This window comes from Rhodococcus sp. G-MC3, from assembly GCF_030063335.1.
Classification (GTDB): Bacteria; Actinomycetota; Actinomycetes; order Mycobacteriales; family Mycobacteriaceae; genus Rhodococcoides.
The window spans coordinates 1-227,133 of the sequence record NZ_JASISW010000006.1; the positions used below are offsets into that span (position 1 = coordinate 1).

The window sequence follows — 227,133 nt, forward strand, 5'->3', positions numbered from 1 at the left end:
GTTGCATCTGCGAGATGCCCTTCGTAGTGGCCGAATCTTTCCCTAGACAAGATTGATTCTTTCACCACGACAGGGCATTTCGTATTCACAACTCGCGCTCAGTTGTCACTTCATCGGTGTATTCAGGCTAAGGCAATCTGCCCCCGCGCCACCAATCGCGCGGCGCTGTAGCCCTCGACGTAATGCATCGACATCCAGAGCTGTCCCTCGAAGTCACCATGTGCATGAACCGACACGATGTTCGGGTGATTCAGTCGTCCGGCCAACTCGGCTTCCATAACGAATTTCGCGCGTAACCGTTCACTCTCGGACGCTTCGTGATTGAGGATCTTGAGAGTCTCGCACCTACCCTCGCGCACAACCAGGTAGACCTCGCTCATCCCGCCGACTCCGAGCAACCGCTCGACCTGGTGACCGGCGAACACGTCCCCGGGAGACAGCCGTCCCGCGGTCATGAGATGGGAACTCTGGAGTCGTCGGTCGATGCACATGCCAGTGCCACGGTTGCCGCAATTACGGCGATCACCGCGACGCCGAACAACATGCCTCCAGCGATGACGAGCAACAACGCCTTTCGGAAACCACCTCTACGTTGCGCGAGGAAGACGCACAGGGCAACGAACGGAATATCGATCGGACAGAACAGGACCCGGTGACGAGCCTCGGCGCGTTCGATTCCCGGCTTTGGGTCACCGAATACGACGACGATCTCCGCCGACGCCGTCAGAGCCACGGCCCGCGCGCTGATGGTTCGGTGAGCAAACCGAACTTCGAGCGGCAACTGACGCACCACTTTGCAAATTACGATGCACAGCGCAGTACCCAGCGTGAGGACCATCACGAGGAGTGTTTGCGGCACATCGAAACAGTAATCGCAGCGTCGGTAGTTCGCATGGGACGGCGAAGTCGGCTACCGAAAATACCGGAACCCGATCAAAAATCGGGAACGTAATAGAACCGATAATGGTCTGCCAAGGTCCACCAGGGCACACCAGTCCAACTCGTAAGACATCAGAAGAACAAGGGGTCCCGCACTCACCGGGCCCCTTGCTTCGGTCGTGATCAGGCCAGGTTGTTTTCTGCCCACACGGTCAACTCGCCGAGAGCGGGCAGCAGTGCCTGGACCCAGGTTGTCAGCCGATACTCCGCCGAGATCGGCGGAGTATCGTCCACGTTTCGCTCGACAATACCGGCCCGGGCGAGCTCATCGAGTCACTTCCGAGAGCACCGAGTCTCTGATATCGGCGACAGCTGGACGAAGATCGGAAGAACCGGAAGGCTCGCTCATCAGTGCTCCGCCACAGGCTTGCGCGTAATTCTTGTCGTCGGCTCTGGCCAGGCGAAAGAGTCTACCGACGACGTTACTGTCGGCATTGTTGCTCTGTTTTTACCAGTTGAATCAGAAATGGAAGCACCGTGACGCTGTCCCAGCCGACACCGACTTCTTCCCTGATGGCAAGTAGAAGTCCATACTCGTGGTCAACATCGGACATCCCGATGAAAATGCATGGTTCGATCGCGTTCCGCGACCGAGCCCTCACGACACAGTAGATTGGGCCTGAATTCAATGTTCATTGCGACACTTATCGTTTCGATCTTCCTGGCGGTAGCGCTGACATTCTCGGCCGTCGGCAAGCTGACGAAAAACCCGGCCGTCATCCCCATCATGGAAGCCGTCGGCGTCCCCGCCGACAAGATCCCCGTCCTCGCGTACCTCGAGATTGCCGGCGCCATCGGCCTCCTCGTCGGGCTGTTCTGGTGGCCGATCGGCGTCGCGGCCGCAATCGGAGTGATTCTCTACTTCGTGGGCGCTGTCATCGCACATGTGCGCGTCAAGGACATCAAGGGCACTGGACCTGCCGCGTTCCTGACTCTCGTCGCCGTCGCAGCCCTCGTCCTACGTCTGAACACCATCTGATCACCGTCGATCTCCCGGGTCATTCCGCAGGCTCCACTCCCGCCCACTGGGTCATTCCGTAGGCTCCACTCCCGCCCACTGGGTCATTCCGCATGCTCCACTCCCGCCCACTCGTATTGCATCTTCCGCGCGGTGAGCGTCGCAACCTCGGCGCTCACCAACCGCCCGACCAGATGCAACGCCAGATCCAATCCCGCGCTGATCCCGGCGGACGTCGCAATGTCTCCGTGGTCGAGGTAGCGAACATCCTCACGCACATCGAGTTCGGGCCAGGACGCTCGCAATTCCTCGATGTCTTCCCAGTGCGTTGTCACCGGTCTCGAATCCAACACGCCTGCCTGGGCAAGCAAGAACGCACCCGTGCACACCGATGCCGTCAATTCCGTTGAGGCCGAAGTCTTCTCGATCCATCTGATCACAGCTGGATTCGCTGCCACCTCGTCGACCACACCGCCGGGAACCAGCACGATGTCGTAGTGCCGTTCGTCGGCAATCGCCGTATCGACGGAAATCCGCATACCACCGCGCGCCACCACGGGGTTCTCGTCGATCCCGACGAGAACGACGTCGAACGCAGGCCCATCGCCCGCCCGCGTGGTGACCCTGTTGGCCACCGAGAAGACCTCGAACGGGCCACAAGCGTCGAGAACCTCGACGTCGTCGAACATCAGAATTGCCAGGGTCCGCGTCATGAGCCGAATCCTAATAGGAAGTCGTACAGATGGCGCACAACGTTATTCATCAACCCTGAACGCCACTCGGGATTTTCTTGTCGAGGCGAGTGCGTCCGCCCAGCCGACCGGGTTCGAACGGCCGTCGCGCTGGGAAACTAGGAGCTTCCGGCCGTTACTATGACCGGCACCATCAACGCGGCCATGACCGCGGCATTGACGTCCTGGACAGCTTTGCGGACTGCCTCGCTTGCCCACTCACCTTCGGCAATCTCCTTGGCGCGCTTCTTCGCTGCCTTCTTGTCCACGCCCGGTAACACCTTCGGAATCGCGTCGATCGCCGAGAGCAGCGCAATCAGAGCCGAGATCTCCGGCTGCGGAGTTGTACCGTCGACCACAGCGCTGCCGATCCACGCAATCGCTGCACGTCGGCGTGCGGGATCTTTCGCCGGCCACGACGTCGCTGGGAACAGCCCGAGCATTTTCCGCTGTTCCTCGGCCACGAACCCCTGGCGCACCAACCTCGACGCCACCTCGTTGTCGAGCTTCTTGTATAGCTTCTCGATGATCTTCTGCGGTTTCAGCGGACTCCTGGCCGAACTGACAAGCTCGTGTGCGCGCGCCAACAATGGATCAGCGGGCGGCGGACCGGCCACGACGACACGATTCTCGTCGCCGATCCGAACCGAGCCGTTCATTGCGAGTTCCAGCACCAACGCTCCTGCCAGCACCCGAGGCAGCTTTGTACTGTCCACGATCGGCTTGCCCGTCTGCTCGTCGAGGAGCACCAACAGCAGATCTTCCGCGATCAGAGTCATGACCCGAGGGTACCGACCGCCCGTCAGTTCAGGTAGTTCTGCCAGTCCGTGGGAACGAGATCTTTCGGACCCGGTGTGGACTGTTCGAGCGGATGGTGCTGGGGCTCGGCGAGATCCGGTCCGTCATACATCTGCTCGTCGGCGTAGCTGTAATACCAGCTCTCGCCGGGTTCGAAACTCGTGATGAATTGATGCTGCGTGCTTTCCGCATGCTTGCTGGCGTGCTGCGACGGCGAAGAATCACAGCACCCGATGTGGCCACACTGCGCACAGCGACGAAGGTGAAACCACCACCCCTTCGTTTGCGTACATTCGGCGCATCCCGGCCCGGACGGCGCAATCTCGGTGTCGATACCCGGTATCGGCTCGCTCATCAATCCTCCTGTTGTGCAGGCTCGACGGGCAGCCTGACGATGAAACGGGTGTTACCCGGTTCGGATTCGACGTTCAGATCTCCCTGATGCTTCTTGACGACGATGCGCCACGAAATATCCAAGCCCAGGCCAGTACCTTCGCCGACGGGCTTGGTGGTGAAGAACGGTTCGAAGATGCGTGACTTGATCGCATCAGAGACACCGGGGCCGGTGTCACCGATCTCGATCTGGACCTGATCATGGTCGAGAAGGGTTCGCACAGTCAAAGTTCCGACGCCGCCCATGGCTTGAACCGCATTGTCGATCAGGTTGGTCCAGACCTGATTGAGCTCGGCCGCGTAGGCGGGAATCGGCGGCACCACCGGGTCGTACTCCTTGACGACCGTGATGTTGTCGCCGATCTTGCGCGCCAACATCACCAGCGTGCTGTCCAGCAGTTCGCGCAGATCGATGGTCTGGTACGGAGCCCGGTCCATCTGCGAATACTGTTTGGCCGCACCGACAAGCGTCGAGACACGCGTCGTCGAATCAGCGATCTCGTTCATCAACAACTCGGTCTCGACGGTGTAGTTGAGCCACCGGATCGCACCTTCGAGAGTCTTCGAATCGTCCACCGTCGCCGCGACCTTCTCCAGCCACGCAACGTCGAGTCCGGCCTGCACGAAAGTCGGAGCCAGATCCCAGCCTCCCCCGATGTCGTGGCCGTCGAACCAATCGGCCAGTTCGTCCTCACGATCCGACGCCTCGAGCGGGGTCAGGCTCGGAGCTTTTGCAACGAGTTCGACGGCCTCCTCTTGGAGTCCGACGAGCGACATCAGCGACGTCCGATCCAACGAACCGTTGGCAATCATCTTCAGTTTCTGACGCATGTGCGCGACGCGATCGCGCAGTGCCGACGTGGCCCGAACTGCCGCTGCTGCAGGGTTGTTCAGCTCATGGGTCAGTCCAGCCGACAATTGGCCGAGCGCAAGCAGTCGTTCTCGCTGATCTACGACCTGTTTGGTGTTGCGGCTGCCGAAGAACAACCCCTCCAGCAGGTGCAGCGCCATTGGGAACCACTCCACGACGATTTCAGCGAAGCAATCCGCGTCCAGGACGAAGAACCGCGACGTCGCCGAGACGCGCATCGACCCCTGATACACCTGCGGCACCCGATCACCGAGGTAGGCCTGCCACGCCCCCGAGTACACACCCCTTTGAGAGGTACGGCCAACTACCAGATCCTCACCGCCCGAGAGCTTCGACATCACGACGGCGCCCTCGATCAGCACATAGAAACACGTCGCCGGGTCGCCCTCGGCATACACCGGACCAGGTTCGAGAATCTCGACGCGGCCTTCCTGGCACAGCTTCTCGAGCTGATCGTCACTGAGATGCTCGAACAAGAACAACGTCTTCAGCTCAGCCGGGCTGCATGACTCGCTCATGGGTTTGCCAAATATCTGTGCACGAGCATCACTGCCATCGCTCCTTCACCTACCGCCGACGCGACGCGCTTCGCCGAATCGGACCGCACATCCCCCGCTGCGAACACCCCGGGAACACTCGTCTCCAGATGGTGCGGCAACCGCTCCCGATCCCAGCCCGACGGGCCTTTGCCGTCGACCACCAAGTCAGGACCCGTCACGACGAAACCGTGCTCATCGCGGACGACGAAGCCGTCGAGCCAGTCGGTTCGAGGTGCCGCTCCGATGAACAAGAACAAATACTGGGCTGGAACAATTTCGTCTTCGTCGGTCACCCGGTTGTGCAGAGTGATCGAGTCGAGATGGTCCTCGCCCGCCACCCCGACCACTTCGGTGCACGAACGCACCGTGATCTTCGGATGCTCTTCGATCTGCTTGATCAGGTAGTAGGACATCGACGCTTCGAGCGATCGCGCACGAAGCAACATCGTCACCGATTTCGCGCCCCGAGCCAAGTAGATCGCCGCCTGCCCAGCCGAGTTGGCACCGCCGACGATGTAGACATCCTGCTCGGCGCATCGCGCGGCCTCGGTCATCGCCGAGCCGTAGAACACGCCGCGACCGGTGAAGTTCTCGATGCCCGGCGTCGCCAGCTGACGATAGGCAACACCTGTCGACAGAATGACCGTTTGTGCGTCGATGCTGCGACCGTCCGCGAACCTCACGGTGCGCGCCGCGCCGTTGGCTTCGAGACCGACGACGTCCTGAGTGGTCACCACTTCGGCGCCGAACTTCAACGCTTGCCGTCGAGCCCGCTCCGCCAATTGAGACCCGGAGACACCGTCGGGAAATCCGAGGTAGTTCTCGATGCGAGAGCTTTGACCGGCCTGACCACCCGTCGCTGTCCGCTCGATGAGCGTCGTACGAAGCCCTTCCGATGCTCCGTAGAGAGCGGCACCGAGGCCTGCGGGACCACCGCCGATCACGACGAGATCATAGAACTCGCCCGACGGCGTTGTGGTGAGCCCGAGATGCTCGCCCAGTTCACTGTCCGTCGGACCGCAGAGCGCCTTCCCCTCGGACGTGACGACCACGGGACACACGGTGTCGTCGACGCCTGCCGACGTCAGCAACCGGGCACCTTCGGGCTCGTCTGCCATGTACCACCGGTAGGGCAGCTGGTTGCGTGCGAGAAACTCGCGGACCTCCGAGGAACGAGCCGACCAGCGATGGCCGATGACCTTCGTCTGCTCGACCGGCCGAAGATCCGACGCACGCCAGGCCTCGATCTGAGCGTCGAGCACGGGGTAGAGCTTCTCCTCGGGCGGGTCCCATGGCTTGAGGAGGTAGTAGTCGAGATCGATGACGTTGATGGCGTCAATTGCCGCGTCGGTATCGGCGTACGCAGTGAGGAGGACCCGTCGCGCCTGCGGGTACAGGTCCATCGCCTGCTCGAGAAATTCCATGCCGTTCATTTGCGGCATGCGGTAGTCGGCCAACAACACCGCGACCGGCTGGCCGCGCAGCTTCATTTCTTTCAGAGCATCGAGCGCCCCCGCACCGGATTCAGCACGGATGATCGAAAATTTTTCGCCGTAATGACGACGAAGGTCGCGCGCGACGGATCTGGATACACCCGGATCGTCGTCGACGCTGAGAATTGCAGGCTTCATGACCCTCCCGGTCGGGCATCAACTGAGCGCTTCTACTCGCCGAACCCTGGCAGGTAGAAGACAAACCCAAGTATGCCGCGCCGGGCAATTCTGCGCGTGGGCGCCGGAAGGAGGTCGGTCAGACCTGGCCGCGCCGGATCATGTCGAGCTCACCGGGCGTAAGCAGCCGCTCCAACTGCTCACTGGGCCACTTCGGCGGGCGTCCGCTCGTTCGCGCCGATTCGAGCAGTGGTACGCCCGAGCTGGGACGAGAAAAGATCGAATGGATATTCACGATCGATCACTCCGAACAAGATTTGTTTTTGCCTGATGCCTCGTTGTTTCTATCGACCAGTGTTCGCCTCCCGTTACCAGATGTGCGCGAGGCGCGCGGAGCCAAGTTTCTCGAACAGAGCATTCGGGTACAGCGAAGTTCAACGCAATGGAACGGGGTCCAGAAGTGAATACAAGATCAACAGGCGCGGTCGAGAGAGTGCAGAGCAGCGATCTTTTCGAGAAAGCCGCACGAGCCGGGCACTTCGTCAGCGGTCTGCTCCACATTCTCATCGGCTACATCGCCATCCGATTGGCATTCGGGCAAGGCGGCAATGCCGACCAGTCGGGTGCGCTCGCCGAACTCGCCGCCAAGCCGGGCGGCTCGATAGCGCTCTGGGTCGCCGTCGTTGCCTTCGTCGCCCTCGCTCTGTGGCGCATCGTGGAAGCGGTTGTCGGCAAGAAGTCGGACGAGGACGCAGGTAGCGCGATGGATCGGTTCAAAGCGGCCTCCCTCGCTGTTGTCTACATCGCGTTCGCGTGGTCGACGTTCGGTTTCGCGAGCGGATCAGGCAAGTCGAGCGGCCAGCAGAACGCGGGCATGACTGCCCGGCTCATGGAGAACGGGTTCGGCAAAGTGGTGCTGATCGTCGTGGGACTCGTCATCATCGGTGTCGGCGGATATCACGTCTACAAGGGTGTGTCGAAAAACTTCCTCGACGACCTGGAGGGTTCGCACGGTAAGGGCGTCGAGCGGCTCGGCATCGCTGGTTATGCGGCAAAGGGAACTGCGCTCGTCGGCACAGGGGCATTGGTGATCGTCGCGGTCTTCACTTCCGATCCCAGCAAGGCGACGGGTATCGACGGGGCAGTCAAGACACTCGGTTCGCAGCCCTACGGTCAGGTGCTACTCGTGCTCGCAGGCGTCGGAATCGGACTGTACGGGCTGTACGCATTCGTGCTTGCCCGGTACGCGCGGATGTAAATTCCCGGCATCGGCAGATTCCTGGATCAGATCCGAGCGTGAGGTACCAATTACGCTTGTATCACACGGGTTCCCGTCGAATATGGGCGTGAGTGGAACACCACTCCCGCTTGTCCACAGACCCGGCATCGATGCACAACCTTTGTGTTTGCCCAGTTCGCGAAATCCGTCGGCATCTGGGCTCGGTCGATTCTCGACATCCATGCGACCCGAACTTTTCACCCGCGCCCAGTTGCTCTCTGCCGGAGTGTCGAGCAGCATGATCAGCCGGCAATACACGCGCGTCCTGCCCCAGCTCTACAGCGCCGAGGAGCCGACCACGTTCGTCCGCTGCTGCGCCGTGACGCTGTGGCAACCGGAGGCACTGCTCAGCCACAGGACCGCGGCGTGGCTGTACGGGTGGATGAAAGAGCCCCGAATCGTAGAGGCAACGTTGCCCCGGCACATGAAAGCTCGAACTCCCCGATGGCTCACCGTGTACCGCCGAGCACTCCCGGGACGCGAGGCCACCGAGGTACAAGGGCTTGCTGTAGTCAACCGAGAACGAACACTGGTCGACTGCGTGGCCGTGATGGAACCAAACGAGAGTGGGACTTTGGTCGACGAGCGCCTGACGAATGACATGGACTCGACATGCTGGAGGCATTCATTCGCAGTACTCCGAAGCTGCGCGGCAACGAACGAGCGCTGAGACAACTGAGCAGTGCAGCGTTGGGATTCGCATCCGAACCGGAACGTGTACTCGACCGCGCGCTCATCGCCTGCGGCCTCCGCCTGAAGACCAATCACAGGGTCGGCAGCTACATGTGCGATTTCGTCGATGAAGTCGCCAAGGTAATCGTCGAAGTGGACGGTCGAGAGTTCCACAGCGCTCCTGAAGTGTTCGGCAGAGACCGAAGGCGACAGAACTTTCTGGTACTGAGCGGCTGGATGGTTCTGCGGTATTCGGCGTTCGATGTCATGCGCAATCCCCGACCGATAGCGCGCGAGATCGCAGACGAGGTGCGCAGGCGCAGGAAAGCTCGGTCGTGATGGCACTGGTGTTCCACTCACGCCCTCCTCGTACGGCATCCCGTACGAAAAAGAGGCAATTGGAACAGCACGCCCACATACGCTCTAATCTAACCGTAACGACCGGTTGCACTAACCACCCATGGAGGAACGCGTGAGCAAAACTCTCGAAGCCAGCATCGACGTCGACGCCAGCCCCGAGCAGGTATGGAAGATCGTCTCCGACCTCGAGCGCATGGGCGAGTGGAGCCCTCAGTGCAAAAAGATGAAGATCTTCGGCGGCGAAATTCGCAAGGGCACCACCACCGTCAACGTGAACCGTAAAGGTCTACTCGTGTGGCCCACCACGGCGAAGGTCACCGTGTTCGAACCGAACAAGGCCATCGCGTTCCGCATTGTGGAGAACCACACCATCTGGTCTTACACCCTCACCCCGAACGCCACCGGGACTACCATCGTCGAAAAGCGCGAAGCTCCGACAGGCACCACAGCGATCTCGGGATTCCTCGTCAAGAGGGTCCTCGGTGGCACCGATCAGTTCGACGTCGAACTGATCGACGGGATGAACAAGACCCTCCAGCGCATCAAGTCCGAAAGCGAACGCGTTCGATAAAAAAAGATGTTTGACGGTTCGACGGCGCGGGCATTCCCCCTCAGCATCATTCACGGTAAACAAAAGAGGGGGCACCACATGTTGGGCCTAGGAATCATCGGCTGGATCATCATCGGCGGACTCGCCGGCTGGATCGGCAGCAAGATCATGAAGACCGACGCATCGATGGGAATCATCCTCAACATCGTCGTCGGCATCATCGGCGGCCTGCTCGGCGGCTACCTACTCAAGTTGTTCGGCGTCGACGTCGACGGCGGAGGACTGATCTTCAGCTTCCTCACCTGCCTGCTGGGTGCCGTCATCCTTCTATTTATCGTCAAGGCGGTCACAGGACGCTCCTCCAGGGTCTGACCGACTGCACACGTTCCTTACTGCCGGGGCTTCTCACGTACTGTGTGAGGCCCCGGCAGTGTCTGTTTCGGTCGCTGCTCGTCGAGATGTTCTAAGGAGCGAAGTGGCACGCCGTCCCACCCCGATCGGTCAACCGCCCCGCACAGGCGTAGCGCACTTCGCCGACCTGGTAAAAGAGACAGTTCCCCCGCTACACCCCGCAGGCCTACCCTTCGTCGCCGGCCCGCTTGCCGTTGCCGTTCTCGGCCGCAAGTACAAGTGGGTTCGCCGCGCTGGTCTCACCGCCGCCGGAGCCTGCGCAACATTCTTCCGGCACCCCTCGCGTGTCCCTCCCAACCGCCCCGGCATTGTCGTCGCGCCCGCGGATGGTCTGGTGACACTCGTCGACACCGCCGTTCCCCCTGCCGAACTCGACCTCGGCACGGCTCCCGTCCCCCGCGTCAGCATCTTCCTGTCCGTCCTCGACGTACACGTCCAGCGCGTTCCGGTCGCGGGCAAGGTACTCGAAGTGGTGCACAGGAAGGGCCAGTTCAAGTCTGCGGATCTCGCTGAAGCGAGCGAGGTCAACGAACGCAACAGCATGCACATACGCACCGCGGACGGCCACGATGTGGGCGTTGTCCAGATCGCCGGACTCATTGCCCGGCGCATCGTCAACAACGCCAAGGTAGGCGACTCACTGAGCATCGGCGACACCTACGGACTGATTCGATTCGGCTCACGCGTCGACACCTACTTCCCCGCCGGAACCACCTTGTTGGTCGAACGTGGGCAACGCGCTGTAGGCGCCGAAACAGTGCTCGCCGAGCTTCCTCAGTAAGGGTCCATTCGATGATCACCAGACGAGCTCGTCCGCCTGCTGCTGTGCGATTACTCCCCTCGGTCGTCACGATTCTCGCGCTCTGCGCCGGGTTGTCCGCCGTGAAGTTCGCCCTCGAAAATCAGTTGGGATTCGCGCTCGCGATGATCGGCGCAGCAGCGATCCTCGACGCCCTCGACGGGCGAATCGCGAGACTGCTCGACGCCACGAGTCGCATCGGGGCCGAACTCGACTCACTGGCCGATGCCATCTCGTTCGGCGTCGCGCCTGCACTCGTGCTGTACGTGACCCTCCTCGAAGGCTCGAGCAGTGGCTGGATCGTCGCGCTGGTGTACGCGGTCGCAATGGTGCTGCGCTTGGCTCGCTTCAACACCCTGCTCGACGACGACGACAGTCCCGGATACGCGAGCGAGTTCTTCACCGGCGTCCCTGCGCCGGCCGGGGCATTGATCGTTCTTACTCCGATCGCCGCGTTCCAGGAATGGGGCGACGGTTGGTGGGCGTCGTTCTACGTCGTCGTCGGGTGGACCTTGTTCACGGCGGGGCTAGCGGTGAGCCGCGTTCCGACGCTTGCTCTCAAGACAGTCGCGGTTCCGCCCCGAATGGCAGCAGCCCTGTTGATTCTCACTGCGCTCGTTGCGGCTGCGCTCATCACCTATCCGTTGATCCTGCTCATGGTGCTCGTTGCTGTATATCTGTTGCACATACCGATCGCCGTTCGCTCTCAACGGTGGGTCGCCGCACGGCCGTACACGTGGGATGCCAAGCCCGCCGAGAGACGGGCCGAGCGCCGGGCGATCCGCCGCGCGCCGAACAACAACGGCCGTTCCGTGGCAAGGCTCGGGCTTCGCCGCCCGAACAGCCACGATCAACGTGGTCGCTGAATGACTACTCCGGAACTCTCGCTCACAGCCCGGCTCAACACATCTGCCGCCGACGCGCGACGCGGTCTTGTGCGACTTCATCCGGAAGTGTTGGCAGCGCTCGGCATTCGCGAGTGGGATGCAATCTCGTTGATCGGTGCGCGCCGTACCGCCGCCGTTGTCGGCACAGCTCCCCACAACACTCCCCACGGAACTGCGTTGCTCGACGATGTCACCCTGTCCAACTCGGGTATCAAAGAGGACGGCTCCATCACCGTCGCTCCCGTCACCGTCTACGGCGCGAGGTCCGTCACCCTCGCCGGCTCGCTACTGGCCTCCGGATCGATCTCCGACGCCACCCTGCGCCAAGCACTGCTCGGCAAGGTTCTCACCGTCGGTGACACCGTCTCGCTTCTCCCCCGTGACCTCGGTCCCGGTACGAGCACCAGCGCCGCCACGCAAGCACTGTCACGGAACTTCGGTGTCGCCTGGACCTCAGAACTGTTGACCGTCTCCGGTACCGACCCTTCCGGCGGTCCTGTGAGCGTTCAACCCAATTCCGCAGTGAGCTGGGGCAACGGACGCCCCGAGGCCCCCGCCCCGAGCGCGGCACCGGCGCTACCGGTGACCGAACTGGTAGGGGTGTCGGTGCAGCAGGCGAAGCTCATCGAGTGGCTGCGGCTTGCCCTGGACGAGTCGGAGCTACTCGCGAGGCTCGGAGCAACGCCACATCTCGGAGTTCTGATCACAGGCCCCGCCGGTGTCGGCAAGTCGACGTTGGCCAGGGCTGTGGTGAGCGGCAGGACCGTGGTCGAGCTCGACGGCCCGTCGGTGGGCGCGTTGGAAGCATCGGCGCGTGTCGATGCCATTGCCTCGGCAATCGAGCGGCTCGGTGCCGGAGGGGTTCTCCTGATCACCGACGTCGATGCCCTGCTTCCCGCCGCCGCCGAGCCTGTCGCGGCACTCGTACTGGATCAGCTTCGTCGGGCCGTCGACACTCCGGGCATCGCGTTCATCGCCACCACGGCGCACCCCGAAGGTACCGATGCGCGGGTTCGCGCGCAGGATGTGTGCGACCGCGAGTTGACGCTGTCGCTTCCGGATGGCGCCGGACGTACCGCTTTGCTGCAACACCTGGTACGCACCGCGCCGACCCACAACTTGAATCTGGCTGAGATATCTTCGCGGACACCGGGTTTCGTTGCAATGGATCTCGCAGCACTCGTGCGCGAAGCAGCGCTCCGGGCGGCAGCGCGGGCAAGCTCGGACAAGTTGGACCCCCAGCTCACGCAGGCCGATCTCGTGGGCGCTCTCGACGTCATTCGCCCACTGTCCCGTTCCGGCACCGAGGAATTGGCCATCGGCAGCATCACGCTCGACGACGTCGGCGACATGGTCGAAACCAAACAGGCACTCACCGAAGCGGTTCTGTGGCCGCTGCAGCATCCAGACTCGTTCTCGCGCCTGGGTATCGAGCCTCCGCGCGGCGTTCTACTGTATGGACCTCCCGGATGCGGCAAAACGTTCCTCGTGCGGGCGCTGGCCAGCTCCGGCCAGCTCAGCGTTCACGCAGTCAAGGGCGCCGAGCTGATGGACAAGTGGGTCGGCTCGTCGGAGAAGGCCGTTCGCGAATTGTTTCAGCGCGCCCGGGATTCGGCACCGTCGCTGATCTTCCTCGACGAAGTGGATGCCTTGGTACCGCGTCGCGGACAGAGCTCGGACTCCGGCGTCGGCGACCGGGTGGTGGCAGCATTGCTGACCGAACTGGACGGGGTCGAGCCGCTCCGCGATGTCGTCGTGCTGGGCGCTACCAACAGGCCGGATCTGATCGATCCTGCATTGTTGCGCCCAGGACGCCTGGAACGGCTCGTCTTCGTTCCACCGCCGGATGCGGACGCGCGCCGGGAGATTCTGCGCGCATCGGGTAAATCTGTTCCGCTCGCGGAGGGTGTCGACCTCGACGCGCTGGCAGACGCTCTGGACGGGTACTCGGCCGCGGATTGCGCAGCCCTTCTTCGAGAGGCCGCGTTGAGCGCGATGCGTCGATCGATCGACGCGACCGATGTCACTGCCGAGGACGTAGAGGCTGCACGAAAGTCGGTGCGCCCCTCGCTCGATCCCGAGCAAGTGGCGCACCTGAAGGCGTACAGCGACAAACGTATGTGAGTGAAAATACGTCGCCTAGGACGTATTTCCGCTCACCTGAGCGCTAGCGCCAACGACCCAAAATCTTGGCCGCTTCACTGGCAAGCGCACCCTGGAACAGTGGACCGAAGCTGATGCGACCTACTCCCAGTGACGCGAAGTGCGAGAGGTCACCGTCGGCCGGGTTGGCGATTGCGTTGATCGGCAACGGAAGCTCCTCGGCGAGACGCTTGTAGTCGGCGTCGTTGTGGAAACCGACAGGGTAGAGCGAGTCGGCACCCGCCGCTGCGGCCAACTTCAGCCGAGCGATGGCGCGGTCGACGCGATCGCTCTCGTCGCCGACCTGCTTGACGAACAGGTCGGTGCGCGCGTTGATTACGACGTGTACGTCCGTCGCGTCGGAGGCCTTGCGCAGTGCGCCGACGAATTCAGCGTGCTCCTGTGCCTCACGAAGTCGGCCGCCTTCGCTGTGAACGGTGTCCTCGATGTTGAGGCCGACCGCACCGGCGGAAATCAGACCGTCGATGAGGCGTGTGGGGTCTTCGCCGTAACCGGACTCGATGTCGACCGACAGCGGTACGTCGACGGCCGCGCTGATCTGCGAGATCCGTGAGAGCAGTTCGTCGAAGGTGATGCCCTCGTTGTCGGGCTTGCCGATCGAGTCGGACACCGGGTGGCTACCAACGGTGAGCGCGGCGAATCCGGCGGACACCGCGAGGTTGGCGGACCATGCATCCCAGACAGTGGGCAGCACGACTGGGTTGCCCGGCTTGTGGAGTTCGAGGAGGGTTGTTGCCTTCTGGGCCAAGCTCGTCATGGAGACTCCTAAAGCGTCGATGTGGGGAGAACGTACGTTCTCCCATCAACACCGTACCCGTGCTGACAATTCCCTTCAATCGATCAGATCGAGTTCCCTCATGCGGTCGAACACCATCAGAGAGCCGGGAGCGACGTCGGGCATGGCTGCGTACTCGTCACGCGTGAAGAACCTGATCTCGGCAATCTCGCTCGTCGGCCTCGGTTCCGACGACAGATCGGCGAGAAAACATGTGATCTCCAAGGGCGTGCCGGCCGGATGCCCCCAGGCTTCGCACTCGAACACACCGAGCAGCTCGACGTCGACGACGCCTGCATCGAGTTCCTCGCGGATCTCCCGATGCAGAGCCTCCTCGGGCGTCTCATCCGTATCGATCTTGCCGCCCGCCATGTAGAACGCAGCCTTGCCCACCGAGCGCGCCTGAAGCATCCGGCGATCGCGTACGTAGGCCAGTCCTGCCGTTCGAATGATGTTCACGCGCCAACCCTAAGGGCCCTCATACAGCAAATCGACCTCGCGCATCGTGTGGGATCAGCGGATTCTCGGCGCGAACCTTCAGCTGCTGCACGGCCCAGGTGTTGCCGTCGGAATCGGCGAACCCGAATAGCGTTCCGCCGTCCCGCTCGTCGAACACGGTCACGTCACTGGCGTCGACACCCCGGCTCAGCAACTCGTCGCGCGCGGCGTAGGCGTCGGCGACGACGAGCTGTAGGCCCTTCAGGGAGCCAGGTGCCATCTCGTTCTGCGATGGCAAGGTGCCGATGACAATGGAGCAACCCGATCCGCGCGGGGTCAGCTGGGCGACGGTCATGTGCTCGTTCTCCGTGCGGTGGTCGAGCTCGAATCCGACTTTGTCGCGATAGAACTCGATGGACGCATCCAGATCCGTTACCGGCACGACCACCACTTCCAGCGTCCAATCCATGATGCGTCAGTCCTTCTTCACAATGATGTCGAGGCGTTCGTATCCTTCGGAGAGTCCCTTCTCCATGCCGCTCTGCGCCATGCCATTTCTGGTTTCGATCGACGGGTAGGTGCTGTGAATACTCACGCGGCTACGGCCGTCGCCGAGGTCGGTGAATGTGATTGCCTCGATGCTGACGACGTCCGGAAATTCCTCGTACTCGAATGTCTGAATCGCGAACTCGTTCTCTCGCACGACATGGAAGACACCGTTGAACACGAAGCGCGCGCCTGCCGGATTGACGTGGACGTAGCGGTAGCGGCCACCGGTGGTGAAGTCGTAGCGTTCGATCTGCATGTCGTAGCCGTTCGGGCCGAGCCACTGCTTGATCAACTCGGGCTCCTTGTGCGCGCGGAACACCGCCTCGACCGGGGCGTCGAACTCACGCGTGATGAAAATGAACGGTGCCCCCTCGGGCACGGTGACGGTGACGGGATTGCTCATTTCTCTTCCTCTTCCTGAGTGGCCAGCAGAGCGTCGAGATTTCTGAACTGCTGTTCGGCAATGATGCGGTACTTGTCGATCCATGCGGTGAGCTCTTCGAGTCGGCCCGAGTCGAGATGGACGGGACGGCGTTGCGCATCGCGTGACCTGGTGACCAGGCCTGCGTTCTCGAGAACCTGAATGTGCCGCGAGACAGCCTGCTTGCTGATCTCGAACGGTTCGGCGAGATCGTTGACCGTCTGCGAACCACGGCTGAGCCTGGCGATGATCGCGCGTCGAATCGGGTCGGCGAGTGCCATGAAGGCCTCGTCGAGCCGATCGTCCGTGTCCATAATCAACCAACTCCTTTATCAATCACTACATTGATTACGATAGGACCGCCAAGCACCGGAGTCAAGCGAAAGTCCGATTTGTGCCGAATGGCTGCGCGTCAGCCCTGCAAGTAAGATGGAAGAAACTTATACTCGCCGGCCGCGCACACGGCCAGCACAAAATTCCCCAACATTGTTCACCTACTCGACGCCGCCCAACGACCACCGCGTCTCCCACCAGGATGACGCGGCCAGAGACGACGGAGTATCTTTTTGCTCGCTATCTTGATCGCGCACACGGTCGCGGCCGTGTGCGCACCCTTACTGGTTCGCTGGTGGGGCCGAAACGCATTCTTCCCATTGGCACTCGTACCGCTCGTCAGCCTCGGTTGGGTATTCGCCAACTGGAACACCGAGCAATATGTGAACATCGAATGGGTCCCCGGACTCTCGATGAACATCGCGATGCGCTTCGACTCGCTGGCCGCGATCATGTCCCTGCTGGTACTGGGAATCGGCGCGCTGATTCTGCTGTACTGCGCCCGGTATTTCGAGAACGACGAACCTCGGCTCGGGCAGTTCGCCGCCGAGATGGTCGCATTTTCCGGTGCCATGTTCGGCCTCATCACCAGCGACAACATGCTCGTTCTCTACATCTTCTGGGAAATCACGACCGTGCTGTCGTTCCTGCTCGTCGGCCACTACGCCGAGCGCGCATCCTCGCGCCGAGCGGCAACGCAGGCACTGCTGGTCACCACCGCCGGCGGACTCGCGATGCTGGTCGGCATCATCATCCTCGGCCAGGTCGCGGGCACTTACAATCTGTCCGACGTCATCTCGAACGCACCGTCCGGCTGGCTACCCGGCGTCGCGGTCGTGTTGATCCTGATCGGCGCACTGTCGAAGTCTGCGATCGTGCCGATGCACTTCTGGCTCCCCGGCGCGATGGCCGCGCCCACCCCGGTCAGCGGATACCTGCACGCGGCGGCCATGGTGAAGGCTGGCATCTACCTGGTCGCCCGGCTTGCTCCCGGCTTCGCCGACTCCGGCCCCTGGCGCGCAACGATCATCACCCTCGGATTGCTTTCGATGATCCTGGCGGGATGGCGAGCACTACGAGCCTTCGACCTCAAACTCATCCTCGCGTTCGGCACGGTCAGCCAGCTGGGATTCCTGATGGTTCTCGTCGGCATCGGAACCGAGAAGGCCATGCTCGCCGGGCTCACCATGGTGATCGCGCACGCGATGTTCAAGGCAACGCTCTTCATGGTCGTCGGCATCATCGATCACACCACCGGCACACGCGACATCCGCAAGCTTGCCCACCTGGGAAAGAAACTTCCGGTCCTCGGGTCGATCGCTGCCCTCGCGGCGGCCAGCATGGCGGGACTTCCGCCGTTCCTCGGTTTCGTCGGCAAGGAAACCGCATTGTCCGCGGTCATCGGATCCCCGGCACTGAATCCTCTCGTCAGCGCTGCCGTCGTTGCAGGTCTGGTCATCGGGTCGATCCTCACGGTGACCTACAGCATCCGATTCGTGTGGGGCGCGTTCGGCCGCAAGCAACTCGTGCGACCGAGCCCCGCGGTCAAGAACCTGCACGCGCCAACGGCGCTGTTCCTTGCCGCACCGGCATTCCTCGCGGTGCTCGGAGTCGTCGCGGGCATCTTCTCCCCCGTCGTCGATCGCATCGTCAGCCCGTACGCGCGGACCGTCGACGACTATGGGCAGGCGTCGTACCATCTCGCGCTGTGGCACGGCTTCAACCTGCCGCTCGGCCTGACGGTGATCGTCGTGACCGGTGGTGTCGGGCTCTTCATCGCGCACCGCATACTGAACCGCCTCAAGTTCGAGCACCCACCGCTCGGTAACGCCGACCGCGTCTACGACGCCGTCCTCAAGGGCATGGACACCATCTCCATCCGATTGACCGGAACCACGCAGCGCGGTTCGCTGCCGCTCACCCAGGGCACGATCCTGTTGACCCTGGTGTTGTTGCCGATGATCCTGCTGGCCTTCGGCCGGGAACCGACACTCGACTTCATTCTGTTCGAGACACCGCTGCAAATCATCGTCTCGGTGATCATGATCTCGGGAGCGCTCGGTGCCACGGTGATGCGCAACCGTCTCGCCAGCGTCATTCTCGTCGGCCTGACGGGCTACGCATGCGGCGTCATCTTCGCCGTTCACGGCGCACCCGATCTGGCACTCACACAGTTCCTCGTCGAGACGCTGACATTGGTGGTCTTCGTTCTCGTACTACGGAAGCTGCCCGCGGAGGTCGACGATCGCGGTGCCGCCGGATCGCGTCTGCCCCGCGCCGCGTTGGCCGTTGCCGTCGGAGCCACCGTCACCGTTCTCGGCGCCTTCGCCATGAACGCCCGCAACACCGCACCCATCTCGCTGCAACTCCCCGACGCTGCGTACCGGCTCGGCGACGGTAAGAACATCGTCAACGTTCTGCTCGTCGACATCCGCGCGTGGGACACCCTCGGTGAGATCTCGGTATTGCTCGTCGCCGCCACTGGAGTCGCGAGCCTGGTGTTCCGCAATCGCAGATTCGGCAGCGCACCTCGCGTCGCCGACGCCCCGGCGACGGGCGGCGACAACGGCATTGGCTCGGACACAACGTGGCTTCTCGGTGGCGATCTGATCGATCCGCGTCACCGTTCGCTCGTCCTCGAGGTGACAACGCGGTTGATCTTCCCGACGATCATGGTCCTGTCGGTGTACTTCTTCTTTTCCGGACACAATGCGCCCGGTGGTGGGTTCGCGGGCGGTCTGACGGCCGGTCTCGCGCTCGTGCTGCGCTACTTGGCCGGCGGGCGCTATGAACTCGGCGAGGCCGTACCGATCGACGCGGGCAAGATTCTCGGGCTCGGACTGGTCCTTGCCGCCGGAACCGCGATCAGTTCGCTGTTCCTCGGGGCGCCCGCACTCTCGTCCGCGACCCTAGAGCTGACGTTGCCGCTACTCGGCGACATCAAGATCGTCACCGCACTGTTCTTCGATCTCGGTGTCTACCTCATCGTGGTCGGTCTCGTACTCGACGTTCTCCGAAGTCTCGGCGCGCGTCTCGACGCACAGGTGGAAATGCAGAGCCAGGTGAACGCCCGATGACCGCAAATCTGGGAATGCTGATCGTGGTGGGCATCATGGTTGCCACCGGCGTCTACCTGCTGCTCGAGCGTTCGATCACGAAGATGCTGCTGGGTCTGATGCTGTTCGGCAACGGTGTGAACATCCTGATCCTCACCGTGGGTGGCCCGCCGGGAAATCCACCGATCGTCGGCAGGGACACCTCCATCCACGACACCATGGCAGATCCGTTGGCGCAGGCCATGATTCTCACGGCCATCGTCATCACGATGGGCATTGCGGCGTTCGTGCTCGCGTTGGCGTATCGCTCCTTCACGCTCAACACGAAGGACGACGTCGAGAACGACCCGGAAGACACCAAGGTCTCCAAGCGGCGGACAATGGCCGAGGCCCCGGACCGAGACCGCTCGGACGACCCGGTCACCGGCGAACCCAGCTTCAGCGGCGACGCATTCGACTCACGCGGAAACCCGATACCGATCGAGGATTTGAAGAATCTCGAAGATCTCGAATGCTACGAGGATCTACACGAGGGCGACTTCGACGACGATGACGACGACGAACCCGATATGAGGGGTCTCGACGGTATCGATTCGGCTGTAGAAGACACATCGGCCGAGAAGGGAGACACGAAATGACCGTCTCCACAGGCGCTATCGACGTCCTCACCCCGCTACCCGTTCTGTTTCCGTTGTTCGCCGCCGCCCTCACGCTCGTCCTCGGTCGCCGGCCACGCGCGCAGCGGTTCATCACCGTCGTCGCGCTGACCGCGGTGGTCGCCGTTTCCGGCATGCTGCTCTACCTCGCAGACCGCGACGGCACGCACGCGCTGCAGGTGGGCGGTTGGGATTCACCGATCGGTATTTCCCTCGTGGTGGACCGACTGTCGGCGATGATGCTGGTCGTCAGCACGATCGTGCTTCTCGCCGTCATGATCTACTCGATCGGGCAGGGCATTCGCGACGGCAACGACAACCAGCCGGTGTCGATCTTCCTCCCGACCTATCTCGCGCTGACCGCGGGAATTTGCAACGCCTTCCTCGCGGGCGATCTGTTCAACCTGTACGTCGGATTCGAGGTCCTGCTCGCCGCATCATTCGTGCTGTTGACTCTGGGAGCCAGCGCGGACCGCGTTCGAGCCGGCGTTTCCTACGTCATGGTGTCGATGGTGTCCTCGTTGATCTTCCTGATCGGCATCGCACTCGTTTACGCCGCGACCGGCACCTTGAACCTGGCGCATATGGCGACTCGTCTCGACGACATACCGACGGGCACCAGAACCGCGATATTCGCCGTTCTGCTCGTCGCGTTCGGCATCAAGGCTGCGGTGTTCCCGCTCTCGACCTGGCTACCCGACTCCTACCCGACGGCCCCTGCGCCGGTCACCGCGGTGTTCGCTGGACTGCTGACGAAAGTCGGTGTGTACGCGATCATCCGCGCGCACACGTTGTTGTTCCCTGACGGCTCCCTCGACAACGTACTGATGGTCTGTGGCCTGCTCACGATGCTCGTCGGCATCTTCGGCTCGATAGCCCAGAGCGACATAAAGCGTCTGCTCTCGTTCACCCTCGTCAGCCACATCGGCTACATGGTGTTCGGCGTCGCACTGTCCACGCAGTCGGGATTGTCCGGCGCGATCTATTACGTCGCACATCACATCATCGTGCAGACCACATTGTTCCTGGTCGTCGGACTCATCGAGCGTCAGGCAGGCTCGTCGTCGCTACGACGCCTCGGCGGGCTCGCTGCAGCGAGCCCGGTGCTGGCCATCGTGTTCCTGGTCCCGGCGCTCAACCTGGGCGGCATTCCGCCGTTCTCGGGATTCATCGGTAAGGTCGCGCTGCTGCAGGCAGGCACCGCCCAGGGCAGCGTGCTGGCCTGGATCCTCGTCGCGGGCGGCACCGTCACCAGCTTGCTGACGCTCTACGTCGTCGCTCGAGTCTGGACCAAAGCGTTCTGGCGGGCTCGCGCCGACGCCCCCGAGGGTGAGCTTGCAGACAACAGCCCGTCTGCTTTGATCGATGACTCCAACGACATCCAGCTCGCCGATCGCGAGGACGTCGGCAAGATGCCGGCCTTCATGCTGATCCCGACGATCGGGCTGGTGATCGTCGGACTCGCACTGACGGTCTTCGCCGGGCGCATCATCGACATCAGCGACCGGGCTGCGGCGGACCTGCGTGACCGATCGGTGTACATCGACGCGGTTCGCGGCGCAGAATTTCTCGGAGACCCAAGCGCCGAAGCAGCGGAGGGCAAATGAAGCATCTGAACCGCTTTTCGCTCCTCCGGCTCTGGACGTTGGCCTGGCTGACCTCGGTGTGGGTGTTGTTGTGGGGCAACGTCAGTCCAGCGAACATCCTGGGCGGCATCGCCGTCGGACTCGGCATCATGATGCTCCTTCCGTTGCCGAAGGTTCCGGTCGAAGGCCGAATCCACCTGCGGTCCATCCTGACTCTGACCGGCGTGTTCTTTTATTACGCAGCCGAATCCAGCCTGAGCGTCGCGTGGCTCGCCGTGCGGCCTCAATCGCCTCCGGTGACCGGCGTCCTCCGCTGCCGCATCGCCATCAAGTCGGATCTCGTCCTCACATTGTTCGTGGACGCGATGAACTTGGTTCCAGGCACAATGGTTTTGGAAATCGACCAGACTCGTCGATTGCTGTATGTCCATGTGTTGGACATGGGCAGCCAGAAGTCCGTGGACAGCTTCTACGCCTACGTCAGGCATCTCGAAAGGCTCTTCATCGCGGCATTCGAGCGTGAGACCGACTGGAGGCCGAGCCCGCTGCACTTCCAGGAGTACGAGCGCTACCACGGAGTCCTCGGCGACGACATCACGACGCCTCCCGAGGGTCGCCGGGACGACAAAAAAATCGACGACGAACGAGAGGGGAAGTGGACATGACCGTCGTACTGGCCATCGCAGGGATTCTGCTGATCGCCGCAGCCGTCATCACTGCCTATCGGTTGTTGGACGGACCGAGCACTCTCGATCGTCTCGTCGCAATGGACACAATTCTCGCTGTGTCGATGTGCGGGCTTGCCGTGTGGTCGGTCTACAGCCTCGACACCACCATTGTTCCGGCGATCGTCGCGCTGTCGCTGGTGAGCTTCGTCGGTTCGGTCAGCGTTGCGCGATTCAGGGTGAGGGACGAATGAACATGATTCTGGAAGTGATCTCAGCAGTTCTGATCCTGATGGGAGCAACTCTTGCGTTCACTGCCGCTGTTGGCATCGTCCGTTTTCCCGACACACTCTCTCGCATGCACGCGGCGACCAAACCCCAGGTCGTTGGTCTGATTCTGGTACTGACCGGCGCTGTGATCCAACTGCGCGGCAACGTCGACATTTGGATGCTCGTCTTGGTCGGAGTGTTCACCCTGGTCACCGCGCCGGTGATCGCGCACGCCGTCGGCCGCGTCGCCTACCGCGAGCAGCGAGGCCGTGACGGCCTGCTCATTGTCAACGAGATGGAGCCGGACGAGTCGGACCAATGAGTGTTTGCCCGCCCCACGTCGCGAACACGCTTCCTGGGGCGGCGAAGAACGTTGCGTAGAACATTCCGACGACGGTACCCATCGCGAGAAGGATCGCCGGGCCGAACAGTTCGGGGTACTCCGCGAACGGCACCGCGAGGTAGCGGTAGCTCAGCAGGAGCAACACCAAGACCGCTGATCCGTAACCGACGAGCCGAATTCGCGCCCGGTCCCAGCCTCGCTCGGGATCACGAAGCATCGATTCCAAGGTCAGGCAGAGCACGACACCGGCAACGAGGTCGATGCCGTAGTGGTAGCCGAACCCCAACGTTGCTACCAGCGTGCACACGAGCCAGGTGGTGCCCCCAGCACGCAACCACCACGGACCCTGACGCGAATGGATGAACAAGCTCAGCGCCCACGCAGTGTGCAGACTGGGCATGCAGTTACGCGGCGTCTCGGCGTCGAACGGAATTTTCGTCGGTGAGTCGTCGAACGGGACGATCGCCGGCCATAGGTTACCGATCTCAAAGCCTTGACCTGCCGGACCGAAAGCGAACATCGGCCCGACGACCGGAAACAGGATGTAGAAGACCGGCCCGACCAGACCGATCAACAGGAACGTCCGGACGAGGTAGTGCGACGGCCACGCGCGTCCCGATGCAACTCCGCGCAATTGATAAATGGCGATGGCGATAGCAGCGATCGGTAGCTGGATGTACACCCAGTGCAGAACCGCGTAGGCGGGCGGACCGAGCGCCTCCAGCGCGCTTCCGACGACCCATGAGGGGTTGCCGAGTGCGTGATCGGCGAGTTGGGCGTACTCGTCGAGAACGTAGGGCCGAACGATCGTGGTGATGTGGAGCCAGGTGTCGCCCACCTTGGTGGCGAGGATCAACAGGCAACCAAGGCACACGGACCGCACTCCGCCGACGTCTCGCCGCCAGAGGGTGTAGGCGGCAAGGCCTGCCAGCACGATGACAGCTCCGTTGCCGACCGAAAACGGACGCCCGGACTCCACCCGTACCAGTGCTCCGACGACGTCGATGCCGACCGCGATGGACAACGCCCGAATTCGGGTGGTCGTGTTCACTCCGATGAGCGCCAGGGCCAGACCACCCCACGGCACCGCCATCGATTTGGGTGTTCCTGCAAAGTCGTTCCAGATGCTGGGGACCGGCCCGGAGAATCCTTGGATCCACGCCACAAGCTGCAGCGTTCCCAGAAACAGCACAACGGCCACTGCGCCTACGCCGTACATCCGTAGGGCCCCCGGCGCCGCTTTCTCGGCGCACGTGGGCCTCTCGTCCCCCTGAAGCACGTCGTTCATAGTAAACGGTAAATGAACGAAGGATTACATCGGGAAGATCACGATTGCAGGTCGGTCACCAGCGACTCGACGACGGCACGCAGATTTCCACCCGCGGCAGCGGCGACTTTCCGCTGCCGTTGATACGACGCCCCACGTCGCGGAATCTCCGCTACCGACGCCAATTCGTCGGCGCAACCAAGGCGCGCGGCCGTCGGAGCCAGCTTCTCGAGCAGGTCGTTCAGATCGTCGGTGACCAGGCGTTCATTGCTGTCGGCGTCGAGGATGATCTCGGCCTCCAGGCCATATCTGGCCGCACGCCACTTGTTCTCCTGGACGTGCCACGGCGGCATGCTCGGAAGCTCCTCGCCCCGTTCGAGACGTTCATCGAGGTCGACGATGAGGCAGTGCGTCAACGCGACCAACGCGGCCAACTCACGTTTTGTGGATGCACCGTCGCACACCCGCACCTCGATGGTGCCCCACTTCGGGGCGGGCCGTATGTCCCAGTGCATTCCACCGAGTTGCTCGATGACGCCGGTCTTCATCTGGTCACGGACGAAACCTTCGAACTGCGACCAGTCCTCGAACTGGAACGGCAGGCCCGCGGTCGGCAGTTGCTGGAACATCAACGCTCGGTTGCTCGCGTAACCGGTGTCGTTGCCCGCCCAGATCGGCGACGAGGCCGACAGTGCCAGCAGATGCGGATACTGCAGCAGCAGCGAGTTCAGGATCGGGAACACCTTGTCGGGCGAGGACACGCCCACATGAACGTGCACTCCCCAGATGAGCATCTGGCGACCCCACCACTGGGTGCGCGCGATCAACTCGTCGTAGCTCGGTGAGCGCGTCAGGACCTGCGTCGACCATTCCGCGAACGGATGCGTTCCGGCGGAGAAAAGATCGATCCCGAGAGGATCAGCCGCACGCCGAACAAGATCGAGCGATTCGCTCAGATCGTCCATTGCTTCACCGACGTTCCCGCACACGCCCGTGACGAGTTCGACGGTATTGCGCAGAAGCTCCTTGGTTACACGTGGCGTCTCACCGGCGATGGCGGTGACGCCGTCCATGACCTCGGCGGCCGAGTTGACCAGATCGAGTGATGCTTTGTCCACCAACGCGATCTCCCACTCGACGCCGAGCGTCGGGCGGGGCGAGGAGTTGAAGTGGATCCGCGGCGCCGCCACCTATCCCAGAACCGCGCAGGCGACGCGCGACCCGGCATCGCCGGTCATCAGGGTGGCCATATCCGGCACGGCGGCACCGTCGGCGAGTGTGTAGCGCGGCGGGATGTTCGCGAAGTTGTCGGCGCCCGAGTGGATCACGACAGCACGGCCGCCGTCGGCCCGCAGATCGTCGAGGGTGACGGCATCGGTCGTCGTGACGAGCTTCGCGGTGCCGTCCTCGCCTACCTGCAGCGAGGTGAGATCTCCGCTGGACGGGTGTTCGGTGCGGCCGTCGACTTGCAGGTGTCCGCCTGCGGACAGGAAGTCGCCCGGTTCGCCACCGGTGGGGGCAACGGACTTCGTCTCGCATTTGCCGACCGTGTGGACGTGCAACCCGTGGAAGCCAGGGGTCAGTCCCTCCGCCTCGACCGTGACGAGGAGGTGATCGCCGTCCTCGACGAACGAGACGGTACCGGCCGGCCTGCCTGCGGCGTCCTTGAAATCGGCTTCGACCGTGCCCTCGGGAGCGTCGGCTGCGACGCCACCTGCGCCCGAATCCTCACTGCCAGTCCACACCGCAGGCGTCGTGCCCGCAGTGTCCGCAGGAGTCTCCGGCGCGCTGCATGCAACCAGCCCGAACGCTGCAACAGCAACCACCGGGGTCACCAAGCGCCATGACCGGATTACTGATCGGGATGAATTGGTCGGTGCCATGGAAAGTGCTCCTTCGTGGGGCAGGCTGGACGAGTGCATCGATCATAACTATGCGCGGTAGTAGGACAGCGCTACTGGGTGACCATCACGATGACTCCGTCACCGAAGGCTGACAACGTCGCCGGCCGCGTCGCTGTGGTTGCACCGAGTTGCTGAGCGATCTGCTGAGCTGCGACCTGCGCTCCGGCTGCCGAGCCGTAGTAGACAGTGGTGGCCGGAACCTGCATCTCGGCGTAGTTTCCGGTGCCGGTGACGGTCCAGCCCTCCGCGGTGAGCGTGGCCGCGGTTTCCGCGGCGAGACCGGAGACACTGCTGTTGTTGAGAACCTGCAATTCGACGTCTGCCGGGTCGACCGAAGTCTTCGGCGCTGCCGTGGTGGTCGGTGCTGCGGATGCCGCGGGAGCTTGCGAAGTCTGCGTGGTCGCTGCCGGCGCCGCTACCTCGTCGCTGCCCGTACCGGTCAGCGAAAGGGCACCGATTGCCGCGAACAGGATCGCAAGGGAGATCAACACCATTGCCAACGCGCGGAGCGGAGGGCCGGACGATTCCGGATTGGGACTGCTCACACTCGAAGACACTAGTTGATCAGGCGCATGCGTCTGCACACCGAATCCTCACGAGAGCCTCGAGGAGGCCTTTCAGACTTCGAACCCGAGCCTGCGTGCGGCCCTGGCCTTCTGCCTGCTCGCACGGAGTCGACGTAGACGCTTGACCAACATCGGGTCTGCTGCCAGCGATTCCGGACGATCGACCAGTGCGTTGAGAACTTGGTAGTAGCGAGTGGCGGACATCGAGAACAATTCCTTGATCGCCTCTTCCTTCGCGCCGGCGTACTTCCACCACTGGCGCTCGAAGGACAGAATGTCGTGTTCGCGACGGGTCAGGCCGTCTGCGCCGACCTCGTTGATGTTTTCGGAATTTCCAGATTGTTGAGACTGGTTCGAGTCACGCGCTGCTGCGCCGTCCATCTCACTCCTCGACTTCTCGGACCCGCATCAGCGGATCCCTGCTCTGTGCCGCCATACCGGTCCCCCTCGAACCGCGCCCGCGCACCGGATCGACGATGGGCGCAAACGCGAATTACACACGTGTGTTTCGCTAGTTATTCAACCACGGTGAACACGCCTTCTCAGCGGGTCGCAGCACTCGCGGCGAGTCGCGTCCGTTCACCGTGTGCGCGAACACTCGACGCCCGCCACTATTCTTGTCGACCATGGCAATTCTTCCGATCCGGATCGTTGGCGATCCGGTGCTCCACACCCCGACCGAACACGTCGACAAGTCCCCCGCCGAGATCGCCGAGCTTATCGCGGACATGTACGAGACGCTCGATGCCGCGAACGGCGTCGGACTCGCCGCGAACCAGGTCGGCGTCCCACTACGACTGTTCATCTACGACTGCCCGTTCGAGAATCCGGACGGCACCGTGGTCCGCCGCACCGGCGAGGTCGTCAATCCCGTCTTGGAGACCTCCGCCATCCCGGAAACCATGCCGGATCCGGATGACGACGACGAAGGCTGCCTGTCCGTGCCGGGCGAGCAACATCCGACCGGTCGCGCCGAGTGGGCGCGCGTCACCGGCACCGACGCCAAGGGCGAGCCCGTCGACATCGAGGGCACCGGCTTCTTCGCACGCATGCTGCAACACGAGGTGGGGCACCTCGACGGGTTCCTTTACACCGATGTGCTCATCGGCCGGAACGCTCGCGCCGCGAAGAAGGCCATCAAACGGGCAGGCTGGGGCATACCGGGACTGTCGTGGATTCCCGGAACCGTCGAGGATCCGTTCGGGCACGAGGACGAAGACGAGGACTGAGTTGATCGCGCTCGGCACACGCGTGACGCTGCGGTATCGATTGCCGCCGGGTCACAGCCATCCCATGACCGACGTTGTCGGCGAACTGATCGCGGCCGACACCGTCGTCTCGGTTCGCGCATCAGACGGCAGGGTGGTGAGCGTGGCCGCTGAACGTGTGATGGCGCTCAAGGCGTTGGGGCCGAAGCCGATTCGTACGTCCGAAATCAGATCGCTCGAACGTGCCGCTGCCGACGGTTGGCCCGGGATCGAGCAGGAGTGGATCGATGGCTGGTTGCTGCGCTCCGGACGCGGCTTCACCGGCCGTGCCAATTCGGCGACGCCCATCGAACCCCAGGCCTCCGCGTCGTCTCTCGGCGCCATCACCGGTTGGTTCGCGCAGCGAGGACTGCCGCCGGTACTGCTGCTGCCCGACCGACTCGGCGATACCCCGCCCGGGTGGGCCTCTCGCGACGAAACTTTGGTGATGGCGGCCGACATCTCACGGCTCGAGCTGCCCGACGAGTCGGTTTCGGTTGTGCTGGAGGCGCCGGACGAGGACTGGCTCAGGCTGTACAACTACCGAGGGCGCGCCCTGCCCGACGGCGCAATCGAGGTCATCACGACCGTGCGTGACGGTGTCGCGGGCTTCGCCCATATCGGCAGTTCGGCGTCGGCGATGCTTGCCATCGGCCGCGGAGCGGTGACGACGGCGCCCGACGGTCGGCGCTGGGTGGGACTGACGGCCATCGAGGTGGAGACCGCGCATCGGCGCAATGGATTGGGCACAAGAATCTGCGGCGAGCTCGTCGTGTGGGGCAGGGAACTGGGCGCGACCCATGCGTATCTACAGGTTGCGGCAACGAATACTCGGGCCATCGCGATGTACACCGGGCTCGGGTTCGTCGAGCATCATCGGTATCGGTATGCGGCTTCGCCGCACGTGAGCGGAAATACCTAGCAGGGGACGTATTCGCGCTCACATACGCGAAGCGCCTAAGGTTGCGGCCGTGCGATTGGCTACCTGGAACGTGAACTCCGTCCGATCTCGTCAGGATCGGATCGTCGACTGGCTGCAGAGGTCTGACGTCGATGTCCTGGCGATGCAGGAAACCAAGTGCAAGGATGCGCAGTTTCCGTTCGAGCGATTCACCGACATCGGGTACGAGGTCGCCCACGTCGGGCTGAGCCAGTGGAACGGTGTTGCGCTGCTCTCACGGGTCGGCCTCGACGATGTCCGTATCGGCTTCGAGGATCAGCCTGGTTTCAGCAAGGACCCCGAGGTCGACGCTGTCAAGGAAGCCCGTGCGATCGGAGCGAGTTGCGGTGGCGTCCAGGTGTGGAGCCTGTACGTCCCCAACGGCCGTGATCTCGCCGACCCCCATTACACATACAAGCTCGAGTGGCTCGCGAAGCTTCGCGCCGACGCCCAGGCCTGGGTCTCTTCGGACCCGGATGCGCAGATCGCTCTCGTTGGAGACTGGAACATTGCCCCGACCGACGACGACGTCTGGGATCCGGCATTGTTCGAGGGAAAGACTCATACCTCCCAGCCCGAGCGTGACGCCTTCGAATCCTTCGCCGAGATCGGCTTCACCGAGGTGACTCGTCAGTTCACGCCCGAGCCACGAACCTTCACCTACTGGGATTACACCCAGTTGCGCTTTCCGAAGAAGCAGGGCCTACGCATCGATATGGCGTTGGCGTCCCCTGCCCTCGCGGCCCGCGTCAGCGGGGCGTCGATCGACCGCGAGGAGCGCAAGGGCAAGGGCGCCAGCGATCACGCTCCGGTCATCGTCGAGATTTCCTGACGAGCCGGCAGCCTGGACGCGGCCAGCAATGCAGCGCCGATGACAATCAGCAGTCCGTGGGCAACTCGTAGTGCCGGCGGGGCATAGAACTGCGGCAGGAACAGCACGAACCCTGCCGCGAACACGTATGCCTGCCACGAGCCGATTCCACGAGCAACAGCGACGACTCCCACCGCCACGAGAATCAGACCGGCGCCGAACATAACCATCTGAACCGGGCCGTTTCGAATGGGTTCGGCCAGGTCGAGCAGCGGATAGTCGCCGGTGTCGACGGCTTTCGTACCCAATGCATTGAGCGCAAACGTTTCGGCGCCGTAATACGGCAGGACCAGCCCGACGCCAATCCACGTCGTCGTTTCCGCGACTGCGCCAGCGCGCATCGCCCGCACCGCAAGGGCAAGTGCGATGAACCCGAGCATCGCGGATGTGTGGGCGGCGACCCACAGGGGTGATCCGAGTGCATCGGCACCGTCGATTCCGACTTCCGACGAATACGGCCTCAGCATCGGGTACAGAGCAAAAAATATGCCGGTGGCCACAAGAAGCCCGATCGATGATCTGTGTCCGGCCATGAGTTCGCCCTCCCATAATGGAGAGCGGCGCTCTCCCCTGAGAGCAGTATTCACCTCAATGTGCACCAACACAAGAGCAGTGCTCTCGTCAGTCAGCGACCAGGCCGAGGTACTCCGGATTCCGCGCGAGGTAGCGCCGCACGTACGTGCATATGGGAACGATGCTCCAACCGCGGTCCTGCGCAGTGTTCAGCGCCCCGCGAACCAGCACCCCAGCCCACCCGCTGTCGCCGAATTCCTCTTTGACCACCGTGTGCATGAACGCGATCGCACCGTCATCGGCATCGCGGTAGCCGAGAATGCCGATCAGCTCGTCGGCGACGAACAGGTCGAAGCGGTTATGGGCCGCGTTGTCTTCGATCCGCACCGTTGCGGCGAGGTCGACCTGCGTCTGGGCAGATTCCGCTGAAGCGTGACCCCTGGATGTGTGATGCATGTCTCCATGACACCAGGCCTACAACTGCAGGACGACACGATGAGTGGTTCGGATAGCATTTCGACGCAGTGCCGAGTTGCAACCGTTACGTCAAAGCGGGACGACAACGTCCGAATACTCTGGATTGGTCGAGAGAAAACGCTGCACGTAGGTACAGACCGGCTTGACCTTCCATCCATACGATCGAGCAGAATCGAGCGATCTGCGTACCAGGATGGCGGCTAGACCCTGATGGCCGAAGTCCTCCGTAACGACGGTGTGCATGAACGAGACGACATGAGTTCGGGGGCCACGTTTGGTCGCACCTTCGACCTCGTAGTAGCCGACGATTCCTACCAAATCACCATTGAGCCTCAGTTCGAAGCGGTTCTGGTCGGTATTGATGGAAACATCAGCACTCGGAGTACTGGCTAGCATTGGGTCACCTCCTGCGCTGGGTATGAAGAATCCGCTGAGTAAGAAGAATCTGCCGCAGGCCTTCAAATGTGACCTGCACCACTATTAAACATGCGGCCGGGATGGTTGTCACCCATTTGTAGCAACAAACCTTCGGTTCCGTAGGTATGCAACGTCGATGCAACATGGACGCTGGTACAGCGTCATATACCTACGTGATCGTCCTTGTGATGCAACAGCATTCATTCGCCCTTGCGCATCTGTCGCTGCGAGTTACACCTGTGCCGGTACTGTCACCCCGTGAAGTTTCTACCGCTGACCCCTGACGGCTCGACCCCCGTGCGCGCGCTGACGATCGCGGGCACCGACTCCGGCGGCGGCGCCGGAATTCAAGCCGACAGCCGGACGATGGCGATGTGCGGAGTTCACGCGTGTGTCGCAGTCGCGGCGGTGACCGTCCAGAACACGGTCGGCGTGAGCGGCTTCCACGAGATCCCACCGACCGTCGTTGCGGATCAGGTACGTACCGTGGTGAACGACATCGGCATCGGCGCCGCCAAAACGGGCATGCTCGCCTCGACAGCCATCATCGAGGCCGTCACCGCAGTATGCAACGAGGTAGGAATTGGCCGAGACCAGGCTGTCCCGCTCGTCGTGGACCCGGTCTGCGCGTCGATGCACGGCGATCCCCTTCTGCACGAAGAGGCGCTGGACGCCATCAGAACCACGCTTTTCCCCATCGCGACGATCGTGACGCCCAACCTCGACGAAATTCGCCTGATCACCGGTGTCGACGTCGTCGACGACGTAACCGCTCGCCGCGCCGCTGAGGCCCTACACGCTCTCGGCGCACAGTGGGCGCTGGTGAAGGGTGGACATCTTCGGACTTCGACGAGCAGCACCGATCTGCTGTTCGACGGTGACAAGTTTCTCGAGTTCAGCAGTCCGCGCATCGACACCGGCAACGATCACGGCGGCGGTGACACCCTTGCCGCCGCCATCGCGTGCGCGCTCGCCAACGGCTACTCGGTTCCCGACGCCGTCGCGTTCGGCAAGGAGTGGGTCACCGAATGCCTGGCTGCGTCCTACGATCTCGGCGCGGGCCACGGCCCGGTGTCACCGCTCTGGAGACTTCACCAGTCGTAAGATCTTCAGGCCTTCGGGGACGCCGTTCAGTTTTGGTGCAAAGAATCCGCGACGGTAGGTCCGCACGGCCAGTCCCAACTCTTCGAGGGTTCCATCGGGTACCGCATCCAATGCGGCCTGCGAGATCATCAAGTTCCCGTTGCCGCCGGTTTGCATGACGCGCGCAGCGACGGTCACGTCGACACCGAGCCAGTCCGACCCGATCTGACGAGGACTGCCGGTGTGAATCCCGACGCGCATCTTCGGGGTGTAGCCGTCGATGTCTACTTGGGCCAGCGCTGTGCGTGCCGCGACGACGGCTTCGAGCGCCTTCTCAGGCCGATAGAACACCGCCATGATGCCGTCGCCGAGACGTTTGACGACGTGACCGCCACCCACGGCGACGGCCGGTTCGACGGCTTTGGAGACCTTTCGTAGAAGAGTCAGAGTGTCGATGTCACCGGCTCCGAGCGACCACGTCGAAAAGCCGACCAGGTCGGTGAACACGATCGTGACATCCCGCTCGCCGCGCCCATGGCCGGTACGTTCGAGCACCGCTTGCCACAGCTGCAGTGCACCGAGCCCGACTTCGCGTGATGCACCCGGTTCGTCGTCGAGGAATTTGTCGGCGACGCGTGCGATCGCGAGGGCAGAACCGGGCCCTGCCATCGAGAGCGGGTCGCCGAACGAAGGATCTCCCGGCAACACCCGCCGGAGTCGCCGGACGGCGCTGACCACCGCTGGACGACGGTTCACACCGCGAACCCAGTCAAGTGTCGACACCACGTACGGATTCATGAAAACAAGCGTAACCGACAGTTACATGTACTTACTTTTCTACACATAGTCACTTTTCCGTTCGAGCCGTGGTGCGAGCGACCCCCACCGGTACGCCGTTACTTCCTTCGACCGATTGCGCATACGTCCCGATTCCGAAACCGATCGCCGACGCATTCTTTGCAAGCGCTTCACGGTCCACGTTCGCCAACGTGTCCTCCGCAGTGTGGTAGTTCTGGTCGAAGGCTTCTTCGGCCGTCCCGCCCCACTTGTCGGCCTGCGCCGGAGTCTTGGTCTCATCGGCACCGCTGAAGACACCGCCGGCGGGAATGCCCACCTCGATAAACGGGCCGTAGTCGGAGCGTCCGTCGAAGTCCGTCCCGTCGACCGCGATGCCCTCCTGCTGCAGCCGCTCGACGAACACACGCTCGATCGCGTCCGATCCGACAGGTCCCGCAGGAGACCCGACTTTGTCGGAGTCGTCGCCGTCGTAGGCGAGGTAGCCGGCGTTGTGCGACCCGATCATGTCGAAATTCAGGTAGAGCGCGATGTTTGCCTTGTCTTCGGCGCTGAGGCCCTCGGTGTACTTGGTCGATCCGATGAGGCCGAGTTCCTCGGCGCCCCAGAACGTGAAGCGCACGGCGTTGGTGATCGCCGGTTCAGCACCCATCTGCAGTGCAGTCTCCAGGACGGCGGCGGTCCCGCTGCCGTTGTCGTTGATCCCTGGCCCCTCGGGGACGCTGTCGAGATGCGCTCCCGCGACGACGACATTCGCACTGTCACCGGTCTTGGTCTGCGCAACGATGTTGCGACTCTTGGTCTTTTTGGTCTCGGTAGCGAGAGTCAATGTGAGTTCCGGAGCCGCAGCGACAGCCGGGCCGTCCTCTTGACTGACTCCTCCGCTCGGTATCTTCGCGACCTCGGTTCCCCCGAGGGTGCCACTGTCGAGAGGTCCAGGTTCATTGTTGACGACGATCACTGCAACCGCGCCGCGATCTGCAGCCACGGTTTGCTTTGCACCGAACGGGCATACACCGCGGTCGACGACGACGATTGCACCCGCAACGTCGAGGCCGTCGTAATCCGTTGCCTCGCAACCGGGTGAATCGTCTTTCGGCGCGGCGACGACTGGCGCGGTGATTCCGTCGCCGGGGGTGGGCGGTGAGTAGGTGAACGCATCGACCGAAAGTTGCCGGTCCCCGGCCGAGAGCAGCTGCGTATCCGCAGTGAACTGGTCGAACTCGAACTCGGGTGTCTCCACGTCGAACCCTGCTGCATCTAGTGCGCCCACGACGTAGTCGACACTGGCATCGTAGCCGGAGGTACCGGCGGCGCGATTTCCGTTGTTGTTCCCGGCAATTCGCTCCAGCTCCGCGAGATGGGCGACTACTGCATCACCGGTGACGGCGTCGGCCAGGCCTGGTCCGTCGGGTGTCGAAACGGGTGCGGATACAGCACTGGCCGGCTGCTTCTCGCCCCCGGACGAGTCCGCGGAGGAGGAACAACCGGCCAGAACCAGAGCACCGACTGCGAAACTGGCAAGTAGGGTCATCCGTCGCATGGAAGCACCCTAACCGGACAGAACGACATTCGTGTCGACGATCGACAACCGGGCTGCTATCTCATGCGTCCCGGCGATTGACCACGAAGACCGCCGCACCGAACACGACGGCGGTGAACGCGATGAAGTAGATCAGTGAGCCGATGGGCCCCCAGTGGAAGTCGATTCCACCGTCTGATCCGAGAAAATGATTGGCGTTTTGCCACGGTAGAAATGGCTGGATCGCCCGGCCGACGGATCCGAAAAGTCCGAACAGATTCTCGATGACCAACGGCCACAGCAGCAGTAGCGCAATGGCACCGGCGGACTGCCTGAGCAGTGCACCGACTCCGACCGCAACGATGATCTGCAGGAAGGCGAGAATCGCGGTTCCGTAGATGACCCTCCAGGTTCCGTCGACGTCGAAACTCAGCAGCACCCCGGCGTCAGCGCCCGCGAACAGCTTCGCAAGGTAAAACGCGCCGAGCCCGAGGACGAAGCTCAGGACGAAGCCGAAAGCGCCGATCAGAACGGCCTTCGCGACCAGCACAGACGCACGATTCGGAATTGCCTGGAACGTAGTTCTGATGACGCCGAAGCGGTATTCACTGGTGACAGTCAGTGCTGCGAGAATCATCAGCACCATCACACCAAAGCCCCCGACGCCACTGCCGACGGCGTCGAATGCCGAGGGAAGGAACGGCTCGAAATCGGGCTTGTTCCCCTCAGCGATCTGGTCGTTGTAGGAAGTCAGTCCGACTTTCGAGGTGATGCCGATGATGGCGCCCAGCCCCAGCCCGAGAATTACGACCGCGATGGTGCACCACCACGGCGACTTGGTCGAGGTGATCTTTATTCGTTCTGCTGCCAAGACGCCCATCAGAGAGCACCACCCATCGCTTGCTGAATGTTGGGATCTTCGGGTCCCGCGCCGTGGTACTGCACTGTGTCTCCGGTGAGCTTCATGAATGCTTCTTCCAAAGATCCTCGCTGCGAGGCCAATTCATAAAGCACAATGCCTGCCCTTCCTGCAATGTCGCCGATCGCATCGGTCGTCGAGTTGGTCACGACCAATGCTGGCTGCAGTTCCTCGGTGGCGTTCGGTTCACGAACGGTGAGACCAGCAGAGGTGAGCGCGCTGCGCAGCGCGTCCAACTGGGGGCTGCGCACCCGTACCGAAGCTTCGGAGGCGTGGTCGATGAACTCCTGTACCGACGAGTCGAAGATCAGCTTTCCGCGGCCGATAACGACGAGATGTTCTGCTGTCTGGGCCATTTCGGAGAGCAAGTGGCTCGATACCAATACAGTGCGCCCCTCGGCTGCCAGACGCTGCATGAACTTACGAATCCAGACAATGCCCTCGGGATCGAGGCCGTTGACCGGCTCGTCGAACAGCAAGACCTTCGGGTCACCCAGAAGTGCCCCGGCAAGTCCCAGTCGCTGCGACATGCCAAGCGAGAAACCGCCCGCATTCTTCTTGGCGACGTCGCTGAGGCCAACGAGGCGCAGGACCTCGTCGACACGCGATTTCGGGATGTCGTTCGATGCGGCCATCCACTCGAGGTGCGCACGTGCCGATCGGTTGGGGTGCACCCATTTGGCGTCGAGCAAAGCACCGACGCTGCGCAGCGGCTGCTTGAGTTGGTTGTAGGGCTTGCCCTCGATGAGCGCCGTCCCGCTGGTGGGACGGTCGAGCCCGAGGATCATCCGCATGGTCGTCGATTTGCCTGCCCCGTTGGGTCCGAGGAAGCCGGTCACGATTCCGGGCTTGACGGTGAACGAGAGGTCCTCGACCGCCGTCACCGCGCCGTACCGCTTGGTCAGTCCTGTCACTTCGATCATGTGACCACCCTCCCGTAGCCGGGGAGCCTGCACATCGCCCGTGAGTCTCGACCTGGGTCATCCTTTTGGATGATGGGCGGCTTCGCGCACGTGCGTGAAAATACGTCACCTGGGACGTATTTCCGCGCACATGCGCGAAGCGCTACTGAGGCGAGCTCGCCTGCGCCCAGAACCGCTTCGGTATCCGACCTGCCCGACGAGCCTGGTAGCCCGCCGAGACCGCATGCCGCATCGCCGACGCCATGAGTGCGGGATCTTTCGCACGTGTCACCGCAGTCGCGAGCAGGACTGCGTCGCAGCCCAATTCCATTGCCAGCGCTGCATCGCTTGCCGTTCCGATGCCCGCGTCGAGGATCACCGGGACCGATGCGGCGTCGACAATCATCTCGATGTTGTGCGGATTGGAGATTCCGAGTCCCGTGCCGATGGGGGCACCGAGAGGCATGACGGCGACGCAGCCGATATCTTCGAGCCTCTTCGCGAGGACGGGATCATCGGTGGTGTACGGCAGGACGTTGAAGCCGTCGTCGACCAATTGTTCTGCCGCTTTGACCAATTCGATGGCGTCGGGCAGCAGGGTTCTTTCGTCGGCGATGACTTCCAGTTTCACCCAGTCGGTCTCGAGTGCTTCGCGTCCGAGTTGAGCGGTCAGCACGGCTTCGGCTGCGCCTCGACAGCCGGCGGTGTTCGGTAGCGGGGCGATGTTCAGCTTCCGGAGGAGGTCGAGTACACCGGTGCCTCCGGCGGCGTCGACGCGGCGCATCGCGACGGTGGTCAATTCGGTGCCGGACGCGATCAGCGCCTCTTCCAGCACTGTCAGGTTCGCCGCTCCCCCGGTCCCCATGATGAGCCGAGAACCGAAAGACCGGTCGGCAATGATCAGCGAATCAACCACCCTGCACCGCCGTGAGAACCTCTATGGCCCAGCCTTTTTCTACCGTCGTCGAGTCCCAACGACTCTTTGGCAACACGGTGCCGTCGACGGCGACAGCGATTCCCTTCTCGGGCATCGAGAGTTTTTCGAGGAGCTGACGCATCGTCAGCCCATCCGGCAGCAAAAGTTGCTCACCATTGACCGTAATCATTTTTCCTGTCCTTTCGAGAACCGGGCTGGATCGGCAGCCTTGGCTTCGGGGAGTGTGTCGCCGGCGAGTAGCGCCGAGACAGCGTCTGCGGTGATGGGTGTCAACAGAATTCCGTTTCGCCCGTGCCCGGAGGCGACGATCACGCGATCGGAGATGCGGCCGATGATCGGGAGTCCGTCAGGACTCATGGGACGCAGTCCGGCTGCTGTTTCGTGCAGTTCGTATTCGCCGATGCTCGGCATGAGGCGTTCCGCGTCGGCGATGAGATCACGCACTCCGGCCACGGTGACTTGCGTGTCCTGCCCGGATTCGTACTGGGTCGCGCCGACGACGAGGCCGTCCCCGCGCGGGACGAGGTAGATGGGCCGCCCGTGCACGCTGCCGCGGATAGTGCGCGTCGGCGGCGGTGTTGCGCTGGGCCGCCTGCGCAACCGCAGGATCTCGCCCTTCACCGCCCGAACCGGAATTTCGGGTAGCAACGACGCTGTTTGCGCCCCGGCAGCTACGACGACCTGGTCGGCGTCGAGGGCATCGATGTCGGTCACCGACTCCGCAACGAACGACACCGAAGCAGCAGCCCGCAAACCCTCCACAAGAGCCCGATTGTCGACGGCCAATTCGGTGGGAGCCAGCAGGCCGAGTCGAATGTTCTGAGCGAGCGACGGCTCGAGTTCGCGGATACGTGCGCGGTCGAGAATTTCGAGCTCGTGCCCCTGCTGCCCGACGAATTCTGCGATGGTTCGCAGATCGGCCGCATCTGCCGAATCGAGAGCAACCGTCAGCGAGCCCGATGCGGAGAAGACTTCGACGCCGAGCGACCGAGCGAAATCGGGCCACCGCTGCAACGACTTGGCACCGAGCGCGAGCAGTTCGTGCTCACCCGGCCATCCCTCGGACAGTGGGGCAAGCATTCCGCCGGCAACCCATGAGGCTCCAGATCCGACCTCGGGGTCGTACAGCGTCACCGACCAACCTTCGCGGGACGCACGCACAGCGATGGAAAGGCCGACGACACCGCCGCCGACCACTGCAAGAACCTTGGACATATCGCGTACCGCCTCACTCCCTGCGCCGGCATGATCCGGTTCAGGTATTGACGGTAAGGACGGGCGTGTCCATTCTCAGCCCTGCGTGCCCCAGGACTCCCGTGTCTTTTGCTGTTCAACGGACAGACTACCGTTGAAAACCGTGCCTCCCACTCAAAGCTCCCGCGAGCGTTTGAACTCTGCCCGCCTGTACCTGTGCACCGATGCCCGTCGCGAGCATGGTGACCTGGCTCAGTTCGCCGAGGCTGCGCTCTCCGGTGGAGTCGACATCATTCAGCTACGCGACAAGAATTCCGCAGGCGATCGTGAATTCGGTCCGCTCGAAGCGAAGGACGAGCTGGCGGCACTGGCGATCCTGTCGGCGGCGACACGACGTCACGGCGCGTTGCTGGCCGTCAACGACCGCGCCGACTTGGCATTGGCGTCGGGCGCCGACGTACTTCACCTCGGACAAGGCGACCTTCCCGTTCACTACGCGCGGCAGATCCTCGGCCCCGACGTCGTGATCGGCCGGTCGACCCAGAACCGCAGCCAAGCTTCGCTCGCGGCGATCGAAGACGGCGTCGACTACTTCGCGACGGGTCCTGTGTGGGCGACGCCGACCAAACCGAATCGCAAGGCGGCCGGGCTCGATCTGCTGCGCACTACTGCCGAGTCAGCTCCGGCACGGCCCTGGTTCGCCATCGGAGGCGTCGACGCCGAGAACGTAGACGAGGTCCTGGAAACGGGCTGCGAGCGCATCGTCGTCGTCCGTGCCATCACGCAGGCCCGAGATCCGCAGGCCGCGGCCCAGGAACTCTCGGCGAAACTGCGTAGGAACTAGCGGAGCCAGCCGAGGACCGTCGACGGCGAGAGCACCTGAACTCCCGTCGGCAATCGTTGCTGTAGGCCACGATCTGCGGTGACCATAGCGGTCAGTGCGTATCCGTCGTTGGCACGCCGCGCGAGTTCGTCGTCGCCGCTTCCCTCTGCATGGATGACGGGCACTCGCGCGTCTTCGAATTGGGCTGCGCGCGCCTCGCCCTCCAGAACTGCTTCGATCCTCGTGAGCCAACCAAAGCTGCCGCCGGCAAGCTCGACGGTGCGCGGGAGAGCATCGGACAGTGCGGCGAGCAGCTCGACGGTGGCGCCGCTCCGATCCTTCCACCATCCGTTGGGCCGCGAACCGAGAACGTTCGCCGTATCCAGGAGAACGCGCAGAGGAGACGTGCGCAACGCAGGCCAGCTCGCTGCGAAGCCCGGGTGAAGCGGCAGATGGTCCACCATCTCCTCGGGGACCCAGCGCAGCTCGGTGCTTTCGCCGTTGATCGTGGTGTCGAGTTGGGTCTCGGCGTCTGCAACTACGGTGACATACGTCCACCCACTCGTGACCCGAGCGGTCACTCGCTCACCTCGCACATGTAGTCGAGCCGAGCCGATACCGGCTTCCTCGTCGGCTTCTCGCACTGCCGCGTCGACGCTTGTCTCGTGGCTGTCTCGGGCTCCGCCCGGCAGGGCCCACGTACCACCTTGATGACTCCACAGCGCGCGATGTTGCAGCAGGACCGTTGGTTCGCCGTCGGGTGCGGGCGCGCGAAGGAGCAGACCTGCGGCTCCGTGCTTTCCCCAGTGCTGTGTGCCGTTGTCACCTACTACCCACCCGTCACCGTCACCGCGCATAGTTCAACACCTTAGGTGAACCGCTCGGGCGTGTGTTCCGCGTCCGCGTACGAACGTGGCCCAGAAACTTATATGCTCGAACCTGTGAACGTGGTCGGCACTACACCTACTGCTGCCGTGCCTCCCACAACGGCGGCTTCGGCCTCGTCGAGCGATTCTCGCCGCGAAGTGCGACGCCTGCTGCGCTCGACGCCTGCCCTGATGATCTTCCTCGGGTTCCTCCTCATGGTGGCCTCGATTCTGACCGGGCTCGTCGCGTCCGGTGCGGTATCGGATCGGGAAGACACGCTCGACACGCTGCTTGTCCGCACCGAACCCCTCGCCAATTCCGCCCAGAATCTCTACGGCGCCTTGTCCGTCGCCGACGCAGCAGCTTCGACGGCCTTCATCGCAGGTGGCCTGGAACCCCAAGAGGTACGGGATCGATACGCCCAGGCGATCGGCGACGCCGGAACCGAGCTCATCCGTGCCTCGGCCGGCCTCGGTGAGTCCGACGACGACGCGCGTGCGGCGCTCTCGGAGATCGGGGCAGGTCTTCCGGTCTACACGGGCTTGGTGGAGACCGCGAGATCCAACAATCGTCTCGGAAATCCCGTCGGATCGTCGTACCTCGGCGAAGCGTCGGCTCTGATGCAGACGTCGTTGCTTCCACGCGCCGAAGGGCTTTACACCGACCAGGCGTCACGGGTGTCCACCGATCAGGAACCGTACGTTCGCCCCCCGGTGCTCGCCATCGTGTTGATCGTGGCGTTCCTGATGTTCATCGTTCTCGCGCAGGTATTTCTGTCCAGGCGCACCCATCGCACATTCAACTGGGGGTTCCTCGGCGCGGCGGCGATGGTGACGATGCTGCTGGGGTGGATGCTCGTCGCAGGTTTCATTTCGGCGACCTCGACCGATCGGGCGCTGAATCGCGGAGTCGCGCCGTTGCAGACGCTGACCACAGGATTCATTCTCGCCCAGCAGGCCCGGTCCGACGAGACGCTCAACCTCGTACGGCGCGGCAGCATGAGGGAATACGACGCCGAATTCAGCGTGAACACGCGTGATCTCATGCAGCTTTTCGACGGTGAAGACAAGATGATCGACGCGTTGACCAAGTGGCAGAGCGCCCATGCTCGTTCCACCGGTGCGTTGACCACCGGTGATTTCAACACCGCGGTGACCGTGGCGACGGGCAGTGGCGTCGCCGATTCCGCCGCTCAATTCCGGGCACTGGACGACATGTTGGCGGACGGCATCACGCAAGCCCGAACCGAACTACGCGGGAACATCTCGCGCGGTAAGACTGCACTGGTCGGATTATCCTCCGGTGCAGTAATACTCACCGTAGCCGCCTCGGCGGCCATCGGTGCCGGACTCCTACCGAGGTTGCGTGAGTACCTGTGAACCGATTGCTCGCACTTCTCGTTCTGGTTCTGGTTTGCGTGCTCACCACGAGTTGTGTCGGGCCGGAACAGTTACCGGCGGAGTCGCAGAACAGTTATACCGATCCTCCGTTGCCCGACGGCGCAGGCCCGGTAACCGACGCTCCCGATCCGGCCGCAACGGAACCGCAGTGCACACGTCCCACAGCGAGTCTGCGCCCGACTCCCGCCAACGTCGCCGCCGAGAATGCGCCTCCCACTCCGACTGTCGACGCGATCAGGGCACGGGGTCGCCTCATCGTGGGACTCGACACCGGTAGCAACCTTTTCAGCTTCCGAGACCCGATGACCGGCAAGTTGGTCGGCTTCGACGTCGACATCGCTCGTGAGATCTCACGGGATCTGTTCGGTGATCCCGATCGCGTCGATTTCCGTATCCTGACCTCCGCCGAACGTATCGAGGCGCTCGAGGACGGCGATGTCGACGTCGTCGTCAAGACGATGACCATCACGTGCGAGCGCAAGGAGGACGTCTCGTTCTCCACGGTGTATTTTCAAGCACAGCAACGGGTGTTGGCGGTCCGTAATTCCGGAATCAACGGCGTCGCCGACCTCGCGAACCGGCGGGTGTGCGCGGTAGAGGGAACGACGTCGTTGCGCAGGCTTCAGCGGATCGTGCCTACCGCGCAGATCGTCAGCGCCGCAGTGTGGGCGGATTGCCTCGTGGTGCTTCAACAGCGCCAGGTCGACGCCGTGAGTACCGACGACTCCATCCTCGCCGGGCTGGTCGCCCAAGACCCTTACCTCGTGATCGTCGGAGACAGCCTGAGCCCCGAGCCCTACGGCATCGGGATGAAGAAGGAGAGTGACGATTTGGTCCGGTTCGTCAACGGCACCCTCGAACGCATCCGCGGCGACGGCACCTGGAACCGGTTGTACAGCAGGTGGCTCAGTGTCATGGGTTCATCGCCAGGCGCTCCGTACCCGCAGTACGTGGACTGACGGACGGGACGATCACATGAGTTCCAAAGATCCGGAAACTCCGACGGGCCGGAGCACCGCCCCGCCGCCGAGGACCGAAACAGCACAGAACCAGCCGGACCCCGAGCGCACACAGGCCGCGCTGCGCACCGAACAGACTCGAGCCTCGCTGCGCGCGCAGACATCCGATCGTACTCAGGCCGTTCAACGCACCCCGGCCGTTCAACGCACCCCTGCCGTTCAACGCGCCCAGGACGATGACCGCACCCAGGCCGTTCAACGCACGCAAGCAACGGCATCACCGCTGGCGAGATCCTCGCGAACCTCCGGCCGGGTGAGGTCGGGCCGCAGTCATCGAACCGACACCAAGCGGCGCCTCGGGGCCGGACTCGTCGAGGTCCCGCGTGTCGATCCGGTCGATCCCGCTACCGCGGTCATGTCGGATCCGAGTGTCCCCGTACGCAAACGGTTCTGCTGGAAGTGCAACTCGGCAGTCGGACGCGGCGCGGACGGTGGGCCGGACACGCCGTCGGGAACGTGCCCGCATTGCGGATCCCACTTCGACTTCACACCGCTGCTCGAGCCGGGCGATCTCGTCGTCGGGCAGTACGAGGTGCAGGGCTGCATCGCGCACGGCGGGCTCGGCTGGATCTACCTCGCCATCGACCGAAACGTCAGCGATCGGTGGGTGGTTCTCAAGGGACTGTTGCACTCCGGCGACGACGAGGCTCATGCCGTCGCTATGGCCGAGCGGCAGTTTCTCGCAGAAGTGGCGCACCCCGGCGTGGTGAAAATCTACAACTTCGTCGAGCAGCCGCGCGCCGACGGCACCAAGATCGGCTTCATCGTCATGGAGTACGTCGGCGGACGTTCTCTTCGCGACATCCTCTCGGCGCGGCCCGATCACAGCCGCATGCCCGTCGAGCAGGCCATCGCCTATCTCCTCGAGGTATTGCCTGCGCTCGCGTACCTCCACTCGATCGGCCTGGTCTACAACGACCTCAAGCCCGAGAACATCATGGTGACCGATGATCAGATCAAGCTGATCGATCTGGGCGCAGTCGCAGGAATCGAGGATTACGGATACCTCTACGGCACAGCGGGATATCAGGCACCCGAGATCATCGAGACAGGCCCCACGGTAGCGACCGACATCTACACCGCAGGCCGAACGCTGGCGGTACTGACCCTGGGCATGCCGTCCACCAAGGGGAAGTTCGATCCGGGCATCCCTGATCCGAAGGATCACGAACTTCTGCGGAAGTACCCGTCGTTCCATCGTCTGCTGGTGCGGGCGACCAATCCCGATCCATCGCAACGATTCTCCTCCGCGGAGGTTCTCGGAGGTCAGGCCACCGGGGTGCTGCGCGAGATTCTGGCACTGCAGACAGGCGCCGAGCGGCCTGGCTTGTCGACGGCATTCAGTCCACCGCGCACCGTGTTCGGCACCGAGGAGTCGGTGGGGCGAACGGACACGTACGTCGACGGCAAGGTCCGCGGCGACAGAATCAGTGCCCGCGAGGTCGTCTCGGCATTGCCCGTCCCCCTTGTCGACCCGAGCGATCCGTCCGCACCATTGCTCGCTGCCGCAGTGCACAGCGCGCCCCAACAGACGCTCGATTCGTTGTCTCACGCCCGCCGAAACGGCATCGAACGCTTCGCCGACGGCTCCCCCGGTGGTCTGGAGATCACACTGGCGGAGGTGAAGGCCCACATCGACCTCGGCGATACCGGCACCGCGGAGTCGGTACTCAAACAGGTGCGGACCGCGGGTAACGATCCCTGGCGAGTCGAGTGGTATGCAGGCCTCTTGGAGTTGCTGAAGGGCCAATTTCTCGACGCATCCGAACATTTCGAGAAGGTGCTCGACGCCATGCCCGGCGAGTTGGCTCCAAAAATCGCGCTGGCTGCCAGCGCCGAGTTGATCATGGAGAGCACGGCACAACCGTCCACCGACGAGCGTGAGAAGTGGCGTGCGTGCGCTGAGTCCTACTACAAGGCGGTGTGGCGGACCAATCGTGCAGTGGTCAGTTCGGCGTTCGGGCTCGCCCGTCAGATGATGTATCGAAGCGATCCTGCCGCAGCGGTCGCTGTGCTGGACCAGGTTCCGATCAGCTCGCGTCACTACGCTGTGGCCAGGATGACGAGTGTGCTGACGCTGTTGATGGACCGTCCGTCCCCTGACCTCGAAGAGTCCGACTTCCGCGAAGCTGCTCGCCGCGTGGCGATGCTGCCACGAGGCGAAAGCCGCACGCTTCAGATGCGCACTCTGGTCTTGGCCATGGCGATGGACTGGGTCCGCTCGGGCCACGCGGTGGAAGCCGAACGCGAACCCATACTCGGAGCGCCGTTCACCGAGACAGGGTTGCGCTCTGGTACGGAGGCCGGATTGAGGTCGCTGGCACGCAATGCAACCGATCGAGCGCACCGATACACCCTCGTCGATCTCGCCAACGCCATCAGGCCTCAATCGATGTTCTGAACCAATTTTTCTGCGGCGCGTGCAATGGCAAGCTCTTCGTTGGTCGGTACGACCATCACTTTCACCGCCGACGAATCAGTGGATACCACCCGAGCCTCTTTGCTGCGCAGTGTATTTCGCTCCTGATCGATCTTGATACCGAAACCTTCGAGGCCTGCCAACGCGTCGCCTCGTACGTTCGCCGCATTCTCACCCACCCCGGCGGTGAAGGTAATGACATCGAGCCTGCCGAGATCGAGCATGTACCCACCGATGTACTTGCGCAGACGATGAATGTAGACGTCATACGCGAGCTTCGCGTTGTCGTCGCCGTCGGCGATCCGATCGCCCAACACCCGGAAGTCGTTGACCCCGGCCAGCCCTTTCAGCCCGGACTGCCGGTTGAGTAGCTGGTCGATGGCGTCGACATCCATGTCCGCGCTTCGACGCAGGTGCATCACCACGCCCGGGTCGATATCGCCGCTGCGTGTACCCATGACAAGCCCTTCGAGCGGGGTGAGGCCCATCGACGTGTCGATGGGGACGCCGCTCGCAATGGCCGACGCCGAAGCCCCGTTTCCCAGGTGCAGGACGATCTGGTTCAGATCGTCGCGACCGAGGAACTCGGCTACCTGCTGCGACACGTACTCGTGCGACGTTCCGTGGAAGCCATAACGCCGTATGCCGTGGGCCTTCGCGATATCGCGATCGATAGCGTACGTCGATGCGGCAGCGGGCAGCGTGTGAAAGAACGCGGTGTCGAACACCGCGACGTGGGGCACGTCGGGAAGTTGCTCGCGAGCCACCTCAATACCCAGGACGTTCGGCGGATTATGCAGCGGCGCAAGACTGCTGAGATCGGAGATCTGCTTGAGCACTGCATCGTCGATCAGTGTCGGCTGGTAAAAGATCTCGCCCCCGTGCACAACCCGGTGCCCGACGGCGGTGACGTCGGAGCCGAGTGCCACTCCGGCATCGGCGAGCATCTCGAAGGCAACGGCGAGTCCGACGCCGTGGTCGGCTATCTCTCGGCGCTTCTCGGTCTCGACGCCTCGATACTCCAATACGATGCGTCCTTCGGGTTCGCCGATCTGCTCGACGAGTCCGGAGGCGAGCGACTCCCCTGATTCAGGGTCCACGAGTTGAAATTTGACCGAGGAGGAACCTGAGTTGACTACGAGGACACTCATTCTGCACTTCCTTGCGCCGCAAGCCCCTGGGCTTGGATTGCGGTGATGGCAACGGTGTTGACGATGTCCTCGACGAGCGCTCCTCGCGAAAGATCGTTGACCGGCTTACGCAGACCCTGAAGTACCGGGCCGACGGCCACCGCACCTGCACTTCGCTGGACCGCCTTGTAGGTGTTGTTGCCGGTGTTGAGGTCAGGGAAGATGAACACGGTCGCGCGGCCGGCAACCTCGGAGTCCGGCAGTTTGGATTTCGCGACGGATGGTTCGATCGCTGCGTCGTACTGAATCGGCCCTTCCACCAGCAATTCCGGGCTCCGTTCACGAACGAGGCGGGTCGCTTCGCGGACCTTGTCCACGTCGGCGCCGCTGCCGGAATCGCCTGTCGAGTAGGACAGCATGGCAACTCTCGGCTCCACTCCGAACTGCGCGGCCGTTGCGGCCGACGAGATTGCAATGTCCGCAAGTTGCTCGGCGGACGGATCCGGAACGATGGCGCAATCGCCATACGCGAGGACCCGATCCGACAGGCACATCAGGAAGATGCTGGAGACGGTGTTCACGCCGTCGGCCGTCTTGATGATCTCGAACGACGGGCGGATGGTGTGCGCGGTGGTGTGCGCGGCGCCGGAGACCATCCCGTCGGCGATTCCTTTGTGCACCATCATGGTTCCGAAATACGAGATGTCCGACATGATCTCGCGGGCCCGCTCGACACGCATACCCTTGTGCTTGCGAAGTTCGGTGTAGTCGGCGGCGAACTCCTCCGCGTAGTCCGAGGTCTTCGGATCGAGCACCGAGGCATCGCCCAGATCGACACCGAGTTCGGCGGCACGTCTGCGAATGGGGCCTTCTTCGCCGAGAATCGTCAGCTGCGCGACCTGGCGCTGAATCAGTCGTCCTGCGGCTCTGAGGATTCGGTCGTCACCACCCTCGGGCAGCACGATGTGCTTGCGATCGGCACGGGCTCGATGAATGAGTTGATACTCGAACATCTGCGGCGTCGTGATCGACGGGATGGCCAATTCGAGGCGATCCAGCAACGCTCGCGCGTCGACCCGCTGTTCCATCAAACTCAGGGCGGTGTCCACCTTGCGTTGAGAGCCGACGGCCACCTTGCCTCGCACCTTGGCTGCGGCGGAGGCGGTGTCGAACGTCCCGAGGCCGGTGGTCAGGATCGGGAGCCGTGGTCCGAGACCGGCGACAAGACGGGCGATGGCAGGGTGCGGTTCGATTCCGCCGTTCATGATGATGCCCGCCAATGATGGAAAGCCCTCTGCTTCATGGGCATTGACGAGAGCAAGCAGGACATCGGAGCGGTCGGCCGGAGCGATCACCACGACGCCCTCGGTCAGTCGCTCGAGAATATGCTCGGCCGTCATACCGCCAACCATGACGCGTAAAGCTTCGCGTTGCATCAGCTCGGCGTCGCCGCTGTAGAGCTCACCGTCGATGGCGACGAGCAGCTCGGCCATCGTCGGGGCAATGAGCAGAGGGATCTCCGGCAGGCTCCACGCGGGCACACCGAGCGGCACGAGGGCAGCGGTTATCTCGTCGAGTTTGTCCGGGTCGCAGCGGTTGGCGACGATTGCCGCGAGATGCGCGTGATGCTGATGAAGTTCGGCCCGACACAGCTGACCCAGCTGGACGATCTCGTCCGCAGACCGCTCCGATCCGCGGAGAGCCAGAAGAACGGGAGCGCCGAGGTTCGCCGCGATGCGGGCATTGAAGCTCAGTTCGCTCGGGCTGCCGACGTCGGTGTAGTCGCTGCCGACGATAACCACCGCGTCGCAGTTCGCAGCGACTTCGTGAAAACGTGCGACGATGTCGCCGAGTGCAACTTCCGGATCGGAATGCACTGCCTCGTAGGTGACACCGAGAGACTGCTCGTACGACAGATCCGCTGTCGTGTGGTCGATGAGAAGTTCGAGTATGTAATCGGTCTCGGTGGTCGACCGCGCGACGGGTCGGAACACGCCCACTCTGGCCGCGGATGCACACAGCATCTGCAGCACTCCGAGTGCGATGGTCGATTTCCCGGTATCGCCTTCGGGTGAGGCGATGTAGATGCTCGATGCTGGCTCGGCCATGACCGCCAGCGTAGCGGTTCCACTGTTGACAGCGGATGACGCGTAGCGGTCAGATGAGTGATGCCAGAATCACCCTTCCCCGATGTCCGATGGGGCAGCGACACCAGCGTCATCCGTAAGCCGGCGATTGCATTCGCAGCGACGAAGCCAGGTTCGTGGGTGATCAGAAATCTCGCCGGGGTCGACCGTCGACTGCTGGAGCGAACCAACGGGCGGTTCACGATCCTCGGCCCCATCGCTGCTCCGGTCGTGCTGTTGACGACGACAGGGTACAAGTCGGGGGCACTGCGAACCTCGCCGCTGCTGTACTACCGCGAGGGAATGCAACTCTTCGTCGTCGGCAGCAACTTCGGTCAACAGCACCACCCGGCGTGGACGTCGAACCTGTTGAAAGAACCGCGGGCAACCGTTGCCATCGGAGGCAAGAAAATCCCGGTGAAGGCCACCCCCGTCACCGGACCGGAGAAAGCGAGAATCTACGACGCTTTCAACGACATGGTCAAGGTGTACGGGGAGTACAAGAACCGGACCGACCGGGAGATGCGGATGTTCGCGCTGTCCGCGGACTCCCCACCTTCCGCATGAATGGACCCTTGTAGCCGTCTGACCGTTGCGCTGGTCCATTCATGCCGGAGGGGGGCGCGCGATCTAGCCGAGCTTGCGGAGCCTCGGAGCCAAATCGCTCTCGAACAGCTCGAGGAACCGCTTCTGGTCGTGGCCTGGCGCATGGAAGACGAGGTGATTGAGCCCTGCATCGGTGTACTGCTTGACCTTCTCGACGGCCTCGTCGGGGTCGGAGGCGACGATCCACCGCTTCGCGACCTGCTCGATGGGGAGTTCGTCGGCGGCCTTCTCCATTTCGATCGGGTCCTCGATGGAGTGCTTCTGCTCCGGCGTCAGCGACAGCGGCGCCCAGAACCGGCAGTTCTCCAGCGCCAGGTCAGGGTCGGTGTCGTAGGAGATCTTGATTTCGATCATCTTGTCGATCTCGGCTGCGTCGCGCTCGGCCTTGCCTGCGCCTTCTTCGACGGCGGGCAGCAGCTTGTCGGTGTAGAGCTCCATACCCTTGCCGGAGGTACAGATGAAGCCGTCCCCCGACCGTCCCGCATATCGGGCGACTACGGGTCCTCCGGCCGCCACGTAGACCGGAATGCCACCTTCGGGGACGTCGTAGATCGAGGCGCCCTTGGTGTTGTAGTACTCGCCTTCGAAGTCGACGCGATCGCCGAGCCACAATTCGCGCATCAGGCGCACGGACTCACGCAGGCGCGCGAAACGCTCCTTGAAGTCGGGCCACTCTCCGCTGAAGCCGGTGGCGATCTCGTTCAGCGCCTCGCCGGTGCCGACGCCGAGCATGATGCGTCCCGGGTAGAGGCAGCCCATCGTCGCGAAGGCCTGGGCGATGACCGCCGGGTTGTAGCGGAACGTCGGCGTCAACACCGATGTGCCGAGCTGGATCGTCTTGGTGCGTTCGCCGACGGCTGTCATCCACGCCAGCGAGAACGGGGCGTGGCCGCCTTCGTGGCGCCACGGCTGAAAGTGGTCGCTGACCGTCGCCGAGTCCATGCCGTGCTGCTCGGCAAGCACACCGAGTTCGACGAGTTCACGCGGACCGAACTGCTCGGCCGACGCCTTGTATCCAAGTTTCAAAGCCTGTGCCACGCGCTACTCCCTCGTTCAAATGTCACTGGTACTCCGATTGTGCACTCTGCTCCGGCACACCGACACGTCACCGTAGGTTCATTCGATCCCCAGCACGGTGACAACCGCCGCCAGCACAGCAATCGCACCGATCCCGACGGCGAAGAGCCATAGTTCCTTGGCCTCGGGCATCGGGGCGCCTGCTTCGAGCGCCCTGCGCACCTGCAGCCAACGCCGTAGGCCGACCATCGAGGCGGATGCGGCCATGAGAATCAGGACGAGTCCCAGGGTGACCCTGACCCAGCCGGTGCTGAAGTCGGGGACCAAGTGCACGATCGCGATCCCGCCGGCCAACAATCCGAGCGATGTCCTCATCCAGGCAAGGAACGTGCGCTCGCTGGCGAGGGTGAATCGTTCGTCGGGACGCTGGGAAGGTTCGTCGGTCACCAACCCATCATGCCAAGATTCGAGCTACGAGCGGAGTCTTCAGGTTGGGACTGTGCGAGCAGAAGGTATCGGCGAGATCAGAACATCTTCTCGGCGGCAAGGAACAGCGGACCATCGCGGTTGTAGGCGTCGAACCGCACTCAGACCGGCGTACGCGCGAGCGTCAATCGGGAGCGCTGACGAAGCTCGAACCCCATCGACAGGTACAGCCTGATGGCGTTCTCGTTCGACGCCGATGCATGCAGGAACGGCTTCTCCCCGCGCTCACGAATACCGTGGCCGACAGCGCGGACGAGCTCGGTGGCCAACCCTTTCCCGCGGTGAGCGTGGTCGGTACACACCGCGCTGATCTCCGTCCAGCCTTCCGGGTGCATCCGCTCCCCCGCCATCGCAACGAGCACACCGGCTTCTCGGACTCCGAGGTACGTGCCCAGTTCGAAGGTCCGCGGCAGGAACGGCCCCGGCTTGGTGCGTTCGACGAGGCCCATCATCTCCGGTACATCCGCTGCCCCGAGGTGCACTGCGAACGGAAACGGCCGTGTCTCCAAGTGAGTGCCGACGAGCTGCACGAGCCCGAATTGATCGATCAACTCCCAGCCCGCGGGGAGTTCGTGTCCGATCCCTCGCAACGACACGATCTCGCCTGGGCCGAACAGCGCTGCAATATCGTCCCAGTCTTCGTTCTCGATGACGGGAGGGTGGCCCAGAAACGGCGCCACCTCGGGATCGAACCGGAAACTGCGGCCCACCGTCCGGGCAAAGCGAGCGTGCGCTCCGAGCAGAGAACTTCGGACGGGGTCGTCCAGCGGATGGCCGTCGGCCTGGACATCGGACTGCGTACTCACCGGGTGCTCTCCTTGTCTTACGTAGCGACTGAACTGGTCCAACCCCGGGAATCACGTGCCCATTCCCCTCGACGTGTCGAGGCTGTGCCACGCCGGCTACTGCCGTCGTTACCGAACGTCCGCGCGCTCCGCGATGTCGGAGGACACCTCGAGACGCCACATCGGATGTCGCGTCGTGCGCTCGCTGCACGACAGTGCGGTGTGAGACCTCCACCGGTTCGGATCAGCTCGAGCGAATACCTTTCTCGTCGACGCTTGGTGCGGTTACATCGCTATCGTGGAGAAACAGCGATGTCGACTCCGCGTGAGCGAGATGACACCCCTGGGAGGCGCCATGACCACCGAAGACACCGTGTTGCTTCAGATTTCCGACACGGGCACCCCCGCGCTGGAAGGGCTGTCGCGACCGCAGCTGCACGCGTTCGCCGACGCCCTACGACAGACTGCCGCGAACTTCGCCCCGGGCGCACGCATCCTTACCCGCTTCGATGTGCGCTTCAGCGATCGTAACTCTCCGCTGGTCATCGATCTGCCGGCGCGCGATGTGATCGTGAGCGGCAAGAGCGTGCCGCTCAGTCACACAGAGTTCGAAATACTTTCACAGCTGGCGCGCAATCCGCGGGTGGTGGTGAGCCGGGCGGATCTCACTGCCAGCGGGGGCAGACGCAGCGTCGATGTGCATTTGTCGCGCGTGCGAACCAAGCTCGGCTCCTTCGGCCGGTTGGTGACGACTGTCCGCGGTACCGGATACCGATTCGACCCAGAGCCCGGAGTCCGCGTCATCACCGAGTTGTCGATGCTGCGTTTGATGAATCCGGACCGGGCCGAGAACGGCAGAACCACTGCATGATTCGGCCATTCCGTTTCGAATTCACCGAGACCGGTGAATCATCCAGTGCACGCACCACACACCATGCACCACACCATCGACTGCAAGGGAGCAGCACCCGACATGAGTGACAACATCTACCGAGTGACCGAGATCGTCGGAACGTCTACGGAAAGCTCCGACGACGCGGTACGCAAAGCCATTGCACGTGCAAACACGACGCTGAAGAATCTGGACTGGTTCGAGGTCGTGGAGACCCGTGGCCACGTCGAGGACGGCGCGATCGCACACTTTCAGGTCACTGTGAAGATCGGCTTCAAGTTGGAGTGAGACCACCGCTCGGAGTCCAGCGGACGCGCGCACGCAGGCCAGGTTTCAACCGGCAAGGGTGCGCGCGTCTACGCGTTCCACCGGGCCTTGTGTTCGGCGTGAGTGCGCAGGTACGCACCGGGCGCGAAGTGAGTGTCATAGAAATCGAGGTCGATGTTCTGCGCTTGCAGATACATCAGAGCGTGCACCGTGGGCACAGTGCCGGGGATCTTGCCGAAACTCTCGTAGATATAGGACGCCTCGAGAGTCACCAACTCTTGAACTGCCGAGGCCGGCAGCGCAGCCGAACGCACCTTCCTGGTATCGGCCCACGGGCCGGGAGTGTCCGGGTGGAAGGGTCCCCCGACACCGTACTTGCGAACGAAGTACTTCTCGACGCCGTCGGCGACGGTTTTCACATGCGGCGGCGACAGGGTGTCGAAGTACCCGTCCAGACCCGTGGCGTTCGGAAAAGGCCACCGAGGATCGGTATCGGACCTGAATCCGAGCCCGGGTGCACGGGGATCACCGGAGCCGCCGAGAACCGACAACCTGTCCAGACCGTCGAACATCCATCCGCCCAGGCCGAGTGCTTGCAGTACCAGTACGCCGTTGTGGGTTGCGGTGGCGAGCTCGGCACTCGCTTCGGTCAACGTGTATTGCTCGACGAAGGAGAGCGGCACCGGATCGTCGAAGTGAGCCAGGGACGCGAACTTCTCCACGCCGGGTATCAGCCGGTCGTGGACGTCGTCGAAAATCACGTACCCGTTTGCGGCGAAGAACGACAGGTTGGCGATGAGGTGCTCACTGAGATCGGCGACCGGAAACGCAAGCAGGCTGCCGGGGTGGTTCGCGATCCACGTGTTGTGGCCCTCCATATAGGGCTCTTCACGCGGCAGCGGCAACCGTGCATCGGACAGCCTCACATACTGGTCGGCTGTGTGGTTCAGCCAGTCTTCGAGATCGAATTCACCCGAGAGAGGGGCTGTGTCGCGAGTCGGCAGTAGATAGGTTCCCGAGTCGTCGGTGAAGAACAGCTGGCTGGTATGAAACCCGGCTGCCGACGGAAACGTCCGCCCGACGGCACTGCCCGGGTAGTTGGGGAACTTCGGAGCATAACCGCCATGCCGAGTGATGCCGTAGTGCCAGCCGGTGACGCCGCCGACCACCGAGAGCAACAGGGCCCGTTCCACTTCTGTCAACGGCGTGACGGGGTGACGACTCTTGAATGCCAGTGGTCCGTCGGGAATTTCACCACCGAGAGGGAACCTGCGTGAGCGTCGTCCGGCGATCGCGTCGAGCAAGGAGAACGACGCCGCATCGGTCAAGGCTGCGCGTTGCGCCTCGGTGACGGTCAGCCTTGCCACGACGACTCTTCCTCGTAGGCGCGGTTCGCCTCCGAGTCTGCCTGTTCCAGTACGAAATTCGCGATGACAGCGGCGGTACGTCGGTGACCGGTCTCGTTGAGGACGTCGTGCCTGGCACCCGAGATCTCACGAAGCTCGAAGTTGGGCACACGCCCCACCCAGGTACGCACACCGTCGATCGGTGAGATCCGATCGAGTTCACCGTGCACGGCGAGGACGGGAACCCGAAGACTAGGCAGATCCGCGTCGAAGCGCGACCACGCCCGCGGAAACTCCGTCGCGAGAAGCTGACCCGAGTCACTGCTGACGAATGCGAGGGGATCGTTCACCAGTGCATCGAGGTAGAACGGGTCGGCGGACAATTCGCTCGGATCGAGGTCGAACTGCTGCGCACCGTCTTTTTCGAGCCACGGCAGCGCCGACAGCGGTGCGCCGGAGATGACGGCAGCGCAGTAGCGGGCCGAATCGTCGAGGACCGCGAGCGTCGCGACGACAGAACCCAGTGAGTGGCCGATGGCGATCATCGGCACGTCGGGAGTTGCCAACCGAGCGATCGAGCTCAGCGTCGACGCATCTCTACCGAGGTCACGTAGCGAGCCGAAGTCGCCGCGGTCGCCGGTGGAGAGCCCATGGCCGATCTGATCGAGGGCCCACACGTCGATGCCGTCGGCACTCAACGAGTCGGCGAACCGGTGGTAGAGCCCCGAGTGCTCGCCGTACCCGTGCAGGAAGATCACGGCGACCCTCGCGACTTCCGCGGCCCAGTGTCGGTAGTAGACGGGCCCCCGCGAGCCGTCGAAGAATGGCATGGCACCGAGTCCATCACCAGCAGTGGGCTGCGTCAATGGCTCGGATCGGTCAAGAGTTGGCCCAGGGTGTCGGCGGCAGGACAGGTAGCGTCGAGCACGACCCAATTCGATGCAGGAGGCCACCATGTCGAGAGCACTCAGTCACGCGAAGGCGGTTCAGAGCACCGCGGGCAATGGCACCGTGGCAACCGAGCCCAATCCCCGCCGAATTCGCGCGTACTTCGGCGGCGAGGTCATCGTCGACACCACGGAGTCGGTCTACCTGTTCGAGCAGGACCACCTGCCCGCGTACTACATACCGTGGACGGATGTACGTCAGGATTTTCTGCGGGAATCCGATACGACGACGGTGTGTCCGAGGAAGGGAACGGCGACGTACCACACGATCGATGCCGGGGGTAAGTCTTCGGTCGATGCTCTGTGGACCTACCCGCAGGCGCTCGCCGACGCCCTCGATCTGAGCGAGTACGTCTCCTTCTACTGGGACCGGGTCGATGCGTGGTTCGAGGAGGACGAGCAGGTGTTCGTCCATCCACGCGATCCCTACGTCCGTGTCGATGTGCTGCCCACGTCGCGCCACGTGCAGGTATACCTCGGAGATGTTCTGGTCGCGGAGACACGTAGCGCGAAACTTTTGTTCGAGACCGGGCTACCCCCGAGGTACTACATCCCTCGAATCGACGTGATGAATTCACTGTTCACCGAGTCGGCCACGACGACGGCCTGCCCGTACAAGGGCACGGCGTCCTACGTGTCGGTTTTGTCCGGCCCGCAGGACATAGCTTGGTTCTATCCGCAGACTATGGTCGCGGCATCCGGGATCGAGAACCATCTGTCGTTCTACTCCGCGCGTGGCGCCCGGATCGTGGTCGACGGTGTTGTCCTCGACGACTGAGGTCCGACGGCAGCACTCGACATCGGAGAGCTCTGTCCTACTCCTGTGCGCATGACGCACGACGGACCTGCGCTGATTCGTCCCCCGACTGCCGATGAGGCAGCCGAAATCGCAGCGGTGCACACGGCAGTGTGGTGCAGTACGTTCGGTGGAACGGTCCCGGAGACGTTCCTCGATGCGGCAGCCGAAGCCCGGCGCACCGAACATTGGGAAGCCGTAATCGGATTCGGCGATCGCGAACATACTGTCTTTGTTGCGGAACAGGATTCGTCGATCGCCGGGTTGGTTCACGCCGGAACGGAGATGGACCGGCACAAAATTTTTGCCTTATACGTCCTGGAGGCCTTCCATGGGACCGGGGTCGGCCAGCGATTACTCGACGCCGTGCTCGTCGACGAACCGACCGAGTTGTGGGTCGCGCAAAACAACCACCGTGCGGTTGCTTTCTATCGCCGCAACGGTTTCGTCCCTGACGGCACAGCGGAGGACTTCCCCGGGATCGACGGCTTCGTGACCATCAAGCTCGTGCGCTGAACTTTCTGTCGGTACGTCGTTGCACCTTCCCTGACATGCAGAAGTTGGGGGACTTCCACAGCGCATCCACGCTCTCCGATCAGGAGCTCGTGGACGGGCTGGTCCATGTTCATTCCGTTGAAGCACAATTGGCGGCGAGCAAATTCGCGATGCTCGCCGAGGCAGACCTCCGAGGTGTGGGCAAGAAGCTGAACTCGTCGTCGATCAAACGGTGGTATGTCTCGGCAGCACGCATCACCGATACCGGTTCCGGCCAGCAGGTCGCACTCGGCCATTGGCTCGGCGATCATCCTACTGTGGCCAACGCTTTGGCAGACTCCATGATTCACGCGGCTCACGCCAAAGCTATAGCCGATGGGCTCACAATTGTCCTCCTTGCCGACGGAACTCTCGATGCAACAGCCCAGAACAAAACAGTGGACGTTCTTTTGGATCTCGCGACACGCTCGACCGCAAACGCAGTGAGCCGGCGCGCCCAAGAACTGGCTCAGGGTGCAGCAGAGGACGCCCGCGCCCGCTACCACGCAGAACAGCAGCGCCGACGCGAAGATGAGCGACGCCGCGCTGAAGGCCTGAACAATCAGGACGAGCCACATCCAGCAGACGAACGGGGGCCCGCCGACTCTCCCGACCCGACCGAACGTGAAAACCCGTTACCCCCTACACCGCCATTGTCGCTGTCCGAGAACACGTCACTGAATTCTTTCAACGTCTACCCACTGGCCAACGGGCGCAGCAGAATCGAAGGCAACGTCGACAAACTAACTGCCGAGAAGCTCCTCACCGCGCTGTTGCCGCTCAGCGCACCCAGGCCATCGCCGGAGGGAGAGCCTGACCCGCGCACTCCTACCCAGCGTCGTTCGGATGGATTCGGTCAGATGCTCGATCGCCATCTTCGCGGATCGGAAACCTCCGGTCAGAACCACACCGGCAACGTCAATTTGATAATCAATCTCGCCGACCTGATGTCGAAAAAGAATCAGACCGGTGAGCAGGGTGAGGCATCACGGACCGACTCACCCGACCACGCAGGCGGAAGCGATCGCGGCACCGCTAGCACACCGATCTCGAAAGCCGGCGATCAATCTTCCGATTCAGCAGACTGGCCGTTCCACCTCGATTGGACCGGCCCCATCAGCCGACATCTCACCCAGTACCTCACATGCGACGCCGACCTGACCCCTGTGATCGTCGACGGTGCGGGCGTACCTCTGGTCCTGGGACACACCATTCGGTTGGCGACGTCCGGACAGCGCAAGGCCGTCACCATCCGCGACCGCTGCTGCGTCAAATGTGGGGCGCCCGCAGAGTGGTGCAAGGTTCATCATCTTGTGTACTGGACCGATGGCGGCCCGACCGATCTGAGAAACCTTGCACTTCTCTGCGGGGATTGCCACAAGATCGTTCACCACACCGAGTGGGACATCATCATGGGCTCCGACGGCCACCCGTGGCTCATACCACCTCCGACGGATGACGCCGAGCGACAACCCATTCCCAGTTTCTACCGCCGGCGAAAACACAGCGGCTAGAGACTGACCGCCGGCAACCGTCCACACGACGATGCCGGTACAGAGAGCATTGCTGCGCTGGCCGATTGTGCATACCCTGCCTTCTGACCCGTTCGTTCAGCGAACAACGCGCCTCAGCCGTCAGTTCGTACGGAAGGCCTGTCATTCACCTGACGATGGACGGGTTTCATCGCCCTCGGGCGCATCGGCATCGCCGGGGAAGGATGTCAGCGGACGGGTACTACGAGGATGCATACGATTTCGAGTCGCTGATCGAGCACGTGCTCCAACCGCTCGGCCCGGACGGTGCCGGTCTGTATCGCCGAGGCATCATCGTCCTGGCATCGGACACCCCTACCGAGGCCGAGACGTTGTTTTCCCCCACAAACGCGGTGCTGGTCATCGACGGCACATTCCTTCACCGGGCGCCGTTGACCGAGTACTGGGACCGAGAAGGCAGCGGAGGCGTTCGATCTCCGCTACCACGCGGCGTCACGCCGCTACCTCGAGGAAGTAGGTCCACGCGACCTCGCGACCTTCGTCGTCAACAACGATCGGGCGTCACCCACCGAAGTACCCCGTTGAGTGTCGGCCGAACGGAGGCTGCGGACTGCCCACAGGGTGGTCCCGCCCAACTCCGGCACTTCCTCGTACACGAACCGATGCGCTGCACGTTCTACGAGTCGGCCGAAGGGTGCTCGTCGAACTCCCGTCGCAAGGACGCTCAGGTGTCGTCGGCGACACAAACCTTCACATTGATATCGGAAACTCTGCGATGACCAAGGGCCCGGCGCGGTGGACTCCGTAGCTCAATGTGGTTGTCATGCTTCGCGGTTGGAGGGAGTCAGGCTGGGTCCTACAGTGTCAGCCGTGCACCGCCAGCGCGACGGCAGCGCGCGCACAGTCGACACCACACTCCGCGTGATCGTCGAACCATCGCAGATCGAAGATGCGCTTCAGCCAGGCCATACCCAGAAACCTAGACCGCGCCGTAATCGACCATCACCCTTCGAATCACTGTGATTCGAAGGGTGATGGTCTCGCTAGCCTAACCAGGAACCGAAGAACTGCAACCGGGCGGAAGCCTCACCGTGAAATCACGCCTTTCAGGGCATCGAAAAATCGTTCGAGATCATCGATGTGCACGACGTGACCCGTGCCGGGAACCACCCGAACATCGAAACCGGCCTCGGCGAGTTCGGCCGCTCGCGCAGGCGGTATCAGGTTGCTCGGATCAGCCAATACGGACGGTCGACGGGACGGCAGGCACCTCGACGTCGGCAGAGGTGAACGAGGTCAGCCCGTCGAGGATGGACACATCCCACTTCTGTAGTGCTTCGAGCTTGCGTGCGTGGCCTGCCGCGTCCCATCGCGGATAGTTCTGCGCGACGTCGTCGAGAGTCCAACTTTTCTGAGAACGGAAGAATCCAACGACACCGGCGTCGGCCGTGACGGTCCAGGCGGGATCCACGTAGACCGCGTGAGCGGGCTTCAACGACGACACCGCATGCGCCAGGGTCAAGCCGCCCAGCGAGTGCCCGATTGCCAGCTCGGGCGAGGCAGGTACCGCGCCCACCACGGCATCGACCAGCGCCTCCACCGAGTACTCGCTCAGCGGCTCACTGTCACCGTGACCGGGCAGGTCCACTGCGTGGACGTAATATCCGCGACGAGCCAATTCCGGACCGACCTCCCACCACGATGTCGACGAGCTGCCAAGCCCATGAATCAGCACCGCATGCCGGTCTCCCGAACCCCACTGACGAACATTGATCGCAGCCATCCCCGACCACACCTCTCCGTTGCTGGATATGCCGGTATCCGTAAAGCCTAGAAATGCCAGCGACAATGCGACAGAAGTAGAATCAGCGGGGTGCTCGAACGGCTGCTTCCGCGTCTCTCGACGCGAGGGTGAGTATCGAGATCCGTCAGGGAATCAGCACGAACTTTCCGCGGGGATGCTCACCGTTCAATTCCGCGTGTGCCTGCGCGACCTCCGCGAGCGGGAAAGTCTTGGCGATGGGGACTTTGAGCTCTCCGCGTCCCGCAGCTGCGACCAGATCGGCCCGAGCCTTCTTTCTGCGTGCGGCGCTCTCCGGGTTGCCGCCGCCGACAGCGGTGAAACCGTCCTTGCCTGCCCGTCCGAACGCCGCGATGGTGACTATTCGAGCCTTGTCGGAGACCAGCGCAAGCGATACGTCGACTGCCTCATCGGTACCGACGGTGTCGATCGCGGCAGCGATACCGTCGGGGGCAAGTGCCTTCACGCGATCGAGAAGTCCGCTGCCGTATTCCACAGGCTCTGCACCGTATTCGAGCAAGGCCTCGTGATTCACGGCCCGCGCGGTTCCGATCACGCGGGCACCCCGCGCAACGGCCAATTGGACGACGATCGATCCGACGCTGCCCGCCGCCCCATGGACGAGGACGGTGTCGCCTGCCGATACTCCAACGACCTCGATGGTGTCGAATGCGGTACCCGCAACGGAGAGCAGGCCCGCTGCCTCCTCCCAACTCAACGAGGACGGCTTCGGCAGTACCGCATCCGCCGGAACGAGCAGCTTTTCCGCGTAAGCGCCCTTCGCGCCGCTGACGATCACCTCGTCGCCGACCGAGATGGGCCCGGCAGGCCCCCTGGCGGTGTTGCCGACGGCACGCACGATTCCGCTGGCTTCACTGCCGAGACGAAGTGGCAACGCCGACTCGTCGGCACCGAACTCCCCGCTGTAGCTCTTGTAGTCGAACGGATTCACACCGATCGCCTCGACCTCGACGAGGACCTGGCCTGCCAAAGGTTTCGCCAGCGCCTCGTCGACGATCTGCACCACTTCCGGGCCACCGAACGCCGTTGCTACTGCTACTCGTGTCTTGTCGATCCTCAACCCCAGCCTGCCCTTCGTTGTTCCGATCTATACCCGTAGCCGCGGCAGACCCCACTCTTTCCCGAGCAACTCGTACGACCTCAACCGATCCTGGTGATCATGGGCAACAGAAGTCACGACGAGTTCGCTCGCCCCCGTGGCACGCTGCAGTGCGTCGAGCTTGTCGGCAACCGTGGCTGCCGATCCGACAAACTGAGTTACCACACGGTCCTGCACCACCTCGGCCTGCTCAGCCGTCAGCGCCGAACCGGTCTTCGGGTCCGGGTACGGGATGGCACCGTCACCGCTGCGAATGCTGTACACCCACTGACCGAACGTCGACGCGAGATACTCGGCCTCCGAATCCGTCTCCGCCACTACCGCATCGGCAGAGACGACCACGTAAGGCTCGTCCAGGATGGACGACGGTACGAAGGCAGCCCGGTAGGCCGAGGCTGCATCGAGAGTCGTTCCCGGACTTACATGGTAATTCGCGACGAAGGGTAAACCGCGTGCGCCAGCGACCTGTGCGCTCTGGCCACCGCTGCTACCGAAGACCCATAGTTCCACTTGCGCGCCTGCGCCTGGGGTGGCAGTCAAGGACACTCCCGATGACGTCGTGAAATCGTCGCGCAAGAAGTCGATGATGTCGTCGAGCTGCACTTCGAAATCCGGGGTCTTGGCCTCGGGCTGCACAAGCACCGAGCCCGTGGCCAGTAGCCGCTCGGACAGAACGAGGTTTCCCATCGGAAACGGCTTCGGGAACAGGATCCCCTCGATGACCTTCTCCTCGTGTTCTGGTTCTGGTCGATCTTTGCCTGCCAGCGCTTCGGCGCGCCGCTGCCCAGTTCTGCCGATGCCCAGATCGATGCGTCCCGGGTAGAGCGCGTCGATAATTCCGAACGACTCCACGACCGACGCCGCGGTGTGATGGCCGATCTGCACTGCCGCGGAGCCCACCCGAATTCTGTTGGTAGCTGCTGCGAGCAGACCGATCAGGACCGCGGGCGACGAACTGGCCGCCGCCACGAAGTGGTGTTCGGCGACCCAGTAGCGCTCATAGCCCCACTCCTCGGACTGCCGGGCCAGGTCGACGGTGTTCCGCAGCGCCTGTGCTGCCGTGGAACCCTCACTGATCGGCGACAGGTCGAGCACCGACAACGGAACCCTGCTCATTGCACGGTCTCCGGACGCGGGTTCTTCTCCCCGGCCTCGACGGCGACCGTCAGCCTGTTCTCGGGGGGTGAGAGAGGGCACGTCGCGTAATCGGTGAACGAGCAAGGCAGGTTCGACGCCCTGTTGAAGTCGAGGATCACCGAACCACCGTCGGAAGGATCGGCGACGGCCAGTGACCGCGCCGCCGGGTACGTCGTGACGCCGCTGGTGGCATCGGTGAACAGAATCTGTAGTCCACCCGCTTTGCCACCGAAAGCCAGAAATTGCTGAGCGTCGCCACCGATTTCGAAGTCGATGACGCCCACAGCGGTGTGGTGATGCTCGAGCCCTTCGACGACGGCTCCCGTCGTGACGATCTTGGACTCCTCGAACGGCGTGAACTTTCCTGTCACGCTCCACTTTTCGTCTGGCTCATAGCTGGGAATGCCGCTGAACGTCTGCAGGTGCGGGGATTTCGGGTCATGCACTCGAAGTGCGACGGAGCCGGTGCGGCGAATCACCTCGATGCGGCGGTCACCGTCCTCGACGAGGATGCCGGGTGCTCCCTCTTTCGGGTCCAGTGTGTCTCCACCCTCGACGTACACGGCATTCTTGTCGGCACGCCACCGGCCGGGAAGATCTGCAATGGACTCGAACTCGTCTGTCAACCAGTAGATTCCGGTTAGGGACACCCAGCCGAGCGGGTCGCCGTAATAGGTTTCACGCTCGGCGTGCCACACGTTCCATGCCTCTTCGAATGTACTGGTGATGATGCTGGTCACGATGCTCGCACTCCTTCTCGCTTGTCGTATGGGTGAACCAAATTCAGGTGATCCCGCAGCGTGGTACCGGTGTATTCGGTACGGAAGCTGCCGCGTGCCTGGAGTTCGGGAACGACCTTGTCGACAAATTCGTCCAGGCCGGCCGGGGTGATGTGCGGTACCAGAATGAATCCGTCACACGCGTCGTTCTGTACGTAACTGTCGATCTCCTCGGCGACCTGAGCCGGAGTCCCGACGAACTGCTGGCGCGTCGTGACTTCGATGATCAGTTCGCGGATGCTGAGGTTGCCCGCTTCGGCTTTCGCTCGCCAGTCTTTCGCGACCTGGACAGGATCGCCGTGACGTACGCGTCCGCGGGTGATGTTGACGTCGTCCGATGGGTCTTCCTTCGGCAGGGGTCCGTCGGGATCGTAGTTCGACAGATCGCGGCCCCACACCTGTTCGAGGAAGGAGATCGCCGTCTGCGGGCCCACCTGCTGGTGCCGGATGACGTTCGCGCGCTCGTGCGCCTCCGACTCGGTGTCACCGAGAACAAATGTCGCGGCCGGCAGCACCTTGAGATCACCGTGCTCACGGCCGTACTTCGCGAGACGGCCCTTCACGTCCGAGTAGAACGCCTGTCCCGCTTCGAGAGTCCCGTGGACGGTGAAGATTGCGTCGGCTTTCGCTGCACCGAATTCGCGTCCCTCGTCGGAGTCGCCCGCCTGCAGCAGCACCGGGTGACCCTGTGGACTGCGCGGGACCGTGAAGGCTGCATCGATGTCGAACTGCGGTCCGCTGCGGCGTACCTGCGCGATCGAATCCCGGCGCGCGAACACTCCGTTCTCACGGTCGACCACGAGGGCGTCGGGCGACCAGCTGTCCCACAGTTCGCGTGCGGTGTCGATGATCTCGCGGGCGCGTACGTAGCGGTCGTTTCGGTCCAGGTATCCACCGCGCCGAAAGTTCTCACCTGTAAATGCATCCGAGGACGTCACCATGTTCCACGCTGCTCGGCCACCGGACAGGTGATCGAGCGAGGCGAACTGACGTGCAATCTCGAACGGCTCGTTGAACGTGGTGTTGATGGTTCCGGCGAGACCCAGGTGCGTGGTCACCGCAGCCAGTGCATTGAGCACGATCAGCGTGTCGGGGCGACCGACGACGTCGAGGTCGTGGATGCGCCCCTGGTGCTCACGCAGACGCAGGCCCTCGGCCAGGAAGAAAAAGTCGAACAATCCGCGCTCGGCGGTCTCGGCGAGATGGACGAACGAGTCGAACTCGATCTGGCTCTTCGACTCGGGATCGGCCCACACGGTGGTGTTGTTGACGCCGGGGAAATGAGCGCCCAGGTGGATCTGTTTCTTGCTCATTTCGCTGATTCCTTTGCTGCATAGCGGTTCGCCGGGCGCGTGAGTCCGAGGCGTTCGCGCAGGAGACCTGAAGTCGACCGTCGGTTCAGCTGCGACACAACGCCCGCAATCGCGGGCAGCGCCGAGGCCAGCGCGAGCGGACGAAGAGTCACGCCGTCGACGACGGCCTCGAGCTCCCCCAGTAGAGCAACCAGTCCGGCACTCTCACCCACGAAGGACACGGACTGCGAGGTGTAGGACCCCCAGCCGTTCAGTTGTGCGAGATCTACTCCCGCCGAGTCGGACACGAGCACGTCGAGGTCGAGGAGCACGTGGACGTTTGCCGGATCACGGCCAGCGGTGACCACCGCGCGCCGCACCCTGGCAGCAATGACGGAAGCCTCGTCGACCGTGGGAGCCGCGATCCGAACGATGTCCGCGCGCTGGGCGGCAACTTTCAGCGAATCACTGGTCGCCCGGATCACCACGAGCGACTGCCCCTGCGGCGACCTCGGGGTGATCGACGGCCCTCGCACGGAGAAGTGTTCGCCCTCGAAGTCGATGTAGTGCAGCTTGTCTCGGTCGATGAAGCGTCCGGTCGATACGTCGCGGATCTCGGCGTCGTCCTCCCAGCTGTCCCATAGCCGCGACACTACCTCGATGGCATCGTCGGCTTCGGCCCACAAGCTTGTCGCCGACTGCACACCCTTGCGCCCGAACGACTTCGTTTCGGCATCTGATTCCGACACCGACACTTCCCAGCCTGCTCGGCCGTGTGAGGCGAAGTCGATACTGGCGATCTGCTTCGACACGTGGAACGGTTCGGTGTGCGTCACAGTGACGGTCGGAACGAGTCCGATCGAGTGTGTCGGCGCGGCCGCACGGGCTGCGATGGACGCGGCGTCGAGCCTGCCGAGCTCCGAACCGTCAGCGCTCTGCAGCGCGAACGAGTCTGGAATGAATACGAGGTCGACGCCGGCGCTGTCGGCTTGCTCGATCAGCCCGGTCCAGTACTGCGCGGTGAACAATTCCTCCGCGCGCGAGTCGGTGCGCCGCCAGGCCTGCGGGTGAACTCCGGTCCCCTGCAGGTCGACGGCGACGATGAATGTCTTCTCAGGCACGAACTGCCTCCTTGTCGATCGAAGTACCGGGAATAGCCGCCAGCAGTTCGCGGGTGTACTCCTGCACCGGGTTGTCGAATATCTCCGCGACCCCGCCGTATTCGACGATGGTGCCTGATTGCATGACTGCAACGGTGTCGCTGATCTGCCGGACCACCGCCAAGTCGTGCGAGATGAACAGGTAACTCAGCTCGAGCTCGCTCTGCAGATCGGCCAGTAGCTCGAGGATCTGTGACTGCACCGAGACGTCCAGTGCCGACACCGGCTCGTCGAGTACGACGAGATCGGGCCGCAGTGCAAGCGCCCGCGCGATGGCCACTCGCTGCCGCTGCCCGCCGGACAATTCGGATGGCCTGCGGCGCAGGTACTCCCCCGACAGGGAAACCTGATCGAGCAGCTCCGCTGTACGAGCCGAGCGTTCCGCCTTCGAACCGACCTTGAACGCGTCGAGCGGTTCCTTGACGATTTGTTCGACGCTCAACTTCGGGTTCAACGAGGCGTACGGGTTCTGATACACGATCTGTACGCGTCGGCGTAGCGCCCGCAGAGCCGATCCGCGAAGCGTGGCGACCTCGGTGCCGTCGAACTGCACCGAGCCGCTGGTGAGCGCCTCCAGTCCGATCGCGACGCGTGCGAGTGTCGATTTCCCCGAGCCCGATTCACCGACGACCGAGAGTGTGCGCCCGCGTTGGACTGTGACGGAAGCCGATTTCACGGCATCGAGGGTCACACCTCGGCCGATCCGGAAGGTCTTGGACACCTCGCTCACCGTCAGAATTGGCTCCGTCGCGGATCTATGCGGCCGGAGCTCGCTGCCAAGACTCGGCGCGGCGGCAAGCAACGACTTGGTGTACTCGTGCTGCGGGTTCGCGAGGATCTCGGCGGTTCTGCCGGTTTCGACGATCTCACCCTTGCTCATGACGATCAGTCGGTCCGCACGGTCCGCGGCGACGCCAAGGTCGTGGGTGATGAGCAAGACGGCGGCGCCGGTTTCGGCGACACGCGCGTCGAGATGATCGAGGATCCGACGCTGCACGGTGACGTCGAGCGCGCTCGTCGGCTCGTCGGCGATGAGAAGCTCGGGCCTGCACGCCAACGCAATTCCGATGAGCACACGCTGTCGCTGCCCACCGGACAGATCCTGCGGGTACTGCCGGGCACGAACCTCGGGATTGTCGATGCCTGCCTCGGTGAGGATCCGGATGGCCTCTAGGCGCGCGGACCGTGTGGTGGCGAGTCCGTGTACGCGCAGAACCTCGGCCACCTGGTCACCGATCCGGATGACCGGGTTCAGTGACGTCGTCGGGTCCTGCGGTACGAGCCCGATGTGGGCACCGCGCAGCCGGTCGAGGGTCTTCTCCGAGGCGTCGTCGATACGGTGTCCGTCGAACCGCACTGTGCCGCCGGTGACGTGGCCGGTACCTGCGAGCAGCCCGATGATGGCGTGAGCCGTCGTCGATTTTCCGGAACCGGACTCCCCGACAACAGCAACGACCTCGCCCTGGTCGACGGTGAGACTGACGCCGGCCACCGCTACGTTGTCACCGTACGAGACTCGGAGGTTCTCGACGTCGAGAATGCGACTCATGACTTATCTCCATCGATTGCGTGACCTATGCGGTGCGCGGACAGGACCACTGCGACGATCACGAGACCGGGCAGAGTAGTCATCCACCACGCGGTGGCCAAGAAGCTGCGACCCTCGGAGATCATCGATCCCCATTCGGGGGTCGGCGGAACCGCACCGAATCCGAGGAAGCTCAGCGAGGACACGGCCAGCACCGCCATACCGAATTCGACTGCAGCAAGTGCAATCACCGGAGCATACGAGTTGCGCAGAATGTGCCGGCGAAACACGTCGTACCAGCGGACCCCCGATGCATAGGCAGCTTCGACATAGAGGGACTGCCGCACGCGCAGAACCTCCGAACGCATCACGCGGGCGAAGTTCGCGATGAGCGAGACGCCCACGGCGATCGCGACATTGATGGTCCCGAATCCGAGCGCCGTCACCAGTGCCAGCGACAACAACAGCGCCGGGATCGACAGCATCACATCGACGATGCGCATCAGAACGGCGTCGAGGACTCCGCCCACAGCGCCCGACAGCAGGCCGATGAGCGAGCCGACGACAAGCGCGATACCGACGGCCATCAACGTCGCCGTCAACGACAGACCGGCTCCGTGCACGACACGCGTGTACAGGTCACGGCCGATGTTGTCGGTACCGAACCAGTGCGCGGCGCTCGGCCCCTGCAGTTTGTCGGCAGGAACACCGTTGCGCGGGTCTCCGCTCGCGAACCCCGATGGGAACAGGGCGAATCCGACTGCGAGGAGCAACACGACGATCGAGATGGCCAGCCAGATGTTTTTCAGGATCACGCGACCGAGCCGGCGAGAACGTCTCGGTCGCGCGGTCGGTGGCGCAGCAGGCACCCGTGCCTCCAGACCGACTTCGCGGGTCAGAATGTCAGACATGTGCCTTCTCCTTCACTGCAACGGATGCCGACTTCTTGTACTGCGTCACGATGCGCGGGTCTATCAGCGGGTAGAGCAGGTCCACCGCGAGGTTCACCAGTACGAACACAAGCGAGGTCAGTACGACGATGCCCTGCACCACCGGGATGTCCTGCGCCAAGACCGAAGTCTGGGTCAGTCGCCCGACGCCCGCGCGGGAGAATACCGTTTCGACGACGACGGAGCCGGCAAGCAGGTTCCCGACGAGCACTCCGGCGATGGTGAATGCGGGGATCGACGACAACCGCGCAACGTGCCTGGTCTGTACCCGCAGCCGTGAGACGCCCTTGGCTCGGGCTGATTCGACGAAAGGTTGCTTCCACGTTGTCGACATCGACGTTGCCAACACCTGCGCGATGACCGCTCCGGTGGGTAGTGCCAGGGTGATCGCCGGCAGCACCAACGAGGATGCACCCTGATCTCCGAACGCCGGGAAAATTCGTAGCTGAAACGAGAAGACCTGCAGCAGTAACAGACCCACCCAGAACGTCGGGACTGCGACGCCGAGGGGCGGGATGGAGAACAGCAGGGTCCGCAGCCAGCGGATTTTCGTATACGTGGCCAGGAATGCGATGGTGCCGCCGAAGAACACCGACAGGACGAGCGCTGTGCCTGCCAAAGCCAACGTGCTCGGGAGCGCGTCGAAGACAGCAGTGGTCACGGACTGGCCGGTGGAGATGGAATACCCGAAATCACCTCGCACAGCACCGCTGAGCGAATTCCAATACTGAACCCACACCGGCTGATCGAGACCGTAGCGGGCCTGTAGTTCCGCGATCGCCGCGGCATCGACCGGCGTACCGGACCCTGCTGCATCGGCTGCAATGCTCACTGGGTCGGAAGGAAGAAGGAACAGCACACCGAACGAGATGGTGAACGCTGCCCACAGCACCGCAACCGCTTGCAGTACGCGCTGCGCGAGGTATCGAGTCATGGTTACTGTCCGCTCAGCCAGGTGTCGAAGAACTGCAGACGGGCGGACGCTTCGAACTTCAGGTCCTGAACCTTCGGTCCGGCGCCGATCGCCTGCGACAGTTCGATGGTCGGAATCCACAAGCCGTTGTCGAGCACTTGCTGCTGCGCCGCCGCAATGAACCCGTTCCGTGTCGCGGTATCGGTCGCCGCCAATTCGTCGGTCAACGCCGTGTCGAGATCCGGGATCGGGCCGCGCGCGTTCAAGTTTCGACCGTCCAAGCCGAACGAAGTGCGCAGGATGTCGCCATCGGCGCGAGTGCTGTTGAAGTAGGTGACATCGAAGTCCTTGCTGTTCTGCCGTGCCGTCGATTCCGGTAGCGACACCAGTTCGAGTTGAAGATCGACGCCCACGTCACGCAGTTGCTGTTGTGTCAGCTCGAGGATTGCCTGGTTCCCGGCGAAGACCGCACTGAACATGACCCTGAAACTGAGCTTCTGGCCGTCTTTCTCACGGATGCCGTCGGCTCCGGGGACCCAGCCTGCTGCGTCGAGAATCGACTTCGCCTTCTCCGGGTCGTACTTGACGTCCGACAGTTCGGTGTAGCCGGGAGTCTTGCTGGCGAGCGTCGACGTCGCAGTCTTGAAGTCGGGTCCGAGGATAGTGTCGACGAGTTCTTGGCGATTGATCGCCGGGACGAGCGCCTTACGAACCTCCACGTCCCGTAAGACACCACGAGTGACGTTGGGTTGGAAGCCGAATGGAACTCCAGGGTTGGACGTCGTCACGATCTGGCCGCCGGTGGCCTCGATCTGCGGTGCGTCCTGCGGCAGTGCATCGCTGATGGCGTCGAGCTGATTGGATGACAGGCTGCCGGTACGTACACCGGACTCTGGAACGACGGTGAACTCGATCTTGTCCAGGTAGGCCTCGCCAGTGTGACCGAAAGCATCGGAGCCCCAGTTGTATCCGGTGCGCTTGGCAAGCGTCACCGACTTGTCCTGCTGATAGTCGGCGTAGGCGAACGGGCCGCTACCGATATTGTTGCCGAGGCAGCGTTCCTCGGCGGGCTTCGCTACGGTGCCCGGCGACTGAATTCCGAGCTGAGCAGTCGAAGTTGCTTGCAGGAACTGTGCATTCGGGCCGCTGAAGTCGACCTTGGCCGTCAATGGATCGACGACGGTCGTGCCTGTGTAGCCCGACAGGTAGCTGGCACCGAGGGGCGCCTTGGCGGAGGAAAGATCGTTCGCAATGGAGTCGAAGTTGGCCTTGACGGCAGCGGCGTCGACCGTGGTGCCGTCACTGAACGTCACCCCGTCCTTCAGCGAAAAGGTGAACGACTTCGCGTCGGGGGATACTTCCCAGCGGTTCGCAAGCCACGGGGTGAGCTCGCCGGTGTCGGGATCCTGATCGGTGAGCGAGTCGACGATCTGGCGAGCGACGTAGATGGTCTGATTGGAGCTGGCCTGCGCTGGGTCGGAGCATGTCGGCGCACCGGAGAGCCCGTAACGCAAGGTACCTCCGGACTGCGGCTCTCCGGCATCGGCCGCGGACGAGGCGGGACCACCGCCACAGGCAGTCAATACGACGCTCAGGGCAGCGATAGCGCTGGCTCCGGCAAGAAGGGAACGTGAAGACACGTCAGGTACTCCGGATCTCGAGAAGTGCCCGAAGAACTCAGCCCAAAGCGCAGGGCGAGTCCACGGACATGAACTGGTGAGGGTGTTGAGAAAGGGGCGGCTGTGTTCAGCCGAGACAGATCGAGCCGGTCAAACGGCACAGATCCACGTGAAGGCGACCCCACGCGGTGACGAAGCCAGCACCCAGCACCGGGTTGCCTGCTGTTCTCATCGTTCCTCCATCGGTCCCGGCGGTAGCACCCGCTCCCGCGATGACATGCCCCGCGGGGGGTTGCTGCGACGTCGTAGAGCCAGGTCTCTCGGTCGCTCTGGATGGTGTTGCTGTTTGAAAGTGTACGAGCATCGGCGATCATTGCGCCAATTGGGGTCTTTTCCTACTGGATAGCGGGGGAATAGGTCACATCTACTGCAGCAGAGGAAGTACCCCGCGGCCGAAGTGCTCGGCTTCTTCGAGGTGCGGGTAGCCGGAGAAGATGAATTCCTCGATGCCTGCGTCCCGATATTCACGGATGCGGTCGGCGACCTCCTCGTGACTACCCACCAGTGCGGTCCCTGCGCCGCCGCGGACGAGTCCGAAACCTGCCCAGAGGTTGGGTGCCACCTCCAGGTTGTTCCGATCGCCGCCGTGCAGGTCGAGCATGCGGCGCTGGCCTTCGGATCCGAGGCTGCGCAGGGCCTGTTGGCGTCGGGCGATGAGCTCGTCGTCGAGGCCTGCGATGAGATTCTCGGCGACAGTCCAAGCCTGCGCTGCGGTGTCGCGAGTGATCACGTGCAACCTGATCCCGCCGCGGATGGTTCTCCCCTTACCTCCCGCGGCATCTTTCGCCGCGGCGATCTTCTCGGCGACCTGAGCCGGCGGTTCACCCCAGGTCAGGAACACCTCGGCCTGCGCTGCGGCCACTTCGATTGCTGCGGGCGAGGATCCACCGAGGTAGACGTCGGGAAGCGGAACGGGCAGGTGACCGCCGAAGCCGGCGCCGCTCGGACGGTCGACGGTGTAGAACTCGCTGTCGACCGATACCGGCTTTCCATCGCCGACGGCTCGGGCGATCTCGAGAAACTCACGGGCACGCCGGTAACGATCGTCCTTGCTGAGAGTGTCTCCGTAGCTGCGTTGTTCGACGTCGTCGCCGCCGACCACGACATTGAGCAGCGCGCGGCCTCCCGAGAGTCGCTGGAAGGTACTGACCATCTGCGCCGACAGCACCGGAGCGACTGCGCCCGGACGGAACGCAACGAGGAATTTCAGATTCTCGGTAGCCCCGATCAGTGCCGCAGTGACGAGCCACGCATCCTCACAGTGCCCACCGGTGGGCGTCAGGACCGCGTGAAACCCCAAGCGGTCGACGGTCTGTGCCACCGCGGTGAGGTATTCGAGGGAGGCGTTGCGGTGGCCGGTGTCGACGACGGCATCGCGACCGTCACCAGCGATGCCGACGCCGTGGGACGCGCCACCGAGGCGTTCGTCGTCGCCCCCGGTGGGAAGGAACCAAGAAACTTTCACGAGCATCTCCTTCTGCCGTCGATGACGCGCAGGCCAACGTCTACGTCCATGCGGGAGCCTCAGCCTGCAGCGCTGATCTCGGTCCCATCGACTCTTCTGCGAGAGAGTGACTCGCGTAGCCCGAGGTGTCCACGCAGCGTGGTCTCGGTGTATTCGGTTCGGTACGCGCCGCGCTCCTGGAGTTCGGGAACGAGCCAGTCCACGATCTCGTCCAACCCTCCCGGAACGATGTATGGCGAGATGTTGAACCCATCGGTCGCACCCTCACGGACCCACCGAGTCAGCTCGTCGGCCACCTGTCCGGGGGTCCCTGCGAATCCGGAGCGTGCCGTCGTCTCGATGGCGACCTCGCGGAGCGAGAGGTTCTTCGCCTCGGCGAGTGCCCGCCATTGCCTGGCGATCTCCACCGGGTCCTTACCGTCCCGGAAAGCGCCGCGCGTCCCCGAAATCGATCGCGCTACAGGATCATCGGCTGGAAGAGGTCCGTCGGGATCGAGATCGGACAGGTCACGCCCCCACACCAATCCGACGAGCGAGAGCGCCGTCGGGCCAGTGAATTGACCCTCACGGACCCAGCGTTCCTTCTCTTCGACCTCGGCTGCGTTCTCCGCCAGCACGATCTGCGTCCCGGGAAGGATCTTGATGTCGTCCTCGGGACGACCGGCAGCACGGAGCCGCTTGCGGATGTCGTTCGCGAATGTCAACGCCTCGTCGAAGTTCGTACCGTGGCGCGAGAAGATGACGTCGGCGTTCGCTGCCGCGAAGTCTCGACCCGTCGGCGAGTCGCCTGCCTGGAAGATGACGGGATGTCCCTGACGGCTGCGTGGAAGCGTCGAGTCGAGCTCGACGTCGAATTGCGACGTCGACTTGGAAACACGCTGCACCGCAGTGTTATCTGCCCAGAATTCGCTGCTCGCGGACGTTGCGATCGCGTCGTCCGCCCAGGCATCCCAGAGTGTGCGGGCGGTACGGATGAATTGATCTGCGCGTTCGTACCGAAGCTCGTGGTCCAGGAACCCGCCGCGGCGGAAGTTCTCACCGGTCCACGCATTGTCGGTGGTGACGGCATTCCAGCCGGCTCTGCCGTCGGACAGAATATCCAGGCCCGCCAGCCTTCGTGCGAGATCGCCCGGCTCGTTGTAGGTGGTGTTCTGGGTGGCGACAAGTCCGATGTGCTCGGTGATCCCGGCCAGTGCCGACAGCTGAGCGATCGCGTCGGGACGCCCCGCGATGTCGAGATCGAGGATCTTGCCTTCTTGCTCACGAAGCCGCAGACCCTCACCCAGGAAGAAGGCGTCGAACAGGCCGCGTTCGGCAACGGTCACCATATGACGGAAGGTCTCGAAGTCGATCTGTGAGCCGCTCTGCGGATCGGACCACACGGTCGTGTGGTTGACGCCCTGAAAGAAGACACCGAAGTGGACATGTGCATTGGGTCTCTGAATTGTCATGTCAGGCACTCTCGTAGCGGTTTGCGGGGCGGGCCAATCCAAGGTTGCTACGCAACGTGGCTCCGGCGACGGGCCGATGCGCGACGCCGGATGTGAACAGCTGGGGCAGCACGTAGCGCGCGAGGGCCGGGAGATCCTCGTCGACGACCGTCGGAAACACGCGGACGCCGTCGAATTTCGCGGCCAGGTCGGTGAGCAGATCCACCAGTCCTGCTGCGCTGCCGGCGTATTCGAGTCGCGAGGTAGCCGGGGCAACCGAATGCGAGTTCAGATCGTCCAGCCTGGCCGCGGCCGAAGCGCCTGGCGTGTCGAGCGTGACATCGATTTCGACGAAGGTCAGGCCTGTCCCCGGGGTTTCTCGCGGGGTGTCGTCCTGGACGAGCACGACGTCCACCTGGTCTCGGTCCGCCTCGGTGCCGAACACGACGAGCTGACCCTGAGGAGGCCTCGGCACGATGGCCGGACCCTTGACCTTGAACGACTCCCCCTCGAAGTCGACGTAGTGCAGCTTGTTACGGTCGAGGAATCGTCCGCTCGCGTAATCGCGGATCACTGCGTCGTCCTCCCAGGAATCCCACAGGTCGCGGGCGACCGTGATCGAATCACGTTGTTCTCGATCGAGATCGGACGGTTCGGTGATCTCCGGTCGACCCCATGCCCGAGCTGCCGCAGGGCCTGGCACACGCGCGGGGATCCACCCCGCTCTACCGCGTGAAGAGTAATCCAGCGTCGCCAACTGGGACGAGGTATGGAACGGCTCGGCGTAGGTGGTTCCCACAACGGCAACAAGACCGATGGTCGACGTGGTCGCAGCGACGAACGAGGCTCGGTTGACGGCGTCCACCCGACCTCGGATGTCACCAGCCGGCGGAACTATCGAGTCGTCGAAGGTCACGAAGGTGAAGCCTGCGTTCTCGGCAGCCGCGACACGGCGCTTCAGAACCCGCCCGCCGAGCGATTCGCTGGGGGCGTGGCCGGCACGGCGCCAGGCGGCGCGATGGCTCCCCTCCGCGTCCAACTCGATCCCCAGGGCGAAAATACTCATACCAGAACCTCTATCGACACGTGATGTTCAGTGAGTGGGCGGCTCGGAATCCGTTCGCGTAGAACGGGTGCAACCTCGGATTGGAACAGTTCGAGACTTCTGCGCTGCTGAAGCGGCGTCACACCGTCGGCATCGGCGCTGAGATGGATGACCTCGTGGCCGAACTGTTCGTAGTAGCGACCGACCTTGTCGATCACCTGCTCGGGGCTACCGATAAGCGCCGAGCTCCGCTCTACCAGATCCTCCACCGTGTCGAACACGACAGGCATCCCTGCGCTTCGCTGAGCCGCCAGACGCGCCTCGAACGAGAACCGGTATGCCGCAACGGCCTCTTGCGAGGTGCGGGCGATATGGAAACCTGCGGTGCCCGCCCCGACCAGAGCGTCCTCGGGCCGGTGCCCGTAGAACTTCCAGCGTTCGCGATAGTGCCGGATCAGCGCGGCGTACGGCTCGATGGTGTTGGTCACATTGGCCGAGAAGATCGGATCACCGTATTGCGCAGCAAGATCCACCGATTCCTTGCTCGTCGCACTTCCGTGCCAGATACGAAGGCGTTGCTGCAGCGGCCTCGGTAAGGCCTTCGCCTTGGTGAGCGACGGGCGGAATTGCCCCGACCACGTCACCTCGTCGTTCTCCCACAGCTCGCGAAAAAGCTCGTACCCTTCACGATTGCGGTCCCATTGATCCTCGGGAGTCACGTGAAACAGTTCGGCCTGCGCGGTGCCGTTGCCCTTACCGATGATGAGCTGCAGACGGCCCGCCGAAAGATTGTCGAGCGTCGAATAGTCCTCGAAGGCACGGACTGGATCGAGCAGGCTCAACGTAGTCACGGCCGTGAACAATCCGATGTCGCGGGTACGCGCGGCAATGTTGCTCAGTACGACGGGCGGCGACGATGAGATGAACGGATCCTCGTGACGTTCCCCCACGGCAAACCCGTCGAAACCCAGTTCTTCGGCAAGCACCGCAGTGTCGATGACATCGGCCAGCCGAGCGGCCGGGCTCTTCTTCTCCTGGGAGATCGGGTCTCGGCTATGGGAAATGAGGGTCATCAGCAGGAATTTCATGCTGCGCCCTCACAGTTCAGTAGCTTTTCGAACGGGTGAACGCCGACTTCTTCGGAAGGCAGTGTTCTGTCGAACAGCGCCGTGTAACCGCTGGCCAGATACAGCGAGACTGCCTCGGGCTGGCGCCAACCGGTGGTGAGGTAGATGCGCCGGTAACCCCGCTCTGCGACGATTCGCTCGAGTTCGGCCACAACGAGCTTTCCGTAGCCGCGCTTGCGCTGCGTCGTCGCAGTCCAGATGCGCTTGAGTTCGGCGGTGGTGTCGTCGTACTGCCGAAATGCGCCGCCGGCGACCGGCACACCGTTGGATAGCCCGACGATCAACGCACCACCGGGCGGCGCGAACTCCGCCGCCGGGTAGGCGCGAAGTTCGTTGTACTGCTCACCCGGTGGTCGCTCGTACCTGGTCGTGTATTCGTGCGCCAATTCTTCGATGAGCGGTGCCGCGAGCGGGTCGTCCTGCTGAACGGCGACGAACTTCAGTGCAATCGTTTCTATCGAGGTAGTCACGTGCGTCCTCCATCGGTCCTGGCGGGAGCACCCGCACGCACGAAGCGTGATGGTTGCTGCGACGTCGTCGAGCCAGGTCTCTACGTCGCTCTGGATGGTTTCAGTTCAATTGTCGTCGAGCTTCAGATGTACGAACCGGGCCAGATGCTATTCCATTCCCGATCGCTAGGAAATTCGCTACGGCTACCGAGAGCCGAGCTGAAACCGCGACGTCGACGGTCGACGCCCGCCCACCAGATCGGCAACCAGTTCACTTCTCCCGCACCGGACTCCCGTACTCGACCTGCGCCCTGAGGGCCTGCCTGCATCGGGGTGGTAGAGCACTGTGGTGTCGAATTTCAGTCCAGACCACCGGTTCAGCGCGTGGTCGACGGCCGCCTCCGATGACTACTACGTTCATTATTTCTTCTTACCTGACTGATCGCCGGTCTGTTGCTCTCGGGTTAAGGAGCCTTTCGCGGCAGTCCGGGAGGGTTGACGATCGATTCGGAGACTGCCTCGGACTGCAGGCCCCACTTCTCGAGGACCTTCTCGTAGCTGCCGTCCTCGATCACGTGGTTGAGCGCTTCCTGGATGGGCCCGACGAGTCCGTTGTCCTTCTTCGTCAGGACGGCAATCTCGCCCTGCAGCGCGTCTCCTGCGCCGGAGAAGGTTCCGATCACTTCGGTCTCACCGGTGCTGGAGGAGTGGTACACGGCCGACGGATTGGGGCCGAAGTAGGCGCCGATTCGCCCCGATCCGAGCGCCAGGTAGTAGTCGGACGTGTTCTGGTAGTAGGCGATCTCGGCAGGAGCAAGGCCGTCTGCTGCGTTCTGCTCGTTCCAGTCGACGAGGAGCTGTTCCTGGTTGGTGCCGGAGCTGACGCCGATCTTCTTGCCGACGATGTCTTTGCGTCCCTGGACCGTCCAGCCACTGTCCTTCTTTGCCTCGAACGCGACGTTGTCCAGACGGTAGGTCGCGAAGTCGTACTTGTCCTTGCGCTCCTCGGTGACGGTGACGTTGGCAATGAACACGTCGTTCTCACCGGAGTCGATCTTGACGAAGTTCTGGGCCCAGTCCGCAGTCTGGCGCTCGTACCGAAGGCCGAGAGTGTCGGCGACCAGCCAGGAGAGATCGATCTCGGAGCCGATGGGAGTCTTGTCGTCGGTAGCGTAGAAGCCGAGCGGCGGTGTTGCGCCGGTGGATCCGGTACCGATCAACGTTCCGCGGTCGCGGATCGACTGCGGGACCTTTGCAGCGATCTCGTCGACCTTGTCGACGTGGATGCGACCACCTTGCTCCGGGGACAGATCGTACGTGACTCCATCGGATGCGGTGACGGTGTTCTCGGTCTCGGGCTCACTGCAGGCGGACGCAGTGAGGGCAACGGCGACGAGCGCCGAGGCGAGCACTGCGAGACCTCTGCTGGATCTGGACATGATTGTTCCTTGATTTCGGGTATCGGTGAGTTCAGAGAACGTGCGCGAGAAACGCCTTGGTGCGTTCCTCGGTGGGATTGTCGAGAAGTTGAGCGGGCGAACCTTGTTCGATGATCAGGCCGTCGTCCATGAAGACGATGGTGTCGGCGATCTCACGGGCGAATCCGACCTCGTGAGTGACGATCACCAACGTGGCGCCGTCGCGAGCGAGTCCACGAATCACCTCGAGCACCTCGCCGACGAGCTCCGGATCGAGTGCAGAGGTGGGCTCGTCGAACAGAATCACTTTGGGGCGCAATGCAAGTGCTCTGGCGATAGCCACACGCTGCTGCTGCCCGCCCGACAGGCGTCGGGGATAGTCGTGAGCTTTGTCTTTCAGACCGACGCGTTCGAGCAGGGCAAGCGCCTCGGGTTCGACGTCGGACTTCGTGCGTTTCTGCGCCGAGATGGGCGCCTCGATGACGTTCTCGAGCGCCGTCAAGTGTGGGAACAGGTTGAAGTTCTGAAAGACGAACCCGATCCGAGAACGCTGGCGGAGAATGTCCCTGTTGCTCAGCTCATGAAGCTTGGTGCCCTTCCGGCGGTAACCGACGAGGTCGCCGTCGACCCGGACAGTCCCCTGGTCGACCTTCTCCAGATGATTGAGGGTGCGCAGCAGCGTGGACTTGCCCGATCCGGACGGCCCGATGATGACAGTCACTTCACCCGGCCTCACGACCAGATCGATGCCTTTCAGGACTTTGAGAGGGCCGAACGACTTGTGAATCCCGCGAACCTCCACAGCGTACTGGGAGTTTTCGGGTGCAATGGTCATCGTGTCGCTCCCCGCGGCGCGAGAGTGATCTCGGCCAGCTTCTCACGCAGTTTCTGAATGGGCGTCGACGGGATGTTACGTACCGCACCCTTGGCGTAGTGCCGCTCGACGTAGAACTGTACGACCGAGAGTATCGAGGTCAACACGATGTACCAGACAGTGGCTACCAGCAGCAACGGCACCACTCGGCCGTTACGGCCGTAGACCACCTGGACCTGGTAGAACAGCTCGGCGATGGCCATCACCGACACGATCGAGGTGCCCTTGAAGAGGCTGATCACCTCGTTTGCGGCGTTGGGAAGAATCCCTCGCATGGCCTGGGGTAGGACGATCTTGAAGAACTCGCGGTGCTTCGGAATACCCAGGGCAGCAGCGGCTTCGAGCTGGCCTTGATCAACCGAGTTGATCCCCGCACGTACGATCTCGGCGGAATACGCGGCCTGGTGTAGCGCCAAACCGATGATCGCGGCGGTGGTGCCGCTGATTACGTTGTTCACGTTGAATTCGAAGAACGACGGACCGAATGGTACTCCGAAAGAGAGCGTTTGGTACAGGTACGCGATGTTGAACCAGAAGAGCAACTGCACGATCAACGGAATCGACCGGAACGCCCAGATGTAGAACCACGCAATGATCTGCAGAACAGGATTGTTCGACAGTCGGGCGATGGCGAGAGCAATTCCGATCGCGAAGCCGATCAGCGTTCCCCAGAAGGTCAGCTGGATGGTCAACCACAGAGCCGCGAGAATGGATGGTGCGGTGAAGTAGTCGGCGAACGTGCCCCAACCCCAACCAGGGTTGGAGACGAATCCGTGGAGGAATTGAGCCACCAGCACCAGAGTGACGATGCTGACGACCCACCGCCACGGATGCCACTGCCTGGCGACGACGAGTTTTTCATCGTCGACCGGCACTTCAGCGGCCGGCGGACGCACTTCGAGTTGGGTCACCGGGGCCACCGGGTGTGTGCATGCATGATCGAGCCTTCTGTCGAGGATGTGTCGTGTGACGAGCGCTGCGTACCGATATCTGGGACGCGCATGTGAGTCTCATAGCCTGCCCTGCAACGTCATTGCTGGAGTGCGGGCGGGGCTCTATTCGCGGGTGGTGCGCTGCCTACAGACGCAGGTGCTCACTCGGCACAGGTCGACATGAAGACGTCGCCATGTAGCACTACTCATACTGTTCCTCCATCGGTCCTGGCGGTAGCACCCGTACCTTCCGCGAGGAAGGGGGTTGCTGCGACGTCGTCGAGCCAAGGTCTCTCGGTCGCTCTGGATGGTGATGAGAATGTATGCGGTAGATAGTCGAATCGTCAAGTCGGCGCAATCGATTTACGTTGCGAGGCTGTAACTTCGGCTTCGAATCACCTCGATTTCAACTCTTGCATTGGTGGTCCATTCATGGCTGACCGCCGCCTGTTCACTCCTGTGTTCGACAACATGTCGACTTCATTGTTGGACTCGGGGAAGCCGGGGGCCCCACCGGACTGGTACTGCTCGATCCCGACGCATCCGCTGCCGTTCTGCTCGCAGGGCGTACCGACATTCGACGACGAGGCGTTCTCCACGAGAGACCTGGTTTCTTCGCGTACAGAAAAGCCGGATTCCAATTCCTGAAATTCACCTCATCATTGGACTCTCGATGATTGGAAACCTTCTCCGAGGTCTGTTGAACGTGCATCATCGATCCATGGCACCCACAACACAAGCGTGGCAGTGGCAACTCGACGCGGTCTGCCGCGGGAACGGTCCCGTTGGTCACTGCGCAGGCTCCGATCCGATCTCGGACGTGTTCTTCTCGCCGTCGGGCGAAGGACGCACCGCTCGACGCCACCGCGAGGACGAGGCGAAGGTGGTGTGCAACCGATGCCCCGTTCTTGCGCAGTGCCGGCAATTCGCGTTGGAAACAAACGAGCCGTTCGGGGTGTGGGGCGGTATGACTGCCCGGGAACGCTCGCTGGGTCGTACCGCCGCGCGCCTTGCCGGGTAGCGCACAATAGGGGTTGTGAGCGAACAGGACGAACCGCAGCAGTGGACCTATCTGATGGACATGGACGGCGTTCTCGTCCACGAGGATCACCTCATTCCCGGGGCGGACACGTTTGTCGCGGAGCTGCAATCGAACGAGATCCCGTTCATCGTGCTGACCAACAACTCCATCCGCACCCCTCGTGACCTGCGGGCACGCCTCGAACGTACGGGACTCGACATCCCGGAGAAGTCCATCTGGACCTCGGCGTTGGCCACCGCCAATTTCCTCGGGAATCAACGGCCCAACGGAAGCGCGTACGTCGTCGGCGAATCAGGTCTCACGACGGCCCTTCACGACATCGGTTACGTACTCACCGACTCGAACCCCGACTACGTGGTGCTCGGCGAGACCCGTACGTATTCGTTCGAAGCCATCACCACCGCGATCAGGCTTGTCGAAAAGGGCGCACGCTTCATCGCCACCAACCCGGACGCCACCGGTCCTTCCCGAGAAGGTTCCCTGCCGGCGACGGGCTCGGTCGCTGCACTGATCACCAAGGCAACCGGGAAGGAGCCGTACTACGTCGGCAAGCCGAATGCGCTCATGATGCGGTCCGCGCTCCGCGCCATCGGCGGCCATTCCGAGAGCACCCTGATGATCGGTGACCGCATGGACACCGACGTTCTCTCGGGTCTGGAAGCCGGCCTGCAGACCATCCTCGTCCTGACCGGCATCTCGACGAGCGCGTCGGTGGAGAACTACCCGTTCCGCCCGACGAAGGTGATCAACTCGGTGGCCGATCTGGTCGGCCGCACGCAGTCGCCGTTCTGATGCAGTTCGTACTGTCTCGCGCTGAATACAACATCGAGGGCGACGGCGTTCGTGATTGCTTCTCGGAGGTGCGAGACGCCGTCGCCGCGGTCCGCACCGGGCATTCGATCGCCGGTGCCCTCCCCTTCGACCTGGCCGATCCTGCCGCACTGATCGAACCAGAACACCTCATCAGGCGCCAAGGCCCGTGGCGCCCTCGGAATGAGCTGCCCGAACTGCCACCCGTTCACCTCGGCGAGCAACTTCCGTCTGCCTCGGAGCACGTCGAACGCGTTCGCGCACTCGTCGAATCATTGCGTGCAGGCGAAGCCCGGAAGGTCGTGCTGGCGCGAGCATTGACCCTGTATGCGGCCACCCCGGTTCCGCCCCTCGCGATTCTCGCCTCGCTCGTGGGCAACGACCCCACCGGCAACGGCTATGCCGTCGACCTCACGGCGGCAGGCGCCGCCTACGCAGGCAAGTATCTGGTGGGCTCGAGCCCCGAATTGTTGGTGCGCCGCCGCGGCACCACCGTGGAGTGCCATCCGTTCGCTGGAACCGCGGCTCGCAGCAGTGACCCCGCAGCCGACGCCGTCATCGCCGAACAGCTTGCCGCCAGCGCCAAGGATCAGGCGGAGCACCGATTCGTCGTCGACGAAATCCGTGCGGCTCTCGAACCCTTCTGCACGAGCCTGCACGTCCCCGAAACCCCCCGCCTCAGCAGCACCCCCCAGCTGTGGCATCTGAGCTCACCGATCACCGGTGTACTTCGCGACCCCGCCACGACGGCACTGGATCTTGCTCTGGCCCTCCACCCGACCCCCGCTGTTGCCGGAGTACCGCGAGATGCAGCCATGGCTGCGATCTCCCGCATCGAAGGCCCTCGCGGGTTCTATGCAGGTGCGGTCGGCTGGACCGACAGCAGCGCCGAGGGAAGCTACGGTGACGGCGAATGGATGGTGGCCATCCGCGGCCTCGAACTTGCCGCCGACGGTCTGTCCGCAGTGGCCACTGCGGGCGGCGGCATCGTCGAGGCCTCCGACCCTGACGCCGAACTCGCCGAAACTACCGCAAAATTCCGAACCGTGCTGTCGGCCTTCGGTTTGGGCTGACAGCGAAAGTCAGCGCAGCGCCTGGTCCAGATCCGCGATCAAATCCTCGGTATCTTCCAGACCGATCGAGATGCGCACCACTCCGTCGGTAATCCCTACTGCCGCACGACCTTCCGGCCCCATGGCCCGGTGTGTCGTTGTCGCAGGATGCGTGATCAACGACTTCGAGTCACCGAGGTTGTTCGAGATGTCGACGACGCGCAGTGCATCCAGCAATTCGAACGCCCGCTTCTTGCCTTCGCCCTCGGCAGCCTCCAACTCGAAGGTGACGACTGTTCCGCCGCCGCTCATTTGGCTCATCGCCAACGCGTGCTGCGGATGCGATTCGAGGTACGGGTACTTGACCCACGACGTCGCCGGATGCGCTTCGAGGAATCGAGCGATCTCGAGCGCGGACCGAGTCGAATGACGAACGCGCACCGGCATCGTCTCTAGTCCTTTGAGCAGAGTCCACGCATTGAACGGACTCAGCGCAGGACCGGTGTGACGCATGAGCGTCTGGACCGGTCCGTCGATGTACTCGCGACTGCCGAGGATCGCACCGCCGAGCACGCGGCCCTGACCGTCGATGTGTTTTGTACCGGAGTAGACCACCACATCGGCGCCCAGATCGAGGCTCTTCTGCAGCAGTGGAGTCGCAAAGACGTTGTCCAACACAACAGTTGCACCTGCAGCGTGCGCCAACTCGGACACCCGGCGTACATCCACCAGCGACTGCATCGGGTTCGACGGAGTCTCGAAGAACACCGCGGTCGTCGGAACCGACAGTGCCTCTTCCCACTGATCGTTGTCTTCGCCGTCGACGAACACCGTCTCGACTCCCCACCGCGGCAGGATTTCGTTGCACACGACGAAGCACGAACCGAACAAGCTACGGGCGGCAACCAATCGGTCGCCTGCCTTCAACAGAGCGCCAAGCGCGGTGAACACCGCCGACATGCCACTCGACGTACCGAAGCACGCCTCGGCACCCTCGATGAGACGCAACCGCTCCTCGAACATCTTGACCGTCGGATTGCCGTACCGGGAGTAGACGAAATGGTCGATATCACCGGTGAACGCCTGCTCCGCGGCACCCGCGCTCTCGTAGACGAAGCCCGACGTCAGATAGAGCGCCTCGGAGTTCTCGTCGAACCCGGACCGCATCAAACCACCGCGAACACCCAAAGTTCCTTGGCCTACCCCGTCGGGCAACGCCTTGTAAAAACCCCCGCCCTTCGGAATGCGATTCCCCGAGTCGCTTCGCTCCTGCCCGCCGCCCGGAATGCGATTCCCCGAGTCGCTTCGCTCCTGCCCGCCGCCCGGAATCTTCGCGCTCATGCCTGCCTCCACGGCAACCCGACGGCGCGCCAGCCGACAACGCCGCGGTGGCCGTCGGCGTCCGTCGCACCTTCGAAACCGTCGAGCACGTTGTACGACGGGCCGATGCCTGCCGCGGTCGCGGCCTCGGCAGCACCGATGGAGCGCTGGCCGGAACGGCACAGAAACACCACCGGCCGCGTCCCGTCGACACCCGCTTCTTTCAACTGTTCGACGAAGTTCTCGTTCTTCGCACCGTTCGGGTAGCTGACCCACTCGATGAGGTGCGTCGGGCGCTCGATCGACGACGTGTCAGGCACTCCGACGTACTGCCATTCGGCGTGGGTGCGCACGTCCACCAGGACCGCTTCCGGGTCGTCGCGAAGCAGCTCCCACGCTGCCTTCGGGGTTATGTCACCTGCATAGCTCACGGGCTTCAGCCTTCCACTGCTGGTCAAAAGACAACTCACACGACTTCAGACATTGCACACCAACCACGTGTCGTTGACGCGCACGAACTTCCACTGACTCGACGAAGTCTCGCCCGACTTCTCCAGCTTGGTCGAAACATCGACCACACCGCGGTCGCCGTTGATCTCGTAGCCCGACGGTGCCCCATCGACCACAGTCTTGCCGCTTCGTTCGACATCCGCTGCCCGGGCCGCTGAATAGTCGTCGTCACTGCCGGTGATCAGGCGCGCTACCTGGTCGTCGCAGGTCGCGGCCCTCAGTGCATCCGCATCACCGTCGTTCTGAGCGTCGACGAACTCCGTGATGCTGTCGGTGAGCAGCTGCGCCTGCGTCACATTGTTCTCCGCGGGAGCGAACTTCGCAGCAAGAAAGATCGCGGCAAGAATGGCAGCGACGATTCCGACGGCGATCAGGAACGGCCAGGCGGTGGGCGGACGGCGCTCACCTGCGTCGGCAGCCTCATCGGACGCATTGTTCTGCGCTTCCTCGCGACTGTCGACCCAATGTTGCCTTCGTTCACGCCACGACGCCATGTGTGCAATCTTCCCCGGCTCATCTTCAGACGGTGTTATCGGGGTCCGACCGGAATATCCCCACGCAGAGTGATGCGGTGCATGACGCGGCGCTCGGCCCCGTAGTCGCGATTGGCGTAGTGCGAGGTACTGCGGTTGTCCCACAGCACGAGATCGCCAAGACGCCAGCGATGCCGCACGACATGCTCGGGCTTGGTCAGGTGCGCGTAGAGGAAATCGAGGATGCCGCGGCTTTCGGCCTCGGACACTCCCGCGATATGGGACGTGAATCCCGGATTGACGAAGATCCCCTTGCGTCCGGTTTCCGGGTGCACCCGAACCACCGGATGCTCGACGGGTACCAGCGCGGTCACCTCTTTGCCGTCCCACACGTTGCCCTTGCCGCCGCGCTTCTGGGCAAGGTAGTAGCCGAATTCGCGGTTACCGTCGTGCACAGCGGTGAGCTGATCGATCATCTGACGGACCGGCGCCGCGAGCGATTCATAGGCGAGTTGACTGTCCGCCCAGTTGGTGTCACCACCGTGTGGAGGTAGGACCACGGGCCGCAGAATCGAACCCATCGGCGGACGCTCCATGAACGTGACGTCGGTGTGCCAGATGTCGGCGAAACCATTGTCCGCACTGTCGAGGGCGTAGACCTCGGCGGAGACATGACCACTGTCGTGCACGGGATGCCCGGCCGTCAGGTCGCCGAGGCGTCGACCGAAATCGATCTGCCCCGCGTCGTCGAGCGACTGACCGCGCAACACGAGGACCTTCTGCTCGACGAGCGTGTCACGAATGGCGAGCACCTCGGCATCCGACGCCGATGCGACGTCGAGTCCGATGACTTCGGCCCCGAAGTTGGGGCCGAATTTGTCGAGTGTCAGTGAAATCGCTGTGTCCAACGTGGTCATGGGTTTTCCTTGCCAGGAGAGGATGCCGAAGAAAGTTGGGGACGGCGCTGTGAACCCAGATGCAGATTTTCGCACGATCGGGGCGGTTCAGCGCGGCAGGCAAGCAGCCTGATCGGCCACGAACTCGTGGCCGGAAGGGGTCGGGTGCAGTCACCGACAGCGCATATTGGTGGCACGACAGAAGTCGACGTTGAGACGTCGAACCAGAAAAGTCGTGTACACGGAACAAACCCTACCTGAAAGGTGGAAATGCCCGTTAGCGTGGCGGTTACCGTATAGCTACGCCCACCAGCACAGATCAGGTAACACTTAATTTATGCTGGGGTGTCCGTACTTGCCCTCGACGAAGGTAGTTCGCTGCACATGACTGATCAGACTCGTCCACTCCGCGTCGCCATCGTCGGCGCGGGCCCGGCAGGCATCTACGCCGCCGACGCGCTCATGAAGTCCGAAACAGACGTGAGTATCGACCTGTTCGAGCGCATGCCCGCACCCTTCGGACTCATCCGCTACGGCGTCGCCCCGGACCACCCCCGCATCAAGGGCATCATCACCGCCCTCCACAAAGTACTCGACAAACCCCAGGTCAGACTCCTCGGCAACATCGACTACGGCACCGACATCACCCTCGATGACCTACACCGCTTCTACGACGCCGTCATCTTCTCCACCGGCGCCAATGCCGACCGCGCCCTGAAAATCCCCGGCATCGACCTCGACGGCAGCTACGGCGCCGCCGACTTCGTCTCCTGGTACGACGGACACCCCGACGTCCCACGCACCTGGCCCCTCGATGCCGAAAAAGTCGCAGTGCTCGGTGTCGGCAACGTCGCCCTCGACGTCGCACGTGTCCTCGCCAAAACCGGCGACGAACTGCTCCCCACCGAAATTCCCGCCAACGTCTTCGACGGCCTCAAAGCAAACAAAGCCATCGAAGTCCACGTCTTCGGACGCCGCGGACCCGCACAAGCCAAATTCACCCCCCTCGAACTCCGCGAACTCGACCACTCCCCGAACATCGAGGTCATCGTCGCCCCCGAAGACATCGACTACGACGAAGGCTCCGAACAGGCACGCCGCAGCTCCAAGCAGGTCGACATGGTCGCCAACACTCTGCAGGACTGGGCCATTCGCGATGTCGGCACCCGCCCCCACAAACTGTTCCTACACTTCTTCGAATCCCCCACCGAAATCCTCGGCGAGGACGGCAAAGTCGTCGGACTACGTACCGAGCGCACCGAACTCGACGGCACCGGCAACGTCAAGGGCACCGGCAAATACAACGACTGGGACGTCCAAGCCGTCTACCGCGCCGTCGGCTACCTCTCCCAGAACATCGCCCAGCTCCCCTTCGACGAGCAGGCAGGCACCATCCCCAACGAAGCCGGCCGAGTGGTCGAGTCCGCGTCGTCGACGGTGACCGTCCCCTCGACCTACGTCACCGGCTGGATCAAACGCGGACCCGTCGGCCTCATCGGCCACACCAAAGGCGACGCCAACGAAACCGTCGCCAATCTCCTCGAAGACGCCCCCACCTTCACCGGAGCCGATGAACCAGAACTCGACGCAGTCACCAACTTCCTCGAAGGCAAGCAGGTCCCCTTCACCACCTGGGACGGCTGGTACCGCCTCGACGCCCACGAACGCTCCCTCGGCGAAGAAGAAGGCCGCGAACGCGTCAAGGTCGTCGAGCGTCACGACATGTTGAAGGCGTCGGAGCCCGACAAGGCCTAGCGGCATATGAGCGGAAATACGTCCCCCACAACGTACTTCCGCTCACATGTGGCTCAGCTGCACCGCCAGCAGTTTCCCCTCGGTTTCGACCTTGCGCTGATGCTCGTTGAAATCCGGTGCAGCACAGACGAAGAGCGTTCGGCCGTCGTCGCCGCCGAGCCCGCACGCGAACACTCCTGTCTCGAACTCGAGCTGGTCGACTATGCCCTTGCCTCGAACGATATGCACGATCCGCTGACCGAGAGCATCTGCCGCCCACAGTGATCCGTCGGTATCGATGCAACATCCGTCGGCCGCCACCACCAACTGCCCCATCGCCGTCGCCATATCGCTCATGTCGGGGACCTCGGCAAACTTCACCCAATCGCGCCGCTCCCCCAGCGAACCATCCGGATGCACGGCGAAAGCGCTCACCCGATTTCCGACCGTCTCGTCGACGAGCAGTTCTCCGTCGGGCGTCAGTGCCATTCCGTTGGGGAAGTACAGGTCCTTGGCGACGACGTGCGCGGACCCGTCCGGGTCGACCCTGATCAGATCTGCGGTCTCCGGTGTCGCCTGGTTCATCAGATCGAAGCCGAAATTGCCGACGTAGGCGCGGCCCCGGTCGTCGACAAGCATGTCGTTGAGGTTGGCGTTCACGTGAGACGACAGATCGGCGTGCACGACGAGCGAGCCGTCGTGCTCTCGCCGCAGGATCATCTTGTCGCGCATGGACACGATCAAAAGCCTGCCGTCGGGCAACCACCCGAGTCCCGACGGCTGCTGCGGCACCTCGGCTTCCACACGCACGTCGGAACCGTCGGCGTTCGCCGAGAGGACCTTGTAGCTGTAGAAGTCGGACACCCAGATCCTGCCGTCGTGCCAGCGCGGACATTCGAAATAGGTGTAGCCCTCCAGGACAACTGTGACATCGGGTTTCATGTCTCGCATTGAAACACCCGGCCGGGTCGTCGTGAGCCGAAACGATGGAGCTGGCATGCTGTCACTTGTGTTCGATGCCCATCGCTACATTCTCGACCCGCGGTTTCCGCTGGTCGAGAATCGAGGGTATCCGCCCGAGCCCTACACGATCGACGACTACGAGCGGGATACCGACGGTCTCGGAATTACCGGTGGAGCAGTCGTCAGCTCCTCGTTCCACACCACCGATCAGGCCTACCTCGTCGCAGCTCTCGAAGCACTCGGAAGTAGCTGGGTGGGCGTCGCCCAGCTCGATCCGGATTCATCCGCCGAGGACATCGTCAGCCTCGACGAGGCCGGTGTCCGGGCAATCCGTCTCAACCTCAAGCGGGGCGCAACCGACGTACAGACATTGACCGCTCAAGCCCGACAGGCGCACGAGCTCGTCGGCTGGCATGCCGAACTGTATGTCGAGGCGTCGATGTTGCTCTCTCTCGAACCGATTCTCTCGAAGCTGCCTGCGGTGAGCATCGACCACCTCGGGATGTCGTCGCAGGGGCTGTCTTATCTCTTGGACCTCGTCGACCGTGGGGCCCGCGTCAAGGCTTCGGGTTTCGGCCGCGTCGACATGGACGTGGTCGATACGATGCGACAGATCCACGGGGTCAATCCGGCAGCACTGATGTTCGGCACGGATCTCCCCGGCACTCGTGCCTCGCGCCGGTTTCTGGAGTCCGATATCGACCTGGTCGCCGAAGCCGTCGGCGGCGATCTCCCTGCTGTTCTCGACGGCAACGCCCGGGCTTGGTATCGGGTGAAGTAGCGCTCACGCGACTACAGCTGCGGCCAGCCACACTCCGCTGGCGAGTAATGCACCGAACAGTTCGACGAGGATCGACAAGCCCGCCGCCTTGGTTGCGTGAACCGTGGATCGCCATGCCTCGGAATGGCTTTTGTGGCGCGGTAGCTCGGCGACATACGTCCCCAGGATGAAGCCGACGAAAAGGCCGACGATCGGGATGACGAAGAATCCGACGATGCCGACGAGTCCGCCGACGATCAGTGACCGAGTCGGAATGCCCGCATCCTTCATCTTGCGGCCGGGCCAGGTGTACTTGACGATTCCGCTCGCCACCAGCAGAGCCGTCGCCACGCCGAAGGCCGTCCACGCGGCAGCGCCCCCGGTCATGAAGGCCCACAGCATAATTGCCGCGAAGATCAGGATCGTTCCGGGCAGTATCGGAACCACGACGCCGACGAGACCAACCAAAATCGCCAGGCCGACGACTACCTCACCGGCGACGCTCATTCGACAACTCTGACCTTGTACGCAGCTTCGGTGGCGCGAGCTCTTGCGGTGACGATGTCGCCCGCCGTCGACACGGCAACACCCATCCGGCGACGCACGAAGCTCTCGGGCTTTCCGAACAGTCGCAGATCGGTCTCCGGTACCGCCAGGGCATCGGCAACGCCCTCGAAGGTGATTCCTTCGGCATCGACTCCGCCGTAGATCACCGCGGACGCGCCGGGCGAGAGAAGCGTCGTGTCCACCGGGAGCCCGAGGATCGCGCGCGCGTGGAGTTCGAACTCCGAGAACCGTTGCGTACGAAGGGTTACCAGCCCGGTATCGTGCGGACGCGGACTGACCTCCGAGAAGTAGACGTCGTCACCCTTGACGAACAACTCGACCCCGAAGAGCCCGCGCCCACCCAGTGCGATCGTAATCTTGGTCGCGACATCCTTGGCCGCCGCGATCGCAGTGTCGGACATAGGCTGCGGTTGCCACGATTCCACGTAGTCGCCCGATTCCTGCCGGTGGCCGATGGGATCACAGAAGTCGGTCCCCGCCGCCGATCGGATCGTGAGAAGTGTTATCTCGTAATCGAAGTCGACGAAACCCTCCACGATGACCTTGCCGAGATCGACGCGGCCGCCATTCAGCGCGTACTCCCAGGCCTGCTCGACGTCCCCCGGCCCGCGCACGACGGACTGCCCCTTGCCCGACGACGACATCACCGGCTTGATCACCGCCGGGAAGCCGATTTCCGATAGCGCTGCCTCGACCTCGGCCAACGACTCCGCGAACGCGTAAGGCGAGGTGGGCAGTCCGAGTTCTTCGGCCGCGAGACGCCTGATGCCTTCGCGGTTCATCGTCAGCTGAGTAGCCCGTGCCGTCGGGATGACGACGGTGCGTCCTCTGCTCTCGACTTCGGCGAGCGCATCGGTGGCGATGGCCTCGATCTCGGGAACGACGAAGTCGGGTTGCTGCGCATCGATCAGGGCCAGCAACTGCTCGGGATCACTCATGTCGATGGTGAACGCGTGGTGGGCCACCTGATGACCGGGAGCATTGTCGTATCGGTCCACCGCGAGGACCTCGACGCCGAGGCGCTGGAACGCGATGATCACCTCTTTGCCGAGCTCACCGGCGCCGAGCAGCATCACTCGCGTCGCTCCGGATGTCAGTGGTGTGCCGATCCTTGGCTGTTCCGTCGCTGCGCTCACCCGACCATTATCCATGCCCCCTCTGTTTCCCAGCCTTTCGCTAAGTTAACCTCGATTCACCTTGCCGAACGCGTTGTCGGCCTTATCGGAACGAGGAATACGTGTCGAGTAGTGGTGGACCGCTCACAGGACTGCGCGTCGTCGAGTTGGCCGGAATCGGGCCGGGGCCTCATGCTGCATTGCTGCTGGCAGATCTCGGTGCCGATGTTGTGCGAGTCCAACGGGCCGGACAGATCGCCGAGCACGACCAACAGCTTCGAAGCCGAACCCTTGTCGAGGCCAACCTCAAGGACCCCGCAGACATCGAGAAGGTTCTCGGCCTGATCGAGCGTGCCGACGTCCTCATCGAGGGCTTTCGGCCCGGGGTGACCGAACGCATGGGGCTCGGCCCCGACGACGCCCTCGCCCGCAACCCGCGCCTCGTCTACGGCCGCATGACCGGCTGGGGCCAGGAAGGGCCGTGGGCGTCGGCTGCCGGGCACGACATCAACTACATCTCGGTCACCGGCGTCCTGCATGCGATCGGCCGCCAAGGCGAGCGACCTGTCCCTCCGTTGAACATGGTCGGCGACTTCGGCGGCGGCTCGATGTTCCTGATCTTCGGAATTCTGGCTGCACTGTTCGAGCGTCAGACCTCGGGGCAGGGCCAGGTGGTCGATGCGGCAATGGTCGACGGCACCGCGGCGCTCTCGCACATGATCTGGGGGATGCGCGGCATCGGTGCGTGGTCCGACGAGCGCGGCGTCAATATGCTCGACACCGGCTGGCCGTGGTACGACACCTACGAGACATCCGACGGCAAGCACATGGCTGTCGGCGCGCTCGAACCACAGTTCTTCGCCGAGTTGATGCGCCTCCTCGAACTCGACCCGGCGGCCACGCCCGGCCAAGGTGACGTAGCGCGGTGGCCCGAGTTGCGCGAGATCTTCACTGCCACATTCAGAACGAAGAAGCGCGACGAATGGGCCGCGATCTTCGACGGGACCGATGCCTGCGTATCACCGATCCTCACGTTCGCCGAGGCCCCCGAGCAGGTGCATCTGAAGGAGCGCGGCACGCTGATCGAGGTCGATGGCGTGACTCAGCACCGCCCGGCGCCCCGATTCTCGCGGACACCCAATGGAATCCCAACGGCTCCACCTTCTACCGCAGCCGACGCAGACTCCGTCTGGCGCTGACGGCACGCGCTCGCGCTCAGAACACCAGGGCAGGCTGTCTGCTTTCGATGTTCGGCGCGAGCGCCTGGTAGGCGGCTGCGGTGGCAGCCACGGCAGTCGTCAGTTCCGCCGGCTCACGGGTGTACGGCATACGAAGGAAACGTTCGAACGCTCCCTCGATGCCGAATCTCGGCCCTGCCGCGAGAACCGCACCGAATGCGGGCACCGTCGCGGCGAGCGCACTCGACACCGGCGCGGGAATTTGCAGCCACAGCGACATTCCGCCAGTCGATCGCCGATATTGCCAGTCCGGAAGATGTTCGGCGAGAGCGGCTTCCAGCACCCCGCGGCGCTCACGTAATTGCTCACGCCTCGTGTCGAGGATCGCGTCGGCATCCTGCAGGAGAAAACCTGCAGCAAGCTGATCCATGATCGACGTACCCAGATCGTGCGCCGCACGCGAGCCGGCAAGCCGACCGATCAGCGACGGGTTGGCTCGAATCCACCCGATCCGCAGGCCACCCCAGTAGGACTTCGACGCCGAACCGATGGTGACGATGTCCGTTCCCGACACCCGACCGAACGACGCGACCGGGGGCGGCGGTGGTGCGTCGAGCCAAAGATCCACCATGGTCTCGTCGACGATCAGCGTCATCGACGTATCTCGCGCGATCTTTGCGAGTTCGGCGCGGCCGTCGGCAGGAAGGCACCGACCGGTGGGGTTGTGAAAATCAGGAATCATGTAGGCGACCTTCGCTGCTGTCTGCCGTGCCGCACTGCGAATGCCATCGAGGTCCCACGGTTGGCTCGAAGGGGAGATCGGGACGGGCACCGGACGGGCGCCGACTCTTTTGATCGCCTCCAACGCATTGGGATACGTCGGATGATCGATGAGAACGCGGTCGCCGGGTGAGGTCAGAGTGCCGAGTAGCAGACGCACGGCCTGCTGCGCTCCCGAGGTGACCATGATCTGGTCGGGGGTCGTAGGCAGCCCACGTTCGGTGAACCGACGAGAAATGGCCTCGCGGAGCACCGAGATCCCGATCGGCTCCATCCCGTGGTTGGAAAGATACGCCGGAAGTGCTTGCAGCGCAGAGTTGTACGCCGACAACATCGCTTCCGTCGGTGCGGCCATCGCGGCGTGGCTCATGTCCACGACCGGGCCGGTGGAATTTCGGGTCTGCACCAGAATGCCGTTGGGGCGAGCGCTGTCCGGCAGTGCGACCGTGCTCCGAGCCCCCTGCTTGCTGATCAGATAGCCCTCTTCACGAAGCACGGCGTACGACGAGGTGATGGTGGTCCGGCTCAGATCAAGCGCTGAGGACAGGTCGCGTTCGCTCGGCAGCCCCACCCCCAGCGGAATCCGGCCGTCGTGGATCAGCAGCCTGACGCCGTCTGCCAGCGCTCGGTAGGTTGGCCTCGACGTGCGCTTGCGGCCCGAGTGGTCCTCCGATTCCGTACGCCAACGACCGAGGTCGCGTGCCAGTGACGTTGCGTTGAGCACTCGGATGGCCATGACCTTCAGTGTCCGCTCACTGGCATTGAGAAACAAATCCAGTTGAGTCGTCGGCGGACTGGTTCATACTGGGTCGATGCCGTACGCATTGTTCGATACCGCTCTCGGCCGCTGCGGTCTTGCGTGGACGAGTGAGGGCGTCACCGCCGTGGGCTTGCCGGAGTCGGACGATGCCTTGGTCAGGTATCTGACGAGATTCGATGCCGTCTCCGCCGCCCCCGACGGAGTTGCCCTGGGCGCAGTCGAAGCGATCAGTGCTTTGCTCGACGGTTTCGCGGTGGATCTGTCGACCATCCCCGTCGTCCTGACCGTCTCCGTGTTCGACAGGGCGGTGTACGACGTCACCAGTTCCATCCCTCGCGGATCGACACTCACCTACGGCGCCGTCGCCACCAGATTGGGCCAACCCGGTGCAGCTCAGGCCGTCGGCGGTGCGCTCGGGCGCAATCCGGTGCCGGTCATCGTCCCGTGCCATCGAGTGCTGGGCGCCGGACGGGAAGTGGGCGGTTTTTCGGCGCCGGGTGGGGCGTCGACCAAGCAGAAGATCCTGGCAATCGAGGGCGTCGCCGGTTTCGGGGAGCCGACACTGTTCTGATGCCCCCGGGTTGGCATGAATGGACCATCGCAACGGTTAGACGGTTGCCAGGTGACATTCATACGCGGATTTGCGCATTCAATTGAATTTCCAATTGCAATCTTCGAGTTTAAATAACCTACGAAAAAACAACTGCGAGTATCTTATGCAGAAATCGGCAAGTTTCCGGCTGGTGGGTCGACAGCGGATACGACGGCCACATTTGCTCCGTGCGCCATGGTCTCGTCTTCGCGCTTTCCACCGATCGTGAAAGCCCCGGTCTCGGGTAGCCAACCCACGGATCCACGCTCGAACAAGTTGTAGCGACCGTGGCCCGTCGGCGTGGGCTTCTCGTTGCTGATGGGGTAGCCCAACGCGCCGTAGGGTCCCCCGTGGGCCAGATACCAGGCCAATATCTCACCGTGCACCTCGTGCGCACCGCCCTCGGGGAGCGCGAACACTGTCGCCTTCTGATACTCGAGCATTCCGCCCCCACTCGGGCCGAGCATGAACTCACCGAGCTGATCGCCGATCCACGGATGTTCGTAAGCAAAGCGATCGAATTGATAACCGAATACTTCGAGACCGCTGTATGAAGTGGACATCGACCGACCTTTCCGTCGCTTTACCTGGCGCCTATTGTCCGCCTGAACACCAGATAAAGCACGTCGATTCCACATTAAAAATTCGTCGAAAATTTCAATTCAATCGTAAATCAAATGTCGACAGGTATCTCTTCGTCGACGACGGATCGACGACACTGCGCCGACCGTCTGGTCCCCGTGCTGTCCAGTTTCACCAACTGGTCGGCCCCAGGGAGCCACGAGAGATCTCCCGACGGCGAAATCAGCTCGACGGGTGCGGGTGGGGTGGTTGACGAATACAAAACGGCCCCAAAGAACCGGAGGTTCCTGGGGCCGTCCAAACCCACGACTCAGCCGAGAATGTCCCGTCGAACAATCGTCTGATCGCGGCCCGGGCCAACACCGATGCACGACATGTGCGCGCCCGAGAGCTCTTCGAGCCGAAGGACGTAATTTTGCGCGTTCTGTGGAAGGTCTTCGAACTTGCGAGCGCCGGAGATGTCTTCCCACCAACCGGGCATTTCTTCGTAGATCGGCTTCGCATGGTGGAAACCGGTCTGCGTCATCGGCATCTCGTCGTGCCGTTCGCCGTCGACGTCGTACGCAACGCAGATGGGCACGGTATCGAGGCTGGAAAGCACGTCGAGCTTCGTCAGGAAAAAGTCGGTGATGCCGTTGACGCGGGTTGCGTAACGGGCGATCACAGCGTCGAACCAGCCGGTGCGTCGCGCGCGACCGGTGGTAACACCGACCTCGCCACCCTGCTTGGCGAGGTACTCACCCCAGTTGTCGAAGAGCTCGGTCGGGAACGGGCCCGAGCCGACACGCGTCGTGTAGGCCTTCAGAATGCCGAGCACGGTCGTGATCTTGTTGGGACCGATTCCCGATCCCACCGCAGCGCCGCCCGCCGTCGGGTTCGACGACGTCACATAGGGGTAGGTGCCGTGGTCGACGTCGAGCAGAGTTCCCTGCGATCCCTCGAGCAGTACGGTTTCGCCGCGTTCGAGAGCAAGGTTCAGTTCGAGTCGCGTATCGGCGATTCGGTGCTTGAACTTCTCCGCCTGGCCGAGTACCTCGTCGACGACCTGCTGAGAATCGAGCGCCTTGCGGTTGTAAATCTTCGAGAGCACCTGGTTCTTGAATTCCAGCGCCGCCTCGACCTTCTGCGTCAGGATCTTCTCGTCGAGAACATCCGCCGCACGCACTCCGACGCGGGCGAACTTGTCCTGGTAGCAGGGTCCAATACCGCGGCCGGTGGTGCCGATCTTCTTGGCACCCAGGAAGCGTTCGGTGACCTTGTCGATGGCTACGTGATACGGCATGATCAGGTGCGCATCAGCGCTGAGCAGCAACCCAGAGGTATCGACGCCACGCTCTTCGAGGCCCGCCAGCTCGGTCAGCAACACACCCGGATCGACGACGACGCCGTTACCGATGACGTTCTTGACGCCCGGTGTCAGGATCCCCGATGGAATCAGGTGCAGCGCGAACTTGTCGCCATTGGGAAGAACAACCGTGTGCCCTGCGTTGTTACCGCCCTGGTAGCGGACGACCCACTGCAGTCGTTCTCCGAAAAGATCGGTCGCTTTGCCTTTGCCCTCGTCGCCCCACTGGGCGCCGATCAGGACTATCGCCGGCATGTGCTCTCCTGTGTTTTCTCGTGCAGGGTGTTCTCTTGTACAAGTGACGTAGCTCAGGTTGCTGCCGAGTCTCACGGCAGGCCGGGGCGTCAGTCTAGCCGAGAGGGTGTGTCACCCGTCATGGCGCTACGGTGGACTGACAACGCGAGCAACGCCGTGAGACACGTTCGACCCGAAAGACCATTGGGAGCACAGTGACACCGTTCGTCCTGCAGTGCGGAAACCCGCTGATCCCCATCTCTCTGACCGATGTGCCCCTGACAGCTGCATCGACCGTCCCCACCAACGACGAATGCGACATTCTGTTCTCGGCGATCGGCAACAGCATCGATCCCCGCATCATCGTCCTTGGTGACGACTCGTCGCTCGCCGCCGTACTGACTCGCCTGATGCGGACCGAGCGCTTGCATTTCGAAATCGCTTTCGTTCCCGAGGCTGCCACCGCAGCCGGGCACATCTACCGACTCGGGACCGGATCGCGCGCGGCAAAGGTTGCAATGACCGGCACAGCGACGCCGCTGCCCCTCATCCGCGACGACGCGGGCAAAGCCGTCGTCGGAAATGCCGTACTGATCGGTTCGCCCGGCGCCGAGTTGGAAGGCGAAGCGTATGTCGACGACACCAAGCTGTTCTCCGGATCGGTCGCGGGTGTCGAGGTCGTTCCCACCCCCGACATGCCAGGACTCAAAGCCCGAGTGACGGGCCGACGCAGGTTCTTCAAAGCTCGATGGGTAGCTGGGCGGGCGATGCAACTGGGCGCGCACGCAGCCACGCTGACGCGGGACGGTGTGCCGGGCGACCGCGAGGTCAAGCGTTCGACTTTCTATCGCCACGACCGCGAGTGGTTGTTGGTTCGGTGAGCATTCCTCTTCGGCGCACTCCGGTCAGGCCGAGTCCGGTCTTTCTCGGCGTCGTTGCCGTCGCGGGTGCGGGAGGCGTCATCGCGTGGACCAACCCCGTTGCCTCGAGCACTGCGCGCCTCGGCGTTTTCGTCCTGGTGTTGGCAGGCTGGATTGCGACGGTATGTCTTCACGAATTCGGTCACGCCTTCACCGCATTCAAGGCCGGCGACCGCGACGTAGAGCTCCGCGGCTATTTGACCCTGAATCCGTTGAAGTATTCGAATCCTCTTCTGTCGGTGATACTTCCGATCATCTTCATCGCCATCGGCGGTATCGGACTTCCCGGCGGAGCCGTGTATCTGCGCACGGACATGTTCGAACCGAAGGTGCAGCGCCGCATTTCGCTCGCGGGGCCTGCAGCGAACGCGCTCGTAGCGGTGATACTGCTGATCGTCATTCGACTGTTCGGCACAGACGGCACCCACGCGGCGTTCTGGTACGGGCTGAGCTTCCTGGCGTTTCTTCAAGTCATGGCAACGATCTTGAATCTACTGCCGGTGCCGGGTCTCGACGGCTATGCCGCACTCGAGCCGTACCTGTCCTACGACACCCGCCGATCGCTCGCGAACGTCAAGGGATACGGCATCCTGATACTCGTGGCGATACTGTTCGTTCCACAGGTGAACAGTGCATTCTTCGGCGCGATCTACTGGATCTTCGGTCTGTCCGGTGTACCGGAAATTTTCGCCCAGTACGGGAACTACCTCATGCGGTTCTGGGCCTGACGACTTGGCCTGACGACGAGATCTTCGGCTGTCACCGGTGAACCTCCGAGGCCGCGAACATCGGCGTGTGCCGGTTCTCCGTCCACGGTGACTTCCAGCGGGCCGCCGCCATCCTGAAGATATTTGTCACCCCACTGCATCAACCCGAGCAGCACGGGCAGCAGGTCGTTGCCCATCTCGGTCAGCAGATATTCGTATCGCGTGCGCTGGCCGGCCTCCCGATACGGCGATTTTTCGAACAATCCTGCCGTCGTCAGATCCTTCAATCTCGCGGCCGCAACCGCCTCGGTAATCCCGACGCGTTTGGCGAAATCGTCGAACCTCGTCGTCCCGTAGAACGCCTCGCGAAGAATCAGCACAGCCGATCTCGTCCCGATGATGCCCATCGCGCGGTCGATCGAGCATCGATTCGCCGTCCATGCGGATCTGTCGGCCAGCCCGCCCTCCAAAGTCATTGCAGCCACGCCCGTCATCCTACTCTGGCTTTGTCGCACAGTAGCCAGGACTGCTCCACCCCGTGCGCGTTTCGATACCGCCGACTGTCACCAAACACGCACGGGTTTTGCATAATCTCTCCATGGCCACCTGGAAAGAGTTCGAGATCGATGCCCCCGACATGGCGAGATCGGTCGCCGCACGATTCTCAGCGCACAAGCATCACGTACTCGCGACGATCAGGAAAGATGGCTCTCCGCGCGTCAGCGGCACCGAAATCGAGTTTCGCGACGACGGAATCCTGCGCCTCGGTTCGATGCTCGAATCGCTGAAAGCCCAAGATTTACAACGAGACCCGCGATATGCGATCCACAGCAATCCAGGCCACCACACGATGGACGGTGGTGATGCAAAGATCTCGGGACGCGCAATCGAAATCACCGACCCCGACGCTCTCCAGAAGATTTTCGACGCTGCCCCACCTGAACTGACGCCGTACAACGCCTTCGATCTCGACATCACCGAGGTTGTGCTGACATCGATCGCCGATGATCACTTACGCATAGAGCTGTGGCGTCCTGGCGCTGCAGTGAGGACCTTCACCAAGTGAGCTCGTCCCTGCATGTCGCACCCTGAGCGCTCGGCTCGACCTGAACAGTGGCGTGATCGAGCCCGTAGGTGCCGAGAACCGCCCTGGCGCGCTGCAGGAGAACTGAGCCCGATCCGTCACATTCGAGGTGAACCGTCGCGACGTCCATTCCGGTGGTGAGAGTCCAGATATGGAGGTCGTGCACGCCGACGACACCGGGCAATGCTGCGAGATCCGCTTCCACTGCTCCGACGTCGACGTGGCCCGGGCTTGCCTGCGTCAGGATGCGCAAAGCGGAACCGGCGAGCTTGATAGCCCGCGGAACAACCCACAGTGAAATCAGGACACCGACGACGACGTCTGCCCATGTCCAGTCGAACACCAACAGCAGCAAGCCCGCGACGAGTACTCCAACGCTTCCAACGGCGTCGGCCAGCACCTCCATGTACGCGCCGCGTACCGCGATGCTGTCCTTCGCATCGCCGCGGATGAGCAGCATGACCACGAGATTCGCGACAAGCCCGGCGGCGGCCGTGAGGATCAGCGCGAGGCCTGGAATCTCCGGCGCGTCACCGATTCGGTCGATGGCTTCGTACATGATGAAAGCGGCGACACCGAGTAGCAGAACGGCGTTGGCGATGGCGGTGAGCACCTCGGCCCGATGCCACCCGAAGGTGCGGGCGGCGACCGCACTTCCCTTCCTGGCCAGCAACAGCGCAACGAGGCCCATCGACATGCCGAGGACATCGGTGAGCATGTGGCCTGCGTCGGCTAGCAGGCCGAGCGAGTTGATCGTCAACGCAACCGTGGCTTCCAGAATCAAGAACGCCATCAGAATGCCGAGAGCGATCACCATGTTCCTGATGCGCTTGCTCGACGGTGCAGCCGGTTCGCCCGTCATCCCGTGACTGTGGCCGTGCCCCGCGCCCATGTCTCCCCTTTTCTCGTTCGTAGAGACGTCACCATATGCGTACATGCGCATATGTGCAATGGGTTCGATTGTCAGAACGGGTCGGGCGTCACATCCGGCTTGTCGACAGTCGGGGGCAGCGTAGCGAGCGCCGAAATCCGCTTCAAGCCCGCGACCTGCAACAGATCGACGATGATCGAACGCAACTGGGCAAGCACAACCGTCGCCGACAATCCGGAATTGGTGATCAGCTCCGGCTTGGCCCCAGCGGCCACCCTCCGCAGCACTCGTGCGGCCTCCGCTGCGTCGGGTTGCTGTCCTGGATCGGCAAGCACCATGCGCCTGAGCACATCGAGCGCCTGCGCCAACTTCTCGACCTCGTCGACAAGCCGGGGATCGAGAATCTCGTCATCGCGAACCAGCGTCAGCGAGCGACGAGCCAACACCCGAATGTTGCGAATCGCGTTGTCGATCGGGTCGGCTGTCCTTTCCAGGCCTGCGAGACGGGAGCGTTGCCCCCAGTACAACGGCGAGATCCGCGCGATCTCGCGACCGCCTTTGAGGTCCGTACGCAACGTATCGATGTCGGACTGCGTCGCGCGGGCCTTGCGGAGAGCTTCTTCGATAGGTTTCGGATCGTTCGCGATCAGGCCGTCGGCAACCTTCTGCAGTACCTCGGATGCCGTCCCGAGCACCTTCGCTGCATCTTTGCGAGCTCGCCACACCGGATGAGTGGGAATCAGGGCTACAATGGCGATACCGACGAGACCACCGGTCAATGCGTCGACCATCCGGTCGATTCCTCCGGAATTGCCGGGAGGAATGAGAGTCGCCACCAGCACCGCCGACGAACCCGCCTGCATCGCAATGATCGGCCCACCGTCGAGGAACACCGCGGTGGACATCGCCAGTACAACGACGAGAGCGATCTGCCAGGGACCACTGCCGATGGCAGAAATGATCAAATCGCCCACACCGATGCCGACGGTGACACCGACGACGAGTTCCGCCGACCGTCGCATCCGAGCACCGAGCGATACACCCAGTGAGACCACTGCAGCGATCGGAGCAAAGAACGGGTGCGAGTGTCCGACGATGTCGGTCGCGACGAACCACGCGACGCCTGCGGCAAGCGCGCACTGAACGATCGGCAGCAACGACAGCTGCAGCCGAGCGCGACCAGCTTTCAGACGGGCTTTGCCCCGACGAGCAGTAGGGCGCATCCGTTCCAGGGACTGTGGGCGATCAGCCGAGGCCGAGGGCTTCCGCTGCTTTGGGGTCGCTGTCTTCGAGGAGGTCGAGGCAGCGGGCGTACTCGTCGTTCTCCCCGATATCGCGCGCAGCCTTCGCGAGAACGGCGACACAGCGGAGGAATCCTCGGTTGGGCTCATGGCTGTACGGGACCGGCCCGAATCCCTTCCATCCGTTGCGACGCAGCTGATCGAGTCCGCGGTGGTAACCGGTCCGTGCGTACGCATACGCCGTGATGGTCTGACCAGCATCGAACGCAGCTTCCGCCAGGTATGCCCACGCGATGGAAGCAGTCGGGTTATCCGCCGCCACCTTCGCAGGATCCTCGTGGTTCAGCAGGGCGGACTCAGCCTCGTCGTCACCGGGCAGCAATGTCGGCTGCGGTCCGAGAAGGTCACCGAAAGAAGTCATGACGACCATTGTGCCCCGACACTCCATGCCGTTGCGGCCGACCACCCCATTGCTCGATAGGCTCGACGCTTCGGTCGAAGTCTCGGTGAGTTGGGAGCCAGCGGTGTCGGAGGACAAGCACGAATCGAAGACCGGTGCGGACGAACCCGCAACCGAAGCGATTCCATCGCAGAAGCCTGTACCGACTGTGCCGCCGGAAACGACAGCCCCTGAGCCAGCCGACACGAAGGAGGCTTCCCCTCCGGAGAACGAAACCGTCGCCATCGAAGTCATACCTGTCGAAGCCGTACCTGTCGAAGCCACACCTATCGAGGCCATCGCCCCGGGCGTGCGCCCGCCGGCCAGGAAACCTCACGCCGAGCCCCGACGGATTCCGGCCCGAGGTGAGGACCCGTCGCCGCAGCGAAACCCTGCACCCCAGGCGACACCACAGCGGGTAGGACCACCCACCGAGGAATCCGGTAGGCACGGTGGACGTCGGTGGCTTGCTGCACTCATTGCTGCGCTCGCGGTGATCGTCGCGGCCGGCATCGCGGGTTACTTCTATCTGTCCAAAGACTATGAAGAGACCTCACCGGACGCCCAGATCAGGACGACGATTCAATCGTTCACACAGGCTCTCTCCTCGGGAGATCTGGCCACACTGCGCACCTCGTCGTGCGGGGACCTTGCAACGTATTACCGCGACATCCCCGACGCCGAATTCACCGACGTGCACCGGGTGGCGGTCGAGCAGGGAAACATTCCCGTGGTCGACGGCGTCGATGCCGTTCAGATCACAGGCGACACCGCGATCGCACAAGTCATCGCCTTCACCGCCGCCAACCCCAACGAACGCTCAGCGCGTACGTTCGACCTTCAGCTCGAAGGCGAGGACTGGAAAGTCTGCAGTCCCGCCTAACGCCCCCACGCAATCGATTCGGCCCTACGAACAAAGGTGCGTTCGTAGGGCCGAATCGATCGAAAGCGACTGAGGGCTAGCCTGCGGAAACGCTCCGACCTGCAGACTTGAGATCGTTGCATGCTTCGATGACGCGGGCCGTCATACCGGCCTCGGCCTTCTTGAGGTAGCTGCGGGGGTCGTAGACCTTCTTGTTGCCGACCTCGCCGTCGACCTTCAGCACACCGTCGTAGTTGCTGAAGAAGTGTCCGGCCAGCGGACGGCTGAACGCGTACTGGGTGTCGGTGTCGACGTTCATCTTCACGACGCCATACCCCAAAGCCTCTTCGATCTCGCTCTTGGCCGAGCCCGATCCGCCGTGGAAGACGAAGTCGAACGGCTTCGAACCGGCAGGCAAACTCAGCTTCTCGGACGCGACCTTCTGGCCGTCGGCGAGAACGGACGGCTTCAGCTTGACGTTGCCCGGCTTGTACACACCGTGGACGTTGCCGAACGTCGCAGCGAGAAGGTAGCGCGAACCGGCGTCGCCTGCGCCGAGTGCCTCGACGGTCTTGAGGAAGTCCTCGTTCGAGGTGTAGAGCTTGTCGTTGATCTCGGCCTCGACGCCGTCTTCTTCGCCGCCCACGACACCGATCTCGATCTCGAGAATGATGCGAGCAGCAGCGGCCTTGGCGAGCAGATCCTTGGCGATCTCGAGGTTCTCGTCGATCGGCACTGCGGAACCGTCCCACATGTGCGACTGGAACAGCGGGTTACGCCCAGCGTCGACACGCTCCTGCGAGATGGCGAGCAACGGACGGACATAGGTGTCCAGCTTGTCCTTCGGGCAGTGATCGGTGTGCAGGGCAATGGTGACGTCGTAGCGAGCGGCGACAACGTGAGCGAACTCGGCCAGCGCTACTGCTCCGGTGACCATGTCCTTGATTCCCAGTCCGGACGCGAACTCGGCGCCGCCGGTCGAGAACTGGATGATGCCGTCACTTCCGGCGTCGGCGAAGCCTTTGATTGCGGCGTTGACGGACTCCGAACCCACGCAGTTGATAGCCGGAAATGCGAATTGGTGTTCCTTGGCCCGGCCGAGCATCTCGGCGTAGACCTCGGGAGTTGCGATCGGCACGGCGTCATTCCTCCAGTGAAGAGATTGATTGTCCTGTGCAGTATGGCAACCCACCGGCGATCGTGTCGCCGGTACCCACCGGCCCGCCGCAAGTCACTCGGCGCCCGATCGTGACGAATCGGACATCGAACTTGCAGCGTTCGGACACCGGTTGTTCAGGTTCTCCCAGGTTCGGCCGGTAGTGTGGGCGCAGTGAGTCTTCTTGCCGCCTCGGAATCCGTGACGACGAACCTGGCATTGCTGCCCGGGTTTCTCGATCCAGTGAATTTGCTCAACTCGTTCGGCACCTGGGTGCTGGTCGGGTTGCTGCTGGTCGTTTTCATCGAATCGGGGTTGCTGTTTCCGCTGCTCCCCGGCGATTCGCTGCTGTTCACAGCAGGTCTGATCGCAGCGTCGAAGTCCACCGACATCGAACCGTTCGCGCCGATCTGGCTCCTGCTGATCCTCATTCCGATCGCAGCGATCCTTGGTGACCAGGTCGGCTTCTTCATCGGCGCCAAGGGCGGCGCGGCCCTGTTCAAGTCCAACGACGCCAAGTTCTTCAAGAAGAAGTACATCGACGAGTCACACGCATTCTTCGAAAAGCACGGACCGATCACCATCATCCTGGCGCGTTTCGTGCCGATCGTCCGTACCTTCGCGCCTGTCGTTGCCGGTGCCGCCAAGATGAAGTACTCGCTGTTCCTGACCTACAACGTTGTCGGCGGCGTCCTCTGGGGCGCAGGCGTGACGATGCTCGGATTCTTGCTCGGACAGATCGATTTCATCCGCGAGCACGTCGACATCATCTTCATCATCATCGTCCTGGTATCGGTCCTGCCGATCGCGATCGAAGTCGGTAAGCGCATGCTCAAGGCACGGAAGACCCCGCTGGCCGAGGCGAACGATGCCATCGACGCCCAGCAGGATCACAACTCCTAGGTTCGTGCAGCCGATGATTCAGTCGATGGGCTCGTTCGGCCCCCTTGAAACCGCAGGCCCATTGGTCGTGTGGGTCATAGTGGTGGCATTCGTCTTCATCGAATGCGCGGTCATCATCGGGTTGTTCCTCCCCGGCGATTCCATGCTGATCACCGCAGGCATTGTCATGACCACCCACGCGTCGGGCACCGGCCACGTCTGGGCGCTGTCCGGCGGCGCGATGGTCGCTGCGATCGCAGGCAATCAGGTCGGCTATGTCATCGGACACCGGACCGGATCCACCCTCGTCGCACGCAAGAACGGCAAATATCTCAACACCAAAAACCTGCATAAGGTAAACCTGCTGCTCGAGAAGCACGGCTTCTGGGCAGTTCTCGTTGCACGCTGGATCCCGTGGGTGCGCACTCTGTGCCCGATGGTCGCGGGCGCGGCGAAGATGAATCACCGGCGTTACACGATCGCGAGCACACTCGGCGCCATCATCTGGGCACCTGTATTACTGCTTATCGGCTTCTACTTCGGTAGCTTCCTCGAGAAGGTGCCGTGGCTGCTGCCCGCCGTTCTCATCGGCATGGTCGCGCTGCTCGTCGTCGGTACCGGAATCGGGATTTGGCAGTACAGAAAAGAAATGGCCAGGCCCGCGGAGACCATCGAAGTCGAGGAAGTCCTCGAATAACTCAGGACTTCGCACCCACAACGAAGATCCTCCGGAACGGGAACAACGTTCCCGAAGCATTCGACGGGTAAGCCTCACGCAGCAGCGCTGCATATTGGTCGACGAATCTCGGACGTTGTTCGTCGTCCAACGCATCGAGCACCGGCCGCAATCCGGTTCCGGTAACCCACTTCAGCACCGGATCTTCGCCGTGGAGAACGTGAACGTAGCTGGTCTCCCATGCGTCGACGGTCAAACCTGTCGCCACGAGTGCCGCTGCGTACTGCTCCGCCGAATCGACGCTGTCGCCGCCGCGGAGGACCCCAGCCAACAGCGGCGACCACTCGTCGGAATCCGCGAGCGCTCGCATCAGTACATGCGACGGTGCGTCGAAGTTACCGGGAACCTGCCAGGCCAACGTACCGCCAACGTCGAGCTGATCGGCCCACTTCGGAATCAGCGTGCGATGTTCCGGCACCCATTGCAACGCAGCGTTGGAGACCACGACATCGATCCCCGAGGCGTCGAAATCGCCGATGTCACCGCGCACGACGGTGACGCCCGGCGGCAAGTCCGTCGATTGGCCGGCAACCATGTCGGGAGACGAATCGATGCCGACGATTGTCGCCTCGGGCCACCGCGCAGCAAGGGTCGCCGTCTGAACGCCGGTGCCGCAACCCAGGTCGACGACGTTGGCGGGGGAATCGTGGCGTACTCGACCGACCATCTCGTGAAAGGGCCTCGACCGTTCGTCGGCGTAGCGGCGGTACACGGCCGGATCCCACGAAGTCCCCATGACCGGGACTTTAGCTAACGAAAACCGGCGTCGGCAACGACATAGGCAGCTTCCATCAGCATCCAGCCACTGAGCTGCACTGCAAAGTCGCGTTCGGGAACCACCGACGACCGAACCGTGCCACCACTGAAAGCTGCGACGGTACTTCCCGGACCAGGAAGGTGTGCCTGCGTTTCCCATGCTGCGCCGAACAGTGGATGGTCCTCCACTTCGAGTCGGTTCTCCCATGCAGCCTCGGCCGACGCGAGGACGATCGACGCCGCGATGCTCCGTGCCGCCTCGTCTTCGTCGGAATCGCCGGGGAGCGTCGTTGCAACGAGCGCGAGATTGCGCACAAGGATGCCGTCGAACAGCCCGCCGTCACCGCCTCCTCCCCCCACGATCACGAAGTCCCGACACAGCTGACTTTCGACAGCCGCGACCAGCGCATGCACGCGGGCCGCGTGCCGGGGTGCGCCGAGACGCACCGCGAGCTCGGTCTCCGCGCCCAGAACAACACCCTGGCAATAGCTGTAGACGGCCCGGTCCAACACGTCCCCTGTCCGGATGCCGTCGAGTATTAGGCCGGTCTCGGGATCTTTGAGCTTGGCATCCATCCAGTCCGCCATGGCCTGCGCTCGCCACAGCCTGCCGGTCCGTGCCAGCAGAACAGAGGCTGGCCCGTTGGCGGGCGCGTTGAAGAAGTCGTCGCGCTTCCGCCACGGGATACCGCCGCCGGCCTCGGGGGACCAGGCATCGAACAATTCATTCTCGATCTTCGAGATACCGGTCCGATTTCCGACGCCATGAAGACGCTGAGCGCGTTCGAGTGCGAGACCGAGCCACGCCATGTCGTCGTAGTAATTGTTGGTCCATCCGGTCAGATTCCGGATGCGGTGCGAACGGGCGATCTTGGTCAATCGACGACGCCGCTTGGCCGTCGGCTCGCGACTCGCGGCATCGACAGCACAGTCCAGCAAATGCGCCTGCCACCAGTAGTGCCACTTCAAGAACAGTCGTTCGCGTCGAACCGGAGGCCACGCGACCACACCGAGCGCAGTTCCAGGCAGCGCCCACAGACGGCGCACATGCCGCGCGAGCACGGCTCCTTCCGCAGCATCCGCGCGCTGCGCCCATTTCTCGGCCATACCAACAGATCCTGCCATTCCGTTCATCGACGACGCGTAGCCAGGCGTCAGGTCCAGGCCGTAGTAAGGTCTGCGTGCCGCCGAATCCAGGAGTGCATGGCGATTCCCGCGGCGACACCCGCGTTGATGCTTCGAGTCGAACCGAACTGCGCGATGGACACTGTCATCGATGCTCCTGCGCGAGCATCCTCGGTCACCCCCGGGCCTTCCTGACCGAACAACAGTAAGCACTCGCGCGGCAGTTCCGCTGTCTCGATGGGAACAGAACCGGGAGTGTTGTCGACGGCGACGACGGTCAGGCCTGATTCTCTCGCGTACGCGAGGAGGTCGGCGACGGAGTCATGGTGGTGGATGTGCTGATATCGATCGGTCACCATCGCTCCGCGGCGATTCCAACGCCGTCGTCCGACAATGTGAACAGCCTGTGCAGCAAAGGCATTGGCGGTCCTGACGACGGTGCCGATATTGGCATCGTTGGCAAAGTTCTCGATCGCGACGTGCAGCGGATGACGACGCGTATCGATGTCGGCGACGATAGCTTCCCTGGACCAGTACCGATAGGCGTCGACGACATTGCGCCGGTCACCGGAGTCCAACAGGTCTTGGTCGTAATGCGCGCCCGTCGGGCGCGGGGAATCGTGCTCGTCTTCCCACGGCCCGACTCCGTTGGGATTCTCACTCCACTCGGTCGGGCCGAGCGCGGCCGGGTCTTTTTCTGGTAAATCGTTGTTGCTCAATATATTTCGTTACTATCAGGGGCTATGCGAAAGCCGTGGCCGGTGTCGTCGTTGGCGCAGGAGATGCCGTCGGGAGTCGAGGTGCAGGTGTACCCGTCGGCTGCGATCTGCGCTCCCACCGCGAGCGGCGGGTCGATCTGTTCACCGCCGGAGGTATAGACGGCGCCCCCGGAGCACATGAACTCGGCCACGCCCTCACCGGTGACTCGAATCCCGTTGCCCCAACTGATCATGCAGCTCTCCGGCGCCGGGGGCACCGGCGACGTGACGCCCTGACAGCCCGCCTCGGTTCGGCTGGACAGCGGCACGATTCCGCACTGGAACTGGCCGTCGGGCGAGCTGAAGTAGTAAGCCCCACCCAGCGCCGCGTAAGTCGTCTGGGGCGCCGGCTCTGGAGCCATTACGGACGGCGGTGGCGGCGGTGGCGGGGGCGGGGCTTCGGTTGTCGTGATCGGCGCGGGCGCCTCGGTCGTCGCCTCGACCGTTGTGGTCGTGGGCGACGCCGAGGACGTGGTCGGCGCTGCTACATCCGCGCCCGATTCACTACTGCACCCGACCAGAACAGTCGAGAATGCCGCCATTGCAGCCAGCGCCAGGTACTTCTTCGCCCGCTCGTTCACCATAAAAGAACCCGACCCACTTTCGCTCACAAGTACTGCTGAGCGACCCTACCGGCGAATCCGAGCCGGTGCCTACGTGCGATGGTTTGGGAAGTGTCTAAGTGTGGCTCAGGCGTCGATTGACCTCGCGCGTAAGCCATGCGGGAGAGAAACGTGAACCGAGGGAGAGCGCCTTCGACTGCAGGCCGACGGGGAAATGCACCTTGTGCACCAATCGTTTCGACGGCTGTGTGGCGTTGAAGATGGCCTCCGATACATCGTCGGCGGTGAGCTTGATTCCCAGTGAGTTGGTGGTCCCCGTGGAGACGTCTTTGGTCATCGCAGTCTGCACGAACAGTGGCCACATGGCCTTCACCGAGATGTCGTACTCGGCCCATTCGAGATCGAGAGCTTCGGTGATGCCGCGGACGGCGAACTTCGTCGCACCGTAGGTGACGAGCTCGGGTTGGCCGTAGATCGCCGATGCCGAGCACAAGTTGACGACCTGCGCGCCGCGAGTGGCCTTCAGATACGGGAATGCGGCGAGCGTTCCGTAGACGACTCCGTTGAAGTTGATGTCGATCTGGCGTTTGTGAAGTTCGAGGGGCATCTCCTCGAAACGACCCGCGACCAGGACGCCTGCGTTGTTGACCAGAACGTCGAGCCGGCCATCGGCCTCGACCGCGAACTCTTCGAGCCGCTCTTTCCACTGTTCGGGTTGCGTGACGTCGAGAGTTCCGGTGACAACGCGTCCACCGGTGGAGGTGATCGCTCTACTCAGCGAAGCCAAACCGGTTTCGTCGATATCGTAGGCACCGACGAGGTAACCCGAACGAGCGAATTTGAGGGCCGTTGATCGTCCGATCCCGGCTGCAGCGCCGGTGATGAACACAGTTGGTGAGGACACTTCGACAGACTAGGCGTTACTTCGATTATCGGTAAGACCCTCGACTACATTTCGAGACTAGCCTGAAGTTATATCGAGGAGAGTGTGGGTGAATCACCAAAAAACGTTGCGCGCGGTGGTCGTCGTCACGGGCGGCTATGTAATCGTGTTGGCGGTCTGGGCCGGGTGGCTTCGGCCCCACTCGCCGCCGGGAACTCTCCCCTACCAACTGGTCGCGCTCATTGCCGGCTTCGCCTCGGCGCTCGGCCTGGCGATGATGGTCGCCAACAGAAGCACCGCCGCCCAACGTCGATTGTCGAGGAACGGCGTCGAGGGGTGGGCGACGATCGAATTCGCGCGGCAGATCGATGAGGCGTCCACCGAACTGCATCTGCGATTCACAATTCCGGGATCGGAATCGTTTGCCGGACGCATCGTCTACTCGATCCCACCGAACGAAGTATCCCGGTTCGAAACGGGGAACATTGTGCCGATCATGGTCGACCCGTCGGACCACCACCGCGTTCTGTTACTCCCCGCTCAATCCCTCGACCAGGAATAGCTGAGCAAGCGCGTAGGTCGCAAGTATCAACCCCTCTAACACGTGACGATGTGAATCCTTGTCGGCGAACAGCCGCCGAACCACGATCAGCGCGTCCGACAGCGTGAACAGCATCCCGCCCACAGCCAGCCGGGAGCGCGGATTCGAGCTCGGAACAACCACGCCGGCGACCGTCTTGGCGCCTGGAGCCAGGGACGGGTCGGCAGCGAGGGTGGACATCGTCGCGACCGTCAATCCGTAGCCGGACAGACCGGGTGCCACCGCGGGCGATTTGAACACCAACGCCGCAGCCGCGGCAGCCCAGCCGAGCAGCCTAGGGAGCGCGTTGATGGGTGTCGGCCTCCCGCCGCGCCTGCGCAGCAACTCGCAGTAGACCGTCTGCATCACCGCGAAGGCAGCCGCACCACGCAGAATGCGGGAGTCGTCGTCCGGATCGATGAGCAGAACATCGCCGACTGTTGCGGCCACCAGCGCTCCCCCGAGCATCGACGCGGGCGTCGGGAGACCAACTATCAGGGCTGGGACCATCAAAGGCTTTGCTGCTCGATGCAGGCGCTCGGCGCCGGACACGGCACCGACGACGGTGGCTGTAGCAGCGGAAGCGAACAGAATACGGGACAAATCGGACCGATTCATCGGGCAACCACGTGGTTCGCCAAACTAAATAAATATGTGATGCTGGCCCCTATCGCTTGATCGATAACCCTGCGCCTTGTCATGGTTGAAAGGTAAACACGAGACTCGACACGTTGGGACCACTATGCGCCGGAAAAACACTGACCACGCCAGGTCGTCCCGAGTCGACCTTGTCGGAGGTCAGAATCCGCTGGTACGGCGGTCCGACCGAATCCAATCCAGGACCAAGAGCGTCATAGTGACGCTGATGATTCTGATGCTGCCGCTGGCGACTTGGTGCGCAATGTCGACCCTGTCGAGCCAGCAGAATCGCTCCGTGGAGCAGCAAACGTCACGGCATGCAACATCTGCCGAGACCACAGCGGACGCTACCGCCCCGTCCACGCTCGTCCAATCGGACTTCAGCTCACAGGGCAGCACCACGGTCGACGCGAAGTGGACGTACCGAGGCGTCGAGCATCACGAGGAGATCTCCGCAGTCACCGGATCACCCGCCGGTACTGCGATTCCAATCTGGGTGGACGACAACGGTGCACGCTCGACCCAACCGATCACGCACGCCGACGCTGTTGCGGCCGCGATCTTCACCGGCGTCGGGAGCTTGTTCGCGGTGAGCCTCATTCTGCTCGGTCTATATTCCGCGGTGCGCTTCAATCTGGATTCGAAGCGAGACGCCGAGTGGGATCTGGCGATCAAGAACTTCATGGATTCCAACAGCCTGAGCTGACCAGAACCTGGCGGTCGTCGGCGCTGCACAGTTCCCACGAACGACACCTACGCGAACTGCCGCGACACTCTCTAGCTTGAATAAATAGTTAGCTTATGTAATATTATTCGAGTGTCATCAATCGCCACCGAACAACATCTCCGCGACCTTCTCTCCGAGTTGGTCACGAGCTCGTCCCGGTTCGTTCGACTTGCCGCGCATCTCGGCACCGACGACAAGCCCAAAGCATGGATGCGGGCGCTGTCCCTCCTTGAGGAGTATCAGCCTCTGCGGATCAGCGAGTTCGCTCGCCTCGACCGCTGCTCCCAACCCTCCGCAACGTTGCTGCTGGGGAAGTTGGCGGCCGCAGGACTTGTCGACCGGAGCGCCGACCCCAAGGATTCGCGTGCGGTCATCGTTGCGATGACCGCCGAAGGAACCCGCTGGCTTGCCTCCGGGAGGCAACACATCGGCGACGGACTGATGCCCTACCTGTCCGAACTGGACCCCGAACAGATCCAAAAATTGACCGACGGGTTGAGCGAGCTTCGCAGCGTGCTCAAGTCGTCGATCACGGAATGAGAGGAACCTCTTTCGTGAGTACCCCCACCGAGAGTCTGCTGAAACAGCCGAAAGCCGTATGGGCCGTTGCCTTTGCGAGCGTCATCGCATTCATGGGCATCGGACTCGTCGACCCCATTCTCAAACCGATCGGTGAACAACTCGACGCATCCCCGTCACAGGTGTCGCTGCTCTTCACCAGCTACATGCTCGTCACCGGCGTGGCGATGCTCATCACCGGAGTGGTGTCGAGCCGACTCGGCCCCAAAAGAACCCTACTGCTCGGACTGGCGATCATCGTCGTATTCGCCGCCCTCGCAGGCATGTCCGGCTCGGTCGGTGAGATCATCGGCTTCCGTGCCGGCTGGGGACTCGGCAATGCGCTGTTCATTGCCACCGCCCTGTCGACCATCGTCGGCGCCGCGTCGGGCGGGGTGGCCAGAGCCATCATCCTCTACGAGGCCGCACTGGGAATCGGCATTGCCACCGGACCGCTCGTCGGCGGAGTACTCGGTGGATTCTCCTGGCGTGGACCGTTCTTCGGTGTAGCAGCATTGATGGCCGTGGCCTTCGTTCTGCTCGTCGTCATGCTCCCTGACACCCCGAGGCCCGAGCACACCACGTCGATACTCGATCCGTTCCGCGCGCTTCGTCACCGCGGACTGCTCACGGTCGGCATCACCGCGCTCCTCTACAACTACGGCTTCTTCACGTTGCTGGCCTACACCCCGTTCCCACTCGACATGGGCACGTACAGCATCGGCTTCATCTTCTTCGGCTGGGGACTGTGCCTTGCAGTCGCATCGGTCTTTCTCGCACCGAAACTGCAACGCGCCTACGGAACGCTGAACATGATGATGCTCTCGCTGCTGCTGTTCGCCGTGGATCTCGGCGTGATGGCGATGTTCACCGAGAACAAGACAGTGCTCGTCGTCGGCACCGTGGTGGCCGGATTGTTCCTCGGCGTCAACAACACACTCATCACCGAGACCGTGATGATCGCGGCTCCGGTGGAACGAGCAACGGCGGCCGCCGCCTACAGCTTCGTTCGCTTCGCCGGCGGAGCTGCCGCACCATACCTCGCGGGCAAACTCGGTGAGAGCAACGCACACGTGCCCTTCTGGGTCGGCGCGGTCTGCACGCTGCTCGCGATCGTCGTCCTCTCGACCGGCCGCACAGTTCTCGCACATGTGGACGACCACGATCCGGCGCCGCACAGCATCGACGAGGCCGAAGCGGTCACCGTCGGCGACTGACCTCCCCTTGCTTCGCAAGGCCCAGGTTCTCCCGAACCTGGGCCTTCTTCGTGTCGGTTGGTGTGCACAAAACCGTCACACAGCGCACCATAAGTAATCTCCAGTCACAAATACACCATGCGTAACACTCTTATAACTAAACCCTCAGTAAACTCACAGTTAGACCATGTGGTCCGTTACGGTTCTCGAAGCACTTGTACGTGTGCCTCACTAAAAGCATTTCCGGATCGGGACGGAGGTGTCGGCGGCTGAGGCCGCCACCGACCGAAGGGCCAACAGTTCCATGTCACAGAAGTCGATCGCACGATCACGAAAAATTCGAATCGCCGCCGCCGGTGCCGCGGTTGCGCTGTCTTTCGCCGTCGCAGCACCGGGTATTGCCTCCGCCCAGGAACCGACACCGTCACCATCGGAAAGTGCCGAGCAAGAACCGACGGGTGAGAACTCCGAGGAATCCCCTGCGCCCTCCGGCGAAGTAAGCACCTCGGTAGACGGTTCAGTCGACGGCTCGGTGGCAACCGAAGGTGTACCCAATCTCGCACCGGCCGCTGTAGTTCCATCCGTTGGAACAGGTGACGCATCCGTCGCGGCCGTACCCCCACCCGCACCGTCGACCGATCGCCCACTCCCCCAGGTATCTGCAGGCGTGGTGATGAACGACGATGGCACTGCCACCGTCAACATCGATATCGTGCCGCAGCTGTCCGAGGCCGAGAAGAAGGCCCTCACCGACGCCGAAGCTGCCAGCAAGGCTGCCGTCGCAGCGTCCACAGCGGCGCAGCTCGAGGTGGACAAGGCCAAGGCCGCCGACAGCGCAGCAAGCGACGCCGTCACCAAGGCCAAGGTCGCATCGACCGAGGCCATCGCCAAGGCCAAGGCAGCGGACGTCGTCGCGGCAGCGGCCAAGGTCGACCAAATGGCTGCGACCGCCGCGGTGAACGAGGCGAAAGCCGACACCGCAGCGCTGAAGGCTGACGCCGCCGCCAAGGCAACAGCCAAAACCACAGCAGACGCTGCCGCCAAGACGGCGGTGGACGAGGCCGTCCGCCTCGAAGCCGTTGCGCAGGCCTCGGGCGACGCGGACGCCGTCGCTGCGGCCCAAGCAGCCAGGGCCGACGCCGATGCGAAAGCCGATCTTGCCCTGACAGCAAGCGCCGACGCCGAGGCATCGGCGAAAGCATTGCAGGACTCCGTCGTCGCAATTCAGGATGCATTCAAGACGCTCAACATCGCCAAGGTGACGGCAGCAGTTCGCGCTGCGGCGGCCACGGCGGCAGCATCGCTGTCGGCTGCGATCGAGGCACGCACCGCACTCGATGTTGCAGCAGCAGCCGAAGCCAAGGCGAAGGACCTGGAAGCCGCTGCAGCGACGTCGAGCGACGAAGCCATTGCCGCAACCAAGGCCGCCACCGACGCCCGTACCGCAGCGACCGAGGCCGAGGCGAAAGCAACAGCTGCCGCCGCAGCATCAGCGAAGGCAGAAGCCGATCTCGCTGCAGCACCGTCGGATGCCGACATGGCCGCGCTCGAAGCCGCAGTCGTGACTGCTCAGAAGGCCCTCGACGACGCGAACACCGCGAAGCTGGACGCCGACACCAAGGCCACGGCGGCAGCGACTGCCGTGACAGAGGCCCAGGCAACCGCCGACACCAAGGCCGGTGAGCTGAAAGCTGCGCAGACCGTGGCAGCGGAAGCGAAGACCGCCTCCGACGCTGCCACCAAAGCCGAAGCCGACCTGAAGGCCAAGGCGGCCGAACTCGCCGCCAGCGGCCCGAAGTTCAGCTGGACCATCAACCTCGGCGACACCGTCAAGGAAGATGTTCCGGTCACTCAGGTCGACGACACCACGGTCGTCGTCGACGAGACCGGTGTTGCGTTGGTCGGCGTCTCCAACGACGATGGCTCGTTCACGGTGGCGGATTACTTCACCACGAACGAGGACGGCGTCACCGTCGTCGCGGGTGAACTGCCTGCCGTCGATCTAGCTCTCGGAGATTCGTCGAGCTCCGCATCGAGCAGTTCCGACAGCTCGTCCAACACCCCCGCCATCTTGGTCGGCGTCGGAGTGGTCGCTATCGCTGCAGTCGGCGGCACGGTGTACATGCGCCGTCGCAGCAACGGTGCAGATGCGTCGTAGTACTTACGCGCTCGCGGCGGCGGCGCTGATTCTCGTATCGGGTTGTTCCGGTACGGAATCGGCGCCGCCGCCTGCTGCGGACCGCTCGGCGGTGGAGGCTCAGATCTCCCCATCGCCAGAGGTTCTCGTTGCCGCGGCGCAGCCCGAACGGATCGAACTCCGCTCCCCGGATGGCGTCACCTACATGAGTAGTCCCGTCAATCCCGATGGCCTCTACCGCAACAGCGATCAGGTGCTCAATCCAGTCGACGAGCTTCCTGCGTGGTGGGCCGAGAGTGGTTTGCCTGGAACCGACACGCAAGAGACCGTCGTCGTTGCCGGACACAACTATTCGAAGCGCGACGCACCGTTCAAGGCCCTCGCGGTGATGCAACCCGGAGATTCCATCGTGTTGGAAACTGCCACCGGGACCCTGGACTACACCGTCGAAAGCGTCGGGCCACTCCCCAAGGGTTCACTGTTGGGGGACAACGACTTGCGTCAGCAGGTGCCGGGTCGATTGATCTTGGCCAACTGCGACGTACGCGGCGGCGAACCCACGAACGACAATTTCATCGTGGTTGCCCAGTTGTCTTAGGCGCTCCGCGCTTGTGAGTGGAAATACGTCCCCTGGGACGTATTTCCACTCACCTCGCCTACAGGCCCAGATCAGCCAATCCCAGGAGCGAGCGGTACTCCAGACCCTCGGCAGCGATGACGTCGTCGGCACCCGTCGCACGATCGACGACGGTTGCCACTCCCACGACTGTCGCCCCTGCGTCACGCAGCGCCTTCACAGCGGTGAGCGGTGAGTTGCCTGTAGTCGTGGTGTCTTCCACGACGAGAACCCGCTGCCCGACGATGTTCGGCCCCTCGATCTGCCGCTGCATGCCGTGCGCCTTTGCCGCCTTGCGGACGACGAACGCGTCGATCGGCCGTCCCGGCGCATGCATGATGGCCATCGCGACCGGATCGGCGCCCATTGTCAGGCCACCGACGGACACGAAATCCCAGTCCGCCACCAGCTCTCGCATCAGCGATCCGATCAACGCTCCCGCGCGATGATGAAGCGTCGCACGACGCAGATCGACGTAGTAGTCGGCTTCCTTGCCCGAGGACAACGTCACCTTCCCGTGCACTACGGCGAGTTCACGAACCAGCTCGGCTAGCTCGGCGCGCTGGGCACTGTCGGCCATTACGGTTCCCTTCGGTCGATTCAGTGAACGAATCTACCGTCAACCTAGGCCGGTACGTCTTCGGGATGCTCGTCGGAGGCCACAGCGACGTGTTCGACGAACGGTTCGGGATCTGCCACCTTCAGCGCCGTCGCCATGAATTTCGTCGTGAATGAACTCCGCAGCATGGACAGCTTGTACGCGTTGTCGTTGTAGACGCGGACTGCCCCGGCAATGCGCTTCTCGGTGGTCTCCAAGTCACGGGCAGGGCCCTGGAACGCCCAGTTGGACTTGAGCTTCTGATGCGTATCGGACTCCGAAAGCACGGCATGCACGGCAGCGGACAGAGCGTTCTCGGCGGCCGCCTGTGCGGCAAGGCCGAGACCGCGATCTCGCACGGCCTTCGACCACGACCGCGCGCCGACGAGTTGGCGAACAACTTCTGGATCGAGGCCGGACAAATCGATGGCCGCGATGAACGGTTCCAGCTGGATATACCTGCGCTCCAGTTCGACGGTGACGAGATGCCTACTAGCTGCGGTGTTCGATCTGTATCGGCGCACACGCCGTTCGACGCTCGCCGAATAGACGAGAACCGCAAGTACGAGGATCACCACGAACACGAAAACAGTCACAAGGTTTGATTTTATAGGTGATCGAGGCAACACGCTCGCAGGCACGCCATGGCAGGGCCGACAATGTCGTCCGCCCCGTATCCAATCGACTATGTACGTCCGCGTCCTCGCCCGACGATGTTTGTCAGCCTGCGAACGAAGCTCTTCGGAATCTTGGTGCCCACTGCGGTCAGAATTTTGTACTGCACCCCCGGCACACTGATTACTTTGCCTTTGCCCAGATCTCGCATCGAATCCCGCACGACCTGTTCGACGTTCAACCACATGAAACGCGGAATCGTGGACATCTCTATCCCGGCTCGCGCGTGGAACTCGGTCTTGATGAATCCCGGGCACAGCGCCTGTACCTGCACTCCGGTACCCGCCAGCCCGCCGGACAGCCCCTCCGAGAACGAGATCACATACGCCTTGGATGCCGAGTACGTCGATCCGCGTCCGGACAGAATGCCGGCGACACTGGCCACGTTGACGACAGTTCCCTTCGCTGCGGCAACCATCGAGGGGAGTGCGGCACGAGTCAACTGCATGACCGCGGTGACATTGACATCGAGTTGCGACTGCAGAAGTTCCGGCTCTGCAGTCCAGAACTCGCCTGAAGTACCGAATCCTGCGTTGTTGACCAGAAACTCGACTCCACGGTGCAACCGCTCTGCGGCGGCATCGCGTCCCTGCTGCGTGGCCAGGTCGACCGCAAGTATTTCTGAGTCGGCGCCGAAACTCGAACGCAGATCATCGGCGAGCGCACGCAGTTTCAGTTCGTTACGCGCCACCAGGACGAGGTCGTAGCCACGCGCAGCGAGGTGTCTGGCAAAGCCTTCACCCAGCCCTGACGTAGGTCCGGTTACGAAAGCTACCGGGCGAACAGTGACGGGGGACGTGGGTTCGATGTGCTCGGCGGTCATAGGACTCGAGAGTACGGCCCCAGCACGTCATTCAACAGGCTCAGGATTCGGTCGAGCGCCGATCCGCCTCACGGTTGATCGGCGTCGGCCGGTTCGGAGCGTCCCGAGAAGCCGACGGCGGACGCGGTCCCGGGCGCGCGCCGGGCACCGCCCGATTCGGTCCAGGCCGAGCTGAGGGGTTGGCTTCGGTACGCGGTAAGTCGGGACGAGCCGTGTCGGAGCGGCGGGCAGTCTCAGACGATTCCCTGCGCATGTCGGTAGGAGGGGAGTCCGTGCGGGCGCCGTACGCGGGGCGGTCGTCGCGGCGGCGTTGTGGCGCCTCGCCACGAGTGCCGCCTGCTGGCCTTCGGGCGGCGGGCGGAAGCACGTGAAGCATCCCTGACAGCCGTGCGACGGCGTCGATGGCACCGTCCCAATCACGCCCGGTGGATCCGAGAGGCAATGCGCCGAGTGTCCAGTCGTTCTCGCTCCACAACAGCGACACGTTGGTCGGCACGGATTCGGTGAAAGCGACCATCCGCTGGTCGCACACACGCCGGGCAACTTCGACCTCGGTGGCGAACACCACGCGTGGCCCGATCGAGCCCAACAGCTCCATGTCCGGGTCTCGCGGAGGCGGAGTCGACTTCAAACGGAGGTCGATGTCGACGTCTGATCCGACCGGTCTCTGTACGGCGACGATGGTGGACGTCTCCTCCACGTCGAAAAGCACGAACTTCTCGCCGCGTCGTACACCCCGGACAAGATCGAGCGCTGTGGTGTGTTCCGGCTTGGCAAGTGCTGCACGACGGAACTTCGAGACGATGTCGTCGTCGTACGCCGTATACGTGTATCCCTGCGCCTTCGCCCACCCTTGGCGCACGCGACCGAGCTCGTCTCGACGAGACCTGTCGATATACAGAAGGGCGACCGCGCCCACGAGGGCGATCGCTGCAAGTCCGAACCACATAGCCGTCATCGCACGTCAGCTTATAGCGTCATGCGTGCAGCTTGCGGAACGACCCGAGCGCGTCTGGTCCGGCTACCTATCCCCCGAGATTCGGAGTTTCGACGATCACATCCGCTGTGATCGTTCCATTTTGCATCGGGCTTCCGTTCACGACGACAAGCGAACCGACCTTCAACGACGACGCGTCGAACCCGGAGAGCGACAACACCTGAGTCTCCGGTGTGATCAGGACGGTCACGGGCGCGCCGTCGATCCCGCTGATCTGGAGCGTCGACCCGTCGATTGCAGTGATCGTGCCGATCGCCGCTCCCGAGTTGCCGAGCGCCTCGGGTATCCCGCCAGGAATCAGGCCCCCGGGAACCGAGGGAAGGGCGGGCGATGGGCTGGTGGTGAGGGGTGCGAGTGACGTCGGCGCGGGCCGCACCGTCGTCGGCAACGCTGCGGAACTCGGCTCCGGTGAACTGTTGGTGACGATGAGAATCCCGCCGAGCACGAGGACTGCAAGGCCCGCCAGTCCTACGAGCGCGAAGATCCATTTCTTCGAAGAGTTGCCCCCTGAACCGGGATCGCCGCTGGTATAGGGCGTTCCGCCGGTGTAGGGCGGAGGCTGACCGTAGCCCTGATTGTCGGCGTACTGCTGATTGGCCGAGTAGCGCTGATCCGGGTCGTACGGCGGCATTGCTTGGGTCGGGTTGGGCTGCTGGGCGTAGGGCCCGGATTGGCCATATTGTTGGGGCTGGCCATATTGCTGTGTCGGATAGTGCTCGGTCGGCTGGTCCGGAAGCGGTTGCGAGTCCGGGTACTGCTGCCACGCCTGAGTCGACTGCCAGTCCTCGCCCGATCCGCTGGCCGGCCGATCGGGCGGCGGGTTCGCCGTGCCGTCGTCCCATGACCGGTCGCGAGGATCATCCGGATTCGTCATGACACGAGGGTACGTCCAAAAAAAGGCCCACCGGCTGCTGCCGGTGGGCCTTTCTTGTCGATCCGGACCGTAGATCTTTACCCCAGGATCAGCCCGTCCCCGTCCGGTGTCACATTGACCGGGACGATATCGCCGTCGCGTACCTTGCCGGCGAGCAACAGCTTTGCGAGCTGGTCACCGATGGCCTGCTGGATCAGCCTGCGGAGTGGACGCGCGCCGTACAGCGGGTCGTAGCCGCGAGCAGCGAGCCACATTTTCGCCGGCGACGACACCTCGAGTGTCAACCGGCGCGCCGCCAACCGAGACGAGAGCGACCTGAGCTGGATGTCGACGATCGACTCCAACTGCTCCTCGGACAAGGCGTCGAACACGACGACATCGTCGAGGCGGTTGACGAATTCAGGCTTGAACGAACGCCGGACAGCGTCCATGACCTGGTCCTTGTTCCCGCCTGCACCGAGGTTCGACGTCAGGATCAGAATCGTGTTCCTGAAGTCGACCGTGCGGCCCTGCCCGTCCGTCAACCTGCCCTCGTCGAGTACGGCGAGCAGGATATCGAATACGTCGGGGTGAGCCTTTTCGACCTCGTCGAACAGCACCACCGTGTACGGACGCCTACGAACAGCTTCGGTGAGCTGACCGCCTGCCTCGTACCCGACATAGCCGGGAGGCGCGCCCACGAGCCGCGCAACAGCATGCTTTTCGCTGTACTCGCTCATGTCGATCCGGACCATGGCTCGCTCGTCGTCGAACAGGAAGTCCGCGAGTGCCTTCGCGAGTTCGGTCTTACCGACACCGGTCGGACCAAGAAACAGGAACGATCCCGTCGGCCGATTCGGGTCGGCGACACCCGCCCGCGCTCGCCGGACTGCGTCGGACACCGCTTGCACGGCATCTTTCTGCCCGACAACACGTTTGCCCAGCTCGTCCTCCATGCGGAGCAGCTTCGCCGTTTCGCCTTCGAGCATCCGTCCCGCCGGAATACCGGTCCACGCCGCCACGACATCGGCGACGTCGTCCGGCCCGACCTCTTCCTTGAGCATGACGTCGTCCTGCGCCGGCGTGTCGCTCGTCTTCTGCTCGAGGTCCTTCTCCAGGGCTGGGATTCGGCCGTAGCGAAGTTCAGCTGCCTTCCCGAGGTCGCCGTCGCGTTCGGCCCTCTCGGACTCGCCGCGCAGATTCTCGAGCTCCTCCTTCAGCACACGCACCGCATCGATGGCATGCTTCTCGTTCTGCCACCGAGTGCTCAGCTGCGTGAGCTTCTCCTGGCCGTCGGCCAGTTCTGCCCGAAGCTTCTCGAGCCGAGCCTTCGACGCATCGTCGGTCTCCTTCTCGAGTGCCATCTCTTCGATCTCGAGTCGCCTGACTGCCCGCTCGACCTCGTCGATCTCGACGGGACGCGAGTCGATCTCCATGCGGAGCCTCGATGCAGCCTCGTCGACCAGGTCGATCGCCTTGTCGGGAAGGAATCGCGAGGTGATGTAGCGGTCGGACAGTGTTGCTGCCGACACGAGGGCGGAGTCCGTGATCCGAACACCGTGGTGCACCTCGTAGCGCTCCTTGAGTCCGCGCAGGATCCCGACGGTGTCTTCCACGGACGGTTCGCCGACGTAGACCTGCTGGAATCGACGTTCCAGCGCCGCGTCCTTCTCGATGTACTTGCGGTACTCCTCCAGCGTGGTCGCACCGACCAACCGGAGCTCACCTCGGGCGAGCATCGGCTTGATCATGTTGCCCGCATCCATCGCGGACTCTCCGGTGGCACCGGCCCCGACGATGGTGTGTACCTCGTCGATGAAGGTGATGACCTGCCCGGCAGAGTTCTTGATGTCGTCGAGAACGGCTTTGAGCCGTTCCTCGAATTCGCCACGATACTTCGCGCCTGCGACCATCGAACCGAGATCGAGCGAGACGACGGTCTTGCCCTTCAAGCTCTCCGGGACGTCGCCAGCGATGATCCGCTGTGCGAGCCCTTCGACGATGGCGGTCTTGCCGACGCCTGGCTCACCGATGAGCACCGGGTTGTTCTTGGTGCGGCGCGAGAGAACCTGAACGACACGACGAATCTCGGTGTCGCGGCCGATGACGGGATCGAGCTTGCCTTCGCGGGCCTGCGCCGTCAGGTCGGTGCTGTACTTCTCGAGCGCCTGATAGGTGCTCTCGGGATCTGCACTGGTGACGCGGGCACTGCCGCGGACCGTCTGGAAGGCATCGCGCAGCTCGTTGGCGCTAGCACCGTGGCCGGTCAGGAGCTTCGCGATGTCGGAATCTCCGGTCGCCAAGCCGACCATCAAGTGCTCGGTGGAGACGTACTCGTCGTCGAGCTCGGTGGCGAGGCCCTGGGCAGCAGTGATCGCCGCGAGTGCCTCACGACCGAGCTGGGGTGTGGTTGTCGAACCTGTTGCCGACGGCAGACGCTCGACCAGCTTCTGTGCTTCACCGCGCACGGTCACCGGATCGACGCCTACAGCCTTCAACAAAGGGGAGGCGATGCCGTCGGTCTGATCGAGCAGCGCCACCAACAAATGGGCCGGACGAATGTCCGGGTTTCCTGCCGCGGATGCGGCCTGCAGAGCTGCGCTGAGTGCGGCCTGCGTCTTCGTGGTGGGGGTGAAACTGTCCACCGGTCACCTTCTTTCTACTGGATTTCGAGTGTCGCTAGCTGCAACCATACCGAAGTTGAGCGTATTCCACTCAACCCTGGAAAACTCTCAGAATTTTGCTGTGGCCTGCAATCGACAATCGGGATACTCTCAACCGGTCTACTTTGGAACCGTCTAGCTATGGCGGAGGTTGATCGATGCTGGATTCGCGAACAATCTCCCTGGTTCGTGCCGGTTTCAAGTCCGTTCTGGCAGCCGAGGACGGTCCTGCACATCTCGCGCAGTCCTTCTACGCCCAACTATTCGTCGAGAATCCAGATTTCCGCTCTTTGTTTCCCGCGTCGATGGACCAGCAGCGCGACCATTTCGTGCGCGCACTTGCCTACGTGTTCGACAACCTCGACAAGGACGAGCGGATCGAACCGTTCCTTCGACAACTCGGACGCGACCACCGAAAGCACGGTGTCGACGGGTCGCATTTTCGGGCAGGCGCCTCGGCGCTGATCGCAGCGTTTCGCAACTTCGTCGGGAACGAAGTGTGGACGGACGAGGTCGAGGTTGCATGGCACGAGACTCTTGCACTCCTCACCGACAACATGGCCGTAGCCGCAGACTCCGACGAACTACCCCCGTATTGGGGCGCAACCATCGTCGAACATCAGCGCGTCCTCGACGACCTGGCGATCATCAGGTTGCAACTCGACGAGGGAGTCCACTACTACCCAGGCCAGTACGTCAGCGTGCAGATTCCGCAGCGCCCCAAGTTGTGGCGATACCTGTCCCCGGCCATCCCGTGCAATCCGCAGGGTGAGCTCGAATTTCACGTTCGGCGCGTCTCCGGAGGCTGGGTCAGCCCCGCTATGGTGACCGAATCCGTCGTCGGCGGCCGCTGGGCGATAAGTCCTCCTCTCGGCGGACTACAGGTCGACCGCAACATCCCCGAGGATGTGCTGATGATCGCCGGCGGTACCGGACTCGCTCCCCTGCGTGCACAGATCATGGACATGGCACGACGCAGCCGGAACCCCCGAGTGCACCTGTTCACGAGCGGAATCTATCCGCGTGATCTCTACGACGCGCAGACGCTCTGGCAGCTGTCACTGTCCAACCCCTGGCTCACCGTCGTTCCCGTCACCGAGGAGTACGAAAATCCATGGTGGCATTGCGGTCCGACACCCGAGTTGCCGTCGGGTATGCACCACCAGTTGCACGGTTCGATCGGAAAGGTGGTCACCCAGTTCGGATCGTGGGCGGACCGACAGATTCAGATCAGCGGATCACCGTCGATGGTGCGCACCACGCTGTATGCGCTTCGCAAGGTCGGGACGCCGATGAGCCACGTCCAGCACGATCCGCTGTAGGCGACACCGTCGCCCGTGAGCGAAAATACACACCCCGCGACGTATTCGCACTCACGTGCGCGCAGCGCCTAGATCTGGCGTCCCTGCCAATACGGATCCCTGAGCCTGCGCTTGTACAACTTCCCGTTCGGGTCGCGCGGTAGTTCTACCGAATAGTCGACGGACTTCGGCAGCTTGAACTTCGCCAGCCGCTCGCGTGCAAAGGCCATGATCTCCTGCGTCAGCGCATCATTCGGCTCGATCCCCACTTCAGGCTGCACGACGGCTTTGATCTCCTCACCCCAATCGACATGGGGCACACCGAATACCGCAATGTCCGCGACCTTTGGATGAGTGATCAGTTCGCCCTCGATTTCGGCAGGGTAGATGTTGACGCCACCGGAGATGATCATGTCGGACTTGCGATCACACAGGAACAGGTAGCCGTCCTCGTCGAGATAGCCGATGTCGCCGAGCGTGAACAGATCCCCGACGCGTGCGGACTCTGTCTTTTTCTTGTCGTGGTGGTATTCGAAGCTGGAGCCGCCCATCCGCATGTACACCTGGCCGGGTTCGCCGAGGGGGAGCTCGGCACCGTCGTCGCCGAGTACCTTGACGACCGAGTTCGGCCACGACCGCCCCACCGAACCCGGCTTTCGGAGCCATTCTTCGCCGGAGATGACGGTGCCTCCGCCCTCAGTCGCGGCGTAGTACTCGGTGACAACAGGCCCCCACCACTCCAGCATTCGACGCTTCACTTCCAGAGGACACGGTGCTGCGCCATGGATCATGACGCGAAGTGACGATACGTCGTACTTCTGTCGAACGTCTTCCGGAAGTGCCAGCAACCGGTGGAACTGCGTCGGAACCATGTGACTGTGGGTGACGCGGTGCCGGTCGATCAACGCGAGCATCTCCTCGGGATCCCAGCGGTCCATCAAAACCACCTTGTGCCCCAACTGAATCGAGATGGCCACGAAGTTCAGCACCGCTGTGTGATAGAGCGGCGAGCCACAGATGTGCACGTGGTCGTCGAACGGCCTGATCCCGAAAATTCCGAAGAATCCACTGGAGGCGAGCGGCACCTGGTCAGGATCGGCGCCGGTGAGTGGGCGTCGCACTCCCTTGGGCTTTCCGGTTGTCCCCGAGGTGTAGAGCATCGGGCCACCCGCCGTCCTGACCTCGGGCCGTTCCGAACCTTCCCCTAGACCCTCCAGCGGCGTGAACCCCTCGATCACGCCTACCGAAAATCGACCTGCGACACCGGACTCGTCCGCCGCCGAAACGGCAGCATCGGCAAAACGATCCGATGCCACAAAGGCTTTTGCCTCACTGTCCTTCAGGATATAGGCCACTTCGGGGCCGGTGAGATGCCAGTTGACGGCGACGATATAGAGCCCGGTTTGGAATGCCGCGAAGTAGAAAGCCACGAGGTCGACGCTGTTGTGCAGCATCATCACGACGCTGTCGCCTGGCTGCAGTCCCATGCCCTGCAGTCCGCGACCGTATCTGTTTGCCGCGGCGGATAATTCGCCGTAGGTGAACTCCGCGCCGAACGGATCCACCAGCGCGATCCGGTCCGGGTTCTCGGCAGCGATGTTCCAGAATCCGCCCGTGCGTGTTTCAGCCTTGTCGTCGACCGTCATGCCTCCCAATCTAGAACGTGTTCTACTACTTGAGCAAGGCCCCGAGCTCACCGACTCGCGCTACGCTCTGCGCCGTCACCAACAGCATCGTCACGCCCGCATCCTCCCAGCGCTTCACTTCACCGCGAACATGCTCGGCATTGCCGATGATCATCGTCTCGGCGACCATCTCGTCGGGCACGGCGGCGGCCGCCTCCTCCTTGCGGCCGGCCTGGAAGAGTGCGCTGATCTCCGCTACCTCGTCGTGGTAGCCCATGCGCTCGTAGACCTGCGCGTGAAAGTTCAGCTCCTTTGCCCCCATGCCGCCGACATAGAGCGCGATCGTCGGCTTGAGCTTGGCGATCGCGCCTGCTCGGTCGTCGGTGAGTACCACCTGACACGTCGCGGCGACCGCGAAGTTCTCCCTGCTCCGACGGGCCCCGGCTCGCGCGAATCCTTCGTCGAGCCACTGGTTGTACATCGGGGCAAGGCGAGGTGAGTAGTAGATCGCGAGCCAGCCGTCGGCGATCTCCGCTGCCAACGCGACGTTCTTCGGACCCTCGGCGCCCAGCCAGATAGGCAGGTCAGCCCTGAGGGGGTGAGTGATCGGCTTCAACGCCTTGCCGAGTCCGGTCCCGCCTGCGGGCAGCCGATAGTGCGGCCCGTCGCTGGTCACCGGCCTCTCCCGAGCCAAAACTTGCCGAACGATGTCGATGTACTCGCGGGTCCGTGCCAACGGCTTGGCGAACGGCTGACCGTACCAACCCTCGACCACCTGCGGCCCGGACACTCCGAGCCCAAGAATGGCCCGTCCGCCGCTGAGGTGATCGAGCGTCAGCGCGTGCATCGCACAGTTGGTCGGAGTTCGCGCAGAGAGCTGCGCGACCGAGGTACCGAGAGCGACGTGGCTGGTTCGCGACCCCCACCACGCCAACGGAGTGAAGGCATCGGACCCCCAGGACTCGGCCGCGAAGATCGCATCGAAGCCCGCGGCTTCCGCGGCGTCGACGAGTTCTCCCGTCCCTGCAGGCGGCTGCGCACCCCAGTATCCGAGTTGCAATCCGAGCTTCATTTCAGAGCCTTCCTTCGGTGCGGTCTTGCCACCATAATAAGAACCTGTTCTACTCGACGGGTGACTATGGTGAACACACCACTCAGCGCACCTCTGAACAACGCCTTCGACTACACCCGCTCGGTCGGGCCGACAATCGGGGCGTTCTTGACGGGCTTGCGCCGCAAGCAGATTATCGGCGGCCGAGGGAGCGACGGACGTGTCTACGTTCCGCCGCCCGAATATGATTCGGCGACAAAGGAACCCATCACCGATTTCGTCGACGTCGGATCTTCCGGCACGGTGCAGTCGTGGTCGTGGGTGACGAATCCTTACGACGGCCAACCATTGGGCCGCCCCTTCGCGTACGCGCTGATCCGGCTCGACGGAGCCGACACGTCACTGCTGCATGCCGTGGATGCTGGAACGTCGGCGACGATGTCGACGGGCATGCGAGTCCACGCTGTGTGGGCCGACGAGCGGGTGGGCGACATTCACGACGTGCTCTTCTTCCAACCTGGTGAGGGCGAACCCAGCGACAGGGCAGAACCCAGCGGGGATCCCGTCACAATGATCACCACCCCGGTTCGGCTGGAGTACATGCATGCCGCGTCCGCCGAGGAGAGCAACTACCTCCGGGGTCTCGCCGAGGGACGAATTCTCGGAGGCCGCACCGACTCGTCCGGCAAGGTGTACGTCCCACCCCGGGGCGCGGATCCCACCGATGGGCGCCCGACGGCGGAGCAGGTGGAACTTCCCGACACCGGAATCGTTACGACGTACTGCATCGTCAACGTCCCGTTTCTCGGCCAGAAGATCAAACCGCCGTACATTGCCGCCTACGTACTGCTCGACGGCGCCGACATCGCATTCCTGCACTTGATCCTCGAATGCGATCCGTCGGAAGTCCGTATGGGAATGCGGGTGCAAGCGAAGTGGAAACCCCGCGAGGAGTGGGGTTTCACGCTCGAGAACATCGAATACTTCAAACCGACGGGCGAGGCCGACGCCGATTATGACACCTACAAGCACCACCTCTGAGAGGTAGAGCAATGACCGATATCGCAGTGGTGGGCTTCGCGCAGGCACCGAATGTTGCGGCAACGCAGGGCACGACGAACGGCGTCGAGATGTTGGTTCCCTGCTTCCAGCAGCTGTACGCCGAACTGGGAATAACCAAGTCGGACATCGGCTTCTGGTGTTCGGGTTCATCGGACTACCTTGCCGGCCGAGCGTTCTCGTTCATCTCGGCGATCGACGCCATCGGCGCTGTCCCGCCCATCAACGAGTCACACGTCGAAATGGACGCGGCATGGGCACTGTACGAGGCGTGGATCAAGCTGATGACGGGAGAGGTCGAGACTGCCTTGGTGTACGGATTCGGCAAATCTTCGGCGGGGCACCTGAAGAAGATTCTTGCGATGCAACTGGACCCGTACCTCGTCGGACCGCTGTGGCCGGACTCTTTGTCGCTGGCGGGGATTCAGGCCCGAGCGGGAATCGATGCGGGAAAGTGGGACGAGAGAGCGATGGCCGAAGTCGCGGTGCGCAATCGGGCCAACGCACATCGGTTGGCTCAGCTGACCGAATCACTGGATGTCGACACTCTGCTCGAGACCGACTACATCGCCGACCCGCTCCGCGCGCACGACTGCGCACCGGTCAGCGACGGCGCGTCGGCGATAGTTCTCGCAGCAGGCAACCGAGCGCGGTCCCTCAGAGAAAATCCGGCGTGGATCACCGGCATCGAGCACCTCGTCGACTCCCCTAACTTCGGTGCCCGCGATCTCACGACGGCGCCCTCGGCCTACAACGCGGCGCTCAAGGCATCGGGGGGAGATCTATCGAGCATCGCGTCCGCCGAACTGCACGCTCCGTTCACTCACCAGGAATTGATTCTGGCCGAGTGGCTGCCCACATCGGCAAAGATCAATCCGTCGGGTGGCACTCTCGTCGGGAACGCGATGTTCTCCGCTGGACTCGAGCGCATCGGTCACGCCGCCACGCGAATATTCGAAGGTCACGACGACCGTGTGCTGGCGCACGCGACGAGTGGTCCACTACTGCAACAAAATCTGGTCGCCGTCATGGAGGGAAAGTAAGTGAGCAAACAACCCGCCGCGGTCCTCGGAACCGGCCAGACGCACTACGTCGCCAAGCGTCACGACGTCTCGATGTCGGGCATGGTGCGGGAAGCCATCGACCGAGCGATGGTCGACGCCGAGGTGACCTGGGACGACATCGACGCCGTGGTCGTCGGGAAGGCTCCCGATCTGTTCGAGGGTGTGATGATGCCCGAGCTGTTCATGGCCGACGCGCTCGGCGCGACCGGGAAGCCGCTTCTTCGCGTTCACACCGCTGGCTCCGTGGGGGGTTCGACGGCTGTCGTCGCGAGTTCGTTCGTGCAGTCGGGCGTCTACAAGCGAGTGCTGGCAGTGGCCTGGGAGAAACAGTCCGAAAGCAATGCCATGTGGGCGTTGTCGATTCCGGTTCCGTTCAACATGCCCGTCGGCGCAGGCGCGGGCGGATACTTCGCTCCTCACGTACGCTCCTACATCCGACGCTCGCATGCTCCCGACCACATCGGCGCGATGGTCGCGGTGAAGGACCGGCTCAATGGAAGCAAGAATCCGTACGCCCACCTGAAGCAGCCGGACATCACACTCGAATCTGTCCAAGCGTCGCAGATGCTGTGGGATCCAATCCGGTACGACGAGACGTGCCCGTCCTCGGACGGCGCCTGCGCCATCGTCGTCGGCGACGAGATCACCGCCCGGGCACGTGAGGCCGATGGTAAGAAGGTGGCCTGGATCCATTCGACGGCCATGCGCACCGAACCCACGACGTTCTCCGGCCGTGACCAAGTAAGTCCGCAGGCGGGCCGTGATGCAGCCGCAGCGCTGTGGAAATCCGCGGGCATCACGGATCCGATCGACGAGATCGACTGCGCCGAAATCTACGTGCCGTTCTCGTGGTTCGAACCCATGTGGCTCGAGAACCTCGGGTTCGCGGAAGAGGGCGCCGGCTGGAAGATCACCGAGGCGGGTGACACGGCACTCGGAGGCCGGCTCCCCGTGAACATGTCGGGCGGCGTGCTCTCGTCGAACCCGATTGGGGCGTCGGGCATGATCCGTTTCGCCGAATCCGCCATGCAGGTGATGGACCGGGCCGGTGACCATCAGGTCGCCGACGCGCGTAAAGCTCTCGGCCACGCGTACGGCGGAGGGTCACAATACTTTTCCATGTGGGTCGTCGGGAGCGAGCAGCCATGAAGTACACCGTCGGGATCGCGATGACGCCGTTACACGAACTGACGGCACTGGCACGGACGGCCGAGGAGTGCGGGTTCACGTCCATCGCGCTTCCTGACTCGTTGTTCTACATGGAAACTCAGTCCGCGGACTACCCGTACACGCCCGACGGTTCGAGAATGTGGAACGAAGAAACTCCGTGGGTGGATCCACTGATCGCTGCCGCTGCGATGGGTGCGGTGACGACAAAGATCGAGTTCTACACGCAGGTGCTCAAGCTTGGATCCCGCAACCCGGTGCTCCTGGCCCGCCAGGTCGGCTCGGTGGCGGCGCTGACCGGAGATCGATTCGGCTTCGGCGTCGGGATCGGCTGGGCTCCCGAAGAATTCGAGTGGTGCGGGGTGCCGTACGAGAAGAGAGGCAAACGTGTCGACGAGATGATCGACGTCATCAAGCTGATACTGGGCGGCGGGATGGTGGAGCATCACGGCGAGTTCTACGACTTCGACAAGTTGCAGATGAGCCCGACCCCGGCTAAGCCCGTCCCGTTCTATGTGGGCGGCCACACCGACGTGGCACTTCGGCGCGCGGCACGGGTGGGCGACGGTTGGACGTCGGCGATGATCAAGTTCGACGACCTGGTTTCCGTGATCGCACGGCTACGCGAGCTTCGCACCGAGTACGGCAGAGCCGATCTGCCGTACGAGATTCAGACCGTCTGCATCGACAGGTTCGGCAAGGACGGCTACGCGGAACTCGAGGACGCGGGGGTCACCGACATCATCACCGTGCCCTGGGTTTTCGACGGAATCGGCTTCGACGGGCCACTGGAAGCGAAGCAGGATTCGCTGCGGAAGTTTGCCGAGAAATACGTGCGCTGACGCGCACGTGAGCGGAAATACGTTGCGGGGGACGTATTTCCGCTCACATGCGACGAAGTCGCCTACCCACCGGTGTAATCGACCCGGAACTCCTTGACTCCGTTGAGCCACCCGGACCGCAGACGCCGCGGATCGCCAATTTTGGAGATGTCCGGGATATGGTCGGCAATTGCGTTGAACATCAAGTTGATTTCCATGCGCGCCAGGTTCGCCCCGATGCAGTAGTGCGCACCATGCCCGCCGAACCCGACGTGCGGGTTGGGGTTTCGCAGGATGTCGAATGCGTAGGGCTCGTCGAAGACTTCGTCGTCGAAGTTGGCCGAACTGTAGAACATCGCGACACGCTGCCCGGCTTGGATCGTCGTGCCGCCGAGATCGAAATCTTCCGTGGCCGTCCGCTGGAACGCCACAATCGGAGTTGCGTAGCGCACGATCTCGTCGGCAGCGGTCTCGGGCCGCTCCTTCTTGAACAGCTCCCACTGATCAGGATTGTCCATGAACGCGGCCATGCCGTGAGTGATGGCGTTACGCGTGGTCTCGTTACCCGCAACCGCCAGGATGATGACGAAGAACCCGAACTCTTCGGGCGCCATGTGGTCGCCGTCGATGTCGGCGTTGATGAGGGTCGTGATGATGTCGTCTTTCGGACACTTACGACGCTCGTCCGCCATCTGGTACGCGTAGCCGAGGATCTGTGTCGACGCTTCGACTGGGTCGATGTCGAACTCGGGGTCGTCGTAGGACGTCATCTCGTTGGACCAGTCGAAGATCTTCTGACGATCCTCCTGTGGGATACCGATCAGATCCGCGATGGCTTGAAGCGGCAGTTCCGATGCGATCTCGGTGACGAAGTCACCGGTTCCGTTCTCAGCCGCTTTCTTCACGATCTCGTGTGCGCGGCGCTCCAACTCGTCGCGCAACCCGTTGATCGACTTCGGAGTGAAGCCCTTCGACACGAGCTTGCGAGTCTTGGTGTGTTGCGGCGCATCCTGATTCAGCATGACGAAACGCTGAAGTTCGATCTGCTCGCGCGTGATGTCGTCGTTGAAGCGTGGCAGTGCGGTGTTCTCGAAACTGGAGAAGATATCACTTCGCTTCGAAATCTCTTTGATATCCGCGTGCTTGGTGACTACCCAGTAGCCTTCGTCAGCGAATCCACCTACGGTCGGTGGCTGCGGGCACCACCAGATCGGCGCCGTCTTTCGCAGTTCGGCAAACTCCTCCACCGGTATCCGGTGCTCGTAGATATTCGGGTCGGTCGGATCGAAGCCCTCGGGCAGATCGGGCCGCGCCAGGTCCGGATGTACGTCTGTCACTGGTTCTCCTGACAGTTGATCGGCAATGTCACACGCCACACGTATGTGGAACACGTTCTAGAAACATTCAAACACAACCCCACCTCGCAGGGAAGGACATGACTTGCGATAGTTCGAGAACATGTTCTACTTTCAGTTCGAGGAGAAAGGAGCCCGCCGTGGGCAATCCCGTGATCGTCGAGGCAGTACGCACCCCGATCGGCAAGCGAGGAGGGTGGCTGTCAGGGCTTCATGCGGCCGAACTGCTCGGACTCGCACAGAAGGGTGCGATCGAACGGATGGGGATCTCTCCTGACGTGGTCGAGCAGATCATCGGAGGATGCGTCACCCAAGCGGGCGAGCAGTCGAACAACATCACCCGGACGGCTTGGTTGCACGCTGGCCTTCCGTGGCAGAGCGGATGCATGACCGTCGACGCCCAGTGTGGGTCGGCGCAACAGGCAACCCACCTCGTCGCCGGACTCATCGCCATCGGCGCCATCGACGCCGGAATGGCATGCGGCGTCGAAGCGATGAGCCGGGTCCCTTTGGGTGCGAACCTCGGTGAGAATGCAGGCTCGAGGCGCCCCGATTCATGGGACATCGATCTCCCCAACCAGTTCGAGGCAGCCGAAAGGATCGCTCGACGAAGAGGTTTCGCTCGCGCGGATCTCGAAGCACTCGGCGTACGGTCACAGGCGAACGCGAAACGGGCATGGGAGGAAGGGCGATTCGATCGCGAAGTCCTTCAGGTTCAGGTCGGAGCCAATACGGTTACCCGCGATCAAGGCCTCCGCGATACCACCGCGGGGTCGCTGGCCGGGCTGAAGCCGGTCATGGAGAACGGCCTACACACAGCGGGGACGTCGTCGCAGATTTCCGACGGCGCCGCTGCGATCATCGTCATGGATGAGATGCGCGCGCAGGAACTCGGACTCACCCCGCGCGCCCGCATCGTCTCGCAGTGCCTTGTCGGTTCGGAGACCGAGTTCCATCTCGACGGCCCGGTTCAGGCGACCGCACGCGTGCTCGACCGCAGCGGGATGAAGATCGGCGATCTGGACCTGTTCGAGGTCAACGAGGCGTTCGCGTCGGTCCCATTGTCTTGGGCGTCGGTGCACGAACCCGATATGGACAAGGTGAACGTCAACGGCGGAGCGTTGGCGATCGGTCATCCTGTCGGCAGCACCGGTGCCCGGTTGATCACCACGGCACTGCACGAGCTGGAACGCCGCGACGGATCGACGGCACTGATCACGATGTGCGCGGGTGGAGCATTGGCGACGGGCACCATCATCGAGCGAATCTAACGCCTTCCCGGCGTGATGTCGGATGCGTCGGGCACGAGGCGTGGCGACCAGGAGCCGCAGGCGCACATGTCAGTCGTATCCGGACGACTCCCGATCCCGAGGACGCCAGCGCCAGCCACTTCGAGCGCGCGCCGATGCTTAGTGCTCGGATTCACATCCCCCATGAGCCCTCCCCCGCCTGTCATGAATCGAGGCGCCGAACCTGACGACACGCCGGAAAGTCGCGATTCCGCTTCAGTAGACACCGACAGCAAATGTTCAGCAACCATATGGAGGCGCGATTTACCGTTGCCGATGGACGCGTAGATCGTTCGAATGACACCCGCAGGCTGAAACGGGGCTTTTGGTCCGATCAAGTGAGCCCTCGCCCGCCATGAGCGGAGCGATCTGCCGTCTACCGCGTCGAATCAGCCAGCCGTCGCCAAATATGGTTACCTACTCGTTATTGTCGCTGGGTCGCAGACAGGACGCCCCAGCCCGATCGAGAGGGGTGAGAGTAGATCCCGATGCCTGCAGACTTCGCGGCACGGTTGAACAGTCTGTTCAACGCCGTTCACCCGCCAGGCCGTAAACCCCACACCAACGCCGATGTAGCCGATGCGCTCGCCGAAACCGGCCATCAGATCTCGAAACCGTACATTTCACAACTGAGGTCCGGGCAGCGAACCAACCCGTCCGATGAGACGGTGGCGGCGCTCGCTCGCTACTTCAAGGTGAAACCCGACTACTTCTTCAACGACATCTACGCCGCCAAGATCGACAACGATCTGGAACTCGTGACACGACTTCAAGGCTATGGCCTTCGCCGATTGTCAGCGCGGGCATTCGACTTGTCCGAGGAATCGCAGAACCTGCTCAGCTCCATGGCTGAAAAATTGCGAGCCAGCGAGGGCTTGCCGGAGGTGCCGCCGGACAGCACCCGTTGACGGTAGCCGAGCGGTAACTCCGCAGCGCTCGGGTAACAGATAGATCTCCAGCAACCGCGGATCGCCGCGTTCGACGCCTATGTTTGGCACAGTCTCACGCGGAACCGATCACGAATTCGAGGGAAGATTTCACGATGGAATTGCTGCAGTGATATTGATTCTGTTCGCTGGCGGAATCGCACTTGCAGCTTCGATTCTCCTGACACCGATCCTCGTCGAGCAGTTCTCCAGACAAGGCTTAGGACAGGAGATTCGGCTGGAAGGCCCCGCCAGCCATCGGTCCAAGCGCGGGACGCCCACGATGGGCGGCGTAGCAATCATCGTCGCCCTGTGGGTCGGCTATCTCGGGGCGCACGTCGTAGGTATCGGTTACGACGCCGACGGTCCGTCGGTGTCCGCGCTGCTCGTCCTCGCATTGACGACGGCTCTGGGCGGCGTCGGCTTTCTCGACGACTACATCAAGCTGCGCAACAAGCGCAGTCTCGGCCTGACCGCCAAGGCCAAGTATGTGGGCCAGATCGGGGCCGCGGTCGTCTTTGCTGTGCTCGTTCTTCGGTTCCCCGACCGAAACGGCACGACTCCCGGCAGCACACACTTGTCGTATGTGCGCGATTTCGCCGTTGCATCGATGCCTGTCACCGTGTTCGTGCTGTTCTGCGGAGTACTCGTCATAGCGTGGTCGAATGCCGCGAACCTTACGGACGGCCTGGACGGCCTCGCCGCCGGTTCGATGTCTCTGGCGCTCGCCGCGTACACCGTCATCACGTTCTGGCAGTACCGCCAGTCCTGCGAGCTCGATCCGCGTATGGGCTGCTACGACGTCCGCGACCCTCTCGATCTGGCGCTGATGTGCTCGGCCGCTGCAGGCGCATGCATCGGATTCCTGTGGTGGAACGCCGCGCCCGCGAAAATTTTCATGGGAGACACCGGATCTCTGGCTCTCGGCGGGCTGCTCGCCGGGCTGACCATCGTCACGAAAACCGAATTGCTCGCCGTGGTGATCGGCGCCCTCTTCGTCGTCGAGGCAGCATCCGTCGTCATCCAGGTTGCAGTCTTTCGCACCAATGGGCAACGGGTGTTCCGGATGGCGCCGATCCATCATCACTTCGAGCTGGCAAGCTGGCCGGAGACAACGGTGATCATCCGGTTGTGGCTGCTCACCGCCATCGGCTCGACCCTCGGAATGGCACTGTTCTACAACGAGTACCTGTCGGCAGTGGGGTAAATAGCTGAGACGGCTACTTCGCCTGCGCCGCAGCGATTCTCGCTTGCACTTCCGGCCGACGAAGCGGTGGGACCGTGGGCGGCGGCTGCCTACGGTCGGGAAGCGCATCGAGTAGCCGGTGCGACGTCGCGGTCACCTCGGCGACTGCGATCTCGAACGCCTCACGGGTGGCATCGGACGTCTTCTGGACGCCACTGATCTTGCGGACGTACTGCCGGGCCGCGGCCTCGATCTCCTCGTCCGTTGCATGCGGTTCCAGACCGCGCAGGGTGGTGATGTTTCGGCACATTCCGTCACGATAGTCCTGCTCGCGCCTTCTGAGCAGTTATGTTCCGAGGAGCCCGTCGAGCGCACGAAGACACAATGCCCTCACATCGCCCTCGGTGATCGTCTTACGGTCGAGCCAGTCCACGCACACCGTACGTACGAGCGATACCCATCCGCGCAGCGCCGCCTTGACGACTTCGTCGTCGCGAAGCTCAGCGGGTAGCGCTGCGAGAATTCGCTCCTGCTGAACCACCAGTTCGTCGGTCAGGATTGCCTGAATCTCCGCATCGCCCATCATCGCTCCGCGGTTGATTGCACGGACACCGTGCTCGTGTTCGACGGAATAGCGAATGTAGGCGTCGAGCCCCGCTGCCACCTGCTCGGCGACCGGCAACGACGTGTCCGGGGCTGTCATCTCGAGAATTCGCGCCGACTCGACTCGCATGATCTCGGCGAAGAAATCCCGCTTCGACGGAAAATAGTGATACATCAGCCCGCGAGAAACGCCGGCGAGATCGGCGACCTCCTCGATCCAGACGTCCTCGTACGGCCTGTCCGCGAACAACCGGGAGCCGATATCGAGGAGTTGTGACTTGCGCTGATCGGGCGACAGTCGCCTGCGTGGGCTGGTCATCTCATCCATGAGACTACTTGACACCGGTTCAGTACCGAGTAGGTTCGCTATTGCATCCGAGTTCAGTAACGAACGAAGGGGTCATCATGGTCGCTGACGTCGCACAACGAAGCACGACGCTCCCACATCCGCCGCGGCGCCTGCCGCTTCTCGGCGATGTGGTCGGAGCACACGCCGCGACGCCCGTGCAGGATTCCGTCGCCTTGGCCGCTCGGCTGGGCCCCATCTTCGAACGGGTGGTGCTCGGCCGTCGGTACATCCTGGTCTCCGGTGCCGACCTCGCGGGCGAACTGTGCGACGAGGACCGATTCGTCAAGCACGTGTCTCCGGCCATCGAAGGACTCAGATCCATCGGCGGCGACGGCTTGTTCACCGCGCATACTCACGAGCCCAACTGGCAGAAAGCACACGACCTTCTGCGGCCCGCCTTCGCTCAGAGCGCGATGCGCAGTTACCACTCGATCATGCTCGATGTCGCGTCCGACCTGATGACGCACTGGCACTCCCACAAGACTGTCGACGTCTCCTCCGACATGACCAAGCTAACCCTCGATACCATCGGCCGCACCGGATTCAGTTACACCTTCGACTCGTTCACGCGGGACAAGCCACACCCCTTCGTCGACGCGATGGTCGGCGTCCTCTCCCACAATCAACGACGTGCTTTGGTCCCTATCCCGTGGCTCGCGGACGTCGTATTCAGGAAAGCCGACCGCCGAAACGCGGAGAATCAACGATATCTGGCCGAGGTCCTCGACTCGATCGTCCGCACCCGTCGCGACTCGGGGATGTCGGGTGAGGGCGATCTACTCGACATCATGCTCGACGCCGCCCGCGACTCACAGAACCCGAATGCGCTGAGTGAAGTCAATATTCGTCAGCAGATCCTGACGTTCCTCATCGCCGGTCACGAGACTACTTCGGGTGCACTCTCGTTCGCCCTCTACTACCTGGCGCAGAATCCGGAAGTACTCGCGGCCGCACGTGCCGAGGTGGACGAAGTGTGGGGTTCGCAACCTCCGACGTTCGAGCAGGTTCCCAAGCTTCGATATGTCCGGCGCGTGCTCGACGAGACTTTGAGACTGTGGCCGACAGCGCCTGCATTCGCCCGCGAAGCACGTGAAGACACAAGAATCGGCGGTAGCCACGAGATGAAGAAGGGCGACTGGGCGTTCGTGCTCATCCCCGGCTTGCACCGAGATCCTGTGTGGGGCGACAATCCCGACGCCTTCGATCCCGATCGCTTCCTCTCCGCGAACGTTCGAGCTCGTCCCGGTCATGTCTACAAACCGTGGGGAACCGGCGAGCGCGCTTGCATCGGGCGGCAGTTCGCGATCCACGAGGCCGTACTGGTCCTGGGAAAAATATTGCAGCAGTTCGATTTCCACGCGGAGCCGTCGTACGAACTGAAGATCGAGGAACGCCTGACCCTGATGCCGAAGGGCTTCCGGCTCGCATTGTCGGCAAGGAACTGATTTTCAGTCAGGGAGTAGCGGTACGGACAGATCTGAATCACGACCGAGCAAGACCCCGCGAGTTAGTGCCTTCTTGCCGAATTTCAGATGCACACCGTCGAGCGCAAGATCGAGAGCCGACGCGCTCGGCGCATCCTGAGACTGCTCGAACTGCAGTTCCAACTGCTCGGCACCGCTGCGCTCGATATTGGCAACCGTGACGCCGACCAGCGTGATCCCTTGGTCCGCAATCAAAGAACCTGCATCGCGTAGCAGCAACAGGGCGGCGTCGAGAATGTCCTGGGTGTCCGCGGTCGCACGGTGCAGCGTGTGCGAGCGTGTGACCTTGGTGAAGTCGTCGAATCGAAGCCGCAGCACTACCGTCCGGCCCGTTCGCTGAGCTGCACGCATACGCTGAGTCACGCGATCGACAAGGGCGATGAGCGACGTCTCGACGTCCTTGGTCGATTTCCGGCCACGCCCGAGCGCATGCTGGGCGCCGATCGAGCCTCGCCCGCGATACGTCTGCACGCGGCGCGGATCGCGATTGTGCGCCAAGGAATAGAGGTGGTGACCCGCGCCTTTGCCGAGAATGGAGACAATCGAGGCCTCCGACTGCGCAGCGATATCGCCGACCGTGACGATGTCGAAGGCATGGAGTTTCTCGGCGGTGACCTTGCCGACACCCCAGAGCCTTTCGATCTTCAAGGGATGCAGAAATTCGAGCTCGCGCCCGGGCTCGACCAGCAGAAGGCCGTCGGGCTTTCCGACTGCACTGGCTACCTTCGCCAGAAATTTCGTCGTCGCGATGCCGACGGTGATAGGCAGCCCGACCTTGTCCTTCACCTCCCGGCGCAGCCGCGCTGCGACCTCGACCGGCGTCCCTCGGATCTTGCCGAGGCCGCTGACGTCGAGAAATGCCTCGTCCACCGAGATCCCCTCGACCAGGGGTGTGGTGTCACGAAAAATTTCGAACACCGCCTTGCTGGCCTCGAGGTATGCGTCCATGCGCGGGGGCACGACGATCGCGTGCCGACACAGGGCCCGTGCCTGTGATCCGCTCATCGGAGTGCGAACTCCGAAGGCTTTGGCCTCGTAACTTGCGGCGAGCACGACTCCGCCACCGACGAGAACCGGCTTGCCTCGCAGCCGGGGGTCGTCCCGCTGTTCGACCGACGCGTAGAACGAGTCGAGGTCGGCGTGCATGATCACGAATGTATGTTCGCACGAGCGTCCGACACTCGTGTCTCGATCAGGCCGTCAGGTGGTGGATGTAGCACCACCGCCAACTCTCACCCGGCTCGGCGGACTGCATCACCGGGTGGGCCAGTTCGTGGAAATGTACGGTCGCGTGTTGCTTGGGTGAGGAGTCGCAACACGCAACGTGACCGCATTCCAGGCACTGCCGAAGGGCAACCCACTCGGTGCCGTCCCTGATGCACTCGTGGCACGTGCCGTCGGACACGATCTCGCCCACCGGATACCGGTCGAGCTCGTCGCACTCGAGTCCGGGGTGAATGCGCAGCGCGTTGGCCGTTCTTATGTCACTGCGCGCTTCGCTGGCAACGTCGATCATCGATTCCTCGACATCGAGCATCGCGAGTACGTCGCCGACTATCTCCGACGGCACCGTCCCCGCACTGCGGATTTCGAGGATTCGGGCGCGCTCGGCGTTGATCATCGTCAGCCGCACCCGGGCGTACAGCTCGCTCGGAGTCTCCTGATCGGCCGTGGTGCCCAGACGCTCCCAGGCGGAGAAATTGCGCTGGTCGACACGTTGACGAACGAGCGCTTCGACGCCGTGTGGGTCATCGTAATCGAGCGCGTCGAGCGCCTTGTAGCCGGCTTTCGATGCCTGTTGCAGCAGTGTCGCGCGCGCCAACGCGTCGTCTGCGGGGTCGGGTGAGGGAACTTTCAGCCGGCTCGCCAGTACGGGCAGCGACAGGCCCTGAATGAACAGGGTGCCTGCCACGACGGTGAACGCGATGAGCAGCAGGATCTCTCGGTACTCGGTTCCCTCCGGGATGATGAAGGCAGCGGCGAGCGTCACGACGCCGCGCATACCTGCCCACCCGATGAGGAGTGTGTAACGCCACCCGGGAACGATCCCCGTCGAGATGTCGGCCCCCGGACGTATCAACGCGAAGCGGGCAACGAAGACCCACACGATCCGTACAGCGATGACGCCGACGAGCGTCGCGACACAGACCCCGACGATGGTCGCGATCGGCAACGAGCTCTTACCGACGTCGTGCAGGAGCCACGACGCCTGCAGACCGATCAGGAGAAAGACCGCGTTCTCGAGGATGAAAGCGATGGTTCGCCAGTTGATTCTTTCGGCGATCCGGGATTGCGCAGACTGCAGAATGGGCGCCTTGTGGCCGAGCAGCAGGCCTGCGATAACAACAGCGAGCACCCCCGAAGCATTGAACTCCTCGGCAACGAGATAGGCCGCGAACGGCACTATGAAGGAAATTGCTGTGTCGAGAACGGGATTGGTCAGCTGTTTGCGCAACTTGGCGACGACGAAGAACGTGATCAGGCCGATCAGAATTCCGCCACCCGCGGCGATGACGAAGTCGAGACCGATTCGCCACGCCTGCACCGAATGTCCGAGGGCGAAGATCGCGGTACTGAGGGCGACCAGTGCCGTCGCATCGTTGAGCAGCGATTCGCCTTCGAGAATGGTCACGATGCGCCGCGGCAGGCCGATTCTGCGGCCGATGGCCGTTGCGGCCACGGCATCGGGCGGGGCGACGACCGCGCCGATCGCGAGTGCTGCCGGCCATGAGATTCCCGGCAGGATGGTGTGCACGATGGCACCGACACCGAACGTCGTGACGATGACCAGTACGACGGACAGCAGGAGGATCGATCGGCGATTGGCATTGAAATCGACGAGCGATGACTGAATCGCGGTGGCATACAACAGCGGCGGAAGCAGTCCGAGAAGCACCACTTCCGGTTCCAGATGGACTTCGGGTACGCCGGGGATGTAAGACACCGCGGCACCGACGGCGATCAGCAGCAGTGGCGGCGGTACGTCCAGACGTTCGGCGAGCGCTACGACGGCAAGAACGCCGATCGCGAGCACCACCAGCAGTACAGCAATCTCCATTTCGCTGATTGTCCACGCCAGGACGCCCATCGGCACGGTCAGGTCACAGGAAGGGCCTGAAGCGGACCGGCATCGACTCGAGCCCCGATACGAAATTGGCAGCTCTTCGCGGCAGAGGATCGTCCGACACCAATTCCATGTCGGGGATACGCGCAAGAATCTGCTCGAACATCAACTTGCCCTCCAGCCGGGCAAGTTGGTTGCCGAGGCAGAAGTGCGGGCCGAAGCCGAAAGCGAGGTGCGGATTGGGGGTACGGGCGGCATCGAACACCGCAGGGTCGGTGAATTCGTCCTCGTCGAAGTTCGCGGACTCGAACAGCAGCAACACTTTCTCCCCTTCCACCAGATCCGCACCCATGAACGTCGTGCTCCTCGTGACGGTTCGGCACATGTTCTTCACCGGCGATGACCATCGCAGCATCTCCTCGACGGCGACGGGGATCGACGCAGGGTGAGCGGTGAGCCGGTCCCGCTGGTCAGGTCGAGCGAGAAGCTGTTCCATTCCGCCGCTCAGTACATGCCGGGTGGTCTCGTCGCCGCCGATGAGGATCAGCAGCGTCTCGTTGACGATGTCCTGGTCGGTGAGGCTGTGGCCGTCCACCTCGGCGTGGACGAGGGTGCTGATCAGATCATCGGTTGGTTCCTCGCGGCGTTCGGCGATGGTACGCATTGTGAAGTCGGTGAACTCGACATAGGCCGTCATCATCGCTGCACTCTCACTCTCGGACGCGTGACTACCGAGCGCGCGAACCAGATCATCCGACCATCGAAGGAAGGTCCCACGCTGCTCGGGGCGGACGCCGAGCATGTCGCCGATCACCGCCATCGGCAGCGGCGCCGCGAGGTCTCGGACGAAGTCGCATTCGCCGCGATCCTTGACTGCGTCGATCAGCTCGTCGCAGACCTGTCGAATGCGGTCGATTTTCGCCTCGACCTTGCGCCGCGTGAAGCCTGAGTTGACGAGCTTGCGCCTTCGGACGTGTTCCGGGTCGTCCATGTCGATCATCTGCGGCAACGGGCCGATTTCCGGGCGAATCCCACCGGAATTGGAGAACAGTTCCGGATCTCGTTCGGCAGCAAGGACACCCGCGTAGGTGCTCACAGCCGCCAATCCGGGGCCCTCGGGCCGGTAGAGGGCACCGTGTGCACGCATCCACGAATACGCCTGGCGCGGATCCCCGAACTCGCCTGCGTAGAAGCGTCCGTCCGTGAGATCGACATCCAGGCGTGCAGTCATCGAAAACCCTCCCAAAACTAGAACGTGTTCCTATTATGGAACGGTAACCGCCGAGAGAGGCAGCAATGACCGAATTCGCAGAAAAGTCGATCCTCGTGACGGGCGGAGGCAGCGGGATCGGCCTCGGCATCGCCACCGCACTCGTGGGCGCCGGTGCGGTGGTCACCATCGTCGGGCGCACCAAGTGCAAGCTCGACGACGCAGCGCGGGCGACACCACTACGGACCTTCGTCGCCGACGTGACCGACGAGGACTCCGTCGTCGATGCCGTTGCCTTCGCGACATCGGCGACGGGCAGACTCGACGGAGTCGTCGCTTGCGCGGGCGGCAACGAGACGATCGGTCCGGTGACCCAGATCGACGTCGCCGCCTGGCGACGTACCGTCGAATTGAACGTCACCGGAACGATGTTGACGCTCAAGCACTCCGCCAGGGAACTCGTCAGGGGCGGCGGCGGATCGTTCGTGGCGATCTCGTCGATCGCCAGCAGCAACACTCACCGATGGTTCGGGGCATACGGGGTATCGAAATCCGGGGTCGACCATCTGGTGCAACTCGCGGCAGACGAGTTGGGTGCCAGCAACGTTCGGGTCAACGGCATCAGGCCGGGGCTCACCCGAACCGACCTGGTCGCCTTGATCACCGACGGCGGTCCGATTCTCGACGACTACATGGAGTGCACACCTCTCGCGCGTGTCGGCGAAGTGGAAGACATCGCTGCGCTTGCACTGTTCCTGCTGGGGGCGGGGTCGTCGTGGATCACCGGACAGATCGTCAACGTCGACGGCGGCCAAATGCTCAGGCGCGGACCGGATTACACTTCCATGCTGGAGCAGGTCTTCGGCGCCGACGGGCTGAGAGGTGTTACACCATGACGGCTCATGTCGTGCTCGGCACCGAGATCGAGATGCCGGTCAGGGTTCGGCGCGCCCGCGCAGCGATGGCGCTGTTCACCGTGCACGGCGGCAGGGCTCAGCAGGCGATCGACTATTCGGGGCTGAAGCTTCGCCACATCGGACCCCGCCACGGCCTGTGCGCGCTGATCTTCGTGCGTTACGACGACGGAGACCTGGGGCCTTACAACGAATTCGGAGTCGCGTTTCCCGTGACCACGGGAGTTCTGATCCATCGACTTCCGGTGGACGGAGAATTCACGATGGCTGCGGGCCGGCAGATCTGGGGATTTCCGAAGGAGTTGGCGCAGTTCGACGTCTCCTACGGTTCGAAGTTCGACGGACGGTTGAGTCAGGACGGCACGGAGATACTGCGCCTCGAGATTGCAGCAGGGCTGCCCGCGCCCGGCGCCCTGTTCGCTCGGCCCCTCGACGCCTTCTCGTGCCTCGACGGGGCCACCCGAAGTACGAAGTGGACGATGACGCCCGGAGCTGTCCGGGCCAGGCCGGGAGGTGCGCGCGTGACACTGGGCGAGCACCCTCTCGCGTCCGAGCTGCGCGAGATCGGCCTGTCCCGTCATGCCGTGTCGACGACGCACATGCCGAGGCTGCAGATGGAGTTCGGCGAGGCCGTCCGCACATCATGACTCGCCTCGGTCGAGCCGCTGAACGTAGTGAAGCGGGGGATCGATCGGGTTGTCCGGCGTCAGTTGCGCCTCACCGATACGCCGAAAACCTGCTTTCTCCAGCACCCGCCAGGACGGACGGTTGCCTGCTGCGACCGGGACGATGATCGAGTTCGAGCGCGGATACCGCTCCCACGTGTCCGCGACGAACGCTCGGACGAGTTGCGTGCCTCGCCCCTTCGAGATCTCCGACAGTTCACCGATGAGGTAGTCGATGGTGACGGCGTCATCCGGAACCTCGACGTAATTCCTGAGCGGTTCGATGTCCTCCGGGTAGTCGATCCATCGGCATCGCTGCACGTGCGCGAACGGAACACCGTTCTCGAGCGCGAGCAGATCCTCAGCAGGTTCCTCGCCCCGCGCGGGCGGACCGAAGTCGCGTTCGATGGCGTCCGGAGTGAACTCCTGGTTCCACCACCGCGCCACGTGCGGATGAGACAGCCATTCGCCGATCAGCGGGAAGTCTGCCGGCTCGACACGGCGGAAAGAAATCACGATGTCAACGTTATGCGCTCCGCGCCCGTGAGCGCTTCGGTACGGCCCACCGTGCTTTTTCACGCACGGGGGCGAAGCCCACTACAACCAGGTATCCGACGACGTCGCCGTCAGGAAGGCCTCCAAATCGTCGCGCCACGGGGCCGGTACGGTCTTGTCCGGCTCGATCCCGGTGTACTGACCGCGGTAGAACAGCAACGGACGCTCACCGTTGATCTCACCGAGGGAATGAACTCGCCCGACGACGATGAAGTGGTCGCCGCCGTCGTGCACCGTCTCGACCGTGCAGTCGACGTGCGCCGAGCCGCCGGTCAAAATCGGCGAACCCAGAGGCGAAGGTGACCACTCCACTCCCGCGAACTTGTCGAGCTCGCGGGAGCCGAACCGCGCGCACGTTTCCTGCTGGTCCTCCCCCAGCACGTTGACGGCGAATGCCCCGGTTCGCTCGATCGCCGCCCACGACCGCGACCCCTTCGTGGGACAGAACAACACGAGTGGCGGATCCAGCGACAACGCAGCAAACGACTGGCACGCGAACCCGATAGGGCGCCCGTCGTCCGTTGTGGTCACGATGGTGATCCCGGTACAGAACTGCCCGAGGACGGTCCGGAAGGTTCGGGGATCCAGGGTGCTGGAATCCAGGACGCCCACTACTGCATTCCCACCGAGAAGTCGTGGCCCCACAGGCTCACGGCAGTGCTTTCTCGCGCCACCCAGGATTCGTCCTCGACCTGCCTTCCTTCACAACCGAATTCGATGTCGAACCCCCCGGGGGTCTTCATGTAGAACGAGAGCATCAGGTCGTTGACGTGTCTGCCGAGGGTGGCCGACATCGGCACCTTCTTGCGCAGCGCACGATCGAGTGCAAGCCCGACGTCGTCGGAGTTCTCGACCTCGATCATCAAGTGGACGATTCCACTCGATGTCGGCATCGGGAGGAACGCGAGGCTGTGGTGACGCGGGTTGCAGCCGAAGAAGCGCAGCCATGCGGGCGGACCGTCGGCGGGACGCCCCATCATCTGAGGCGGCAGCCGCATCGAGTCGCGCAACCGGAAGCCGAGTACGTCGCGGTAGAACCGGAGCGAGACCTCGTCATCGTCCGTCGAAAGGACTACATGCCCCAGACCCTGCTCACCGGTGACGAACCGGTGACCGTACGGGCTCACCAACCGGCGATGCTCCAGGGCGGCGCCATGAAAGGCCTCCAGCGTGTTTCCCGACGGGTCCTCGAACACGATCAGTTCATCGACTCGCCGATCCTGCAACTGCTCCGCGGTGCCTTCCTTGTACGGGACTCCCGCGTTGTCGAGCGCAGACCGAATACCCTGCAGCTCCGCTGCATTCGCAGTTTCCCAGCCCGATACGAGCAGCCGGTCCTTCTCTCCCGGCACGATCACCAGACGCGCGGGGAAATCGTCCATCCGCAGATACAACGCGCCGTCCACGACGCCTTTGCCCTCCACCATGCCGAGGACTTTCAAACCGTACTGACGCCAGGCGTCCATGTCGGTCGCTTCGATCCGCATGTAGGCGAGTGATCGGATTCCCATTGCTCAGCTCCCCTCTGTCAGGAATGCGGTGGTCAGACGGTTGAACTCATCGGCCACTTCCACCTGAGCCCAGTGACCGCACCGCCCGAACACGTGAAGTTGCGCTCGCGGAATAGTTTTCAGAGCGACGAGCGCACCGTCGATCGGGTTGACGCGATCCTCGCGGCCCCAGATCAGAAGTACTCGCTGCCGGAGTTTGTACGCCTCGCGCCACAGCATGCCCTTCTCGTAATCGGCTCCAGCAAAGGACTTTCCCATTGCTTTCATCGCGGCGATGGATTCCGGCGTCGACGCCTGCGCGTAGCGGCGCTCGAGCAGTTCGTCGGTGATGATCGACTGGTCGTACACCATCACTTTCAGGAACGCAGCGAGCTTCTCCTTAGACGGACCTGGGGGTGCTGCGAAGTTGCCCAGATTCTTGACCCCCTCGGTGGGATCGGGAGCGAACAGGTTGATACTCAGGCCTCCGGGACCCATGAGCACCAATCTTCCTGCCATGGACGGATAGTCGAGGGCGAACCGCACCGCAGTGCCGCCGCCGAGCGAGTTACCGAGCAGGTGTACACGGTCGATGCCGAGGTGATCGAGCAGATCTTTCAGAGCCGAACTGCTGTGCACGAAGTACTGCGGGTGCTCGGTCGGCTTGTCGGACTGCCCGAACCCCGGCTGGTCGACGCACAGAACGTGGAAACGCTGCGCCAGAACTTCGATGTTGGCAGCGAAGTTCGACCACCCGGATGCACCGGGCCCGCCGCCGTGCAGCAGCACGATCGTACTGTCGTTCCCGATTCCTGCCTCGTGGTAGTGCAGGGTCAGATTTTCGCGCACCTGCGCGAATTTCGACGTCGACTCGTAGGTGATGGTCTCTGCTACCGCGGTCATACCATCGTGTCCTTGAGCGGGAGACCGAACTCGCCTCCGCCGAACATCTGATATGCCCGTTCTGGATCGTTGGCGGCATGCACGCGTCCGGCATGAGCGTCGCGCCAAAAGCGTTGCAATGGAGCATCGTTCTGCAGAGCAGTCGCGCCTGCACTCTCGAAGAGCAGGTCGATCGACGCGACCGAACGGCCCGTCGCACGGACTTGATCTCGTCGGGCACGCAGTCGCAGTTCGATGGGGACTTCGTCACCGGCCTTCAGAAGTGCGTACTCGTCGGCGACGTTGCCCGACAGCTGACGCCACGCGGCGTCGATATCGCTGCTGGCCTCCGCGATTCGAACCTTGGCGAAGGGGTCGTCCTTTCCGGTTTCACCGACGAACGCCTTGCGGACGCGTTTGCCTTGGTGCTCGACATGGGCAGCGTAGGCGCCCTCGGCCATCCCAACGATCGGTGCGGAGATGGTCGTCGGATGGATTGTGCCCCAGGGCATCTTGTAGACGGGCGCGGTATTGAGCTCGAGACCTTCGGCAGTGTGGTCGTTCATCTTCTTGAAGCTCAGGACGCGGTGCGTCGGAACGAACTTGTTCTCGACGACCACTGTGTTGCTGCCGGTTCCGCGCAGCCCGACAACGTTCCAGACGTCGTCGATGCGGTAGTCCTCGCGCGGGACGAGGAACGTCACGAAGTCGACGGGACGCCCATCCTTGATCACCGGACCACCGAGCATTGCCCACGATGCGTGGTCACACCCGGAGGACCATTGCCACGCGCCCGACAGCTGATATCCGCCGTCGACGACTGTTCCCGCGCCCATCGGGGCGTACGAGGAGGAGATGCGGACGTCGGTATCCCGGCCCCACACGTCCTCCTGTGCCTGTTGCGAGAACAGTGCCAGGTGCCAGTTGTGGACGCCGATGATCGACGACACCCAGCCGGTGGACCCACATGCACTCGCGATCTTCTTCACCGCCGAGTAGAACAGCACCGGGTCTTCCTCGTAACCGCCCCATTGTGCCGGCTGCAGCAGCCGGAAGAATCCTGTCTCCTGAAGGGACTTGACCGTCTCCTCGGGGAGTCTCCTCAAATCTTCGGTTTCCTGCGCTCGTTCGCGCAGTGCGGGCAGCAAGGCTTCGAGCCTCTCCATCACCTCGTGAGTCACGTTTGACTACTCCTGCCTTCAGTGGGTACTCAGCCAAGACTAGAACACGTTCCCGTTACTGTCGAGAACTTGTTCCAACGCTTTCACTAGCCAATTCGTGCACAATTCTATAACGTGTTCTAGTAACTTGATCGAGCAGAAAGCAAGGGGTGCACATGGCTAGGATCCGTGAAATCGACGTGGGAAAAACGCCGACTCGCTATGCACGGGGCTGGCACTGCCTCGGCCTTGCGAAGACGTTCATGGACGGGACGCCGCACGCCGTGCAGGCCTTCGGCACCAAACTCGTCGTGTTCGCCGAGTCGTCGGGCAAGATCGTGGTGCTCGACGGTTACTGCCGCCACATGGGCGGCGATCTGACGCAGGGAACCGTCAAAGGCGATGCCATTGCCTGCCCGTTCCACGACTGGCGCTGGGGTGCGAGCGGCAAGTGCACAGAGATCCCCTACGCCCGACGCGTACCGCCGCTCGCCCGGACACGAACCTGGACGACGCTCGAGCAGAACGGGCAGCTCTTCGTCTGGAACGACGCCGAGAACAATCCGCCGCCCGAGGACGTGACCATCCCCCGCATCGAGGGCGCCTACAGCGACGGGTGGACCGACTGGACGTGGAACTCCATGGTCATCGAGGGCGCCAACTGCCGCGAGATCATCGACAACGTCGTCGACATGGCGCACTTCTTCTACATCCACTACGCGTTCCCGACCTACTTCAAGAACGTCTTCGAAGGGCACGTCGCGTCGCAGTACTTGAACACCAAGGGCAGGCCCGACATCGGTATGGCCTCTCAATATGGCGGAGATACGTTGCTGAAGTCCGAGGCGTCGTACTTCGGGCCGTCGTACATGATCAACCCATTGACCAACATCTACGGCGGGTACGAAGTCAAGAGCGTGTTGATCAACTGTCACTACCCGATCGATCAGAATTCGTTCGTGTTGCAGTGGGGCATCACCGTCGAGAAGCCTGCGGGAATCGACGAGAAGACCGCGGACAAACTCGCCGAGAAGTTCACCGAGGGAATCAGTGTGGGATTTCTTCAGGACGTCGAGATTTGGAAGAACAAGACGAAGATCGACAACCCACTCCTATGCGAGGAGGACGGCCCGGTCTACCAACTGCGGCGGTGGTACGACCAGTTCTACGTCGACGTCGCCGATGTCGACGAGAAGATGACCAGTCGATTCGAGTTCGAGGTCGACACCACCAAAGCCAACGAGGTGTGGCAGCACGAGGTCGAGGAGAACTTGGCCAAGCAGGCAGCGGAGAAAGCCGACGCATGAAGTGGGCGAAGGCTCCGGATTTCGCCGACGACCCGAACCGGGCCGCGAACGTTCACGCGCAGACCGTCAGGGACAAGGAGAACTATCTGGATTCGCGGCTCGCACCTGTCGAGTGTCGCGCCTGTGGAACATGCGTTCTCGTGCGTAAGAACAGTGTCAAACAGACATCGGTGCAGTGGACGTCGAAGCCCGCGAACACGTGTCCCGTGTTCCGGGATGCAGAAAATTCGGCGACGGTCGATTCGTGTCAACGCTTGCAGGATTCGATCGATCACGCGGTGATGGAAGGAATTCTGTCGGTTCCGAATTGACTACTGGGTAGTCTGGGTCCTATGCCGCCGCTCAGGTATTCCATCAACGTCACGCTCGATGGGTGCTGCGATCACCGCTCCATCGTCCCGGACGAAGAAATGCACGCTCGCGCAGCAGCGAACATCGCCCGAGCCGATGCCCTCCTCTTCGGACGCGTCACCTACGAGATGATGGAGTCCGCGTTCCGTCAATCCCCCGGAGCCGAGACAGACGACCCTTTCGCCCAGACAATCGACGCGGCCAAGAAATACGTCGTGTCGAGCACGCTCGCTCAAGTCGACTGGAATGCCGAACTCCTGCAGGGAAATTTGGGCGACGCGGTCTCCGCTCTCAAGCGAGAGCCGGGTAACGGCCTGTTCGTCGGCGGTGTGATGCTGCCGCTCGCCCTGGCAGAGCTCGATTTGATCGACGAGTACGAGTTCGTCGTGCACCCGAGGTTGGTGGGACACGGGCCCACGTTGTTCGCGGGGCTGTCGAAGTATGTCGATCTGACACTCGTCGACCGGCAAGAGTTCGGCTCCGGTGCTGTGGCGATGCGGTACGAGCCGAGAAGGTAAGGCGTCTCGCCAAGCGTGTCGGTGGGGCGTTGTAGCTTCCTACCCATGCAGAAGTTGGGGGACTACCGCAGCGCCGACACGCTCACCGATCATCAAATCAGCTCCGCCATCGTCGAGCTCACCCACACCGAAAACCAACTCGCCGCAGACAAATACGCACTGCTGGCCCACTTCGCCCGCCGCGGCCTCAACCTGAAACAAGGACACTCGAGCCCCGCACACTGGCTCGCCACCGGAACCCGAGTGGCCCACGGCAACGCCGACAAACAATTCGACATCGCCACCTGGCTCACCGCCTGGCCCACCGTCCACACCGCCCTCGCCGCCGGAGACATCCACCCCGCACACGTCCGAGAAATCCACGAAGGATATTGGACAGTGAACACCGCCGACACCACAATCACCACGCAACAGATGGGCGAGGTCGTGCGACTGCTCCTCGATGCCGCGCTCATCGGGACAGTGCACACCGTCAAAGTCAGAGCCAACGAACTCTCCCTCGCCGCCGCCCGCGATGCCCGCGCCCGCCACGAACAGAGACTGCGCGAACAACAACGCCGAGAACAACAGCACCGCGACTGGGAAAAACGCCAACACCAACGCGGGCAAGGCAACGACCCCGTACCTGGCAACGACGACAATTCTCGCGAGGACCCCGAACCGGAACCTGCTCCGGGCCCGATCGGGCCGCCCCCGATCCCGGTGTCGGAGAATGTGGCACTCAACAAGCTGGAGATGTTCCTCCTCGCCAACGGCCGCACCACCGTCAAAGGCGATATCGACACCGTCCTCGCCGAGAAGCTACGAGCGTCGCTGACAGCGCTGTCCAGGCCGCACCCCGAACCCGACGGCACCCGCGATCCACGCAGTCACGCCCGCCGCAACTCCGACGCCCTCTCGCAGATACTCGACGAACACAACACCCGAGGCCACAGTGCACGGCCCGCAACTACGCCCGCGGCGGTCAACGTCACCGTCCACCTCCGCGACCTCCTCACCCCCGACACCACCACCACCACCGACAACACCGCCGGCAGTAGCGGGACGGGCAGCAGTAGCGGGACGGACAGCGGCAGCGGGACAGGTGGCGGGACGTCTTCCGGGCCGACCATGGGCGACCCCGACTGGCCGTTCCACCTCGAATGGACCCAGGCCATCAGCGCAACCCTCGCCCGACTCCTCGCCTGCGACGCCGACCTCACCCCCTTCATCATCGACGACAACGGCATCCCCCTGGCCATGGGACGAACAGTCCGACTCGCCACCGACGAACAACGCCGAGCCGTCACCCTCCGCGACCGCTGCTGCATCATGTGCGGCAAACCTGCCACCTGGTGCCAGGTCCACCACATCGTCTTCTTCCGCGACGACGGACCCACCGACATCACCAACCTCACCCTCGTCTGCACCACCTGCCACCGGCGCATCCACAACGAAGGCTGGGACATCACCCTCGGAGCAGACGGGCACCCCACCGTCATCCCACCCGCCACCGAAGACCCACAACGACAACCCAGACCCAGCTACCACCGACAACGAAAACCCGCCGCATGAGTCCGCAGATAGGGCCGCCGTGACCACACGCATCCACCGCCCACACAAGCAGGCGCGGTGGGCAGGGTGCGCAGGCATCGAGGCCGGGCGTCGTCGTGTCGCCTTCCGGGGCACGGCGATATGGTCGGCATCGCCGTACTCCAGCGGTGCGAAGACAGGTGATGGATGACGTTGCCGGTCAACCGATCTGCTCCTCACCCACCATCTGGGCTACCACCCATATTCGACCGACCACACCGGCAGTTGCCCGTCGCACCGATGCCAGCAATGGGCCTCGCCGTTTACCTTGCCGACTGCTCTGACGACCGAACGCTGGCGTCCGCGCCTCCGTAGCGGCACGACGGCCCCATCCCTCCGCACTGTTCACGCCACTGTCGTTGCCGCCTCGCAGTATCACCTGCACCGGCGCCGAATCGTCGGGCACTGCCGTCGATCTGCTGTGCGCCCGCGCACATCGAGATCGCCACTGCCCGGTCCGCGTTCTCGCGACCGTGGACGCCCACCTGAGCCTCGTCACACAACTCCGCTACCAACGCCGCATTGCGATCCGTGACCCGCTAGAGCCTGCGGCGAATGTTCAGCAGTCGAATCTCGTGGGTGTCGACGACTTCCATATCGGGTTTGGTCGACCTATCTCAGATCGCGTCTGCGTCGACAGCACTGTGCACACCTTTCGCCGCCCTGGCGCCGGCACGGCGTCCCGAAAAGATACAGTCCGCCAGGGACAATCCACTGACGTACGAGTTGGAGCAAATTCCGACGGCAGTGCGACCAGCCGCGTAGAGGCCGGCAATACCCTCTCCCGCTGCGTCTTTCACTTGACCGGACTCCTCGTCAACAACGAGACCGCCCAGCGTGATCATCGGACACGGGTTCATCATCTTGGCGATGCCCGACGCCGCCGGGATCCCGATGTCGAACAGCGCGAACGGCGCCTGCACCACCGGCCGCCGAAAATCGTCGTGCTTGCCGAACGGATCGGCGCTGCCGGACGCAATGGCAGTATTGTGTCGGTCGACGGTCTCGCGCAACCCGACCGGATCGATACCGACCTTCCGCGCCAGATCCTCGATGGTGTCGGCTCGTTTCGCCGTCAACATGAGTCCCGCGTTCTGCACCCGCTGAAACCACATCGACTGCAACGGAAGCTGTTTCTTGGCCTCGCGCACAAGATCCGCGTCCGCGAGCAGCCACCCTCGACCCTCGCCCTTCTCGACGATGACCTGGCCGAGCGCGGCGCCATAGCGGGACTCGTCGACCATCCGCATCCCTGCCCGGTTCACCAGCAGCGACCCGAGGAACGGTACGGGTGGGACGATGAACCGCCACGCCGAGATGCTGCCGAGTTTGTCGGTGGCAGCGCCGAGGTCGGTTGCGAGTTGGATACCGCTACCGTCGTCGCCTGCGGTACCGAGCGCGATGCCGCCCGTATACGCAGGCGCGTGCGTCTTCATCATCGTGCGGTCTGCGACGAACCCTCCCGCACTCAGGATCACCCCGCTACGTGCCTCGATGCGTAGCACCTTCGCATACTTCTTCTCGAGATGCGCGAGCCTACGTTCGAGCAGATACCGAAATTGCGGGGCATAGATTCCCGGTTTTGCGGACAAGAGCCCGATCTGTTTGTGCAGAAATCGAATTGACGCAGGTGCATCGGCGAGGGAATGACATTCGACGCCGACGACTCGCCCTTCGGCCACGACCAAGGAGCATGCCCGACTCTGCGACATCAGCCGCACACCCACTCGTTTTGCCGACGCTGCGAGCGGACCGAAGAGCATTTTGCCCGACGTGCCCTTGCCCTTCGCGCGATGGCCCCTCGGCGCTGGTTTCGCGACGACCCGAAATTCGCCTGCGGCCTCGCTTCCCGAGTAGTACAGGTAATGCCGGTTGCTGGGATACGACGTTTTGTACGGGCAGAGTGACGCCTCGAAGGGAACGCCCTGGTCCTTCAGCCACTCGATCATTGCTGGACTGTCGTCACAGAATCGGCGCAGAGTTGCCTGCCCGACTGCGTCGCCCACTTCTTTGCTCAGGTAGGCGAACATGGCGTCGGCCGAATCCTCGATCCCTGCCGACTTCTGCACGGACGTTCCCCCGCCCGCGTAGACGACTCCGCCGGAGATCGTGCTCGCGCCCCCGCCCACGTATCGGTCGACCGCGATGACGTCGGCTCCGCCTTGGGCTGCCTCGATTGCAGCCGCTGCGCCCGCTGCTCCGAATCCCACGACCACCACGTCGGTATGTAAATCCCAGGACACCACTCTTACCCTCCCATCCAAACTGGAACGTGTTTTCGTTTCAAACGACAAATCTATTGATACTTCCTGGCAGAAAGCATGGACTGTCGATGCCATCATTCTATAACGTGTTCTACATGAGTACGCAGGAATACGACATCGTCGTGGTCGGAAGCGGCGCAGGCGGCATGACCGCCGCGCTCACCGCGGCCCACAACGGACAGAGCGTCGTCGTCGTCGAGAAGGCAGCCCACTTCGGTGGATCGACAGCTCGCTCGGGCGGCGGCGTGTGGATCCCCAACAACGAGGCACTGCAGGCCGATGGCGTCGACGACACCCCGGAAGCTGCCCGCGACTATCTTCACGCGATCATCGGCGACGTCGTCTCCAAGGAACGCATCGACACCTATCTCGAGCGCGGTCCGGAAATGCTGAGCTTCGTCCTGCGCAACTCACCGCTGAAGATGCAGTGGGTCCCCGGTTACTCCGACTACTACCCGGAAGCGCCCGGCGGCCGGGTCGGTGGCCGGTCCGTCGAGCCGACCCCCTTCGACGCGAAGTGCCTCGGCGCAGAGGTGAACAATCTCGAACCAGACTACGGAAAAGCACCACTCAACGTCGTACTCACCCAGGCCGACTACCGCACCATCAATCTGCTCAGACGTCACCCCAGCGGCATCGCCCGGGTACTTCGCGTCGGAATGCGCTGGATGGCAGCCAAACTCACTGGTAAACACCTACTTGGCAGAGGCCAGGCACTCGCTGCTGCCCTCCGAGCCGGGCTTGCGGACGCGAACGTTCCGGTACTCCTCGACACCCCGATGACCGACTTTCACGTCGAGGACGGCCGAGTCACCGGCGTCACCGTCTCCGGCGGCAACGTCTTCAAGGGAAGACTCGGCGTCGTATTGGCGGCAGGCGGTTTCGAACACAACGAGGAGATGCGTAAGCAGTACCAACGAGAACCCATCGGCACCGAGTGGACCGTGGGTGCGAAAGCGAACACCGGCGACGGCATCCGAGCCGGTCAGAAGCTCGGCGCTGCAGTCGATCTGATGGACGACTCCTGGTGGGGCCCGTCCATTCCGCTGACCGGCGGGCCGTGGTTCTGCATTGCCGAGCGCACTTTGCCCGGTGGCATCATGGTCAACGGCTCGGGTAAGCGCTTCCTCAACGAAGCGGCGCCCTACGTCGAAGCCGTCCATGCGATGTACGGCGGAAAGTTCGGCGTCGGGCAGGGGCCAGGCGAAAACATCCCCACCTGGATGATCATCGACCAGCGCTACCGTGACCGATACATCTTCGCGGGTCTGCAACCGAAGAAGGCTTTCCCATCTCGCTGGATGAAAGCGGGCATCGTCGTCAAAGCCGAAACCGTCTCGGAGCTCGCCGACAAGACCGGTCTCCCTGTCGCCGAACTCAGCGCAACGGTGGAGCGGTTCAACGGGTTTGCACGCACTGGCGTCGACGAGGATTTCCGCCGCGGCGAGAGCGGCTACGACAAATATTACGGCGATCCGACCAACAAGCCGAATCCAAGCCTGGGCGTTCTGGACAAGCCACCGTTCTATGCGGTCAAGATGGTGCCGGGCGACCTCGGCACCAAGGGCGGCCTCGTCACCGATGCGGACGCTCGCGTGCTGCGTGAGGACGGCACCGTCATCGACGGTTTGTACGCGGTCGGCAACGCCAGCGCCCCGGTCATGGGACACACCTACGCGGGCCCCGGCGCAACCATCGGGCCGGCGATGACATTCGGCTACCTGGCGGTCCTCGACATGATCGCAAGGGGACATCGGTGAGCATCGACCTCCATACCGCTCTGGGAGCCGAGCTGCCGCCGATCCAATTCTCCTGGACAGCAACCGATGTGCAGACCTACAACCTCGCGATCGGCGCCGGCTCGAATCCCCTAAACGAACGCGAACTCCTCTACCTCGACGACGCGAAGCCGTCCGTCCTTCCGACGTTCGCCACGGTCGCATCGACCTTCCACGCCACCGAGGCGCCCCAGGTCAAGTTCCCCGGCATCGACATCGATCTCGCAAACGTCGTACACGGCGGCCAGGAAGTGCGGGTGATGGGTCCGATCCCGCCGTATGGCCAGGCGCGAACAACCACCCGCATCAGCGACATCTGGGACAAGGGGAGCGCCGCGGTGATCCTCCAGGAATCGACGACGACCACACCGGACGGTACCGAACTGTGGCGGACCCGGTCGTCGATCTTCGCGAAGGGCGAGGGAGGGTTCGGCGGCGAGCGCGGACCCTCGCACACGCACGCTCCACTCGATCGAGATCCCGATGCGGTGGTCCTGATACCGATCCTCCCCCAGCAGGCACTGATGTATCGCATGTGCGGTGATCGCAATCCGCTGCATTCGGATCCCGGATTCGCCAGCGCAGCAGGGTTTCCCCAACCGATACTGCACGGTCTGTGCACCTACGCAATGGTGTGTCGAGCCATCTCCGCTGCACTTCCGGGTGCACCCACCACCGGCTTCGCCGCTCGGTTCGCCGGCGTCGTGTATCCGGGCGAGACGCTCGAGTGCCAAATCTGGGACAACGAAAACGAGTTGACGGCGATCGTCACGATCCCCGAGCGAAGTGGCGCTACAGTTCTCACCGACGTCGTCCTGAAGCGCTGATCCACCCGAGAAAGACGGAATCACAGTGACACAGTTCAATCGCCGCACCTTCATCGCGGCAACCGCAAGTGCCGTGGCCGCAGCGTCGGTCGTGCGGGCGGTCCCCGCAGGTGCGGTGCCGTTCGGAAGCGCCGACACGACGATCCCCGCGCCCCCGAACTTTCCGGCAGGCATCCCCCTCTACCAGCAGCGTTATCAGAACTGGTCGAAGGAGATCATCCTCGACGCGATCTGGACGTGCTCGCCGGTGACACCGGATGATGTTGTTCGACTTGCCAACTGGGCACACGAGAACGACTACCGTATTCGACCCCGCGGAGCAATGCACGGCTGGACTCCCCTGACCATCGTCAATGGTGAGAACATCGATCGGACAGTCCTGGTGGACACCATGGTTCACCTCAACGGAATCTCCGTGAACCCAGCGTCGTCCACGGTGTCCGCAGGCGCGGGTGCGACCCTCGAAGCGATTCTGCAGCAACTCGAGAACAACGGACTCGGCTGGGTCAGCGTCCCTGCACCTGGGGTCCTGTCCGTCGCGGGCGCACTTGCCGTCGACGCACACGGTGCTGCGGTGCCCGCGGTAGGGGAAGTACCCGTCGCGGGAACGACCTACGGTTCACTCAGCAACCTCGTCACCTCATTGACTGCCGTCGTATGGGACGGATCCGCCTATGCGCTCCGGACATTCGACCGCTCCGAACCCGAAATCACACCGCTTCTGACACACCTCGGTCGAACATTTCTGACGTCGGTAACAATGCAGGCAGGCGTCAACTCGCGGATGAGATGCCAGAGCTACACCGACATCGGGTGGCGTGAGTTGTTCGGTGGCCCAGGCGCTTCAGGCCGCACATTCGAGAAGCATCTCGACGAGACCGGACGAGTCGAGGCGATCTGGTACCCCTTCACCGAGAATCCGTGGCTCAAGGTGTGGTCGGTTTGCCCGGAAAAGCCACCGACGGCTCGCGAGGTGACCGGGCCCTACAATTACATTTTCTCCGACAACCTGCCCGAGATCGCCTCCGATCTGATCGGCCAGCTGACCGCCGGAAACACCTTCATTGCACCGGCATTCGGTCAGGTCTTCTACGGGACGACCGTCGCAGGACTAGCAGCGACCGCATCGAACGACCTGTGGGGTTGGGCCAAGGACGTCCAGTTCTACATCAAACCGAGCACTCTGCTACTCACCGAGGGCGGTGGCGCGGTCATCACCTCACGTGCCAACGTGGCTCAGGTGATCGCGGACTTCACGCAGTGGTTTCACGAACGCACCTCGTACTACCAGTCCATCGGCCAGTTTCCGATCAACGGCCCAGTCGAGATCCGCTGCTGCGGCATGGACGACCCGGCGGACGTCGTCGTCGATTCAGCCGGTCCACCCACCATCTCCGCGATGCGTCCTCGCCCTGATCATCCCGAGTGGAATACCGCGGTATGGCTCAACGTCCTCGGCGTACCGGGAACGCCGGGGATGTTCGCCTTCTACCGCGAGATGGAGCAGTGGATGCGTGGCCATTACAGCGGCGGATGGGCGACCTTCCGACCCGAGTGGTCCAAAGGCTGGGCTTTCAGCTCCGAACTTCCCTACAAGGATGCAGGCGTCATCGAGAACACCCTGCCGGACACTTATCGAGCAGGTGTTCCGAGTACCGAGAACTGGGACACCGCGAGGGCGACTTACAACGAGCTCGACCCGCACCGGATCTACAGCAACACCATGATCGACCAACTGCTGCCCTGAGACTGGGCTGGGAGCAGGGTCGGCCGACTCCAGCCCATGAGCGCGATGTCGATGGAGCCTTCGTCGCTGCTCGTCGCGCCGTGATCGACGGGTTCCACCCTGGGTTTCGTGTATACAAATGATCTACGTCCTCGAATGTGGCACCGTAAAGAAAGGGGCGAGCGCCGAAGGCACAACGCAGGGAAGGACACACCCATTGAAATGGTGGCTGTTTCCGACTCTCGGAGGGCTGGCGGGTGTCGCCTATTTCCTGGTTCCACCGGGCTTGATGTCCGAGTCGATCTTCGTCGGGATCGGAACGCTGTCGATTCTCGCCGTGGTCATCGGAATCCGAATCAACCGGCCGGTGTCCGCGGCGCCGTGGATATTGATTGCCATAGGTTCCGGGCTGTGGGTGATCGGAGATTTGGCATTCCTGATACTTACCGATGTCGAAGCCCAGTTGCCGATGGCATCGATCGACGACGTGGTTTATCTACTCGGGTATCCCGTGCTGGCTGCGGGACTTTTCCTGCTGGTTCATCGGGAGTGGGGGCGGGGCGAACTCGGATATATCGCCAACAGCGCCATCGTGATGATTGCCTTCGGTTTGCTGATGTGGGTGTTCGTGGTCGATGCCGACTCCGTCGACGTCTCGACCACTGCAGGCATCGTCAGTGTCGCGTATCCGGCCATGGACGTGTACCTGCTGGGGCTGTTGGTCCATTTCATCGGTGCCACCGAGTGGGAGAGCACCTCCTTCCGATTGATGACAGCCGCTGTGGCCCTGGCGCTCGCCGCCGACACAGCAGCAAACGTCACCGCCATCGGTGTCACGGGCAGTGATCCGAACATTCTCGACATCGGCTACCTGTCCTTCTACCTATTGGTCGGCACTGCTGCCCTGCACCCGTCGATGAGGGCGTTGACTCCACGTATACCGAAGAGTCGAAGCTCCACCGCGGCTGCATCCTTCGGCATGCCGACGGTCATGGTGCTGGCGGTTGCGGCGTTGACTCCACCCGCGGTCATGGTCGTTCTGCTGGCGCGAGGCGATCCCGTATCGGGTTGGGGCTGGCCGCTGGTTCTGTCGGCGACGTTGCTTGTGTGCCTGGTGTTCACGCGTGTGGTCGAGTTGTTGAGATTGCTTCATCGTCAGACTCGGTCGCTGCGGGCCACCGCCCACACCGATTTCCTCACCGGATTGCTCAATCGCCGAGGACTAGAGGATTGGATCGACGACAGCGACTCGCCCCTGGCAATCCTGCTCTTGGACATCGACCGATTCCAGGACATCAACGACACGTTCGGCCACACCATCGGTGACGCGGTCCTGCAATCGGTGGCCGACCGGTTACGCCGCGCCCTGAAGGTGCGGGGCGTCGTGGGCCGACTCGGGGCCGACGAGTTCGCCGTTGGGCTCTGCGGAGGAGAGTCCGAGGCGCATGCCGTCGCGCGCACGATGCACGATTCGTTGCGCCGTCCCATCACCGTCCGCGGCGCGACACTTCTGGTCGAGGCGAGTATCGGGATTGCCACCGGTCGCCGCGAAGACGGCGCCGAAGCCCTGATCCAGCATTCCAACCTGGCGATGCAGTCGGCCAAAACAGTCCAACCTCGTATCGCCACCTACACGACCTCGATGGACCGTGACAGCAGCCGACAACTACTTCTGTTGAGCGATCTCACGTCCGCGATCGAGCAGGACCGTTTAGAGGTCTATTACCAACCACAGGTCGACCTCAGGTCGATGACCGTCGTCGGCGTCGAAGCACTTCTTCGATGGAACCATCCGGTCTCGGGGTTGCTAGAGCCCGACCTGTTTCTACCGATGGCCGAACGGACCGGCCTCATCCGGCCGCTTCTCGACGTCGTGCTGCGCAAGGCACTCGTACAACGCCAGATATGGTGCAGCGAGGGAATCGATCTCGTCGTGTCGGTCAACATATCCACCCGCAATCTGCTCGACAGCGGAATCGTCGAACAGGTCGCCTGGGCCTTGGCGGACGCAGCGGCCTCCCCACAGAACCTCATCGTCGAGATCACCGAAACCGCTGCGATGACGGACCCGCCCGGTGCCGTCGATGCATTGCTGGGGCTTCGCGCCCTCGGAATCGCCCTGGCGATCGACGACTACGGCACGGGGTACAGCTCGCTCGCATATTTGCAACAGCTGCCGGTTCAGCAGCTCAAGATCGACAAGGCCTTCGTCTTGGATATGGCGACCATCCCGGCGCACCACGTGATCGTGCGCTCTACCATCGATCTAGCCAGCGCACTCGGGCTCACGATCACCGCGGAAGGCGTCGAGAACCATGAAACCCTGTTGGAGTTGAAGAGAATGGGCTGCCACTATGCGCAGGGTTACGATCTCGGTAGGCCCATGCCCGCCGACGAGATACCGGCTGCGGTGGCGAAAGTCCACGCCGAGCTGGGGGAATTCAGGACGGTCGATGAGCACCGATAACCCGATGTCGGTATACACAGCTATCCGGTCACGGCGTGACGTGAGAAGTGAGTTCGACGGCAACGTGATCGAGGACGCGGTACTGCAACGGATTCTCGATGCTGCACACTGCGCACCCAGCGTCGGCAACACTCAACCATGGGATTTCGTGATCGTTCGATCACCGGACACCCTCGCCGAATTCGACCGTCACGTCGGCCAGGAGCGAGCGGCGTTCGCACAGTCACTGCCGGCCGACCGCCGAAAAACCTTCGATCCCATCCGGATCGAAGGGATCGAAACGAGCCGGACAGGCGTCGTCGTCACCTACGACCCCGATCGCGGCGGCCAGCACATTCTCGGACGCGCCACCGTCGACGACACCGGAATCTTCTCTGCCGTATTGGCCGTCGAAAACCTGTGGCTGGCAGCGATCGCGGAGGGGATCGGCGTCGGTTGGGTATCGTTCTACCGGGAGGAGTTCCTGACCGAACTACTCGCAATTCCAGCGCCCGTCCGACCGGTGGCGTGGCTGTGTGTCGGCCCGGTGACCGAATTCCAACAAGTACCCGACCTCGAGCGCTTCGGGTGGCGCGAGCGCCGTCCGCTCAGCTCGGCAATGCACTACGAGAAGTTCGGCGGCACGAAATGAGACCAGCTATCGCAAGCACAGGCACCGCGAGACGAGTACTGACGATTCTCGCGGTAGCGGCCCTGGCCGCGAGTTGCAGCACCGACGCCGAGCCCCCTCCCTCGACCCCTGCCGACACTCCAGCCGCCGAACCTGCGGCCGCGCCGCCGTCCGCGACCCCTGCAGGGACCGTCGTGCCACTGGAGGGCGGACCGGAAGGGATCGTCGTCACCGCATCGGGTATCGCGGCCGTCGGTGTGCGTGAACCCGACGGAATTCGGCTACTCGACGCGGCAACCGGTTCGGAGCGTGCGTTCGTCCCGACTTCCGGAGCGCCGCGCCATCTTTCGCTCGCGGGACCGGACGGGCCGGTCCTCGCCCCGCTGGAACAGACCGACGAGTTGCTCAGCGTCGATCCGGCCAGCGGCGCGGTACTGGACGAGGTGCCAGGAGTCGGCAGGCAACCGCACGACGCCGTAGCGGTCGCCGATGGCACGATCGTGGTTACCAACGAAATGGGCGGAGGCGTCGTCTTCGTGCGCGACGGCACGGTGGTGTCGACACTGCCTGCCGGTCCGGTTCAACCCGGGGGCGTGGCCGCGGTGGGTGACGTAGCGGCGGTTGCCGACGTCCAGGGCAACGGCATCTGGATTTACGGCGGAGAGAAGCTCGTGGCTCAGGCTCCGCTCGGCACCAAACTCACGCACGCACTTTCGCTCGACAATGGCCTTGCCGCCTTCGCCGACACCGACGGAGGCGCGGTGTTCATCGAACGGATCGATCCGCAGGTCACCGAAGTTGCGAAGATCGAAACACCCGGTAAGCCATACGGTTTGGCATACGACGCGAAGCGCAAACTACTGTTGATCACCCTGACGGAATCGAACACGCTTCGCGTCATCGATGTTGCAGACCCGGCCGCACCGAAAATGGTCACCGACCTTCCGACCGTGCGTCAGCCCAATTCGATTGCGGTCGATCCCGCTTCCGGATCTGTGCTCGTCACCGGCAGCGACCCGGGAGATGACTCGTCGCTACAGATCATTCCGTCCGGGTTGCTGGGGTCCTGATCTTTCGGGGAGCTCACCAACCCCAGCTGCCGGGAATGCCCTTGAACGGTCCGACGACGTCGCGGGTGATCCACCCTTCGTAGAAGCCGCCCTCCTGCGGGGTGACGCGCTCACCGTCGACCTCGCATTCCAACCGGCTCGGGGAGAAGGCCAGGTGCCCGGTAATGGGCAGAAAACTTGCGGTGGGTGTCTCGTAGCTCCACGCCGCGCCGACGCTGATCGAATCGTGCCCGTGCACGTCCCAGTACGTCGCCGCGCCCTTCCACTCACAGTGTGTGGAGCGGGTGTCCGACGGAGTAAGCGCGTCTGCAGCAACGTCGTCACGTGGGACGTACCAGGTTGGCGGATGACTGGTCTCCAGAACACGCCAGGCGTCACGAGTCTCTGCGACGAGGACGCCCTGAAGCCGTACGGTGATCAGGCGGCTGGACTGTTCGAGCAGCGGTGGCCTGGGATAGTCCCACACGGATTCCTGTCCGGGGCCGGGCACCTCTGGCGTCATTGTGCTCATCTTCTCGATAGTGCCACCAGCAGGTACTGCCGCGCCACGGACCGCGCTACCGTCCGCACAGACGAGCAGGTCACTCCCGACAGGGCTGACTCACATCAGCACGGGTCAGGGAGCATCCACCGGATACAGGTCCTCGGCGCGGTCCTCGTCGAGAATCCAACGGTCGACATCTTCCAAAGGATCCCCGTTCGATTCGGCGGTCGACTCCAGCCGATGCAGCAACTCACTCGTCGACTCGGCACTCTTCACATCGCTCGCCGGAGCGGCATCGAGCGGCACCTCGAAGGACGGTGCGGTTTCGGGGCGAGCCCGAACAAGAGTGTCGGAGGTGAACTGTGCACTGCCGAACCTGTCGGCCATCGGGGCTGATTCCTCAGCCGACACGCCAGCACCTGCCGCGCTGCGCCTCTCGACGGGCATAGCAGTTTCCACCGGCACCTGCCCCGTCAGACCCTCAGCCGATCGGCCGGCGCGAGCCGTCTCGTCAGCAACGAGACTCTGAGCTTCGATCGCAGAAACAGACGGGATCCTGACCAGGATGCCGAGACCGTGGGTGGCTGCCAGAAGACTGACCGGCGCCACGGTCGCGATCGCGGCCGACAGCGCCGGATGAAGAGTTCCCGCCTGAGAGATGAACGCGTGCAGCGCATTTGCGCCGATGCTGACCAACGCTGCGATGATCAGGACCGCCCAGAAGAAACGTCGACCACTTCGTTGTTCCTGGAACTGCGCCAGGGCGATCACAGAGATGGTTGCTTGCAAGATGGTGCCGTCCACGATGACGGGCCACAGCCACGACAGATTCCTCGGCACCCCCGCCATGGTCGCCAGATCCCACAGCGCGGCGAAGCTCAGGACGAACGAAGCGATACCGATGACAGTGGTGATGACGACCGCACTGACGAGCGTCGCGCGAAGGACCTTGTTCATGAGTCGACATCTTGCCCGGCGACACCGACACGAAACGGAAAGCGTGCTCAGCCACCCACCGCAGCGACGTAGAACGCAGCGCCGACCGTGCAGGTCAGAAGGCACAGCAGCAGCGTTCCCACCGCGAACGGCCACGAGATGCGTTTACGCGCAATCCGAACGATCGTCAGGATGAGCCCGACAACTCCGACCACACCGGCGGTCACGAGTGTCGCCGCGACGGCTGTGACAGCGCCGCCGGCGCTACATGTGCCTGTCGGGCAGTAGTCGAGAAATGCAAGCGAAAAGATTCCAGCGAGGACGGCGAGTCCACCGAGCATGAAGGTGAATACGAGCGAGGCCACCGAGATCGCTACATCCCACCCAGGGACCGGGGGTCGATTCTGGATGCTGGACACCAGGTGAGGTTAGGCGAGTCGGGGTTCCGCGCGGTAGTGGCCTGCACGGTCGTGCGCCGACATTCCGCCCCAGACCCCGTACGGTTCGTTCGCCGCCAGCGCGTGGGACCTGCACTGCACGAGAACCGGGCACTCCGAGCACACGGCCTTGGCTTTGCGCTCGCGCACCGCACGCGCCCGACCCCGTTCACCCTCAGGATGGAAGAAGACCGAGGAGTCGTAACCGCGGCACAGTCCTTCGAGCTGCCAGTCCCACACATCTGCGTTGGGTACCGGAAGTTCGACCGGCCGGGAGGGCACACCTCTCACCATCGTCGTCTCCTCATACACACTGCTGCATTCAGGCTTGTGACCCGTCCGCGAACACCATAGTTGTCGTGAACCAGTTCACTATTTCGCATTAAACATACATTTGGCAAGCAATTCATCCATTCGTATGCCTTAAAAACCAGCACTGCTGCTTCATCTTTCGTCGAGACGCTCGAGTTCGGCGAGGATCTGCGCAGCGATCTCGGCCGGAGGAGGACCGACGTCGATAACGATTGCGCGCTCATCGGGATCGATGGGTTCCAGCGTGGACAACTGGGTGTCGAGCAATGTGCTGGGCATGAAATGGTCCATGCGCGCATTGAGCCTGCCGCTGATTCGATCGCGCGTACCTGCCAGATGTACGAACACGACGTCGTCGCCCGAGCCGTTCCTGAGCACATCCCGGTAGCTGCGCTTGAGCGCCGAGCAGGTGACGATTCCGGGCTTGCCCTCCTCGGTGTGTGTCCGGATCCAGTCGGCAATTCTCTCGAGCCACGGCCAGCGATCTTCGTCGGTCAGCGGCGTCCCCGACGCCATCTTCGCCACATTCGACGCCGGATGCAGATCGTCGCCCTCCTCGAGGTCCCACTGCAACGCGCCTGCGAGAATTCCTGCGACGGTGGACTTTCCGGATCCGGACACTCCCATGATCACAAGGACCGGGTCATTGATGCTCATGTCAGATCACCACACTCAGCGCAAGCACACCCGCCAGGCCCGTTACCGAAATTACGCATTCCATCACGCTCCATGTCTTCAGGTTCTGCACAACCGTCGTACCCAGATACTCCTTGACCAACCAGAATCCCGCGTCGTTGACGTGGGATAGGAACAGCGATCCCGCGCCGATCGCGAGAACCATCAGCGAGACGTGCGAGGACGACAGCTCTGCGGCAACGGGAGCCAGAATTCCCGACGCCGTCACGGTCGCCACCGTCGCAGACCCTGTCGCGACTCGAATGAGAACTGCAACGAGCCATGCCAGGAACAGAACGGGAAGGCTGCTCGATTTGATGGCGTCCGCGATCACGTCGGCGATGCCCGTATCGATGAGAACCTGTTTGAAACCGCCACCGGCACCGACGATCAACAGAATTCCCGCGATCGGGGGCAGCGAGCTTTCGAGCGATTTCGCGATGGCCGGGCGATCCATTCCCCCGCCTCGTCCGAGGAGGCCGATGCCCGCCAGCACAGCGAGCCCCAGCGCAACGATCGGCGTTCCGAGAAAGTCTAACAGACCCTTCAGCGACGAATCGGATTCAGCTGCAAGCACATCTGCAGCAGCCTTGCCCAGCATCAGAACCACCGGCAGCAGGATGGCCGCGAGGGTGGCAGCGAAACTCGGCCGTCGGCGGGATTCCTTGTCTTCGTCCGAGGTTTCGAACAGCGCGGGCACCGGCACATCGACCCACTTGGCGGCGAGCTTTCCGAACAGCGGGCCTGCGACGATGACCGTCGGGATCGCCACCAGCACCCCGAGACCGAGGGTGAGACCGAGGTTCGCGTTCAGTGCCGAGACCGCCACGAGCGGGCCCGGATGTGGAGGTACGAGACCATGCATCGCCGACAGACCGGCAAGCGTCGGAATCGCGATCCGGATCAATGGCTGACCGGACCTACGCGCCACCAGAATGATGACCGGCATCATCAATACGAGGCCGATCTCGAAGAACATCGGCAGACCGATCACCGCTCCGACGAGGGCCATCGTCCACGGCAGCATCGCTGGGGACGATCGGCCGACGAGAGTGTCCACGACTCGGTCAGCGCCCCCGGAGTCGGCGAGCAATTTGCCGAACATCGCGCCGAAGCCGATCAGGATGCCGACGCTGCCCATCGTTGCACCAAAGCCCGTGACGAACGCGGCGACCGAATCGGCCGCCCCGAGCCCTGCAGCGATTCCGACACCGACGGCGCCGATGGTCAGCGAGAGAAACGGGTGCAGTTTCAACCAGGTGATGAGCCCGATGATGACCGCTACGCCGACGACGGCTGCGGTGATGAGCTGCGCATCGGACGCCGAGGCGCTTTCGGCGGCTTGGGCAAGTGTCGTGAACATGGACTTCGGCCTGTCTGCGTGAGGTGGGTCGGCCTCGATGAAGCGAGGTGACTCCGCTCACTATCCCCAATAGTCATACAATTGGCAAGCACCAATCCCAATTGCCATACTAATGACGTGGGTATGAGGGGCTTGCTGTCAGCCGGCCGCCGCGTGGCGCTGCGGAAATACCACCTCGTCGCACAGTCTTGCGTCAAGAGAAGTCGCACAGTCTTGCGACAAGAGAACCTGTGCGATCCGTGGCACGATCGACCTGTGGTGGCTGAAGTTCGCGCAGATTTCCTGCAGTTACACGATTCCGTACTCGAAAAACTGGGTCGGTCGATCGTGGACGGCAGTGTGCCTGCAGCCACCCGGATCTCCGCCGACGACGTTGCCGCACGCTTCGAGGTATCTCGAACGGTCGTCCGCGAAGTCGTGCGAGTCCTCGAGTCTCTCGGGCTGCTCACCGTCCGACGTCGGGTCGGGATCACCGTTCTCGATTCCGTGCACTGGAACTCGCTGGATCCCCTGGTCATTCGGTGGCAGCTGGCGGGCCCGAACAGAGCTACGCAACTCATCGTCCTCAGCGAATTGCGGTCGGGTATCGAACCTTTGGCCGCCAGACTTGCCGCAAGCCGAGCCACCCCTGAGCAGTGCGGGCAGCTGACCGCCGCGGTGATCGGCATGTCGGCCACCTCGCGGGCCGCGAACTCCGACGCCTATCTCGCCCACGACTCGGACTTCCACCGCACCCTGCTGGCTGCGTCGGGGAATCCGATGTTGCGGTCGATGTCCGACATCGTCGTCGAGGTGCTGGCGGGGCGCACCCGTCACGCGTTGATGCCCCACCAGGCCGATCCCGAAGCAATCCGTCTGCACGGCGTCGTCGCGTCGGCGATCCAGGCGGGTGACTCCGTTACCGCCGAACGGGCGATGCTCGAGATCGTGACCGAATCCGCAACGGCGATGACTGCTACTGCTACGGCGCCGACAGGATCAGACCCGACGTAGGAACTCCAGTTCCCGCGGTCACCAGAACGTTCGACGCGCCGGGGACCTGGTTGACGGATGTACCGCGGATCTGCCTGACGCCCTCCGCGATTCCGTTCATGCCGTGGATGTACGCCTCGCCCAACTGACCACCGTGGGTGTTGAGCGGCAGCCTGCCGCCGAGTTCGATCGCACCGCCCGCGATGAAATCTTTCGCCTCACCCCGTCCGCAGAATCCCAGCTCTTCGAGCTGCATCAGCACGAAAGGTGTGAAGTGGTCGTACAGAACGGCCATCTGCATGTCCGACGGCGTCAGCCCCGACTGCGCCCACAGCTGGTCGCCGACGAGTCCCATCTCCGGTAGACCCGTCATCGCATCGCGGTAATAGCTGGTCATGATGTATTGATCCGGACCGCTGCCCTGAGCTGCTGCGGTGATGACCGCTGCCGGATTGGGCAGGTCCTTGGCGCGTTCGGCCGAGGTTACGACGATGGCTATGCCGCCGTCGGATTCCTGGCAGCAGTCCAGAAGGTGTAGCGGTTCGGCGATCCACCGCGAATTCTGATGATCCTCCAAGGTGATCGGCTTGCCGTAGAAGAACGCGGCGGGATTGTTTGCCGCATGCTTGCGATCCGCGACAGCCACTCGGCCGAAATCTTCGCTTGTCGCGCCGTAGACGTGCATGTACCGACGCGCAACCATCGCCACGAACGACGCCGGTGTACCCAAACCCTGTGGGTACGACCACCCGGCGTCGATGCCCGACGACGTCGGTGCCGCCGCGAGGTGCGAAGCTACCTGACCGAACCGTGCACCCGACCGTTCGTTGAACGCCCGGTAGGCGACGACGACGTCGGCGACACCGGTAGCGACTGCCATCGCTGCCTGTTGGATCGTCGCGCACGCGGCTCCGCCGCCGTAGTGAATCCGACTGAAGAACTTGAGATTCGGAATCCCGACGGCACGCGCAACGGCCGTCTCGGTGTTGGTGTCCATCGTGAACGACGTCAAACCGTCGACGTCCGCGGGGGTGAGCCCAGCGTCGTCGAGCGCCGAGGTGACGGCCTCGGCAGCGAGCCGAAGTTCGCTGCGTCCCGAATCTTTCGAGAAATCCGTCGCACCGATCCCGACGATCGCAGCCTTGCCGGACAGACCGCTCACGACAGTCTCACCGTCGCCGTGATGTGATCCCCGAGGGAGTCCGTGCCGACGACCTCGACGGTCACCTCGTCGCCGGACACCTCCGCCACCCGGCCGGTCAAGGTCAAGGTGTCGTAGGCGTACCAGGGCACTCCGAGCCTCAACGCGATCGAGCCCAACACCGCCGACGGACCGGCCCAATCGGTGACGAATCGCTGAACCAAGCCGGTGTCGGTGAGAATGTTGACGAAGATGTCCTTCGAGCCACGCTCGATGGCCTTGTCGCGATCGTGGTGTACATCCTGAAAGTCTCTGGTGGCCAACGCCGTCGATACCACAAAAGTCGGATCGGCGGTGATCTGCAACTCGGGCAGTGTCTCACCAACGGATGCGATCATCGGACAGGACTCCCCGGAACCAGGCGCGGTCTCCAGGCAGGCAGCGTCAGGTCGTCGTCGACGTGCAGAAACTCGACCTCGACCGGCAACCCGACGGCGACATCGACCGGTTCGATCCCTCGAAGTTCACCGAGCATCCGTACTCCTTCTTCCAGTTCGACGAGAGCCACCACGAACGGCAGCGTGCGACCGGGCACTTTCGGCGCATGGTGAACGACATAGCTGAACACCGTGCCGCGCCCGCTGGCCACGACGTAATCGATCGGTTCCGATGTGTCCTGCCAGATCGCGGGGATCGGCGGATGCCGTAGCGAACCGTCCTGCACGCGTTGGATCCTGAGTTCGCGTTCCTTGGCGCCGTCCCAGAAGAACTGGGTTTCCTGCGATGCAACTGGCCTGATCTGTTCGGACACATCGGGTGTGGTGGTGGGCACGAACTTGAGGACCCGGAAGAGCATCTCGGCGACCGGCTCGTCCCCGACGTACCAGGTGTTGTGGACCGTGACGAACCAGCCGAGTCCGAGGCCGGTCTTCTTCGGGCCGACGACGCCGCCGAGGCGAGCAGTCAGCGACACTTCCTCGCCGAGTTGCAGGTAGCGGTGATAGGTCTGTTCGCAGTTCGTGGCAACGATAGAGGTGAATCCGGCCTCGTCGAGAATCTCCATCATCTGTCCGAGCGGATCATCGGCAGATCGCGTTCGGTGCAGGCCGCCCATCGTCCACACCTGCGCCATGGCGGGCGGCGCCACGACGCCTTTGTGCCCGGCAGCTCGAGCGGCGGCGTCGTCGACGTAGATGGGGTTGACGTCGCCGATGGCCTCGATCCAGTTGTTGATCATCGGCTGATTGACAGGGTCGCGGCCCACTCGGGGCGAGCAGTCCCCCTGTGCTGCAATACTTCTTGCGGCATCGAGAACGGATTCGCTCATCGAATCACCCTCGGCAGTCCGAGTCCGGACGTCGCGATCAGCTCGCGCATCACCTCGTTGACCCCGCCTCCGAACGTGATGACGAGATTGCGCTTGATCTGTTTGTCCAACCAATCCATCAGTTTCGCGGTGTCCGGATCGGCGGGGTTGCCGTGGCGGCCGACGAGTTCCTCCGCGATTCTCCCGACGCGTTGGATCCGCTCGGTGGCAAACACTTTCGTTGCCGACGCGTCGGCGACGTCGACCGCGTCGGCCTTACTGGACGCCACCTGCCAGTTCAGCAGTTCGTTGATGCGGAACGTCGCGTGGATTTCCCCGAGCGCTCGGCGAACATCGGAGTGACCGAGCAGGTCGTGCACGCGTGCCCAGGTAGACAATCTGAGATACAGCCCGGCGATGCGACCGGCGGGACCGAGCATGACGCGCTCGTGGTTGAGCTGAGTGGTGATGAGCCGCCAGCCCGCGTTCTCCTCCCCCACCAGCATGTCCACGGGAACGCGTACGTCGTTGTAGTACGTCGCGTTGACGTGGTGCGCACCGTCGCACGTGATGATCGGCGTCCACGAGTAACCGGGATCCTTCGTGTCGACGATCAGCATCGAGATCCCGCGGTGCCGCGAATCGGGGGCACCGGTGCGCACAGCCAGCCAGATGTAGTCGGCGTCGTGGCCCCCGGTGGTAAAGATCTTCTGTCCGTTGACGATGTACTCGTCGCCCTGGCGAACCGCGGTGGTGCGCAGCGACGCCAGGTCGGTCCCGGCCTCCGGTTCGGTGTAGCCGATGGCGAAGTGCACCTCACCCGCCAATATCTTGTGCAGGAACAGGGACTTCTGCGTTTCGGTTCCGTACTTCTGCAATGTCGGCCCGACGGTTTGGAGCGTCACCGCAGGCAACGGGACATCGGCTCGCGCTGCCTCGTTCACGAAGATCGACTGCTCGATGTCACCGAAGCCGTGCCCGCCGAATTCCTTCGGCCAGCCGACCCCGAGCCAGCCGTCGGTCCCCATCAGCTTGATGATCCTGCGGTACGTTTCGCCGTGCCGCTCGGTCATCATGACGTCGGCGTCGTGCTCGCTGACGAGGTCGGCGAAGTAGTTGCGAAGTTCCGCCTGCAGTTTCAGTTGCTCTTCGGTCAGTTCGACGAACATGCGGCCCCCACAGAATCGAGTCGATACGACGCCCCGCCGACGAGTCGCGCGAGATCCTTTGCCGCCGAGTAATACCGGTGCATCGGATAGGTGATATCGACGCCGATTCCGCCGTGCAGGTGGTGGCACATCTGCATGGCCGCGGGCAACTCGGCGGCGATCCAGTACGCGAGGACGTCGTTGTCGTTCGCCGAACTGCGCTGACTGGCCTGCCACACCGCCGACACGGCAGCGACGTGAATGGTTCGGGCAGTGACGTACACGTCGGCGATCTCGCCTGCCACCGCCTGAAAAGTCGCGAGCGGCTTGCCGAACTGGTGACGAGCGGCCAGGTGCGACGCGGTGAGCTTCGCCGCCCCTGCGGCGAGACCGTCGGCGACAGCGCCGATCGCCGCCAGCGCGATCCGATACAGCCCCTGAATGTCCTCGCTGACGAATACACCAGAAGCGCAGTTCAATTCGACGACATATTCGGGGTCACCGCTCGACGACGGTGACCGGGTGAGCTTCACGCCGTCGCCGCTGGGGTCGACGAGCACGATGCCCTTGTCGGTCGGCACCAGAATGCGGTGGGCCTGCTCGGCGTAGGGGACCGCGATCTTCGTGCCGGTTACCGACATCGCGGCATCGCCGGGCACAGCCGTCGTCAGCGGATCGTCAGGAAACGCCATTCCCGGTTCCGCGAGGGCTGCCGTCAGAATCGCACCCGGCGGAACGGCCGTCGCGAGCACTTCGGGCTCGGCAATGCTCGCGAGAGGGACGATCCCGAATCCGATCGTGGCGAGCGCAGGGCCGACTGCGGCGGCAGTCGCTAGTTCGGTCAGCACCGTCGCCGCTTCGGCGAGACCGAGGCCGTCGCCGCCTGCAGCCTCGGGAAGCAGCATCATGCACAGTCCCGCGTCGGTCAACGCTGTCCAGAGGTCCTCCGGTTCACGCGCCAACAGCCCGCGAACCATCTCGGCCACCATCGTCTGGGTCGCATCTCTTGTGAAATCCACGCCTGAATCACCTGCCTACAACCAAATTGAACATGAGTAGAACGTGTTCTATTTTTAACACCTGTCGGCCCGTTCCACCAGAGGCAGTGCTAGGTCAGCGCGGAAGCCCGAGAATCCGCTCGGCCGCGACCGTCAGGAGGATCTGGGTCGTGCCGCCCGCGATCGACAGGCACCGTGTCAGCAGCATTTCCTTGGCCAGCGGGCCTTCCGCAGCGCCGAGGGGGCCCGCTGCGTCGAGCGCGAACTCGGCGAGATCCTGACGGTGACGAACGCCGACCAGCTTGCGCACGCTCGATTCCGCTCCCGGGTCTTGGCCGCCGAGCCGTCGCAACGTCGCCCGAAACCCGAGCAGCGACCCGACGAGTCCGTCCGCGATCAGGCCGCCGAGCCTCTCGGTGACGGCCTGATCCTGCGCCGTCGCCTCGATCGCGTCCTCGAGAACTGTGCCGAGAGACGAGCCGTTGCTCATCGCGACACGCTCGTTGGCGAGCGTCGTGCGGGCGAGCTTCCAGCCGTTGTTCTCCTGCCCGACGAGGCAGTCGTCCGGTACGAACACGTCGTCGAGAAAGACCTCGTTGAAGACGGCGTCGCCGGTGATTTCGCGGAGCGGTTCGATCCGAATTCCCGGGGTCTGCATGTCGAGCAGGAAGTAGCTGATTCCCTTGTGCTTGGCGACGTCCCGGTCGGTGCGCGCAAGGCAGATCGCCCAGTCTGCTTCCCTGGCCAGGGACGTCCAGACCTTGTGGCCCTGCAGCGTCCAACCACCGTCGACCTTCTTGGCCGCTGTGCGCAGTGACGCCAGATCGGACCCCGCTTCCGGTTCACTGAAAAGCTGACACCACGCGACCTCCCCGCGCAACGTCGGGCCGGCGAATTTTTCGATCTGCTCGGGCGTTCCGTGTTCGAGAATCGTCGGGACGGCCCACCAGCCGATGACCAAATCTGGTGTCTCGACACCGGCGCGAGCCAATTCCTGTGCGTAGAGCAACTGCTCGGCTGGGCCTGCATCGCGTCCGTGCGGACTGGGCCAATGAGGTGCCGCGAGGCCCGAATCGGCAAGGGCGGTCCGGCAGTCCTCGGCTTCGGCGATACGGCAAACCTCGTCTCGAGTCTGTGCACGTAGGTCCTCGGCAGCCCCCAGATCGACGTGCAGCGTCCGCCTGACCCCCGCTCGCGCCCGATCGGCGACCCGTACCCGCCACGCCGGCGATCCGCCGAGAATCTGACGCAACGCAAGGGCCCGTCGCAAGTAGAGGTGGGCGTCGTGTTCCCAGGTGAAGCCGATTCCGCCGAGCACCTGGATGCAGTCCTTGGCGTTGTCGACAGCGGCGTCGAGCGCAATGGATGCCGCCACCGCGGCCGACAGCGAGAACTCCTCGGACGCCAAATCCGCAGCCACGGCCGCATCCCACGCCGCAGCACGCGCCTTCTCGGTCCGGCACAGCATCTCCGCGCACAGGTGCTTGATCGCCTGGAAGCTACCGATAGGCGAACCGAACTGCTCGCGGAACTTCGCATGTTCGACGGCTGCGTGCAGGCACCATCCCGCGATCCCTGCCGCGTCGGCCGCCGCGAGTGTGGCCGAAAGATCGTGGACATATCGCGAGGTGACGCCCGGTAGCGGCGACGCTCTCACCCCGTCGAGCGTGATCCGGGCCAACGGGAGACTGCGGTCGACGCCGACGATCTGCTCGACTTTCGTGCCCGGCGAGTCTGCATCGACCACGCACCACACGGTCTCTCCGTCGATGCAGGCAGGCAGCATCAGCGCGACCCCGTCCGCGCCGCCCATCGCCAGCTCGACGACGCCGTCGAGCACTAGAAATTCGCCATCGCGAACAGCGTCAACGGGCTCTCCGGAGAGCATCACGGCACACGGAACGCGGCCCTCGCAGAAGTCTTCGGCGCGGTCCCCCGTCACGATCGCGGCCAGGGCAGTCGACAGCACCGGGCCGCTCACCAGCGCAGCAGCCGCGGCCTCGATCATCGCGGCGAGGTCTGCGACGGTACCGCCGACGCCACCGACGGACTCGGCGGCGGCCACCGAGAACAACCCCAATTTGCCGAGCGCCGGCCAGAGTGTGCGCCACCCGGACTGCTCGTCACCGCGTAACGTTGGTATCGGTTCAGCCGACGCGGCCCACGCCCGAATCGACTGTTGAGCGTCGCGCTGATCTTCGGTCGTGGCAATTGTCACAGCGGATACCCCCGTGCTCGTAATGACTTTTATATTTAGAACGTGTTCTAATACGCTAGCTACTCAAGAGTCAAGGTGGATAGGAAAAGCGTCGATGACCTCATCATCTCGGTCGGGACCTACCGACGGAAACGGAACGGGCGAGTCAACCCCGTTGCGCTCGGTCGGCGTGCTCACGGACGACGATCTGAGTTCCAATGCACAGCGCGAACGCCGCAAGCGAATCCTCGATTCCACACTCGCCCTCGCCTCGAAGGGCGGATACGAAGCCGTTCAGATGCGCGCGGTGGCCGAGCGAGCCGACGTCGCCGTCGGAACCTTGTATCGATACTTCCCGTCGAAGGTGCACCTGCTGGTGACCGCTTTGGCCCGCGAGTTCGAGAAAATCGATTCCAGGCGCAAGTTGCCACCGGGCCAGACGCCGCAGGAGCGCATGCACCTGATCCTCGGGCAGATCACACGGGCGATGCAACGCGATCCTCTGCTCACCGAAGCCATGACACGGGCGTTCATGTTCGCCGACGCATCGGCCTCCGCCGAGGTCGACCAGGTGGGCCGTCTGATGGACCGTCTGTTCGCCAAGGCGATGAGCGATGGCGAGCCAACAGAACTGCAGCTCAGTATTGCTCGCGTCATCAGCGATGTCTGGCTGTCCAACCTCGTTGCATGGCTGACCCGCCGCTCGTCGGCAACCGATGTCGCCGCACGCCTCGAACTGACAGTCGACCTTCTACTCGGAGATTCCAAGCCGTTCGAGTGAGGCGTACGTCCGGGTGCGCCACATCGGGTGTAATCGCCTAGCCTCTACCGAGTGACTGCACTGGATTTGCCGCTGGAACTTCGCCGCGCCCTCATCGGCGTCGCCCGCACCCCTCGATTGCTCGTCACCTCCGACTACGACGGCACCATGGCGCCCATCGTGTCGGATCCGCTCAAGGCATTTCCCCACGCCGAGGCCGTCAGCGCGATGCGCGGCCTTGCCACTCTTGCCGGCACCACTGCCGCCGTGATCTCCGGCCGTGCGCTGCGTGACCTCGCAACGTTGTCTCGTCTTCCTGCCGAGGTCCAACTCGTCGGAAGCCACGGCAGCGAGTTCGACATCGGGTTCATCCACGCCATCGACGACGACGCCAAGAAGCTGCTGCACGAGATCTCCGCAGAGATGACGGCCATCGCCTCACAGTTCCCCGGCGTCAGCGTGGAAACCAAACCCGCAAGCGCCGCTCTCCACGTGCGCAACGCCGATTCCGGCGACGCCGAGCGCGCACTCGACGCTGTCCGCGACGGCGTGGCTCTGCGCGACGGCGTTCAGGTCACCGAGGGCAAATCGGTCATCGAACTGGCGGTCATCGTCACCGACAAGGGTGTTGCCCTCGATATCCTCCGCCACCAGGAAGGCGCGACCGCCGCCATCTTCTTCGGCGACGACGTCACCGACGAAAAGGCGTTCGCTCGGCTGCACGGCCCGGACATCGGGGTCAAGATCGGCCCGGGCGACAGCGCTGCCGAGTTCCGGATCGAGAGCACCGAACAAGTCGCGCTCGCCCTCGCGTTCCTGCTGCAAGAACGTCGCCAGTGGCTCTCCGGCGCCGACGCTCCCCGCATAGAACGCCTGACGATGCTCGCCAGCCCCAACGCCGTCGCACTCGTCACTCCCGACGCCGATATGACGTGGTTGTGCCACCCCGAGCCCGATTCGGCGGCCATCTTCGCTCACCTTCTGGGCGGAAACGAGGCGGGGCACTTCAGTGTCGGACCGACCCGAACCGCGTTGCCACTGAGCCAGCAATATGTCGACGGCACGATGACGGTGCAGACCAAGTGGTCGAGCCTTCAGGTCACCGACTACCTGCCCCACGACGTCCCGAGCGGACAGACTTCGCTGACGCGCGTCATTACAGGCAAGGCAACCGCCGTGGTGACGTTCGCGCCGCGGCCCGAGTTCGGCAAGGTGAACGTCCGGCTCGAGCCCGAGGCCGACGGACTGCGCATCCACGGCACCAACGACCCGATGGTTCTGCGTAGCCCCGGCGTGAAGTGGAACGTCGTCTCCGATGGCGCCCAGCAGACTGCCCACGCCGAGGTGAATCCGTCGGACGGCCCGGTGGTCCTCGAATTACGTTTGGGTACCGAGGATTTGGGCCCCTCGCAGGTTCCGGAAATTTCGCGCCGCGAACAGTCCGAGGCCTACTGGAAGGACTGGGTCGACGGACTCACCTTGCCACCGCTCAAGCGCGATCTGATGAAGCGATCGGCGTTGACTCTGCGCGGGCTCGTCCACGCCGAATCCGGCTCGATCATGGCTGCAGCCACCACCTCGCTACCCGAGGACATCGGCGGCATCCGCAATTGGGACTACCGCTACTGCTGGCTGCGCGACGCAGCGCTCACGGCCTCGGCCCTGGTGAACCTCGGCTCCTCGAGCGAGGCCGAGAACTACCTGTCGTGGATTCACGGTGTGCTGCAGTCGGTTTCCGGCCCCGAGCGCCTGCATCCGCTCTACACCATCTGGGGTCTCGGACTGCCCCCGGAAGCCGTCATCGACGAGCTCCCCGGCTACGCCGGATCCAGGCCGGTACGCGTCGGGAACGCAGCGAACCAGCAGGTGCAGCTCGACGTGTTCGGACCGATCGTCGACCTCATCTCCTCGCTTGCGCACGCCCGTCAAGCACAGGGCCTACAAGGAAAAGACGCTCTGACCGACGATGATTGGTCGCTCGTTCGGTCCATGGTCGAAGCCGTCACTCGCCGGTGGTCCGAGCCCGATCACGGCATCTGGGAGATCCGCGGCAACCCTCGTCACCACGTGTACTCGAAGGTGATGGGCTGGATGACGATCGATCGGGCACTCATCCTCGCCTCCACTTTCGGGCGTGAGGCTGAATCTGATTGGGAGACACTGCGTTCGATCATCCATGCCGAGGTGCTCGAACAAGGCTGGAACGACGAGGTTCAGTCCTACACCGCAGCCTACGACGGCACCGACCTCGACGCAGCGACGCTGCACATCGGACTGTCGGGGCTGATCGACCCCTCGGATCCACGCTTCGCCGCAACGGTCACCGCGACCGAAGCGGAACTACGCAGCGGATCGACCGTCTACCGCTACCACCACGACGATGGTCTCCCCGGCGGCGAGGGCGGCTTCCACCTGTGTGCAGCCTGGCTCGTCGAGGCGTACCTGCTGATCGGGCAGCGGTCCGAGGCAGAAGCGCTGTTCGCTCAGCTCGTCAGCGCGGCAGGCCCGACCGGTCTGCTCAGCGAGGAATACGACCCGGTGGCGGAGCGGTCACTCGGAAACCACCCGCAGGCCTACAGTCACCTCGGTCTGCTGCGGTGTGCGGCGTTGCTCAGCGCCTGATTCTCTCCTCGCCCGCCCGATTTCCGCATGAATGGACCATTGCAACGGTTAGACGGTTGTGATGGTCCATTCATGTTGTGGGGCAAACGTTTTCGGCCCGCATGAATGGACCATTGCAAAGGCTAGACGGTTGCGATGGTCCATTCATGCCAAAGTGGGGCGAACCTACCGAACCGGCGGCGGACCCGCAGTGCGCCCCTTGACAACCTCGGTGGGCATGAACTCCGACGCAACAACACCCGACCGCGCCGTGGACATCAGCAAAGACCCTGCACGCCTGCCCTTTTCCTCGGCATCCTGCCGGACCGTGGTGACGTTCTCGCGGATCGCGTCGTCGACGCCATCGAAGCCGGTGACGGTCAGCTGACCCGGCACATCGATGCCGGTGACCTTCGCAAAGTTGAGGGCACCGAGCGCGAGGACATCGGTGGTGCACAGCAGCGCCGTCGTCTCGCGATTCGCCTGCAACGCCTGCGCTGCTGCCGAATGTCCGGAGCGGCGGGTGTGCTCGAACCGTTCGACGACGGTCAACGAATCTGGATCGAGGCCTGCCTCGGTCATCGCATCCTTGACTCCGGCGATTCGCTCGCGTTGGACGTGGAAATGGCTCGTCTCCAGACGGCGGGGAGGTACCACTCCGTCGCGCCGGTCACGTCCGAGACGCATGCAGAGCATTGCGATGTGTTCGTGTCCGAGTTCGATGACCTGCGTGGCGAGCTGCATCATCGCCGTCCGGTCGTCGATGGCAACGAGTGCCGCTTCGGGAACTCCGCGGGGCTGATCGCAGATGACGATGGGCAGGTGTCTCTCGCGCACCGCCTGCAGATACGGGTCGTCGTCGGCCACGGAGTAGACGACGAACCCGTCGACGCCCGCCTGCTGGACGACGGCTGCTGCGGCGGTGTCGTCGCGATCGGGCCCCGCTGGAATGAGGAGCAACCCTTGGCCTGCCGCTTCGCAGGATTCGGCGAGACCGGCGAGGAACGCCATGGCGGCTGGGTCACGGAACGAGTAACTGAGTGCTTCCGTCAAGACGAGTCCGACAGCGCCGGCCTTGCGCGTACGCAGCGAACGCGCCACAGGATCGGGGCCTGCGTACCCGCGACGCTTGGCGGCCATGAGCACACGTTCGCGTAGTTCTGGAGACAACTGGTCAGGCCGGTTGTAGGCATTCGACACCGTGGTGCGAGACACCTTCAACTCGGCGGCGATGGACGCCAACGTTGCGGGGCGTCGCGGTTCCGTCGACCTGGACATACCCGGACGTTAGTCGCAAAGCACGTCAGTTCGAAAATCGAGCGCGCTGTGCCCGATTGGATCGAAGGCATCGCCAGCGCTAGAGTACAACGGTAACGGTTTTCAATAGCTTCTAGCCTTTCACTCCAAGGAGTGCCCACCGCATGCCTTTCTCTCGTACCACCACCACCCTCATAGGCCTGACCTGCGCCGCAGCTCTGACACTGAGCGCGTGCAGCTCCGACGACGAGACGACCGGTTCGTCTGCTCCCGCCACCGCGGTCGACGGCCCGATCACGATTGTCGCTTCGACGAACGTCTGGGGCAGCGTCGCCGAGGCAGTCGCGGGCAACCTCGCCCAGGTGAAATCGATCATCGCCGACCCGTCGGCCGACCCGCACTCGTACGAGGCGTCCGCCGGCGATGCCGCCGAGGTCTCCGAGGCGTCCCTCGTCGTCTACAACGGCGGCGGCTACGACGAGTTCATCCACGACATCCTCGGCACCGAAGCGAAGAATGTGCCGTCGGTCAACGCGTTCGATCTTCTCGATGCAAGCCACGACGATGCAGGCCATGACGATGCCGCTGAATCGACCACCGCTGCCGAGCCTGCAGCCGACGAACACAGTCACGGCGAAGTCAACGAGCACGTCTGGTACAACGCCGAAGTTACCGCTGCCACAGCAGAATCCATCGCCGAGAAGCTCGGAGAGCTGGACCCTGACAACGCCGCGCAGTACACGGCCAACGCCGAAACCTTTCACGATCAGATCCACGACATCACCGACGTGACCACAAAGATCGCCGCCGAGCACGCGGGCGCGCCGGTCGCACAGACCGAACCGATCGCGCACTACCTCATCGAAGAGTCGGGCCTCGACGACAAGACCCCCGAGGACTTCAAGGACGCCATCGAAGAAGGAAACGATCCTTCACCGGCGTCGATCGCGGCGACACGCGACCTGTTCACCTCGAAGTCCGTCCGGGCACTCGTCTACAACATCCAGACCGAGGATTCCGTCACCCAGGACATCCGCTCGACGGCCGACGCCGCCGGAGTCCCCGTCGTCGAGGTCACCGAAACCCTCCCCGACGGAATGACCTACATCGAGTGGCAGACCAAGGCAGCGCAGGATCTCGAAGCTGCCCTCACGGCATCCTGAAAAACGATTGCTGGAAAGCTATAGGTCATGTCTGCTGTAGAACTGCGCGACGCCGGTTTGGCGTTCGGTGAGCGCACCCTGTGGCAGAGCCTCGATCTCACCATTGCGCGCGGTGAGTTCGTGGCGATCCTCGGGCCCAACGGCTCGGGCAAGACCTCACTTCTGAAGGTCCTGCTCGCTCAGAACAACCTGACATCCGGCACTGCCACCATCGCCGGAGAACCCGTGCGACGTGGGCAGTCCGGTGTCGGATACATCCCGCAGCAACGCAGCATCGACGACGGCCTCCCACTTCGCGGGCGTGACCTCGTCGGGCTCGGGTGGGACGGTCACAAGTGGGGCGTCGGGCTCCGCGGCATGCGCGAGCGCAAGCGCATCGTGCAAGCCGCAATCGACCAGGTAGATGCCAACTCCTTCGCCGGAGCACCCGTCGGGACCATGTCCGGCGGCGAGCAGCAGCGACTGCGCATCGCGCAAGCTCTCGTCGGGGATCCGACAGTGCTGCTGTGCGACGAGCCTCTGCTCAGCCTCGATCTCGCGAACCAGCGTCTCGTCTCGAGCCTCATCGACCGCCGACGGCGTGAGCACGACACCGCGGTTTTGTTCGTCACCCACGAGATCAACCCGATCCTCCCCCTCGTCGACCGCATCGTTTACATCGTCGACGGCAAGTTCCGCATCGGCACACCGGCCGAGGTGATGACCACCGACGTTCTGTCCGAGCTCTACGGCACCGAGGTCGAGGTACTGAAAGTCCGCGGCAGACTCATCGTCGTTGGTACGGGCGACTCCATCGATGCTCTGGGCACGGCAGGCGCTCATCACCCCCCGACTCCAGATTCCTCAGGAACGAGCCCGGCATGAACGACAAGGTCATCGACGCCTTCTCCAAGATGTTCGACTTCAGCACGACGGCAAATCTGCTGAATTACGACTTCGTCCAGCAAGCACTCGTTGCAGCCGCAATCCTTGGTCTGCTCGCAGGTGCACTCGGTCCGCTGATCGTCAGCCGTCAATGGGCGTTCGCTGTCCACGGTTCCAGCGAGCTATCTCTGACCGGCGCGTCGGCGGCGTTGCTCGTCGGCGTCACGGTCGGGCTCGGTGCGATCATCGGCTCGGTGGTTGCCGCGGTCATGTTCGCGCTGCTGGGATCGAAGGCGCGTGATCGCGACTCCGTCATCGGAGTAATCATGTCGTTCGGCCTCGGCCTGTCGGTCTTGTTCATCTGGCTTTATCCCGGGCGCACCGGGACCAGTTTCTCGCTGCTGATCGGCCAAATCGTGGGCGTCGGGCAAAGCGGGCTTCAACTTCTGCTGATCTGCGCAGTAGTCGTGTTGATCGTATTGGCGATCGTGTACCGACCATTGCTGTTCGCCAGCACCGATCCCGAGGTCGCGCTCGCGAGAGGCGTTCCCGTACGCGGACTGTCCATCGTGTTCGCGGTACTCGTCGGCGTCGCCTGCGCACTCGGCGTGCAGATCGTCGGAGCACTTCTGGTGCTCTCACTTCTCATCACCCCCGCCGCCGCCGCCGCCCGCATCACCGCGAGCCCGTTCAAAGCAACGTTGCTGTCAATTCTGTTCGCCGAAACCGCCGCCGTCGGCGGCATCCTGCTCTCACTCGCCCCGGGCGTGCCGGTGTCGACATTCGTCACCACCATCTCGTTCGTCATCTACCTGCTCTGCCGCGCCGTCGGTTCTCGTCGGAAGGCCAACTCGGGCCGCGTTCTGGTCTGATCTGGTCATTCCGCAGGCTCCACTCCTGTCCCGCCTCGCCTCGCCTAAACTCGTAGTCGATGACTTCCATCGACTTGAACTCAGACCTCGGCGAGAGCTTCGGCACGTGGAAGCTCGGCAACGACGACGCCATGCTGTCGATCGTCACGAGCGCCAACATCGCATGCGGATTCCATGCAGGCGACCCCCGCACCATCCTCGACACCTGCCGGGCCGCGGCGGAGAACGCCGTCCGCATCGGCGCTCAGGTCGGTTACCGCGATCTGGCCGGATTCGGCCGACGATTCATCGACATCGAACCCGCAGATCTCACGGCCGACGTGCTGTACCAGATGGGCGCTCTCGACGGGCTCGCGCAGGCGGCGGGATCCGCCATCGCATACGTGAAGCCGCACGGCGCGCTGTACAACGCCATAGTGACGCACCGCGAGCAGGCTCTCGCCGTCATCGAGGCCGTGCACACCTACGACCCGACGTTGCCGGTCCTCGGCCTGCCGGGTTCGGTGTTTCTCGAGGAGGCTCGGGCCGCCGGACTGCGCACTGTCGCCGAAGCGTTCGCCGACCGCGCCTACACACCCTCCGGCGACTTGGTCTCGCGGCGAACCGACGGTGCCGTGCTCTCGGATCCCACAGTCGTTGCTGCACGGGTACTGAGGCTTGTGCAGGATGGAACCATCAAGGCGATCGATGGCTCCACCGTCGACGTCACGGCGGATTCGGTGTGTGTGCACGGCGATTCACCGGGTGCGGTGGACATGGCACAGACGGTACGGAAAATACTGTCCGACAACGACATCGATATCACCGCCTTCGTCTGATGATCGTCCATGATTCGGGAGATCGCGCCATCCTGGTCGAATATTCGGACCTGGCCGAGACAATGAGCTTCTATCGCGCGATGGTCGACGCTCCGATAGACGAAGCCCTCGATCTGGTCCCCGCAGCACGCACGATCCTCGTCCGCCACACCGGCGATCGGGATCCAGTGCTGGCCTGGGTCCGATCGATTCAACCTGCTTCGACGGTGTCAGCAGCAGATGCCGACCCCCAGGTCATCCCGGTCAACTACACGGGCGAGGACCTGCGCGACGTCGCCGATAGTGCAGGACTCACTGTCGCAGAGGTTATTTCAGCGCATACCGAGCAGACCTGGACCGTCGCCTTCGGCGGATTCGCACCGGGCTTCGGCTACCTCGTGGGCACCGACGATCGCCTGCACGTGCCACGACGCAAGAGACCGCGTACGACGGTCCCCGCGGGTTCTGTCGGCCTCGCGGGCGAATTCTCGGGCATCTATCCGCGCAGTTCGCCGGGCGGTTGGCAGCTGATCGGGACGACCGATGCCGTCCTCTGGGACGCCCGACGAAACCCACCCGCCCTCCTGACACCGGGGACAACCATTCGATTCGAGCGGCGATGAACTCGCTGGAGATCGTCTCCCCCGGACCGTTGTGCACCGTTCAAGATCGTGGTCGACCAGGATATTCCGCCATTGGCGTCGGCCGATCGGGCGCCGCCGATGCCTCGGCGCACGACGCGGCGAACAGGTTGGTAGGCAACGCGGTCGAAGCCGCAACACTGGAAGCGACGATGGGCGGTTTACGAATCCGGGCGCACGGACGAACCGTCGTCGCCGTCACCGGCGCTGAATGCTCGATTACCGTCAATGGCGTCGCCGACGGAACATACTGCACGATAGTTCTTTCCGACGGAGACGAGCTGACTGTTGGAACGCCCGCATCCGGCCTTCGCACCTACCTTGCGGTCCGGGGCGGTGTCGGCGTCGAACCGGTTCTCGGCAGTAGATCCACCGATACCCTGTCAGGGCTCGGTCCAGCTCCTGTCGAGGCCGGTAGCTCTCTACCGATCGGGGACGATGCATCCGATTGGCCTCTGGTGCACCAGATTCCGCCGCCAACGGTCGCCGACAGAATTCAGGTCATGCTCGGCCCCCGGGAGGACTGGTTCCTCGACCCCACCGTCCTCTTCACCCAGGAATGGACCGTGAACCCCGACTCCAATCGTGTCGGCGTCCGACTCGACGGTCAGCAGGGGCTGGAGCGATCAGGAAGCGGCGAGCTTCCCAGTGAGGGAATGGTGTCCGGAGCGCTACAGGTACCTCCCGACGGCAAGCCCGTTCTCTTCCTCGTCGACCACCCGGTAACCGGCGGTTACCCGGTGGTCGGGGTGGTGCGTAGTGACGACCTCGCTCGTCTCGGCCAGCTGCGGCCGGGTGAGAAGGTGCGCTTCGCGCCCGTGCGTGTTTGAGTACACGCGGCTGTCACTGTCCGCTCACGGGCGGCGAAGCCGCGATTTCGCCTGGCTCTGGTCGGCCTACGCCGTCAGCACGTACGGAACGTGGATGGCCTTCGGAGCGTTCCCCTTCGTCGCGGTCTACGTGCTGCACGCGACGGCCATCGACGTCGCCGTCCTCGAGGCTGCCGGGCTTGCTGTCGCGGCGATAGTCGCGTTCCCCCTTGGGCCGTGGGTCGAGCACCGGGCGAAGCGGACGGTGATGATCTGGATGGACCTGGTTCGGTTCCTCGCAATGGCGAGTGTTCCAGTCGCATATCTGTTGGACGTTCTGTCCTACGGTCAACTGTTGATTGTCTCCGTTGTCTCGGGAACCGCAAGCATCGCCTTCACCGCCGCGTCCGGTGCGTACCTGAAATACCTCGTGCGCGGCGATCGATTGCTCGTCGCGAACGGAAGATTCGAGAGCACCAGCTGGGTGGCGACAGCCGCAGGCCCACCGCTCGGCGGCGCGCTCATCGCACTGCTCGGCCCTGTCGTGACCATCGTTGCCAATGCCCTGAGCTACCTGCTGTCCGCAGCCGGGATCTTGTGCATCCGGGGCGGCGACGTGGCCTCTCCTCGTGATGAAGTGCACTCCGGGGCACGCAGACTCGATCTTCTCGCCGGATGGCGGTTCATCCACCGGGACCCAGTCCTGCGGCGGCTGTTCTTCAACTCGGTCCTGGTCGGCGGATTGATCATGGCCACCAACCCGATCCTGGCTGTCCTGCTGCTCGGCGAGTACCACTTCTCAGCGCTGCGGTACGGTCTTGCCTTCGGCATCCCGGCACTCGGCGGTTTCGTCGGTGCCCGCCTGTCGAGCCCTCTGGTGAAGCGGTACGGCCGCTATCGGGTCATGACGACGTCCGGCTGGCTGCGCTCGCTTCCACTGGTCGGTCTCGTGTTCGTCCAGCCCGGAGTGCCCGGACTCGTCACCGTGATCATCGTCGAGGGACTTCTGATCACGTGCATGGGTGTCTTCAACCCGATCTACGCCACCGAACGTCTGCAGCGCACCCCGCCCGACCACGTTGCGCGAGTCCTCAGCACATGGACCGTCAGCAGCAGACTCCTACAGGCAACGTCGATGGTGATGTGGGGCGTACTCGCGACACTCACCGGCACTCTCGCGGCAATCGGCGTCGCGGGCGTTCTCCTGCTCGCCACTCCGCTCCTGCTCCCCAAGCGGAGCCACCTGACTGCCCCATACCCCTGTGAGCCGAATCAGGGCGCTCCGCTCGACACCCGTGAGTGATTGATCACGACCAGCTGTCTCCAGACGCACCCAGGTGGCAGAGCCACACTAGGCCCGTCGTTGCCTGGCGATATCGGCCAGCACGACGCCCGCCGCCACCGATGCGTTGAGCGACTCGACCGGTCCTGCCATCGGGATCGACAGAATCGAATCGCAGGTCTCGCGCACCAATCGGGACAATCCTTTGCCCTCGGATCCGACGACGACGGCAATGGGACCTGAGCCGTCGAAATCGTCGAGCGTGGTGTCGCCATCGGCGTCGAGTCCGACGATCATGACACCCTTGGTCTGCCAATCCTTCAGTGTGCGAGTCAAGTTGGTTGCTCGTGCAACCTGCAGCCGGGCCGCAGCACCGGCGCTGGTGCGCCATGCAACCGCCGACACGCTCGCGCTACGCCGCTGCGGGATCACGACGCCGTGGCCACCGAACGCAGCAACCGAGCGCACGACGGCGCCGAGGTTCCGTGGGTCGGTGATGTTGTCGAGGGCTACCAGCAGTGCCGGTTCCTGATGAGCCCGAGCAGCACCGATCAGATCATCGGGATGTGCGTAGCGGTACGGCGGCACTTGGAGCGCCACTCCCTGGTGCAGACCGTTCGCGCTGAGCCTGTCCAGGTCGTTGCGCGGAACTTCGAGAATCGAGATACCGGCATCGGCCGCGCGCTGGACGCTTTCCTTCAGACGCTCGTCGCTGTCGGTTCCGACAGCAACCCACAGCGCCGTCGCCGGCACTCCGGCACGAAGACATTCGACGACGGGGTTGCGGCCCAGTACGACCTCAGGTGCGTCGTCGTTCTTGCGACTGGCGACCCGGCCGCCGGTGGTTCCCGGACGTCCGCCATGCTTCTGAGCCGACTTGTCGGCCATCTTGGCGCGCCTGGACGCGGCATGTTTGGTGCGCTCCTCGGCGGGAGGCGTCGCGCCGCGTCCTTCGAGACCCCGGCGGCGATTACCGCCGGAACCGGCGACCTGTCCCTTCTTGGTGCCCGTTTTGCGAACTGCGCCGCGCCTACTGGAATTGCCTGCCATCACTGCCCTGCTTCGTCGGTACTACTGGTTGCCCCGACGGACCATTCGGGTCCGTTGGGGGTGTCTGTCACGTCTATCCCGGCCTTGGAGAGGCGATCTCTGATCGCATCCGCGGCCGCCCAATCCTTGTCCACCTTTGCCTGCGCGCGGCCCTGCAGTTCGGCGTCGACGAGCACACCGAGCGCGCCCAGGACGGCACCGTCGTCACCGCCCTCGGCGGCCCAATGCGGATCGAGCGGGTCGACGCCGAGAATCGACAGCATCGCGCGCACCTGAGATGCGTGCCCCACCGCCTCGGTCAACCTGCCGCTCTCTAGCGCACTGTTGCCCGCTTTCACGGTGGCGTGTACTTCGGCGAGTGCTTTCGGAACGCCGAGATCGTCGTCGAGCGCTGACGCGAACCCCTCGGTCCAGGTGCCGAGCGGAACGTCGCCGCCGCGTTCGACGGTGCGCTTGACGAATCCTTCGATACCTCGGTACGTCACCGCCGCGGTCTGCAGCGCTGTGTCCGAGTACTCGAGCATCGACCGGTAGTGCGCACTACCGAGGTAGTACCGAAGTTCTTGCGGCCGAACGCCTTTGAGTACATTGGGCACCGACAACACGTTGCCGAGTGATTTCGACATCTTTTCGCCACCCATGGTGACCCAGCCGTTGTGCAGCCAGTACCGCGAGAAGCCGTCGCCGGCCGCCATGCTCTGAGCGCGTTCGTTCTCGTGGTGCGGAAACACCAGATCCAAACCGCCGCAATGGATGTCGAACTCCGCGCCGAGGTAAGCCTCGGCCATGGCCGAGCATTCGAGGTGCCATCCGGGCCTGCCGCGGCCCCACGGAGTCGGCCACGACGGCTCGTCGGGCTTCGCTGCTTTCCACAGTGTGAAATCGCGCGGGTCTCGCTTGCCTTCGGCAATGCTCTCGCCCTGATGGACGTCATCGAGTTTGTGCCCCGACAGCGCACCGTAACTCGGGAAGCTCATCACGTCGAAATAGACGTCGCCCGCAGCCGCGTAGGCATGACCGGACTCGATCAGCCGGTCGATGAGTTCGACCATCTGCGTGATGTGACCTGTAGCGCGAGGCTCCGCGGACGGCGGTAGGACACCGAGCTTGTCGTACGCCCAGGTGAATGACCGCTCGAACGTCGCAGCCCATTCCCACCATGGCCGGCCTGCATCGCGTGCCTTGTTCAGGATCTTGTCGTCGATATCGGTGACGTTGCGGACGAAGGCGACATCGACGTCATGGGCCAGCAACCAGCGTCGCAGGACATCGAAGGCGACTCCACTGCGCACGTGGCCGATGTGCGGCTCACCCTGGACCGTTGCCCCACAGAGGTACACCGATGCATGGCCGGCGACCAAGGGGGTGAATTCCCGCAAGGCCCTCGTCTCGGTGTCGTATAGGTGAAGGGTCACGACAAGCCATGTTACCGGGGCTTTTACTCCGTCACGACAAGTGCTGTCGCAACAGCGGCGATTCCTTCGCCTCGGCCCGTCAATCCCAATCCGTCCGTGGTGGTCGCGGACACCGAAACCGGGGCGCCGAGCACCGCCGACAACACCTTTTGCGCCTCGATCCGCCTCGGCCCGATCTTGGGCCTGTTGCCGATGACCTGGACAGCGGCGTTGCCGACCCCGAAACCGTTCTCGGTCAGCAACCTGCGTACTTCGGTCAGCATCGCGCTACCGCTGACGCCGTCCCACTCGGGACGACCCGTCCCAAAGACCGAGCCGAGGTCGCCCAGTCCTGCCGCCGAGAGCAGTGCGTCACACAGGGCATGCGCGGCGACGTCTCCGTCGGAGTGCCCCTCCAGGCCGTCCGCATCCTCGAACAGCAGCCCTGCCAGCCAGCACGGCCTGCCTACTTGGATCGGGTGAACGTCTGTTCCGATACCCACCCTCACGACAGCTCCTGACCACTCGAGATTGCCTCCGCAAGAAGAAGGTCGTACGGAGTGGTGATCTTGAAGGCGAGTGTGTCGCCGACGATGGTATGTACCGTCTCGCCGAGTCGCTCGACCAAACCGGCGTCGTCGGTAGCTATGTCCGACGCAGCGGCGTACGCCCGTCTCAGCAGGTCGGCCCGAAAGCCCTGGGGTGTCTGAACGGCCCGCAGCGAACTTCGGTCGGGCGTGCCTACGACGGCTCCCATGATGTCGACGGCTTTGATGGTGTCGGTCACCGAGAGGGCAGGCACGACGGCACCGCGCCCCGCTCGAACCTCGGCAACCACACGAGCTATCAGAGAGGGAGGGGTCAGAGCACGCGCAGCATCGTGCACCAGCACAATCGAGGCGTCACCGGCAGCAGCCAACCCGAGCCGAACAGACTCCGTGCGCTCGGAAGCACCCTGCACCACAACGATCTCGGGATCCAACAGATCCCGTGTGTGCGCGACCAGATCCGGAGGCACCATGACAACAATTCGGTCGACAGCACCTGACGATGTCAGTCCGTCGACCGAACGTTGCAGGAGGGTTGTACCCCCCACTTTCACGAATGCCTTCGGTTCGCCGCGCAGAAGCCTGAGGCCTTGTCCCGCCGCCGGAACGAGCGCGACGACGGGGCCTGCGTTGGAACCGGTCACTTATGAAGCTGCAGCAAGAACTTCGTCGAGAATGATGTCGGCCTTGGCCTCGTCCGTTCCTTCGGCGAGAGCGAGCTCTCCGACGAGAATCTGACGGGCCTTGGCGAGCATGCGCTTCTCGCCTGCCGAGAGGCCACGATCCTGCTCACGACGCCACAGGTCACGAACGACCTCGGCGACCTTGTTGACATCACCGGAAGCGAGCTTCTCGAGATTTGCCTTGTAGCGACGCGACCAGTTGGTCGGCTCCTCGGTGTGCGGTGCGCGAAGCACCTGAAAAACCTTGTCCAGACCCTCTTGCCCGACTACGTCACGAACTCCGACGTACTCGGCGTTGTCTGCAGGAACTCGAACGGTAAGGTCGCCTTGAGCGACTTTGAGAACCAGGTACTCTCTCGCTTCGCCCTTGATGGTGCGGGTTTCTATCGCTTCGATCAGCGCCGCTCCGTGATGGGGGTAAACGACGGTTTCTCCGACCTTGAAAATCATGTGTCCCATGCCCCTTTCGATTTACCCAGAATACCACGCGCTCAGATCAACGGCGCAGGTCAGGGGCATAACGCCGTCTCTGCAGGGGTTGACACGGGCCGGGGAACGTGTATCCGCCACCCGTGGAGGCAGGTGGAAAACGTCTGTGGACGCTGTGGCGCACACGACACGAAACGCCGGTCAACACGCCGATAAGGGCACAATCGAGTGCACCGTTTCGAGCCCCCGCGATCCATCAGCGGGCCCTCACTACTACTCTGCCTAGTGGACCAGACGGATCTGCTCGCCGAGGCAGAGGATTCCGCCCTGTCCACTCACCGGCCACAACTGGAGGACGACCCGTGACTGCGATCATTGCTGCGACTGCGAACCGAAAGACCCGCCGACTGGCATCCGCTGTCGCCATCGCCGCGGGCAGCGTACTCGTGCTGAGCGCATGCAGCGCAGGACAGATCTCTCAGACCGCCGCTCAGGTTGCGGCCGTCAATGGAAACTTCGCCGACGCCGGCGACATCTCACTGCGCAACGTCCACGTTGTCTATCCCCAGTCCGAGGAATACTCGATCGAGCCGGGAGGCAAGGTCGAACTCGGCTTCCTCGCGGTGAACAACAGCCCGGACACCGCCGACACCCTCACCCGCATCTCGACGACGGCAGCGTCCTCGATCGCCGTCGGCGACGAGGCGGGCGGTACCGAGATCGCCCCTCTGACGGCACTCGGCGCAGGCGCCCCCATCGACAACCAGGTCGACGATCCAGGCATCCCATTGCAGTTCATCCTCGTCGAACTCAACGGCATCGGCGAAGAGGTCCGTCCCGGCCTGACGGTTCCGATCACCTTCACTTTCGAGAAGGCCGGCGACGTCGAGGTCAACGTTCCCGTCGATGCGGGCCACGTTCTTCCCCGCGATGTTTCCGACAAGTCCCCCATCGAAGCCGAGGCCCACGGCGAGGAGCAGAGCGTCGTCGAAACTCAGGTCGAAGAAGGCGCGGAAGGCAACAACTGACGTTTCTGTCGGTACCTGCAGCTAGCTTCATCGAGTGGCCAAAACGAAGTCGAACTACCGCTGTTCGGCGTGCATGCACACTGTGGCCAAATGGGTGGGTCGCTGTCCCGAATGCAGTAGCTGGGGATCGATGGACGAAGTCCACATTCTCGCGCCCGTGGCCAATCGAGCGGGCGCGTCCGGGCTCGGTGCGGGCAACACGAGGTCGGCGACGTCGGCGATGGTTCCAACATCTCCTGCCACCGCTATCACACAGGTAAGTAGCTCCACCTCTCGAGCGAACTCCACGGGAATTCCCGAGTTCGACCGGGTCCTCGGCGGAGGACTCGTGCCCGGGTCCGTGGTCCTTCTCGCGGGTGAACCCGGCGTCGGCAAATCGACGCTACTTCTCGAGGTGGTACATCAGTGGGCACGTACCGGTGAGGATCGCCGCGCGCTCTACATCACCGGTGAGGAATCGGCCGGGCAGGTTCGGCTCCGCGCAGACCGTACCGGCGCCGTGCACGAGCGGGTGTACCTCGCAGCCGAGTCGGACCTGGCAACGGTCTTCGGTCACGTCGAGCACGTGAAGCCGAGCCTGCTGATCGTCGACTCCGTACAGACCATGCTCGCCGCCGACGTCGACGGCGTCATCGGCGGAGTCACCCAGGTAAGGGCGATTACCAGCGCACTCACCTCGTTGGCGAAAACGACAGGTGTCGCCGTGTTGCTCATCGGCCACGTCACCAAGGACGGCGCCGTCGCCGGGCCCCGTTCGCTCGAACACCTCGTGGACGTCGTCCTGCACTTCGAGGGCGACAAACACACCACGTTGCGAATGATCCGCGGCATCAAGAACCGCTTCGGTTCATCCGACGAGGTCGGCTGTTTCGAACTGCGCGAGACCGGCATCCACGGCATCTCCGATCCGTCCGGACTGTTCCTGCACCACCGCACCGACCCTGTACCCGGGACAGCGGTCACGGTCACCATGGACGGCAAGAGGCCATTGCTGGCCGAAGTGCAGGCACTTGTCGTCGACACGCAGATGCCGACTCCGCGCCGTGCCGTCAGCGGCCTCGACTCGGCACGCGTGGCGATGATTCTTGCCGTGTTGGAACGTCGGTGTGGCGTCAAGATCGCCAAGAACGAGGTGTACGCCTCGACTGTGGGCGGAATGAAAACCACCGAGCCCGCAGTGGATCTGGCGCTCGCCGCCGCCCTCGCATCGGCCGTCGACGATCGGCCCCTACCTGCCGGCGTCGTCATTCTCGGCGAGGTGGGTCTCGCCGGAGAGGTACGGCGAGTCGCCGGTCTAGGGCGGCGTCTGGCTGAGGCTGCACGACTCGGATTCAGCTACGCGGTGACTCCGGAGCACGACGACACCATTCCTGCGGGCATGACGGTCAAGACGGTCTCCAATTTGTCCGAAGCACTCAGTTACGTACGTACGCGCGCCAAGTGACGTCGCTCCAGTAACCTCTACCTGGCGAGCGCCAAGTGATCGCGCACAGAACCGCCAGCTTCGGAAAGAACAAGGGGACGAACATGGATGACGCCCGTGGCGATGCCACGTCCCCCGCACTTCGCGAAACCATCGCGCGTCTCGCACCGGGAACTGCTTTGCGTGACGGTCTCGAGCGCATTCTCCGCGGCCGAACCGGTGGCCTCATCGTTCTCGGGTACGACGACGAGGTCGAGGCCATCAGTGACGGCGGATTCGAATTGGACGTCGAGTTCGCTCCGACACGCCTGCGTGAACTGTCGAAGATGGACGGCGCCATAGTCCTCTCCACCGACGGAAATCGGATTGTCCGCTCCAACGTGCAACTCGTTCCCGATCACAAGATCCCGACCGTCGAATCCGGCACCCGTCACCGAGCCGCCGAGCGAACCGCGATGCAGACCGGCTATCCGGTGGTATCGGTCAGTCAATCCATGAGCATCGTCAGCGTCTACGTTGCAGGCATCAGACACGTCGTCGAAGGATCGGCAACCATTCAGTCGCGCGCCAACCAGGCCATCGCGACACTCGAACGCTACAAAGCCCGCCTCGACGACAACACCCGCCAACTATCCGTCGTCGAGATCGAGGATTTCGTGACGCTGCGCGATGCGCTCACCGTCGCCCAGCGGCTGGAGATGGTGCGCCGGGTGTCGGTGGAAATCGAGCAGAACGTCCTCGAACTCGGTACCGATGGAAGGCAACTCGCACTGCAGCTAGAGGAATTGCTGGGTGACAACGACGTCGATCGTCAACTCGTCGTGCGCGACTACCTCGCAGGCACCGAACCTGCGGGAACAGCTGCCGTCGAGAAGGCCCTCGGCGCGCTCGACAAGCTCACCGACGTCGATCTGCTTGATCTCACGACCCTCGCTCGGGCATTCGGCTACCCCGCCACCATCGAGGCGCTCGACACCCCGATGAGTCCCAGAGGCTACCGCGTCCTCACCCGTGTTCCCCGGCTGCAATTCAGCCAGATCCACCGACTGGTGGGCTCGTTCGGAACATTGCAGGGCCTACTCGCCGCTACCGCCGCCGATCTGCAGTCGGTCGAAGGTATCGGCGGGCTCTGGGCGCGGCACATCCGAGAAGGGCTCTCGCGGCTCGCTGAATCGTCCATTGCCGGCCCGTTCGACTAGCCCTGCGGCCCTGAAGCGGGGAACTAGCTGGTCATGTTGAAGGGCTCCGGCGCGCTACGAAGTTCACCGAGCTGAGCGATCACCTTGTACGAACCGGCACCAACGGGGACACGCGCGTCTGCACAGCCGGGAACCGAGTTGGTCCCGGACCACTTCACCGTGAAGCCGGCCTGCTCGCCGGGCTTGAAGGTGCGCAGATCGGACTGAGCGTCAGGGAAGCAGTCCGTGTTGGACCAGATGCGCTGGTCGTCGAGGGTGTAGACCAGAGCCTGCTGGAGGCCTGCACCGACGTCGCGCTGGCATTCTGACGAGCTGATGTTGGTGATCACGACGGTGAAGCCTGGCTCTTCACCGACACGATAAGTCGCCTTGTCCGGCGTGGCTTTTACCGCAAGGCTCTGATCCGCGCACTGGTTCGCCGCGACGGGGGAACCGGATGCGGGCGCGCCGCTCGTCGCCGCACTGGAACTTGTGCTGCTGCCCGTGGTGCCACCCGAAGAACCACCGGATCCACCGGATCCACCCGATCCGCCTTCCGACGCACCCGCACTCTGAGACTGCGAGGACGAACTGGGTGCCGCTGTCGTAGTCGGCACCGCCGATACGACACCAGCCGGCTCGGCCTGCTGGTCGTCGTTTCCGCCACCGAGCGAGCTGATGAACCACACGATCAAACCGAGCACGACCACGGCCGCACCGATGGCGAGTGCGCGACGACGCCAGTAGATTTCGGGAGGCAAAGGCCCGCTTGGTTCCAACACAGAACAACCGTAATGGCCAGCAGCGAGCTATCTCCCCAAGCGCATGCGGCGTGTCGCGACCTTGATCGAACCTCGGCTCAGGGAAGTTCGCCGATGTCGCCGATGACCTCGCGCAACCGGGCATTTCCCTCGGCAAGCGCGTAGGTCAAGCCGACGATCGCGACCTCACCCGCCTCGACCTTGTCGGCGATGATCCGCGAGCGCTGCATGAGCAGATCGCCGGTCTCCTGTACGTGGCGTGCCTCGAACTCGTCGACGGCCGAATAGCCGTCTCGGCGCGCGGACAGAACCGAAGGGGTCACTCGCTCGACGACGTCGCGGATATAGCCGCCGGGGAGGTCGCCGGTATCCAGTGCATCGATCGTGGCCTTGACGGCCCCACACTTGTCGTGACCCAGAACGACGATCAGCGGCACACCTAGAACGGCAACGCCGTACTCGATCGAGCCCAACACTGCGGAGTCGATGGTGTGCCCGGCCGTTCGGACCACGAACATGTCGCCGAGCCCCTGGTCGAAAATGATCTCGGCGGCGACTCGGGAGTCCGCGCAACCGAACAGAACCGCGATCGGATGCTGACCTTCGGTGAGGCGTTCACGATCGGCGATTCCCTGGCTGGGGTGCTGGGATTCGCCGGCGACGAAGCGCTGGTTACCCTCTTTGAGAGACTTCCACGCCGATAAGGGATTCGTTGCAGGCATGACGTCATTGTGCCGCAGGTATGCGCTCCGCGTGCTACAGGCATATGAGTTCTGTGCCCGGCCCCTCGGCTACCAGCGATTCGGGTTCTTGGGAAAGGCTGAAACAGACACGTGCCGATCGACACAGTACGACTGCTCGGATGGTTCGACTCCGAGGAGCGTGATCTGCCGTGGCGACGTCCGGGCGTCACGGGGTGGCAGATTCTGATGAGCGAGATCATGCTCCAACAGACGCCGGTATCGCGCGTCGCCCCGATCTGGGAACAATGGGTGGAGCGTTGGCCGGTGCCGTCGAAGATGGCCGCGTCTTCGCAAGCCGAGGTGCTGCGTGCATGGGGCAAACTCGGCTATCCGCGAAGAGCACTGCGGTTGCACATGTGCGCAGGCGTTCTTGCTGCCGAGCACGGCGACGTGGTTCCGCAGGATGTGGACACACTGCTCGGGCTGCCCGGCATCGGCGCCTACACCGCTCGCGCCGTTGCATGCTTCGCCTATGGGCAACGGGTTCCTGTCGTCGACACCAATGTGCGACGAGTCGTCGCGAGGGCCGTGCACGGCGCGGCGGAACCAGGTAATCCTTCGACCACCCGAGATCTTGCCGACGTCGAGGCGCTGCTCCCCCGAACCACCGCGCGAGCTGCCCGCTACTCGGCCGCCCTGATGGAACTCGGCGCGTTGATCTGCACCGCGAAAAATCCGGCGTGCCTGTTGTGCCCGCTCCCGGAGTGCTCGTGGATCGAAGCGGGTCGCCCCGCGTACACCGGTCCGGCCAAGAAGGTCCAGAAGTTCGCCGGGACCGACCGTCAGGTGCGCGGAAAGTTGATGTCGGTGTTGCGCGAGAGCGAGGGGCCCGTCGAGCGCGCCACGCTCGACGTCGTCTGGCTGAGCGATCCGGGCCAGCGCGACCGTGCACTCCACTCGTTGCTGCTCGACGGACTGGTCGAGCAGACCGAATCAGGACTTTTCGCGCTCGCCGGGGAGGGTGACGCGGCTTCGCCGCCCGTGCGTGTTTGATGACAGTCCTGTGTACCTAAACGCGCACGGGCAGGTCAGCGCACGGTGAGCGGTAAACGACAGTCCCGTGTACCTAAACGCGCACGGGCAGGTCAGCGCAGAAAGTCGACGAGCAGTTCATTGATCATTTCAGGACGTTCGAGGTAGCCGAAGTGCCCGGTGTCGGCGACCTCCTCGTACCGCGCGCCCGGAATTGCCTGCGCTACTTCACGACTCAGATGAACTGGAATCAGGCGGTCGTCGGCGAATCCGATGACCATCGACTTGGCCGTGATCTTGCGATACGCCGTCAGCCTCTCCGAACCGGCGCGCATCTCGAGTCCGATCTGTGCGCGTCGGCCTGCGGAACGCTGCCCAGCCGAGAACTCGAGGATTGCCAACCAATCACCGATGGCTTGCTCGTTCCGCAGCGTTGCGGGTGAGAAATTGTTCATCGCGGTCATCGCTGCCCGGTACGAAGCCGGCAGCGTGATGTCGGCGTCGTACAGATCGCGTTCCGCCCGCGACCATGCCTTCTGCATCGTCGACGAACGCCCATAGGTCGCCATCATGACCGCGTGCGACACCAGATCAGGGCGCGCAAGCGCCAACTCCTGAGTCACTCTCGAACCCATCGACGTACCGACCACTCGCGCACGCATCCCGCCGAGGTGCTCGATGAGCGCTGCCGTGTCCGCAACGAGGTCGTCGAGAGTCATTCCGTCGGCGCACTCCGAGGACGGCGCGATTCCGCGGTTGTCGAACGTCACGACCTGATATCCGGCTTTCACCAGAGCGGGCACCTGATGGGCCTGCCAGACCCTGCCCTGACTCCCGGTCCCCATCACCATGACGACGTGAGGTCCGGTTCCCTTGACGTCGAAGTTGATTTCGATTCCGTTGATCTTCGCCAGCGACATTCGCGTCATCGTAGTGGTGTGAGGAACTCCGACACCGCTGCCCGATACCGCTCCGGCTGCTCGTCGTGCACCAGATGCGCGGCGCCGGAGACTCGCACGTAGGTCGACTTGGGGTTTCGCGCACGCATCTCGGCCATCTGCCCTTCAGGTGTGATCCCGAACTCACCCTCGATCAGCAGACTCGGCACCTGGACGCGTTCCCACTCGTCCCAGAAGTGCCGGGTGCCCCACTCCGACGAAATTGCCTCGAATGTGGACACATCGCCGTGCAGGTGAAAACCGTCGTCACGGCGTACGAACGAATCCAGAAAGTACCGTCCCGCCACTTCACCGAAGAAAGCCAGCACCGCGTCCTCGGTGACGAACGGCTGCGGCCAACCCCTGATCATCTCTGCCCAGCCGTCGGCGGTTCGGCCACGAAAATCCGGTGCGATGTCCTCCACCACGAGCGCGCCGACGAGATCCGGTCGCGCTGCCGCGAGGCACCATCCGTGCAGCGACCCCATCGAATGCCCGACGACGGTTGCCCGGCCGATTTTCTCGGCGTGGATCGCCAGATCCTCGACGAAGGCCTCGGTGGTGAGGGACGCGGGGGTTGGACGTCCATGCCCCGGAGCGTCATAGGTGTACACATGCCCGAACGCGCGCAGCCACGGCACCTGTCGCCGCCACGTCCGACCACTGCCCATCAAGCCGTGCAGCAGAAGGATCGGCTTCCCGTCTCCACCCTCATCGTGCAGCATCACAGCGATCGTAGCCGCGCGAGTATCGTGCTCGGCATGGCTGTTGTGAAGATCAATGCAATCGAGGTACCCAAGGATGCCGGCCCCGAGCTGGAGAAGCGCTTCGCCGCACGGGCGGGCTCCGTCGAGAACTCTCCCGGATTCTTGGGGTTTCAGCTGCTGCGTCCGGTGAAAGGCGAGGATCGCTACTTCGTCGTCACTCAGTGGGAGACCGAGGAGGCGTTCCAGAACTGGTCCGCAGGCCCGGCGAAGGCAGCCCACTCGGGCGAGCGGGCCAAACCTGTGTCGTCCGGTGCGTCACTCCTCGAATTCGAAGTCGTTCTCGACGTCGCTGCGAACCGCTGATCTTGCGAACTCATCGCCGAACACTGCAAAACCCGAGTTTCCCGACCGCTTCGCCCGATACATGGCGGAGTCCGCGGATCTGAACAATTCGTCGGGGTCGGCCCTGAAGTGGTTGTCCACGGCGACGCCGATGCTCGCTGCCACCGTGACCTCGTATCCGTCGATGTCGAAGGACACCGACAGTGCGCGCAGTATCCGGGCCGCAAGCGCAGGCGCGTTCGACCCGCGGTGCAGTACGACGAATTCGTCGCCGCCGAACCGGGAGACCGTGTCTTGCGGTTCGGCGGCGCCCGCCAGCGCGTCGGCCACCAGCTGAAGCGTTCGGTCGCCGGCGGCGTGACCGAGGGTATCGTTGATCATCTTGAAGTTGTCGAGGTCGATCACCAGAACCGCTATGGGATAAGGGTTTCCCTGGTGTCGGATGCTCTCGATTCGCTGACGGATCAGCACCCGATTGGGGAGTCCGGTCAGTGGATCGTGCAGGGAACGACGGCGCAGTTCGTTTTCGAGATCGTGCCTGCGGATCGCCGCGGAGACCACCCCGGCCACCGTCTGCAGAAAAGCCAACTCGGCGTCCTGGAAGTGTTTCGGTTCGGATCCGTACACCGCAAGCACTCCCCAGGGCTCACCGAACCCTTCGATCACCACCGCTGCCCCGCTGCGCACTCCTCGTGCCGACATGAACTCGGTCGGGAACCGAGTTTCGTAAATGCTATCGGTACAGACCACCGCTTCCCCACTTCGGAGAACCAAGGCCGCGTGCGACGGACGTTCGATCGGGAGCGGGCGAGGCGGCGTGTCAGGGCCGCTGTAGGACACCGCAATCAATTCCGATCTGTCCGGAAATCTCGGTTCCAGGATGACGGCGCACTTCATGCCGACCATCTCCACCGCCGTGTCCGTCGCCTGAGCCAGCACCTCGGATGGACTCGCAGTGAGCGCAATTCGACTCAGATCGGCGACCGCTCGCTGCTCTCGGGCATGCGCTGAAGCGGCTTCGGCCGCTCGGCGCCAACGCCGCTCGTGTTCGAACCGGACGCGAAGATCTCGGCACACCATAGCTATCACCGGAATCAGCGCATGCCGGCCCGTCACTTCATACGCCGACACCCACACAGGCACCGAATCCCCGGTTCGAAGATGAGTCAATCCGGTGTCACCCGACCAGGATTCGCCCGATTCGAGAACCTTCCGCACCGGCCCATGCGCGTCGTCGACATACCCGAAGACATAGTCGGCGAATTTCGCCACCTCCAGCGAGTCGTACGCCCCGATCAGTTCGCTGCACGCGGCGTTGACATACGAGACATGGCCGTCCGATCCCCGCAAACACATGGCGTCGGGGGATCTGTCGGCCGTCGCCTCGAACTCCGCGACCCAGCTCTCGACATCCGGATCCACTGTCCTGCACTCCACTCACCCCGAGCCCATTCTGCAGGTCATCGCCGAGGGGCAATCGAACTCGCCCGACGGCAGGTGAAACTAGTTCTGCCGACTCACCGACCCAACCACTTCGGCGGCATCACGTCCGTCCCATTGCCGGTTGGTGGGGGCCTTCGGCGACATTCGTTCTTCGATGCGATCGAGAATCAGCCCGAGTTCTTCGAAGGGAACCGGCCGACCGATATGAAACCCCTGTGCCCCGTCGCAGCCGAGCGCACGGAGTTCAACGAGTGTCTCCTCATCCTCGACACCCTCTGCTACGGAGCACATTCCGAGGTTGCGTGCGAGATCGATGGTCGAGCGAACTATGGATGCGTTCGTCGGCTGACTATTCATGGCGGTGACAAAGGATTTATCGATCTTGAGCGTCTGAACCGGTAGAGATCGCAGGTAAGCCAGCGAGCTGTATCCGGTTCCGTAATCGTCGATGGCCACCGACACACCTAAATCGCGCAGTTCGACAAGAGAATCGACGGATCGACGCGGGTCGGTCATCGCTGTGGTCTCGGTGACCTCGAATTCGATTGCCGTAGCCGGGACATCGTGGCGCTGAAGTGCAAGCGCGACGTTCTCCGCCAGCATCGGGTCCAGAAGATTGCGAACCGACAGGTTGACCGACATCCGGAAATTCGGACGCGTACGCCGCATCTCACTGCAGCAGGCCAGTGCGTCTTCTAGCACGTATGCGGTGATCGCGGGCAACATACCCGTGCGCTCGGCGTCGGGCAGGAACGACCACGGTGAGATGAGGCCTTCCCGCGGGTGTTGCCAGCGCAGCAGTGCCTCCGAACCGGAGACGGTGCCCGACTTCAGATCCAGAGCCGGCTGGAAGTACACCCGGAGCTGCCGTTCACGTAACGCGGTTTCCATCTCTCCGAGCAGTCGCATCTGCTCGTGCTGGTCCCGGTCCATCGACGGCGTGTACATCCTGGTGCGCGCGTGCCCGTGTTTTGCGGTGGTGAGAGCTACATGTGCGTGCTGCAGCAGCGCGTCGGGGCTCACACTGTCCAACTTCGACGAGGCAACGACGCCCACGGTCGCATCGAGCGCAACGTTGATGTCTCGCACGAACATCGGCTGGCAGACTGCACTTCGAAAATGGTCGGCGCACTCGGTCGGCGACACGATCATCCGACTGGCGGCCATCGACACCACGAACTGGTCACCGCCGAGCAGACCCACCACCGAATCACTCGTCGCAGCGGCAACGAGTCGCTGGCCGATCTCGCGCAGGACCTGATCGCCGACCGCGTAGCCGAACGTTTCGTTGATCTGGGCAAAACGATCGATGTCCACGACCAGGACCACGACGCCGTCCGCGCCTGCGGTGGCTATCGAACGGTCGAGCAGCACTCCCAGCTGGCGCCGATTGGCGAGTCCAGTGACGGAGTCGGAGGTCGCGGACACGGTCAGCGCCTCGGACTGTGCACGAAGCTCGGACAGGAAGCACGCCATCCTTGCGGCAACGAGGACCACGACCAGGACCGAAGTCGCGAAAACGACCCAACCCCACTCGTCGACGGGTTCGCCCCGCCAGAGCTGGATGGCCATGACAACCGGGGACATCAGACTCGCTGCACTGGATCCGAAAAGTCTCGTTCGGTCCACATGACGCTGTGGGATCGGCGGACTCTCGGGCGTCGTCCAGAGCTTCCGCGCCGGATACAGCGACGCGGCTGTCAGCAGGACGTACCCGACCAGCCACCCTGCACTGACCAATGGGGCGTCGCGATAGTCCACACCGCCGATGACAATGTAGGACACCCACCCGGACGCCGCGAACGCTACGAAGGCGACGGTCGACAGTGCGAAGGGCAACGTCCGCGCACGTTTCGACAGCAGCAGAACAAACATCAGCGCCAGCAGAAGGCCGTCGGCGACGGTGTAGGCCACCGCGGGCCAGAAGCGCGCGAACACGCTGAAGTCCAGAAGCGCGTCGACCCGGCCTCCGATGACGAAGATCCACACCGTCACTCCGAGGCCTGCAGCGACGATCAGGCTTTCGAGGACGTCCTCGACCTGGAAGACACGACCGTTCTCGTCTCGGATCGCGAGAACGCCTGCTATGAACGCCGCATGACCCATCACATACACCGCGTCTGCGGCAGACACCATGGGAACGACGCGACCGGTCGCTGTGTAACCGACACCGATCGCGTCGCCGACGATCCACAACAGGAGGCCAGCGGTGAAGAACAGCCATGACCGTCGAGTCGCGGCCGTACTGTGCTGACCACCGACCGCGAACACCAACACGGACGTCACGGTGACCACGCCGTACACGACTATTCGAGGGAGTCCCTCGGGGAGGACGAAAAACAACACGATCGCGGACGAACCGAGCGTAAGGAACGTCGACCAGCTCTTCACTCGAGTCAGTCCCTTCCTGGTCCCCCAACCAACGTCTGTCGTCCGATAACGTCCAGAAACCACCGTTCGAACAGCATTCGCCGCCGAAAACCCACCGGATTGGTGTCAGCTCACAGGATTGCAGACTTCGCGACCAATCTGTTACCTATGTACCCCTCCCGAGCCTGTTGAAGTTGGATAAATCACACCACGTGTTCAAGAATGCTGCGAAAACATCGACGGGCCCCCGAGCATCGACACACGACCGACCCGACGCCGCCACTGTTCTTGTCAGGACTCGAGCGCTGCGTCCAACGTGATCTCGACGCCGGTCAGTACCTTGCTAACCGGACACGTTTCCTTGGCGTTCTGTGCGGCCTTGGCGAACCCTTCGGCATCCAGGCCGTCGACCTCACCGCGAACCGTGATCTTGATCCCGGTGAGCTTGAACCCGGGGTTGTCCGGTCCGAGCGAGACCTCCGCTGTGACTTCGAGGCTCTGCGGTGTGCCGCCCGCCTCGGCGATGACCGCCGACAACTGCATCGCGTAGCACGACGAGTGAGCCGCGGCGATGAGTTCCTCGGGGCTGGTGGTGCCGTCAGCGTTCTCCGCGGCGCGTTTGGGGAACGACACCTCGAAAGTCGCAGCACCCGAACTCGTGAGCTCGACCTGACCGGATCCTTTTTCCAGAGTTCCGTTCCAGGCCGTGCGCGAGGTACGTGTAGGCATGGTGAAGTGCTCCTGTCGTTTCGGGCCGAGCCGTTCGCCGAGGCCGTCCAGACCAGGCTAACCGGATCCGAAGCCGGACGCCTCGGATCTCACGGAGTCGATCGAATTGTATTGCGCCAGCATCTTTTTCTCTTCCTCATGCCGTGGAAATGCGAAAAACACGAGTACTGCACCGAGGAGCACCACGACGATCGCCGCCGCATAGGAGTGCTGGTCACCGTCGAGGAACGCCAGTTTCGCGGCGGTGATGATCTGCTCGCCGTACTGCGGATATCGTTCGGCAAGATCCGCCGCCGAGGAAAACGATTTGGTCAGAACCGACTGGGTGTCGGAGCTGATGTTGCCTGACTGCGGCGAGTTCGCGATCTGAGCCGTGAGCGAGGCCGCATACCCCGCTGTCAGTAGTGCGCCCAGCATGGATTGCATGATCGCGCCTCCGAGATCACGCTGCAGATCAGCCGTACCCGACGCCATCCCGGCTCGATCGACGGGCACCGACCCCGTCAGCGACCGGGACGCAGGTGTGCCCGCGAAGCCCACCCCTACGCCTAGCAATACGTAGCTCACCGCCACCACCCAGTACGCCACATCCTCTTTCCACGTCAACCACGCCAGTACCAGACCTGCAACGATGAACACGTAACCCACCAGCAGCGTCAATCTCGACCCTCGGGTTTCGACGAGTTTCGCCGACTGCGGAGCGACGAGCACCATCGCAACGGCAGCGGGAAGCGTCGAGGCGCCTGCGGCAAGTGTCGAATAGCCCAGAACGTTCTGCAAGAACTGCTGGCCCACGAAGATGACGCCCATCAGCGAACCGAATACGATGATGCCGGCGAGGCCTGCCACCCAGAAGGTTCGGCGTCGCGCGATGCGGAGGTCGTACAGTGGAAACGCTGCGCGAGACTGCCTCACGACGAACACCGCGCCCGCTGCGAGAGCAATCACCCCCAGTCCGATCGCAAGAGAACCCATTCCGTCGACCGGCGCGAAATTGATGCTCAGCACCAACGCAGCAATGAACACCACCGACACTATTCCGCCGAAATTGTCGACGGGATCGGTGGTCTCGTTGACGTGCGCGGGCACCAGCAGTGCCGCGAGGGCCAGCGCAAGGACCGCGAGCGGCAGCGTGACGATGAAGACCGAACCCCAGTGGAACTTCTCGAGCAAAGCACCGGACAGCAGCGGACCCAGCGCCGACAGCGCACCACCGAGCGCTGACCACAGTGCAATTGCCTTCGTGCGTGCCGGACCCGACCACAATGCGGTGATCAACGCCAGCGTCGTCGGGTACGCCAGTCCTGCCGACAATCCACCGAGCACCCGTGCGCCGAAAAGCACCTCGAAGTTGGGCGCGAAGCCTGCGATCAGACACGCTGGAATCGACAGCCCCATACCGAGCACCAGCAATAGCTTGCGGCCGTAGCGGTCGCCGATGGCCCCCAGGTACAACACCGATGTGGCAAGACCGAGCGAATATGCGACCGCGATGAGGTTGAGCTGCGTTTGGCTGGCGTCGAAGTCTCGCCCGATCTCGGGGAGCGCCACGTTCGCGACCGCGAGGTTCAAGTTGGCGACGGCGGCAACGAGGATGAGGACGAACAGCACTAGACCTGGGCGAGCGGGCGCCTTTTCCACGGTAGTCACAGACGTCAGTCAAGCGCACCCGGACGGGCGACGCCTCACCTTCGGCGTGCGAAGTGTCTGCTCCACGGGTGCCGGCTCGCCATTTTCTCGGCATGAATGGACCATGGCAACGGTTAGACGGCTTGGATGCGCCATTCATGCCATCGCCGGGGTCGCCGGACCGCCAGCAAACGCAGGCGAAACGGGGCGATTTCATGTATTGAAACCGCCGTTCGACCTATCTGAATGTTATTAGACCGCAACGATATCGATCGGTACCGAACATCAAGCGAACGCACTGCGCGGTAGCTGCTACCGAGCTAGCCTCCTGCACTGTGAAAGCCTTTCGATTCACTGCGCTGTGCGCGCTGACACTGACCGCCCTCGTCGCCGCGCCCGCCCATGCCGATCCACTCTCCGACTTCTACAACTCCCCCGTCACCGACGCCGCAGCTGCACACGAAGGCCAGGTCCTGCGGTCACTGCGCGTCGGCCCACCGCTGGGCGACGGACTCGGTGTGAACATCGAGCGAATTCTGTATCGGTCCAACGACACTCACGGCGACCCGACAGTAGTGTCCGGCTACACGATGACGCCGATCGCCCCCTGGCCGGGTCTGGGCCCACGACCGGTAGTCGCGTACGCACCGGGTACTTCCGGGATGGCAGACAAGTGTGCAGGCTCCGCGGTACTCGGCACGATCGGCTCGTCCCCTGCGGTTCTTCCACTTCTGCTGGCCGGCTATTCGGTTGCTGCGACCGATTACCAGGGATTGGGCACACCCGGCGGGCACACCTACCTCAACCGTCTCGATGCCGGGCATGCACTTCTCGATGTCGCCCGCGCAGGCGTCGGAGACACCGGAGCACCCGTCGTGATGTTCGGTTACTCCGAAGGTGGGCACGCGGCGGGCGCCGCAGCCGAGCTCGCCAGCTCGTATGCACCGGAACTCGGTATCAAAGGTTCGTACGTGGGAGCACCGCCTGCCGACCCATCGCTGAACCTCGCCAACCTCGACAACACCCCCTTATCGGCTGCGCTGCTCTTCTCCCTGGGAGGCTTGCTCAACGCGTACCCCGAACACGCCGCAGAGATTCGATCCCAGCTGAACGCAGAAGGTCAAGGTGCGCTCGATGAGTCACAGGGATGGTGCTCGACGGATCGGGCGGCCACCCAGACCTTCGACTCGCGGGATCTGACGGTCGACGGGCGGACGCTTGGTGAGCACCTAGCCGAAGCACCGTCCGCGTCGCTGGTGCAGGAGAACACCGTCGGATACGGGGTACCGAGCGCTCCGGTACTGCTGTCACAGTCGGTGGCCGACGACACTGTGCCCATCGCGCAGAGCCGGACCCTACGGGATCGCTGGACAGCAGCAGGGTTCACGGATCTGACGTACATCGAGTACTCGTTCCCCGCCATCCCCTTAGCCGGGGCAAACCATGCGCCGGGTGGGTTGGCAGCGTACGCCGATGTGATGCCGTGGATCGCGGGTTTGCTCGCCGCTCCCCCCTCCTGAATTTACTCGGGTTCCGGGACATGAATGTGACATTCAAGCCGTCTAACCATTGCCGTGGTCCATTCATGCGGAAATGGGGTGAGCGATAACAGGCATACAGCAAAGCGGGCCACACCAAGAAAATGGTGTGACCCGCTTTGCTGAACTACTACTGACTACTCGCCGTCGTCGCCCGAGGTCTTGGCCAGATCGACCGGCACCTCGTCCGGAACGATGATGGTCTTCTTCTCGCCACGAAACGTGAACTTGGCGTCCTCGCCCGAACCTTCGCCGTCCCAGTTCTCGACGTCGACCAACACGATCTGTCCGGCTTCGATCTCTCCGAAGAGGATCTTCTCCGACAGGGCGTCTTCGATCTCGCGCTGGATGGTGCGACGCAACGGCCGCGCACCCAGTACCGGATCGAATCCACGCTTGGCCAACAGCGACTTGGCCTTCGGGGTGACCTCGATGCCCATGTCCTTGTTCTTGAGCGCACCTTCGACACGGTTGAGCATGAGATCGACCATCTGGATGATCTCGTCGCGGGTGAGCTGGTGGAACACGACGATGTCGTCGATACGGTTGAGGAACTCGGGGCGGAAGTGCTTCTTCAGCTCGTCGTTGACCTTGAGCTTCATCCGCTCGTAGTTCGATCCGGTGCCTTCACCCGAGGAGAAGCCGAGACCGACTGCCTTCGAGATGTCCGCGGTGCCGAGGTTCGAGGTGAAGATCAGCACGGTGTTCTTGAAGTCGACGGTGCGTCCCTGGCCATCGGTGAGACGACCATCTTCCAAGACCTGGAGGAGCGTGTTGTAGATCTCCGAGTGGGCCTTCTCGATCTCGTCGAACAGCACGACGGAGAACGGCTTGCGACGGACCTTCTCGGTGAGCTGGCCGCCCTCTTCGTAACCGACGTATCCCGGAGGAGCACCGAACAGGCGCGACGCCGTGAAGCGGTCGTGGAACTCGCCCATGTCGATTTGGATGAGCGCATCGTCTTCGCCGAACAGGAAGTTCGCCAGAGCCTTCGACAGCTCGGTCTTACCCACACCGGACGGGCCGGCGAAGATGAACGAACCGGACGGACGCTTCGGGTCCTTGAGACCTGCACGCGTACGACGGATCGCCTTGGAGACGGCCCTGACTGCCTCCACCTGGCCGATGATCCGCTTGTGCAGTTCGTCTTCCATGCGGAGCAGACGGGTGGTCTCCTCCTCGGTGAGCTTGAAGACGGGGATGCCGGTCCAGTTGCCCAGTACCTCGGCGATCTCGTTGTCGTCGACCTCGGCCACGACGTCGAGGTCACCCGAACGCCACTGCTTCTCACGCTCGGCGCGCTGCTGAACCAGTTGCTTTTCCTTGTCGCGCAGGTTCGCGGCTTTCTCGAAGTCCTGCGCGTCAATCGCAGATTCCTTCTCGCGACGAGCATCGGCGATCTTGTCGTCGAACTCGCGCAGGTCTGGCGGTGCAGTCATCCGGCGGATACGCATCCGCGCGCCAGCCTCGTCGATGAGGTCGATCGCCTTGTCCGGCAGGAACCGGTCGTTGATGTAGCGGTCGGCCAGAGTCGCAGCCGCGACGAGTGCGCCGTCGGTGATCGAGACGCGGTGGTGAGCCTCGTAGCGATCGCGCAGACCCTTGAGGATCTCGATGGTGTGCTCGACGGTCGGCTCGCCGACCTGGACCGGCTGGAAACGACGTTCGAGGGCCGCGTCCTTCTCGATGTACTTGCGATACTCGTCGAGGGTGGTGGCACCGATGGTCTGCAACTCACCGCGAGCGAGCTTGGGCTTGAGGATCGAGGCCGCGTCGATAGCGCCCTCGGCCGCGCCCGCACCCACGAGGGTGTGCAGCTCATCGATGAACAGGATGATGTCGCCGCGAGTGTTGATCTCCTTGAGAACCTTCTTCAGGCGCTCTTCGAAGTCACCGCGGTAACGGCTACCGGCTACCAACGAACCGAGATCGAGGGTGTAGAGCTGCTTGTCCTTGAGGGTCTCGGGGACCTCGCCGTTGACGATGGCCTGTGCGAGACCTTCCACCACAGCGGTCTTACCGACGCCGGGCTCACCGATGAGAACAGGGTTGTTCTTCGTGCGGCGCGAGAGGACCTGCATGACGCGCTCGATTTCCTTCGCGCGGCCGATGACCGGGTCGAGTTTGCCTTCGAGGGCGGCCTGGGTCAGGTTTCGTCCGAACTGGTCGAGGACGAGCGAGGTCGACGGTGTGCCTGCCTCGCCGCGTCCGGTTCCGGACTCCGATGGCTCTTTGCCCTGGTAACCGGACAGCAACTGGATGACCTGCTGACGCACCCGGTTGAGATCAGCACCGAGCTTGACCAGAACCTGAGCCGCGACGCCTTCGCCTTCGCGGATCAGACCCAGCAGAATGTGCTCGGTTCCGATGTAGTTGTGGCCGAGCTGCAGCGCTTCACGCAGACTGAGCTCGAGGACTTTCTTGGCGCGCGGGGTGAACGGGATATGACCGGACGGAGCCTGCTGGCCCTGACCGATGATCTCCTCGACCTGGCTGCGGACTCCTTCAAGGGAGATACCAAGCGACTCCAGAGACTTGGCTGCAACGCCCTCACCCTCGTGGATGAGGCCGAGCAGAATGTGCTCCGTGCCGATGTAGTTGTGGTTGAGCATCCGGGCTTCTTCTTGAGCCAGGACGACAACACGCCGCGCGCGATCGGTGAACCTCTCGAACATCGCTCTCCCTCACTTCTTGGTGGGTGGTAGCACTTCCCACCAGGTCTTCTAGCACCACAGGATCTAGTAACACGGGGTCGCTCGGCATAGAAGATGTCTCACGCCGACGTTGATGCGTCTACGCCTCCAGCTTCACTGTAGTTGGCTGGTGGTTCACGTGCCGACCCTCGGTCCCTCGATTCGACGGCGGTTCCGACGAAGTGAGCGACTTATTTACCTGCTTACCGTTCATAACGCAGCTGGGCGCGGTTTCGTTTCCGTTTTTCTGTCCGCTGCTGGCGAACAGACAAATCGAGTCAGTTCTGGGGCTTCACAATCGGAAACAAGATCGTCTCGCGAATGCCGAGTCCGGTCAGCGCCATCAGCAATCGGTCGACGCCCATTCCGGTACCGGTGGTCGGGGGCATGCCCTGTTCCATCGCGGCCAGGAAGTCCTCGTCGAGCACCATGGCCTCATCGTCGCCAGCTGCAGCCTGACGCGCCTGATCCTCGAAACGCTCACGCTGGATGACAGGATCGACCAACTCGGAGTAGCCCGTGGCCAGTTCGAAACCGCGGATGTAGAGGTCCCACTTTTCGGTGACGCCGGGAATGCTGCGGTGCTGACGTGTCAGAGGGGACGTCTCGACAGGAAAATCTCTGACGAATGTCGGCGCGAACAGAGCGTTTCCGATCTGGTGCTCCCACAGTTCCTCGACGAGCTTGCCGTGGCCGTAGATGGGCTTGCCGTCCTTGCGGGGCACCTCGACTCCGACCTTCTCCGCCAGAGCGAGCAATTCTTCGACGGTGGTGTCAGGGGTGACGGTCACGCCGATCGACTCGGACAACGAGGGGTACATCTCCAGCGTCGTCCACTCGCCGCTCAAGTCATAGGTGGTGCCGTCGGGGAGAAGAACGATCTGAGTGCCGAGCGCAGCGTGCGCAACTTCTTGGATGAGTTCGCGCGTCATCTTCGCCGACTCGTCGTAGGTGCCGTACGCCTCGTAGGTTTCCAGCATCGCGAACTCCGGTGAGTGCGACGAGTCGGCGCCCTCGTTGCGGAAGTTACGGTTGATCTCGAAGACTTTCTCGATGCCGCCGACGACGCAGCGCTTGAGAAATAGCTCCGGCGCGATGCGCAGGTAGAGGTCTGTGTCCAACGCGTTGGAATGCGTGACGAACGGCCTCGCTGCTGCGCCGCCGTGCAGCGTCTGCAGCATCGGGGTCTCCACCTCGAGGAATCCACGGCGCTCGAGCGCATTGCGAAGTTCGCGTACGACGGCAATGCGCTTGCGCGCCACCTCGCGTGCCTCGGGTCGGGTGATCAGATCCAGGTACCGCTGACGGATCCGAGTCTCTTCGTTGAGTTCCTTGTGCGCGACGGGGAGCGGGCGAAGAGCCTTGGAAGCGATCCTCCACGAGTCGGCCATGACGCTCAGCTCACCGCGACGGCTGGAAATGACCTCACCGTGGACGAAGACGAAGTCACCGAGGTCGACGTCGGCCTTCCAGGCTGCGAGTGCGTCCTCGCCGACGCCCGCGAGGCTGATCATGGCCTGCAGCTGGGTGCCGTCACCTTCCTGCAGCGTCGCGAAGCACAGTTTGCCGGTGTTGCGAACGAACATGACGCGTCCGGCTACCCCGACCAATCGACCGGTGGTGGTGTCTGCGTCGAGACTCGGGAAAAGGTCACGAACCTCACGAAGAGAATGTGTACGCGCAACGGAGACCGGATAGGCCTCCCGCCCCTGCTCGATCAGCCGGTCCCGCTTGGCACGACGAATCCGTAGCTGTTCCGGAGTGTCGTCGATCGTGGGGGTAGCTGCGTCAGTCACAGGCACACACTTTATCGGTCGTCCCCGTCAAAGACAGAATCAGTGCGCGGTGACGGCCTCGGCCTCACGGACACAGTGTGTCGCCTTGGTCAGCACGCCGAGCAGGCCTGCGGCCTTGAGAGCCTGGTAGCCCCCGACCAGATCGGTTGCATTGCGCAGTCCGAGCTCCTGCAGCGACGCCGCCGCCAAACTGGAGGTGTAACCCTCCGAGCAGATGACGATCCACTCGACATCGTGGCTCGTGGCCGCAACGAGTCGCGCGTCGCTGGTGGGGTCGAGACGCCATTCGAGCACGTTGCGCTCAATCGCGAGGGCTCCAGGAAGTGTTCCCTCGACTGCGCGCTGCGCCTGCGGACGGATGTCGACGACGATCGCGCCGCGCGCTACGGCGTCGCGTAGTCCGAAGACGGTGATTCGGTCGATCTTGGTGCGCGCCTGCTCCAGCATTTCGACGATAGTCATGCGCGAAAGCCCTTCGGGTTCGACGATAGTCATGCGCGAAAGCCCTTCGGGTTCGATTCGGACTGCCCCTCGGCGTGGGGACCTTCCGGAAGGTCGGTGAGCTCGGTGCGGGTTCGGCGAAGTGCGGTCTTGTCTTTCACCTCGTAGTACGACATCGCCGTCAACGGCGGGGAGTACGCATGCACACTGAGCGTGGGCCCGGTGGAGATGGACGCCGGCGCCCGCATCACGTCGTGTACCCAACCGAGCGGGAACGACGCTTGATCGCCCGCATCGAGGCGACGGCGCTTCAAACCATCGCCCGCCCAACGGTATTCGACGAGCGATCCGCTCAGCACCGTTAGCGCCCCGAGCGAGCCCGCATGATCGTGGAGTTCGGTGGAACGGTCCGGAACCCAGCTGATGAGCCAGACGTCGATGTCGTCGTCGGTGTGGAGACGGATGGACCACCGCTCCTCGGTCGGCCAGATGCCGCCACCGGGGAGGAGGTGATCGAAGCACCCTTCGAGGACCTCGGACGCACCCTGATCGGTGATCCGCAGCAGGTCATGGGGACGCAAACGCGTCGGAAGCGCCTGCGAGGCGATGGTTCGAGATCCAGACAATGCGGATCCCGAAAATACAGGTGTGGAAAGCATGGAAACTTCTCCAGGGTAGGTAATTGAACGAGGCAGCGGTCAGCCTCGACAACACTCCTTGGATCCCATGCACGTCATCACGGACACGATTCTGACACAGGCTCAGGTTTTGCGCCAGCGCGGAATGGATCGCGCCCTAGCGCGATCGCCTCTTCGCAAGATTTCGTTCGTACACCAGCCGAAGCCCTTCCAGCGTCAGGTCCGGCTCATAGTGCTCGATCGAGGCGCTCTCACCCATGATCAGGGGCGCGCTGTCGCCCGTTCCGATCACCGCCACGTCCGAGCCTGAAAACTCCGGCAATTCACGCCTCACCCGGCCGACCAAACCGTCCACCAGGCCCGCGAAGCCGAAGACAGCACCCGCCTGCATGCACTCGACGGTGTTCTTCCCGACGACCGATCGTGGCCGGATCAGTTCGACGTCTCGGAGCGCGGCCGACCTCGACGACATCGCTGCAGCCGAGATCTCGAGACCGGGCGCGATGGCACCACCGAGGAACTCGCCCTTCGCGGAGACGACGTCCACACACGTCGTCGTACCGAAATCTACTACGATGCAAGCACTTCCGTATAGATCGAACGCCGCGAGCGTGTTGACGATTCGATCCGCGCCGACCTCCTTCGGATTGTCCACGAGCAGTGGAACACCCGTACGAACACCGGGTTCGACGACGACGTGGGGAACATGCTTCCAATAGCGCTCCAGCATCGTCCGCATCTCCCGCAGCACCGACGGCACCGTCGAGAGCGCCGAAACACCAGTGATCTGGTCGGCGTCGGCGCCGAGAAGACCACGGAACATCAGGGCCAACTCGTCGGCCGTCACCCTCGGATCGGTGCGCATTCGCCAGTCGCGCAACAACTTCGCATGATCTCCGCCACCACTGAACAAGCCGAGCGTCATCGACGTGTTTCGTATGTCGACCGCGAGGAGCATCGCTAGACCAGCACTGAGTCGCCACGCAGCGTGCGCGGAGTGATCAGCCCAGAACCCTCCGGGGCGTACGCAGGATCAGAACCCAGCTCCAGTGGCTTGTTCTTCTCGTCGACAAACACCACCCGCGGGGCGTAATCGGCGCATTCCTGCTCGTTCATCACTCCGTAGGCGATGAGAATGACAAGATCACCTGGATTGACGAGATGTGCTGCAGCCCCATTGATTCCGATGACACCGCTGCCACGTTCGCCGGTGATCACGTACGTCTCGAGCCGCGCACCGTTGTCGATGTCGACGATGGTCACCTGCTCGCCTTCGAGGAGATCAGCCGCCTCCATGAGATCCTGATCGACGGTGACCGATCCGACGTAGTGCAGGTCGGCGTGCGTCACCGTGGCGCGGTGGATCTTGGACTTCATCATCGTGCGAAACATGTTTTCTCCCTATGCTCTCGGGTCGTCTGGATATTCGAGGAAGCCGGTTCCGACGGCGACTCCGACGTTGTCGATCAATCGCGTCGTACCGACTTTCGCAGCCACGAGCAGGCGCCCGTCACCTCGCTCCGGCGGAGGACCGAGGTCGACCCCGCGCAACTCGAGGTAGTCCACCTTCACCTCGGGGACCGCCTCGAGGACGCCGCGCGCCGTCGCCAGAATTGCATCGGCTCCGCCTGCCGCAGCGTGTGCACCGGCAACCAGCGCAGCGGACAGAGCCATCGCCGCGCCGCGTCCGGCCGCATCGAGGTATCGGTTCCGAGAGGACAACGCGAGGCCGTCCTGCTCGCGCACCGTCGGTACCCCGAAGATCTTCACATCGAAGTTCAGATCGCGCACCATCTGCCGGATCAGCGTCAACTGCTGATAATCCTTTTCGCCGAAGTATGCGGCGTGCGGCGCCGCGATCTGGAGCAATTTCGCCACGACAGTGAGCATCCCGGCGAAATGAGTCGGACGGCTAGCGCCTTCGAGTTCGGCGCCGAGCGGCCCTGCGTGCACGGTCGTGCGTGGACCGGCCGGGTACATGTCGGTCGCAGACGGCGCGAAGACGACCTCGACGCCTTCCTCGCGGAGCAGTTCGACGTCGGCGTCGAGGGTCCGCGGGTACGCGTCGAGATCCTCACCGACCCCGAACTGCAGTGGGTTCACGAAGATGGACACGATCACTACCGAGCCAGTCCGCTTCGCTTGCCGCACGAGATGGATGTGACCGGCGTGCAGCGCACCCATCGTCGGCACGAGAGCGACGGTTTTGCCCACGCTACGAAGGGCTTTCGATACCGAGGTAACCACCGCCGGATCGTGATGAACCGTGAGCTCCCCCGCCTTGAAGCTACCTGCCAGGGTCATCGTTCACCTTCCAGAAATTCGACGAGTTCGGCTTTGGCGCCGACCCGCTGTGCCGATCGCAACGACAGGGCGCGGTATCCCTCCGCGATGCGTGGGTCCACCTCGTTCAGCACATCGAGATGCTTGTGCACCGCAGCGAGATCTCCGCGCGCCACCGGTCCCGTCAGAGCGCCTTGACCACGCCTCAGCGCATTCTCCAGCGCAGCAGTGACAAGTGGAGCCAGAACACGTTGTGCCGCTTCGGGTTCGGTGTCCATGCCAGGGAAGCCAGGGCCGTCGAGCGCAACCCCCAAGGCGTCGACAGCGTCGGCGATGAGGGTGACGAGATGATTCGATCCGTGCGCGAGCGCCGCGTGATAGAGCGTGCGTCTCTCCTCGGCCACGTGGACAGGTTCGCCGCCCAGCTCGAGTACCAACGCCTGCGCCACCGCATACCCGATTTCGTCGGCTGCGGTAATCCCGAAGCATGCAGACGCCAGACGGTCGGTGTCCTCTGGATAGCCGGAGAAGGTCATGGCCGGGTGGATCGCCAACGGAACTGCACCGCATGCGGTCAGGGGTGCCAGTACCGCGATGCCGTTGGCTCCCGAGGTGTGCGCGACGAGCTTGCCGGGTGCAATCGCGCCGGTGGCAGCCAACCCTGTTGCAATCGAACCGAGTTCGGTATCGGGAACCGCGAGAATCAACAACTCGGCCCGCCTGGCCACCTCGTCGACCGGCAGAATCTGGGTATCGGGCAGGCGCGTGCGCGCACGATGACGCGAATCCTCCGATACCGCCGAACACCCGACGACCAAGTGCCCGACGCGCTCGAGAGCTTCGCCGAGAGCCGTGCCCACGCGCCCCGCACCGACGATTCCCACCGTCAAGCGGGCAGGGGCGGGATCGACAGTGAACTCAGGTGAGGTCACCGAACTTCCTCTCGTTCGTTCCAGTCCCGCTGTGCGGGTACCGGACGTTCTGGCAAAAGGATAGCGACACATGTGCGCTATTGGCCACGCCGCCGAGCAGTGATCTACTTCACCATCGCTGTGGGCCGGGTATTCCGCCGCTCAGTCCGCGCGTCGACGATGACGGCGCTCGGATGGTTCTGCATCGCCGGACTGCATCCCTGCGAGTATCTCGGCGACAGAACGACCATTCGAGTGTGCTCCCGACGCCCCATCGTCCTGCGCCTCCGCGCGGCGCCTGCGCCGCGGGCGCGAATCGGGCAAATCCTGGGCCGGCGACGCGTCCTGCGGCGGATCAGCGGATGCAGAAGTCGGTTCAGCAGGAGCCTGCGATTCAGGAGGAGCCTGCGACTCTTCGACCGGCGCCGATTCGATAACACCGCGTTCGTCGAATGCCGCGGGCTCGAAAGACTGGGACTCGAAGGACTGGGGCTCATCGGACTGGGACTCGACGGACTGGGGCTCGGGATCGTCAACCGGCGTCGACTCGAACGGGGGCTCAGAAGCAGGTGCCGACGCGGCATAGCCATTGCCCTGCCCGAACGAGTAGGACTGGGCCGCAGTCTCAGCTGACCGGCTAGCGTCGAGGGCAGCGCGATCGGGCTCGGCAGGAACCCGAGGAGGCGTCGGCGTACGTCTGCCTCCACCTGGTGCACGAGGTTCGCCGCGTCGAGATTCATGTTCCCGCGGCGCACTCGTCGGGGAGTCGTCGCCGATCGGTTCGTCGAAGAAGAGCACGGAGGTTTCTGCCGTCACCGGTTCGTCGTACGGCGTAGCGATGCCGGCCATCGAGCTTTCGGCGACCGCGGGGCTGGGCGACTCGTCGACCGACCTGCCGTTCACAACACCCGGCTGGGAGGATCGCCCGGGCACGTACAGACCTGAAGGCGCAGGCTGGTAGCTGTCGTAGGTCCGCCTACCGCCCAATTCCTGCATTCTGGTCGCATCGGCTCGAAGCGCGGCCCGTTCGGTGGGCAAATTTCCATCGAACAAGACTTGGAGGTGTTCACGCAGATGCGCAAGTTCCGCGCGGAGCGCAGCCACTTCACTCGTCTCGATCTGCACTTCACTGCGCACGCGAGCCTCGACACCCAGTTCGTATTCACGACGGGCGGAGATCTCACGTGCGAGTTGGAGCTCGTAGACGGTCTGCAGATCTTTGGCCTTGGTCTTGTCCGCGACCGCTTCTCTGCGGTACTTGGTCATCGCGAACGCACCGACGATCGCGGCCCACAGCGCCGTTACCAGGCCCACTCGGAGCCATTGGACGTTTTCGCTGAACAGGAGAAGCATGCTGGCGACGATGCCGAACACGACCAAGGCTGCGATGAACAGCTGGCTCGCACTGCGCCGCGAGCGGCGGCCGGCTTTCGCGCGAGTCGGTTGGGTCATGACACCAAGGGTAGCTGGCGAATCGCCAGAGAAAGGCGAAGCGGGATTGTGGTTCGCCACAAGAGACCGACAGAAGAAGGTCGAAAATAACGTTTCAGGTGGCGTCGTCGGCGCGGTCGCTCGGCGTTCGGCGTTCGGCAGCAATGTTCGAGCCACAGCGCGGCCCCGACCAGCGCGACCCCTGCAACGAGCCCGACCCATGCTCCCACCCGATCGTGAGATGCAGCACGCACTGTCGACGACAGCGGCAACACATGTAGAAGGAACCCGGTCCACACACCCGAGATGACAGCACCCACCAGCGCCGATGCTTTGGCAAGAGCAAGTGTCCTGGCAACGGTGATCGGATGCAGTTGCCGCGGACCGTCACCGATCCGGCTACCACCAATGCGGGAACGAACGAAGAAACCGAACCCGAGTTCGATCACCGCGACCGCATACAGGGAAGCCCCGGCCAACGCTCCTATCGGCGGAACAGACCCGTAGAACGACCGAACCAGCAACCACGTCGCCACTGCTGCGATCACCGCGAGCCCGACGAGATCCCACGCTTTCGTGGCCTTCATCTCGTTCACTCGGGCGTGTCCAGCCTCAGATCGGTGCGCGAGACCGACGATATTTCGTCGTCCGGCAACGACCCCAACCACGCGGCGACCGGTCGAACATCGCTACCGACGTTCAGCGAGGCATCAGGATCGACGTCGAGCCATGGAACCAGCACGAAGGCTCGCTGGTGGGCGCGCGGGTGCGGAAGTGTCAACTCGGGATCGGTGCTGATGACGTCGTCACACACGACGATGTCGACGTCGAGGCTCCTCGGCCCCCAGCGCTCGATCCTCAGCCGGTCCGCCGCTTGCTCCCGCTCGCCCGCGAACACGAGCCAATCCCTCGCATCTCGATCCGGATCCTCGGCCACGATGACGGCGTTGAGGAAATCCTGCTGCTCGACGCCGCCCCACGGAGCCGACACATACACCGGCGACACCGAGATCACGCGATCACCGAGTTCGGCAGTAACCGAACGCAGGTGGGCCAGCGAGTCACCGACGTTGCTTCCGATCGACAACACCACACGAGTCACGACGCACTTCCGAACATCACGAAGCCCGAGTTCGGTGTGCCACCACGGCAACATCCTCGAACGACAGCGGAATCGGCGCCGATGGCTTGTGCAGAACTACCTCGACAGCGTCGACGCGCTCGTCCTGCATCACGGTATCGGCGATCTCCGCAGCAACAGTTTCGATGAGGTCTCGGGGTGGGCCGGCGATGATGGTCGCCGCAGCCTCGGCAAGTTCCCCGTAGTGCATCGTGGCAGTCAGGTCGTCCGTGGCGGCGGCAGGCTTCAGATCCATCCACACCGTTATGTCGACCACGAAGTCTTGGCCGTCACGTTTTTCGAAGTCGAAAACTCCGTGTCGTCCCCGAACTTTCAGCCCGCGCAACTCGATTCGATCGCTCATTCGTGGCCACTCTTCCACGCCTGCACCACAGCGACTGCGTCGAGTGTCGCTCGCGCGTCGTGAACCCGCACTCCCCACGCTCCACCGGCAACGGCAAGCGCCGAGACCACCGCCGTCGCGACCTCCCGACCGTCCGGCGGACGCGGAGCATCCTCCGAGGCCAGCAACGAACCGAGGAAACGCTTGCGCGACGCCCCAATCAGCACCGGCATACCCAGCTCGACAAACGCGGGCAATCCGTGCAGCAACTCCCAGTTGTGCCGAGCATTCTTCGCGAATCCGAGCCCGGGATCGAGCACGATGTTCGACGGATCGACTCCTGCCGACACCGCCACCTCGACCTGTTCGAGCAGTTCCCGTCGGACGTCGTCGACGACATCCTCGTAGTGTTCCGCTGCACCCGAGTGTGTGTACGCGGCCGCCGATCGCCAATGCATCAGGATCCACGGCACACCGGCGGACGCGACGACGGCCGCCATGTCCGGGTCTGCTCGTCCTCCGGACACGTCGTTGACAATGCTGACCCCTGCTTCGATTGCCGCTACGGCCACCGAGGCTCGCATCGTGTCGACGCTCGTCACCACACCACGGGCGCTGAGCGCGGCGATGACCGGTACAACACGTTCGGCTTCGACATCGGAATCGATACGCTCGGCGCCCGGTCGAGTGGACTCGCCGCCGACGTCGACGATGCCGACCCCAGCCTCGTGAAGTTCGAGCCCGTGCGCCACGGCCGCATCGACATCGAGGTATCGACCGCCGTCGGAGAAAGAGTCGGCGGTGACGTTGAGAACGCCCATCACCACCGGAGCTGAAGGGAGGCTCATTTGCGAAGAATGAGATCCAAGGCTTCCGACCGTGACGCTGCACTCGACTGAAGCAGTCCACGGACCGCGGACGTCGTCGTGCTCGCACCCGGCTTACGGATTCCGCGCATAGCCATGCAGAGATGCTCCGCTTCGATGACGACGATGGCGCCGCGCGGATCCAGCTTCCTCATCATTGCATCGGCTATCTGGCTGGTGAGCCGCTCTTGTACCTGCGGCCGCTTGGCGTAGAGATCGACAAGCCGAGCCAACTTCGAGAGCCCGGTGACCTTGCCGCTGGTTCCCGGGATGTAACCCACGTGCGCAACGCCGTGGAACGAAACCAAGTGGTGCTCGCAAGTGGAGAACATCGGGATGTCCCGGACAACGACCAGTTCCTGATGACCTTCGTCGAAGGTGGTGTTCAGAACCGAGTCGGGATCGGTGTACAACCCACCGAAAATCTCACGATAAGCCCGTGCCACCCGCGCAGGGGTGTCCGCGAGACCGGCCCTATCCGGATCCTCGCCCACCGCAATGAGCAGTTCCCGCACAGCTGCCTCGGCGCGCGGCTGATCGAACGTGTTGCCCGTCGCCACCGCGACGACATCGCTGGGTGTATCCACGACAGAGACTCTCTCTTCGTCGACCTGCTTGACTGACACGTTGACCTACCTCCAGTCCAGCACCCGGGTCGTTCCGCGGGCTTCACTCCAGCACCCGGGTCGTTCCGCGGGCTTCACTCCAGCACCCGGGTCGTTCCGCGGGCTTCACTCCAGCACCCGGGTCGTTCCGCGGGCTTCACTCCAGTACCCGTGGCGATGCCCCGGAGGGATCTCAGCTTATCGCCGGGGCATCCTGAACCATCACTGGTGCCCGTTCGGACCTTCCCACCGTTGCGTCCGAGGACCTTCGTCCCCGTCACGTTCGGTGCCCGATCCGTCCGAGTCGCCTGCATGTCGATCCGGCCCGCGGAGAGGAAGCCCGCCCAGTGGATCCCACTGCGATCCTGCTGGGTCTCGGTACTGCGAGCCCCGATCACCCGACTGAGGACTTTCACCGCCTGCCGGGTCCTGCTCATCGTTCGGTCCTCGGTGCTGCTCCCCGATCGGTTCGCGATGCTCAGGGGGCTGGTACTGCGGCGGACGGTACTGCGGAGGCTGATAGGACGGCGGCGCCGGGTACAGCGGCGGATTGGGATCGGAGTACCTACCTCCAAGGTCAGGTCCACCACTACCGGCACCTGGTCCCGCGCCGTCGCGGGGCGGCCACCCTGGAGCGGACCAGCCTGCCGGAGCGCCATAGTCCGGGCGGGCCGACTGCGGACGGGGTTCAGGATTCCGGTAACCCCCGCCGGAGTGAGCTCCGCCATTCTGACCGTTGCCGTTCTGCGGTCCACCGTTCTGCGGTCCACCGTTCTGCGGTCCACCGTTGTACGGCGCGCTTCCGTAGGGGGCGCCGTGGGAGGGCCCACCGTTGGAGTTGCCACCGCCGTTGGGATTGCCACCGCCGTTGGGATTGCCACCGCCGTTGTAGCCGTTCGGGCGGCCGGGACCTGCGTAGCTGTCGGGAGCGCCCTTGGACAGCTGCGGCGGTCCGGCATAACTTGGCTGTGGGAACTGCTGCGGTGGAACCACTTTCGGCGGGATCGACTGCGGAGGCCACGGCTCACCGCGCTCGATGGCAAGCTCACCCGGAGTCTTGACCGGCGGCTTGTCGGACGGAACCCGGTCGCCGAAATCGTTGAACGCAGTGATCCGTGGTCGCTTGGTGACACCTGCGAAAATCTTCTCGAGATCCTTACGCTTCAGCGTTTCGCGTTCCAGAAGCTCGGTTGCGAGGATGTCGAGGATGTCGCGGTACTCGTTGAGAATGGCCCACGCTTCGGTGTGCGCGGCCTCGATCAGCTTGCGCACCTCCTCATCGATCTCACGTGCAACTTCATGCGAGAAGTCGGACTGCACGCCCATGGAGCGGCCGAGGAACGGGTCGCCCTGTTCCTGGCCGTAGCGAACGGCACCGAGCTTGCTGCTCATGCCGTATTCGGTAACCATGGCACGAGCGATCTTGGTCGCCTGGTCGATATCGGAGGATGCTCCGGTGGTCGGCTCGTGGAACACCAGTTCCTCGGCTGCGCGACCACCCATCGCCATGACGAGACGCGCGATCATCTCCGAACGCGTCATCAAGCCCTTGTCGTCCTCGGGCACCGTCATCGCGTGGCCACCGGTACGGCCACGAGCGAGAATCGTCACCTTGTAGACAGGCTCGATATCGGGCATCGCCCATGCCGCGAGGGTGTGCCCACCCTCGTGGTACGCGGTGATCTTCTTCTCGTGCTCGCTGATGATGCGGCTCTTGCGGCGCGGTCCGCCGACAACACGGTCAACTGATTCCTCCAGCGCGCCCTCGGTGATGACGGTGCCGTTCTCGCGGGCGGTGAGCAGCGCAGCCTCGTTGATGACGTTGGCGAGGTCGGCGCCGGACATGCCGACCGTGCGCTTGGCCAGACCTTCGAGATCTGCATCGTGCGCAACCGGCTTGCCCGCGGAGTGCACGGCCAAGATCGCGCGACGGCCGGCAAGGTCAGGAGCACCGACCGGAATCTGACGGTCGAAGCGGCCGGGACGAAGCAGCGCGGGATCGAGGATGTCGGGGCGGTTGGTTGCGGCAATAAGGATGACGCCGGTGCGTTCACCGAAACCGTCCATCTCGACAAGCAACTGGTTCAGCGTCTGCTCACGCTCATCGTGGCCACCGCCCATGCCTGCACCGCGCTGGCGGCCGACGGCGTCGATCTCATCGATGAAGATGATGCACGGACTGCTCTGCTTGGCCTGCTCGAACAGGTCACGGACGCGTGAGGCGCCGACACCGACGAACATCTCGACGAAATCCGAACCGGAGATCGTGAAGAACGGAACGCCCGCTTCACCGGCAACCGCCCGTGCGAGAAGAGTCTTGCCGGTTCCGGGAGGGCCGTACAGCAGCACACCGCGGGGAATCTTGGCACCGAGCGCCTGGTAACGCGCCGGGTTCTGCAGGAAGTCCTTGATCTCGTACAGCTCTTCGACAGCTTCGTCGGCACCGGCGACGTCCTGGAACGTCGTCTTGGGCATGTCCTTGCTGAGCTGCTTGGCCTTGGACTTACCGAAGCCCATCACTCCGCCTCGTCCGCCGCCCTGCATTCGGCTCATGACGAAGATGAACACGCCGAGCAGCAAGAGCATCGGTAGAACGAACAGCAGCAGCGACGAGACCCAACTCTCCTGGGTGACCACCGTGTTGTAGCTGTTGAGACCCTCGTCGCTGACCTTGTCGAAGATGGTCTGCGACGCGGAGTCGGGGTACTTGGCAAGGATCTGTGTCTCGTTATCGGTCGCATCGTTACCGTTTTTCAGGTAGAGGCGAACCTGCTGTTCACGATCGTCGATCTGAGCCTTGTCGACGTTTCGAGAATCGAGTTGCGCTATCGCCACCGAGGTGTCGACGGTCTTCCAGCCGCGGGTGTCGTTTCCGAAATAGCTGAAGGCAAATATCACCAACAGAATGCCGAAAACGATGGCCAGGTTCCGTATAACTGTCTTCCGATTCATACAGCTTCAGCCGAGACGGCCTCGTCCTTTCCAGTCAACTCCGATGCGCGGATCCGGCCGCACACCGGAAGCATCAGGTTACCGCGAACGGCCGACCCGAGCCTGAAGTGCATCTGACCTACTGCGTCGATACATACAGCAGCGTTGCCTTTCAGCGTCACGCTTCTTCAACGTCCAACGTCGCCGCGGCCCCGCAGGTTCCCCGACAGCATGAAGCTCGCCACGACCACCCCGGAGGCCTGCCTATTGTGTCAGGGAGTTCGGTATCAGGTCACCCCAGCTGTCGACCCTGACGAAATGTACGAAAGTACTGCTTCTACCAGGGACGAACAGTGGATTCAGGTTTAAGGTGATTGCGTGCCCTACGGCCCGGATGGAGTCACCGAGCACGAGAACACCGTTGGAGATCGCTCGAACGGACTCTCGACGGTGACTTCTGCCGCACCCACCGGCATCGACGTGGCGTCCGACGCCGTGGGCAGGCTTCGTCGGGCATGGCAGGCCGCCCGGGCCTGCGCTCGACCCGAAGCGCCTGACCTGGCGATGTATCTTCCCGACTCCGACACTGTGCGCCGTCGCCTGCTCGAGCAGTTGATTGCCGTCGACCTGCAGGAAAGGTGGCTGCGAGCAAAACTCCCGAAACGGTTGCACGAGTACTGCTCGGAGTTCACCGATCTGGATCCGGGCTCGTTGCCCGCCGACCTGATATACGAGGAGTTCTGCATCAGGCGGCAGAGCGGCGACACGGTCTTTCCCGGCGACTATCTGAAGGAGTACCCGGGGCGAGCAGGCGAGCTAGCCGAACTACTGAACACCATGGTCGGCGAGGATACTGCCGCGCACGCTCTCGGTGCGGACACGGTCCGTGCCGATTTTCATGCCGACCCCGATCCCGACGCCGACGCCGATCCCGATGCCGATGCGACCCAGCGCTCCCCCTTGGACTCGACCGGTCGTTTCACCGGCGAGATGACCGAGACGTCGGGCAGCCTGCTTCGCACCCGCCCCGGCTCGCAGGACCAACTGGAGGATCTTGATGTCGGCGACCGTCTGGACGATTTCGACCTGCTGGTGAGCGTCGGGCGCGGCGCGTTCGCTCGGGTGTTTCTCGCCCGGCAGCGCTCTATGCAGCGCATCGTGGCAGTGAAGATTTCCGAGGATCGCGGCAGCGAACCACAGACGCTCGCGCAACTCGATCACAACTACATCGTGCGAGTGTTCGACCAACGTGTTCTCGTCGATCGTCGTTTGCGGCTGCTTTACATGCAGTACGTGCCAGGGGGAACCCTGCTCGCGCTGCTCGGCCTCGTGAAGGCAACGCCGCCGAGCAGACGCAACGGAACAATGCTCCTGGAATCGGTGAACCGGTCACTCACTGGCACCGGCGGACTGCAGCCGACAGATTCCACTGTCCGCGAACATATTTCGACATTGTCATGGCCCGAGACCGTGGCGTGGCTTGGACGCCGAATTGCCGAGGCCTTGCACTACGCGGGCGAACACGGCGTACTGCACCGCGACATCAAACCTGCGAACGTTCTGCTCACGTCCGAGGGAGTGCCGAAACTGGCCGACTTCAACATCAGCTTCTCCGATGCGGTGGAAGGTGACAGCCCGGTCGCGTACTTCGGCGGCTCGCTGTCCTATATGTCTCCCGAACAGTTGGAGGCCTGCCACCCCGGGCGATCGGGGCGCGCCGAAGATCTCGACACCCGAAGCGATCTCTACTCCCTCGCAGTGGTGCTGTGGGAACTGTTGACCGGCGTCAAACCGTTCGACGACTCTGCGGCGTCCGCAGGCGACGGCGATCGCACAACCATCGACGTACTTCTCACCGCACGCCGAGCCGGAGTCACCGAGGCCGCGTTGGCTGCACTACCGGCAGACTGCCCGGCAACGTTGCGACGAGTCCTGCTCAAATGCCTCTCTCCCGATGCCGCGGACCGCCTCGCCACAGGGCAAGAACTGGCTCAGCAATTCGATCTCTGCCTCGATGCGCACGCGCGTGCCCTTGTCGACCCGCCACCGGACAGCACGCGATTTCGCTTGCGGCCCTTCATGATACCCGTCATGACTGCCGCTATCGGAATCCCCAATGTGATAGCAGCGGTGTACAACTACAAGCACAACAAAGCGCTCATCATCGACGACCTGCTCCCCACCGCGCAGGAAAGATTCGACAGCGTCACCGCTCTGATCAATGGACTGGCATGGCCGATCGGCTTGGTGCTCATCGTCTATTTCTTCCGACGCATTCTGTCCGTACCGAGGGCACTGAGGCAGGGACGCGGCGTATCGGACGACCGACTGGCCCAGACAAGGGCCGACACGTTGCTCGTCGCCGACAGGGTCGTTGCCGTATGTCTTGGGCTGTGGATCTGTGCCGGCATTGCGTTTCCGGTAACCCTGCAGATCGCCGCAGGATCGGTGCCGGCCCAGGCATACGTCCATTTCGTTGCTTCACTCGTGGTGTGCGGCGCGATGGCGACCGCATATCCGTTCTTCTTGATATCTCTGTTCACCATCAGGTGTCTGTACCCGTCGCTGCTGCCGTTCGGGGCGGGCGACCGGGACGAGCCGATGCTGTCGGCACTGAACCGTCGAAGCGTCGGCTACCTCACCGTTGCTGCCGCGATCCCACTGGTCGCCGTCGCAGGGCTGACGTTCGTTCCTGCCGTGAACATCCCGTCGATCATCGCAGTGGTGCGGGTGGTGTGCGTCGGGGGGATCGCCGCATTCGTGGCGTCGTACAGCGTCTTTCGACTACTGGAAAAAGACAACGCCGCGCTCCGGCGGGTCGTGTCGAAGAAATAAGGCACTACGCGCCTACTCAGCCGCCGTAGACTTTCGGCTCCAGAGTTCCGATGTACGGAAGGTCCCGGTACCGCTCGTTGTAGTCGAGTCCGTAGCCGACGACGAACTCGTTCGGGATATCGAAGCCCACGTTGGCGACCTCGACGTCGACCTTGATCGCGTCGGGCTTGCGGAGAAGCGTCACTACCGACAGCGACGCCGGATTGCGGGTCGCAAGGTTGCGCTTGAGCCACGACAACGTCAGACCCGAATCGATGATGTCCTCGACGATCAACACATTGCGGCCGTTGATGTCACGATCGAGATCCTTCAGGATGCGCACGACACCCGAAGACGACGTCGAGGAACCATAGGAACTGACTGCCATGAACTCGAGTTGCACCGGTATCGGCAGGGCACGCGCGAAGTCCGTCATGAACATGATCGCGCCTTTGAGGACACCGACGAGAAGAAGGTCGCCTTCGGGAGCATCGACCGGATACCGCTTGGCGATCTCCTCCGCGAGTTCGGCGGTCCGGACTTTGATCTGGTCCTCGGAGATGAGAATCGATTGAATATCGCCCTCGTACACGGCGCGTCCCTTCATAGGTTCTCGTTCGTCGGTTCTCGGCCGTCACGGATTCTCTCTAGAACTCCGCAGACTCCACTCCAGCTCTGCAGCAAGCCTGCCATGTCTGCGCGCGACCACCAACCTTGCACCTGCGGGAGCACCGCTCACCGCGACCCCGCCCTGTCCGCGCCAGTCACCGACCAAATCGTCGACCAGCCGTAACTGCTTGTCCGACAACGCCCTTGCCCCGAGACCGGACATCCATCCCCGCAGCGTCCGACGCCGAATGGCCGGCGGTGCGTCGGTGAGTACCGTCACGTCCAGATCGTCGCCGACGCGCGCGTCGGCCAACAGCACCGCGGCATCGTCGTCGAGAACAGCGGCGTCCTCGCGAAGCTGAGCGGCCGTCCGGGCCAGCGCCTGCGCGACGCCGCCGCCGAGCACATCCTCCAACAGCGGCAGGACTTCGTGCCGGAGCCGCACACGGGTGAACCCCGGGTCCGTATTGTGCGGATCTTCGAACGGAACGATCCCCAGCTCGGCGCATACCTGCCTGGTCACCGATCTCCGAACGCCCAGCAGCGGCCTACCCCACGGCGAATCCCACGGCGCCATCCCCGCAATGGAACGCGGCCCCGAGCCGCGCGAGAGACCGAGCAGAACCGTTTCGGCCTGATCATCCAGGGTGTGCGCGACGAGGACTGCGGCGCCGCTTCGGGCAGCGTCCAGTGCGTCGTACCGAGCGCGACGCGCAGCAGCTTCGATTCCGCCCTCCGACCCGACGGATACTCTCAGTACTCTCGCTCGGGCGCACCCCAGACTGCGTGCGTGCTCGGCAGCTGTTGCCGCCACCGCCGCGGAACCTACCTGCAAACCGTGATCGACGACGAGTGCCTCCACGTCCGTCGCCTCGGCGGCAACTGCAGACGTCAGCGCCAGCGAATCTGCTCCCCCGGACAGTGCCACCATCACCGGCCCCGGGTGTGATGCCAACCAGCCTCGCACTGCCTGGCGTACCTCCAGGATCGCAGGAAGTGACGGCAGCATCACCCCAGAACGCGCGCGATCCACCGGTCCGGATTCTCGATCTCGTCGAGCAGTGGCAACGTATCCGCATCGGTCCAGACGGTGTTGAACCTCTCCATGCCGACCACTCCGACGACGTGATCGACGAACGCCTTGCCCCGCACGTACTGGGCCATCTTCGCGTCCATCCCGAGCAACGCCCTGATCAACCGCTGAAGTGGGTTCTGCTTACGACGACGCCTGCTGTCGAAGGCATTGCGAATGTGCGCGACGGACGGAACGACTGCGGGTCCGACGGCATCCATGACGTGGTCGGCATGGCCTTCGAGCAATGTGCCGAGTACCAGCAGTCGATCGATGGCCTCCCGTTGAGGCGGAGGCTGCGTGGCCCTGAGCAATCCGACGACGCCCGCATCCTCGGCCTTGGTCGATCCTTTGCGGTTCTTCAGCGCTGTCGTCAATCTCGTCGCGAACTCGCTCATCGGTTCGTCGATACCTTCGGACAGAACCGCAACCGAACTGCGCATGTACTCCCCGAGCCACGGCGCGGACGAGAATTGCACTCGGTGCGTCACCTCGTGCAGGCACACCCACAGCCTGAAGTCGCTCGCGTCGACCTTCAACGCCCGTTCGACGGCGATGATGTTGGGCGCAACAAGCAGCAGTGTTCCGTGTTCGCCGGTGAACGGGTCGTACTGACCGAGGATTGCGCTCGACAAAAATGCAAGCATCGCCCCTGCCTGCAGGCCTGCGGGCTTTCCACCGAGTAGTCCAGACGGTCCCCCGGCGTCGTCTTCGCCCGTCAGATGCTTCATGGACGCAGCGGCGGCCTCGATCCAACCGACACGATTGACGATCTGCGCGTCGGGCACCGGCAAACCGTCGGCAAGGCCCGTCGTCTCGCGAACCGGGCCCTCGGCACGGATGGACGCCGCGGCCAGTTCCGCGAACGCAGCGTCCGCGGTGTACCTGGACATCGACGGTTCCTTGGGAGCCAGCTTCGCACCGGTCTTGGACGCCAAAGCCCAGTCCACAGCCGCCCCGAGTCCGCTCGACGCATTTGTTCCGTCCGACTTTTCGGAACGTAGGTCATCAGTCACCTGCAACCACACAATCTGAGTGTCGAAGCCACTGCATCCAATGCCGGTCTGCTGACTTCGGGTGGCCGATCGTTGGACATGAGAGCGAACGTGAGTGCTCTGCCGTCGACGTCCACGACGTATCCGACGAGAGCGCTTGCTGTGGACAGTGTGCCAGTTTTGGCGCGGACCCATCCGGCGCCGACTCGATCGTTGCTGGCATATCGATCCGACAGCGTGCCCGTGGACCCGGCAACCGGCAGATAGTCGAGGATCGGCCGAAGTTCGGGGTGCTGCGAACTCGTGGCGGACGTCAGCACCGCGTCGAGCAGCCTGGCCGGGATCTCATCGTCGACGGACAAACCACTGGTGTCGTGCAATTTCATACCGCCCAGGTCGTAACCTGCGGCGAACAGCGTCTGTCCCACCGCGTCCACGGCACCGGTGAAGGAGGCCTGCGTGTTCGTCTCGACAGCGATTTCTCGCCCGATGGCCTCGGCGAGGACGTTGTCCGAGCGTCCCATCATCTGACCGAGTCGGTCGCGCAGCGGTGCCGACTGAACGCTCCCCACCTGATCCGCGCCTTCTGGTGCAGTACCGATCGACACCAGGGCCGGATCGATACCGAGGCCGCGCGCGAGGGCCCGGCCTGCATCGAGTGCCGGCTCAGCGCTTCGTGGTGACTCGTCCTCGAGTGGATCCGATCGACCACCGTCGATCATGATCGGTTCGATCGGGGTGATGTAGCCGGCCGCGACGTCGGGTTCGAACCAGCCCTGCGCCATCGTCGGACCGCTGTAGATCGAGGTGTCGACGACGATGCGGTCGACCGGTGCCCCCGATTTGGTGATCTGCTCCACCAGGTCGTCGATACGCGCCGAGCCTGAATAGAAGCTGGGTGAACCCGTCGGCCTAGCCGTGATGGTCGGGTCTCCCGCCGCCACGACGACGATTTCGCCGTCGGTCTGTCCCTTCACCACCCGGGTGGTAACGCGGTGCTCCGGCGAGAGCGCAAGCATCGCGGCAGAGGCAGTGAGCACCTTCGTCGTCGACGCAGGGGTCATCGGGGTATCGGGGGACGACGACCACAGCACCTGTCCGGTGACGGCGTCGGCGACCGATCCTGTGAACGAGCCCAGGGCTGGCACCCTGACGAGAGGGGCCAAGGCGGCGGCAAGTCCGCTCGCCGAGGGCGCAGTCGCAGTGTCGGGGACCGCCGCGATAGCGGGGGCGGGCATCACAGGTTCCGGTTCGGGGCCCGTCGGCGAGGGGGCGTCGTTTCCAACGGTGTGCGGCACGATCGCAGCGACGGCGGTACCGGCTCCAGCGAGGAGCACCACCGCGCCCAGTACGAGCAGAATTCGTGTCCTTGCCCGCTTACGCCGGGCGGTCGGACCGAGTATTCGCTTGGCCATCCCCGCCAACGTTCCTCCATCGGTTTCTGTTCTCGGTCATTGTCATGTCTCGGCCATTGTCGTGTCTCGGCCATTGTCGTGTCTCGGTCATTGTCACGGGCGCGCGCCACCCAGCGGCAGCCAC

General features: G+C 63.2%; 229 protein-coding genes, 3 pseudogenes and 4 riboswitches. Of the genes and pseudogenes, 87 read left to right on the forward strand and 145 right to left on the reverse strand.

Going from position 1 to position 227,133, the window contains the following annotated elements; genetic code table 11:
• Positions 1-122: 122 nt before the first annotated feature.
• From QMK17_RS07700 to QMK17_RS07710, 3 genes and pseudogenes are all read right to left on the reverse strand, one after another.
• On the reverse strand, positions 123-455 hold the full coding sequence (locus QMK17_RS07700) for a protein kinase domain-containing protein (RefSeq protein ID WP_283508028.1): 333 nt from the start codon (positions 453-455) through the stop codon (positions 123-125).
• Positions 452-859, reverse strand: a complete 408-nt coding sequence (locus QMK17_RS07705) for a hypothetical protein (RefSeq protein WP_283508029.1) — start codon at positions 857-859, stop codon at positions 452-454. Before QMK17_RS07705 ends, QMK17_RS07700 begins: the two co-directional genes overlap by 4 nt.
• A gap of 203 nt (positions 860-1,062) precedes the next feature.
• A pseudogene (locus tag QMK17_RS07710) lies at positions 1,063-1,200 on the reverse strand (winged helix-turn-helix transcriptional regulator); the annotation flags it as partial.
• A gap of 367 nt (positions 1,201-1,567) precedes the next feature.
• On the opposite strand from QMK17_RS07710, the gene QMK17_RS07720 reads away from it, so the two are divergent.
• A complete protein-coding gene (locus tag QMK17_RS07720; protein WP_283508032.1) occupies positions 1,568-1,918 on the forward strand; it encodes a DoxX family protein in 351 nt (116 codons plus the stop codon).
• 83 nt (positions 1,919-2,001) lie between these two features.
• Here the strand turns inward: QMK17_RS07720 and QMK17_RS07725 are convergent, their stop codons facing one another.
• The 6 genes from QMK17_RS07725 to QMK17_RS07750 form a co-directional block, all read right to left on the reverse strand.
• On the reverse strand, positions 2,002-2,610 hold the full coding sequence (locus tag QMK17_RS07725; RefSeq protein WP_283508033.1) for a DJ-1/PfpI family protein: 609 nt from the start codon (positions 2,608-2,610) through the stop codon (positions 2,002-2,004).
• Positions 2,611-2,747: 137 nt separating this feature from the next.
• Positions 2,748-3,407 (reverse strand): GOLPH3/VPS74 family protein, encoded by a 660-nt coding sequence (locus tag QMK17_RS07730; protein ID WP_283508034.1) that lies wholly within the window; start codon positions 3,405-3,407, stop codon positions 2,748-2,750.
• Positions 3,408-3,430: 23 nt separating this feature from the next.
• The gene (locus QMK17_RS07735) at positions 3,431-3,781 is read right to left on the reverse strand and encodes a UBP-type zinc finger domain-containing protein (RefSeq protein WP_283508036.1); all 351 of its coding nucleotides are present in this window, start codon (positions 3,779-3,781) and stop codon (positions 3,431-3,433) included.
• Positions 3,781-5,208 carry an ATP-binding protein gene (locus QMK17_RS07740; protein WP_283508038.1) on the reverse strand — a complete coding sequence of 476 codons (1,428 nt, stop codon included), beginning with the start codon at positions 5,206-5,208 and terminating at the stop codon, positions 3,781-3,783. Before QMK17_RS07740 ends, QMK17_RS07735 begins: the two co-directional genes overlap by 1 nt.
• Positions 5,205-6,860, reverse strand: coding sequence for an FAD-dependent oxidoreductase (locus QMK17_RS07745; RefSeq protein WP_283508039.1), 1,656 nt, complete (start codon positions 6,858-6,860; stop codon positions 5,205-5,207). Before QMK17_RS07745 ends, QMK17_RS07740 begins: the two co-directional genes overlap by 4 nt.
• Positions 6,861-6,978: 118 nt before the next feature.
• Positions 6,979-7,134 (reverse strand): hypothetical protein, encoded by a 156-nt coding sequence (locus QMK17_RS07750; RefSeq protein ID WP_283508040.1) that lies wholly within the window; start codon positions 7,132-7,134, stop codon positions 6,979-6,981.
• A 147-nt stretch (positions 7,135-7,281) separates the two neighbouring features.
• Here QMK17_RS07750 and QMK17_RS07755 point away from each other — a divergent pair, with 147 nt between their 5' ends.
• The 7 genes from QMK17_RS07755 (at position 7,282) to QMK17_RS07785 (ending at position 13,921) form a co-directional block, all read left to right on the forward strand.
• Positions 7,282-8,097: a DUF1206 domain-containing protein gene (locus QMK17_RS07755; RefSeq protein WP_283508041.1), complete on the forward strand. Its 816-nt coding sequence runs from the start codon at positions 7,282-7,284 to the stop codon at positions 8,095-8,097.
• A 633-nt stretch (positions 8,098-8,730) separates the two neighbouring features.
• A complete protein-coding gene (locus tag QMK17_RS07760) occupies positions 8,731-9,129 on the forward strand; it encodes an endonuclease domain-containing protein (protein WP_283508042.1) in 399 nt (132 codons plus the stop codon).
• A gap of 133 nt (positions 9,130-9,262) precedes the next feature.
• A complete protein-coding gene (locus QMK17_RS07765; protein ID WP_283508045.1) occupies positions 9,263-9,721 on the forward strand; it encodes an SRPBCC family protein in 459 nt (152 codons plus the stop codon).
• Positions 9,722-9,799: 78 nt separating this feature from the next.
• Entirely contained in the window at positions 9,800-10,072 is a 273-nt protein-coding gene (locus QMK17_RS07770; protein ID WP_283508047.1) for a GlsB/YeaQ/YmgE family stress response membrane protein, read from the forward strand.
• Positions 10,073-10,175: 103 nt separating this feature from the next.
• On the forward strand, positions 10,176-10,892 hold the full coding sequence (locus QMK17_RS07775; RefSeq protein ID WP_283508048.1) for a phosphatidylserine decarboxylase: 717 nt from the start codon (positions 10,176-10,178) through the stop codon (positions 10,890-10,892).
• An 11-nt stretch (positions 10,893-10,903) separates the two neighbouring features.
• Positions 10,904-11,776, forward strand: coding sequence for a CDP-diacylglycerol--serine O-phosphatidyltransferase (gene pssA, locus QMK17_RS07780; RefSeq protein WP_283508049.1), 873 nt, complete (start codon positions 10,904-10,906; stop codon positions 11,774-11,776).
• Positions 11,777-13,921 carry an AAA family ATPase gene (locus tag QMK17_RS07785; RefSeq protein ID WP_283508050.1) on the forward strand — a complete coding sequence of 715 codons (2,145 nt, stop codon included), beginning with the start codon at positions 11,777-11,779 and terminating at the stop codon, positions 13,919-13,921.
• 43 nt (positions 13,922-13,964) lie between these two features.
• On the opposite strand, the gene QMK17_RS07790 is transcribed toward QMK17_RS07785, so the two are convergent.
• The 5 genes from QMK17_RS07790 to QMK17_RS07810 form a co-directional block, all read right to left on the reverse strand.
• Positions 13,965-14,717 carry an isocitrate lyase/PEP mutase family protein gene (locus QMK17_RS07790; RefSeq protein ID WP_283508051.1) on the reverse strand — a complete coding sequence of 251 codons (753 nt, stop codon included), beginning with the start codon at positions 14,715-14,717 and terminating at the stop codon, positions 13,965-13,967.
• Positions 14,718-14,792: 75 nt separating this feature from the next.
• A complete protein-coding gene (locus QMK17_RS07795) occupies positions 14,793-15,188 on the reverse strand; it encodes an NUDIX hydrolase (protein WP_442972720.1) in 396 nt (131 codons plus the stop codon).
• Between the two features lie 25 nt (positions 15,189-15,213).
• Positions 15,214-15,642 carry a VOC family protein gene (locus tag QMK17_RS07800; protein WP_283508052.1) on the reverse strand — a complete coding sequence of 143 codons (429 nt, stop codon included), beginning with the start codon at positions 15,640-15,642 and terminating at the stop codon, positions 15,214-15,216.
• Between the two features lie 6 nt (positions 15,643-15,648).
• Positions 15,649-16,125 (reverse strand): SRPBCC family protein, encoded by a 477-nt coding sequence (locus QMK17_RS07805; protein ID WP_283508053.1) that lies wholly within the window; start codon positions 16,123-16,125, stop codon positions 15,649-15,651.
• Positions 16,122-16,457, reverse strand: a complete 336-nt coding sequence (locus QMK17_RS07810; protein ID WP_283508054.1) for an ArsR/SmtB family transcription factor — start codon at positions 16,455-16,457, stop codon at positions 16,122-16,124. The genes QMK17_RS07805 and QMK17_RS07810 overlap by 4 nt, the downstream gene beginning before the upstream one ends.
• 252 nt (positions 16,458-16,709) lie before the next feature.
• Between QMK17_RS07810 and QMK17_RS07815 the strand changes: the two genes are divergently transcribed.
• Genes QMK17_RS07815 through mnhG form a run of 6 tightly spaced genes read left to right on the forward strand, consistent with a single transcriptional unit; the run spans position 16,710 to position 23,031 of the window.
• On the forward strand, positions 16,710-19,553 hold the full coding sequence (locus tag QMK17_RS07815; RefSeq protein WP_283508055.1) for a Na+/H+ antiporter subunit A: 2,844 nt from the start codon (positions 16,710-16,712) through the stop codon (positions 19,551-19,553).
• Positions 19,550-20,170 (forward strand): Na(+)/H(+) antiporter subunit C, encoded by a 621-nt coding sequence (locus QMK17_RS07820; RefSeq protein ID WP_283508056.1) that lies wholly within the window; start codon positions 19,550-19,552, stop codon positions 20,168-20,170. The genes QMK17_RS07815 and QMK17_RS07820 overlap by 4 nt, the downstream gene beginning before the upstream one ends.
• The gene (locus tag QMK17_RS07825; RefSeq protein ID WP_283508057.1) at positions 20,167-21,795 is read left to right on the forward strand and encodes a Na+/H+ antiporter subunit D; all 1,629 of its coding nucleotides are present in this window, start codon (positions 20,167-20,169) and stop codon (positions 21,793-21,795) included. Before QMK17_RS07820 ends, QMK17_RS07825 begins: the two co-directional genes overlap by 4 nt.
• A gap of 5 nt (positions 21,796-21,800) precedes the next feature.
• Positions 21,801-22,439 (forward strand): Na+/H+ antiporter subunit E, encoded by a 639-nt coding sequence (locus QMK17_RS07830; RefSeq protein WP_283508443.1) that lies wholly within the window; start codon positions 21,801-21,803, stop codon positions 22,437-22,439.
• On the forward strand, positions 22,436-22,693 hold the full coding sequence (locus QMK17_RS07835; RefSeq protein ID WP_283508058.1) for a monovalent cation/H+ antiporter complex subunit F: 258 nt from the start codon (positions 22,436-22,438) through the stop codon (positions 22,691-22,693). Before QMK17_RS07830 ends, QMK17_RS07835 begins: the two co-directional genes overlap by 4 nt.
• Positions 22,690-23,031 carry a monovalent cation/H(+) antiporter subunit G gene (gene mnhG / locus QMK17_RS07840; RefSeq protein WP_283508059.1) on the forward strand — a complete coding sequence of 114 codons (342 nt, stop codon included), beginning with the start codon at positions 22,690-22,692 and terminating at the stop codon, positions 23,029-23,031. The genes QMK17_RS07835 and mnhG overlap by 4 nt, the downstream gene beginning before the upstream one ends.
• Here the strand turns inward: mnhG and QMK17_RS07845 are convergent.
• The 5 genes from QMK17_RS07845 to QMK17_RS07865 all read right to left on the reverse strand — a co-directional run bounded on the left by QMK17_RS07845 (position 22,997) and on the right by QMK17_RS07865 (position 27,170).
• The gene (locus tag QMK17_RS07845; RefSeq protein ID WP_442972710.1) at positions 22,997-24,340 is read right to left on the reverse strand and encodes a DUF5933 domain-containing protein; all 1,344 of its coding nucleotides are present in this window, start codon (positions 24,338-24,340) and stop codon (positions 22,997-22,999) included. The genes mnhG and QMK17_RS07845 overlap by 35 nt on opposite strands.
• 38 nt (positions 24,341-24,378) lie before the next feature.
• Positions 24,379-25,509 (reverse strand): glutamate--cysteine ligase, encoded by a 1,131-nt coding sequence (locus QMK17_RS07850; protein WP_283508060.1) that lies wholly within the window; start codon positions 25,507-25,509, stop codon positions 24,379-24,381.
• Positions 25,510-26,202: a superoxide dismutase[Cu-Zn] gene (gene sodC, locus QMK17_RS07855; protein ID WP_283508061.1), complete on the reverse strand. Its 693-nt coding sequence runs from the start codon at positions 26,200-26,202 to the stop codon at positions 25,510-25,512.
• A 71-nt stretch (positions 26,203-26,273) separates the two neighbouring features.
• Positions 26,274-26,768: a LytR C-terminal domain-containing protein gene (locus tag QMK17_RS07860; protein ID WP_283508062.1), complete on the reverse strand. Its 495-nt coding sequence runs from the start codon at positions 26,766-26,768 to the stop codon at positions 26,274-26,276.
• A gap of 72 nt (positions 26,769-26,840) precedes the next feature.
• The gene (locus tag QMK17_RS07865) at positions 26,841-27,170 is read right to left on the reverse strand and encodes a DUF3263 domain-containing protein (protein WP_115967237.1); all 330 of its coding nucleotides are present in this window, start codon (positions 27,168-27,170) and stop codon (positions 26,841-26,843) included.
• Positions 27,171-27,415: 245 nt separating this feature from the next.
• On the opposite strand from QMK17_RS07865, the gene QMK17_RS07870 reads away from it, so the two are divergent.
• From QMK17_RS07870 to QMK17_RS07880, 3 genes are read left to right on the forward strand one after another with little or no spacing between them, the layout of a single operon-like run.
• Positions 27,416-28,018 (forward strand): peptide deformylase, encoded by a 603-nt coding sequence (locus QMK17_RS07870; RefSeq protein ID WP_283508063.1) that lies wholly within the window; start codon positions 27,416-27,418, stop codon positions 28,016-28,018.
• Positions 27,984-28,958: an N-acetylglutamate synthase, CG3035 family gene (locus tag QMK17_RS07875; RefSeq protein WP_442972721.1), complete on the forward strand. Its 975-nt coding sequence runs from the start codon at positions 27,984-27,986 to the stop codon at positions 28,956-28,958. Before QMK17_RS07870 ends, QMK17_RS07875 begins: the two co-directional genes overlap by 35 nt.
• Before the next feature lie 49 nt (positions 28,959-29,007).
• On the forward strand, positions 29,008-29,808 hold the full coding sequence (locus QMK17_RS07880) for an exodeoxyribonuclease III (protein ID WP_283508065.1): 801 nt from the start codon (positions 29,008-29,010) through the stop codon (positions 29,806-29,808).
• On the opposite strand, the gene QMK17_RS07885 is transcribed toward QMK17_RS07880, so the two are convergent.
• The 3 genes from QMK17_RS07885 to QMK17_RS07895 all read right to left on the reverse strand — a co-directional run bounded on the left by QMK17_RS07885 (position 29,778) and on the right by QMK17_RS07895 (position 31,233).
• Positions 29,778-30,380 carry a hypothetical protein gene (locus QMK17_RS07885; RefSeq protein WP_283508066.1) on the reverse strand — a complete coding sequence of 201 codons (603 nt, stop codon included), beginning with the start codon at positions 30,378-30,380 and terminating at the stop codon, positions 29,778-29,780. The genes QMK17_RS07880 and QMK17_RS07885 overlap by 31 nt on opposite strands.
• 88 nt (positions 30,381-30,468) lie before the next feature.
• Positions 30,469-30,816, reverse strand: coding sequence for a GNAT family N-acetyltransferase (locus QMK17_RS07890; RefSeq protein WP_283508067.1), 348 nt, complete (start codon positions 30,814-30,816; stop codon positions 30,469-30,471).
• 90 nt (positions 30,817-30,906) lie between these two features.
• The gene (locus QMK17_RS07895) at positions 30,907-31,233 is read right to left on the reverse strand and encodes a GNAT family N-acetyltransferase (RefSeq protein ID WP_283508068.1); all 327 of its coding nucleotides are present in this window, start codon (positions 31,231-31,233) and stop codon (positions 30,907-30,909) included.
• Positions 31,234-31,512: 279 nt separating this feature from the next.
• Between QMK17_RS07895 and thiD the strand changes: the two genes are divergently transcribed.
• Positions 31,513-32,358: a bifunctional hydroxymethylpyrimidine kinase/phosphomethylpyrimidine kinase gene (gene thiD / locus QMK17_RS07900; protein ID WP_283508069.1), complete on the forward strand. Its 846-nt coding sequence runs from the start codon at positions 31,513-31,515 to the stop codon at positions 32,356-32,358.
• Here thiD and QMK17_RS07905 read toward each other — a convergent pair.
• The 7 genes from QMK17_RS07905 to thiO all read right to left on the reverse strand — a co-directional run bounded on the left by QMK17_RS07905 (position 32,329) and on the right by thiO (position 38,627).
• Complete coding sequence (locus QMK17_RS07905; protein ID WP_283508070.1) at positions 32,329-33,135, reverse strand: adenylate/guanylate cyclase domain-containing protein; 807 nt, start codon at positions 33,133-33,135, stop codon at positions 32,329-32,331. The genes thiD and QMK17_RS07905 overlap by 30 nt on opposite strands.
• A 49-nt stretch (positions 33,136-33,184) precedes the next feature.
• Positions 33,185-34,675 carry a M28 family peptidase gene (locus tag QMK17_RS07910; RefSeq protein ID WP_283508071.1) on the reverse strand — a complete coding sequence of 497 codons (1,491 nt, stop codon included), beginning with the start codon at positions 34,673-34,675 and terminating at the stop codon, positions 33,185-33,187.
• A gap of 61 nt (positions 34,676-34,736) precedes the next feature.
• Positions 34,737-35,534 carry an ABC transporter permease gene (locus QMK17_RS07915; protein WP_283508072.1) on the reverse strand — a complete coding sequence of 266 codons (798 nt, stop codon included), beginning with the start codon at positions 35,532-35,534 and terminating at the stop codon, positions 34,737-34,739.
• Positions 35,534-36,496: an ABC transporter ATP-binding protein gene (locus QMK17_RS07920; RefSeq protein WP_283508074.1), complete on the reverse strand. Its 963-nt coding sequence runs from the start codon at positions 36,494-36,496 to the stop codon at positions 35,534-35,536. Before QMK17_RS07920 ends, QMK17_RS07915 begins: the two co-directional genes overlap by 1 nt.
• Before the next feature lie 142 nt (positions 36,497-36,638).
• Entirely contained in the window at positions 36,639-37,391 is a 753-nt protein-coding gene (locus QMK17_RS07925; protein ID WP_283508076.1) for a thiazole synthase, read from the reverse strand.
• Positions 37,384-37,581: a sulfur carrier protein ThiS gene (gene thiS / locus QMK17_RS07930; protein WP_283508077.1), complete on the reverse strand. Its 198-nt coding sequence runs from the start codon at positions 37,579-37,581 to the stop codon at positions 37,384-37,386. The genes QMK17_RS07925 and thiS overlap by 8 nt, the downstream gene beginning before the upstream one ends.
• Complete coding sequence (thiO, locus tag QMK17_RS07935; RefSeq protein ID WP_283508079.1) at positions 37,578-38,627, reverse strand: glycine oxidase ThiO; 1,050 nt, start codon at positions 38,625-38,627, stop codon at positions 37,578-37,580. Before thiO ends, thiS begins: the two co-directional genes overlap by 4 nt.
• Positions 38,628-38,740: riboswitch (TPP riboswitch) on the reverse strand. It abuts the gene before it with no gap.
• A 29-nt stretch (positions 38,741-38,769) separates the two neighbouring features.
• Between thiO and thiE the strand changes: the two genes are divergently transcribed.
• Positions 38,770-39,450, forward strand: coding sequence for a thiamine phosphate synthase (gene thiE / locus QMK17_RS07940; RefSeq protein WP_283508081.1), 681 nt, complete (start codon positions 38,770-38,772; stop codon positions 39,448-39,450).
• Here thiE and QMK17_RS07945 read toward each other — a convergent pair.
• Positions 39,447-40,286: an NUDIX hydrolase gene (locus QMK17_RS07945; RefSeq protein WP_283508082.1), complete on the reverse strand. Its 840-nt coding sequence runs from the start codon at positions 40,284-40,286 to the stop codon at positions 39,447-39,449. The two genes, thiE and QMK17_RS07945, sit on opposite strands and share 4 nt — an antisense overlap.
• Positions 40,287-40,376: 90 nt before the next feature.
• On the opposite strand from QMK17_RS07945, the gene QMK17_RS07950 reads away from it, so the two are divergent.
• From QMK17_RS07950 to QMK17_RS07960, 3 genes are read left to right on the forward strand one after another with little or no spacing between them, the layout of a single operon-like run.
• Positions 40,377-41,675 carry a hypothetical protein gene (locus QMK17_RS07950; RefSeq protein ID WP_283508084.1) on the forward strand — a complete coding sequence of 433 codons (1,299 nt, stop codon included), beginning with the start codon at positions 40,377-40,379 and terminating at the stop codon, positions 41,673-41,675.
• Entirely contained in the window at positions 41,672-42,655 is a 984-nt protein-coding gene (locus tag QMK17_RS07955) for a transporter substrate-binding domain-containing protein (RefSeq protein ID WP_442972711.1), read from the forward strand. The genes QMK17_RS07950 and QMK17_RS07955 overlap by 4 nt, the downstream gene beginning before the upstream one ends.
• 16 nt (positions 42,656-42,671) lie before the next feature.
• Entirely contained in the window at positions 42,672-45,116 is a 2,445-nt protein-coding gene (locus tag QMK17_RS07960; protein ID WP_283508085.1) for a serine/threonine-protein kinase, read from the forward strand.
• On the opposite strand, the gene QMK17_RS07965 is transcribed toward QMK17_RS07960, so the two are convergent.
• Positions 45,101-46,285, reverse strand: coding sequence for an acetate kinase (locus QMK17_RS07965; RefSeq protein WP_283508087.1), 1,185 nt, complete (start codon positions 46,283-46,285; stop codon positions 45,101-45,103). The genes QMK17_RS07960 and QMK17_RS07965 overlap by 16 nt on opposite strands.
• Positions 46,282-48,372 carry a phosphate acetyltransferase gene (gene pta, locus QMK17_RS07970; RefSeq protein ID WP_283508089.1) on the reverse strand — a complete coding sequence of 697 codons (2,091 nt, stop codon included), beginning with the start codon at positions 48,370-48,372 and terminating at the stop codon, positions 46,282-46,284. The genes QMK17_RS07965 and pta overlap by 4 nt, the downstream gene beginning before the upstream one ends.
• Before the next feature lie 60 nt (positions 48,373-48,432).
• Here pta and QMK17_RS07975 point away from each other — a divergent pair, with 60 nt between their 5' ends.
• Complete coding sequence (locus QMK17_RS07975; protein ID WP_283508091.1) at positions 48,433-48,957, forward strand: nitroreductase/quinone reductase family protein; 525 nt, start codon at positions 48,433-48,435, stop codon at positions 48,955-48,957.
• Between the two features lie 63 nt (positions 48,958-49,020).
• Here QMK17_RS07975 and fgd read toward each other — a convergent pair whose 3' ends face one another.
• The 3 genes from fgd to QMK17_RS07990 all read right to left on the reverse strand — a co-directional run bounded on the left by fgd (position 49,021) and on the right by QMK17_RS07990 (position 51,305).
• Positions 49,021-50,034 (reverse strand): glucose-6-phosphate dehydrogenase (coenzyme-F420), encoded by a 1,014-nt coding sequence (gene fgd, locus QMK17_RS07980; RefSeq protein WP_283508093.1) that lies wholly within the window; start codon positions 50,032-50,034, stop codon positions 49,021-49,023.
• 78 nt (positions 50,035-50,112) lie between these two features.
• A complete protein-coding gene (locus QMK17_RS07985) occupies positions 50,113-50,460 on the reverse strand; it encodes a YidH family protein (RefSeq protein WP_283508095.1) in 348 nt (115 codons plus the stop codon).
• A 140-nt stretch (positions 50,461-50,600) separates the two neighbouring features.
• On the reverse strand, positions 50,601-51,305 hold the full coding sequence (locus QMK17_RS07990; protein ID WP_283508097.1) for a GNAT family N-acetyltransferase: 705 nt from the start codon (positions 51,303-51,305) through the stop codon (positions 50,601-50,603).
• Between the two features lie 334 nt (positions 51,306-51,639).
• Here QMK17_RS07990 and QMK17_RS07995 point away from each other — a divergent pair, with 334 nt between their 5' ends.
• Both QMK17_RS07995 and QMK17_RS08000 read left to right on the forward strand, forming a co-directional pair.
• A complete protein-coding gene (locus QMK17_RS07995) occupies positions 51,640-52,155 on the forward strand; it encodes a winged helix-turn-helix domain-containing protein (protein WP_283508099.1) in 516 nt (171 codons plus the stop codon).
• 102 nt (positions 52,156-52,257) lie between these two features.
• Positions 52,258-52,464, forward strand: a complete 207-nt coding sequence (locus QMK17_RS08000; protein WP_072804035.1) for a dodecin — start codon at positions 52,258-52,260, stop codon at positions 52,462-52,464.
• Between the two features lie 68 nt (positions 52,465-52,532).
• On the opposite strand, the gene QMK17_RS08005 is transcribed toward QMK17_RS08000, so the two are convergent.
• A complete protein-coding gene (locus QMK17_RS08005; RefSeq protein WP_442972722.1) occupies positions 52,533-53,801 on the reverse strand; it encodes a hypothetical protein in 1,269 nt (422 codons plus the stop codon).
• Positions 53,798-54,619, reverse strand: a complete 822-nt coding sequence (locus QMK17_RS08010) for an alpha/beta fold hydrolase (RefSeq protein WP_283508103.1) — start codon at positions 54,617-54,619, stop codon at positions 53,798-53,800. Before QMK17_RS08010 ends, QMK17_RS08005 begins: the two co-directional genes overlap by 4 nt.
• 124 nt (positions 54,620-54,743) lie before the next feature.
• Between QMK17_RS08010 and QMK17_RS08015 the strand changes: the two genes are divergently transcribed.
• The 4 genes from QMK17_RS08015 to QMK17_RS08030 all read left to right on the forward strand — a co-directional run bounded on the left by QMK17_RS08015 (position 54,744) and on the right by QMK17_RS08030 (position 58,338).
• On the forward strand, positions 54,744-55,514 hold the full coding sequence (locus QMK17_RS08015; protein ID WP_283508105.1) for a DUF427 domain-containing protein: 771 nt from the start codon (positions 54,744-54,746) through the stop codon (positions 55,512-55,514).
• 51 nt (positions 55,515-55,565) lie between these two features.
• Entirely contained in the window at positions 55,566-56,048 is a 483-nt protein-coding gene (locus QMK17_RS08020) for a GNAT family N-acetyltransferase (protein ID WP_283508108.1), read from the forward strand.
• Between the two features lie 35 nt (positions 56,049-56,083).
• Positions 56,084-57,580, forward strand: a complete 1,497-nt coding sequence (locus QMK17_RS08025) for an HNH endonuclease signature motif containing protein (RefSeq protein ID WP_283508110.1) — start codon at positions 56,084-56,086, stop codon at positions 57,578-57,580.
• A gap of 203 nt (positions 57,581-57,783) precedes the next feature.
• The gene (locus tag QMK17_RS08030; RefSeq protein ID WP_283508112.1) at positions 57,784-58,338 is read left to right on the forward strand and encodes a hypothetical protein; all 555 of its coding nucleotides are present in this window, start codon (positions 57,784-57,786) and stop codon (positions 58,336-58,338) included.
• A gap of 307 nt (positions 58,339-58,645) precedes the next feature.
• Here QMK17_RS08030 and QMK17_RS08035 read toward each other — a convergent pair whose 3' ends face one another.
• From QMK17_RS08035 to QMK17_RS26455, 21 genes are all read right to left on the reverse strand, one after another.
• Positions 58,646-58,801, reverse strand: coding sequence for a hypothetical protein (locus tag QMK17_RS08035; protein WP_283508114.1), 156 nt, complete (start codon positions 58,799-58,801; stop codon positions 58,646-58,648).
• Positions 58,794-59,342, reverse strand: coding sequence for an alpha/beta fold hydrolase (locus tag QMK17_RS08040; protein ID WP_283508115.1), 549 nt, complete (start codon positions 59,340-59,342; stop codon positions 58,794-58,796). The genes QMK17_RS08035 and QMK17_RS08040 overlap by 8 nt, the downstream gene beginning before the upstream one ends.
• Positions 59,343-59,487: 145 nt before the next feature.
• On the reverse strand, positions 59,488-60,441 hold the full coding sequence (locus tag QMK17_RS08045) for an NADP-dependent oxidoreductase (protein WP_283508117.1): 954 nt from the start codon (positions 60,439-60,441) through the stop codon (positions 59,488-59,490).
• Positions 60,442-60,468: 27 nt separating this feature from the next.
• On the reverse strand, positions 60,469-61,596 hold the full coding sequence (locus QMK17_RS08050; protein ID WP_283508118.1) for an LLM class flavin-dependent oxidoreductase: 1,128 nt from the start codon (positions 61,594-61,596) through the stop codon (positions 60,469-60,471).
• Positions 61,593-62,357 carry a DUF1684 domain-containing protein gene (locus QMK17_RS08055; RefSeq protein ID WP_283508119.1) on the reverse strand — a complete coding sequence of 255 codons (765 nt, stop codon included), beginning with the start codon at positions 62,355-62,357 and terminating at the stop codon, positions 61,593-61,595. Before QMK17_RS08055 ends, QMK17_RS08050 begins: the two co-directional genes overlap by 4 nt.
• Positions 62,354-63,709 carry an NtaA/DmoA family FMN-dependent monooxygenase gene (locus QMK17_RS08060; protein WP_283508120.1) on the reverse strand — a complete coding sequence of 452 codons (1,356 nt, stop codon included), beginning with the start codon at positions 63,707-63,709 and terminating at the stop codon, positions 62,354-62,356. The genes QMK17_RS08055 and QMK17_RS08060 overlap by 4 nt, the downstream gene beginning before the upstream one ends.
• Complete coding sequence (locus QMK17_RS08065; protein WP_283508122.1) at positions 63,706-64,809, reverse strand: LLM class flavin-dependent oxidoreductase; 1,104 nt, start codon at positions 64,807-64,809, stop codon at positions 63,706-63,708. Before QMK17_RS08065 ends, QMK17_RS08060 begins: the two co-directional genes overlap by 4 nt.
• Positions 64,802-66,397 (reverse strand): dipeptide ABC transporter ATP-binding protein, encoded by a 1,596-nt coding sequence (locus QMK17_RS08070; protein ID WP_283508124.1) that lies wholly within the window; start codon positions 66,395-66,397, stop codon positions 64,802-64,804. Before QMK17_RS08070 ends, QMK17_RS08065 begins: the two co-directional genes overlap by 8 nt.
• Positions 66,394-67,287 carry an ABC transporter permease gene (locus QMK17_RS08075; RefSeq protein ID WP_283508125.1) on the reverse strand — a complete coding sequence of 298 codons (894 nt, stop codon included), beginning with the start codon at positions 67,285-67,287 and terminating at the stop codon, positions 66,394-66,396. Before QMK17_RS08075 ends, QMK17_RS08070 begins: the two co-directional genes overlap by 4 nt.
• Positions 67,280-68,260, reverse strand: coding sequence for an ABC transporter permease (locus QMK17_RS08080; RefSeq protein ID WP_283508126.1), 981 nt, complete (start codon positions 68,258-68,260; stop codon positions 67,280-67,282). Before QMK17_RS08080 ends, QMK17_RS08075 begins: the two co-directional genes overlap by 8 nt.
• A 2-nt stretch (positions 68,261-68,262) precedes the next feature.
• On the reverse strand, positions 68,263-69,879 hold the full coding sequence (locus QMK17_RS08085; RefSeq protein WP_283508128.1) for an ABC transporter substrate-binding protein: 1,617 nt from the start codon (positions 69,877-69,879) through the stop codon (positions 68,263-68,265).
• Between the two features lie 106 nt (positions 69,880-69,985).
• A complete protein-coding gene (locus QMK17_RS26375) occupies positions 69,986-70,090 on the reverse strand; it encodes a putative leader peptide (RefSeq protein ID WP_336620137.1) in 105 nt (34 codons plus the stop codon).
• Between the two features lie 4 nt (positions 70,091-70,094).
• Positions 70,095-70,198: riboswitch (SAM riboswitch) on the reverse strand.
• A gap of 84 nt (positions 70,199-70,282) precedes the next feature.
• Positions 70,283-71,389, reverse strand: coding sequence for an LLM class flavin-dependent oxidoreductase (locus tag QMK17_RS08090; protein ID WP_283508130.1), 1,107 nt, complete (start codon positions 71,387-71,389; stop codon positions 70,283-70,285).
• Positions 71,390-71,442: 53 nt separating this feature from the next.
• Complete coding sequence (locus QMK17_RS08095) at positions 71,443-72,834, reverse strand: NtaA/DmoA family FMN-dependent monooxygenase (RefSeq protein ID WP_283508131.1); 1,392 nt, start codon at positions 72,832-72,834, stop codon at positions 71,443-71,445.
• Between the two features lies 1 nt (position 72,835).
• Entirely contained in the window at positions 72,836-73,879 is a 1,044-nt protein-coding gene (locus tag QMK17_RS08100) for an LLM class flavin-dependent oxidoreductase (RefSeq protein ID WP_283508132.1), read from the reverse strand.
• Positions 73,876-74,946 carry an LLM class flavin-dependent oxidoreductase gene (locus QMK17_RS08105; RefSeq protein ID WP_283508133.1) on the reverse strand — a complete coding sequence of 357 codons (1,071 nt, stop codon included), beginning with the start codon at positions 74,944-74,946 and terminating at the stop codon, positions 73,876-73,878. The genes QMK17_RS08100 and QMK17_RS08105 overlap by 4 nt, the downstream gene beginning before the upstream one ends.
• The gene (locus tag QMK17_RS08110) at positions 74,943-75,455 is read right to left on the reverse strand and encodes a GNAT family N-acetyltransferase (protein ID WP_283508135.1); all 513 of its coding nucleotides are present in this window, start codon (positions 75,453-75,455) and stop codon (positions 74,943-74,945) included. The genes QMK17_RS08105 and QMK17_RS08110 overlap by 4 nt, the downstream gene beginning before the upstream one ends.
• Positions 75,456-75,461: 6 nt before the next feature.
• A riboswitch (SAM riboswitch) is annotated at positions 75,462-75,556 on the reverse strand.
• Between the two features lie 342 nt (positions 75,557-75,898).
• Positions 75,899-76,873, reverse strand: coding sequence for an ABC transporter substrate-binding protein (locus QMK17_RS08115; protein WP_283508137.1), 975 nt, complete (start codon positions 76,871-76,873; stop codon positions 75,899-75,901).
• 31 nt (positions 76,874-76,904) lie between these two features.
• Entirely contained in the window at positions 76,905-77,687 is a 783-nt protein-coding gene (locus QMK17_RS08120) for an amino acid ABC transporter ATP-binding protein (RefSeq protein ID WP_283508138.1), read from the reverse strand.
• Positions 77,684-78,637: an amino acid ABC transporter permease gene (locus tag QMK17_RS08125; protein ID WP_442972712.1), complete on the reverse strand. Its 954-nt coding sequence runs from the start codon at positions 78,635-78,637 to the stop codon at positions 77,684-77,686. Before QMK17_RS08125 ends, QMK17_RS08120 begins: the two co-directional genes overlap by 4 nt.
• Positions 78,638-78,781: 144 nt before the next feature.
• Positions 78,782-78,868 carry a putative leader peptide gene (locus tag QMK17_RS26455; protein WP_442972723.1) on the reverse strand — a complete coding sequence of 29 codons (87 nt, stop codon included), beginning with the start codon at positions 78,866-78,868 and terminating at the stop codon, positions 78,782-78,784.
• Between the two features lie 6 nt (positions 78,869-78,874).
• A riboswitch (SAM riboswitch) is annotated at positions 78,875-78,972 on the reverse strand.
• 118 nt (positions 78,973-79,090) lie between these two features.
• Here QMK17_RS26455 and QMK17_RS08130 point away from each other — a divergent pair.
• The 4 genes from QMK17_RS08130 (at position 79,091) to QMK17_RS08145 (ending at position 81,583) form a co-directional block, all read left to right on the forward strand.
• Positions 79,091-79,306, forward strand: a complete 216-nt coding sequence (locus tag QMK17_RS08130; RefSeq protein WP_283508140.1) for a hypothetical protein — start codon at positions 79,091-79,093, stop codon at positions 79,304-79,306.
• A 73-nt stretch (positions 79,307-79,379) separates the two neighbouring features.
• Positions 79,380-79,679 (forward strand): WhiB family transcriptional regulator, encoded by a 300-nt coding sequence (locus QMK17_RS08135; protein WP_283508142.1) that lies wholly within the window; start codon positions 79,380-79,382, stop codon positions 79,677-79,679.
• Between the two features lie 54 nt (positions 79,680-79,733).
• Positions 79,734-80,492 (forward strand): HAD-IIA family hydrolase, encoded by a 759-nt coding sequence (locus QMK17_RS08140; RefSeq protein WP_283508450.1) that lies wholly within the window; start codon positions 79,734-79,736, stop codon positions 80,490-80,492.
• Positions 80,492-81,583: an isochorismate synthase gene (locus QMK17_RS08145; protein ID WP_283508145.1), complete on the forward strand. Its 1,092-nt coding sequence runs from the start codon at positions 80,492-80,494 to the stop codon at positions 81,581-81,583. The genes QMK17_RS08140 and QMK17_RS08145 overlap by 1 nt, the downstream gene beginning before the upstream one ends.
• Before the next feature lie 9 nt (positions 81,584-81,592).
• Here QMK17_RS08145 and QMK17_RS08150 read toward each other — a convergent pair whose 3' ends face one another.
• From QMK17_RS08150 to QMK17_RS08165, 4 genes are read right to left on the reverse strand one after another with little or no spacing between them, the layout of a single operon-like run.
• Complete coding sequence (locus QMK17_RS08150; protein ID WP_283508146.1) at positions 81,593-82,903, reverse strand: O-succinylhomoserine sulfhydrylase; 1,311 nt, start codon at positions 82,901-82,903, stop codon at positions 81,593-81,595.
• Positions 82,900-83,313, reverse strand: coding sequence for a rhodanese-like domain-containing protein (locus QMK17_RS08155; protein WP_283508147.1), 414 nt, complete (start codon positions 83,311-83,313; stop codon positions 82,900-82,902). The genes QMK17_RS08150 and QMK17_RS08155 overlap by 4 nt, the downstream gene beginning before the upstream one ends.
• 45 nt (positions 83,314-83,358) lie before the next feature.
• Positions 83,359-83,886, reverse strand: coding sequence for an Rv0361 family membrane protein (locus QMK17_RS08160; RefSeq protein WP_283508148.1), 528 nt, complete (start codon positions 83,884-83,886; stop codon positions 83,359-83,361).
• A gap of 35 nt (positions 83,887-83,921) precedes the next feature.
• A complete protein-coding gene (locus QMK17_RS08165; protein ID WP_283508149.1) occupies positions 83,922-84,782 on the reverse strand; it encodes a TauD/TfdA dioxygenase family protein in 861 nt (286 codons plus the stop codon).
• A 363-nt stretch (positions 84,783-85,145) separates the two neighbouring features.
• Here QMK17_RS08165 and QMK17_RS08170 point away from each other — a divergent pair, with 363 nt between their 5' ends.
• Positions 85,146-86,516: an FAD-dependent oxidoreductase gene (locus QMK17_RS08170; protein WP_283508150.1), complete on the forward strand. Its 1,371-nt coding sequence runs from the start codon at positions 85,146-85,148 to the stop codon at positions 86,514-86,516.
• Between the two features lie 42 nt (positions 86,517-86,558).
• Here the strand turns inward: QMK17_RS08170 and QMK17_RS08175 are convergent, their stop codons facing one another.
• Positions 86,559-87,437 (reverse strand): SMP-30/gluconolactonase/LRE family protein, encoded by an 879-nt coding sequence (locus tag QMK17_RS08175; protein WP_442972713.1) that lies wholly within the window; start codon positions 87,435-87,437, stop codon positions 86,559-86,561.
• A gap of 55 nt (positions 87,438-87,492) precedes the next feature.
• Between QMK17_RS08175 and QMK17_RS08180 the strand changes: the two genes are divergently transcribed.
• The gene (locus tag QMK17_RS08180; protein ID WP_442972714.1) at positions 87,493-88,239 is read left to right on the forward strand and encodes an amidohydrolase family protein; all 747 of its coding nucleotides are present in this window, start codon (positions 87,493-87,495) and stop codon (positions 88,237-88,239) included.
• Positions 88,240-88,242: 3 nt separating this feature from the next.
• On the opposite strand, the gene QMK17_RS08185 is transcribed toward QMK17_RS08180, so the two are convergent.
• Positions 88,243-88,725 carry a DUF456 domain-containing protein gene (locus QMK17_RS08185; RefSeq protein WP_283508155.1) on the reverse strand — a complete coding sequence of 161 codons (483 nt, stop codon included), beginning with the start codon at positions 88,723-88,725 and terminating at the stop codon, positions 88,243-88,245.
• Positions 88,722-89,921 carry a formate-dependent phosphoribosylglycinamide formyltransferase gene (gene purT, locus QMK17_RS08190; RefSeq protein WP_283508156.1) on the reverse strand — a complete coding sequence of 400 codons (1,200 nt, stop codon included), beginning with the start codon at positions 89,919-89,921 and terminating at the stop codon, positions 88,722-88,724. The genes QMK17_RS08185 and purT overlap by 4 nt, the downstream gene beginning before the upstream one ends.
• Before the next feature lie 101 nt (positions 89,922-90,022).
• On the opposite strand from purT, the gene QMK17_RS08195 reads away from it, so the two are divergent.
• Positions 90,023-91,099: a CaiB/BaiF CoA transferase family protein gene (locus QMK17_RS08195; protein ID WP_283508157.1), complete on the forward strand. Its 1,077-nt coding sequence runs from the start codon at positions 90,023-90,025 to the stop codon at positions 91,097-91,099.
• Between the two features lie 16 nt (positions 91,100-91,115).
• On the opposite strand, the gene yczR is transcribed toward QMK17_RS08195, so the two are convergent.
• Positions 91,116-92,594, reverse strand: a complete 1,479-nt coding sequence (gene yczR, locus QMK17_RS08200) for a MocR-like transcription factor YczR (protein WP_283508158.1) — start codon at positions 92,592-92,594, stop codon at positions 91,116-91,118.
• 76 nt (positions 92,595-92,670) lie between these two features.
• On the opposite strand from yczR, the gene QMK17_RS08205 reads away from it, so the two are divergent.
• Positions 92,671-93,189, forward strand: coding sequence for a methylated-DNA--[protein]-cysteine S-methyltransferase (locus QMK17_RS08205; RefSeq protein ID WP_283508159.1), 519 nt, complete (start codon positions 92,671-92,673; stop codon positions 93,187-93,189).
• 143 nt (positions 93,190-93,332) lie between these two features.
• Here the strand turns inward: QMK17_RS08205 and QMK17_RS08210 are convergent, their stop codons facing one another.
• Positions 93,333-93,773: an LGFP repeat-containing protein gene (locus QMK17_RS08210; RefSeq protein ID WP_283508160.1), complete on the reverse strand. Its 441-nt coding sequence runs from the start codon at positions 93,771-93,773 to the stop codon at positions 93,333-93,335.
• Positions 93,774-94,102: 329 nt separating this feature from the next.
• Positions 94,103-95,392 carry an adenylosuccinate synthase gene (locus QMK17_RS08215; RefSeq protein ID WP_283508161.1) on the reverse strand — a complete coding sequence of 430 codons (1,290 nt, stop codon included), beginning with the start codon at positions 95,390-95,392 and terminating at the stop codon, positions 94,103-94,105.
• 194 nt (positions 95,393-95,586) lie between these two features.
• Between QMK17_RS08215 and QMK17_RS08220 the strand changes: the two genes are divergently transcribed.
• The gene (locus tag QMK17_RS08220) at positions 95,587-96,252 is read left to right on the forward strand and encodes a hypothetical protein (RefSeq protein ID WP_283508163.1); all 666 of its coding nucleotides are present in this window, start codon (positions 95,587-95,589) and stop codon (positions 96,250-96,252) included.
• Complete coding sequence (locus QMK17_RS08225) at positions 96,249-97,019, forward strand: site-2 protease family protein (protein WP_283508164.1); 771 nt, start codon at positions 96,249-96,251, stop codon at positions 97,017-97,019. Before QMK17_RS08220 ends, QMK17_RS08225 begins: the two co-directional genes overlap by 4 nt.
• Here QMK17_RS08225 and QMK17_RS08230 read toward each other — a convergent pair.
• Positions 96,995-97,483: a winged helix-turn-helix transcriptional regulator gene (locus tag QMK17_RS08230; protein WP_283508165.1), complete on the reverse strand. Its 489-nt coding sequence runs from the start codon at positions 97,481-97,483 to the stop codon at positions 96,995-96,997. The two genes, QMK17_RS08225 and QMK17_RS08230, sit on opposite strands and share 25 nt — an antisense overlap.
• A 113-nt stretch (positions 97,484-97,596) precedes the next feature.
• Here QMK17_RS08230 and QMK17_RS08235 point away from each other — a divergent pair, with 113 nt between their 5' ends.
• On the forward strand, positions 97,597-98,064 hold the full coding sequence (locus QMK17_RS08235; protein WP_283508166.1) for a pyridoxamine 5'-phosphate oxidase family protein: 468 nt from the start codon (positions 97,597-97,599) through the stop codon (positions 98,062-98,064).
• Here QMK17_RS08235 and QMK17_RS08240 read toward each other — a convergent pair.
• The 3 genes from QMK17_RS08240 to QMK17_RS08250 form a co-directional block, all read right to left on the reverse strand.
• Positions 98,054-98,974, reverse strand: a complete 921-nt coding sequence (locus tag QMK17_RS08240; RefSeq protein ID WP_283508168.1) for a cation diffusion facilitator family transporter — start codon at positions 98,972-98,974, stop codon at positions 98,054-98,056. The two genes, QMK17_RS08235 and QMK17_RS08240, sit on opposite strands and share 11 nt — an antisense overlap.
• A 71-nt stretch (positions 98,975-99,045) precedes the next feature.
• Positions 99,046-100,176 carry an FUSC family protein gene (locus tag QMK17_RS08245; RefSeq protein ID WP_283508169.1) on the reverse strand — a complete coding sequence of 377 codons (1,131 nt, stop codon included), beginning with the start codon at positions 100,174-100,176 and terminating at the stop codon, positions 99,046-99,048.
• Between the two features lie 22 nt (positions 100,177-100,198).
• On the reverse strand, positions 100,199-100,615 hold the full coding sequence (locus QMK17_RS08250) for a DUF3151 domain-containing protein (RefSeq protein WP_283508170.1): 417 nt from the start codon (positions 100,613-100,615) through the stop codon (positions 100,199-100,201).
• Here QMK17_RS08250 and QMK17_RS08255 point away from each other — a divergent pair.
• A complete protein-coding gene (locus QMK17_RS08255; RefSeq protein WP_283508172.1) occupies positions 100,614-101,516 on the forward strand; it encodes an Rv0361 family membrane protein in 903 nt (300 codons plus the stop codon). The genes QMK17_RS08250 and QMK17_RS08255 overlap by 2 nt on opposite strands.
• Positions 101,517-101,592: 76 nt before the next feature.
• Here QMK17_RS08255 and fbaA read toward each other — a convergent pair whose 3' ends face one another.
• The gene (gene fbaA / locus QMK17_RS08260) at positions 101,593-102,633 is read right to left on the reverse strand and encodes a class II fructose-bisphosphate aldolase (RefSeq protein WP_283508174.1); all 1,041 of its coding nucleotides are present in this window, start codon (positions 102,631-102,633) and stop codon (positions 101,593-101,595) included.
• A gap of 192 nt (positions 102,634-102,825) precedes the next feature.
• Between fbaA and QMK17_RS08265 the strand changes: the two genes are divergently transcribed.
• Both QMK17_RS08265 and QMK17_RS08270 read left to right on the forward strand, forming a co-directional pair.
• Positions 102,826-103,554: a VTT domain-containing protein gene (locus tag QMK17_RS08265; RefSeq protein ID WP_283508175.1), complete on the forward strand. Its 729-nt coding sequence runs from the start codon at positions 102,826-102,828 to the stop codon at positions 103,552-103,554.
• A gap of 13 nt (positions 103,555-103,567) precedes the next feature.
• A complete protein-coding gene (locus QMK17_RS08270) occupies positions 103,568-104,230 on the forward strand; it encodes a DedA family protein (RefSeq protein ID WP_283508176.1) in 663 nt (220 codons plus the stop codon).
• A 1-nt stretch (position 104,231) separates the two neighbouring features.
• On the opposite strand, the gene QMK17_RS08275 is transcribed toward QMK17_RS08270, so the two are convergent.
• From QMK17_RS08275 to QMK17_RS08295, 5 genes are all read right to left on the reverse strand, one after another.
• On the reverse strand, positions 104,232-105,005 hold the full coding sequence (locus tag QMK17_RS08275) for a trans-aconitate 2-methyltransferase (protein WP_283508178.1): 774 nt from the start codon (positions 105,003-105,005) through the stop codon (positions 104,232-104,234).
• A gap of 14 nt (positions 105,006-105,019) precedes the next feature.
• Positions 105,020-106,132 (reverse strand): glycoside hydrolase family 76 protein, encoded by a 1,113-nt coding sequence (locus tag QMK17_RS08280; protein ID WP_283508179.1) that lies wholly within the window; start codon positions 106,130-106,132, stop codon positions 105,020-105,022.
• Between the two features lie 47 nt (positions 106,133-106,179).
• Positions 106,180-106,869 carry a TrmH family RNA methyltransferase gene (locus tag QMK17_RS08285; RefSeq protein WP_283508181.1) on the reverse strand — a complete coding sequence of 230 codons (690 nt, stop codon included), beginning with the start codon at positions 106,867-106,869 and terminating at the stop codon, positions 106,180-106,182.
• Positions 106,866-107,492 (reverse strand): DUF6636 domain-containing protein, encoded by a 627-nt coding sequence (locus QMK17_RS08290; RefSeq protein ID WP_283508183.1) that lies wholly within the window; start codon positions 107,490-107,492, stop codon positions 106,866-106,868. Before QMK17_RS08290 ends, QMK17_RS08285 begins: the two co-directional genes overlap by 4 nt.
• Before the next feature lie 94 nt (positions 107,493-107,586).
• Entirely contained in the window at positions 107,587-108,375 is a 789-nt protein-coding gene (locus tag QMK17_RS08295) for an SDR family oxidoreductase (protein ID WP_283508185.1), read from the reverse strand.
• A gap of 88 nt (positions 108,376-108,463) precedes the next feature.
• On the opposite strand from QMK17_RS08295, the gene QMK17_RS08300 reads away from it, so the two are divergent.
• Complete coding sequence (locus tag QMK17_RS08300; protein ID WP_283508187.1) at positions 108,464-108,916, forward strand: hypothetical protein; 453 nt, start codon at positions 108,464-108,466, stop codon at positions 108,914-108,916.
• On the opposite strand, the gene QMK17_RS08305 is transcribed toward QMK17_RS08300, so the two are convergent.
• A complete protein-coding gene (locus tag QMK17_RS08305) occupies positions 108,884-109,552 on the reverse strand; it encodes a lysoplasmalogenase (RefSeq protein WP_283508189.1) in 669 nt (222 codons plus the stop codon). The two genes, QMK17_RS08300 and QMK17_RS08305, sit on opposite strands and share 33 nt — an antisense overlap.
• Before the next feature lie 124 nt (positions 109,553-109,676).
• Here QMK17_RS08305 and QMK17_RS08310 point away from each other — a divergent pair, with 124 nt between their 5' ends.
• The 5 genes from QMK17_RS08310 to QMK17_RS08330 all read left to right on the forward strand — a co-directional run bounded on the left by QMK17_RS08310 (position 109,677) and on the right by QMK17_RS08330 (position 114,789).
• Positions 109,677-110,279: an Rv1733c family protein gene (locus QMK17_RS08310; protein ID WP_442972715.1), complete on the forward strand. Its 603-nt coding sequence runs from the start codon at positions 109,677-109,679 to the stop codon at positions 110,277-110,279.
• A 111-nt stretch (positions 110,280-110,390) separates the two neighbouring features.
• A complete protein-coding gene (locus QMK17_RS08315; protein ID WP_283508192.1) occupies positions 110,391-110,840 on the forward strand; it encodes a MarR family winged helix-turn-helix transcriptional regulator in 450 nt (149 codons plus the stop codon).
• Positions 110,837-112,075 (forward strand): MFS transporter, encoded by a 1,239-nt coding sequence (locus QMK17_RS08320; RefSeq protein WP_283508194.1) that lies wholly within the window; start codon positions 110,837-110,839, stop codon positions 112,073-112,075. Before QMK17_RS08315 ends, QMK17_RS08320 begins: the two co-directional genes overlap by 4 nt.
• A 283-nt stretch (positions 112,076-112,358) precedes the next feature.
• Positions 112,359-114,212, forward strand: coding sequence for a hypothetical protein (locus tag QMK17_RS08325; protein ID WP_283508196.1), 1,854 nt, complete (start codon positions 112,359-112,361; stop codon positions 114,210-114,212).
• The gene (locus tag QMK17_RS08330) at positions 114,202-114,789 is read left to right on the forward strand and encodes a class F sortase (protein WP_283508198.1); all 588 of its coding nucleotides are present in this window, start codon (positions 114,202-114,204) and stop codon (positions 114,787-114,789) included. Before QMK17_RS08325 ends, QMK17_RS08330 begins: the two co-directional genes overlap by 11 nt.
• 58 nt (positions 114,790-114,847) lie before the next feature.
• On the opposite strand, the gene pyrE is transcribed toward QMK17_RS08330, so the two are convergent.
• The 6 genes from pyrE to clpB form a co-directional block, all read right to left on the reverse strand.
• A complete protein-coding gene (pyrE, locus tag QMK17_RS08335) occupies positions 114,848-115,387 on the reverse strand; it encodes an orotate phosphoribosyltransferase (RefSeq protein ID WP_283508200.1) in 540 nt (179 codons plus the stop codon).
• A gap of 44 nt (positions 115,388-115,431) precedes the next feature.
• Positions 115,432-116,001: a LemA family protein gene (locus QMK17_RS08340; protein ID WP_283508202.1), complete on the reverse strand. Its 570-nt coding sequence runs from the start codon at positions 115,999-116,001 to the stop codon at positions 115,432-115,434.
• Between the two features lie 89 nt (positions 116,002-116,090).
• The gene (locus QMK17_RS08345) at positions 116,091-116,903 is read right to left on the reverse strand and encodes an SDR family NAD(P)-dependent oxidoreductase (protein WP_283508203.1); all 813 of its coding nucleotides are present in this window, start codon (positions 116,901-116,903) and stop codon (positions 116,091-116,093) included.
• Positions 116,904-116,943: 40 nt separating this feature from the next.
• The gene (locus tag QMK17_RS08350; protein ID WP_283508453.1) at positions 116,944-117,852 is read right to left on the reverse strand and encodes a hypothetical protein; all 909 of its coding nucleotides are present in this window, start codon (positions 117,850-117,852) and stop codon (positions 116,944-116,946) included.
• A gap of 76 nt (positions 117,853-117,928) precedes the next feature.
• Positions 117,929-118,774, reverse strand: a complete 846-nt coding sequence (locus QMK17_RS08355; RefSeq protein WP_283508204.1) for a DUF5666 domain-containing protein — start codon at positions 118,772-118,774, stop codon at positions 117,929-117,931.
• A 77-nt stretch (positions 118,775-118,851) separates the two neighbouring features.
• Positions 118,852-121,398 carry an ATP-dependent chaperone ClpB gene (gene clpB / locus QMK17_RS08360; RefSeq protein ID WP_283508205.1) on the reverse strand — a complete coding sequence of 849 codons (2,547 nt, stop codon included), beginning with the start codon at positions 121,396-121,398 and terminating at the stop codon, positions 118,852-118,854.
• A 176-nt stretch (positions 121,399-121,574) separates the two neighbouring features.
• Here clpB and QMK17_RS08365 point away from each other — a divergent pair, with 176 nt between their 5' ends.
• Positions 121,575-122,738, forward strand: coding sequence for a globin domain-containing protein (locus tag QMK17_RS08365; RefSeq protein WP_283508207.1), 1,164 nt, complete (start codon positions 121,575-121,577; stop codon positions 122,736-122,738).
• 68 nt (positions 122,739-122,806) lie between these two features.
• Here the strand turns inward: QMK17_RS08365 and QMK17_RS08370 are convergent, their stop codons facing one another.
• Positions 122,807-124,363 carry an acyl-CoA synthetase gene (locus QMK17_RS08370; protein WP_283508208.1) on the reverse strand — a complete coding sequence of 519 codons (1,557 nt, stop codon included), beginning with the start codon at positions 124,361-124,363 and terminating at the stop codon, positions 122,807-122,809.
• 25 nt (positions 124,364-124,388) lie between these two features.
• Entirely contained in the window at positions 124,389-125,414 is a 1,026-nt protein-coding gene (locus tag QMK17_RS08375; RefSeq protein ID WP_283508209.1) for an LLM class F420-dependent oxidoreductase, read from the reverse strand.
• A gap of 66 nt (positions 125,415-125,480) precedes the next feature.
• Between QMK17_RS08375 and QMK17_RS08380 the strand changes: the two genes are divergently transcribed.
• Genes QMK17_RS08380 through QMK17_RS08395 form a run of 4 tightly spaced genes read left to right on the forward strand, consistent with a single transcriptional unit; the run spans position 125,481 to position 129,525 of the window.
• Positions 125,481-126,434 carry a Zn-ribbon domain-containing OB-fold protein gene (locus QMK17_RS08380; protein WP_283508210.1) on the forward strand — a complete coding sequence of 318 codons (954 nt, stop codon included), beginning with the start codon at positions 125,481-125,483 and terminating at the stop codon, positions 126,432-126,434.
• 11 nt (positions 126,435-126,445) lie between these two features.
• Positions 126,446-127,495: a thiolase domain-containing protein gene (locus QMK17_RS08385; protein ID WP_283508211.1), complete on the forward strand. Its 1,050-nt coding sequence runs from the start codon at positions 126,446-126,448 to the stop codon at positions 127,493-127,495.
• Positions 127,496-128,665 carry a thiolase domain-containing protein gene (locus tag QMK17_RS08390; protein ID WP_283508213.1) on the forward strand — a complete coding sequence of 390 codons (1,170 nt, stop codon included), beginning with the start codon at positions 127,496-127,498 and terminating at the stop codon, positions 128,663-128,665. It abuts the gene before it with no gap.
• Complete coding sequence (locus QMK17_RS08395; protein ID WP_283508214.1) at positions 128,662-129,525, forward strand: TIGR03619 family F420-dependent LLM class oxidoreductase; 864 nt, start codon at positions 128,662-128,664, stop codon at positions 129,523-129,525. Before QMK17_RS08390 ends, QMK17_RS08395 begins: the two co-directional genes overlap by 4 nt.
• A gap of 62 nt (positions 129,526-129,587) precedes the next feature.
• Here QMK17_RS08395 and QMK17_RS08400 read toward each other — a convergent pair whose 3' ends face one another.
• The gene (locus QMK17_RS08400) at positions 129,588-130,820 is read right to left on the reverse strand and encodes a cytochrome P450 (RefSeq protein WP_283508454.1); all 1,233 of its coding nucleotides are present in this window, start codon (positions 130,818-130,820) and stop codon (positions 129,588-129,590) included.
• A 179-nt stretch (positions 130,821-130,999) separates the two neighbouring features.
• Here QMK17_RS08400 and QMK17_RS08405 point away from each other — a divergent pair, with 179 nt between their 5' ends.
• The 3 genes from QMK17_RS08405 (at position 131,000) to mraY (ending at position 134,281) form a co-directional block, all read left to right on the forward strand.
• Positions 131,000-132,130, forward strand: coding sequence for a steroid 3-ketoacyl-CoA thiolase (locus QMK17_RS08405; RefSeq protein ID WP_283508215.1), 1,131 nt, complete (start codon positions 131,000-131,002; stop codon positions 132,128-132,130).
• 506 nt (positions 132,131-132,636) lie between these two features.
• Positions 132,637-133,056: a helix-turn-helix domain-containing protein gene (locus QMK17_RS08410; RefSeq protein WP_283508216.1), complete on the forward strand. Its 420-nt coding sequence runs from the start codon at positions 132,637-132,639 to the stop codon at positions 133,054-133,056.
• 148 nt (positions 133,057-133,204) lie between these two features.
• Positions 133,205-134,281: a phospho-N-acetylmuramoyl-pentapeptide-transferase gene (gene mraY, locus QMK17_RS08415; RefSeq protein WP_283508456.1), complete on the forward strand. Its 1,077-nt coding sequence runs from the start codon at positions 133,205-133,207 to the stop codon at positions 134,279-134,281.
• A gap of 13 nt (positions 134,282-134,294) precedes the next feature.
• Here mraY and QMK17_RS08420 read toward each other — a convergent pair whose 3' ends face one another.
• Positions 134,295-134,570 (reverse strand): DUF2277 domain-containing protein, encoded by a 276-nt coding sequence (locus QMK17_RS08420; RefSeq protein ID WP_283508217.1) that lies wholly within the window; start codon positions 134,568-134,570, stop codon positions 134,295-134,297.
• Positions 134,571-134,606: 36 nt separating this feature from the next.
• Positions 134,607-135,182, reverse strand: a complete 576-nt coding sequence (locus tag QMK17_RS08425; protein WP_283508458.1) for a TetR/AcrR family transcriptional regulator — start codon at positions 135,180-135,182, stop codon at positions 134,607-134,609.
• Positions 135,183-135,268: 86 nt separating this feature from the next.
• Between QMK17_RS08425 and QMK17_RS08430 the strand changes: the two genes are divergently transcribed.
• The gene (locus QMK17_RS08430) at positions 135,269-136,657 is read left to right on the forward strand and encodes a cytochrome P450 (protein ID WP_283508219.1); all 1,389 of its coding nucleotides are present in this window, start codon (positions 135,269-135,271) and stop codon (positions 136,655-136,657) included.
• A 3-nt stretch (positions 136,658-136,660) separates the two neighbouring features.
• Here the strand turns inward: QMK17_RS08430 and dinB are convergent, their stop codons facing one another.
• From dinB to QMK17_RS08445, 3 genes are read right to left on the reverse strand one after another with little or no spacing between them, the layout of a single operon-like run.
• Positions 136,661-137,842, reverse strand: a complete 1,182-nt coding sequence (gene dinB, locus QMK17_RS08435; RefSeq protein WP_283508221.1) for a DNA polymerase IV — start codon at positions 137,840-137,842, stop codon at positions 136,661-136,663.
• Positions 137,843-137,888: 46 nt separating this feature from the next.
• Positions 137,889-139,754, reverse strand: coding sequence for a Na+/H+ antiporter (locus QMK17_RS08440; RefSeq protein ID WP_283508224.1), 1,866 nt, complete (start codon positions 139,752-139,754; stop codon positions 137,889-137,891).
• Between the two features lie 43 nt (positions 139,755-139,797).
• On the reverse strand, positions 139,798-140,991 hold the full coding sequence (locus QMK17_RS08445; RefSeq protein WP_283508226.1) for a cytochrome P450: 1,194 nt from the start codon (positions 140,989-140,991) through the stop codon (positions 139,798-139,800).
• 65 nt (positions 140,992-141,056) lie between these two features.
• On the opposite strand from QMK17_RS08445, the gene QMK17_RS08450 reads away from it, so the two are divergent.
• Together QMK17_RS08450 and QMK17_RS08455 are read left to right on the forward strand one after the other, a co-directional pair.
• Positions 141,057-141,866, forward strand: a complete 810-nt coding sequence (locus tag QMK17_RS08450; RefSeq protein ID WP_283508227.1) for an SDR family oxidoreductase — start codon at positions 141,057-141,059, stop codon at positions 141,864-141,866.
• Complete coding sequence (locus QMK17_RS08455) at positions 141,863-142,531, forward strand: acetoacetate decarboxylase family protein (RefSeq protein ID WP_283508229.1); 669 nt, start codon at positions 141,863-141,865, stop codon at positions 142,529-142,531. The genes QMK17_RS08450 and QMK17_RS08455 overlap by 4 nt, the downstream gene beginning before the upstream one ends.
• Here QMK17_RS08455 and QMK17_RS08460 read toward each other — a convergent pair.
• From QMK17_RS08460 to hsaA, 5 genes are all read right to left on the reverse strand, one after another.
• The gene (locus QMK17_RS08460; RefSeq protein ID WP_283508231.1) at positions 142,526-143,065 is read right to left on the reverse strand and encodes a GNAT family N-acetyltransferase; all 540 of its coding nucleotides are present in this window, start codon (positions 143,063-143,065) and stop codon (positions 142,526-142,528) included. The two genes, QMK17_RS08455 and QMK17_RS08460, sit on opposite strands and share 6 nt — an antisense overlap.
• A gap of 81 nt (positions 143,066-143,146) precedes the next feature.
• Positions 143,147-143,716, reverse strand: coding sequence for a 3-hydroxy-9,10-secoandrosta-1,3,5(10)-triene-9,17-dione monooxygenase reductase subunit (gene hsaB / locus QMK17_RS08465; RefSeq protein WP_283508232.1), 570 nt, complete (start codon positions 143,714-143,716; stop codon positions 143,147-143,149).
• Positions 143,716-144,615 (reverse strand): iron-dependent extradiol dioxygenase HsaC, encoded by a 900-nt coding sequence (gene hsaC, locus QMK17_RS08470; RefSeq protein ID WP_283508233.1) that lies wholly within the window; start codon positions 144,613-144,615, stop codon positions 143,716-143,718. The genes hsaB and hsaC overlap by 1 nt, the downstream gene beginning before the upstream one ends.
• Positions 144,616-144,618: 3 nt before the next feature.
• On the reverse strand, positions 144,619-145,497 hold the full coding sequence (gene hsaD / locus QMK17_RS08475; RefSeq protein WP_283508234.1) for a 4,5:9,10-diseco-3-hydroxy-5,9,17-trioxoandrosta-1(10),2-diene-4-oate hydrolase: 879 nt from the start codon (positions 145,495-145,497) through the stop codon (positions 144,619-144,621).
• Entirely contained in the window at positions 145,494-146,642 is a 1,149-nt protein-coding gene (hsaA, locus tag QMK17_RS08480; protein WP_283508460.1) for a 3-hydroxy-9,10-secoandrosta-1,3,5(10)-triene-9,17-dione monooxygenase oxygenase subunit, read from the reverse strand. Before hsaA ends, hsaD begins: the two co-directional genes overlap by 4 nt.
• 170 nt (positions 146,643-146,812) lie before the next feature.
• Between hsaA and QMK17_RS08485 the strand changes: the two genes are divergently transcribed.
• Genes QMK17_RS08485 through QMK17_RS08500 form a run of 4 tightly spaced genes read left to right on the forward strand, consistent with a single transcriptional unit; the run spans position 146,813 to position 150,366 of the window.
• A complete protein-coding gene (locus QMK17_RS08485) occupies positions 146,813-147,943 on the forward strand; it encodes a Rieske 2Fe-2S domain-containing protein (protein ID WP_283508236.1) in 1,131 nt (376 codons plus the stop codon).
• Positions 147,940-148,254: a hypothetical protein gene (locus tag QMK17_RS08490; RefSeq protein WP_283508238.1), complete on the forward strand. Its 315-nt coding sequence runs from the start codon at positions 147,940-147,942 to the stop codon at positions 148,252-148,254. Before QMK17_RS08485 ends, QMK17_RS08490 begins: the two co-directional genes overlap by 4 nt.
• 21 nt (positions 148,255-148,275) lie before the next feature.
• Positions 148,276-148,812 (forward strand): dihydrofolate reductase family protein, encoded by a 537-nt coding sequence (locus QMK17_RS08495; RefSeq protein ID WP_283508239.1) that lies wholly within the window; start codon positions 148,276-148,278, stop codon positions 148,810-148,812.
• Positions 148,813-148,857: 45 nt separating this feature from the next.
• A complete protein-coding gene (locus QMK17_RS08500) occupies positions 148,858-150,366 on the forward strand; it encodes an HNH endonuclease signature motif containing protein (RefSeq protein WP_283508240.1) in 1,509 nt (502 codons plus the stop codon).
• Between the two features lie 389 nt (positions 150,367-150,755).
• Here QMK17_RS08500 and QMK17_RS08505 read toward each other — a convergent pair.
• Both QMK17_RS08505 and QMK17_RS08510 read right to left on the reverse strand, forming a co-directional pair.
• Positions 150,756-150,923, reverse strand: a pseudogene (locus QMK17_RS08505) (4-hydroxy-2-oxovalerate aldolase); the annotation flags it as partial.
• Positions 150,924-151,001: 78 nt separating this feature from the next.
• Positions 151,002-152,627 (reverse strand): FAD-binding protein, encoded by a 1,626-nt coding sequence (locus QMK17_RS08510; RefSeq protein WP_283508241.1) that lies wholly within the window; start codon positions 152,625-152,627, stop codon positions 151,002-151,004.
• A gap of 116 nt (positions 152,628-152,743) precedes the next feature.
• Between QMK17_RS08510 and kstD the strand changes: the two genes are divergently transcribed.
• From kstD to QMK17_RS08540, 6 genes are all read left to right on the forward strand, one after another.
• Positions 152,744-154,408, forward strand: a complete 1,665-nt coding sequence (kstD, locus tag QMK17_RS08515) for a 3-oxosteroid 1-dehydrogenase (protein ID WP_283508243.1) — start codon at positions 152,744-152,746, stop codon at positions 154,406-154,408.
• Positions 154,405-155,253 carry a MaoC/PaaZ C-terminal domain-containing protein gene (locus QMK17_RS08520; RefSeq protein WP_283508244.1) on the forward strand — a complete coding sequence of 283 codons (849 nt, stop codon included), beginning with the start codon at positions 154,405-154,407 and terminating at the stop codon, positions 155,251-155,253. Before kstD ends, QMK17_RS08520 begins: the two co-directional genes overlap by 4 nt.
• A gap of 25 nt (positions 155,254-155,278) precedes the next feature.
• Positions 155,279-157,000, forward strand: coding sequence for a cholesterol oxidase substrate-binding domain-containing protein (locus QMK17_RS08525; protein ID WP_283508245.1), 1,722 nt, complete (start codon positions 155,279-155,281; stop codon positions 156,998-157,000).
• Between the two features lie 196 nt (positions 157,001-157,196).
• A complete protein-coding gene (locus tag QMK17_RS08530) occupies positions 157,197-159,446 on the forward strand; it encodes a putative bifunctional diguanylate cyclase/phosphodiesterase (RefSeq protein WP_283508247.1) in 2,250 nt (749 codons plus the stop codon).
• Positions 159,433-160,077 (forward strand): 5,6-dimethylbenzimidazole synthase, encoded by a 645-nt coding sequence (bluB, locus tag QMK17_RS08535; protein ID WP_283508249.1) that lies wholly within the window; start codon positions 159,433-159,435, stop codon positions 160,075-160,077. Before QMK17_RS08530 ends, bluB begins: the two co-directional genes overlap by 14 nt.
• Positions 160,074-161,126: a hypothetical protein gene (locus QMK17_RS08540; protein ID WP_283508251.1), complete on the forward strand. Its 1,053-nt coding sequence runs from the start codon at positions 160,074-160,076 to the stop codon at positions 161,124-161,126. The genes bluB and QMK17_RS08540 overlap by 4 nt, the downstream gene beginning before the upstream one ends.
• Positions 161,127-161,139: 13 nt before the next feature.
• Here the strand turns inward: QMK17_RS08540 and QMK17_RS08545 are convergent, their stop codons facing one another.
• From QMK17_RS08545 to QMK17_RS08570, 6 genes are all read right to left on the reverse strand, one after another.
• A complete protein-coding gene (locus QMK17_RS08545) occupies positions 161,140-161,637 on the reverse strand; it encodes a DUF427 domain-containing protein (RefSeq protein ID WP_283508252.1) in 498 nt (165 codons plus the stop codon).
• Between the two features lie 105 nt (positions 161,638-161,742).
• Positions 161,743-162,567 (reverse strand): DUF2637 domain-containing protein, encoded by an 825-nt coding sequence (locus tag QMK17_RS08550; RefSeq protein WP_283508254.1) that lies wholly within the window; start codon positions 162,565-162,567, stop codon positions 161,743-161,745.
• Between the two features lie 47 nt (positions 162,568-162,614).
• The gene (locus QMK17_RS08555) at positions 162,615-162,965 is read right to left on the reverse strand and encodes a hypothetical protein (RefSeq protein ID WP_283508256.1); all 351 of its coding nucleotides are present in this window, start codon (positions 162,963-162,965) and stop codon (positions 162,615-162,617) included.
• A gap of 9 nt (positions 162,966-162,974) precedes the next feature.
• On the reverse strand, positions 162,975-163,277 hold the full coding sequence (locus tag QMK17_RS08560; protein ID WP_283508258.1) for a WhiB family transcriptional regulator: 303 nt from the start codon (positions 163,275-163,277) through the stop codon (positions 162,975-162,977).
• Positions 163,278-163,427: 150 nt separating this feature from the next.
• On the reverse strand, positions 163,428-163,952 hold the full coding sequence (locus tag QMK17_RS08565) for a gluconokinase (RefSeq protein WP_283508260.1): 525 nt from the start codon (positions 163,950-163,952) through the stop codon (positions 163,428-163,430).
• A 1-nt stretch (position 163,953) separates the two neighbouring features.
• Positions 163,954-165,333 carry a GntP family permease gene (locus tag QMK17_RS08570; RefSeq protein ID WP_283508262.1) on the reverse strand — a complete coding sequence of 460 codons (1,380 nt, stop codon included), beginning with the start codon at positions 165,331-165,333 and terminating at the stop codon, positions 163,954-163,956.
• A gap of 255 nt (positions 165,334-165,588) precedes the next feature.
• Between QMK17_RS08570 and QMK17_RS08575 the strand changes: the two genes are divergently transcribed.
• Positions 165,589-166,326, forward strand: coding sequence for a FadR/GntR family transcriptional regulator (locus QMK17_RS08575; protein WP_442972716.1), 738 nt, complete (start codon positions 165,589-165,591; stop codon positions 166,324-166,326).
• On the opposite strand, the gene QMK17_RS08580 is transcribed toward QMK17_RS08575, so the two are convergent.
• The 6 genes from QMK17_RS08580 to QMK17_RS08605 form a co-directional block, all read right to left on the reverse strand.
• Entirely contained in the window at positions 166,295-167,467 is a 1,173-nt protein-coding gene (locus QMK17_RS08580) for a lipid-transfer protein (RefSeq protein ID WP_283508263.1), read from the reverse strand. The genes QMK17_RS08575 and QMK17_RS08580 overlap by 32 nt on opposite strands.
• Complete coding sequence (locus QMK17_RS08585; protein ID WP_283508265.1) at positions 167,464-167,844, reverse strand: MaoC family dehydratase; 381 nt, start codon at positions 167,842-167,844, stop codon at positions 167,464-167,466. The genes QMK17_RS08580 and QMK17_RS08585 overlap by 4 nt, the downstream gene beginning before the upstream one ends.
• Positions 167,841-168,773, reverse strand: coding sequence for a bifunctional MaoC family dehydratase N-terminal/OB-fold nucleic acid binding domain-containing protein (locus tag QMK17_RS08590; protein ID WP_283508266.1), 933 nt, complete (start codon positions 168,771-168,773; stop codon positions 167,841-167,843). The genes QMK17_RS08585 and QMK17_RS08590 overlap by 4 nt, the downstream gene beginning before the upstream one ends.
• Entirely contained in the window at positions 168,770-169,921 is a 1,152-nt protein-coding gene (locus QMK17_RS08595) for an acyl-CoA dehydrogenase family protein (protein ID WP_283508268.1), read from the reverse strand. The genes QMK17_RS08590 and QMK17_RS08595 overlap by 4 nt, the downstream gene beginning before the upstream one ends.
• A complete protein-coding gene (locus QMK17_RS08600; protein WP_283508270.1) occupies positions 169,906-170,919 on the reverse strand; it encodes an acyl-CoA dehydrogenase family protein in 1,014 nt (337 codons plus the stop codon). Before QMK17_RS08600 ends, QMK17_RS08595 begins: the two co-directional genes overlap by 16 nt.
• A 94-nt stretch (positions 170,920-171,013) precedes the next feature.
• On the reverse strand, positions 171,014-173,116 hold the full coding sequence (locus QMK17_RS08605; protein ID WP_283508271.1) for an acyl-CoA dehydrogenase family protein: 2,103 nt from the start codon (positions 173,114-173,116) through the stop codon (positions 171,014-171,016).
• 94 nt (positions 173,117-173,210) lie between these two features.
• On the opposite strand from QMK17_RS08605, the gene kstR reads away from it, so the two are divergent.
• Positions 173,211-173,876, forward strand: coding sequence for a cholesterol catabolism transcriptional regulator KstR (kstR, locus tag QMK17_RS08610; RefSeq protein WP_283508272.1), 666 nt, complete (start codon positions 173,211-173,213; stop codon positions 173,874-173,876).
• A 51-nt stretch (positions 173,877-173,927) separates the two neighbouring features.
• Complete coding sequence (otsB, locus tag QMK17_RS08615; protein WP_283508273.1) at positions 173,928-176,477, forward strand: trehalose-phosphatase; 2,550 nt, start codon at positions 173,928-173,930, stop codon at positions 176,475-176,477.
• 165 nt (positions 176,478-176,642) lie between these two features.
• Here otsB and QMK17_RS08620 read toward each other — a convergent pair whose 3' ends face one another.
• A complete protein-coding gene (locus QMK17_RS08620) occupies positions 176,643-177,734 on the reverse strand; it encodes a LacI family DNA-binding transcriptional regulator (RefSeq protein WP_283508274.1) in 1,092 nt (363 codons plus the stop codon).
• Positions 177,735-177,877: 143 nt separating this feature from the next.
• Here QMK17_RS08620 and QMK17_RS08625 point away from each other — a divergent pair, with 143 nt between their 5' ends.
• From QMK17_RS08625 to QMK17_RS08655, 7 genes are read left to right on the forward strand one after another with little or no spacing between them, the layout of a single operon-like run.
• On the forward strand, positions 177,878-178,876 hold the full coding sequence (locus QMK17_RS08625; RefSeq protein WP_283508275.1) for a metal ABC transporter solute-binding protein, Zn/Mn family: 999 nt from the start codon (positions 177,878-177,880) through the stop codon (positions 178,874-178,876).
• A 27-nt stretch (positions 178,877-178,903) separates the two neighbouring features.
• Positions 178,904-179,740, forward strand: coding sequence for a metal ABC transporter ATP-binding protein (locus QMK17_RS08630; protein ID WP_283508277.1), 837 nt, complete (start codon positions 178,904-178,906; stop codon positions 179,738-179,740).
• A complete protein-coding gene (locus tag QMK17_RS08635; protein WP_283508279.1) occupies positions 179,737-180,612 on the forward strand; it encodes a metal ABC transporter permease in 876 nt (291 codons plus the stop codon). Before QMK17_RS08630 ends, QMK17_RS08635 begins: the two co-directional genes overlap by 4 nt.
• 59 nt (positions 180,613-180,671) lie before the next feature.
• Positions 180,672-181,430 carry a LamB/YcsF family protein gene (locus tag QMK17_RS08640; RefSeq protein WP_283508281.1) on the forward strand — a complete coding sequence of 253 codons (759 nt, stop codon included), beginning with the start codon at positions 180,672-180,674 and terminating at the stop codon, positions 181,428-181,430.
• On the forward strand, positions 181,430-182,032 hold the full coding sequence (locus QMK17_RS08645; protein WP_283508283.1) for a 5-oxoprolinase subunit B family protein: 603 nt from the start codon (positions 181,430-181,432) through the stop codon (positions 182,030-182,032). The genes QMK17_RS08640 and QMK17_RS08645 overlap by 1 nt, the downstream gene beginning before the upstream one ends.
• Positions 182,029-182,880, forward strand: coding sequence for a biotin-dependent carboxyltransferase family protein (locus QMK17_RS08650; protein ID WP_283508284.1), 852 nt, complete (start codon positions 182,029-182,031; stop codon positions 182,878-182,880). Before QMK17_RS08645 ends, QMK17_RS08650 begins: the two co-directional genes overlap by 4 nt.
• Complete coding sequence (locus QMK17_RS08655) at positions 182,873-184,162, forward strand: MFS transporter (RefSeq protein WP_336620138.1); 1,290 nt, start codon at positions 182,873-182,875, stop codon at positions 184,160-184,162. The genes QMK17_RS08650 and QMK17_RS08655 overlap by 8 nt, the downstream gene beginning before the upstream one ends.
• Positions 184,163-184,210: 48 nt before the next feature.
• Here the strand turns inward: QMK17_RS08655 and rlmB are convergent, their stop codons facing one another.
• Genes rlmB through QMK17_RS08680 form a run of 5 tightly spaced genes read right to left on the reverse strand, consistent with a single transcriptional unit; the run spans position 184,211 to position 188,266 of the window.
• Complete coding sequence (gene rlmB, locus QMK17_RS08660) at positions 184,211-185,191, reverse strand: 23S rRNA (guanosine(2251)-2'-O)-methyltransferase RlmB (RefSeq protein WP_283508286.1); 981 nt, start codon at positions 185,189-185,191, stop codon at positions 184,211-184,213.
• Positions 185,191-186,606, reverse strand: a complete 1,416-nt coding sequence (cysS, locus tag QMK17_RS08665) for a cysteine--tRNA ligase (protein ID WP_283508288.1) — start codon at positions 186,604-186,606, stop codon at positions 185,191-185,193. The genes rlmB and cysS overlap by 1 nt, the downstream gene beginning before the upstream one ends.
• A 23-nt stretch (positions 186,607-186,629) precedes the next feature.
• Positions 186,630-187,094, reverse strand: a complete 465-nt coding sequence (ispF, locus tag QMK17_RS08670; RefSeq protein WP_283508290.1) for a 2-C-methyl-D-erythritol 2,4-cyclodiphosphate synthase — start codon at positions 187,092-187,094, stop codon at positions 186,630-186,632.
• A complete protein-coding gene (ispD, locus tag QMK17_RS08675) occupies positions 187,091-187,777 on the reverse strand; it encodes a 2-C-methyl-D-erythritol 4-phosphate cytidylyltransferase (protein ID WP_283508291.1) in 687 nt (228 codons plus the stop codon). Before ispD ends, ispF begins: the two co-directional genes overlap by 4 nt.
• On the reverse strand, positions 187,778-188,266 hold the full coding sequence (locus QMK17_RS08680; RefSeq protein ID WP_283508293.1) for a CarD family transcriptional regulator: 489 nt from the start codon (positions 188,264-188,266) through the stop codon (positions 187,778-187,780).
• A gap of 341 nt (positions 188,267-188,607) precedes the next feature.
• On the opposite strand from QMK17_RS08680, the gene QMK17_RS08685 reads away from it, so the two are divergent.
• From QMK17_RS08685 to disA, 3 genes are all read left to right on the forward strand, one after another.
• Entirely contained in the window at positions 188,608-189,273 is a 666-nt protein-coding gene (locus QMK17_RS08685; RefSeq protein WP_283508294.1) for a hypothetical protein, read from the forward strand.
• A 34-nt stretch (positions 189,274-189,307) separates the two neighbouring features.
• Positions 189,308-190,717 carry a DNA repair protein RadA gene (gene radA / locus QMK17_RS08690; RefSeq protein ID WP_283508296.1) on the forward strand — a complete coding sequence of 470 codons (1,410 nt, stop codon included), beginning with the start codon at positions 189,308-189,310 and terminating at the stop codon, positions 190,715-190,717.
• Positions 190,718-190,800: 83 nt separating this feature from the next.
• Positions 190,801-191,895, forward strand: a complete 1,095-nt coding sequence (gene disA / locus QMK17_RS08695) for a DNA integrity scanning diadenylate cyclase DisA (RefSeq protein WP_283508298.1) — start codon at positions 190,801-190,803, stop codon at positions 191,893-191,895.
• A 23-nt stretch (positions 191,896-191,918) separates the two neighbouring features.
• On the opposite strand, the gene QMK17_RS08700 is transcribed toward disA, so the two are convergent.
• Together QMK17_RS08700 and QMK17_RS08705 are read right to left on the reverse strand one after the other, a co-directional pair.
• The gene (locus tag QMK17_RS08700) at positions 191,919-192,656 is read right to left on the reverse strand and encodes a hypothetical protein (RefSeq protein ID WP_283508299.1); all 738 of its coding nucleotides are present in this window, start codon (positions 192,654-192,656) and stop codon (positions 191,919-191,921) included.
• Positions 192,657-192,733: 77 nt separating this feature from the next.
• Positions 192,734-193,357, reverse strand: a complete 624-nt coding sequence (locus QMK17_RS08705; RefSeq protein ID WP_283508300.1) for a carbonic anhydrase — start codon at positions 193,355-193,357, stop codon at positions 192,734-192,736.
• A gap of 111 nt (positions 193,358-193,468) precedes the next feature.
• Between QMK17_RS08705 and QMK17_RS08710 the strand changes: the two genes are divergently transcribed.
• On the forward strand, positions 193,469-194,371 hold the full coding sequence (locus QMK17_RS08710; protein ID WP_283508302.1) for an A/G-specific adenine glycosylase: 903 nt from the start codon (positions 193,469-193,471) through the stop codon (positions 194,369-194,371).
• A 92-nt stretch (positions 194,372-194,463) separates the two neighbouring features.
• On the opposite strand, the gene QMK17_RS08715 is transcribed toward QMK17_RS08710, so the two are convergent.
• On the reverse strand, positions 194,464-195,279 hold the full coding sequence (locus QMK17_RS08715) for an alpha/beta fold hydrolase (protein ID WP_283508304.1): 816 nt from the start codon (positions 195,277-195,279) through the stop codon (positions 194,464-194,466).
• Positions 195,276-196,013, reverse strand: a complete 738-nt coding sequence (locus QMK17_RS08720; protein WP_283508305.1) for an alpha/beta fold hydrolase — start codon at positions 196,011-196,013, stop codon at positions 195,276-195,278. The genes QMK17_RS08715 and QMK17_RS08720 overlap by 4 nt, the downstream gene beginning before the upstream one ends.
• A 36-nt stretch (positions 196,014-196,049) precedes the next feature.
• On the opposite strand from QMK17_RS08720, the gene mhuD reads away from it, so the two are divergent.
• Entirely contained in the window at positions 196,050-196,358 is a 309-nt protein-coding gene (mhuD, locus tag QMK17_RS08725) for a mycobilin-forming heme oxygenase MhuD (RefSeq protein ID WP_283508306.1), read from the forward strand.
• Here mhuD and QMK17_RS08730 read toward each other — a convergent pair.
• From QMK17_RS08730 to QMK17_RS08745, 4 genes are all read right to left on the reverse strand, one after another.
• Positions 196,311-197,759 (reverse strand): diguanylate cyclase domain-containing protein, encoded by a 1,449-nt coding sequence (locus QMK17_RS08730; RefSeq protein ID WP_283508307.1) that lies wholly within the window; start codon positions 197,757-197,759, stop codon positions 196,311-196,313. The genes mhuD and QMK17_RS08730 overlap by 48 nt on opposite strands.
• 81 nt (positions 197,760-197,840) lie before the next feature.
• A complete protein-coding gene (locus QMK17_RS08735) occupies positions 197,841-200,171 on the reverse strand; it encodes a putative bifunctional diguanylate cyclase/phosphodiesterase (RefSeq protein ID WP_283508308.1) in 2,331 nt (776 codons plus the stop codon).
• A gap of 270 nt (positions 200,172-200,441) precedes the next feature.
• A complete protein-coding gene (locus QMK17_RS08740; protein ID WP_283508310.1) occupies positions 200,442-200,879 on the reverse strand; it encodes an OsmC family peroxiredoxin in 438 nt (145 codons plus the stop codon).
• A gap of 57 nt (positions 200,880-200,936) precedes the next feature.
• Positions 200,937-202,529 carry an MFS transporter gene (locus QMK17_RS08745; RefSeq protein ID WP_283508311.1) on the reverse strand — a complete coding sequence of 531 codons (1,593 nt, stop codon included), beginning with the start codon at positions 202,527-202,529 and terminating at the stop codon, positions 200,937-200,939.
• Positions 202,530-202,843: 314 nt separating this feature from the next.
• On the opposite strand from QMK17_RS08745, the gene QMK17_RS08750 reads away from it, so the two are divergent.
• Positions 202,844-204,028 carry a lipase family protein gene (locus tag QMK17_RS08750; RefSeq protein ID WP_283508312.1) on the forward strand — a complete coding sequence of 395 codons (1,185 nt, stop codon included), beginning with the start codon at positions 202,844-202,846 and terminating at the stop codon, positions 204,026-204,028.
• A gap of 155 nt (positions 204,029-204,183) precedes the next feature.
• Here QMK17_RS08750 and QMK17_RS08755 read toward each other — a convergent pair whose 3' ends face one another.
• The 15 genes and pseudogenes from QMK17_RS08755 to ftsH all read right to left on the reverse strand — a co-directional run bounded on the left by QMK17_RS08755 (position 204,184) and on the right by ftsH (position 220,125).
• The gene (locus QMK17_RS08755) at positions 204,184-206,721 is read right to left on the reverse strand and encodes an ATP-dependent Clp protease ATP-binding subunit (RefSeq protein WP_283508314.1); all 2,538 of its coding nucleotides are present in this window, start codon (positions 206,719-206,721) and stop codon (positions 204,184-204,186) included.
• A gap of 296 nt (positions 206,722-207,017) precedes the next feature.
• Positions 207,018-208,535 carry a lysine--tRNA ligase gene (lysS, locus tag QMK17_RS08760; protein ID WP_283508316.1) on the reverse strand — a complete coding sequence of 506 codons (1,518 nt, stop codon included), beginning with the start codon at positions 208,533-208,535 and terminating at the stop codon, positions 207,018-207,020.
• A 39-nt stretch (positions 208,536-208,574) separates the two neighbouring features.
• Positions 208,575-208,997 carry a rhodanese-like domain-containing protein gene (locus QMK17_RS08765; RefSeq protein WP_283508317.1) on the reverse strand — a complete coding sequence of 141 codons (423 nt, stop codon included), beginning with the start codon at positions 208,995-208,997 and terminating at the stop codon, positions 208,575-208,577.
• Positions 208,998-209,026: 29 nt separating this feature from the next.
• Positions 209,027-209,635: a cysteine dioxygenase gene (locus tag QMK17_RS08770; protein WP_283508319.1), complete on the reverse strand. Its 609-nt coding sequence runs from the start codon at positions 209,633-209,635 to the stop codon at positions 209,027-209,029.
• 136 nt (positions 209,636-209,771) lie between these two features.
• Positions 209,772-210,572 (reverse strand): type III pantothenate kinase, encoded by an 801-nt coding sequence (locus QMK17_RS08775; RefSeq protein ID WP_283508320.1) that lies wholly within the window; start codon positions 210,570-210,572, stop codon positions 209,772-209,774.
• Between the two features lie 2 nt (positions 210,573-210,574).
• The gene (gene panD / locus QMK17_RS08780; RefSeq protein ID WP_283508321.1) at positions 210,575-211,006 is read right to left on the reverse strand and encodes an aspartate 1-decarboxylase; all 432 of its coding nucleotides are present in this window, start codon (positions 211,004-211,006) and stop codon (positions 210,575-210,577) included.
• Between the two features lie 9 nt (positions 211,007-211,015).
• The gene (gene panC / locus QMK17_RS08785; protein WP_283508322.1) at positions 211,016-211,918 is read right to left on the reverse strand and encodes a pantoate--beta-alanine ligase; all 903 of its coding nucleotides are present in this window, start codon (positions 211,916-211,918) and stop codon (positions 211,016-211,018) included.
• Positions 211,915-212,829, reverse strand: a complete 915-nt coding sequence (locus QMK17_RS08790; protein WP_283508323.1) for a Rossmann-like and DUF2520 domain-containing protein — start codon at positions 212,827-212,829, stop codon at positions 211,915-211,917. The genes panC and QMK17_RS08790 overlap by 4 nt, the downstream gene beginning before the upstream one ends.
• 141 nt (positions 212,830-212,970) lie before the next feature.
• Complete coding sequence (locus QMK17_RS08795; RefSeq protein WP_283508324.1) at positions 212,971-214,260, reverse strand: DUF6779 domain-containing protein; 1,290 nt, start codon at positions 214,258-214,260, stop codon at positions 212,971-212,973.
• Between the two features lie 128 nt (positions 214,261-214,388).
• Positions 214,389-214,826, reverse strand: a pseudogene (locus QMK17_RS08800) (DUF3180 domain-containing protein); the annotation flags it as partial.
• A 5-nt stretch (positions 214,827-214,831) separates the two neighbouring features.
• Positions 214,832-215,341 (reverse strand): 2-amino-4-hydroxy-6-hydroxymethyldihydropteridine diphosphokinase, encoded by a 510-nt coding sequence (gene folK, locus QMK17_RS08805; RefSeq protein WP_283508325.1) that lies wholly within the window; start codon positions 215,339-215,341, stop codon positions 214,832-214,834.
• Positions 215,342-215,357: 16 nt separating this feature from the next.
• A complete protein-coding gene (gene folB / locus QMK17_RS08810) occupies positions 215,358-215,723 on the reverse strand; it encodes a dihydroneopterin aldolase (protein WP_283508326.1) in 366 nt (121 codons plus the stop codon).
• On the reverse strand, positions 215,720-216,550 hold the full coding sequence (gene folP / locus QMK17_RS08815) for a dihydropteroate synthase (protein WP_283508328.1): 831 nt from the start codon (positions 216,548-216,550) through the stop codon (positions 215,720-215,722). Before folP ends, folB begins: the two co-directional genes overlap by 4 nt.
• Positions 216,547-217,155 (reverse strand): GTP cyclohydrolase I FolE, encoded by a 609-nt coding sequence (gene folE / locus QMK17_RS08820; RefSeq protein ID WP_283508330.1) that lies wholly within the window; start codon positions 217,153-217,155, stop codon positions 216,547-216,549. The genes folP and folE overlap by 4 nt, the downstream gene beginning before the upstream one ends.
• Before the next feature lie 240 nt (positions 217,156-217,395).
• The gene (ftsH, locus tag QMK17_RS08825; protein WP_283508332.1) at positions 217,396-220,125 is read right to left on the reverse strand and encodes an ATP-dependent zinc metalloprotease FtsH; all 2,730 of its coding nucleotides are present in this window, start codon (positions 220,123-220,125) and stop codon (positions 217,396-217,398) included.
• Positions 220,126-220,482: 357 nt separating this feature from the next.
• On the opposite strand from ftsH, the gene QMK17_RS08830 reads away from it, so the two are divergent.
• Positions 220,483-222,939: a serine/threonine-protein kinase gene (locus QMK17_RS08830; protein WP_283508333.1), complete on the forward strand. Its 2,457-nt coding sequence runs from the start codon at positions 220,483-220,485 to the stop codon at positions 222,937-222,939.
• A gap of 16 nt (positions 222,940-222,955) precedes the next feature.
• Here the strand turns inward: QMK17_RS08830 and hpt are convergent, their stop codons facing one another.
• From hpt to dacB, 4 genes are read right to left on the reverse strand one after another with little or no spacing between them, the layout of a single operon-like run.
• Entirely contained in the window at positions 222,956-223,510 is a 555-nt protein-coding gene (hpt, locus tag QMK17_RS08835; protein WP_283508464.1) for a hypoxanthine phosphoribosyltransferase, read from the reverse strand.
• Between the two features lie 42 nt (positions 223,511-223,552).
• Entirely contained in the window at positions 223,553-224,536 is a 984-nt protein-coding gene (tilS, locus tag QMK17_RS08840; RefSeq protein WP_283508466.1) for a tRNA lysidine(34) synthetase TilS, read from the reverse strand.
• On the reverse strand, positions 224,536-225,615 hold the full coding sequence (locus QMK17_RS08845; protein ID WP_442972717.1) for a zinc-dependent metalloprotease: 1,080 nt from the start codon (positions 225,613-225,615) through the stop codon (positions 224,536-224,538). Before QMK17_RS08845 ends, tilS begins: the two co-directional genes overlap by 1 nt.
• A complete protein-coding gene (gene dacB / locus QMK17_RS08850) occupies positions 225,612-227,009 on the reverse strand; it encodes a D-alanyl-D-alanine carboxypeptidase/D-alanyl-D-alanine endopeptidase (RefSeq protein WP_283508336.1) in 1,398 nt (465 codons plus the stop codon). The genes QMK17_RS08845 and dacB overlap by 4 nt, the downstream gene beginning before the upstream one ends.
• Positions 227,010-227,133 lie beyond the last annotated feature (124 nt).

Bases quoted from the DNA above. Each gene is read 5' to 3' on its own strand.
- QMK17_RS08135 (WP_283508142.1), top strand. From the start codon at position 79,380: ATGGCACCCACAACACAAGCGTGGCAGTGGCAACTCGACGCGGTCTGC.
- QMK17_RS07805 (WP_283508053.1), bottom strand. From the start codon at position 16,125: ATGAGCAATCCCGTCACCGTCACCGTGCCCGAGGGGGCACCGTTCATT.
- QMK17_RS07920 (WP_283508074.1), bottom strand. From the start codon at position 36,496: ATGATCGAAGTGACAGGACTGACCAAGCGGTACGGCGCGGTGACGGCG.
- QMK17_RS08330 (WP_283508198.1), top strand. From the start codon at position 114,202: ATGCGTCGTAGTACTTACGCGCTCGCGGCGGCGGCGCTGATTCTCGTA.
- thiS (WP_283508077.1), bottom strand. From the start codon at position 37,581: ATGATTACGGTCAATGGTGAGCAACTTTTGCTGCCGGATGGGCTGACG.
- QMK17_RS08680 (WP_283508293.1), bottom strand. From the start codon at position 188,266: ATGATTTTCAAGGTCGGAGAAACCGTCGTTTACCCCCATCACGGAGCG.
- QMK17_RS08755 (WP_283508314.1), bottom strand. From the start codon at position 206,721: ATGTTCGAGAGGTTCACCGATCGCGCGCGGCGTGTTGTCGTCCTGGCT.
- QMK17_RS08015 (WP_283508105.1), top strand. From the start codon at position 54,744: ATGTCGAGAGCACTCAGTCACGCGAAGGCGGTTCAGAGCACCGCGGGC.
- QMK17_RS07720 (WP_283508032.1), top strand. From the start codon at position 1,568: ATGTTCATTGCGACACTTATCGTTTCGATCTTCCTGGCGGTAGCGCTG.
- QMK17_RS07845 (WP_442972710.1), bottom strand. From the start codon at position 24,340: ATGAACGACGTGCTTCAGGGGGACGAGAGGCCCACGTGCGCCGAGAAA.
- QMK17_RS07865 (WP_115967237.1), bottom strand. From the start codon at position 27,170: ATGGACGGCGCAGCAGCGCGTGACTCGAACCAGTCTCAACAATCTGGA.
- hsaA (WP_283508460.1), bottom strand. From the start codon at position 146,642: ATGGAGAGGCTCGAAGCCTTGCTGCCCGCACTGCGCGAACGAGCGCAG.
- QMK17_RS08550 (WP_283508254.1), bottom strand. From the start codon at position 162,567: ATGAACAAGGTCCTTCGCGCGACGCTCGTCAGTGCGGTCGTCATCACC.
- QMK17_RS08770 (WP_283508319.1), bottom strand. From the start codon at position 209,635: ATGCTTTCCACACCTGTATTTTCGGGATCCGCATTGTCTGGATCTCGA.
- QMK17_RS08765 (WP_283508317.1), bottom strand. From the start codon at position 208,997: ATGACTATCGTCGAAATGCTGGAGCAGGCGCGCACCAAGATCGACCGA.
- QMK17_RS07790 (WP_283508051.1), bottom strand. From the start codon at position 14,717: ATGACGAGCTTGGCCCAGAAGGCAACAACCCTCCTCGAACTCCACAAG.
- kstR (WP_283508272.1), top strand. From the start codon at position 173,211: ATGACCTCATCATCTCGGTCGGGACCTACCGACGGAAACGGAACGGGC.
- QMK17_RS08590 (WP_283508266.1), bottom strand. From the start codon at position 168,773: ATGAGCGAATCCGTTCTCGATGCCGCAAGAAGTATTGCAGCACAGGGG.
- QMK17_RS08145 (WP_283508145.1), top strand. From the start codon at position 80,492: ATGCAGTTCGTACTGTCTCGCGCTGAATACAACATCGAGGGCGACGGC.
- mnhG (WP_283508059.1), top strand. From the start codon at position 22,690: ATGAACATGATTCTGGAAGTGATCTCAGCAGTTCTGATCCTGATGGGA.
- QMK17_RS08635 (WP_283508279.1), top strand. From the start codon at position 179,737: ATGAACGACAAGGTCATCGACGCCTTCTCCAAGATGTTCGACTTCAGC.
- hsaD (WP_283508234.1), bottom strand. From the start codon at position 145,497: ATGACCGCGGTAGCAGAGACCATCACCTACGAGTCGACGTCGAAATTC.
- QMK17_RS08010 (WP_283508103.1), bottom strand. From the start codon at position 54,619: ATGCCATTCTTCGACGGCTCGCGGGGGCCCGTCTACTACCGACACTGG.
- QMK17_RS08205 (WP_283508159.1), top strand. From the start codon at position 92,671: ATGCCGTACGCATTGTTCGATACCGCTCTCGGCCGCTGCGGTCTTGCG.
- QMK17_RS08795 (WP_283508324.1), bottom strand. From the start codon at position 214,260: ATGACCCAACCGACTCGCGCGAAAGCCGGCCGCCGCTCGCGGCGCAGT.
- QMK17_RS07745 (WP_283508039.1), bottom strand. From the start codon at position 6,860: ATGAAGCCTGCAATTCTCAGCGTCGACGACGATCCGGGTGTATCCAGA.
- QMK17_RS08175 (WP_442972713.1), bottom strand. From the start codon at position 87,437: ATGAAACCCGATGTCACAGTTGTCCTGGAGGGCTACACCTATTTCGAA.
- QMK17_RS07725 (WP_283508033.1), bottom strand. From the start codon at position 2,610: ATGACGCGGACCCTGGCAATTCTGATGTTCGACGACGTCGAGGTTCTC.
- bluB (WP_283508249.1), top strand. From the start codon at position 159,433: ATGAGCACCGATAACCCGATGTCGGTATACACAGCTATCCGGTCACGG.
- QMK17_RS08250 (WP_283508170.1), bottom strand. From the start codon at position 100,615: ATGACTTCTTTCGGTGACCTTCTCGGACCGCAGCCGACATTGCTGCCC.
- yczR (WP_283508158.1), bottom strand. From the start codon at position 92,594: ATGGCCATCCGAGTGCTCAACGCAACGTCACTGGCACGCGACCTCGGT.
- QMK17_RS08625 (WP_283508275.1), top strand. From the start codon at position 177,878: ATGCCTTTCTCTCGTACCACCACCACCCTCATAGGCCTGACCTGCGCC.
- QMK17_RS07885 (WP_283508066.1), bottom strand. From the start codon at position 30,380: ATGGCCGGACACAGATCATCGATCGGGCTTCTTGTGGCCACCGGCATA.
- QMK17_RS08345 (WP_283508203.1), bottom strand. From the start codon at position 116,903: ATGACCGCCGAGCACATCGAACCCACGTCCCCCGTCACTGTTCGCCCG.
- QMK17_RS08210 (WP_283508160.1), bottom strand. From the start codon at position 93,773: ATGTCCACTTCATACAGCGGTCTCGAAGTATTCGGTTATCAATTCGAT.
- QMK17_RS07995 (WP_283508099.1), top strand. From the start codon at position 51,640: ATGACCACCGAAGACACCGTGTTGCTTCAGATTTCCGACACGGGCACC.
- QMK17_RS07735 (WP_283508036.1), bottom strand. From the start codon at position 3,781: ATGAGCGAGCCGATACCGGGTATCGACACCGAGATTGCGCCGTCCGGG.
- QMK17_RS08595 (WP_283508268.1), bottom strand. From the start codon at position 169,921: ATGTTCGTCGAACTGACCGAAGAGCAACTGAAACTGCAGGCGGAACTT.
- QMK17_RS08775 (WP_283508320.1), bottom strand. From the start codon at position 210,572: ATGCTCCTCGCGGTCGACATACGAAACACGTCGATGACGCTCGGCTTG.
- QMK17_RS08325 (WP_283508196.1), top strand. From the start codon at position 112,359: ATGTCACAGAAGTCGATCGCACGATCACGAAAAATTCGAATCGCCGCC.
- QMK17_RS08650 (WP_283508284.1), top strand. From the start codon at position 182,029: ATGAACTCGCTGGAGATCGTCTCCCCCGGACCGTTGTGCACCGTTCAA.
- QMK17_RS08060 (WP_283508120.1), bottom strand. From the start codon at position 63,709: ATGAGCAAGAAACAGATCCACCTGGGCGCTCATTTCCCCGGCGTCAAC.
- QMK17_RS07820 (WP_283508056.1), top strand. From the start codon at position 19,550: ATGACCGCAAATCTGGGAATGCTGATCGTGGTGGGCATCATGGTTGCC.
- tilS (WP_283508466.1), bottom strand. From the start codon at position 224,536: ATGCTGCCGTCACTTCCTGCGATCCTGGAGGTACGCCAGGCAGTGCGA.
- QMK17_RS07905 (WP_283508070.1), bottom strand. From the start codon at position 33,135: ATGAATCCGTACGTGGTGTCGACACTTGACTGGGTTCGCGGTGTGAAC.
- QMK17_RS08585 (WP_283508265.1), bottom strand. From the start codon at position 167,844: ATGATCGCATCCGTTGGTGAGACACTGCCCGAGTTGCAGATCACCGCC.
- QMK17_RS07770 (WP_283508047.1), top strand. From the start codon at position 9,800: ATGTTGGGCCTAGGAATCATCGGCTGGATCATCATCGGCGGACTCGCC.
- mhuD (WP_283508306.1), top strand. From the start codon at position 196,050: ATGGCTGTTGTGAAGATCAATGCAATCGAGGTACCCAAGGATGCCGGC.
- QMK17_RS07700 (WP_283508028.1), bottom strand. From the start codon at position 455: ATGACCGCGGGACGGCTGTCTCCCGGGGACGTGTTCGCCGGTCACCAG.
- QMK17_RS08040 (WP_283508115.1), bottom strand. From the start codon at position 59,342: ATGGCTGCGATCAATGTTCGTCAGTGGGGTTCGGGAGACCGGCATGCG.
- dinB (WP_283508221.1), bottom strand. From the start codon at position 137,842: ATGCACGCCGACCTCGACTCGTTCTACGCGTCGGTCGAACAGCGGGAC.
- sodC (WP_283508061.1), bottom strand. From the start codon at position 26,202: ATGGCACCGACCAATTCATCCCGATCAGTAATCCGGTCATGGCGCTTG.
- QMK17_RS08630 (WP_283508277.1), top strand. From the start codon at position 178,904: ATGTCTGCTGTAGAACTGCGCGACGCCGGTTTGGCGTTCGGTGAGCGC.
- dacB (WP_283508336.1), bottom strand. From the start codon at position 227,009: ATGGCCAAGCGAATACTCGGTCCGACCGCCCGGCGTAAGCGGGCAAGG.
- QMK17_RS08160 (WP_283508148.1), bottom strand. From the start codon at position 83,886: ATGGCGTCGTGGCGTGAACGAAGGCAACATTGGGTCGACAGTCGCGAG.
- QMK17_RS08245 (WP_283508169.1), bottom strand. From the start codon at position 100,176: ATGCGCCCTACTGCTCGTCGGGGCAAAGCCCGTCTGAAAGCTGGTCGC.
- QMK17_RS08445 (WP_283508226.1), bottom strand. From the start codon at position 140,991: ATGACTGCACGCCTGGATGTCGATCTCACGGACGGACGCTTCTACGCA.
- QMK17_RS08115 (WP_283508137.1), bottom strand. From the start codon at position 76,873: ATGTCCAGATCCAGCAGAGGTCTCGCAGTGCTCGCCTCGGCGCTCGTC.
- QMK17_RS07755 (WP_283508041.1), top strand. From the start codon at position 7,282: ATGGAACGGGGTCCAGAAGTGAATACAAGATCAACAGGCGCGGTCGAG.
- QMK17_RS08095 (WP_283508131.1), bottom strand. From the start codon at position 72,834: ATGACAATTCAGAGACCCAATGCACATGTCCACTTCGGTGTCTTCTTT.
- QMK17_RS08620 (WP_283508274.1), bottom strand. From the start codon at position 177,734: ATGTCCAGGTCGACGGAACCGCGACGCCCCGCAACGTTGGCGTCCATC.
- QMK17_RS08215 (WP_283508161.1), bottom strand. From the start codon at position 95,392: ATGCCGGCGATAGTCCTGATCGGCGCCCAGTGGGGCGACGAGGGCAAA.
- QMK17_RS08025 (WP_283508110.1), top strand. From the start codon at position 56,084: ATGCAGAAGTTGGGGGACTTCCACAGCGCATCCACGCTCTCCGATCAG.
- QMK17_RS08185 (WP_283508155.1), bottom strand. From the start codon at position 88,725: ATGAGCGTCGCCGGTGAGGTAGTCGTCGGCCTGGCGATTTTGGTTGGT.
- QMK17_RS08090 (WP_283508130.1), bottom strand. From the start codon at position 71,389: ATGCTCGTGAAAGTTTCTTGGTTCCTTCCCACCGGGGGCGACGACGAA.
- QMK17_RS08235 (WP_283508166.1), top strand. From the start codon at position 97,597: ATGGCCACCTGGAAAGAGTTCGAGATCGATGCCCCCGACATGGCGAGA.
- folB (WP_283508326.1), bottom strand. From the start codon at position 215,723: ATGAGCGATCGAATCGAGTTGCGCGGGCTGAAAGTTCGGGGACGACAC.
- QMK17_RS08410 (WP_283508216.1), top strand. From the start codon at position 132,637: ATGCCTGCAGACTTCGCGGCACGGTTGAACAGTCTGTTCAACGCCGTT.
- QMK17_RS08290 (WP_283508183.1), bottom strand. From the start codon at position 107,492: ATGGTGAACGAGCGGGCGAAGAAGTACCTGGCGCTGGCTGCAATGGCG.
- QMK17_RS08255 (WP_283508172.1), top strand. From the start codon at position 100,614: ATGACGACCATTGTGCCCCGACACTCCATGCCGTTGCGGCCGACCACC.
- QMK17_RS08500 (WP_283508240.1), top strand. From the start codon at position 148,858: ATGCAGAAGTTGGGGGACTACCGCAGCGCCGACACGCTCACCGATCAT.
- QMK17_RS08150 (WP_283508146.1), bottom strand. From the start codon at position 82,903: ATGAGCGCGAAGATTCCGGGCGGCGGGCAGGAGCGAAGCGACTCGGGG.
- QMK17_RS07960 (WP_283508085.1), top strand. From the start codon at position 42,672: ATGAGTTCCAAAGATCCGGAAACTCCGACGGGCCGGAGCACCGCCCCG.
- QMK17_RS08305 (WP_283508189.1), bottom strand. From the start codon at position 109,552: ATGAATCGGTCCGATTTGTCCCGTATTCTGTTCGCTTCCGCTGCTACA.
- pyrE (WP_283508200.1), bottom strand. From the start codon at position 115,387: ATGGCCGACAGTGCCCAGCGCGCCGAGCTAGCCGAGCTGGTTCGTGAA.
- QMK17_RS08280 (WP_283508179.1), bottom strand. From the start codon at position 106,132: ATGGCCGAGAAATGGGCGCAGCGCGCGGATGCTGCGGAAGGAGCCGTG.
- QMK17_RS08170 (WP_283508150.1), top strand. From the start codon at position 85,146: ATGACTGATCAGACTCGTCCACTCCGCGTCGCCATCGTCGGCGCGGGC.
- QMK17_RS08020 (WP_283508108.1), top strand. From the start codon at position 55,566: ATGACGCACGACGGACCTGCGCTGATTCGTCCCCCGACTGCCGATGAG.
- QMK17_RS08705 (WP_283508300.1), bottom strand. From the start codon at position 193,357: ATGCCTGCAACGAATCCCTTATCGGCGTGGAAGTCTCTCAAAGAGGGT.
- QMK17_RS08490 (WP_283508238.1), top strand. From the start codon at position 147,940: ATGAAGTGGGCGAAGGCTCCGGATTTCGCCGACGACCCGAACCGGGCC.
- QMK17_RS07785 (WP_283508050.1), top strand. From the start codon at position 11,777: ATGACTACTCCGGAACTCTCGCTCACAGCCCGGCTCAACACATCTGCC.
- pssA (WP_283508049.1), top strand. From the start codon at position 10,904: ATGATCACCAGACGAGCTCGTCCGCCTGCTGCTGTGCGATTACTCCCC.
- QMK17_RS08425 (WP_283508458.1), bottom strand. From the start codon at position 135,182: ATGACCAGCCCACGCAGGCGACTGTCGCCCGATCAGCGCAAGTCACAA.
- QMK17_RS08645 (WP_283508283.1), top strand. From the start codon at position 181,430: ATGATCGTCCATGATTCGGGAGATCGCGCCATCCTGGTCGAATATTCG.
- QMK17_RS08000 (WP_072804035.1), top strand. From the start codon at position 52,258: ATGAGTGACAACATCTACCGAGTGACCGAGATCGTCGGAACGTCTACG.
- folP (WP_283508328.1), bottom strand. From the start codon at position 216,550: ATGAGCCTCCCTTCAGCTCCGGTGGTGATGGGCGTTCTCAACGTCACC.
- QMK17_RS08075 (WP_283508125.1), bottom strand. From the start codon at position 67,287: ATGTCTGACATTCTGACCCGCGAAGTCGGTCTGGAGGCACGGGTGCCT.
- QMK17_RS08560 (WP_283508258.1), bottom strand. From the start codon at position 163,277: ATGGTGAGAGGTGTGCCCTCCCGGCCGGTCGAACTTCCGGTACCCAAC.
- QMK17_RS07895 (WP_283508068.1), bottom strand. From the start codon at position 31,233: ATGCTAGCCAGTACTCCGAGTGCTGATGTTTCCATCAATACCGACCAG.
- QMK17_RS26375 (WP_336620137.1), bottom strand. From the start codon at position 70,090: ATGAGAACAGCAGGCAACCCGGTGCTGGGTGCTGGCTTCGTCACCGCG.
- QMK17_RS07975 (WP_283508091.1), top strand. From the start codon at position 48,433: ATGCCAGAATCACCCTTCCCCGATGTCCGATGGGGCAGCGACACCAGC.
- QMK17_RS08545 (WP_283508252.1), bottom strand. From the start codon at position 161,637: ATGAGCACAATGACGCCAGAGGTGCCCGGCCCCGGACAGGAATCCGTG.
- ftsH (WP_283508332.1), bottom strand. From the start codon at position 220,125: ATGAATCGGAAGACAGTTATACGGAACCTGGCCATCGTTTTCGGCATT.
- QMK17_RS08565 (WP_283508260.1), bottom strand. From the start codon at position 163,952: ATGAGCATCAATGACCCGGTCCTTGTGATCATGGGAGTGTCCGGATCC.
- QMK17_RS08130 (WP_283508140.1), top strand. From the start codon at position 79,091: ATGGCTGACCGCCGCCTGTTCACTCCTGTGTTCGACAACATGTCGACT.
- QMK17_RS08140 (WP_283508450.1), top strand. From the start codon at position 79,734: ATGGACATGGACGGCGTTCTCGTCCACGAGGATCACCTCATTCCCGGG.
- hsaC (WP_283508233.1), bottom strand. From the start codon at position 144,615: ATGGGAATCCGATCACTCGCCTACATGCGGATCGAAGCGACCGACATG.
- QMK17_RS08240 (WP_283508168.1), bottom strand. From the start codon at position 98,974: ATGGGCGCGGGGCACGGCCACAGTCACGGGATGACGGGCGAACCGGCT.
- QMK17_RS07730 (WP_283508034.1), bottom strand. From the start codon at position 3,407: ATGACTCTGATCGCGGAAGATCTGCTGTTGGTGCTCCTCGACGAGCAG.
- QMK17_RS08080 (WP_283508126.1), bottom strand. From the start codon at position 68,260: ATGACTCGATACCTCGCGCAGCGCGTACTGCAAGCGGTTGCGGTGCTG.
- QMK17_RS08120 (WP_283508138.1), bottom strand. From the start codon at position 77,687: ATGACCATTGCACCCGAAAACTCCCAGTACGCTGTGGAGGTTCGCGGG.
- QMK17_RS08720 (WP_283508305.1), bottom strand. From the start codon at position 196,013: ATGCTGCACGATGAGGGTGGAGACGGGAAGCCGATCCTTCTGCTGCAC.
- disA (WP_283508298.1), top strand. From the start codon at position 190,801: ATGGATGACGCCCGTGGCGATGCCACGTCCCCCGCACTTCGCGAAACC.
- panC (WP_283508322.1), bottom strand. From the start codon at position 211,918: ATGACCCTGGCAGGTAGCTTCAAGGCGGGGGAGCTCACGGTTCATCAC.
- QMK17_RS08030 (WP_283508112.1), top strand. From the start codon at position 57,784: ATGTCAGCGGACGGGTACTACGAGGATGCATACGATTTCGAGTCGCTG.
- QMK17_RS08270 (WP_283508176.1), top strand. From the start codon at position 103,568: ATGATTCAGTCGATGGGCTCGTTCGGCCCCCTTGAAACCGCAGGCCCA.
- QMK17_RS07910 (WP_283508071.1), bottom strand. From the start codon at position 34,675: ATGCGACGGATGACCCTACTTGCCAGTTTCGCAGTCGGTGCTCTGGTT.
- QMK17_RS08570 (WP_283508262.1), bottom strand. From the start codon at position 165,333: ATGTTCACGACACTTGCCCAAGCCGCCGAAAGCGCCTCGGCGTCCGAT.
- QMK17_RS07760 (WP_283508042.1), top strand. From the start codon at position 8,731: ATGCTGGAGGCATTCATTCGCAGTACTCCGAAGCTGCGCGGCAACGAA.
- QMK17_RS08450 (WP_283508227.1), top strand. From the start codon at position 141,057: ATGACCGAATTCGCAGAAAAGTCGATCCTCGTGACGGGCGGAGGCAGC.
- QMK17_RS07890 (WP_283508067.1), bottom strand. From the start codon at position 30,816: ATGCATCACACATCCAGGGGTCACGCTTCAGCGGAATCTGCCCAGACG.
- QMK17_RS08350 (WP_283508453.1), bottom strand. From the start codon at position 117,852: ATGTGGTTCGGACTTGCAGCGATCGCCCTCGTGGGCGCGGTCGCCCTT.
- QMK17_RS08320 (WP_283508194.1), top strand. From the start codon at position 110,837: ATGAGAGGAACCTCTTTCGTGAGTACCCCCACCGAGAGTCTGCTGAAA.
- panD (WP_283508321.1), bottom strand. From the start codon at position 211,006: ATGTTTCGCACGATGATGAAGTCCAAGATCCACCGCGCCACGGTGACG.
- thiO (WP_283508079.1), bottom strand. From the start codon at position 38,627: ATGTCCAAGGTTCTTGCAGTGGTCGGCGGCGGTGTCGTCGGCCTTTCC.
- QMK17_RS07810 (WP_283508054.1), bottom strand. From the start codon at position 16,457: ATGGACACGGACGATCGGCTCGACGAGGCCTTCATGGCACTCGCCGAC.
- QMK17_RS08715 (WP_283508304.1), bottom strand. From the start codon at position 195,279: ATGACGCGAATGTCGCTGGCGAAGATCAACGGAATCGAAATCAACTTC.
- QMK17_RS07870 (WP_283508063.1), top strand. From the start codon at position 27,416: ATGGCAATTCTTCCGATCCGGATCGTTGGCGATCCGGTGCTCCACACC.
- QMK17_RS08640 (WP_283508281.1), top strand. From the start codon at position 180,672: ATGACTTCCATCGACTTGAACTCAGACCTCGGCGAGAGCTTCGGCACG.
- QMK17_RS08070 (WP_283508124.1), bottom strand. From the start codon at position 66,397: ATGAGTCGCATTCTCGACGTCGAGAACCTCCGAGTCTCGTACGGTGAC.
- QMK17_RS26455 (WP_442972723.1), bottom strand. From the start codon at position 78,868: ATGAGTAGTGCTACATGGCGACGTCTTCATGTCGACCTGTGCCGAGTG.
- QMK17_RS08100 (WP_283508132.1), bottom strand. From the start codon at position 73,879: ATGAGTATTTTCGCCCTGGGGATCGAGTTGGACGCGGAGGGGAGCCAT.
- QMK17_RS08385 (WP_283508211.1), top strand. From the start codon at position 126,446: ATGACCGATATCGCAGTGGTGGGCTTCGCGCAGGCACCGAATGTTGCG.
- QMK17_RS08370 (WP_283508208.1), bottom strand. From the start codon at position 124,363: ATGACGGTCGACGACAAGGCTGAAACACGCACGGGCGGATTCTGGAAC.
- QMK17_RS08310 (WP_442972715.1), top strand. From the start codon at position 109,677: ATGCGCCGGAAAAACACTGACCACGCCAGGTCGTCCCGAGTCGACCTT.
- QMK17_RS08420 (WP_283508217.1), bottom strand. From the start codon at position 134,570: ATGTGCCGAAACATCACCACCCTGCGCGGTCTGGAACCGCATGCAACG.
- QMK17_RS08180 (WP_442972714.1), top strand. From the start codon at position 87,493: ATGCTGTCACTTGTGTTCGATGCCCATCGCTACATTCTCGACCCGCGG.
- kstD (WP_283508243.1), top strand. From the start codon at position 152,744: ATGAGTACGCAGGAATACGACATCGTCGTGGTCGGAAGCGGCGCAGGC.
- QMK17_RS07800 (WP_283508052.1), bottom strand. From the start codon at position 15,642: ATGGATTGGACGCTGGAAGTGGTGGTCGTGCCGGTAACGGATCTGGAT.
- QMK17_RS08395 (WP_283508214.1), top strand. From the start codon at position 128,662: ATGAAGTACACCGTCGGGATCGCGATGACGCCGTTACACGAACTGACG.
- QMK17_RS07945 (WP_283508082.1), bottom strand. From the start codon at position 40,286: ATGCGCGGTGACGGTGACGGGTGGGTAGTAGGTGACAACGGCACACAG.
- pta (WP_283508089.1), bottom strand. From the start codon at position 48,372: ATGGCCGAGCCAGCATCGAGCATCTACATCGCCTCACCCGAAGGCGAT.
- QMK17_RS07915 (WP_283508072.1), bottom strand. From the start codon at position 35,534: ATGGGCGTCTTGGCAGCAGAACGAATAAAGATCACCTCGACCAAGTCG.
- QMK17_RS08050 (WP_283508118.1), bottom strand. From the start codon at position 61,596: ATGAGCAGGGTTCCGTTGTCGGTGCTCGACCTGTCGCCGATCAGTGAG.
- QMK17_RS08495 (WP_283508239.1), top strand. From the start codon at position 148,276: ATGCCGCCGCTCAGGTATTCCATCAACGTCACGCTCGATGGGTGCTGC.
- QMK17_RS08105 (WP_283508133.1), bottom strand. From the start codon at position 74,946: ATGAAATTCCTGCTGATGACCCTCATTTCCCATAGCCGAGACCCGATC.
- QMK17_RS08740 (WP_283508310.1), bottom strand. From the start codon at position 200,879: ATGCCTACACGTACCTCGCGCACGGCCTGGAACGGAACTCTGGAAAAA.
- QMK17_RS08380 (WP_283508210.1), top strand. From the start codon at position 125,481: ATGGTGAACACACCACTCAGCGCACCTCTGAACAACGCCTTCGACTAC.
- QMK17_RS08375 (WP_283508209.1), bottom strand. From the start codon at position 125,414: ATGAAGCTCGGATTGCAACTCGGATACTGGGGTGCGCAGCCGCCTGCA.
- QMK17_RS08455 (WP_283508229.1), top strand. From the start codon at position 141,863: ATGACGGCTCATGTCGTGCTCGGCACCGAGATCGAGATGCCGGTCAGG.
- QMK17_RS07825 (WP_283508057.1), top strand. From the start codon at position 20,167: ATGACCGTCTCCACAGGCGCTATCGACGTCCTCACCCCGCTACCCGTT.
- QMK17_RS08540 (WP_283508251.1), top strand. From the start codon at position 160,074: ATGAGACCAGCTATCGCAAGCACAGGCACCGCGAGACGAGTACTGACG.
- QMK17_RS08165 (WP_283508149.1), bottom strand. From the start codon at position 84,782: ATGACCACGTTGGACACAGCGATTTCACTGACACTCGACAAATTCGGC.
- QMK17_RS07835 (WP_283508058.1), top strand. From the start codon at position 22,436: ATGACCGTCGTACTGGCCATCGCAGGGATTCTGCTGATCGCCGCAGCC.
- QMK17_RS07965 (WP_283508087.1), bottom strand. From the start codon at position 46,285: ATGAGTGTCCTCGTAGTCAACTCAGGTTCCTCCTCGGTCAAATTTCAA.
- QMK17_RS08430 (WP_283508219.1), top strand. From the start codon at position 135,269: ATGGTCGCTGACGTCGCACAACGAAGCACGACGCTCCCACATCCGCCG.
- QMK17_RS08365 (WP_283508207.1), top strand. From the start codon at position 121,575: ATGCTGGATTCGCGAACAATCTCCCTGGTTCGTGCCGGTTTCAAGTCC.
- QMK17_RS07740 (WP_283508038.1), bottom strand. From the start codon at position 5,208: ATGAGCGAGTCATGCAGCCCGGCTGAGCTGAAGACGTTGTTCTTGTTC.
- QMK17_RS08485 (WP_283508236.1), top strand. From the start codon at position 146,813: ATGGCTAGGATCCGTGAAATCGACGTGGGAAAAACGCCGACTCGCTAT.
- QMK17_RS08275 (WP_283508178.1), bottom strand. From the start codon at position 105,005: ATGGGGACTTCGTGGGATCCGGCCGTGTACCGCCGCTACGCCGACGAA.
- QMK17_RS08440 (WP_283508224.1), bottom strand. From the start codon at position 139,754: ATGGAGATTGCTGTACTGCTGGTGGTGCTCGCGATCGGCGTTCTTGCC.
- rlmB (WP_283508286.1), bottom strand. From the start codon at position 185,191: ATGGCAGGCAATTCCAGTAGGCGCGGCGCAGTTCGCAAAACGGGCACC.
- QMK17_RS08355 (WP_283508204.1), bottom strand. From the start codon at position 118,774: ATGACGAATCCGGATGATCCTCGCGACCGGTCATGGGACGACGGCACG.